The organism is Rugosimonospora africana (assembly GCF_016862975.1).
Classification (GTDB): domain Bacteria; phylum Actinomycetota; class Actinomycetes; order Mycobacteriales; family Micromonosporaceae; genus Rugosimonospora; species Rugosimonospora africana.
The window spans coordinates 57,672-236,852 of record NZ_BONZ01000039.1; the positions used below are offsets into that span (position 1 = coordinate 57,672).

At 67.8% G+C, this 179,181-nt stretch carries 153 protein-coding genes, 2 tRNA genes and 3 pseudogenes (1 of these 158 cut by a window edge); 55 read left to right on the forward strand and 103 right to left on the reverse strand.

What is annotated here, in order from left to right:
* A protein-coding gene (locus Raf01_RS20720) for an ATP-binding protein (protein ID WP_203919608.1) crosses the window boundary here: on the forward strand, window positions 1-2,706 show its 3' portion. 30 nt of this gene lie to the left of the window's left edge; only the last 2,706 of its 2,736 coding nucleotides appear in the window; the start codon falls outside the window, past its left edge; it ends in the stop codon at window positions 2,704-2,706.
* On the opposite strand, the gene Raf01_RS20725 is transcribed toward Raf01_RS20720, so the two are convergent.
* The 4 genes from Raf01_RS20725 to Raf01_RS20740 form a co-directional block, all read right to left on the reverse strand.
* Window positions 2,700-3,689 carry a hypothetical protein gene (locus Raf01_RS20725; RefSeq protein ID WP_203919609.1) on the reverse strand — a complete coding sequence of 330 codons (990 nt, stop codon included), beginning with the start codon at window positions 3,687-3,689 and terminating at the stop codon, window positions 2,700-2,702. The genes Raf01_RS20720 and Raf01_RS20725 overlap by 7 nt on opposite strands.
* A 511-nt stretch (window positions 3,690-4,200) precedes the next feature.
* Window positions 4,201-5,088, reverse strand: a complete 888-nt coding sequence (locus tag Raf01_RS20730) for a PhzF family phenazine biosynthesis protein (protein WP_203919610.1) — start codon at window positions 5,086-5,088, stop codon at window positions 4,201-4,203.
* Window positions 5,081-5,575, reverse strand: a complete 495-nt coding sequence (locus Raf01_RS20735; protein ID WP_373319543.1) for a LuxR C-terminal-related transcriptional regulator — start codon at window positions 5,573-5,575, stop codon at window positions 5,081-5,083. The genes Raf01_RS20730 and Raf01_RS20735 overlap by 8 nt, the downstream gene beginning before the upstream one ends.
* Window positions 5,576-5,742: 167 nt before the next feature.
* Window positions 5,743-6,129, reverse strand: coding sequence for a phosphoheptose isomerase family protein (locus Raf01_RS20740; protein WP_203919611.1), 387 nt, complete (start codon window positions 6,127-6,129; stop codon window positions 5,743-5,745).
* A gap of 294 nt (window positions 6,130-6,423) precedes the next feature.
* Between Raf01_RS20740 and Raf01_RS20745 the strand changes: the two genes are divergently transcribed.
* Complete coding sequence (locus Raf01_RS20745; RefSeq protein ID WP_203919612.1) at window positions 6,424-6,561, forward strand: hypothetical protein; 138 nt, start codon at window positions 6,424-6,426, stop codon at window positions 6,559-6,561.
* Window positions 6,562-6,597: 36 nt separating this feature from the next.
* A pseudogene (locus Raf01_RS20750) lies at window positions 6,598-7,011 on the forward strand (carbohydrate kinase family protein); the annotation flags it as partial.
* 125 nt (window positions 7,012-7,136) lie between these two features.
* On the opposite strand, the gene Raf01_RS20755 reads toward Raf01_RS20750, so the two are convergent.
* The gene (locus tag Raf01_RS20755) at window positions 7,137-7,928 is read right to left on the reverse strand and encodes a DeoR/GlpR family DNA-binding transcription regulator (RefSeq protein WP_203919614.1); all 792 of its coding nucleotides are present in this window, start codon (window positions 7,926-7,928) and stop codon (window positions 7,137-7,139) included.
* 75 nt (window positions 7,929-8,003) lie between these two features.
* On the opposite strand from Raf01_RS20755, the gene Raf01_RS20760 reads away from it, so the two are divergent.
* The 3 genes from Raf01_RS20760 to Raf01_RS20770 all read left to right on the forward strand — a co-directional run bounded on the left by Raf01_RS20760 (window position 8,004) and on the right by Raf01_RS20770 (window position 12,359).
* Window positions 8,004-8,285: a class II fructose-bisphosphate aldolase gene (locus tag Raf01_RS20760; protein ID WP_239133771.1), complete on the forward strand. Its 282-nt coding sequence runs from the start codon at window positions 8,004-8,006 to the stop codon at window positions 8,283-8,285.
* A gap of 236 nt (window positions 8,286-8,521) precedes the next feature.
* Window positions 8,522-10,210 (forward strand): putative glycoside hydrolase, encoded by a 1,689-nt coding sequence (locus Raf01_RS20765; RefSeq protein ID WP_203919615.1) that lies wholly within the window; start codon window positions 8,522-8,524, stop codon window positions 10,208-10,210.
* A gap of 43 nt (window positions 10,211-10,253) precedes the next feature.
* Complete coding sequence (locus tag Raf01_RS20770) at window positions 10,254-12,359, forward strand: DUF4832 domain-containing protein (RefSeq protein ID WP_203919616.1); 2,106 nt, start codon at window positions 10,254-10,256, stop codon at window positions 12,357-12,359.
* 101 nt (window positions 12,360-12,460) lie between these two features.
* Here Raf01_RS20770 and Raf01_RS20775 read toward each other — a convergent pair whose 3' ends face one another.
* From Raf01_RS20775 to Raf01_RS20790, 4 genes and pseudogenes are all read right to left on the reverse strand, one after another.
* Window positions 12,461-12,916, reverse strand: coding sequence for a pyridoxal-dependent decarboxylase (locus Raf01_RS20775; protein ID WP_203919617.1), 456 nt, complete (start codon window positions 12,914-12,916; stop codon window positions 12,461-12,463).
* A 157-nt stretch (window positions 12,917-13,073) separates the two neighbouring features.
* A pseudogene (locus Raf01_RS20780) lies at window positions 13,074-15,107 on the reverse strand (amylo-alpha-1,6-glucosidase); the annotation flags it as partial.
* Window positions 15,104-15,481 (reverse strand): SCP2 sterol-binding domain-containing protein, encoded by a 378-nt coding sequence (locus tag Raf01_RS20785; protein WP_203919619.1) that lies wholly within the window; start codon window positions 15,479-15,481, stop codon window positions 15,104-15,106. The pseudogene Raf01_RS20780 and the gene Raf01_RS20785, both read right to left, overlap by 4 nt.
* Before the next feature lie 94 nt (window positions 15,482-15,575).
* A complete protein-coding gene (locus Raf01_RS20790; RefSeq protein WP_239133772.1) occupies window positions 15,576-16,172 on the reverse strand; it encodes a redoxin domain-containing protein in 597 nt (198 codons plus the stop codon).
* A 288-nt stretch (window positions 16,173-16,460) separates the two neighbouring features.
* Between Raf01_RS20790 and Raf01_RS20795 the strand changes: the two genes are divergently transcribed.
* Window positions 16,461-17,615, forward strand: coding sequence for a DUF2510 domain-containing protein (locus Raf01_RS20795; RefSeq protein WP_203919620.1), 1,155 nt, complete (start codon window positions 16,461-16,463; stop codon window positions 17,613-17,615).
* Between the two features lie 94 nt (window positions 17,616-17,709).
* Here Raf01_RS20795 and Raf01_RS49685 read toward each other — a convergent pair whose 3' ends face one another.
* The 5 genes from Raf01_RS49685 to Raf01_RS20820 all read right to left on the reverse strand — a co-directional run bounded on the left by Raf01_RS49685 (window position 17,710) and on the right by Raf01_RS20820 (window position 21,750).
* Entirely contained in the window at window positions 17,710-18,039 is a 330-nt protein-coding gene (locus tag Raf01_RS49685; protein WP_239133773.1) for a site-specific integrase, read from the reverse strand.
* Window positions 18,040-18,723: 684 nt separating this feature from the next.
* The gene (locus tag Raf01_RS20805) at window positions 18,724-18,939 is read right to left on the reverse strand and encodes a hypothetical protein (protein WP_203919621.1); all 216 of its coding nucleotides are present in this window, start codon (window positions 18,937-18,939) and stop codon (window positions 18,724-18,726) included.
* 40 nt (window positions 18,940-18,979) lie between these two features.
* Window positions 18,980-19,591, reverse strand: coding sequence for a LuxR C-terminal-related transcriptional regulator (locus Raf01_RS20810; RefSeq protein ID WP_239133790.1), 612 nt, complete (start codon window positions 19,589-19,591; stop codon window positions 18,980-18,982).
* Window positions 19,592-19,614: 23 nt separating this feature from the next.
* Window positions 19,615-20,853, reverse strand: coding sequence for a sensor histidine kinase (locus Raf01_RS20815; RefSeq protein WP_203919623.1), 1,239 nt, complete (start codon window positions 20,851-20,853; stop codon window positions 19,615-19,617).
* Window positions 20,854-20,880: 27 nt separating this feature from the next.
* Window positions 20,881-21,750 carry a hypothetical protein gene (locus Raf01_RS20820; RefSeq protein WP_239133774.1) on the reverse strand — a complete coding sequence of 290 codons (870 nt, stop codon included), beginning with the start codon at window positions 21,748-21,750 and terminating at the stop codon, window positions 20,881-20,883.
* Between the two features lie 317 nt (window positions 21,751-22,067).
* Between Raf01_RS20820 and Raf01_RS20825 the strand changes: the two genes are divergently transcribed.
* The 4 genes from Raf01_RS20825 to Raf01_RS20840 all read left to right on the forward strand — a co-directional run bounded on the left by Raf01_RS20825 (window position 22,068) and on the right by Raf01_RS20840 (window position 25,462).
* A complete protein-coding gene (locus Raf01_RS20825) occupies window positions 22,068-22,757 on the forward strand; it encodes an IS6 family transposase (protein ID WP_203919748.1) in 690 nt (229 codons plus the stop codon).
* Window positions 22,758-22,930: 173 nt separating this feature from the next.
* Window positions 22,931-23,722 (forward strand): polyphosphate--glucose phosphotransferase, encoded by a 792-nt coding sequence (gene ppgK / locus Raf01_RS20830; protein ID WP_203919624.1) that lies wholly within the window; start codon window positions 22,931-22,933, stop codon window positions 23,720-23,722.
* 68 nt (window positions 23,723-23,790) lie between these two features.
* Window positions 23,791-24,264 (forward strand): redoxin domain-containing protein, encoded by a 474-nt coding sequence (locus Raf01_RS20835; RefSeq protein ID WP_203919625.1) that lies wholly within the window; start codon window positions 23,791-23,793, stop codon window positions 24,262-24,264.
* A 424-nt stretch (window positions 24,265-24,688) separates the two neighbouring features.
* Window positions 24,689-25,462 carry a hypothetical protein gene (locus Raf01_RS20840; RefSeq protein ID WP_203919626.1) on the forward strand — a complete coding sequence of 258 codons (774 nt, stop codon included), beginning with the start codon at window positions 24,689-24,691 and terminating at the stop codon, window positions 25,460-25,462.
* Between the two features lie 398 nt (window positions 25,463-25,860).
* On the opposite strand, the gene Raf01_RS20845 is transcribed toward Raf01_RS20840, so the two are convergent.
* From Raf01_RS20845 to Raf01_RS20855, 3 genes are read right to left on the reverse strand one after another with little or no spacing between them, the layout of a single operon-like run.
* Entirely contained in the window at window positions 25,861-26,637 is a 777-nt protein-coding gene (locus Raf01_RS20845; RefSeq protein WP_203919627.1) for an ABC transporter permease, read from the reverse strand.
* Window positions 26,634-28,211, reverse strand: a complete 1,578-nt coding sequence (locus tag Raf01_RS20850) for an ABC transporter permease subunit (RefSeq protein ID WP_239133775.1) — start codon at window positions 28,209-28,211, stop codon at window positions 26,634-26,636. The genes Raf01_RS20845 and Raf01_RS20850 overlap by 4 nt, the downstream gene beginning before the upstream one ends.
* Window positions 28,208-29,143 carry an ABC transporter ATP-binding protein gene (locus Raf01_RS20855; protein ID WP_203919628.1) on the reverse strand — a complete coding sequence of 312 codons (936 nt, stop codon included), beginning with the start codon at window positions 29,141-29,143 and terminating at the stop codon, window positions 28,208-28,210. Before Raf01_RS20855 ends, Raf01_RS20850 begins: the two co-directional genes overlap by 4 nt.
* Before the next feature lie 155 nt (window positions 29,144-29,298).
* Between Raf01_RS20855 and Raf01_RS20860 the strand changes: the two genes are divergently transcribed.
* Window positions 29,299-29,976 (forward strand): response regulator transcription factor, encoded by a 678-nt coding sequence (locus Raf01_RS20860; RefSeq protein WP_203919629.1) that lies wholly within the window; start codon window positions 29,299-29,301, stop codon window positions 29,974-29,976.
* Window positions 29,960-31,147, forward strand: a complete 1,188-nt coding sequence (locus tag Raf01_RS20865) for a sensor histidine kinase (protein WP_203919630.1) — start codon at window positions 29,960-29,962, stop codon at window positions 31,145-31,147. Before Raf01_RS20860 ends, Raf01_RS20865 begins: the two co-directional genes overlap by 17 nt.
* Window positions 31,148-31,202: 55 nt before the next feature.
* Here the strand turns inward: Raf01_RS20865 and Raf01_RS49690 are convergent, their stop codons facing one another.
* From Raf01_RS49690 to Raf01_RS20875, 3 genes are read right to left on the reverse strand one after another with little or no spacing between them, the layout of a single operon-like run.
* The gene (locus Raf01_RS49690; RefSeq protein WP_239133776.1) at window positions 31,203-31,778 is read right to left on the reverse strand and encodes a tyrosine-type recombinase/integrase; all 576 of its coding nucleotides are present in this window, start codon (window positions 31,776-31,778) and stop codon (window positions 31,203-31,205) included.
* A complete protein-coding gene (locus tag Raf01_RS49695; protein WP_239133777.1) occupies window positions 31,741-32,229 on the reverse strand; it encodes an integrase in 489 nt (162 codons plus the stop codon). The genes Raf01_RS49690 and Raf01_RS49695 overlap by 38 nt, the downstream gene beginning before the upstream one ends.
* Window positions 32,219-32,575 carry a hypothetical protein gene (locus Raf01_RS20875; protein ID WP_203919631.1) on the reverse strand — a complete coding sequence of 119 codons (357 nt, stop codon included), beginning with the start codon at window positions 32,573-32,575 and terminating at the stop codon, window positions 32,219-32,221. Before Raf01_RS20875 ends, Raf01_RS49695 begins: the two co-directional genes overlap by 11 nt.
* Window positions 32,576-33,199: 624 nt before the next feature.
* Here Raf01_RS20875 and Raf01_RS20880 point away from each other — a divergent pair.
* The 3 genes from Raf01_RS20880 (at window position 33,200) to Raf01_RS20890 (ending at window position 36,972) form a co-directional block, all read left to right on the forward strand.
* Window positions 33,200-35,266 carry a hypothetical protein gene (locus Raf01_RS20880; RefSeq protein ID WP_203919632.1) on the forward strand — a complete coding sequence of 689 codons (2,067 nt, stop codon included), beginning with the start codon at window positions 33,200-33,202 and terminating at the stop codon, window positions 35,264-35,266.
* Window positions 35,267-35,614: 348 nt separating this feature from the next.
* The gene (locus Raf01_RS20885; protein ID WP_203919633.1) at window positions 35,615-36,010 is read left to right on the forward strand and encodes a hypothetical protein; all 396 of its coding nucleotides are present in this window, start codon (window positions 35,615-35,617) and stop codon (window positions 36,008-36,010) included.
* A gap of 431 nt (window positions 36,011-36,441) precedes the next feature.
* Entirely contained in the window at window positions 36,442-36,972 is a 531-nt protein-coding gene (locus Raf01_RS20890; RefSeq protein WP_203919634.1) for a hypothetical protein, read from the forward strand.
* 165 nt (window positions 36,973-37,137) lie between these two features.
* Here Raf01_RS20890 and Raf01_RS20895 read toward each other — a convergent pair.
* A tRNA-Val gene (locus Raf01_RS20895) sits at window positions 37,138-37,210 on the reverse strand.
* Between the two features lie 154 nt (window positions 37,211-37,364).
* Between Raf01_RS20895 and Raf01_RS20900 the strand changes: the two genes are divergently transcribed.
* Window positions 37,365-38,708 carry a hypothetical protein gene (locus tag Raf01_RS20900; RefSeq protein WP_203919635.1) on the forward strand — a complete coding sequence of 448 codons (1,344 nt, stop codon included), beginning with the start codon at window positions 37,365-37,367 and terminating at the stop codon, window positions 38,706-38,708.
* 212 nt (window positions 38,709-38,920) lie between these two features.
* Here the strand turns inward: Raf01_RS20900 and Raf01_RS20905 are convergent, their stop codons facing one another.
* The 6 genes from Raf01_RS20905 to Raf01_RS20930 all read right to left on the reverse strand — a co-directional run bounded on the left by Raf01_RS20905 (window position 38,921) and on the right by Raf01_RS20930 (window position 45,720).
* Window positions 38,921-39,145, reverse strand: coding sequence for a hypothetical protein (locus Raf01_RS20905; protein ID WP_203919636.1), 225 nt, complete (start codon window positions 39,143-39,145; stop codon window positions 38,921-38,923).
* Between the two features lie 4 nt (window positions 39,146-39,149).
* A complete protein-coding gene (locus Raf01_RS20910) occupies window positions 39,150-39,461 on the reverse strand; it encodes a hypothetical protein (RefSeq protein ID WP_203919637.1) in 312 nt (103 codons plus the stop codon).
* A 916-nt stretch (window positions 39,462-40,377) separates the two neighbouring features.
* Window positions 40,378-43,167 (reverse strand): helix-turn-helix transcriptional regulator, encoded by a 2,790-nt coding sequence (locus Raf01_RS20915; RefSeq protein WP_203919638.1) that lies wholly within the window; start codon window positions 43,165-43,167, stop codon window positions 40,378-40,380.
* A 74-nt stretch (window positions 43,168-43,241) separates the two neighbouring features.
* Window positions 43,242-44,024, reverse strand: a complete 783-nt coding sequence (locus Raf01_RS20920; RefSeq protein WP_239133791.1) for an oxidoreductase — start codon at window positions 44,022-44,024, stop codon at window positions 43,242-43,244.
* 71 nt (window positions 44,025-44,095) lie between these two features.
* Window positions 44,096-44,917, reverse strand: coding sequence for an alpha/beta fold hydrolase (locus Raf01_RS20925; protein ID WP_275413015.1), 822 nt, complete (start codon window positions 44,915-44,917; stop codon window positions 44,096-44,098).
* Window positions 44,914-45,720 carry an alpha/beta hydrolase gene (locus Raf01_RS20930; RefSeq protein ID WP_203919640.1) on the reverse strand — a complete coding sequence of 269 codons (807 nt, stop codon included), beginning with the start codon at window positions 45,718-45,720 and terminating at the stop codon, window positions 44,914-44,916. Before Raf01_RS20930 ends, Raf01_RS20925 begins: the two co-directional genes overlap by 4 nt.
* Window positions 45,721-46,370: 650 nt before the next feature.
* Between Raf01_RS20930 and Raf01_RS20935 the strand changes: the two genes are divergently transcribed.
* A complete protein-coding gene (locus Raf01_RS20935; RefSeq protein ID WP_239133778.1) occupies window positions 46,371-47,549 on the forward strand; it encodes a recombinase family protein in 1,179 nt (392 codons plus the stop codon).
* Window positions 47,550-47,851: 302 nt separating this feature from the next.
* Here the strand turns inward: Raf01_RS20935 and Raf01_RS20940 are convergent, their stop codons facing one another.
* Window positions 47,852-49,789, reverse strand: coding sequence for a UvrD-helicase domain-containing protein (locus tag Raf01_RS20940; protein WP_203919641.1), 1,938 nt, complete (start codon window positions 49,787-49,789; stop codon window positions 47,852-47,854).
* Entirely contained in the window at window positions 49,786-51,855 is a 2,070-nt protein-coding gene (locus Raf01_RS20945; RefSeq protein WP_203919642.1) for an ATP-dependent nuclease, read from the reverse strand. The genes Raf01_RS20940 and Raf01_RS20945 overlap by 4 nt, the downstream gene beginning before the upstream one ends.
* 421 nt (window positions 51,856-52,276) lie before the next feature.
* Here Raf01_RS20945 and Raf01_RS20950 point away from each other — a divergent pair, with 421 nt between their 5' ends.
* From Raf01_RS20950 to Raf01_RS20960, 3 genes are read left to right on the forward strand one after another with little or no spacing between them, the layout of a single operon-like run.
* Window positions 52,277-54,349 carry a GNAT family N-acetyltransferase gene (locus tag Raf01_RS20950; RefSeq protein ID WP_203919643.1) on the forward strand — a complete coding sequence of 691 codons (2,073 nt, stop codon included), beginning with the start codon at window positions 52,277-52,279 and terminating at the stop codon, window positions 54,347-54,349.
* The gene (locus Raf01_RS20955; RefSeq protein WP_203919644.1) at window positions 54,346-54,777 is read left to right on the forward strand and encodes an ASCH domain-containing protein; all 432 of its coding nucleotides are present in this window, start codon (window positions 54,346-54,348) and stop codon (window positions 54,775-54,777) included. The genes Raf01_RS20950 and Raf01_RS20955 overlap by 4 nt, the downstream gene beginning before the upstream one ends.
* Window positions 54,778-54,794: 17 nt before the next feature.
* Entirely contained in the window at window positions 54,795-55,910 is a 1,116-nt protein-coding gene (locus Raf01_RS20960; RefSeq protein WP_203919645.1) for a PIN domain-containing protein, read from the forward strand.
* Window positions 55,911-56,084: 174 nt separating this feature from the next.
* Here Raf01_RS20960 and istB read toward each other — a convergent pair whose 3' ends face one another.
* The 9 genes from istB to Raf01_RS21000 all read right to left on the reverse strand — a co-directional run bounded on the left by istB (window position 56,085) and on the right by Raf01_RS21000 (window position 64,443).
* Window positions 56,085-56,879: an IS21-like element helper ATPase IstB gene (istB, locus tag Raf01_RS20965; protein WP_203919646.1), complete on the reverse strand. Its 795-nt coding sequence runs from the start codon at window positions 56,877-56,879 to the stop codon at window positions 56,085-56,087.
* A complete protein-coding gene (gene istA / locus Raf01_RS20970) occupies window positions 56,879-58,117 on the reverse strand; it encodes an IS21 family transposase (RefSeq protein WP_203919647.1) in 1,239 nt (412 codons plus the stop codon). The genes istB and istA overlap by 1 nt, the downstream gene beginning before the upstream one ends.
* An 890-nt stretch (window positions 58,118-59,007) precedes the next feature.
* Complete coding sequence (locus tag Raf01_RS20975) at window positions 59,008-59,838, reverse strand: HNH endonuclease (RefSeq protein ID WP_203919648.1); 831 nt, start codon at window positions 59,836-59,838, stop codon at window positions 59,008-59,010.
* A gap of 105 nt (window positions 59,839-59,943) precedes the next feature.
* On the reverse strand, window positions 59,944-60,969 hold the full coding sequence (locus Raf01_RS20980; RefSeq protein ID WP_203919649.1) for a tyrosine-type recombinase/integrase: 1,026 nt from the start codon (window positions 60,967-60,969) through the stop codon (window positions 59,944-59,946).
* A complete protein-coding gene (locus tag Raf01_RS49700; RefSeq protein ID WP_239133779.1) occupies window positions 60,959-61,390 on the reverse strand; it encodes a hypothetical protein in 432 nt (143 codons plus the stop codon). Before Raf01_RS49700 ends, Raf01_RS20980 begins: the two co-directional genes overlap by 11 nt.
* Before the next feature lie 127 nt (window positions 61,391-61,517).
* Window positions 61,518-61,742, reverse strand: coding sequence for a hypothetical protein (locus tag Raf01_RS49705; RefSeq protein ID WP_239133780.1), 225 nt, complete (start codon window positions 61,740-61,742; stop codon window positions 61,518-61,520).
* Window positions 61,743-61,994: 252 nt separating this feature from the next.
* A complete protein-coding gene (locus tag Raf01_RS20990) occupies window positions 61,995-62,960 on the reverse strand; it encodes an ImmA/IrrE family metallo-endopeptidase (RefSeq protein WP_203919650.1) in 966 nt (321 codons plus the stop codon).
* A gap of 7 nt (window positions 62,961-62,967) precedes the next feature.
* Entirely contained in the window at window positions 62,968-63,723 is a 756-nt protein-coding gene (locus tag Raf01_RS20995) for a helix-turn-helix domain-containing protein (protein WP_203919651.1), read from the reverse strand.
* 117 nt (window positions 63,724-63,840) lie between these two features.
* Window positions 63,841-64,443, reverse strand: a complete 603-nt coding sequence (locus Raf01_RS21000; RefSeq protein WP_203919652.1) for a sigma-70 family RNA polymerase sigma factor — start codon at window positions 64,441-64,443, stop codon at window positions 63,841-63,843.
* Window positions 64,444-64,684: 241 nt separating this feature from the next.
* Here Raf01_RS21000 and Raf01_RS21005 point away from each other — a divergent pair, with 241 nt between their 5' ends.
* Window positions 64,685-66,232 (forward strand): hypothetical protein, encoded by a 1,548-nt coding sequence (locus Raf01_RS21005; protein WP_203919653.1) that lies wholly within the window; start codon window positions 64,685-64,687, stop codon window positions 66,230-66,232.
* On the opposite strand, the gene Raf01_RS21010 is transcribed toward Raf01_RS21005, so the two are convergent.
* From Raf01_RS21010 to Raf01_RS21025, 4 genes are all read right to left on the reverse strand, one after another.
* A complete protein-coding gene (locus tag Raf01_RS21010; protein WP_203919654.1) occupies window positions 66,200-68,044 on the reverse strand; it encodes a hypothetical protein in 1,845 nt (614 codons plus the stop codon). The two genes, Raf01_RS21005 and Raf01_RS21010, sit on opposite strands and share 33 nt — an antisense overlap.
* Window positions 68,045-68,099: 55 nt before the next feature.
* Window positions 68,100-72,011 carry a P-loop NTPase family protein gene (locus Raf01_RS21015; RefSeq protein ID WP_203919655.1) on the reverse strand — a complete coding sequence of 1,304 codons (3,912 nt, stop codon included), beginning with the start codon at window positions 72,009-72,011 and terminating at the stop codon, window positions 68,100-68,102.
* A 174-nt stretch (window positions 72,012-72,185) separates the two neighbouring features.
* Window positions 72,186-74,936, reverse strand: a complete 2,751-nt coding sequence (locus tag Raf01_RS21020; protein WP_203919656.1) for a DISARM anti-phage system protein DrmE domain-containing protein — start codon at window positions 74,934-74,936, stop codon at window positions 72,186-72,188.
* Entirely contained in the window at window positions 74,918-76,684 is a 1,767-nt protein-coding gene (locus tag Raf01_RS21025; RefSeq protein WP_203919657.1) for an MBL fold metallo-hydrolase, read from the reverse strand. The genes Raf01_RS21020 and Raf01_RS21025 overlap by 19 nt, the downstream gene beginning before the upstream one ends.
* A gap of 30 nt (window positions 76,685-76,714) precedes the next feature.
* Between Raf01_RS21025 and Raf01_RS21030 the strand changes: the two genes are divergently transcribed.
* Complete coding sequence (locus Raf01_RS21030; RefSeq protein WP_203919658.1) at window positions 76,715-77,389, forward strand: hypothetical protein; 675 nt, start codon at window positions 76,715-76,717, stop codon at window positions 77,387-77,389.
* Window positions 77,390-78,031: 642 nt separating this feature from the next.
* Here the strand turns inward: Raf01_RS21030 and Raf01_RS21035 are convergent.
* From Raf01_RS21035 to fxlM, 8 genes are all read right to left on the reverse strand, one after another.
* Window positions 78,032-78,526 carry a hypothetical protein gene (locus tag Raf01_RS21035; protein WP_203919659.1) on the reverse strand — a complete coding sequence of 165 codons (495 nt, stop codon included), beginning with the start codon at window positions 78,524-78,526 and terminating at the stop codon, window positions 78,032-78,034.
* A 25-nt stretch (window positions 78,527-78,551) separates the two neighbouring features.
* On the reverse strand, window positions 78,552-78,815 hold the full coding sequence (locus Raf01_RS50905) for an HNH endonuclease signature motif containing protein (protein WP_203919660.1): 264 nt from the start codon (window positions 78,813-78,815) through the stop codon (window positions 78,552-78,554).
* Between the two features lie 20 nt (window positions 78,816-78,835).
* The gene (locus Raf01_RS21045) at window positions 78,836-79,552 is read right to left on the reverse strand and encodes a DUF1889 family protein (protein ID WP_203919661.1); all 717 of its coding nucleotides are present in this window, start codon (window positions 79,550-79,552) and stop codon (window positions 78,836-78,838) included.
* Window positions 79,553-79,862: 310 nt separating this feature from the next.
* The gene (locus Raf01_RS21050; RefSeq protein WP_203919662.1) at window positions 79,863-80,660 is read right to left on the reverse strand and encodes a thiopeptide-type bacteriocin biosynthesis protein; all 798 of its coding nucleotides are present in this window, start codon (window positions 80,658-80,660) and stop codon (window positions 79,863-79,865) included.
* 14 nt (window positions 80,661-80,674) lie between these two features.
* On the reverse strand, window positions 80,675-81,745 hold the full coding sequence (locus Raf01_RS21055) for a lanthionine synthetase C family protein (protein WP_203919663.1): 1,071 nt from the start codon (window positions 81,743-81,745) through the stop codon (window positions 80,675-80,677).
* The gene (locus Raf01_RS21060; RefSeq protein WP_203919664.1) at window positions 81,742-84,489 is read right to left on the reverse strand and encodes a lantibiotic dehydratase; all 2,748 of its coding nucleotides are present in this window, start codon (window positions 84,487-84,489) and stop codon (window positions 81,742-81,744) included. Before Raf01_RS21060 ends, Raf01_RS21055 begins: the two co-directional genes overlap by 4 nt.
* A 72-nt stretch (window positions 84,490-84,561) precedes the next feature.
* Window positions 84,562-84,717, reverse strand: coding sequence for an FxLD family lanthipeptide (locus tag Raf01_RS21065; RefSeq protein WP_203919665.1), 156 nt, complete (start codon window positions 84,715-84,717; stop codon window positions 84,562-84,564).
* Window positions 84,718-84,730: 13 nt separating this feature from the next.
* Window positions 84,731-85,969, reverse strand: coding sequence for a methyltransferase, FxLD system (fxlM, locus tag Raf01_RS21070; RefSeq protein ID WP_203919666.1), 1,239 nt, complete (start codon window positions 85,967-85,969; stop codon window positions 84,731-84,733).
* A gap of 264 nt (window positions 85,970-86,233) precedes the next feature.
* Here fxlM and Raf01_RS21075 point away from each other — a divergent pair, with 264 nt between their 5' ends.
* Window positions 86,234-86,593 carry a winged helix-turn-helix domain-containing protein gene (locus tag Raf01_RS21075; RefSeq protein ID WP_203919667.1) on the forward strand — a complete coding sequence of 120 codons (360 nt, stop codon included), beginning with the start codon at window positions 86,234-86,236 and terminating at the stop codon, window positions 86,591-86,593.
* Between the two features lie 196 nt (window positions 86,594-86,789).
* Here Raf01_RS21075 and Raf01_RS21080 read toward each other — a convergent pair whose 3' ends face one another.
* The 9 genes from Raf01_RS21080 to Raf01_RS21120 all read right to left on the reverse strand — a co-directional run bounded on the left by Raf01_RS21080 (window position 86,790) and on the right by Raf01_RS21120 (window position 94,384).
* A complete protein-coding gene (locus Raf01_RS21080; protein ID WP_203919668.1) occupies window positions 86,790-87,176 on the reverse strand; it encodes a hypothetical protein in 387 nt (128 codons plus the stop codon).
* A gap of 94 nt (window positions 87,177-87,270) precedes the next feature.
* Window positions 87,271-88,125: an SAM-dependent methyltransferase gene (locus tag Raf01_RS21085; RefSeq protein ID WP_203919669.1), complete on the reverse strand. Its 855-nt coding sequence runs from the start codon at window positions 88,123-88,125 to the stop codon at window positions 87,271-87,273.
* 201 nt (window positions 88,126-88,326) lie between these two features.
* The gene (locus Raf01_RS21090; protein WP_203919670.1) at window positions 88,327-89,127 is read right to left on the reverse strand and encodes a class I SAM-dependent methyltransferase; all 801 of its coding nucleotides are present in this window, start codon (window positions 89,125-89,127) and stop codon (window positions 88,327-88,329) included.
* On the reverse strand, window positions 89,124-90,209 hold the full coding sequence (locus tag Raf01_RS21095; protein ID WP_203919671.1) for an ABC transporter substrate-binding protein: 1,086 nt from the start codon (window positions 90,207-90,209) through the stop codon (window positions 89,124-89,126). Before Raf01_RS21095 ends, Raf01_RS21090 begins: the two co-directional genes overlap by 4 nt.
* A gap of 159 nt (window positions 90,210-90,368) precedes the next feature.
* Window positions 90,369-90,536: a DUF397 domain-containing protein gene (locus Raf01_RS21100; RefSeq protein WP_203919672.1), complete on the reverse strand. Its 168-nt coding sequence runs from the start codon at window positions 90,534-90,536 to the stop codon at window positions 90,369-90,371.
* 34 nt (window positions 90,537-90,570) lie between these two features.
* Window positions 90,571-91,506, reverse strand: coding sequence for a helix-turn-helix domain-containing protein (locus tag Raf01_RS21105; RefSeq protein ID WP_275413016.1), 936 nt, complete (start codon window positions 91,504-91,506; stop codon window positions 90,571-90,573).
* On the reverse strand, window positions 91,506-92,132 hold the full coding sequence (locus Raf01_RS21110) for a GNAT family N-acetyltransferase (protein ID WP_203919674.1): 627 nt from the start codon (window positions 92,130-92,132) through the stop codon (window positions 91,506-91,508). The genes Raf01_RS21105 and Raf01_RS21110 overlap by 1 nt, the downstream gene beginning before the upstream one ends.
* Entirely contained in the window at window positions 92,129-93,661 is a 1,533-nt protein-coding gene (locus Raf01_RS21115) for an APC family permease (RefSeq protein ID WP_203919675.1), read from the reverse strand. Before Raf01_RS21115 ends, Raf01_RS21110 begins: the two co-directional genes overlap by 4 nt.
* Window positions 93,662-93,727: 66 nt before the next feature.
* Window positions 93,728-94,384, reverse strand: coding sequence for a GOLPH3/VPS74 family protein (locus tag Raf01_RS21120; RefSeq protein ID WP_203919676.1), 657 nt, complete (start codon window positions 94,382-94,384; stop codon window positions 93,728-93,730).
* A 429-nt stretch (window positions 94,385-94,813) separates the two neighbouring features.
* Here Raf01_RS21120 and Raf01_RS21125 point away from each other — a divergent pair, with 429 nt between their 5' ends.
* From Raf01_RS21125 to Raf01_RS21140, 4 genes are all read left to right on the forward strand, one after another.
* A complete protein-coding gene (locus Raf01_RS21125) occupies window positions 94,814-95,218 on the forward strand; it encodes a hypothetical protein (RefSeq protein ID WP_203919677.1) in 405 nt (134 codons plus the stop codon).
* Window positions 95,199-95,717: a DUF6879 family protein gene (locus tag Raf01_RS21130; RefSeq protein ID WP_203919678.1), complete on the forward strand. Its 519-nt coding sequence runs from the start codon at window positions 95,199-95,201 to the stop codon at window positions 95,715-95,717. The genes Raf01_RS21125 and Raf01_RS21130 overlap by 20 nt, the downstream gene beginning before the upstream one ends.
* Window positions 95,714-96,562 (forward strand): helix-turn-helix domain-containing protein, encoded by an 849-nt coding sequence (locus Raf01_RS21135; RefSeq protein ID WP_203919679.1) that lies wholly within the window; start codon window positions 95,714-95,716, stop codon window positions 96,560-96,562. Before Raf01_RS21130 ends, Raf01_RS21135 begins: the two co-directional genes overlap by 4 nt.
* A 135-nt stretch (window positions 96,563-96,697) precedes the next feature.
* On the forward strand, window positions 96,698-97,168 hold the full coding sequence (locus Raf01_RS21140; RefSeq protein ID WP_203919680.1) for an inositol monophosphatase family protein: 471 nt from the start codon (window positions 96,698-96,700) through the stop codon (window positions 97,166-97,168).
* Between the two features lie 256 nt (window positions 97,169-97,424).
* Here the strand turns inward: Raf01_RS21140 and Raf01_RS21145 are convergent, their stop codons facing one another.
* A complete protein-coding gene (locus Raf01_RS21145; RefSeq protein WP_203919681.1) occupies window positions 97,425-97,976 on the reverse strand; it encodes a DEAD/DEAH box helicase family protein in 552 nt (183 codons plus the stop codon).
* A gap of 127 nt (window positions 97,977-98,103) precedes the next feature.
* A complete protein-coding gene (locus Raf01_RS21150) occupies window positions 98,104-98,727 on the reverse strand; it encodes an HAD-IA family hydrolase (protein ID WP_203919682.1) in 624 nt (207 codons plus the stop codon).
* A gap of 214 nt (window positions 98,728-98,941) precedes the next feature.
* On the opposite strand from Raf01_RS21150, the gene Raf01_RS21155 reads away from it, so the two are divergent.
* Complete coding sequence (locus Raf01_RS21155) at window positions 98,942-99,697, forward strand: hypothetical protein (RefSeq protein WP_203919683.1); 756 nt, start codon at window positions 98,942-98,944, stop codon at window positions 99,695-99,697.
* A gap of 595 nt (window positions 99,698-100,292) precedes the next feature.
* Here Raf01_RS21155 and Raf01_RS21160 read toward each other — a convergent pair.
* A complete protein-coding gene (locus tag Raf01_RS21160; protein ID WP_203919684.1) occupies window positions 100,293-100,529 on the reverse strand; it encodes a hypothetical protein in 237 nt (78 codons plus the stop codon).
* A gap of 511 nt (window positions 100,530-101,040) precedes the next feature.
* Window positions 101,041-101,928, reverse strand: a complete 888-nt coding sequence (locus Raf01_RS21165) for an SAM-dependent methyltransferase (RefSeq protein WP_203919685.1) — start codon at window positions 101,926-101,928, stop codon at window positions 101,041-101,043.
* 1,154 nt (window positions 101,929-103,082) lie between these two features.
* On the opposite strand from Raf01_RS21165, the gene Raf01_RS21170 reads away from it, so the two are divergent.
* From Raf01_RS21170 to Raf01_RS21230, 13 genes are all read left to right on the forward strand, one after another.
* Window positions 103,083-103,457 carry a hypothetical protein gene (locus tag Raf01_RS21170; protein WP_203919686.1) on the forward strand — a complete coding sequence of 125 codons (375 nt, stop codon included), beginning with the start codon at window positions 103,083-103,085 and terminating at the stop codon, window positions 103,455-103,457.
* A gap of 203 nt (window positions 103,458-103,660) precedes the next feature.
* Window positions 103,661-104,326 carry a hypothetical protein gene (locus Raf01_RS21175; protein ID WP_203919687.1) on the forward strand — a complete coding sequence of 222 codons (666 nt, stop codon included), beginning with the start codon at window positions 103,661-103,663 and terminating at the stop codon, window positions 104,324-104,326.
* Window positions 104,327-104,329: 3 nt separating this feature from the next.
* Window positions 104,330-105,016 (forward strand): SAF domain-containing protein, encoded by a 687-nt coding sequence (locus Raf01_RS21180; protein WP_203919688.1) that lies wholly within the window; start codon window positions 104,330-104,332, stop codon window positions 105,014-105,016.
* The gene (locus Raf01_RS21185; RefSeq protein ID WP_203919689.1) at window positions 105,013-105,864 is read left to right on the forward strand and encodes a CpaE/TadZ family protein; all 852 of its coding nucleotides are present in this window, start codon (window positions 105,013-105,015) and stop codon (window positions 105,862-105,864) included. Before Raf01_RS21180 ends, Raf01_RS21185 begins: the two co-directional genes overlap by 4 nt.
* On the forward strand, window positions 105,861-107,192 hold the full coding sequence (locus Raf01_RS21190) for a TadA family conjugal transfer-associated ATPase (RefSeq protein ID WP_203919690.1): 1,332 nt from the start codon (window positions 105,861-105,863) through the stop codon (window positions 107,190-107,192). Before Raf01_RS21185 ends, Raf01_RS21190 begins: the two co-directional genes overlap by 4 nt.
* A 2-nt stretch (window positions 107,193-107,194) precedes the next feature.
* Window positions 107,195-108,088 carry a type II secretion system F family protein gene (locus tag Raf01_RS21195; protein WP_203919752.1) on the forward strand — a complete coding sequence of 298 codons (894 nt, stop codon included), beginning with the start codon at window positions 107,195-107,197 and terminating at the stop codon, window positions 108,086-108,088.
* Window positions 108,085-108,942, forward strand: a complete 858-nt coding sequence (locus Raf01_RS21200; protein ID WP_203919691.1) for a type II secretion system F family protein — start codon at window positions 108,085-108,087, stop codon at window positions 108,940-108,942. The genes Raf01_RS21195 and Raf01_RS21200 overlap by 4 nt, the downstream gene beginning before the upstream one ends.
* Before the next feature lie 38 nt (window positions 108,943-108,980).
* Complete coding sequence (locus tag Raf01_RS21205) at window positions 108,981-109,295, forward strand: hypothetical protein (protein WP_203919692.1); 315 nt, start codon at window positions 108,981-108,983, stop codon at window positions 109,293-109,295.
* Between the two features lie 51 nt (window positions 109,296-109,346).
* Window positions 109,347-110,696, forward strand: coding sequence for a DUF2637 domain-containing protein (locus tag Raf01_RS21210; RefSeq protein ID WP_203919693.1), 1,350 nt, complete (start codon window positions 109,347-109,349; stop codon window positions 110,694-110,696).
* 77 nt (window positions 110,697-110,773) lie between these two features.
* A complete protein-coding gene (locus tag Raf01_RS21215; protein ID WP_373319544.1) occupies window positions 110,774-111,106 on the forward strand; it encodes a TadE family protein in 333 nt (110 codons plus the stop codon).
* Between the two features lie 18 nt (window positions 111,107-111,124).
* Window positions 111,125-111,595: a TadE family protein gene (locus tag Raf01_RS21220; RefSeq protein WP_203919695.1), complete on the forward strand. Its 471-nt coding sequence runs from the start codon at window positions 111,125-111,127 to the stop codon at window positions 111,593-111,595.
* On the forward strand, window positions 111,592-112,038 hold the full coding sequence (locus Raf01_RS21225; protein ID WP_275413018.1) for a pilus assembly protein TadG-related protein: 447 nt from the start codon (window positions 111,592-111,594) through the stop codon (window positions 112,036-112,038). The genes Raf01_RS21220 and Raf01_RS21225 overlap by 4 nt, the downstream gene beginning before the upstream one ends.
* 40 nt (window positions 112,039-112,078) lie before the next feature.
* Window positions 112,079-115,168: an AfsR/SARP family transcriptional regulator gene (locus Raf01_RS21230; RefSeq protein WP_203919697.1), complete on the forward strand. Its 3,090-nt coding sequence runs from the start codon at window positions 112,079-112,081 to the stop codon at window positions 115,166-115,168.
* 264 nt (window positions 115,169-115,432) lie between these two features.
* Here the strand turns inward: Raf01_RS21230 and Raf01_RS50810 are convergent.
* A pseudogene (locus Raf01_RS50810) lies at window positions 115,433-116,296 on the reverse strand (EcsC family protein); the annotation flags it as partial.
* Window positions 116,297-116,505: 209 nt separating this feature from the next.
* Here Raf01_RS50810 and Raf01_RS21235 point away from each other — a divergent pair.
* From Raf01_RS21235 to Raf01_RS21255, 5 genes are all read left to right on the forward strand, one after another.
* Window positions 116,506-117,051, forward strand: a complete 546-nt coding sequence (locus Raf01_RS21235; RefSeq protein ID WP_203919698.1) for a hypothetical protein — start codon at window positions 116,506-116,508, stop codon at window positions 117,049-117,051.
* Window positions 117,052-117,061: 10 nt separating this feature from the next.
* A complete protein-coding gene (locus Raf01_RS21240) occupies window positions 117,062-118,825 on the forward strand; it encodes a hypothetical protein (RefSeq protein ID WP_203919699.1) in 1,764 nt (587 codons plus the stop codon).
* 413 nt (window positions 118,826-119,238) lie between these two features.
* A complete protein-coding gene (locus Raf01_RS21245) occupies window positions 119,239-119,424 on the forward strand; it encodes a hypothetical protein (RefSeq protein WP_203919700.1) in 186 nt (61 codons plus the stop codon).
* Between the two features lie 105 nt (window positions 119,425-119,529).
* Window positions 119,530-120,354: a hypothetical protein gene (locus tag Raf01_RS21250; RefSeq protein WP_203919701.1), complete on the forward strand. Its 825-nt coding sequence runs from the start codon at window positions 119,530-119,532 to the stop codon at window positions 120,352-120,354.
* A gap of 11 nt (window positions 120,355-120,365) precedes the next feature.
* Window positions 120,366-120,887 carry a DinB family protein gene (locus Raf01_RS21255; RefSeq protein ID WP_203919702.1) on the forward strand — a complete coding sequence of 174 codons (522 nt, stop codon included), beginning with the start codon at window positions 120,366-120,368 and terminating at the stop codon, window positions 120,885-120,887.
* Between the two features lie 88 nt (window positions 120,888-120,975).
* On the opposite strand, the gene Raf01_RS21260 is transcribed toward Raf01_RS21255, so the two are convergent.
* From Raf01_RS21260 to Raf01_RS21425, 34 genes are all read right to left on the reverse strand, one after another.
* Window positions 120,976-121,587 carry a hypothetical protein gene (locus Raf01_RS21260; protein ID WP_203919703.1) on the reverse strand — a complete coding sequence of 204 codons (612 nt, stop codon included), beginning with the start codon at window positions 121,585-121,587 and terminating at the stop codon, window positions 120,976-120,978.
* Window positions 121,588-121,592: 5 nt separating this feature from the next.
* Window positions 121,593-122,657, reverse strand: a complete 1,065-nt coding sequence (locus Raf01_RS21265) for a hypothetical protein (RefSeq protein WP_203919704.1) — start codon at window positions 122,655-122,657, stop codon at window positions 121,593-121,595.
* Window positions 122,658-123,931: 1,274 nt separating this feature from the next.
* Entirely contained in the window at window positions 123,932-124,216 is a 285-nt protein-coding gene (locus tag Raf01_RS21270) for a helix-turn-helix domain-containing protein (protein ID WP_239133782.1), read from the reverse strand.
* Entirely contained in the window at window positions 124,179-125,228 is a 1,050-nt protein-coding gene (locus Raf01_RS21275) for a tyrosine-type recombinase/integrase (protein WP_239133783.1), read from the reverse strand. Before Raf01_RS21275 ends, Raf01_RS21270 begins: the two co-directional genes overlap by 38 nt.
* A gap of 290 nt (window positions 125,229-125,518) precedes the next feature.
* The gene (locus Raf01_RS21280; protein ID WP_203919705.1) at window positions 125,519-126,658 is read right to left on the reverse strand and encodes an NlpC/P60 family protein; all 1,140 of its coding nucleotides are present in this window, start codon (window positions 126,656-126,658) and stop codon (window positions 125,519-125,521) included.
* A 443-nt stretch (window positions 126,659-127,101) separates the two neighbouring features.
* The gene (locus Raf01_RS21285) at window positions 127,102-127,833 is read right to left on the reverse strand and encodes a prepilin peptidase (protein WP_203919706.1); all 732 of its coding nucleotides are present in this window, start codon (window positions 127,831-127,833) and stop codon (window positions 127,102-127,104) included.
* Between the two features lie 184 nt (window positions 127,834-128,017).
* Complete coding sequence (locus Raf01_RS21290) at window positions 128,018-129,106, reverse strand: hypothetical protein (protein WP_203919707.1); 1,089 nt, start codon at window positions 129,104-129,106, stop codon at window positions 128,018-128,020.
* 428 nt (window positions 129,107-129,534) lie between these two features.
* Entirely contained in the window at window positions 129,535-130,353 is an 819-nt protein-coding gene (locus tag Raf01_RS21295; protein WP_203919708.1) for a hypothetical protein, read from the reverse strand.
* A 155-nt stretch (window positions 130,354-130,508) separates the two neighbouring features.
* Window positions 130,509-131,444 (reverse strand): DNA-processing protein DprA, encoded by a 936-nt coding sequence (locus tag Raf01_RS21300; RefSeq protein WP_203919709.1) that lies wholly within the window; start codon window positions 131,442-131,444, stop codon window positions 130,509-130,511.
* Window positions 131,441-132,574, reverse strand: a complete 1,134-nt coding sequence (locus Raf01_RS21305; RefSeq protein WP_203919710.1) for an ArdC family protein — start codon at window positions 132,572-132,574, stop codon at window positions 131,441-131,443. Before Raf01_RS21305 ends, Raf01_RS21300 begins: the two co-directional genes overlap by 4 nt.
* Before the next feature lie 174 nt (window positions 132,575-132,748).
* Complete coding sequence (locus tag Raf01_RS21310) at window positions 132,749-133,774, reverse strand: DUF4192 domain-containing protein (protein ID WP_203919711.1); 1,026 nt, start codon at window positions 133,772-133,774, stop codon at window positions 132,749-132,751.
* A 322-nt stretch (window positions 133,775-134,096) separates the two neighbouring features.
* On the reverse strand, window positions 134,097-135,005 hold the full coding sequence (locus Raf01_RS21315; RefSeq protein WP_203919712.1) for a hypothetical protein: 909 nt from the start codon (window positions 135,003-135,005) through the stop codon (window positions 134,097-134,099).
* 152 nt (window positions 135,006-135,157) lie between these two features.
* Entirely contained in the window at window positions 135,158-136,225 is a 1,068-nt protein-coding gene (locus Raf01_RS21320) for a DNA methyltransferase family protein (protein WP_203919713.1), read from the reverse strand.
* A gap of 288 nt (window positions 136,226-136,513) precedes the next feature.
* Window positions 136,514-137,884, reverse strand: a complete 1,371-nt coding sequence (locus Raf01_RS21325) for a hypothetical protein (RefSeq protein ID WP_203919714.1) — start codon at window positions 137,882-137,884, stop codon at window positions 136,514-136,516.
* Window positions 137,885-138,064: 180 nt separating this feature from the next.
* On the reverse strand, window positions 138,065-138,808 hold the full coding sequence (locus tag Raf01_RS21330; protein WP_203919715.1) for a DUF5983 family protein: 744 nt from the start codon (window positions 138,806-138,808) through the stop codon (window positions 138,065-138,067).
* Between the two features lie 130 nt (window positions 138,809-138,938).
* Complete coding sequence (locus Raf01_RS21335) at window positions 138,939-139,412, reverse strand: hypothetical protein (RefSeq protein ID WP_203919716.1); 474 nt, start codon at window positions 139,410-139,412, stop codon at window positions 138,939-138,941.
* Between the two features lie 170 nt (window positions 139,413-139,582).
* A complete protein-coding gene (locus Raf01_RS21340) occupies window positions 139,583-140,782 on the reverse strand; it encodes a GGDEF domain-containing protein (protein ID WP_203919717.1) in 1,200 nt (399 codons plus the stop codon).
* A 244-nt stretch (window positions 140,783-141,026) separates the two neighbouring features.
* Window positions 141,027-141,299, reverse strand: coding sequence for a DUF5983 family protein (locus Raf01_RS21345; protein WP_203919718.1), 273 nt, complete (start codon window positions 141,297-141,299; stop codon window positions 141,027-141,029).
* A 173-nt stretch (window positions 141,300-141,472) separates the two neighbouring features.
* Window positions 141,473-142,240: a class II glutamine amidotransferase gene (locus Raf01_RS21350; protein ID WP_203919719.1), complete on the reverse strand. Its 768-nt coding sequence runs from the start codon at window positions 142,238-142,240 to the stop codon at window positions 141,473-141,475.
* Entirely contained in the window at window positions 142,228-143,316 is a 1,089-nt protein-coding gene (locus tag Raf01_RS21355; RefSeq protein WP_203919720.1) for a hypothetical protein, read from the reverse strand. The genes Raf01_RS21350 and Raf01_RS21355 overlap by 13 nt, the downstream gene beginning before the upstream one ends.
* A 239-nt stretch (window positions 143,317-143,555) precedes the next feature.
* Entirely contained in the window at window positions 143,556-144,356 is an 801-nt protein-coding gene (locus Raf01_RS21360) for a hypothetical protein (protein ID WP_203919721.1), read from the reverse strand.
* A 124-nt stretch (window positions 144,357-144,480) separates the two neighbouring features.
* Entirely contained in the window at window positions 144,481-145,116 is a 636-nt protein-coding gene (locus Raf01_RS21365; protein WP_203919722.1) for a hypothetical protein, read from the reverse strand.
* A gap of 43 nt (window positions 145,117-145,159) precedes the next feature.
* On the reverse strand, window positions 145,160-145,873 hold the full coding sequence (locus tag Raf01_RS21370) for a hypothetical protein (protein WP_203919723.1): 714 nt from the start codon (window positions 145,871-145,873) through the stop codon (window positions 145,160-145,162).
* Between the two features lie 547 nt (window positions 145,874-146,420).
* Complete coding sequence (locus Raf01_RS21375) at window positions 146,421-147,188, reverse strand: GP88 family protein (protein ID WP_203919724.1); 768 nt, start codon at window positions 147,186-147,188, stop codon at window positions 146,421-146,423.
* Window positions 147,189-147,294: 106 nt separating this feature from the next.
* Complete coding sequence (locus Raf01_RS21380; RefSeq protein ID WP_203919725.1) at window positions 147,295-148,269, reverse strand: replication-relaxation family protein; 975 nt, start codon at window positions 148,267-148,269, stop codon at window positions 147,295-147,297.
* Window positions 148,270-148,301: 32 nt separating this feature from the next.
* Window positions 148,302-148,781 (reverse strand): hypothetical protein, encoded by a 480-nt coding sequence (locus tag Raf01_RS21385; protein WP_203919726.1) that lies wholly within the window; start codon window positions 148,779-148,781, stop codon window positions 148,302-148,304.
* Between the two features lie 317 nt (window positions 148,782-149,098).
* Window positions 149,099-151,045: a caspase, EACC1-associated type gene (locus Raf01_RS21390; protein ID WP_203919727.1), complete on the reverse strand. Its 1,947-nt coding sequence runs from the start codon at window positions 151,043-151,045 to the stop codon at window positions 149,099-149,101.
* 2 nt (window positions 151,046-151,047) lie between these two features.
* Window positions 151,048-151,482 carry an effector-associated constant component EACC1 gene (locus tag Raf01_RS21395; protein ID WP_203919728.1) on the reverse strand — a complete coding sequence of 145 codons (435 nt, stop codon included), beginning with the start codon at window positions 151,480-151,482 and terminating at the stop codon, window positions 151,048-151,050.
* A gap of 256 nt (window positions 151,483-151,738) precedes the next feature.
* Entirely contained in the window at window positions 151,739-154,147 is a 2,409-nt protein-coding gene (locus tag Raf01_RS21400) for a helicase HerA domain-containing protein (RefSeq protein WP_203919729.1), read from the reverse strand.
* Window positions 154,148-154,291: 144 nt separating this feature from the next.
* On the reverse strand, window positions 154,292-156,019 hold the full coding sequence (locus tag Raf01_RS21405; RefSeq protein WP_203919754.1) for a VirB4 family type IV secretion system protein: 1,728 nt from the start codon (window positions 156,017-156,019) through the stop codon (window positions 154,292-154,294).
* A gap of 101 nt (window positions 156,020-156,120) precedes the next feature.
* Window positions 156,121-157,074 carry a PrgI family protein gene (locus tag Raf01_RS21410; RefSeq protein ID WP_203919730.1) on the reverse strand — a complete coding sequence of 318 codons (954 nt, stop codon included), beginning with the start codon at window positions 157,072-157,074 and terminating at the stop codon, window positions 156,121-156,123.
* Between the two features lie 114 nt (window positions 157,075-157,188).
* Window positions 157,189-158,583, reverse strand: a complete 1,395-nt coding sequence (locus Raf01_RS21415) for a hypothetical protein (protein WP_203919731.1) — start codon at window positions 158,581-158,583, stop codon at window positions 157,189-157,191.
* 1 nt (window position 158,584) lies between these two features.
* Window positions 158,585-158,926, reverse strand: coding sequence for a pilin (locus Raf01_RS21420; protein ID WP_239133784.1), 342 nt, complete (start codon window positions 158,924-158,926; stop codon window positions 158,585-158,587).
* Between the two features lie 419 nt (window positions 158,927-159,345).
* Window positions 159,346-160,218: a hypothetical protein gene (locus Raf01_RS21425; protein ID WP_203919732.1), complete on the reverse strand. Its 873-nt coding sequence runs from the start codon at window positions 160,216-160,218 to the stop codon at window positions 159,346-159,348.
* A 1,812-nt stretch (window positions 160,219-162,030) separates the two neighbouring features.
* On the opposite strand from Raf01_RS21425, the gene Raf01_RS21430 reads away from it, so the two are divergent.
* The 6 genes from Raf01_RS21430 to Raf01_RS21455 all read left to right on the forward strand — a co-directional run bounded on the left by Raf01_RS21430 (window position 162,031) and on the right by Raf01_RS21455 (window position 167,408).
* Window positions 162,031-162,771 (forward strand): hypothetical protein, encoded by a 741-nt coding sequence (locus Raf01_RS21430; protein WP_203919733.1) that lies wholly within the window; start codon window positions 162,031-162,033, stop codon window positions 162,769-162,771.
* A complete protein-coding gene (locus Raf01_RS21435; protein ID WP_203919734.1) occupies window positions 162,764-163,750 on the forward strand; it encodes a TRM11 family SAM-dependent methyltransferase in 987 nt (328 codons plus the stop codon). Before Raf01_RS21430 ends, Raf01_RS21435 begins: the two co-directional genes overlap by 8 nt.
* A 122-nt stretch (window positions 163,751-163,872) precedes the next feature.
* Entirely contained in the window at window positions 163,873-164,223 is a 351-nt protein-coding gene (locus Raf01_RS21440) for a hypothetical protein (RefSeq protein WP_203919735.1), read from the forward strand.
* Window positions 164,220-165,302 (forward strand): tyrosine-type recombinase/integrase, encoded by a 1,083-nt coding sequence (locus tag Raf01_RS21445; RefSeq protein ID WP_239133785.1) that lies wholly within the window; start codon window positions 164,220-164,222, stop codon window positions 165,300-165,302. The genes Raf01_RS21440 and Raf01_RS21445 overlap by 4 nt, the downstream gene beginning before the upstream one ends.
* Before the next feature lie 334 nt (window positions 165,303-165,636).
* On the forward strand, window positions 165,637-166,623 hold the full coding sequence (locus Raf01_RS21450) for a DUF4238 domain-containing protein (RefSeq protein WP_203919736.1): 987 nt from the start codon (window positions 165,637-165,639) through the stop codon (window positions 166,621-166,623).
* Window positions 166,624-166,766: 143 nt separating this feature from the next.
* A complete protein-coding gene (locus tag Raf01_RS21455; protein WP_203919737.1) occupies window positions 166,767-167,408 on the forward strand; it encodes a hypothetical protein in 642 nt (213 codons plus the stop codon).
* Between the two features lie 140 nt (window positions 167,409-167,548).
* Here Raf01_RS21455 and Raf01_RS21460 read toward each other — a convergent pair whose 3' ends face one another.
* The 5 genes from Raf01_RS21460 to Raf01_RS21480 all read right to left on the reverse strand — a co-directional run bounded on the left by Raf01_RS21460 (window position 167,549) and on the right by Raf01_RS21480 (window position 174,498).
* The gene (locus Raf01_RS21460; RefSeq protein WP_203919738.1) at window positions 167,549-171,634 is read right to left on the reverse strand and encodes a hypothetical protein; all 4,086 of its coding nucleotides are present in this window, start codon (window positions 171,632-171,634) and stop codon (window positions 167,549-167,551) included.
* Between the two features lie 271 nt (window positions 171,635-171,905).
* Window positions 171,906-172,934, reverse strand: a complete 1,029-nt coding sequence (locus Raf01_RS21465; protein WP_239133786.1) for a tyrosine-type recombinase/integrase — start codon at window positions 172,932-172,934, stop codon at window positions 171,906-171,908.
* Entirely contained in the window at window positions 172,931-173,404 is a 474-nt protein-coding gene (locus tag Raf01_RS21470; protein ID WP_203919739.1) for an AbrB/MazE/SpoVT family DNA-binding domain-containing protein, read from the reverse strand. The genes Raf01_RS21465 and Raf01_RS21470 overlap by 4 nt, the downstream gene beginning before the upstream one ends.
* Window positions 173,405-173,518: 114 nt before the next feature.
* Window positions 173,519-173,605, reverse strand: a tRNA-Leu gene (locus Raf01_RS21475).
* A gap of 128 nt (window positions 173,606-173,733) precedes the next feature.
* Window positions 173,734-174,498, reverse strand: a complete 765-nt coding sequence (locus Raf01_RS21480; RefSeq protein WP_203919740.1) for an SDR family oxidoreductase — start codon at window positions 174,496-174,498, stop codon at window positions 173,734-173,736.
* Between the two features lie 448 nt (window positions 174,499-174,946).
* Between Raf01_RS21480 and Raf01_RS21485 the strand changes: the two genes are divergently transcribed.
* Together Raf01_RS21485 and Raf01_RS21490 are read left to right on the forward strand one after the other, a co-directional pair.
* A complete protein-coding gene (locus Raf01_RS21485; RefSeq protein WP_203919741.1) occupies window positions 174,947-176,311 on the forward strand; it encodes a tetratricopeptide repeat protein in 1,365 nt (454 codons plus the stop codon).
* A gap of 143 nt (window positions 176,312-176,454) precedes the next feature.
* Window positions 176,455-179,037, forward strand: coding sequence for a fibronectin type III domain-containing protein (locus Raf01_RS21490; RefSeq protein WP_203919742.1), 2,583 nt, complete (start codon window positions 176,455-176,457; stop codon window positions 179,035-179,037).
* Window positions 179,038-179,181: the final 144 nt, after the last annotated feature.

A 179,181-nucleotide genomic window follows, 5' to 3' on the forward strand; every position in this document is an offset into this window, starting at 1 on the left:
GAGGCCGAGATTCTGCAGGCCCTCCGTGACCGGCTGACCAACGCGGAGATCGCCAAGAAGTACTTCATCTCGGTGCGTACGGTCGAGACCCACGTGTCAAACCTGCTGCGCAAGTACGGTGTCGCCGACCGGCGGGCGCTGGCCGGGGTCGCCGTCTCCGGCCCGCATACCGCGACCGTTTCGCCCGGATTTCGCGGTCTGCCGATCGCCCGTACACCGCTGATCGGCCGCGGGCGGGAACTGGACGCGGTCGACGCCGCCCTCGCTGCTGCGCGGCTGGTGACCCTGGCGGGTCCGGGAGGTGTGGGAAAAACCAGGCTCGCCACCCAGCTCGCGCTCGGCGCGGATGACGGAGCATTCATCGATCTGGTGCCGGTCAGCGACGCCTTCCTGGTCGAATCCGTCGCCGCGGTCCTAGGTGTATCGCAGTCGCCGGGCCAGGCGCTCGACGATGCGGTACTCGACCACCTGAGCCGCCGCGAGACCCTGCTCGTCCTCGACAACTGCGAGCACGTCATCGACGCCGTCGCCCGACTGGTCGAGCAGGTCCTCAATCGTTGTCCGGAAGCGAGGATCCTGGCCACCAGCAGGGAACAGCTCGACGTCCCGGGCGAACAGGTAATCCCGTTAGGACCGCTGCGCCTAGCTTCCGAGGCCGAGGAGCTGTTTGTTGCGCGGGCCCGGGCGGCCGACCCTGACTTCATCGCCGATCCCACTGTCGTCGCCGAGATCTGCCAGCGCCTGGACGGTCTGCCGCTGGCCCTTGAGCTGGCCGCCGCCCGCAGCGCATCGCTGGGCGTCCCTGGGCTGCTCGCCGCGCTCGACGACCAGCTGCGGTTGCTCCGCGGCGGCCGCGGGGGCGACGAGCGCCACCGCTCGCTGCGCGACGTGATCGACTGGAGCTACCAGTTGCTCGACGACGACGAACGGAGCCTGTTCCGGACGCTGGGTGTGTTCGCCGGAGGCTTCGACCTGGCTGCGGTGATCGCGGTGGCCTCCAGCGAGGACCGCGCTGCGGTCATCGACTTGTTGGGCCGGCTGACCTCCAAGAGCCTGGTCACCCGCGAACGGACCGGGCATGCCCGGTGGCGGTTGCTGGAGACGGTACGCGTATTCGCCGCGGACGAGCTGCGTACCGAGGGCGAATGGGAAGCAGTTCGCAGGCGGCACCTACACTGGGCGGCCGGTACCGCGTCCCGGCTGGGGTTGACACAGGTCGGGTCTGGCGGCACCGATTCCGGCTGGCGTGACGAGTTCGACCTCGTGGTTGACGACCTTCGAGCGGCGCTCACCTACTGTCCACAGCAGACAGACGCATCGGCACACCGGCTGGCACGTACACTTGGCGCGCTGACGTACGCCCGCCGGTTCCTCAACGAGTCGAGCGCCCACTACCGCCGCGCGGCCGCGCTGGCCCCGGATGCGGCACAGGCCGCCGCCGACCTCGACCACGCGGCCGCCGGCGTGTTGATGACTACGAACCTCGGTGTACGTGCCGCCCCGGTGCTCGTCGAAGCCGCCGACCGGGCGCGGCAGGCCGGTGACGGCACCGCCGAAGCCATCGCGCTCGGGCGGGCCGTCGAAGTGATCACCAGGTTCTCCGGCGGCCTGCCCGTCGACACCGAGCCGCAGTGGCGGAAGGACCTGCTGGCCAGGGCCGCCGGCGCTGGTAACCCGGCCGACCCGCGGGTGGCCGCGCAACTGGCCATCGCGGCGGCGTGGGATCGGCGCGGTCGGCGTCACGATCCCGATCCCGAGCTGGCAGGGCAAGCGCTGACCGCGACGCGGGCCAGCGACGAACCGCTGCTCGCCAGTGCCACGCTGGATCTGATGGCGACCGTCGCAGTCAGTGCGGGCAGGCTGCGGGAAGCACACCTGATCAGCACGGAGCGCGCCAAGGTGTTGGCGCACCTGGACCGCGACGACCCGCTTGCCGGGCCGGAGATCGTGGACGGCCTACACATGGTCGCCGTCTACGCCATCGCCGCCGGCGACCTGCCCACGGCGCTGAGCGCCGGGTGGAGCGTTCGCGACGACAACCTCACCGGCGGGGACTACTCCTCGCCGAGCAAACTGGTCATCGCCCTGGCACTGACCGGCGACATAGCGGCGACGCGGCATCAAGCCGCGGAGATGCACGCCGGCTGGAAACGCGCGGGAACCCCGCGGGCACCATGGATCGCCGCGGGGATGCTCTCCGCCGGACTGGCCGAGGGGCTACACGGTGATCTCGAGCGCAGCCGGTGGTGGCGCGAGCAGGCCCTGATCGCCGCCGGTGACGCCGCGGCGCCCAGCTACGCCTCGTTCGCCGCGTTCGTGGAGGCCCGCCTGATCCTCCACATCGGACAGTTCGCGGACGCGGCCGGGGCGGTCGACCGGGCGTTCGCCGGCTTTCCCGGCGGCCGCAACCAGACGTACGCCCAAGCGGCCGGTGCCGAACTCGCCGTCGCCGCCGGTCTGCCCACGGCGGCCGCCCTGATCCGCCGGGCACGGTCGGCAGCGTACGAGAACCATTGGGCCGAGGCGTGCCTGGCCCGCGCCGAAGGCCGCCTGGGCGCCGACCCAGAGCGCCTGGCCGAGGCGGTCGCGGTGTGGGAGCGCATCGAAGCGCGTGCCGAGCGCGCCCTCACTCTGCTGCTGCTACCCGACCGCGTGGAGGAGGGCCGAGCGGAGCTCGCCGCGATGGACATAACTCATCCTCAATAGCCAGGCCAACCCAGTGCGCCGAGAGCAGACGACCTATGGGCGCGCAGAGGTCTCACGAAGAGCCTCGACATCCCAACGCATTCGAACTCATCCAACGCAACCGGGAGATCCCCGATGCCCAGGATCCGCAGGCATGAGCGCAGGATTCGGCGGGTACCGCTCGAAGATTGGCGGCGCGAAGAGGCTGGCAGGTGACCAGGGCGCGCCCCGCAGAAAGGGAGCCAGGACCTCCCGCGGTGCTTCGACGGCGGTCGTGAGCCGACCTGGCGGCCGACCTCCCGCAACGAGAACCTCGCAGATGCTTGACGACCAGGGCGTGTCACGTCAGGCCACCGCGACGCCGTGGGAACGAACAGGGGATCCGGATCGACGAGAAGTCGCCCAACCACCCTGTCGAGCACGTCTCGCGGCGGCTTCTCCCGTCGAGTTTTTCCGGGGTTCCAGTCGAGCAGGTAGGCCGCCTTCCGGCGTCGCTCGAGATCGTAGCTCGCGAGTTCCGGCAGAAGGTCGTCGAGGGTGAGCTTGTGGAGCACGGCGAGCGCCCTGAGCCCGATCGGAGTGCGCGATCTGGCGTACTGTGCGACCTTATCCGCGGCGGCCTCGGGATGCTCCGGCCGGCGTTGACGGTCATAGCTCTGCCACGTCAGCTCGTGCAGCAACTCTGCCCGCACGTTCGGGTCGATGTCAGTGGCCACGGCACGAGCCAGAGCCGTCCACGCGGCGTCGCTGACCATCGGCAAGGACAGCAGGGATTCCCCAGCGCGGGCACCCCGCTGCGGCGACGGATCGTCGGCGAGCACGGCGATCAGCGTCGGTTCGTCCAGCGGCAGCCGCTCACCGAACCAGCCGCAGTCGTATCCGGCGACGGCCTCGTCCAGCCACCGCTCGTACCAGGCCAGGAAGTCGGAATCCTCAACCACGTATGGCCCGACCGGTCCTTCATCGTCGAGGTTGAACAGTCTGCCGCGCGCCGGTCCCGTCACGACCAGCTGCGTGAACAGCGAGCACCCCTGATCGGCGATTCGCAGAGTGCCCCCTAGGAAGGTGCGATCTGGGCCGGGCGGTTCCTCATACCGCTGTTCCCAGTCATCGAGGTAACGAGGTCCGAGAAGGTACTGACTGGCTTTCGCCAGGTGCCCCGGCCGGCAGACGCCGCCACACGAATCGGCGAGGCGGCGCAGCTTGTAGCCGGGCCCGGCGCCCCCGTCCCCGAGCTCGGTGAGAAACCACCGACATCCCCGTGGGAGCGTAATCTCGTGCCTCGCCTCGAACTCTGCGACTACGGTCTCGGACAACGGCGCCCCGAGTTCGAACCCGTGCTCCTGCACGTCAAAGGGCCTCGGTGGAACAGTCCGCCGTCGCGACCACCGCATCAAGAGGCGACCGCACCTTCGACTACCTGTACGGCGAGTTCAGCGCCCAACACCGGATCGTCGGAATGTCCGCGCCGCTGCCCCTACCGGAAACCGGGCGGCCGCCGGCCGTCGCGCACGCTCATCGCACCCGCAGTTCACCACTGCCGCTGACGATGCCGGAGCCGGACAACCGGACCTGGCCACCGTCGACATCCACCCGGACGCGGCTCGGCCGTCCGAGGGCGCGACCCTGCTCCAGATACACCGGCCGCCCGGCGGGCACCCTGGCCCACTCGACGAGAGCGGCGGCGAGCGGGCCCGCCGCCGTGCCGGTGGCCGGATCCTCGACGATGCCCACGGTCGGGTTGAAGAACCGCGCGTACGCGGCGACATCATCGCCGGTACCCCCGGAGAGGGTGTAGAGGTAGCAGCCCTCCGCCGCCGCCCCGGCCAGGATCGCGGCGAGGGCGCGCGAATCGGGCTCGGCCCGGTCCACCGCCTCCCGGTCGACCAGCGGCACGTGCATGTGCGAGACGCCCGTCGCTATCGCCTGTGCCGGGCCGGCCAGGTCGGCGACGGACAGCCCGAGCGCCGTAGCGAGCGGCGGATCGGCCTCGACGAGTCCACCGAACCGAAGGCCGCCCTGGTCCATGACGACGCGGACCGGCCCACCCGGCGCGCGGACCACCTCGACGGCCAGCAGTTCGCCACCGATCTGTTGGGTCAACCGGCTCGACGGCCCGGTACCGGCGAGCCCCTGCCCGTCGAGCCAGAGCCAGGCACCGAGAGCGTTGTGTCCGGCCCCGCCCACCTCGACGCCGCGAGGCGTGAACGAGCGCAGCCGCCAGGCCGCGGCCGGATCGGACGGTCGGCAGAGGAACGTCGTCTCCGACTGGTTGAACTCCCGGGCGATCGCACGCATCTGCTCTTCGGTGAGCTCGTCGGCGTCGGGTACCACGGTGAGGGGGTTGCCCGTCAGCGGCCGCTCGGCGAACACGTCGACGAAGAAGAACCTGATGCTACTCACACTGCTCCTTGAGGCTGGGAGCGGGCACGGCCGGGGTGCCCGCGACGCACGGGTCCGCCGAATGTAACCCAGACGCTGTCAGCTCTGGGCGTTGAGATAGGCCAACACGGTGAGTACCCCGGCGGTGTCCACTGTCGGTGGGGGCGAGGCCGAGCTTGCTGAAGATGTTGCCGATGTGCTTGTGGACGGCGTTGTCGGTGATGACCAGCCGGGAGGCGATGGTGGCGTTGCCGTGCCCCTCGGCCATGAGCGCGAGGATTTCGCGTTCGCGGCGGGTGAGCGCGGCCAACGGGTCACTGCGGTGAGTCAGCAGCCGCACGACCACCTCCGGATCGAGGGCGGTACCGCCGGACGCGACGCGATTCAGCGCGTCGACGAACTCGTCCACCCGCCTGACCCGATCCTTCAGCAGGTACCCGATCCCGCTGGGCTTTTCGAGCAGCGCGGTGGCGTACACCACGTCGACGTACCGGGAAAGCACCAGCACCGGCAGGTCGGGGTGGTCGCGGCGAGATGGTCCACGAGGTCTTCGGCTGGGACGCGGCACCAGCGCATGAGGTCCCCGATCGGGACGGTGCCGCTCATCAGCGCACGTCCGGCAGCCACTGCAGTGTGAGAGCAGTGGTGGCGAAGCGTGTCTGGACCACCGAACGTTCATCGGCGAAAGGCAGCGCGATGACGCCGTCCGCGGCCGCCGCTACCGGACCATCGGGGACCGCGGTGATCAGGACAGAGCGCGGCGTGGCCGCGGCTCAAGACGTTCGCGACCTCTGATGTCATGCCTGAGCGGGAGATTGCCACGATGACGTCGTAACGGCGTGCGTGCGGCATCTCGGCCGCCGCGAACGCGTCGGTCCGGCCGTGCCCGGCAGTCTCCCGCAGACTCGCCGCCGCTTGTGCCATGTACAGCGACGTACCGCAGCCGACGATGAACACGTCCTGGCCAGGTGCCGGCAGTAGGTCCGCGACCTCCTGCAAGAGCCGCCGGGCGCGGCGCCAGAGTTCGGGCTGGGTTGCGATCTCATCTGCCGTGGTGCTCATCGCAAGACACTGGGACGGTGCTTCGTGCGCTGTCAAGCGTTTCTTCTAGGCATTCACGCAGATTCGAGCAAACCCGCGCAGTATTTGTGCAACATGAGCGTGTCGCGATGCTCATGCGGTGGCCGACTTCGCCAGCCCCTGCCCCACGACACCCGACCCGAGACAGTGGACACCTCGCGTACCCCGGCTGGCCGGAGGCGGGATTGTTCGCGGCCGGTGTCGCCATGACTGAGCCCCCGCGCGGACCTCGCCGTCCTTGAGACGCTGGCCGCCGCCGACGTCGACACCACCGCCGTGCGCATCGCCGACGACGTCCCGACCGGCATCAGCGTGGCGCTGGCCCGCCCCGGCAGCCGAGGCTGCGAGAGGGTCTACGACAGCTCGTCGCGCGCCCACGCGGCCGGCGCGACCGTGTCGCTGGATACCGGATGAGACCCTGAGGAGCAGTGGACTCCCGTCGCCACCGTTGTAGGCATTGTTGACGTGCTGCTGCCGAACACGCAGGAGGCAGTTCGGCTGGCCGCCGCAGTGCGGCGGCCGACCGGTTCTCCGGCACCGCGGAGGCGGCCGGTGACGACTGCCGATGAGCAGCCCGTGGCGGCGGCGAGAATTCTCGCCGATCACGGCCCTTTGGTCGTCGTGAAGAACGGGGCGGACGGCGCCGTCGCGGTGCACGACGGGACGGTGGTCCGGAGCGCCGCGTACAGCGTTCAAACCGTGGACGCGACAGGCGCCGGTGATTCCTTCGACGGGGGGTTCCTCGCCGGCTGGCTCGGCGGGGCAGATCTTGCATTCTCGCTCGCGCTCGGATGTGCCTGCGGCGCTCTGTCCACGCGCCGTGCTGGGTGGCACCGCCGCACAGCCGACGCGGGACGAGGCTGAAGCGTTCATGGCGACGATGTCATGATCCCCAATGTCATCTCTCGCGTCGCTCAGGCGCCACCTCGAGCCGCCGTGCCCGACACTCTTTGGACACCCGAGCGGCGGGTTGATCATAAAGTTCGTGTTCAGCGCGACTCGGAGGTGGCGACCGTGACGGTGACTCCGGCAGCGGAGATGGCGGCCAGCGCGGCCGGGTCGGCGCTGGCGTCGGTGACGAACTCATCGATGTCTTGCAGCGCACAGATGCGGGCGAGGTGGACGCGGCCGACCTTGGAGCCGTCTGCGACGACGATGACGCGCTGCGCCTGGCGGATCATCGTGGCGTTCGTGTTCGCCTCGATGTCGTCGTGCGTCGTCAGGCCGGCACGTGCGGAGATCCCGTCCACCCCCACGATCGCCACCTCGATGTTGAGCCCGCCGAGGGTGCGGTCGGCGATCGGACCGACCAGTTCGTAGGACTGCGTACGTGAGACGCCACCGGTCATGACGAGCTTCAGCCGAGGACGTAGCGCCAATTCGGCCGCGATGTTGAGCGCGTTGGTGACGACCGCCAGATCGAAGCGGTCGGCGAGCAGGCGCGCCACCGCGTGGGTGGTGGTGCCGCCGGTCAGTCCCACCGTGAGCGGCCCGTGCGGCAGTCGGGAGACGGCCGTGGGCGCGATCGCCAGCTTCTCTTCCCGGTGCTGACCGACGCGGTAGCGGACCGGCAGCTCGTAGCTGACCGCGGCCGCGATGGCACCGCCGTGCGTGCGGTTCAGGAGCTTCTGGTCCTCCAGCGTCTGCAGGTCGCGGCGGATGGTCGCGACCGAGACGGCGAACTCCTTCGCCAGCGCCCGAGCATCGACGGAGCCGTCGCTCGAGATGCGGTCCAGGATCGTCGACACCCGGTCGGCGCGACGCAACGTGCTAGGAGCCATGCGAACTCCCTGCCAGTCATGAACACAAACGCGCAATCAAGATAGTTCATTTACGCGCGTTTGAGCAAGAAAGGCTTGCCAGGCCGCTCGTGCAGGCAGAAAATCCACAGATGGCTATATCACACCTTCCTCGGCGCACCCGGCGCCCGCACCGACCCCGATGAGGCGGCCGCCTACGTCGAGGCCACCGGCGTTGACGCCCTCGCCGTCGCTGTCGGCTCCAGCCATGCCATGACCGACCGCACCGCCATCCTCGACCACCAGCTCATCACCGCACTGCACCACGCCGTCAGCGTGCCGCTGGTGCTGCCCGGCTCCTCCGGCTGGCATCCAGCCCGCGGGGCCTCTGATCGCTGACAACCCTGCTGATGGCCGCGAACGTCGTCGCGACCGCTCCGTTGATCGCGTTCTTCCTCGCGGCGCAAGGGCACGACAGACAAGCGGAACCTCAAGGCGTGTGAATGCCCGACCCGGATTAGAGCTAAGAGGAGAACGTCATGAAAAGACGGATCAGATACCTCCTCCCGTGCGTGGTGGCTACGGCGCTTTTGTTGACCATGAGCGCAGCGCCAACGTCGGCCGCGAAGTCGCACGTGAAGGATCCGACAGTCGCCCTGAAGGCGAAGATCAACGAGCTCTATGCGAGTGGACCCGGCTTGGTGGGCCGCACCCATAAGATGCAGGCGTTCATCATGGAGCTCGCACTGCACGCGAAGACGCGAAACCCCAACTTCAAAATCATTCCCCAGGATGCGGCCGCTCTGGCCTTCGTTGACGGCGACGTGAACAAGGGAGTGCTGCCGGATCTCATCTCTCTCGTCGATGGCTGGGGAAAGGAGGGGCTGCTCCTCAGCGGGAACGGAGTGACTCCGACCTCGGAGCAGGCGGCATACATCGCGCTGGCCCAGCAAGGCCTGATGGTCACCGAGACCTCGACCGTCAACTCGGTCGCCCAGCTTCAGGACTACTACCGCCGAGCCGAAAACTGGGGCATCATCCCCTACCCGCGCATCGGCGGGACACTGGCTCAGCAGCTGTTCCCGGGCAAGCGCTGGGCGCCGAACGGTGACTACTTCTGGGTCGAGGACCCGGCGACGATCGGTCTCGGCGGCAGGATTGACGGCACCAGGAACGTCCGCAACCTGACCGACGCCCGGAATTATCTGTACAACATCAACGGCCGGCCCTTCGACGCCTGGAGCACGTGGGACGACGAAGAGGCCGCCGCTCTCGCGGAGGGCGAGCCCGACAGGACGAGGATCACCGACTCCTACGGAAACGGTCTGCTGGTTCCGTCCCCAGGTGGTCCCTACCGGCCGGCGGGAGACGCCGCCGTTGTGCAGAGCGCGATAGCTCAGTACGGCGACGAGTGGGACTGGTGGTGGCGGGCCGCGGGTCTCGACGAGAACGCCGGCCGGGAGACATGGCTCAACGCGCTGCGAAACTCCGACTACGACGTGATCTACATCGACTCCTTCTACAACCACCGGGCGCTGCCCGCGAACCAGACGCCGCTGACGCGCGCCGAGATCGAAAGCCTCAAGCACAAGCCGGACGGCGGCAGGCGGCAGGTCATCGCGTACCTGAGCGTCGGCTCGGCGGAGCAGAACCGTTGGTACTGCCAGGACGACTGGGTCTGGATCGACCCCACCAACCCGAACACCGAACGGAGCATGAAGTCCGGCAAGATCGTCAACAGCGTCTATTCGCCGCCCGAGAACGCCCCGGCGTGGCTGGCCCTGGGCTACGGCGGCAACTACGCCGAAGAGGCCGTGGTGCAGTGGTGGAACCCCGAGTGGCGCGACATCATCATCAACGGCGGCAGCCCGTACGCGAACATCGCCACCGGTGACAACACGTCCTCCATCGACCGGATCATCAGCCAGGGATTCGACGGCGCGTACCTGGACAACGTCGGCGTCTACAACCGGACGAGCGGCGGCGGCGGGTGGAACGCGTTCGAGGCGTACTGGCTTGCTCACGGCGGCATTCCTGGTGAGGATCACCCGTACATTCCCGTGGGCACGGTCAACCCCGGCAACCGGCAGGCCCACCTCGACTTCGCGATCGTGTCGGCGAACGGGAAGGGGTATTCGGTCTACCTCAAGAAGGCCGATGCGCAGGGGCCGTTCACCCCTTACGGCAACGTCAACTACGACGCCAAGGGCGTGCACATCAAGGGCCTGACCAACGGCACGCAGTACCTCGCCTACGTGCAACGCAACGCCGGCGGAAAGATTTCGAGAACCGAGACCGTGAGCTTCACGGCCGGTTCCCACTGACGTGAGCGCCGCGGACTGAAAGGGATCCACAATGCAAAAGAAAATGACGCGGGCACTCTCTCTCCTGCTGACTCCGGCGCTACTGCTGACCATGACCGCGTTTTCTCATGGGGGAGTCCCCCGTGAAGGTTCCTCGGCGCCGCTGGTGCCGCAGGGCCTGAACTACACGGAGAACCCGGTCGACGTACCGAACCCGGACAGAGGGTTCTACAGGGCCAACGACGGCATGGTGGTGCCGGTCACCGGCCAAGGCTCCGGAACCGTCAATGTCGGGAACAGCCCGGTGACCGTCGGCGGCGCCGTCGTCAACACCCGCATCAGCCACATCTACTTCGATCTGAGGAACTACTCGAGCAATACCTTCACGTCGCGGGGCACCAGATATACCGCGAGCTATCGTGCGCCTGCGAATGTGTCGATCCAATCACGGCCCGGTGACTCGCCGCCGTACGCCTACGCGACTCATTTCGACTACTGGCGGGCAAACGTCTTGCCCACGTGGCCGCGCGGCACGTCCCAACCCTTGACAGCGGATGCCCTCGCCTACATCAGGGCCAAGCTTCAGGAAGTCAGGAACGGCAACGGGGTAGCCATGGTCCGCTTCAACTACGACGGCCAGGGCTACAGCTGGGTCTCCGTTGAGCATCCGCAGGACGGCTACATGGACCGGTCCGTCGCGGACATCGAGCCGGACAAAGCGACCGTGCTCCAGCACATCGCGCAGCTCAAGCCCATCCTGCACGAGTTCGAAGACGTCATCATGGGTGTGGACGGAGGCTTCTTCGGCCCATGGGGCGAAGAGCACTCGACGACCTTCGGCACGAGTCCGCAGGCGTACGCCTGGCTCCTGAACGCGTTGCTGGACGCCGTCCCCGACTCGCGCTCGATCACCGTCCAGGGTGGCGCGTTCCTGTCGTGGTACAACGCGAAATACCACACCCACTACACCTTCGAAAACATCGACAAGATACCGCCGCCGAAGGCGGGTACCCCAGAGGCGCGGTTCGGCTTCTTCAACGACAGCTATGCGTATGGCGAGGACGAAGGGGACAACTATCCCGACGATTGGGGTTCGCTGTCCGAAGGGGCCGGATGGCCGGGTAGCCCGCTGGGCGACGCGGACTCCTATGACCGCGGCCGGCTGATGACCTGGATCAGGAAGCAGAACAACCTCTACGGCGGCGAGGCGCAAGGCGATGCGACCCGTTGGAACACCTATCCGTTCGTCGCCTGGGAAGCCGCGTATGCACAGACCGTTTACCTGAACGCGGACTACGAGGACTCCGTTCACGACAGATGGGGAGACTTCACGTACACGAAAGAGAACGTCATGCAGAAGATGACGAACGCGTACGAGGAGCCGTACCGGACGGAGTACGCGACCTTCGACCCCGTGTACGACGGCAGAACCGGAGCGGAGTACTGGCGCGACAGACTGGGCTACCGGTTGGTGCTGCGTGACGCGAACGCGAGCGGGTGGGTCAAGCAGAACGGCACCCTCGAGTTCGACGGAAGCATCCAGAACGTCGGCTTCGGGAACATCGTCAACAAGAAGAACGTGTCGGTCGTCCTGCGGTCCAAGGCGGATGGCAAGTCCTACACGGCGCTGACCAAGCTCGACGCGAGAAACTGGCGGCCCGACCTGGACAGCAGGGCGAGCAACACCGCCGCGTACCGCGATCTGAGCTTCGCGATCGACATGCACAAGTTCGGCAAGGTGCCCGTTGGCGACTACGACATCTACCTGAAGATCAACGATCCCAAAGAGACCACCCCCAACAAGCGCAGCATTCAGTTCGCGAACAACGGCGAGGGCATCTGGGACGCCGACCTCGGCGCGAACCTGATCGGTTCGACAACGGTCAACGCCGCCAACGACATCCCCATCACGCGCATCAAACCCGGTAACGGCCAGGTGGGCCTTGACTTCGCGATCGCGTCGGCGAACGGGAAGGGGTATTCGGTCTACCTCAAGAAGGCGGCTGCGCCAGGGCCGTTCACCCTCTATCGCAACGTCAACTACAACTCGAAGGGCGTGCACATCAAGGGCCTGACCAACGGCACGCAGTACTTCGCCTATGTGCAACGCAACGCCGGCGGAGAGATTTCGAGAACCGAGACCGTGAGCTTCACGCCGGGTCACCGGTGACGTGAGCGCCGCCCTGCGAAGGGCGACGAGGTAGTCGAGGTCGGCCGGTCGTTCCGGCCGGCCTTGGCCCTCCCAGGTGACCTCTTGGCCCGTCTCTGTGATCAACAGAGAGGGCGGCGTGGCTTTGGGTAGTGACGTTGTTTTTGCGGCTTTCCGATATGTCTTTCAGGCAGGCGTGTGCGGCGTCGGCCCGCAGGGTAGCCCCGCAGGGGCTTGGCCTTGACGGCGTCGTCGTGCTCGCCAGCGCGACCGCTGCCGGCGAGCGCCTCGGCGAACCGCCGGGCGAGCCGGGTGGTCCGCTCGACCAGGTCGGCGACGCCATCGCGCCCGAGCGACCGCAACGTGGCGTAGACCGGCACTCCGCGGGCGCGCCGGGAGAACTCCGGGCCCCAGTCCAGCGGGTCGCAGGCTCCGGTCCCCTGCTCCAGGTAGGCGGCCTGAACACTCATCGCGGCACGGTGCGCCGCAGCGTTGCGGCAGATCGCGATGCCGCAGGCTTTCCGAGAGCACTGACCGCCTGTCCTATGCGGACTCCCGTAACTGGAGTCACGTGCCATCTCATCGCCGCTTCCGCACCGGGCGATACAAACGACCGTCGGATCAAGGGTGTCGCAGGTTCGGCGTCTCGGCGGCGGCGGTGGCCGGGGTTTGGTCGACGATGGCCGATAGCCGTTCGCTGAGCGGTACGTTCTCTGGTGCGCACTCCACAGGGTGGCGGCCGCGCCCGAACGCGTCGATGTGTCCCCACCGTCCTGGGATGTCGAGGAGCTCGATCTGGCCGATGGTTTCGGGGAGGAACGGGTCGACGACGAGGTGATCGCCCGAGGGTTCGAGGCCGAGCATGGTGCGCATGAATAGCAGCGGTGCCCCGGCCGACCAGGCTTGGGGGATGCAGGCTGTGGGGTATTCGACGGGGAATTTGGTCAGGTTGCGGTCGTAGCCGGCGAATGCTTCGGGTAACCGGCCGCCGAAGAAGCTGGCTGCCTCGAACATGCCTTCTGCGAGGACGGCGGCTTCGTGGCGGAAGCCGTAACGGCGCATTCCCCAGGCGATGATGGAGTTGTCGAACGGCCAGACCGTGCCGACGTGGTAGCCGATGGGGTTGTAGCGCTCGTCGCGCAGGGACAGGGTCCGCACCCCCCAGCCGGAGTAGAGCTGTGGATCCATCAGATGGCGCACCACCTCGCCGGCCCGGCAGTCGTCGACGATGCCGCTCCACAGTAGGTGTCCGATGTTGGAGGACAGTGCGTCGACTTTGGTGCCGTCAGCGTCGAGGGCCAGCGCGTAGTAGCCCTCGCTCTCGATCCAGAAGTCGCGGTTGAACCGCTCCTTCAGCTCGCCGGCTTGCCGCTCCAGCAGGTCAGCGTAGAGGGCATCGTTCCAGAACAGGCGGGCCAGCCGTGCGCCGCGCATCTTCGCGTCGTAGGCGTAGCCCTGTAGCTCACAGGTGGCCCTGGGGAAGCCGGGCAGGTGGCCGTCGCGGTAGGAGATGGAGTCCCAGGAGTCTTTCCAGCACTGGTTTTCCAGGCCGCTGCTCTCGTTGCGGCGGCGGTAGGCGAGGTAGCCCAGGCCCATCAGGTCGGCGTACTGGTCGATCCAGTTCAAGGCGGCACGAGCCTCGAACTCGAAGTCGCGGACGAGCTGGGCGTCGCCGGTCCACCGCTCGTACTCGTCGAGCAGCACGACGAACAGTGGGGTCGCGTCGGCAGAGCCATAGTATGGCGACTGTGGCCGCTCCTCGAAGGCCGCCATCTCACCCATCCTCAGCTCGTGGATGATCCGGCCGGGGTCCTCCTCGCGGAAATCGTCGGTCCGGGTGCCCTGGCGCAGGCCCAGCTCGTGCAGGGTCGACACGGCCAGCTGCGGCAGGAACGGCAGTGCCTGCAGGCTGGTGAATATGCTGTCGCGACCGAAGATGGCCATGAACCAGGGCAGCCCCGCGGCGGGAAGGCTGCCCCCATCCAACGCGGCCGAGGGGAACCGCAGCGCGGCCAGGTCGATCAGGCTACGGCGGTAGGTCGTGGTCAACGGCGCGTACTCGCACCGCACGTGGGGCGCCTCGTGAAACCAGCTGTCCAGGCTCTCGTAGGACTCGGGTCCACTGCCACCACCGTAGATGTCGGGCAAGGTGGCCAGCGAGACCTTCCCCTCTGACAGGACCACCAGCGGCTCCACTCGTAGCTCCGTGGACCAGTCTTGCCGGGGTTCCAGGCGGACGGTGAACGTCAGCCCGTGCTCATCGAGTTCAGCGGGCATGCTCGCGGAGATTGCCGTCTCCCGACGGAAAGCCTCGCGGCGGTACCCGAACACCAGCGTGTCTTCCGCCACACACTGATAGTGCGAGCCCTTCTTCGGCAAGAGATCCTTGATCTCGAACGAGTCGGCGAAGTCTGCCGCGGCGTCCACCCGGATGCTCAGGTCGACGGACCTCGCTCCGTGATTGAAGATAGTGATCTTTTCCCGGAACCCGTTGGCGACCGCGCGCTGCCTGATCACCGACAGCTTCGCGTCGACGTATACCGTTCCGGTACCCGGAACCAGGAAGAAGCGGGTCTCGAAGTAGCGCAGGTCGTCGGTGGACAGTGCGGTGAGCCGCTCACCGTTGATGCTCAGAATCCACTTGGACAGAAACCGGGTGTCGATCGCGAAAAGCCCCACCGGATGCGGCCCGGCCGCGTCGATGTCACCACCGGTGTCACTGACAACGAATGTCGTGCCATTCAACACGTTGACCAGAGGAGGCTTCATGGCTGCCGTCGACCTGCCGCCGCCACGAGTCTGCGGTGCGCGGTCCCGGGCCGGGCGGGGAACAGCCGCACGAGCTGGATCAGCAGACGGGAGTCGCCGCGCACGGTGACCTGGCCGCGGGCGATCGCCGCGGTCGCGTTCATCTCACCGCTCGCGATCTGGTCGAAGCTCGCGTGGTCGGCGCGCAGCACCGCGTCCACAGAGGTGTTCTCGCGCGAGGCGGAGATATCTCCCGCGTTGATCGTGATGAACCAGCTCTCGACGACGGAGTCGCGGGTCAGGTCGATTCGCACGGTACCGGTGGCCTTCTCCAGTAGCCTGTCGTGACCCAACCGGTTGATCTCGTCGAAGAATTCCCTACCCGGGCTCGTCATGATGCTCCATCGTCACGTGCGGTACGGTCAGCCGAGACCGGCGACGGCGTGCTCATGTCAGCTGTCCCTTCTCCTGCGATCGCCGGGCCGCCGATCACGACACGGCCGGATGCCGCTTGCTTTCGAGCTGCTCCAGGGCGGTCAGGATGCCGTCCGCCCCGGGGTTGACGTCGCCGGCGGACAGGTAGTTCCAGGCCACCACACTCTCGTGGTCGAGCACGAACAGCGCCCGCATAGCGGTACCCGCGTCCACGTCGTAGACCCCGTACTCGCGGCAGACCTGCCCCTTCGGCTCGAAATCGGACAGCAACGGGTAGCGGATGCCCCGACTGTCGGCGAACGCCCGGTGGCACCACACGCCATCGACCGATATCCCCAGCACGGTCGCTCCGAACCGGGAAAATTCCGGCTCGACCGCCTGGTACAGCGCCATCTGCTCCGAGCAGGTCGGGCTGAAGTCGGCCGGATAGAAGGCCAGCACCACCGGGGCGCCCCGCAACGCGGTCAGGTCCACGGACCCGTCCGGGCCGCACGGCAGACGGAATGCGGGCGGGGCCTGGCCCGGCGCTGGCATCTCCGCCTGCTCCGACGTGCCGATCCCGGTCACGGTGCGGTCCGGCACCTTGACCGGCACCGGCATGCTGGTACGGGCGCGCTGCTCGGCCTCAGGCCGGTCCGGGCGTTCGATCACCCCCGCATCGTCCCGTCGGCCAGGATGAGGGGTCATCACCCCGCCGGAATGACATCCCGCCCGGGCAGCACCGCCATCGTCCACGACACCTGTGCGGCACCAAGGGACCACAACCGACGATCTCAACCGTCGGCAGCACCGTTTGACAGCGCCCGGCGTCGAGATTGTCGGGGAGCCATGGACGATCACCCCGTAGGAGACACTCGGCCCGTTCACCTGCATGATCGGGTTAAGGGCTTCGTCCTTACCGGCCTACCCCACTCGCGAGCCTGCCCGTAGCGTTTCAGCGTGGCAGCCGAGACGCCCAAGATGCCGGGACCGCAATGGTTCGCCGATCCCCAGAATCCCGCGCAATGGCGCTGGTGGGACGGCACACAATGGACCGACCACTACGCGCCCCGCGAGACCCCGCCCGGCACCCAAGCCCGCGCACACGTGCCCCGCATCCACGAGACGCCGACGCCGACCGTGGTCCTCGTCGTGTTTCGCCAGCTCGGCCAGAGCGACGCCCTCGCCCGCTTCAGCCGTGAACATGCCTACGCCTACACCTGGAGCCTCAATGATCCGCCTCAGATCGGCCAATGGATCATCGTGCCGACCTACGACGGCCACAAGCACGCGATCATCGGCGCGATAGGCGCTCCTGCCGACGCCCAGGGTCACACGCTGAAAGCCGTGGCGTCGCTGGTGTCGCAAGCCGAACTAGACAAGGTGGCCGCTGAGAAGGGAGAGCCACTGGATGCCTATGAATGGGTCAACGTCACAAGCGTAGGTGACTGCCAAGAGGTGCTAGACAGAAAACTGCCCTACGCCGTACAGGTCGAGCTCTTCCCGTGGGAGCGTGGCAACTCCGTCACGGCACGAGTGGACGGGCAGCGCGTAGGCGAGCTACCTGCCAGCGTGGCCACTCGGCTTCATCCGGTCCTACACGCGCGACGCAAGGCAGGGATGCCGCCCGTCATGGTGCGGGGCGAAGCGCGGCGGGGCGATTACGTCCCCGTCTACCTGGCTGTGAACATCCCGCACCGCGACAAGTTCGCGGGTTGGATCGCTTCCGTCACACCGGAAGGGTTCACGCGTCCGAGACCGAAAGAGGAAGACGTCAACCTTCACGCTCTCAACAAGTACGACGAAGAATTAGCGGCACTGTTCGAGAAGTACGGCGCGAGGACCCGCGGCATCGAGGCTCGGATCGAGTGGACGACCACCCCGAGCGGGAAGTACGCCGGGCAACCAATGGGCATCGTCTCTCTCGACGGAATTACATTCGCAGAGCTGCACGCGTCACACCCCGACAAGTGGCAGGCGATCTACGACGACCACCAGACGGAAACGCCGGGCCGGTTGCTGGTGAAGTTCTGGGAGCACGAAGGCAGACACGGTGCGTTCGCCGTTTACAAGCCGCCCCAACCATCGGAGAACCAACGATCAGCCGCGGGCTAACTCACCTCCGTACTGTTGCAACGCAGGCTGCGGCGCAAACAGCTACTCACCTGGTACTGACGGGGTCACACGCGCCGACAGTTTTCGGTCGCCGTCACGACCCGCTGAAGCGGTCTGCGGCGGCGAGCGGGTGTGGTTGGCCGGTCATCGCGGCAAGCGCTGCCACGACGGCGTGCAGGTCGGCCTTGATGTACGTGGTGGTGGCTGGGCCGGTGGAGTCGGTGTGGCCGGCGTAGGCGCGGGCAATGCCGTAGCCGAAATGCCGCTCAACCCACGTCAGCGTCGTATGACGCAGCCAATGGGTGGAGACGCCCTGGGCGGCCACCCACGGCACCTGCCCACCGACGCGTTTCCAGAGATGGTCGTAGCGGCGACTCGTGATCGGCTGCCCGTTGCGGTAGCGCAGCAGCCGATCGGTGGGCAAGACCGCGCCTCGGGTGCGGGCGTGTTCGTCGAGGTGGGCGGCGAGGTCGAGGGTGATCGGCTGCCAGCGCAGCGTGGCCCCTTTTCCGTCAGCCGCACGAGTCCGCGGGTGGGGTCGAGATCGGCCAGCCTCAGCCCGAGTGCGCCGCCGCGCCGGCACGCGGTCTCGGTGTGCAGGCGCAGCAGGAGCGCGTCGAGGACCACATCATTGCCGCTGGTTCGGGCGGCCAGGTTGATCTCGGCAAGCTCGTCCGGAGCCAGAGCACGGCGGGTGCTCGGAAGTCGGCGGGGCTTGACGACCCGGTTGGCGGGGCTGGCGGCGGCATCAATGAGCCCATCGGCGATCGCCCGGTTGTAGCGGGCGCGCGCGGCGGCGACGACATGCTCGCCGGCGTGACGGCCGCTACGGCTGTTGCTGCGCGACCGGGTAGTCGCGGCGATCTGCCGCTGCATGGCCTCGATGTCGCTGGCCGCGATGGCGTCCAAAGTCCGCTCGCCCCATGCCGCGGCCATCCGGTTCCAGTAGGTGCCATACGTCCGGCGAGCACCGGACCCCGCCGCCGCAATAACGCGAGGTAGATACTCAGCCAGCGTCGGCGGTCATGAACCCGGTCCGGCCTGCAGATCAGCGAGACTGACACCGAGGTGCGCCAGCAGCTGCCGGGCCGTGGCGACCCGATCGGGATCAGCCGGCATGACGGCTTCCGACGATCTCAGCGTGTAGGTCTGCCAGCAGCCGTGTGACGGTACTGGCCAGGTGGATCACCAGCAGGTCGTGGGCGACCAGGGCGACCAGCAGCAGCGGCCGACCGGTGGCTATGGCGCACATCTGCCGCGCGTAGTCCCGGCTCTCACTCCACACCTCGCCGAAGGCGTTGACCCGCCCGGCCAGCACATGCACGTGCTGGGCCGCCGTGGCGCACCGCCACCCACGGGTGCGGTCAGCTTCGCAGGTAGGTCAGGACGGCGAGTACCCGGCGGTGGCCGTCGGCCTCGGGGAGGTCGAGTTTGGTGAAGATGTTGCCGATGTGTTTGGCTACTGCGGCGTCGCTGATTCCGAGCGTTCGGGCGATGGACGGGTTGTTGTGGCCTTCGGCCATCTGCCCGAGCACCTGCCGTTCCCGTGTGGTCAACCGGTCGAGTGGGTTGGTCGTGCGTCGGCGGTTTAGCAACTGCCGTACCACGTCGGGGTCGATGACGGTCTCGCCAGCCGCGACCCGCGACACCGCGTCGGAGAAGTCGGCGATCTCGCCGATGCGGTCCTTGAGTAAGTAGCCAACTCCGGCCCGACCGGACGGGCCGAGCAGTTCAGCGGCGTACGCGGTGGCCGCGTACTGCGACAGCACGAGGACCGCCGCGCTCGGGTCGCTGGCGCGGAGTGTCACCGCCGCGCGCAGCCCTTCGTCGCTGAAACTGGGCGGCATGCGGACATCGGTGATGACCAGGTCGGGTCGGTGCTCCCGGGCGGCCGCCATCATCGAGTCACCGTCGCCGACCGCCGCCACCACGGTGTGGCCCAGTCCTTCGAGCAGGCTGACGAGGCCGGCCCGCATGAGCGTGGCGTCTTCGGCAAGCACTATTCGTAGCGACACGGCAGGTCGATCCGCACTGTGGTGGGTCCTCCTTGTGGGCTGCTGATCTCCAGGGTGCCAGCCACGACAGCCACTCGGTCGGCCAGCCCCCGCATGCCCGTGCCCAGTGACGGTTCGGCGCCGCCCCTACCGTCATCGACGATTGTCAGCGCCAGCCGGTGCTCAGCGAGTCTGCCACTGATCTGGATGCGAGTGGCTGCAGCGTGTCGTACCGCGTTGGTCAGGGCCTCCGAGACCACGAAGTAGGCGGTGGACTCGATCTCGGGCGGCAGCCGGCCGGGCAAGACGAGGTCGACCTCGACCGGAATCGGACACCGTTCGGCGAGTTCGCGTACCGCCTCGGTCAGCCCGAGATCGGTGAGGATCTGAGGATGTATGCCGCGGATCTGGTCCCGGAGGGTCGTCAGTGCCAGCCGGGCCTGCTCGTGGGCCTCGCCGACGAGTTCACCGGCGCGTCCGCCTGCGTCGGCCATATACCGCTCGGCCAGGCCCAACTTCATCGTCAGGAGTACCAGGTGTTGCTGCGCGCCATCGTGCAGGTCTCGCTCGATCCGACGGCGTTCGGCCTCGAACGCGTTGACCAACCGGCTGCGCGACCCGGCCAGCTCCTCGACCTGACGGTTTACCTCGGTGCCGGTGGGCGCGAGCAGCCACTTGGCGAAGGCTGCCTGGGCACCGCCGAGCACGCTGATTCCGTACAGGGTGACGACCGTCGCGGGCACCCCGACCAGACCGGCGACGGCACACGCCCGCCCGACGGTCTCGACCGTCCAGGTGCCCACCGAGAAGTGGACGTCCGCGCCCAACCCAACCAACAGCGGCAGCGCCACCAGGAGGAGGCAGATGAACAGGACGAACACCGCGGCGAGGTCGAGGAGCGCAAGCACCGACAGCAGGCACGCGCAATAGCCGAGTTCGCGCCAGGTGGCAGCCTCGGTCACCCGCCGCCGCACCCACGCCCAGCCGCTCGGGGGCGCGGGTGCGTGCGGGTCGCGGACCGCCAGCGGCTCCATGAAGCCGAGCCGGTGGCGCTCCAGCGCCCCGATCGGTATGCCGACGAGCAGCAGCAGCGGCGGAAACAGCAGCAGCGGCAAAACGGCCAGCCAGGCGATCGAGGCGACCGCCACGCTACTGACCACATAGGCCAGGCTGCGCCACGGCCATCGCGACAGGACGAATCGGACGGGGTTGCCCGCCATCGCCTGCCACACGCTCGTCGCCACAGTCACGACCCTACGACGCGAGCGGTGTCAGCCCGCACCGATGATGCCGAGCAGCGAGGTGGCGGGTTCCAGCGCCGAGAGTGCACTGCCCGCTGTCTCGAGTAGCAGCAGACATGCGGTCAGGGCCGTGATGACACCGAGTGTGCTGTGCATGAATCTGACGCGGGTGGCGCTCGGGTCGCCGGTGATACGCCGCTTCCAGAAATGGGCGCTCGCCAGGCCGGTTGCCACCATCAGCGTGGCGGAAATCGCCGCCGTGACCCAGTAATATCGCTCGACCTCGCCGAGCAGCACCGTCAGCGCAGGGGATCCGGCGTGCGGGCTGGCCGATTTCGTCAGCCCTTCGCGCATCTCACTCAAAACCTGTGCGAGTTTTCCCTCGGCGGCTCTACCGGGTAGCACCCCCAGCAACGGGATCAGAGGTAGGGCCGCCACCTGGATGTTCACCGATAGCACCCAGATGACGAAAACCGTCGACACCGTTGCGGCCGTGGCGACCGCCGCGTACCAGCGCCGGCCACGCAAATATTTCTGCCACAGCCCGGTGGTGAGCAGGGCCAAGACAATCGCCAACAACGCGCTGTTTACCACCTTGATCGCATGCCATTGGAACCAGTAGTCGACCAGCGACGTCAGGTGGGCGGGGAGCGCCCGGGATTCGCTTCGCCAATACTCGACGAAAGCACGCCCGAGGGCGTCGTGCAGTTTCGCGTCACTGTAAGCCCCGAAGCTTGGCCTCAGGAGGACCCTGGGGGCGAGCTCGAATGCTGCCCCCAACGCTGCGCCGGCCACCAGCAGCAACCCGATCACGGACTTCGAATGCAGTCGAACAGTTTTGCGGTCGGAATCTGGTGTTGGTTCGGCGGTACCAGTTGTCGTGATCGATCGAAATCGCATGGGAAGACAGTAGAGAAGGGCCGCTCGGAGCACGATGGCACGTGAGCTACCACAACCGGGTGAGGCTGCACTACCCGTGCGGTATAGCTGGCTCTACCTCAGAGCGATCAGCCGGGAGCTGTCTCACCTCCCGGCTACCCCAGATCTGGGCGTAACAGTCTCCCGTTGCCTAGCTCCTGTCACCACCACACACGCACACCCTGCCTGCCGGGCGAGGCGGACCCACACCCCCGTGGTGCTCGGCGCCGTTGGATTGAGCGTTAGCAGGATCGAGGCAGACTTGAGCAGTGAAGTCATCGACGCGTTCTGGTCCGTGGCTGCCTCCGAAGTCGGCGTTCGCCGGGTTCCGGTTCCAGCCCGAGGTGATCGTCGTCGCGGTGCGCTGGTATCTGCGCTTCACCCTCTCGTACCGCGACGTTGAGGAGTTGCTGGTCGAGCGCGGCGTGGAGGTCGACCATGTCACCGTCTATCGCTGGGTGCAGCGGTTCACGCCGTTGCTGGCCGATGCCGCCCGATTCTGCCGCCACGCACCAAGCGAAAGGTGGCACGTCGACGAGACGTGCATCAAGGTCAACGGAGTCTGGCGGTACGTGTACCGGGCGGTCGACCAGCACGGCCAGGTCATTGACGTGCTCGTCTCGGCGCGCCGTGATGGCGACGCTGCCCGGCGGTTCTTCCGCCGGGCGTTATCGACGTCGAAGGTGACACCCAGCGAGATCGTCACCGACGCCGCCGCGGTCTACCCCGGCGTCCTCGACGAGCTGATTCCGCAGGCGTGGCACCACCTCGAGCGATACGCCAACAATCCGATCGAGGCTGATCACAGCCGGCTGAAGCACCGGTTGAGACCGATGCACGGGCTACGAACGGACACGACAGCACAGGTCATCATCGCCGGACACGCCTTCATGCAGAATCTGCGCCGCGGACACTACGAACTCGCCGTCGACGTCCGGCCGGCTACGCAGGTCGCCGCTGCGTTCGCCGAACTCGCCCGGGCGATCTGACCGCAGACCCAACAGGGTTCAACACGTCCGCCGATCTCACAACGCAACAGCGCCCTCGCACCACCAACATGCCATCGATCACTTACCCGGTTCCACCGCTGACCGTCGTCGTTCGACAGAATGGAACGCCTTGTCGAAGCGTCGACCAGTACGGTTGTTCAGTGGAGGTGGCTATGCCGATCGGACCGTTCGTCGGGATCGACGTTGGAGGCACCGGCATCAAAGGAGCTCCGACCAACCTTGACACCGGCGGTCTGCTCCGGGAGCGGATTCGGGTTCCCACCCCGCAGCCGTCGACCCCTGCGGCTGTGGCCGACGTGGTCGCATCAGTACTGGAAAAGATCCAGGGTGACGGTCCGGTCGGCGTGACCTTGCCCGGCGTGGTGACCGGCGGTGTGGTGCGCACGGCCGCCAACATCAACAAGGAGTGGATCGGTGTGAACGCGATCGACCTGTTCACCGAGGCCACCGGTCGGCCGGTGACGGTGGTCAACGACGCGGATGCCGCGGGCCTGGCCGAGGTGCGTTTCGGAGCGGGCACTGGTCGGCGAGGCACGGTCATCGTAGTCACACTGGGCACCGGTATCGGCAGCGCACTGTTCGTCGATGGGGCACTGGTACCCAACACCGAATTCGGGCATCTGCACCTGCATCACGGCGACGCCGAGGACTGGGCCGCCGAGTTGGTGCGCGAACGCGAAGGTCTGTCCTGGGAGCAATACGCCCACCGGATCGAGCAGTACTTTCGGCTTGTCCAGCGGTTGTTCTGGCCCGACTTGATCATCGTCGGCGGCGGAGCGAGCCGGAAGGCGGAAAAGTTCCTCCCGCTCGTGAACGTGGACACCGAGGTGGTGGCCGCCGCCCTGCAGAATGATGCCGGCATCGTCGGCGCGGCCCTGCTTGCCGCCAGCCACCTGCGGGCCGGCTCAGCGTCGAGCGCTGGTCCGGGCTTCGGCACGGGATGAGGTCACGATGCGGCGGTACCTCGGGAAAGCGTCGGTAAGAAAGGGAATGCCTCCGACGCCAACGAGACATGGCCCTTCTGCACCCCGGGGATGAGTTCCCTACCCTGACCCTGACCCTCGTCGGCGGCAGCACCCTTGACGTGCCGGCGGCTCTCGCTGGCGGTTATGCCGTTGTTCTTTTCAACCGCGGCTCGTGGTGTCCCTACTGCGTGGCTCAGCTGCGTGCTTTCCAACGGGCACTGCCGCAGTTCGAGGAGGCCGGCATCAAGGTCGTTTCGCTTTCCGTCGACGACGAGCCGGCCGCCAAAGGGATGATCGACAAGTACCAGCTCACTTTCCCGATCGGCTATGGCGCGGACGCCGACGCGATCGCCGCGGCCACCGGCGCGTTCGTCAACCCGAAACCGCACCACCTGCAGTCGACCGGCTTCCTCCTGGACCCAGACGGCCGGATAGCGCTGAGCGTCTACTCGAGCGGAGCGATCGGCCGCCTGGTCCCCGAGGACGTTCTCGGCTTGGTCCGCTACCTGCGCCAACACTGACCAGTGACGTGCGGCGGCGGGCCACCGTTCGTCTCGCCGCCGCAAGGTCCGGCGAGGACCGACCGGCTCCGCCCGATCTTTGATCGTCGGACCCGACACGGACCGCCCTCGACCGACGTGAGCCTCCTCCTCTGACCATCGAACCGTCGATCCAACAGGTACGGGCGCACCTACGGTGCGGTCCGTTCGCTGACCATGGCTTGTGCTGTATAAGGCTCCGTCGAATGCCCACGGAACCGGCCGGGCTGCGAGGTGATCGATATGACGACCGTGCTGGACTCGGCATATCGATGCCCAGCGTCTCCACGGCGCCCCCTCCACGCCCGGCCGGGCAACGGGCCACAGGCCCAGCCGTGCACCACCCGACAGCCGCCACCGCAAGCGGGAACCCGCCCATTTGTTCGAGCCTTACCTGGAGGTGCTGGTGGCTCCGCAGCCCCCGAACATCCTGAACGCCGGTCACACGCCGCCCGCCCAGAGCCAGCCGGTCCGACCCGCCCAGCGGTCCCGCCTGTCCTGGCTCCGCGTCCTGCCCCTGCTCGCCCGGCCCCTCACCCAGACAATGCCCTGGGCAACGCTGCTCGCCGGCTGCCTAGCCGGCACCGTCTACCTCGCCATCCTGGCCAGCCTCACCAGCAACTCCCAGCCGCTGGACCAAGGCAACGTCCGCCTCGCCTTCCTTCCCGCCGTCGCGGCGCTGGCATTCGTCCCCCACGCTCCGTTCCGGCCACTGACCCAGACCACCCCTGTCCCCGCCTGGCTGTCCCCGGTCGGCCATCTACTGCTGGCCGCCCCCATCGTGGCGGTGGCCTGCTGGGTGCAACTGCGCATCATCGCCCACACCATCCCCCCGCACACCATCGGCCATCCGCCCGCCATTTACCCGGTGATAGCCCAGCTCACCGGATGGTGCGCAGTCGCCGTGGCCGCCGCGGGCTGCGTCGACCGGTCCCGTTACGCCGACCTCGGCGGGGCCGTCGCCGCACCCGTCAGCTTCGCAGCCATCGCACTCGCCTGGTACGCACCCATCATCAACGGATTCTTCGCCGAACCGCCCGGCACTCCGCACGGCGTCACCATCGCCTGGTACGCCGTCGCCACGGCCGCATCAGCTCTCACCTGTGTGGCGATGCGGGACCAATGGCACCGCTACTCACGCCGCCTTCATCGACCGCCCGCTGAGCACAGCCCTTCGTAGGCGGCCACATTCCGCGTAGCCGGTCGGCGACCAGGCCGCGGACAAACCGGCAATGCGGTGGGCAGAGCCACCGAACCGGGCTCGCCTCGGACCAACCGACGGTCGTGGACGCAGGTGCATCTCTGCCGCGGCTTCCTGTTCCGCAGCGCGCCGTCTCTGTTCGGCGGTCCAGTGATCACCAGGTCAAGATGTTCGATGGCCCGTGCCTTCATCGGGGCGAGGCGCCTGCCTTCGTCGCCTTCAGCGATGTGGCCACAGATGACCTTCGTGGGCTTCGGGACGGTCGGAAGGCTGCCATCTGCCGGTCTGAGGTGGCGAGCGCTCGATCGGTGGACGCGTCTTGCCTGCGGGTCGACTGGATTTCAAGCCGGCCGACGAGGTTGCGGACGCACAGTTGCTCATGCGTCGCGCTGGCGAAGCAGTAGTCCGCCGGTCAGTAGGGCGCCCGCGGCCCACGCGGCGAGTACGCCAAGGCCCGCCCACGGGCCGATGGGCAGGCTGCGCAGCCCGGTTGTCGCCTGGATGGCAAGGCCGGCGGTCATCGGCCCGATCTGCTGGACATGCCGCGCCGCGCCCTGGCTGCCGGCGACGGTGGCGATGATCGGGAACAGAAAGAGCAGCCCGAGTACGACCCCGATGGCCGCGGCGGCGTCCCGCACGGCCGCGGCGGTGCCGAGACTGAACAGGCCGATCAGGGTGAGGTAGAGGACCGACCCGACGGCGGCGCGCAGCACCGGCCCGTCGCCGAGGGACAGCGCGGGGTAGCCGTGCGCCGGGTCGATGCCGTGGCCAGGGAGGATGAGCCGGCCGGCCAGCAGTGAAACGAACACCGCGACAGTGCCGGTGGCCAGGATCAGTCCGGTGAGGATGACCGCCTTGGTGGCCAGGACGGTGATCCGGCGCGGGCATGCGGTGAGGGTGAGGCGGATCATCCCGGTGCCGTACTCGCCGCTGACGGTCATCACCGCGAGGACCGCGACGACGACCTGGCCGAGGTAGATCCCGGTAAGGCTGATCTTGGTCGGGTCGTCGGGGCAGCCCCCGGAGGGGCACCGGGTGGCCGTGGCCGCCGCGGCGCTGACGGTTGCGGTCAGCGCCGCGGCGGCCAGCAGTAGCCAGAAGGTGCTGGCGAGGGTACGCAGTTTCGTCCACTCCGCGTGCAGTGCGGACCTCACGCGTCCCTCCTGCGCAGCAGGACGGCGGCCAGGGTCAGGGCGAGTGCCGCGTACCCACAGGTGACGGCGAAGCCCGCCCAGGGTGCCAGCGGGAAGTAGCCCTGGAATGGTGCGTAGCCGCCGTCGACCTGGGGGTACTGCGGGATGACCTGTTTGATGGCGAAGCCGGCGGCGGGGGCGACCCGCAGCAGCCAGTTCGCGGCGGCGGTGGGCAGCACGGGGAACGCGGCGGTCAGCAGGTAGGGCAGGATGACCGCGGTGAGGACGGCGGCGACCGTCCCGGCGCCGCGCCGCAGTATGGTGCCCACGCCGAGGGCGAAGACGGCGAAGACGGCGACCAGCGCGGCGGTCCCGGCGATGACGCGGACCTCGGTGAGCGTCGTCATCGGGTAAATGGGGCTGCCGTTGGCGCGCAGCAGCGGGGTACCGATCAGGATCGCGCCCCCCGCCCCGATCAACCCGGCGGCGAAGGTGACGGCGCCGAGGACGATGGCCTTGGCGGCCAGTACCCGGCCGGGCCGTGGGCTGGCGGCGAGCGTGACGCGGATCAGTCCGCGCCGGTACTCGGCGGTGATGAACAGCGCGCCGACCACGATCACCGCGATCAGCCCGATGAACATGCCCGCGAGCGTCTGGTCGATGGACGAGGCGCCGTTCACGCCCGGTGCGATGTCTCCGGAGCCGGTGACGGTGAAGGTGCCGCCGGCCTGGTGGTATCCGCCCGCGACCGCGGCCGGGTATGAGATGGAACTGCGGCCGCCGTTGACGGGCGTACCGGTCCAGGAGTTGCCGGGCCAGCCGCCTTCCAGGTTGACGCGATCGAAGGTGGCGGTCGCGTCGGTGGGGGCACCGCCGCTGGATCCACCGGTGATCTGCTGGCTCGTCTGCTGCGTGTATCCCGGGGACGTGGCGAACAGCCCGGCCTGGACGGTCAGCGGCAGCCCGGGCAGGGTGACGGTGTCGATCATGCTCCAGGTGGTGCCGTCGGCGGAGTCGTAGCCGGTGATGACATCCCCGCTGCGGGTCAGGCGCAGCCAGCGCGGCGACGTCGCGGACGCGCCGCCGGCCAACCCCGGGCTGTCGCCGGTGTAGTTCCACTGCATCCGGCTGCCGTGGCTGCCGGTGACCACGACCGCCGCGTACGACGATCCCTGGGCGGCGCCCGCGCTGATGATCAGCCCGGCCTTCGACCACGGCACCAGGGCGGGCTGGGTCTGTGCCGTGCCCTGCGGGGTCATGGCCGTGTCCATCACCTCGGTCAGCGAGGTCACCCGCACGGTGATGCTGCCGTCCGCGGCCAGCGGCCGGTGCACGAAATAGTAGGTGTCGGTCACCGCCTCCCCGCCCGGCCCGGTCGGAATCGTGAAATGGCACGGGCCACCGGGGCACCCTTCCTGGCTACGGGCCCCGGTGTACACACCGAGCAGCAGGGTCACCAGCCCCGCGACGGCGATGGCGACGACCCAACCGCGGACCGTGCGGAACTTCGTCCACTCCGCGTGCAGTAGGTGCATGAAGCCGTCGCGCCCGGCCGCCGCGCCTTGCCGGGGCGGCGTCAGCGTGGCGGCGGTCATCGTACGATCTCCGTTGCGGGCTCGGCGCGGTACTCGACCGCGTCCCGGGTCAGGTTCATGTACGCCTCCTCGAGGGTCGCTTGGTGTGCCGATACCTCGGAGAACGGCACGTTGCCCTGGCCGAGAACGGCCACGATCCGCTCCGCCGGCAGCCCGGAGACGGTGACGGTGTCGTCGCCGGTGGCGGACGCCGTGGCTCCCGCGTTCGTGAGCGTGGTCATCGCGTCCCACCGGGCGCTGGTACGCACCGTGACCCGATCCCCGGAGGCGGATGCGATCAGGTCCGCCACACTGGTATCGGCGATCACCTTGCCGCGACCCACGACCACCAGATGGCCGGCGGATTCCTGGAGCTCACTCATCAGGTGGCTGGACACCAGCACCGCCCGGCCCTGCGCGGCCAGTGCCCGCAGAAACCCACGCATCCACACAATGCCTTCCGGGTCCATACCGTTGAACGGCTCGTCCAGCATCAGTACCGGGGGGTCGCCCAGCAGCGCCGCGGCGATGCCGAGCCGCTGCCGCATGCCCAGGGAGTAACCGCCCGCCTTACGCCGGGATGCCTTTGCCAGCCCCACCTCCGCGATGACCTCATCGACCCGGCCGGCACCCAGGCCGTGGGAGTGCGCCAGCCACAGCAGGTGGTTGCGGGCGGTCCGGCTGGGCTGCAGCGCCCCGGCGTCCAGCAGCGCCCCCACCCGGGTCAGCGGGTGCCGCAGGCTGCGGTACGGCCGGCCGCCGATCAACGCGTGCCCCGCTTCCGCCGCGTCCAGGCCCAGGATCACCCGCATCGTGGTGGATTTCCCGGCCCCGTTGGGGCCGACGAACGCGGTGACCTTCCCCGGGTTGACGGTGAACGTCATCCCGTCCAGTGCCACCGTCTGACCGAACCGCTTGCGCAGCCCGGCGACCTCAATGGTCGTGTTACTCATCCGATTGTCCTTCTCCGTCGGCGAATTTCCGCTTCGACGCTCGTTGTACGCCGGTGCCGGTATCGGCACGGTGCGCGCGGCTGATACCTGCCTGAGACCGCCGGCCTGGCATGCTCAAAACAGATCAGTCGCCTGGTGAAGGAACGTGCCCGGTCATGAGAGTGCTGGTGGTTGAGGACTTCGAGCCCATGGCTCGGGCGATCGTGACCGGGCTGCGGCGCGAAGGCATGGCGGTCGACGTCGTGTACGACGGCGTCGCCGCGCTGGGCCACCTGGCACTGACCCGATACGACGTGATCGTGCTGGACCGGGACCTGCCCGGCGTGCACGGAGACGAGATCTGCCGCCGGCTGGCCGCCGAGCGCGCACCGGGCCGGATCCTCATGCTCACCGCGGCGGGTGGCCTGCGCGACCGGGTGGAGGGTCTCGGCATGGGCGCCGACGACTACCTCGCCAAGCCCTTCGACTTCCCCGAACTGATCGCCCGGGTGCGTGCCCTCGGCCGCCGCGCCGCGCCGCCCGTACCACCGGTGCTATGCCACGGCGACATCAGACTCGACCCCAGCAGCCGCGCCGCGTTCCGGGCCGGGCAACGCATGACGCTGTCCGCCAAGGAGTTCGCCGTCCTGGAACACCTGCTTGCCCACGCGGGCCGGGTCGTCTCCGCCGAGGAGCTACTGGAGCGGGTCTGGGACGAAGCCGCCGACCCATTCACCACCGCCGTCAAACAGACCATGTACCGGCTGCGCACCAAGCTCGGCGAACCACCCGTCATCCATACCATCCGCGACGGCGGATACCGGATCGGAGACCCACATGCCAGCGCTGCCTGAACCGGTGTCCGTGCCAGATTTCCATCGCCCCACCCTGCGGGTACGAATGGCTCTGCTGTACGCCGCCCTGTTTTGCACCTCAGGCATAGCGGCCCTGGGCGTCACGTACCTCCTCGCACCGGGCCTGCTTATCCGGCGGGCATGGCGAGCGGCACCGGACCAGGTGCCGCACGGCACCGGCCCGGTCACCACGGCGCATTCGTCCGGCATCCTCGCCGGATTCATCGGCTGGGAAAAGATTGCCAGCGGCACGCTCGTTATCGCCATCATGGCGGTGGTCTCGCTCGCAATCGGCTGGCTGATCGCCGGCCGATTCGTCCGGCCGCTGCGCACCATCATCACCACCGCCCGGGACATCTCAGCCAGCAACCTGCACCGGCGCCTGGGGCTGGCCGGCCACCAGGACGAGTTCACCCAACTCGGAGAGACCCTCGACGACCTGTTCGCCCGCCTCGAAGCATCCTTCGAATCCCAGCGCCACTTCATCGCCAACGCCTCACACGAACTCCGCACCCCCCTGTCCGCGGGGCGAGCCCTGCTGCAAGTCGCCATCACCGACCCCGCACCCACCGTGGAAACGCTCCGGGCAACCTGCGAAGAACTGGTCCAGCTCGGCGATCAACAGGAACGCCTCATCGCCGCACTGCTCACCCTCGCCGACAGCCAACGCGGGCCCCAACGCCCACAACCGCTGGACCTCGCCGACATCACGCGGACCGTACTCCTGACCCGGCAGCATGAAGCCAAACGCCGCGGCATCCGGCTTGACGCCGCGCTCGACCCGGCCCCGACCACGGGCGACCCGAGCCTGGTACAGAGCCTGGTGACGAACCTGGTCGACAACGCCATCCGGCACAACGTGCCCGGCGGCCACGCCGACATCACCACAGCGTCGGCTACCACCGGGGCGATCCTGTCGGTCGACAACACCGGGACGATTGTTCCCGCGGGCGAGGTGGAACACCTCTTCCAACCGTTCCGGCAACTCGGCGCCGAACGGATCCGCCACAGCGAAGGATACGGACTCGGCCTGGCCATCGTCCGCGCTATCAGCGACGCCCACAGCGCCACCCTCACCGCCCACGCCCAGCCGGAAGGCGGCCTCCACATCGAAGTCACCTTCCCGCCCACCGCGCAACTGATCCCTCCGGGAGATGGCGGGAAGCACTGAGGTGCGGCGGGCGAACGGGACGACGGTTCTCAGCTGGTAAGTCTGGCGGACAGTGTTACGGCCCGCTGCCACGGTCTGCCACAGCGAGCGGATGCGATTGGCCAGTCATCGCGGACAGTGCCGCCGCGACGGCGTGCAGGTCGGCCTTGATGTACGTGGTGGTGGCCGGCCCGGTGGAGTCGGTGTGGCCGGCGAAGGCGCGGGCAATACCGTAGCCGAAATGCCGCTCAACCCAGGTCAGCGTGGTGTGCCGCAGCCAGTGAGTGGAGACGCCCTGAGCGGCTACCCACGGCACCTGCTCACCGATGCGTTTCCAGAGATGGTCGTAGCGGCGACTGGTGATCGCCTGCCCATTGCGGTATGGCAGCAGCTGGTCGGTGGGCAGGACCGCGCCCCGGTCGCGGGAGTGTTCGTCGAGATGGGCGGCGAGGTCGAGGGTGATCGGCTGCCAGCGCAGCATGGCCCCTTTCTCGGTGAGCCGCACAAGGCCGCGGGTGGTATCGAGATCGGCCAGCCTCAGCCCGAGCGCGCCACCGCGCCGGCACGCGGTCTCGGTATGCAGGCGCAACAGGAGCGCGTCGAGGACCACATCGTTACCGCTGGTTCGGGCGGCCAGGTTGATCTCGGCCAACTCGTCCGGGGCCAGGGCACGGCGAGTGCTCGGTAATCGGCGGGGTTTGACCACTCGGTGGGCTGGGCTGGCTGCGGCGTCGATAAAGCCCGTCGGCGATGGCCCGGTTGTAGATCGCGCGGGCGGCGGCGATAACGTGCTCGCCGGCATGGCGGCCGCTGCGGCTGTTGCGCCGCGACCGGGCGGACGCGGCCGTCTGTCGCTGCATGGCCTCGATGTCGCTGGCCGCGATAGCGTCCAACGTCCACGCGCCCCAGGCCCCGGCCATGCGGTTCCAGTAGGTGCCATACGTTCGGCGGCTACCGATCCCTGCCGCAGCGACAACGCGAGGCAGGTACTCGCCCAGCGTCGGCAGGGCCGGACCCGGCTCGGCCTGCAGATCCGCAAGGGTGACGCCGAGGTGGGACAGCAGTTGCCGGGCCGCGGCGACGCGATCGGGATCAGCCGGCATGACGGCCTCCGATGATCTCGGCGTGCAGGTCGGCCAGCAGCCGAGTGACAGTACTGGCCGGGTGGATCACCAGCAGGTCGTGGGCGACCAGGGCGGCCAGCAGCAGTCGTTGTCCGGGGGTGATCGCGCACATCTGCCGCGCGCTGGCCGGTAGCGGCAGCTCCCCTCGGCTGCCCACGACGTCCCGCCCCGCCGTCGCCGACGCAATCACCAGCATCTCGCCCTGCGACCGGATGTCGATGCGGTGGCCCGGCGACCAGCGGAGTGCGCGCAGCAGGCCCCGTTCAGTGACCCGGCCGGAATGGTCCGGACGAGCCAGACCGATCAGGACCCCGTCCCTGGACATTCTGGTTGGCGGACGAGGTACGGGCAGTGCCGGCATCGGCGCTGGAGGCGGTAGCGGTCGGCCGGGAAGCGGGACCGGGACGAGCACGCCGATGAGCTGCTCACGCTGGAGGTGAAGTGAGGTCATGTCCAGTCCAACCGTGGACACGCCACCACCCGCCGGGCACCAGGTCCAGTTCCCTGGCGCCGACGATCATCAACTACAGCAGATGCATTTCGGGCGCACCCATGCGGGACCGATCCATGATCGGTGAAACTTCACCCATACTGGTGTCCGAGGCCGGATCGATACCGGAACCCCACCCGCGCCGGTGCACGACAGCGAGATCGTGTTTGGCACCTGACGCCATGGGGTTCGTGTCGGAAGGGCAAACAAACCAGTGCCCAACGGCCGGCTGCCCTGCCGGCGGCACGGCCATCCATCGAGACGGCCGTACACGCTGCGGGTCGGGCCGAATCTCTCCAGACGTGTGTTGGCATCGCCTGGATGAACCACCACCGACGGTCGACCGTCGAAGACGGCTGAAGCGCGGGGGCCGTGTACCTGGACTTCCTCCTCCGTCTGGCTAGTTCCGGACAGCGTATGGGACCGTGACCAGCCGTCAGTTCTGGTATCCGTGATGGCATGCCGATCGGGTCATTGTTGAAGGGGCTGTCGGCCGGCGTCCGGGCGGTTTTCGCCGGTATCGATGCCTCGGGCGACCGGGTGCAGCAATGGCTGGACCGGACTGCCGAGGGGCCGTGGCGGGTGTGGCTGCGTCCGGTGCTGGTGTCGCTCGCCGCGACCGTGGCGACCGTACTGCTACTGCGGCTGCTGCTCACCGGGCTTGGGCACGTTGGCGGTACTGGGCGGTGGGCTGGGGCGGCGCTCGCTATGGTACTGGCAGCGGTACTGCTCATTGCGGTGCTGCGGAACGTGATGGTCGCGGTGGTCCAGCCGGACCAGCGTCGGTACTTCCTGATCGCCGTGCTGACCTCGGGTGGGGCGCTGCTGCTCGGTGTGGAGGCGTTCGCCTCGCTGAGCATCGCGCTCGCCGGTCACGCTGGTCAGCTATGGACCGCTGAGCGGTACTACCTGCGTCAGCTGGTACAGGCGGTGCCGCTGCTGCACATCGCCGACCGTCTGGAGTGGACGGAGCGGCCGGTGCTGCCGGGCCTGGGCGGCCGGGTGCTGACACTCGCCTTCACGCTGCTGGTCATCCCGCCGTTGCTGCGGGTCGGACTGGCGCTCTACGAGTACGTGGAGAAGCACACGCAGGACCGGCGCGATGCGAGCGCGATCGCCGACCGGGTACGCGGCGTCGGCACCGGCCTCGGAGACGAGGGCGTGCCTGTGGTGATGATCTTCGCGGCCGGCGCCGGCGCGCTATGGGGCGTGCTGCACCTGGGCGCCCAGCGGCCGACGCTGTGGTCGCTGGGCGGCCTGGCCGCCGCGCTCACCGTGCTAGCGGCACTGGTGGCCGGCGTCCTGGCCACCCCGCTGCTGCTGACTCTGCACGACAAGCGGCACCTGGTAGCGGTGCTGCCAGCGGTCGGTCTGGTCTGGTTCGACAGCCCGTACCGTCGGATGTTGTTGCCGGCCGCGGCCCACTGGGGTGCCTGGGCCCGGCTGCTGGCCACCGTGGTCGCCTTTCTCGTGCTGCTCGTGGTACTGAACCTGTTGTGGGCCGACCCGGAGTTGCCGGACGCGGTGGTCGGGCTGGCCCTGGTGCTGGGGTTTCTCGGCGCGGATGCGCCGGTTACCGGCTGGCTGCATACCCATTTCACCTGGCAACCCTGGGGCTTCCCGATCGACCGCCCACTGGGGACGGCGGCGCAGTGGTTCACGGTCGCGTACCTCCACCGGGCGGTGGCGCGGTCGATGACGCGGGTACCCGCACTCGGCCGGTACGACGTGCCGGACAACGGCGACGGGCTGCGCCAGGATCTGCGCGGCTACGCGATGGTCGCGGTGCAGCTGGTGGTCGCCGCGAGCGCCGTGCTGACCCTGCTAGGGGACGCTGGGCTGGCCACCGCCCGTGGCGGTGGTAGTTGGTCGCAGGCGACCCAGGCACTGGACGCGGCGGCCTGGCAGATCGTCAGCTCGCTACCCGGCCCGGACGTGTCCGGCATCCTCGGCTGGCGGCCGGTGACCGACTTCAGCGGCCGGTGGGTAGGGCTCGTGCTCATCATGGCGATCGTCGCCACCATGGTCTTCGCCGGCCTGCCGCTGATCCGTACGGTCCTGGTCTGGGCCCGGCTGTCTGGTCAGCGAGGGCCAGGCGGCCGGCTGGCTGCGCTGCCGGCGATGGTAGAAAAGGATCTGCGGGCGGTCGTCGCGTTCCTCGCGACCGAGCCGCAGAACGTAGGCCAGCACCAGGTGTTCTGGCGACAGACCTGGGCCGGGAACTTCCGGGTTACCCTCGGCCGCTCCGTACTGGCCGCCGAGCGCCGGCTGGTGCGGGCCGTTGCCGACCTGTCCAGGATGGCCGACCTGTTCGGTACCGGCTCACCGTGGTATCAGGCCGCGGAGCTGGCCGTCGCGCGTACCACCGACGCCTATCGCGCCTTCCTCGAAGCGAGGGGACCATCGCGTGGCGAGGCCAATCCGGAGGCGATGGCGGCAGCCCGTGCAGCACTCGACACATACGCGCGTGTCGTCGAGGGCTGGCAGGCGCTGCTCGACGCCGACCCGGTGTCCACAATGGAGTGATGAATCCCCGGCCAGCTGCGGGTAGAGGCCGGATCGATACCGGAACCCCACCCACGCCTGTGCACGACAGCGAGATCGTGTTTGGCGCCTGACCGGCGATGGGGTTCGTGTCTGAGGGGTAATACGAACCAATGCCCAACGGCTGACCGTTCTATCGAGATGGCTGCCTGCGGGGCCGTCGCCGTTGCATGCTCGCCTGGTTCCGAGGCCGACCGCAGCACCGCCAGCAACGGCGACGGCCGCACTCAATGCTCCCGAGCACGCGGCGGCCGTCAGCTATCGGACATCCTTCTGGTCCCACGCTCGTGATCTTGAGCTTACCGCTGCTGGACTCCCACCCCGGTCAGCATGCCCACCCTGGTGCAGGTGGCGGGCATTCGGTGGTGCGTGGAGGAGTCCATCCAAGCAGTCAAAGGGCACGTCGGGCTCGACCACTACCAGGTACGCGGGTCGACGCCCTGGCACCACTTCATCACCCTGGCCATGCTCGCCTTGGCCTTCCTGACCATGCTGGCCACGACCGCAGCCCCACCGGCTGATCCCGACCCGCACCATCCCGCCCGAGGCCGCGATCCGATCCCACGAAGCGTTGTGCAGCAACATCACCACCGCCTGCCCGGATCGACCTCGCCCAGCCCACCGTGGCCTGGTACGTGGTCGCTTCGGATGGCGGCGAACACGTACCGCTGCAGTAGCAGTCGTGTTCCAGCGGACCATACCTGCGGGCTGCACGCGGTGGTGTAGCCGGTGGGGGCGCCGACGCGGTCCGCTGGCCTGACACAGCGCCACGCCCGGCTGGACGGCCGTGGCCCGCATTCTGCCGGCCCTCGTCCGCCCGCTCGTGCTGGCCGGTCCCCTGGGACCAGGTCGACCGCGTTCTTCCAGCATGTGGTGCTCGCCTGCGAGGAACCGCTGGTACAGCTCGCAAGTCCCGCCGAGACACGACACCGTCCAGCATTTCGTCCATGGTGGGCCGCGGGCCGCGTGGCCGGAAGCTGCCACTGGCTGGTTCGCTCCTTGTGTCGCCGTCCGGCGGTGATCATGCTGGTGGCAACGCGCCCAGCGTCCGATGCGGGGGTAGGCGTTCGGTCCTGAGAAGACGGCCGGACACCCAGTCACCCAGGTCGGTTCAGGGATATACCTGCATAAGAATCGTCGCCCCGAACTCTTCGTTGGTGGAGGAAGCCGTGCATATCCGTCGAGCACTCGCCGCCTGCCTGCTGGCCCTGGGGGCGGTGGTCGCCGTCAGTCTCAACGCAACCAGCGCGAGCGCCGCCGTCCCGTGCCCGAGCGGCACCTCCGGTCCATACGGCGGCGGCCTCCAGCTTGGTACAGTCACGTATTGGTGCGACAAGGAAATTGACGGGCCGGGCAGCGCCGGGATCAGCGTCAAGTGGGGCTTTGACTACAACCCGACCACCAACCACCTGCGCGCTTTCGCGGACGTCCTCCCCTTCCAAACGTATTTTACGATCAGTGACACCCCGTTGAACCTCGGTGACCGCAACGGTGTCCTGAAGTCCCTCACCCTCCCGCACGCGGACGACGCCGGGTTCGTCGAGACCGACCCGATAGCCTGTCACAAGACTGCGAGCGCGTTCTACCTCGCCAACCTGCACCTCACAGTGATATGGCCGAACGGTCAACACGGGTTTCCCCAGACGGGCGAGATCGGTCAGAGCAGCTCGGTGCTCTGCCGAGGTTAGCGACAGACGGTCGAGCGATCCAGGCCGTAAGGGCTCGCGAACTTTACAGACAGGCCGACTCTCCAACGTCGGGCGCTCCGAAGGAGGGTGACTGCCCCGGGGTCGAACCGGGACGACCTCCAGGGTCACAGACTGGCGTGCGTTACCGGTACACGACAGCCGCCGTGGCCGCACCAGGGATCGAATCTGGGACCTCCGCCTTGTGAGGGCGGCGCTCATCCCGCTGAGCTATACGGCCACAGCGCGGAGGGAGAGGGATTCGAACCCTCGGGGCACCTGTCGGGCCCGCGCTGTTTTCAGTGGCGCTTCCGCAACCACCGGCCCTCCATCGCTCCGCTGGGAAGAATCGAACCCTCCATCGGTGACTACCCGCCTACACCAAGGACTGGACAATGGGGATGAATCTCCAGGCCGTGATGGAGCCGCTACTGACGAAGCTCTGGCAGGCGGCCGACGACATGTACGTGGGTCAGGCGATCTACGATCCGACCAACCCCGGCGAGGTCGCGAAGGTCGAAGAAGGGCGGAAGTATCTCCACAGCGATCTGTCGAGCCTCATCGCCAGATTCCGCGGCTACTACTCGTTGGACGGCCATGATCTGGATCCCGTCGCGGATCAGTTCGCGGGTCAGTCGGATCGGTGGGAAGCGCCGACGGGTAGCTCGGTGTACAGCTCGGTCGCCCGGGCCGCCGGCGATGTCGACGATGTCGCGAAGTTGATCCACACCGAGCAGTGGCAGGGCAAGGCAGCGATGGCGTTCCACGACAGGTTCCTGGTGCCGTTCAAGACCACCGCGGTGACCCACTGTGAATGCGCGCGTGAGATGGCGATCGGCGCAAAGGCTCTCGCCGGAGGGGTTGAGCGGGCCAAGGAATGCGTCGTATGGGTGTGCAAGGACGCGATCAGCCGCCTGGGTGGGGGCGGCGATCCCGGATCGCTTCCCGGCGAGGAGGGGGAAGGCGGCACGAAGCATGCCGCCGGGTTCGCCGCGATCCTGGCCGACGCGGTCGCGTTGTTTCTCGCGCTGACCGGTCCCGAGGGTGACCTGCTCGATGCGGCTCTGGCGGCGACCGGGGTAGGTGGCGGTCTGATCGCCGAATCGAACACGCCATCGCATGAGCGGCCGATAAGCGTGAACTCCTCCCTGTCAGCCATGTCACTCGTTCACAACACGTGGACGGCGTTGACCAACCTCGACGCGAACATCTTCGAGTTCGACGAAAAGATCGGCAAGGGACTCGACACGGACTTCGACGACTCCGGTCCGTTCGGCAGCCCGTTCGCCCGGATCGACAACCCGGACCTGAAATCGTCGGCGTACCATAGATTGACATTCCGGGGCCCGGCGCATGCCGCCACGGACGCCGATGACGGGGTCATCACCAGCATCGTTCGGCTGTACTACGCCGGCTACCGGACCCTGCCGGCCGCCGCTGAGCAGTATGAGGACGGCGCGAAAATCTGTGCCGGGGCGTACATCGACGGCGTGCAGGCCCAGTTCCCGCAGGCGGTTCGGAAGTTCAACGAGGGCGCGCAGACGTTCGGGAGACTGCTGGGAGCGGTGGGCGACGACCTGACCAGGTCCGGAAAGTCGATCGTGTCGGCGGCGACGGACTACGAGTCGACCGACGAGTACGAGGCCAGTGAGATCCGGAAGCTGGAGAATCAGATCCCGCCGCCGGGCGACTCCGCCGGCGCTCAGCACTACGATCCGCCGCCGTGGCTGAGCCCGTAAGCCTTACAGCGCGTTAATACTCCATCGCCGCCATCCTGGCGCTGATCCGCGCAACCGCTGAAGCGGTGGACAGCCCCTCACGATCCTGACGAAGGACGCCTCACGCCTACGACGGCACCTCGACTCTCCTGTACCCATTCAACGGGAGCAGACTCCGCTACCTGGAGGCCGACCTCTGGTCCACCGTGACCGCGTCCCAGTTGAACGGGGTCTCACAGCCGACAGTTTTCGGCGAGGACGCAAGTGACCGGCTGCCGCCACCGCGTGGCATCTTTCTCTGTGAGCCGAACGAGCCCACGGGCGGTATCACGGTCGACCAGCCGTAACCCGAGCGCATCGCCACGCCGGCACGCGGTCTCGGTGTGCAGGCGCAGCAGCGGCGCGTCGAGGACGATGTCATTGCCACTCGTTCGGGCAGCCAGGTTGATCTCGGCCAACTCGTCAGGCGCCAGGCCGCCGCATGCTCCCCGCCACCGCTGACCCGATCACCAGCATCTCGCCGTGCGCGTGGATGCCGATGCGGTGGCCCAGCGACCACCCCAGCGCGCGCAGCAGGGCCCGTTCGGTCACTCGACCGGAACGGTCCGGACCTGCCACACCGATCAGGACCTCGTCCTCCGACAGATCACTGGGAGGCCGGGGTACGGGCAGTGCCGGCATCGGCGCCGGACAGGGTCCCGGTCGATCGGACAGCGAGGCCGGGACGAGCACGCCGATGAGCTGTTCACGGTCGCGGCGGTGAGGTGATGTCATGGCCGGTCCAACCGCCCACGCACCACCGCGCACCGGGCACCAGGTACGGCTCCCCGACGCTTATGATCATCGATTACGGCAGATATGTCAGGTGCGCGCGAAACCGCGACAGGTCCACCATCGGTGAACTTCTACCAGAACCGGTGTCCGAGGCGCGAGTTGACCTCGAACTACATGGTCGTCCTGCGCGAAGAACTACTGCTGCGCTAGCCCCTTTGCAAGGGATCCCACGGTCATTGCGCGTTCGGTTGGTGGGTGCTTGAGCTGAGACTTGCGGGGTGAATGGCCTTCGGTGGAGGCGAGCGGGACGGGCGGGCCTGTTGAACACCGCGAGGACCGGGAGCAACAGGACCGCTCCTGTCAACGAAACGGCCCACGCCGGCCGGGCCCGCACAACGCGCAGCAAGGCCCAGCCCACCAGCGGCAGGGCACATACCCAGATGAGTACCAGGTCGATCGCCGGGCCGAGCCCGTCCAGTCCGGGATTTGGACTTGTGATCCCCTCCGGCCCTTCGTCCGGTTCAGGTGTCCGTTCCAGCAGGTCCTACGACAGGATCCCGTCATCCGCCCATGCAATCAGACAAGACTGTGGCATCGCCGCGATCCAATGTGGACTGGATGAGGTGATTGACCTCGCCTAACCGGCGCTCGTCGGTATCTTCTCTGAGCGTGAGGTGCAGGATCTTGGGCGAGTTCCGCGCCGGGCGACCGGTTGGCCCAGCCACACGCGATGCTGCTGTCGGTGACGACTGGCAGCTTCGGGTGGACTGGAGCGGGAATCCCGAGCGCCACGGTGCGGATCGTTTCCGGTGCGATGGCCAGCCGGTCGAGGAGGGCGCGGACGAGCTTGGCGGTGTCGTCGAGGCGGGCGTCCACACGGTTGACTTGCCCGACGCGGACCGCCCGCTGTGCACGCTCAGCGAATGCTGGGGCCGGGCGCGCCGTCCTGGTCGCGGAGCACCTGGGTCAGCTGCCGCCGCGAGGTGATGCCGAGCTTCCGGAAGACCTTGTTCATGTGGTACTCGACAGTGGAGTTGGTGATGAACAGCCTGGTGGCGATCTCGGCATTGGTGGCGCCGGTCGAGGCGAGGCTGGCCACCTGGGTCTCCTGCGGGGTCAGTCGGTGGCTGTCCGACACCGTGCGCTTGCGGGCTCGCTCGCCGGTGGCGAGCAATTCCCGGCGGGCCCGCGCGGCGAACAGGCCGGCGCCCATGTCGGTGAACATGTCGTGGGCGATCCTGAGCTGGGAACGCGCGTCCGTGCGCCGCTTCTGGCGGCGCAACCATTCGCCGTACAGCAGATGGGTCCTGGCCAGCTCGGTGACGATCTCGGTACGGCCGAACTCCTCGACCGCGGTGACGAAGAGCGCCTCGGCGGACTCGCCGGCCAGTAGTGCCTCGCAGCGGGCGAGCAGGCCCGCCGCCCAGGGCGTGGCGGCCACCTCCGCCCGTTCGCGTAGTCGGGCCAGGGCGCGCTCGGTGAGGTCGAGGTCTTCGGTTCGGGCGGCCGCTTCAATCAGCTCCGGCAGGATGTGGTTGCCCGAGCCGAGCGGGTCCGTGTCGAAGACCCGCACCGCCCAGCCGACCGCCTCCGGATAGCGGCCGAGGCTGTTCTCCAGCAGGGCGAGGTGCAGGTATGCCTGGGTGGACAGCGAGCCGATGCCGAGCTGGCCGACCCACAGCGTCAGGATGTCCTCGGCGCTCGCGCGGGCCAGCTGCTCGTGGCCCTGCCAGACGACAAGACCGATGCGGTGGGAGGTGTCGTCGGGCAGGCCGATCGCCCGGGTGATCTCGCTCGACTCGATGTATAGGGCCTCCGCCTCGCTGAACCGGCCGGCCCACACCTCCCTGCCGGCCAGGGTCTGCAGCGTGACCCGCAGCGCCTGGCTGGCGCCGTGCTGGCGGTCGAAGGTGATCAGGCGCTCGAGAGCGGCGCGGCCGCCGCGCTCCTCCCACAGGTCGTCGCTGGCGAACGCGGCGTAGACGGCCAGCGGCATGCCGAACTCGGCCAGATCCTGATCGTGCAGCAGCGCGGGCAGGGTCGCACGCATCAGCGGCTCGGCCGCGGCGTGCCCGGATACGATCCGGGTCGCGAAGGCGTCCAGCAGCAGGTCGGTCAGGGTCGGGGACCCGCCGGGTACGGCCGGGGTGCGCAGCACGGCCCGGGCCACGTCGGCGGGTCCGGCGTCCGAGGCGGCGTCGGGGTAGGCGAGGACGGCCGCCTGCAGGCCCTCGAACAGCATGCGGCGGACCATCGGCCGCTCGAGTCCGTCGATCGTCGCGATCGCGTTGAGCATGATCGGCGCGACGGCGACCAGCCGGGCGAAGAAGATCTCGATCGTGCCGCGCAGCAGCTGCGCCTGGGCTCGCAGGGTGGGCGTGGCCAGGCCGGCCGCGGCCTGTTCGAGCAGCGTCTGTGCGGCCACCGGGTCGCCGGACGCCAGCCGCGCCTGGGCCGAGGCGAACAGGCGGCGGGAGCGCTCGTGCGGGTCCGGGGTGAGCCCCGCCGCCCGGGACAGGAAGAGGGCCTGGGCTGTGTAGCCGCCCCGGCCGCGGGCGCGCTCGGATGCCTGCTCCAGTTCCTGCGCCACGCCCTCGTCCAGGCCCGTGGCGGCCTCGGCGAGGTGCCAGGCCCGGCGGTCCGGGTCCACGTCGCGGTCGATCACGGCGGCCAGCGCGTCGTGGGCGGCCCGCCGCTGGGCGGGCGGCGCGCTGGCGTACACGGCCGAGCGGATGAGCGGGTGGCGGAAGGCCAGGTCGCCCTGGGCGGACAGGACCCCCTCGGCCAACGCGGGATCGGCCGCGGTGGCCGGCAGCCCGAGCCGGTCGGCGGCCCGCCACAGCACGACCGAATCGTCGGCCGGCGCCACCGAGGCGATCAGCAGAAACGATTGGGTCGGCGCCGGCAGGGTGCGGATCTGGCGCAGGAAGTGGGCCTCCATGCGTGGCCCCATGGGCAGCGGTTCGGGCAGTACCCGGCCGCCGGCCAGGTGCTCGCTGGACAGCTCGCGGGACAGCTCGACCAGGGCCAGAGGGTTGCCACGGGTCTCGGCGACCAGCCGCGTCGCGACACGCCCGTCGAGCCGGCCCGCGCTTGCCACGGCGAGCAACTGGCGGGCCTCGTCCTCGGGCAGCCCGTCGAGTTGCAGCGCCCGCAACCCCTGCAGCGGCGGCAGGTCACCCGGGCCGCCCCGCACGGCGAGCACCAGTCCGATGCCGTCGGCGTGCAGGCGGTGACCCACGAAGGCCAGTACCTCCAGCGACTCCCGGTCGAGCCAGTGCGCGTCGTCGACCAGGCACAAGAGCGGCTGCTGGCCAGCTACGTCGGCCAGCAGCGTGAGTACGGCCAAGCCGATCAGGAAGCGGTCGGGCGGCGGGCCGGCGACGAGACCGAACGCCGCGCCGAGCGCGTCGCGCTGCGGTCCGGGCAGCCGCGGCAGCCCGTCGAGGAACGGCAGCAGCAGGCGGTGCAGCGCGGCGAATCCGAGCTGGGTCTCGACCTCCAGGCCCACGACCGTGGCGGTCTGCAGGTCGGGCGTGGCTGCGGCGAGGTAGTCCAGGAGCCGGGTCTTGCCGATGCCGGCCTCGCCGGTCAGCACCAGGCATCCACTCAGGCCCTCACGGAGGGTTCCGGCGAGTTCGTCCAGGGCCTGGCGTTCCGGTTCGCGGCCGAGCAGCGGCGGTGACCAACTCGTTGCGTCGGCCATTCTCTATCCTCGGTTCGTCGGACGGCTCCCTGGCCGCCACAAACCGTAATGATGACCCGGTGTCGGGGCAATGGTCAAAGAGTTGTGATGAGGCCCCCGTCAACGGTGTAGTCGGCGCCGGTCACGTTGGCGGCGCGGTCGCCCGCGAGATATACCACCAAATCGGCGACCTCGTCCGGTCTGGTGAAGCGGCCGGTCACCGAGCCGCCAGCGGCCTGCCGAGCGACGTCGTCGGCCGCGCCGCCGCCGTTGCGGGCGATCGTCGCGGCAACCCCGTCAGGGCCGAGCCACAGGTCCGTGCTGACCGGGCCGGGGCTGACCGTGTTGACCCGCACGCCCTGTGGCCCGACCTCCTTGGACAGCGACTTGCAGAAGTTGGCCAGGGCTGCCTTGGCCGCGCTGTAGTCGATCACCAGCGGGTCGGGCAACGCGGCGTTGACCGAGGCGATCGTGACGATCGAGCCCGCGGCGGAGCGCAGCAGGTGGGGCAGCGCGGCACGGGTCGAGCGCACGGCGGCGAGGAAGTTGATGTTCAGGGCGGTCAGCCACTCGTCGTCGCCGACCGACAGGAAGCCGCCGGTGCGCGGCCTGACGCCGCCGACGTTGTTGACGAGGATGTCCAGGCCGCCGTAAGCGGCGACCGCGGCGTCCACCGCCGCGGCCGGGCCGTCGGGGGTCGACAGGTCGACGGTGACGGGCCGTACGTCGGCCTGTTCGGCGAGCTTGGCCAGCTCGACGGTGACGCTGCGGGCGGCGGCAGCCACCCGGACGCCCTCGTCGGCCAGGGCCTGCGTCACGGCCAGGCCGATACCCTTGCTGGCGCCGGTGACCAGGGCCACCCGGCCGGACAGATGCATCTCCACAGTGGTTCCTTTCCTGGATCACGCCCGGCGTGGTGGTCGGGCCGCCACGCCGGGCGCACCCTGAATTAGTCGGTGGCGCGGGCCGCGGTGAGGATCAGGTCGGTGACGGCGTCGGGCTTGGAGAGCATCGCCAGGTGCGAGGCCGGCACCTTGGTGATGTGGCTGTGCGCCCGCTCGGCCATGCTCAGCTGCAGCGCCGGCGGCAGGATCGCGTCCTTGGTGCCGACCAGGTACCAGCTCGGCAGGGTCTTCCAGGCCGCGCCGGCCGACGGCTGCGACAGGGCGCTCAGCGTGACGGGGCGCTGCGAGGCGGCCAGTTGCGCCGCGGTGCCGGCCGGCAGGTCGCCGGCGAACAGCTGCGGGAACAGTGCGGTCTTGATGTACAGGTCGGCGTCGCCGGCCGGGGCGCCGGGGTAGGCGACGAAATCGAACAGCGCCGTCGGGTCGCCGCCGCCGCCCTGCAGGCTGAGCACGGAGTCGCCGACGTCGGGCACGAACGCGTCGACGTACACCAGCGCCTTCACGTCCGCATCCGCGGTCGCGGCGTTGGTGACGACGGCTCCGCCGTAGGAGTGCCCGACCAGGACGACCGGGCCGCTGGTGTGCTGCTGCAGGAACGCCGCCAGATAGGCGGAGTCGCTACTGAGGCCGCGCAGCGGGTTCGGGGCGGCCAGCACGGTGTACCCCTTGCGCTGCAACCGGGCCGTCACCGGTGCCCAGCTTGATGCGTCGGCCCAGGCGCCGTGCACGAGCACGATGGTGGGCTTGGGTTTGCCGTGGCCGGTCCCCGTGCTGCCCGACGCGGTATTGGCCGGCAGCGCGATGGCAAGGGCGCCCAGGACCGCTACCACCAGCATGGCGTGGACCCGCCGGCCGACGCCGCTCACGCCGATACCGCCAGATTGCGGTCCAGCCAGCTCAGCGTGGCCTCGGCCACCTCACGCCAGCCGTGGTCGATCGTCAGCGAGTGCGCCCGGTCGGCGAACTCCATGATCTCCGTGACCGCGTCCGAGTGGCGGTACTGCTTCAGCGTGGCCTTGGTGACCGCCTCCGGGACCGTGTGGTCCTTACCGCCCATGATCAGCAGCAGGGGGCCGCGCATCTCGTTGGCCGTGTCGACCTTCGCCGGTGAGTGCGGGTCGAAGTTCGCCGCGGCCGCCTCGAACAGCGGCCGGCCCGGTGCGGGGATCGCCCACTGCTCGAACAGGTCGTTGGACTCCTGCTCGTCGATGGCGTTGCCGAACGCGAACCGGAACTGCTCGGCCGTCAGCGATACCGCCCGGTGCTTGTTACCCGGGTTCTTGAACACGGGCAGGGTGGCCCGCAGCGCGGACAGCGGCAGCGGCAGCACGCCCTTGATCTGCGCGGCGTCGATGGCGACGGCCGCCGCGGCGAGGTCCAGGCCCAGCAGCTTCTGCGCGATCATGCCGCCGAAGGAGTGCCCGACCAGGACCGGCTTGACCGGCAGCCCTTGGATGATCTTTGCGAAGTGCTCGACGACGTCGTCGATGCCGTGGTCGGCGATGCTCTCCGGGTTGGCGCGTGCCTCGGCCACGGTGTCCGGGTCACCCGGCCAACCCGGGGCAGACGGCTCGTAGCCTGCCTCCCGGAACAGCTCCACCCAGGGACCCCACGACGTGGCGTGCAGCCACAACCCGTGGATGAAGATGACTGGATTCGGTGGTGTCATGACGGTTCCTCCGCTCAGCGCGTTCGGTCAGTCACAGACCACCATGGCCAGGGTCGCGTTCGAACCGGGGAAACACCCCAGTCCCCAGCGCCACCCCGAGGATCCGCACACCGGCTGGGTGGGTGCCGCTACGCGGCGAGGTGCGCGACCGGGCACCGTCGGGGGCTCCGGGAACCGACCGATCAGGCGGAGGTGAGGCAGGTGACCATCAGACCCATTCCTGCCGGTTGCGCACTGAATACTCATCCCCATCTATAGTTCACGGTGAGTGTGCAATTGACAACTCCTTGTGCCCATGTGAAGACATGCCGAAGGGCTCAGGCCGCAAGAGATCGCGGTCGACCGACGGAGTTCGACCAGCTCGTCACACGGTGAAGCGCACGGTCGTTGGACCGGGTGAGCTACTGCGGCGAGGTGGTCAGCATGAGCAACACCACGAGCATCGACGACGCCGGTTCGTTTTCCGGGTGGCTGCGCGTCACGTCGGCTCGCCAGAAGGGCCCCCGGCATAGTGTGTCAGCCACTGTTGGCGAGCTGCGGTTTGCGTTTTACGGTCGGATATCCACCGGCGAGTATCAGGACGCGCGTCATCGCGGGCCTGGCAGCTCGACTCCGCGAGACAGGCGATCGCCGGCCGCGGCCGCATCGTCGTGGAGTACTTCGACGTCGGCTGCTCCCGCCGCATACCTTGGCCGGAGCGACCGGAGGCGGCCGCGCTGCTGGCCGCCGCGAGGAATCCGTGCCGACCGTTCGACGCGGTGGTGCTCGGTGAGTACGAGCGCGGTTTCCACGGCGACCAACTCACCCACATCGCTGCCATGCTGACCTCATACGGCGTGCAGTTATGGTTGCCGGAAACGAACGGCCCCGTCGACCTCGATAGTCCCGCCCACCAAGCGCTGATGATGCTGCTGGGTCACCAGTCCAACCGGGAGATCCTGCGAGCCCGGTTCCGCACCACCATGGCCATGACCGCCCAGGCCCGAGACCAGAGCCGGCACCTGGGCGGCCGACCACCCTACGGGTACCGACTGGTCGACGCCGGTCCACACCCCAACGCGGTACACGCCCGGTGGGGCCGACGGCTGCACCGGCTCGATCCCGATCCGGTCACCGCGCCGCATGTCCGGTGGATCTTCGCGCAGCGCCTGACCGGGTACAGCACGGCAGCGATCGCCCGTGCGCTCAACGAGCGTGGCGTTCCCTGCCCGTCCAGCCACGACCCGGCCCGCAACAAGCACCGTCACGGCGACGGCTGGACGCTGCGGACCGTCGCGGAGATCCTGGCCAACCCGCGCTACACCGGCCGGCAGGTATGGAACCGACACCGCACCGACCACCACGAGACCATCCCCGGCGACACGCGAACCGGCCGCCCGCAGCGCCACCTTCCCAATCCCAAAGACCAGTGGGTGATCTCCAACCGGCCCGCGCATCCCGCGCTGGTCAGCGAGCAGGACTTCGTCGCCGTGCAAGCCATCAGCGCCACACCGCGGCCGGACACCGACGAGACTCACGTCTACTTGCTCGTGGGGCTATTGCGCTGCGGACTTTGCGGTCGCCTGCTCGAGTCGCATTGGGTGTACCGCAGCCCTGGCTACCGCTGCCGCCACGGCCACACCAGCGCCCGTGGCCCCAGCCCGGACCGGCCAAAGAACATCTACGTCCGGCAAGACACCGCGATCACCTACGCCGCCACCCAACTCGGCATCCCCGTCAACAACCCCGAACAGGTCGCTCACCAGATCCGCACCACCCACTGGACGATCATCTGCACACCAACCGGAATGGTCATGAGGCAGGAAGGTGAACGCCTGACCAAAACGTGAAACCCCTTGATGGGGGTTAACGTGTCCGAGGGGGGAGTTGCACCCCCACAGTCGGTTCCTATGCGCACTATGAGTGCGCATACCCAGATACTAGCGCATCTACTGACCGCGATGCTGGAAGCTGTTGAGCCAGTCGGCTCTTTGGGCCGCGGCCCCTCACAACGCCGATCGCCCTTAGCGGCTGGTCTCCTCGGTTACGGGGGCAGTTTGGACCACGGGCAGCGCGGCCGCCGCCCTTTCGCCTGCACTTCGGCGGAGTGGCAAAGACTCCCGTCACCTACACATCTGCCACCCGCGGATCCTCAGCTGTAGTCAAGCTCGGCGACGCCTGCCTCATCCAGCATGGAGAAGAACGTAGCGATTCGACCGGTGCGAGCGAACGGGCTGGTAGTCGTGAAGATGATCCGCTGGGCGGCCCGGGATAGCCCTACAAAGAAAGTTGAGGTCGACTCGATGGGGTCTCTGTTGTGGGCCCACCATTGGTCGTCGTCGAGGCCAAGGAAGATCACTGTGTGGTATTCCAGGCCCTTGCTGCGGTGCGCGGTCAGTAGCACGACTGCGTCTACGCACTCAAACCGCTCCAACGTATCGGTCCAACTGGTACTTGCCGTCGCGACAGCGGCAAGCCGCGCCTCGAACGCGCCCGTGACGATCTCAAGCTGCTCGTCTGGCGCTGCCGACCTGACGTACCGGCGGACCGCGGCGGTATCAAGCAGACTGAGCACGTAGTTGACGGCGTCCCGGGCTGGTGTGGAGTTTGGCGCATTCGCCCTGAGCCACGAGCGCAGCTCGACGGTCAGCTTCGACAGATCGTCGCCAACCCGCCGCTGCGCCACCTCGTCGCCCATAGCACCGTGCACCCGGGTGAGCGTCGCCAGCACTTCGCGCCACTCCTTGGGTAGGCCGCGTGGTTTGTCGGCGAGCCGCAACAGGCCCAGCAGCAGTTGAGCGATCTCGTGTTTCAGCAGGTCCTGTAGGCGCATCTTGCCGACGACGGCGTCGTCGTTGCGCACCTTGATGTCGTGGCGAGCCAGCTCGTCGCGGAAACGTGTCTCGAAGTCTGCAATCCGCTGCCTGGCGAGTAAGGCGAAGTCGGCTGGCACACGTCCGAACGTGGCAATGTCGGCTGCGATCCAATCGGCGATGACGGTGGCCTCCTGGTCGAGGCTGGAGAACATCCACACCTCGGCGGGGTTACCGTCGATGTCGGAATCCGCCTTGGAGATCGCTGGCGCGGCGCCGGGGTCGAGGTTGGTTGCGATTACGTGCTGGATCTGTACCAGGGTGCTGCTGGAGCGGAAGTTCCATGTCAGGGAGTAGGTGGTCGCGCCGAAGGCGTCGGCGAATCGTTCGAGCGCTTTGGGTAGAGCACCGGCCCAGCCCATGATCCGTTGTTTGCCGTCTCCGACGGCGGTGGCCGTCGGTCCGCCGCCGAACACGGAAGCGAGAAACGAGAACTGGGCGCTCGTGGTGTCCTGGAACTCGTCGACGAACACGAACGGGTACGTCATACGTAGGGCACGGCGCAGCTTCGGCACGGAACGCACCAGCAGTTCAGCCAGCCGGTTGAGCATGACGAAGTCCACTCTCGCCTTGCCATGCCCGAGATAGCGATCGCGCCACCACTGCAGCGCGGCGTAGCCGCTGACGTCATCCGGATCGCCGACCGGCACCGTGATTGGCAGGTCCCAGCCTCCGACGGTGTCGGCGACGAAGCGGCCTGGTCGCAAAGTCAAGACGTGGGAACGAATCAGCGCAGGGGCGGCAGGGCTAATGTCGCCGAGGAAATCTTGGACGTACCTCTCGGAGGGGAAGTCGATCTCGTAGCCGTTCGTTCTCCGCCAGCCTTGGGGCAGGGCGGAGGCGAACCGGTCGACTAGCCCCTTGGTGAACGCGTCGAATGTCATAGAGACGAAGCGGTCGCTGTGCTCGGGGATGCGGGCTGCGACCCGCCGCCCGAGGTTCGCGGCGGCGTCGCGCTTGAACGAGATCGCTAGGATGCGTTGCGGCCAAGGGCAGATGCCGGTCTGTAGCAGGTAGGCGGCCCGCTGCGCGAGGAACTCGGTCTTGCCGGCGCCAGGGCCAGCCACGACCGCCGTGTTTCCGACGTGCCGCAGCGCGTGCCAGGCGGATGGTTCGAGATCGTCGATATCGATTGGTCGCCAGTCTGCGGGCGGAATCATCGCGACAGGGCGCATCGGAGATGCACCCAACTCGTCGAAGTCGTCGAATCGGCTCACAATCCCACCTGTTTGCGGATGTGACGGTTGAGAGCGGTGATCACCTTCGGCGCGCGCGCCCGCAGATCGTCGTCGGTGAGGCGGCTCAGCGCCCGCAGATGGCTGCTCGGCTTCGAACGGCTCAGGAACAGGTAGCGATACCAACGTAGGCGGTGGGCACGATGTGGCGCCTTCCAGAACTCCTCATCGCTACTTTCTTCACCGATAACGGCGCCCAAGGCATCCGTCTGGCGTGGCCCGGCCTCGCCCCTCTCGCGCTTCGTGTACGCCGTGTGAAAGCGTTGGAGCATGATGTAGTCGAGGTCGAGCGGCTTGGCAAAGAAGATCCCGAACCTGCGCAGATGCTTGATGATCGGCCAGAGGTCGGAATACTTCAGGCCATCATGGATGTCGTCGACGTTGTTGTAGTTGGCCAAGCCCTCCAGCGGACTGATGCCGTTGTCGACGAGCCGCTTGCACGCGTCGCGCAGCCTGGCGGGACCTGCGCCGGCGCGGCCGTAGTCGAGGTCTAGTAGCGTCGCGTGCGGGATACTCAGGTCATTGAGCAGCTTCCACATGTGGTTCGTGTGCCGGCCGCCGAGCGGGACCACCGCGACGAACGACGGGTCGAGGTCGACGCCCTGAGCCTGCGCGATCCGCGGGATGACGAGCTGTTCGGTGTCGCCTTCGCCGAGCACGACGAATTTCGCGAAGTACAGCTCGGGGTGCGCGCGCACGGCCTCACGGACATACTTGCCCGCGGAAGTCGCGTCCGCGGGCAGCGTGATTGAGCGCACCGAAGCTGTCGCCGTCATCGGATCGCTGCGGAAGTAACGCAGGTCGTCAGGCTCGATACGCGTCAACACGCTGGCGGAGTGGCTGGACAAGACGGCCTGCGTCGCGTCGCCGGCGGCGAGCTGCCGCAGCTGGCTGACGATCCGGGAGAGGAAGAACGGCGACAAGTTGTTCTCGGGTTCCTCGACCGCGATCAGGGTCAGGTTCGGCAGCTGAGCGGCGTCCAACGTGAAGTCCGTCGGGTGCAGCCGATCATAAACGGCGGCCTCAACGTCCAGGGCCGCGGCAGTTAGTGCGAGGTGCAACAGCGACCGTTGTCCGTCGCTGAGCAGGCGAGCTGGACGCGCCCGTCCGGCGTGGTCCGGCTCGAAGACCAACTCGGTATTGCGCACCAGCTGGTCGAAATCGCCGTCGAGCAGCCGCAGCCTCGGCGACGCGTGTGTGCCAGCGTCGTGCAGTTCCTGCCACCGCGCGCTCAAGGCGCCCTCGACAGCCTTGACGACCGGCTCATCGTCGAATTGGTCTGCCACCTGGTCGGCGTGCTCGTTAACCATTACGCGCAGCTCATCCGACCACTGCGCGGCCCGCCATAGCCGGCCCCGCAGGAACGCGGTCACCTGACGTGCACCGTCCCGCGACGCCGGAATATAGATCATCTGAATGCGGCTGCGCTCGGCTGCTGGCAGCGGTGCGTAGTCCTCGTCGCCGTACTCTTCGGCCATGGTGCTGACCACGATGCGGGTCTCCGTGATTGTGCCGTCCACGGTGCCGTCGTCTTCCCACGTCGCTTTCAACACGATCCGGACCTTGAGTTCGCCATCGCCGTCGGCGGCCATGCGTGAGAAGAACTCCGGCACCGCCCGAGGGCTGACTGCCAATGGCTCCGGAATTTGATCGTCTTGGTCTTCGTCGAGATCGTCGTCGCCGATTTCCTCGTCGTCGCCGAGGTCGTCGTCTTCTTCGTCTTCTCCGCCGCTCTCGTCCGGCTCGTCGGCGTCTTCACCGCCGGCGTCCTGGGTGTCGTCGAGTTCAGAGAAGGCGAGCAACGCCTCGATCGTCAACTCACGGGTGGCCGGAACATGGACTTCATCGACCGGGATATGGAAGTCTTCCGCGCGTACTGCGCGGTCCTGCCCGGTAATCCCGAAGAGTCGCAGCAGCGCCTCGCAGGCGGCGGTCTTGCCTGTGCCGTTGGTACCGATGAAGGCTGTCAGTTCCGAGCCGAGGTCGATCCTGGTGCGTCCCGACCCGAAGCACTTGAAGTTTTCCAGCACGAGCGTCTCGATGAACATTCCCTACTTCCCCGTACATGCGCATGGGCGGGCTTCCGCGTCGAGTGCGGTATCGGACCTACGAGGTCGCGATCATCCTGCCATCCACTGGACCAACCGCCCATCACCCAGTCATCCATCCCGCACCGGATCTGGGTTAGCGCGATTCGAACCAAGGCGACACGTCGTCCGCCTCTTCCCGCCACGCAGGCGCGACCGGACTTTCGACGGAGCCGTTTAGGTGGAACGCGGGCTGCATTTGGCGCTCACCAATGGCACGACTAGCCAGACTCTGGACAGCCTCGAACCGTCCGCCGGCGGACGAAGTCGGCCGCGTCAAGCCGATGTTCACATCTTGCGCGCGATGGCCGGTAGAACCTTTCGCTGATTCAGGCATCTGATCGTCTTCCACTTTCCGCGTTCAATCGGGCACACTGCGTCTATGTCGTTGGATCATGTCGCGTCCAAACCAGCACAGGTGCGGCTCGCAGTGGCAGGCCCGGACGATAGCTCTGCCATCGAGGAGGCCATCCAGCTCGGCAACTCCGCCCGCGCATCGTTGGGGCTTATGCGCGTCGCCGTCTATCACGAGGCCGCGATCAACGGCACCCTTCTACTCGCCTACTCGGCTGACCGGGTCGTAGGGTACGCGCTGTACGCGCTGGCGCGCCGCCGAGTCCGACTGAACCATCTGTGCGTGGACAAGGCGTTCCAGAAGGAAGGGATCGCTCGCCTCCTTGTCGATCATCTGAGTGAGCGTCACGCCGACCATCTGGGAATTTCGGCGCGGTGCCGCCATGACTACAACCTCGGCGCGTTCTGGATCAAGCTGGGCTTCACTCAGATCGGTGAACGCCGAGGACGCAGCAGGGACGGCCACATCCTCATCGACTGGTGGCGAGACCATCACCATCCCCACCTATTCACCGCCGACGCCGAGACCGTACTTGTACGTGCCGCCGTGGACACCATGGTGCTCCGAGATCTGGCGGAGCGCGGACGGACGGACGGCGAGGAATCACGGGCGCTCTTGGAGGACCACCTGGTCGGTCTTCTCGAACTGGTCCGAACTGCGGCGCTCGATGCCGAGATCGACCGCATGCAGGGAGCGCTCCGTGCCCAGTGCACGCGACGGGCCCAGCCTTTCACTCCAGCGCGCGGTGAAGCCGCCCACGTCGCTGCCGCGACGAGCGAACTGCTCACCATCGCGCGCAAGAGGTACCCGGCGTATCCTGCCGACGATCAGGATGTACTTGACCTTCAGCACGTGGCAGAGGCCATTGCCGCCAAGCTCAACGTGTTCATCACCCGCGATCGCCGCCTCACCGAGGCCCTCAGCTCAGGCGCCGAATCGCACGGGTTGAGAATCATGCGTCCCGCCGATGTCATCGTCTACATCGATGAACTTGTCGATGCCGAGTCCTACCGACCGGCCGAGTTACTCAACACCGCGTACGAGCTGCGCCAGGTGGGAAGCGGGCAGGACGGTCAGCTACTCACGTTGACGAGCCGAGCAGCAGATGAGAAACCTCGACACCTTGCCGAAGCCCTGAGACAGCTAGCACTTGCGGGCCATGCCCGGATCGCCCTATACGGGCCGTCCGGCGAGGTCGTCGCGGCCTACTGCGCGGTTCCGTCGGACGGCGTCCTTTGGGTGCCGCTGCTCCGCGTCGCCAACGCTCCGGTCGCCGACACGATGGCACGACAGCTACTGTTCCATCTACGCAGGTTGGCACGCGACAGCGCAGCCTCCATCATCCGCATCGACGACTCCTACAGATCACCGCAGGTGCGGCTCGCCGCACTCAACGACGGCTTCCAGGAAACCGAGACCGAGCTGTACGGATATGCCGTCCCCGCCATCGGCTCAGCTGCAGAAATTGAACACCACGTAGTGCGCGTCGCGCGCCAGGCGAAGGTACCCGAACCGCCAGCGCTAAGATCAGGTATGCCCGCTGTCGTCGCTGCTGAGCTGGAACGAATCTGGTGGCCTGCGAGGATCACGGACAGCCAACTACCCACCTATCTCATACCGATACAGCAGGCATTCTCAGCCGATCTACTCGGCGTCCCGACCGGACTCCTGCCACGAAGCGACGCGCTTGGCCTCACCCGCGAGCATGTCTACTACAAGCGTCCAGGCGGCAATCAGGTCACGGCACCCGCACGCCTACTCTGGTACATGAGTCAGGGAGGCACGACCGTCCCGGGCCCCGCCGCGGTCATCGCATGCTCCCAGCTTGACGCCGTGGTCACCGCGACTCCCGACGAACTCCACAGCCGATTCCAACACCTCGGCGTGTGGGATAAAAACACCATCCGTAAGGCCGCCCGCGGCGATCGCGTCCAAGCACTGCGCTTCAGCAACACGGAAGTCTTCCCGACCTCAGTTCCTCGCCACCGCATGCGTGCATTGGCGCAACGCTACGGCTTGCCTGGCCATGCTCCCCAAGGCCCCCTCCGGATCCCTACGGAGCTGTTCACCGCCATCTACGAGGAAGGCCGCGTCAAGTGACAGTCCAACGGACGCTCTTGCTCTCACTTCGGCCTCGGTTCGCCGACGCCATCCTCAATGGCACCAAGACAATCGAGATCCGCCGCCGTCCCGTGAACACCGCCTCGGGAACACCCATCATCTTGTACGCCAGCTCTCCGATGATGGCCGTCGTCGGGACCGCGCAGCTCGCCGGCGTCGACGTTTACACGCCCGAGACCGCGTGGCGAAAATATCGCCGGACGTTCGGACTCACCCGAGCAGAGTATGACGCATACCTCGACGGCAGCGACGTCGCTTACCTGCTAGGTCTCCACCGCGTGAACTCGCTCAACGAGCCACTGCCTCTACGACACCTGCGCGAGGAAGGTCCATTCAGACCACCGCAGAGTTTCCGCTACATCGCGGCATCCGACCCGTCCCGCCTCAAAAACCTTGTGCCTGCCTGAAACGAGAGTCCGCAGCCGTGATCCTGGTTTACCCCGACGCGAATGCCCTTCACGGGGACCCCCTGCTACTCAAACCGCTCGGTCAACAGTTGGTTGACCTCGTTGAAGCCGGTGCCTGCGCGCTCCACTTCTCCCCGGTTGTAGTGGCTGAACTTGACCGCACTACGGGCGATGACCTCGCTGGCGAGCACGCCGCTCTCGTAACGCGTATCAGGAACATGGGTCAGCGCTACCACGGATCTGTGGAAGACCTCCTGACCAACTTAGAGTCGATGAAGTCGGATGCGCGGGATCGAATCGTCGCACGTCGTCAGCAACTCGCCGGCACGCGCGGCGTTCTCGTCGAAGAGTGGCCGACCAACTCAGTGCAGGAGATCGTTGAGCGAGAACTGGCACGCCGACGGCCGTTCATCGACAAGGAGAACGTCGGCACGATCGGCCACCGAGATACCGTCATCTGGCTTGGTTTGCTGGCGTTGGCCGTCACTCGCCCCGATGACACCGTCGTATTCGTCACCAAAGACAAGGGATTCCTCGGTAGTAAGGGTGACCTGCATTCCGATCTTGAAGCAGATCTGGCTCAGCACGGCGTCCAAGCTTCCCGCGTCAAGGCGATGCCCGATCTCTTCTCGGTCATCAACGTACTGCGTACCCAGGTCGAGGCCGACCAGCGGCGAGCTACTGCACATGCGGCGATTCGACAGGCGTTGCATGAGTACAACAAGGAGCTGATGGCGCTGCAGTGGGGTTGGGAGTTCGATCTCCGCGACGGCGGGCTAGCCAGGCCCGACATCGACGCGGATCTGCCGCCCGAGATGGAGACGGTCACCGTCAGCTTCATTGAAAGCGAATTCGACGTCGCCGTTGAGCCAAGCGTTGCAGAGAACGACAAGCCGCTCCGCTGCACGTACAAAGTGGACATCAGCTTCGACGGTGTCATGACCAAGAGCGAATGGTATGGCAACGACTACTCGCGCCTGGAGCTGTGGGACTCAGACCTCAACGATCAATACGTAAGCGTGGAGGCATACAGGGTCCTGGAACTGATCGCCGAGGTGACCTACGACCCAGCGGTCGAGGAGGCGCACGTCGATCACATCGTTGGCAGTCATGTCGTCAGCGACTCATACTAGGACGATCATTTTGAAATCCGCACGCCGTGGCTGAGTGCGTAACCACTCTGGTGTGACCCCGCTTGACAGGACCAGAGACCCTCCAGCCGAGCCGACCAGATCGCTGTCAACGCCGGCCGAACCTTGACCACCTAGTGCCGGTTGAATTCTGACCCCCTGCATGTTGGTTGATCTTTATTCGTCGGTTGTGGTTGCGGCTGGCACGCGACCGAGGTCGCGGTCCTTGAGCCGGTAGCTGTCGCCTTTGAGGGCGATGACCTCGGCGTGGTGGACGAGACGGTCGATCATGGCGGCTGCGACGACGTCGTCGCCGAAGACCTCGCCCCAGCGGCCGAAGACCTTGTTGCTCGTCACGATCAGGCTGGCTCGTTCGTAGCGGCTGGAGACCAGTTGGAAGAACAGGTTCGCCGCCTCGGGCTCGAACGGGATGTAGCCCACCTCGTCGACGACCAGCAGCGGATAGCGGCCCAGTCGGGCGAGTTCGGCTTGTAGCCGGCCGGCGTGGTGAGCCTCGGCGAGGCGGGCCACCCACTCGGCCGCAGTCGCGAACAAGACCCGGTGGGCGGCCTGACAGGCCCGCATCGCCAACCCGATGGCCAGGTGAGTCTTGCCAGTGCCGGGTGGGCCGAGGAACACGACATTCTGTTTCTCAGCAACAAAATCGAGGGTGCCCAGGTGAGCAATGACATCACGTTTGAGTCCGCGGGCGTGCTCGAAGTCGAACTCCTCCAACGACTTCCGTGCCGGGAACCGGGCCGCGCGGATCCGCCCCTCGCCGCCGTGCGATTCCCGGGCCGAGACCTCCCGTTGCAGACAGGCAACCAGGAACTCCTCGTGCGACCATGACTCGGCCCGAGCCCGCTCCGCGAGCCGCGACACCGACTCACGCAGCGTCGGCGCCTTCAACGCCCGGGTCAGAAATACGATCTCAGCGTTCAGGTCGCGATGAGTGGCCTTGGCGGTGACCATCACGCCACCCCCTGCTCGTCCAGGCCCAGCGCGGTGTCGTAGTCGGCCAGGCACCGGGTCTCGACCTCATGCTGCGTCGTGGGTCGTGCAATGCCCAGCCGTTCGCGACGCAACGCCTTCGCCGCGGCGACGTGCTGCGGATCGGACACGCTCTGGTGCCTGGCCCATAGACGGGCATGGTCGGCGACCTGCCGCCCGTCGCAGAAGACCCGCACCTGGACCAGGTCCGCGATGACCTCGACCCGGCGGCCGATGACCGACGGGTGCACCGAGTAGTCGTTGCTGTCCAACCGGATGTAATGATCGCGGGCCAGCCTCGTGCTGGTTCGCCATCCCGTTACCGGCGGCACTGGCGGTAGCGCCAGCATCGCGGCCCGGTCCGCGGCGATCCGGTCGCTGGGCGCGCATCCCAACGCCCGACGGACCCGCCGATTGGTCAGGTCCAGCCATGACTGGACCTGCGCATTGAAGTCCGCCGGCGAGGCGAACATGCGGCCGGGCAGGAAGGACCGTTCCAGGTAGTCGTGGGCCCGCTCGATCAGGCCCTTCGCTTCCGGATCGCCGGGGCGACAGACCAGCACCTTGACGCCCAGCGTTCCCCGGAACGCCTGGCAGTCTCGGGTCAGCTCACTGCGGCCTGCACGCCACCGTCCGATTGCGCCCTCACCGTCCCAGACCAGGACCCGGGGCACCGCCTGCAACCCGGCCAGATGCTGCCACCAGCCGGCGAACAGGTCCTCCGCGCTACGGGTAGGGATCAGCAGCGCCGACAGCCAGCGGGAGTACCCCGTCACCATCGTCAGCACCGGCAGCTGCGTCGCGGTCCGCGTCTGCCCGCACCCGACCGGCACCGCGATGTCCGGAAACCAGAAGTCGCACTGCGCGATCTCACCGGCCGCATAGCTCGTGCGGCTGGCCGGATCCGGCGGCAGATACACCGTCCGCAACTCCCGCACCCGATCGGCGAATACCGTCCGCCCACGAGTCCAGCCCACCCGCTCAGCGATCACCGTCGCCGGCATCGTCGGGTACGCCTTGAGTAGCTCTCGGATCTGCGACTCAAAGGCGTCAACGATCGATCCAGCCGGCTTCCGTTGGTACTTCGGTGGCCTATCCGCCGCCAGCGCGGCACGCACCGTGTTCCTCGAAATCTTCAACACCCGCGCGATCATCTTGATCGGCAAGCCCTCTGCCCGATGCAACCTGCGGATCTCAGCCCAGTCCTCCACGGACAACACCCCTTCACCTCCCGGCTCGGCACGAGCCAGGAGAACTGGCAGGGGGTCAAAATTCCGCCGGTGGCAAGGGGTCATTTTTCACGCGACGCCGACAATCGCTCGGCTCGGGTTCCGCGCTTGGGCGTCTTCTACGCGTCGAGACGGTACCCGTTGAGCTCGCGTCCGCTGGTACCACCACCCGAACCGGGCTCACATGACCAGGTCTCGAACTACGCCTGCCCTAGCAGGTACCGGGCCTACGACGCGTCAGCGGCCGGGGCCGCCAACATGCTCGTCGTGCCTGGTCTGGGCCAGGAACCCTCCTGTCACTGCGATGCCAATGGTGTTCGCGGTTTCCGCAAGGCCCCGAAGGACCCGCTTAAGACGAACCATGCGTCCCCGCCTCCTTCCGATGCTCTTCCCCGGCGTATGAGGTCCTGTCTCATTCGATTCGTCCAGGAACGACTTCAGGAGAGTTCCACACACAGTCACACACATCACAGTCAAGCCGACTCGAACGGACACGCCCGACCCAGGCCACGCACGACGTACCCGGCCATAATAGCCGAGCCATCAGCCGGTTTCGCCAAGGCAAAACGCTGTACCGTCCCCTGGTCACCGCTGCGCCAGCAGCCCGTTGGTGTGTCTGGGTAGTACCTGTTGCCACGTTTCTTGATCGACTTTCATCTCTGGAAGCATGGCAGATACCGCAGCGTCTGGGTTGTCGATGCCGCGCTGGCGCAGCGCTCCGACCAGGGCGTGGAAAACGAAGGGTGGCGACGATGCGAGGCCGGTGGCGGTCGCCTCAGCGAGTTGGCCAAGGTAGTTGTCGGGAACAGGTGTACCACCCTCGTGAGTGGCGCTGCGTGCTGACGAGTAAAGACAACGGCCGCCCCTGGCCAGGTCCGAGATCAAGCGTGACCGGCAGCTCGCCGTGCGGACTCCTCTGCCAATTGCTTGTTCAGCTGCTCAACGTCCTCGGCTGCCGGTTGCCACGGGTTTCCGTCCCTGTCCACAACACTGGCGACGCTGCTCGGCTGCACTTCGATGGTCAAAATCGGCCAGGGCGTTGCCTCTTTGCTGATCCCGCCCGCGAGCAGCATGTGACGGATGCTCGTGCCGACAAAAAAGCCTCGCTCGGCCAGCCGGCTAACGTAGCGGCCCAGGGTCTTCTCGGCGTCACGCTGCTCCCGGACGCTGTCGAGGTCCTCAGCGATATCCAGATAGTCCTTAACCAAGTCGAGGAACTCGACGATTAGGTCCTCGTCTTCGTCGCCTAGATGATCAGGAAGTGCATATTCGAACGCCACGACTTCCTTGATCATGGCCCACAGGACGTGACCCCTGAAGACGATCTTCAGGTGCTTCGATTGCGGATAATTTGGGTCGGGGACGAGCCGCGTCGGGCCGGGTTCTTCGGTCCCGAGAGAGTTGATCCACTCTCTGTGGGTCTGCTTGAGGACACGCAGTCGTTCAATCGTGTAGTGATTGGGCTGGTCATCAACCCGCTTGTGGTGCTCACTGCACAGCAGGATCAGGTTCTCGTGGCTGTCAAGTTTGTCCGCAGCGAGCGCTCCAGCTCGCGGGCCGCCGCTGGAGCGCGCAACAATATGCGCCTCCTCGCCGAAGATCGACGGGTCGTCGGTTTCGGTACCCTCGGTAAGTACCTGCCGCCGACAGATCGCGCAGCGCCCGCCAGCCTCAACCCAGATGATCTTGCGGGTTTTCTCTGACACAGCCATGACTGAGACTCTAGAACCAAGAGATTAGCCCGAGCGACGGCCGCGCGGGGTGCCGTGGGCCGCCGAACGGACCCGATGGTCCTACAGCCGGCAGTCCGGTCGCTGTCATGGCCCGGTGACGCGGTCGGCAGCGGCGAGCGGGTGTGGTTGGCCGGTCATCGCGGCCAGTGCCGCAGCGACGGCCTGCAGGTCGGCCTTGATGTACGTGGTGGTGGCCGGGCCGGTGGAGTCGGTGTGGCCGGCGTAGGCGCGGGCGATGCCGTAGCCGAAATGCCGCTCGACCCAGGTCAGCGTGGTGTGACGCAGCCAGTGGGTCGAGACGCCTTGCGCGGCCACCCACGGCACCTGCTCACCGATGCGTTTCCAGAGGTGGTCGTAGCGGCGGCTCGTGATCGCCTGCCCGGTGCGGTACCGCAACAGCCCGTCGCTGGGCACGATCGCGCCTCGGGTACGGGCGTGTTCGTCAAGGTGGGCGGCGAGGTCGAGGGTGATCGGCTGCCACCGCAGCGTGGCACCTTTCTCCGTGAGCCGCAGGAGTCCGCGGATGGTGTCCAGGTCGGCCAGCCTCAGCCCGAGCGCCCCGCCGCGTCGGCAGGCGGTCTCGGTATGCAGGCGCAGCAGGAGCGCGTCGAGGACGACGTCGTTGCCGCTGGTGCGGGCGGCGAGGTTGATCTCGGCCAGCTCGTCCGAGGCCAGGGCACGGCGAGTGGTCGGTAGTCGGCGGGGCTTGACCACTCGGTGGGCGGGGCTGCCGGTGGCGTCGATGAGCCCGTCGGCGACGGCCCGGTTGTAGAGGGCGCGGGCGGCGGCGATGACGTGCTCGCCAGCGTGGCGCCCGCTACGGCTGTTACGCCGCGACCGGGCGGTCGCGGCGACCTGCCGCTGCATCGCCTCGATGTCGCTGGCCGCGATAGCGTCCAAGGCCCGCTCCCCCCAGGCCGCGGCCATGCGGTTCCAGTAGGTGCCATACGTCCGGCGCGCACCGGCCCCGGCCGCCGCGATCACCTGCGGCAAGTACTCGGCCAGCGTCGGCAAGCGCAGGCCCGGCTCGGCCTGCAGATCAGCGAGGGTTACGCCGAGGTGGGCCAGCAGTTGCCGCGCCGTGGCCACGCGAGCGGGATCAGCCGACATAACCGCTCCCGATGACCTCGACGTGCAGATTAGCCAGCAGCCGCGCGACGGTACTGACCGGGTGGATCACCAGCAGATCGTGGGAGACCAGAGCAGCCAGCAGCAGCGGCTGACCGGGGGCGATGGCACACATGTGGCGCGCGCTGGCCGGTAGCGGCAACTCGCCCCGACTGCCCACCACATGCCGCCCCGCCACCGCAGACGCGATCACTAGCATCTCGCCGTGCGGGTAGATGTCGACGCGATGACCCGGCGACCATCCCAGCGCGCGCAGCAGGCCCCGTTCGATTACCCGACCGGAAAGATCCGGGCGAGCCACTCCGATCCGGACCTCGTCCACCGACAGGTAGCGGCAGAACTCTAGGAACTTCGACCGGTTCCTGGTCTCTTTGACGTGGCCGTAGAGCTTGTCTTTGCCCAAGTCGTAGACGGCGGACAGGTGACGAGCCCGTGCGGGCGGGTGTACATCGCCCGCCGTCGAGGCCGTGGCTCGCGATCAGAGTCCTTGCCTTTGCCGCCGCGTTCGGCCCACTGCCGGCCGGGTGCGGCTAGAGGTTCGGCGGCCCGAACTCGTCCAGGCAGAACACTGCCTCCGGCTCGCCGTCCTCAGGTATGACCTCGCCTTCGGCGATCGCGTATAGCTGCTCCACTCGCGCCTTCTTGGCCGCGTAATCCCGATCGCGAGAGGTCTTCCACGTCTTCATGCGTTGAAAGGAGACGCCTTCCTCGCGGAGCAGGATGCGCAGGCCCTCGTGGATGATGTCGTCGACCACCCTCTCGGGGACCAGGAAAGCAACGTATCGGTCACGCGCCAGAGGGTAGACCACATGGTCCAATACGAAAGGCCTTCCTTTTGTCCAAGGGATTGGCCGCTTCAGGCAAGGTGGTGACGAACCTGAGCGAGCGGCGAGAATTCCGAAGCGGCAGGTTGATACAGCCGCTCCCGGCGCAGCAACACACCCCACGCTCCGGCCTCGGTCAACCGGTGGTGTAAGGAAGCCACCGCGCGCTGGTGGTCTTCAAGGCTAGAAGCATCGGCAACGTCCGCACGCACGGCATGGTCCGACGCCGCACTCGTCACACTCGTAGCTGCCGGAAGCGGCGTTATTGCCGCATTTCGAGCACGTGTACCCAGGTTGGGTCGGCCACAGCTTCGGATCGAGGGCGTATGTCTCGTCGGGGTCGCCCTTGATGTCGCTGCCTGCGCCTGAGGTATCTAGCAGGATGGCCGTCGTGCGGCGAGGGCCGGCGACAGCATCGACCTGTAGGAGATTTTCTGCGTGATAGGACGGCGGACTCGCCGCGGGGTGTCCCGTGAAGGCAAGACGGAGGTCCGGTGTTACCCAGCCGATCCATCTCTGTCGCGTTCCGAGGTCTCGGAGTGGGTGTCGGGCGGGGACGGCGAGGCCGCGGGGAATCCGTAGTGGTGGCCAACCGCTGCTGGCCGCGAAGGCGACGGTTGCGGTCCGGCGTCGGATGAGCACGAAAGCGCCGCGTACGGGCAGGCGAGCCGCGAGCGCGATTGCGCATACCTCCTCGCTGGCTTGGCTGGAGGCGTGGAGCTGGCGAAGGTGGTCCACGGTCGGGGCGGCTCCGGCCAAGACCTGGTTAATGGTTGGTTCGGGTAACAGAATCTCGGCTGCGATGGCATCGCAAAGCCGTTCCTGATCGCGGTCTGGATCGGGTCGGTCTGACAGCCAGTCGAGCGCGGCGTCGTCCTCGTTCACAAGGATGTGGCCGAGTTCGTGCAGGAGCGTGAAGTTCTGCCGTCGTGAGCCTCGTGACGGCGCGTAGCAGACGATCTGATCCGTCGTGAAGGAGAGTCCGTCACACCAGCCTCCGGCGCCCCGGCTTTCGCGTAGCTCCTCGACGGGCACAACCCGGACGTCGAACTGCTGAGCGAGTGCTGCGGCGGGGTCAAGCGCCAGCGCCTGCCGGGAACTGTGGGGTATCGCCGCAACCAGCCGGCGCGCGTGGAGCTTGAGGGTCATTCTTGGCTTATGCGCTCGTGACTGGATTCTCAGGTAGCCCGCGACGGGCGCGTTCGCTTACGAGCATCACCCGCACGACGGCTTTCCATTGACGCGGAGTGAGGGTGCGCTGCCCGCGGTAGGCGACATTGCTGAGCCTGCGCTGCAGGTCCTGGCGAGCTGCGCTAGGGCCGAGTTCGAAAGCCTGCGCCCACTGCTGGACGACCTCGTCTAGTTCATCGCTGTAAAGCGCCTGGAGCAACGTCTGTGCGGCGTGATCTGTTTCGTCAACCCCGACCACGGTTGCGTCCCGCGCACGCACGATCAGCGAGTCGGTCGAGACGTCGAGAGCTGACGCAAGGTCAGCCAACAATGCGGGCGGGACGTCCTGCGTGCCGCGTTCCCATGTGAATACCTCGCCGGTGCTCGTCGACCAGCCTCTTGCTCGTAGCGCTGCAGCTACGTCCGACGGGCGCAGCTTCTGGCGTTGGCGCGCTTGACGCAGGGCTGCCGGGTCGAGTGGCGCGACTGGTACTGCGCCGAGCGCGATGGCCGTGGGATCCGAGTCCAGCTCGGGCAGCGGCGCGCCTGCAAGGAGCCGATCGACGGTACCCCACGCAGCCATGACCTGCGCCCGTTGGTCGTTGGTGAGGTCGTCGAGCTGCGGTAGGTCGTCCTTGCTCCCGCTCAGTACGTCGAGGTAGTCGAGCGTAAGTTGCGCTAGTTGATCGCCTTCTTGTGGGTTGCGCTCCTGCGACTGGACGGAGCTGGGTTCATCGGACACGTCCAAGCTCCTTTCATGCGGTGAGCGATGATCATTACTCATGATGCTCGGTGGCCTCGAACTGTATTCGGTGGTGCTGTTCCCTGCCGGCAGACCCGGTTTGCTGACACTCAGTTTTCATCGTCGTTGTCCTGTAGCCGATTGGGGGTATCGACCGGCAGGGGCGATGCCGAGTTCGGCGAGCAGGTCGGCGACGGGGTTCTTCAGTAGCTGGCCAACGCGTTGCCCGCTGAGATTGAATACAGCCCCGATGTCGGCGCGAGTATGGCCGTCGAGCAGCAGCGCGAGCATTTTCCGCTCGCGGTTCATTAACCGGTCCATGGCGCGTTGGACGGCTTCTCGCACCTCCATACTCCGCTGTCGCTCTATGATCACGTCGACGATGTCCGGACCGGTGTCGACGATGTCGGCCAGTGCAGGGAGAGGCCCAGCGAGCGCAGGTTGGACGCTGCCCTCCTCGGCCTGTCGATGGCTTCGCCGACGCGCAGAGGCCCTTACGTGGTCAAGGGCCGCGTTTCGAACGGACTGAATGAGGTAGGCATCCGGTTCGTCGGGGACGTAACCGGCGGCGAAACGTGCGGCGACCTTGACCACGGCCGTCGACACGGCATCTTCCGCGTCGTGCTGGTTGCGAAGGATGGCCCACGCAGCCCGCAGCATCGCCTCCCGGTTCCGCACGTATAGTGCCGCGAGGGTTGGTCGCTCGTCGTCCCTGGACAAGTAATGGCCTCCCGCCGGCTGCCGCCCGACTGGTGCAGAGTCGCTCCGAAGGGAGACGTTAGCGGAGCCCCTTGCGAAAGCCGGCCCGATCAGCGCGCCCGTTCGTTCAGAAGCCCCAGTACTATTGGCCATCGATGGCCAGGAGGCGTGTTTCCGCTGGTTGGAGGTCTGCTTTGATAACCTCCGGGCGGGTGGCGGGTCGGCCACGGGTTGATCTTCGCCATAGGGCAGGATCTTCTCGATGAGTGACGAGGCGTGGCAGAGGTACAAGCAGGCGTTACCGGCGACGGTCTGCGATGTCGCCCGGGCAAGCCTGCTGCAGGAATACGCCTCGGTGATGAAGGATCGCCTTGATCTTGGCCGTCACGCAGGCGTCCTGCCCCGCGCGAAAGAGCCCGTGTATCGGTGGGCTCGCTACAAGGAGGCGTACGCGCCTCTCCTGGTTCGAGAGGTACTCGATCAGCTTCTCCCGAACCAGTCCCGCGTCCGGGCCGAGACCCCGCCACTTGTATACGACCCCATGGTGGGCTCGGGCACATCGTTGTTGGTAGCGGCGGAACGGGGCCTTTCCGCGCTAGGCGCCGATCTCCTGCCATACGCCACCTTTCTCGCGTCAACACTCACCCGGTGGCGGCACGCCGATCCGGACGGGATCAGACAGGTCGCCAACGACGCGCTCTCCGGGTACGCATCGCTGCCCGGAGAGAGCCAGCTGGACGTGCCCGCAGCTGATTGGGCATTCGCGCCCGCGGTAGCAACGACGCTGACGCAGTTGATCAACGCGGTCGATCGCGCTCCGGCGGGAGTAAACCGAGACCTGGTTCGACTGGCTGTCCTCTCGGCCGTCGAGCAGGTCAGCTACGCCGTCAAGGACGGGACGTCTCTTCGGCGACGGTTGCCCGACGGCCCGGCACGACCGGGCCGGCCAGGTCAACAGCGCGAGGCGATGGACGTCGCCGACGTGATCGCAGGCGTCCAAGCAAGGGTCGATGCGATCATCACGGACCTTGAGCGGACCGTCTCAGCCACTGACGCAGCGTCGGTTGATCGCGAAAGCGTCGCTGACACAGGTTTCGTCCCTCGGCTGTCGCCCTCAACGTGCGCGGCCAAGCCAGCCTCCAGAAGCGTCACCGTAGTGCGGGCGGATACCCGCCAGTGGCGACCCGCAGCTGAGTCGTGCGCAGCGGTGGTCTTCAGCCCGCCGTACCCGAACCGCTATGACTACTCGGCCGTGTACCAGCTGGAGCTGGCGTTGGGCGCGTTCGTCTCTGATGCTGCCGGTCTACGTCGCGTGCGGAAGCAGTTGCTGCGCTCACACCTTGAGGCGCCGCCACGAGACGAGTACCGCGTCGAGCATCCGGCATTGCGGGAGTTCTTGGCGGCTGTCAATGGCAGCCGCACCACGGGTGACCAGGCAGGCCGCGTCCTGCGGATGGTGGCAGGATTCTTCGAGGACATGGCTGATGTGCTCGCGCGGGTGGCAGAAGCGTTGCAGGCGGGCGGTTCTGTCGGCCTCGTCGTCGGCACCCAGACGTACTATGGTCAACATCTGCCGACCGACCTGTTGTTGGCCGAGCTAGCCACGACAGTTGGCCTTGAGGTCCGCGAACTATGGATCGCGCGGGCCAAGGGCGTCGCCTCGCAGCAGCGCGGTATGACCGGTCTGACCAGTCTGCCAAGCCGCGAGACCGTACTGATCTTGCAAAAGCCGCCGTCAGCGCCTCGACGCGGCCGACGATCGGCGGCTGCTGGAGCCTCACCCTCCCGCACGCCGCGCCGCCGTGTGTAAGAAGCCCTCCTGAATGGCGAGGCGTCCCCCACCCACCAAGTAGGCCCGGTCCAGGCCGCGATTGAACCGCTCGCAACCGAATGCCACCGCCAGGCATTTGTGGCAACCGCCGCGTTCTGCCAGGCAAACCGGGTCATGTACGCAGCTGGCCGCCGCCTCCGCGGCGTCGCTCAGCCACAGACGCAGATGTTGTTCGGCGAGGGCGCCGAGCGCCCCGAGGTTGAAGGCGTTGAACTTCGCGACGAAGATCAGGGTGCTTGCGGTTCGTTCGAGCAGGTACTCACCGACGGAATTGGCGGAGAAGCTGGAGTGGTAGGCCAACGCGTGCATCAGCAGGTGCGACCACACGTGTGTGACGCGCCGAATCGCGTCGGCGGCCTCGGTCGGCACTGCCGCGTAGGTCATGTCAAGCACCCAGGCTCGGGCCTGCTCGGTGGTGGGCCCGTCGGCTGTCGGCCAGGCTTGGGTCCAGCCGTTGGAACGGCAGAAATGCCATAGGACGACGGGATCGCATTCGACCAGCAATCCCTCGGTGTTGGCGTCGACGGCCACGAGCGGCAGCTGTTGCGTGTCGCGGGTCGGGTCGAGGGGCGACAGCCGGGCACGCTCGTCGGAGTGCACACGGCTGTAGCCGTAACCCACCAAGGCGATTGGGAAGTCCCGGACAAGGGCGACGCGACTCAGGCCCAGCTGGCGCGCCGCCGCAAGGCCGGTGTGAATTCTGTCCGCCAGCTCGGTGCTCCCAGCTGTTGTGAGCGTAGCTGCGATGTCGGTGAGGTTGTCGACGGAGTGCCGTGCGTGAAGAAACGCTCGTTCGAAGATCCGCCGGTCTGAGGTGGCGGCGCCGACCGTGTGCGGTTGTAGTGCGGCTCGTGTTCGTTCGAGGGCTGGTTCGTCGCCGCGTGTCGCATCGACCATGGCCTGTGCCTGCTGGACTGCCTCGGTGTCATGTCCATAGCGCTCCCGGATCATTTCCAGCAGACGCGCCGCCTCAGCGTTGGGGCTAGCGGGCCCGGCACCGCGGCCTGCCGCGAGCATGCCGGACAGGTCGCCGACGGTGTCCATGTAGTGCCCGAGGGCGTACACAGCGGCGCGGTCACTGTTCCGGACGTCACGCAGCTGTGCATCAATGTTGACCAGCGTGAGGCGGTGCCCGTAGTAAGCCTTTGCGTCGCGGGCGGTGACCAGCGTGAGGGTTCGTGCCCGGCTGGGGTCGCTCTTTGCCCAGGCGCAGTCGACGCAGGTCGCGAACCGCATAGGTAGCCAGCGTCGACAGGTGGGACGACTGCACCGGAAGCCGGCGGTGACGAACGAACCGGTGTCCTCGAACGTGCGGTCGTCGGTGAGATGATCAGGGCACTGTGGCACCTGCAGTTGCCGCCGCTTACCACAACCGTGTACCTGGTAGTACGGTAGCTGACGGTAGGCACCGGTGCGGCATCGCCGACAGCGGCGAGACTCGGGGATTCCGGTATCTGCCTGTCGGCCGGTGCGCAGGACGAGAACGTGTCCGCACTCTCGGTTGCCGCAGAACAGGAGAACCGGCCACACGTCCCACCTGACCCACTCCGGCCGCACCAGGCGGAACGTGTCGGCGTGTTCCAGGAGGTTGTTGGGAAAGCTGGGTGCGTCGCCGCCGTTGGCGCGCCACTGCGCCAGCCTATGGTCGAGCGCTTCGAGTACCTGTTCAATGGGGATATCGGGACGACCGCCGCTGATGTCGCGAACGACGCAATAGATGCCGTCGACCTCGTGCTCGAAGACCTGACCGGGTAGATGTCCGTACTGGACGGTGACGCGGCTGCGCTGCACCGGATTCCTCCAGGAGGCGTGGTAATAGGGCGGGTCGGACGTGCGGTGTTGCTGGTCAGGTGTTGCCGGCTTCGTCAGCCATCTCGGGTAGGTCGTCGTTGCCGTCGTCGACGCCGCCGAGCATCGCGAACATCCGCGCCGCGATGGCTCCGTTGGCGCTGAAGTCGGCCGGGGCGTCGATGTCCCTGAAGCTCGTGGGTGGACGGGGTCGTAGCCGCCTGGTCAGTTGCGGCTCCGTGCCCGACAGCGAGGGCAGTAACGCGTCCAGTTCGTGATCGACCCTATTGCGGAAATTCTCAGCGATGACCGGATCGAGGACGTTGCTGGAGAGTCCGAAGGCGTCATGGATCGACGAGCGTAGCTGCCGTTCGGCGTCGCCTCCTCGCGCGGCGAGCCATGCTGCGGCGATTTCCGCTTTGCCGAAGTCGATTGGTGCGCTCCCGTAGGGGGCCAGAGCGTCCTGGCTACGGCCGATCTCGTTGAGCAGTAGTGCAGCGAGCAGCCCACTCGCAGTCTTGCGGGGTCCGTGGAGGCTGAACCGATTGAGGGCAACAGGTTCGACGAGTGCGTTGACGTGTCGATGTGTTGGCTCGAAGAAGTGAAAGACGCTGCGGTCACGAAGGTGATGACGGCCGAGTGCGGTGACGATGAGTCCCACTTGTGATCGGCCGGCCCGGGACGTGGCCTGCACGTAGTAAGCCAGCGTCGACGGCATGCCCAGGATGAACTGGACATTGAGCCGGGCGAGGTCAACGCCGTGGCTGACGAGGCTCGTTCCGGCGATCGCGGCCAGACGCCGTCCTGCTGGGATGTCGAGAGTCTCACGTTCGACCCGTCGGATAACGTCGCTAATTTCCGCCAGTCGGTTCGCGCCGGTGAGCCGCTGGGCCTCGAAGGGGGCTGGACTACCGCTCTGCCCAACGCGTGAGGTGTGTGTGAGGACGCGGTCGGCGTCGGTCTTCCGATTGACGTAGTACAGCTGAAGTTCGTAGGCGAACAGCCATTCGTCGACCTGGTCGCCTGTGACGCTGGTCAGGTCCAGGTCGGCGATGACCTCGTGTGGGTCGAGCGCACGGAGGCGCTCCAGCTCGTGGCGGATGGCGTCGCCGCAGGCGAGGGAGAAGCTGGTGGTGTCCATGAGGGACGGTAAAGCGCCGACGAAGAGTCGGCGGGTGAGATCGTCGTGGCGTCGGGCGTAGAAGGACTGTCCGTCGAGCCAGCCTTCGCTCGGAAACCGGCGAGGCTGGAGCGCGTAGAGTTGGCGGACCTGGTTGGCGTAGTCGCTGATCGTAGCGGTCGCTGCAAGAGTCTTGCTGGGTAGCTTGGAGCCGGTGCGGCACAGGTGCTGCCAGAGGGTTTCGTAGTGGGCCGCGAATGTGCCCAACTCCTCGGCGAGCAGGTGCAGCTCGTCCTGGATGACCAATGATGGTGCCGGATCGTAGGCGATGACGGCTGTCCACTCGCGTGGGTTGCGAGCACAATACTGCCGGGCGAGGCAGTGGGGCTCGCTGCGCGTTCCCTGTCGGAAGGTGATGAATCCGTGGTCGGGGCAGTGGTTCGCCGGCCCATGGGTGAGATGCGAGAAGTGCGGGTTGAATGCGACCGTTGCGAGCTTGTCGACGGTGGCGACGAGGATGCTCGGCAAGTACCGGTAGACCTCATCGTCTGTGATCGACACAGGCAGGTCTCGCGAGCAGTCCGGGCAGGTGTGTCGTAGCCGGACGCTGGCGACGTCGGGACGGAGAGTTACCCGTTCGCCGCCGCAGTAGGGGCAGGTCGGCAAGACGACACGGTCTTGGCACCAGGACGCGTCCTGGCGAGCCATATTCGCGATGTCTCGCCACTTGGTGTCAGCCGCGTCGGTGAGGCGGTTTGGGGTGTTATTGCGGCCGACAAAGTAACCCAGTTCGAAAGGCTCGCCAAGATCCCAGGCTTCGCCAGCCTCGCCAGCGTTCTTCGGCTGCCCGTGATGGGCGGATCGAACCAGCTCGCAGCACACGACTAACCGCTGAATCCGGTCCAGTTGCTGGACGGAGAGCATACGCAGCGGAAACCGGATGATGCTGGTCGTGCCGAAAGTCTTGCCGCGCAGGCGGTCGTAGAACATGGCCACTGCGGTGATGCCGTAGAGAGCAGCGCTCTTGCCCCCTCCCGTGGGGAACCACAGTACGTCGGCGTGACTCAACTCGTCGCGTAGGTGGGCCCCGGAGGGTTCGCGCGCGGCGAGGGCAGCGAGTTGGACGACGATGAACACAATCTGGAAAAGACGCCATTTGCGTACCCGCGGTGGGCCGGTGGGGGCGTACACGCCGCCGGGAGCGTCCATGCGTCGCATGGCCTGGTTCATCCAGCTGAATGCGAGTCCGAGCCCGCCCGGGTTGGGGCTTCTCAGATCGACCTCGATGAGATCGATCCCGACGATGAAGCGCCGACGTTCGTCGTCGAATGTCTCTCTGTCGGCCCGGCATCGGGCGAGCGCGTCCGGTGGTAGAGGCGGCTGACCGTCGAGGTAGGCATCCCACTGGTCGAGGAAGTCTTGCATGTGCTCGGCGATGTCACGAAGGAGCGGGATCGGGTCGCGGGCCAGGTCTACGAAGGTGGGTTCCAGGTCGGGGCGTGACTCGTAGACGGCCTGCCGGAAGACAGGGAACGCGGTGGTCACGAGGCGGCCGGCGGCGGGATCTGACGCGTCTTCGTCCAAACAGCAGAAGCGCCCGTGGGCGTAGACCTCTGGCTTGATGCGATAGTCCGTATCGACGATCCGGTAGCCCATGTTGACCAGGCCACCGCCCAAAATCGTAGCGTCGAAGCCTGCATCGTAGATCGAGACCTCTGGCAGGAATCCCCGATCCCTAGGCTGGCGAACGGCGGCGTTGGACAACGTCAACGCCAGGCGCACCCGACCCGCCGGATCGCGATGCGTCGTGGCCGTGAACTGCGGCTCGGCGACCGGCGCCGTCCAGCCCGGTACGGCGTGCGCCGCAAGCCAGGCGTCAAACGTGTCTCCGTCAGCCATGGCTTCGCGCGGAATCCGCTGACCGGCGCTGGCGAGCAGCCGATACCGCCCGCCTGCTGGGCCGGCATGTGCCGCCAGCGCGGACGTGGCTGGAGATTCGAATGCCCTCAACGTCGCCGACTGCAGGGCTCCCTCATCCTTCACGGTCACAGGGATGCTACTGCCCGGCAGGGGTACGGTCAGCTGTAGCGTCGTCGCGACTTCGTATCGCTGGTACACCAGCAACGTCGGGTCCGCCGCCTCGCGCTTGCCCCGCCGAGCCGCTGGACTCTTGGCTGCGTTATCGGGACCGGGGACCTTCATCTGGCGAGAGTCGACCTCGCCCACTGTGACAGCGCAGACCTCGGCGGTGTTCAGACCGTCGTTGTCATCGATCGCCCCGACCTGTCCAACACTCGGCTCGTCTGCTTCCTCATGCACGCCAAGGCTTGAACCCTCGACTGAGTCCGCCACCTCCTGCGACCGCTCCTCTTCTTTTCGGGCAAGCAGAGCGGCGTGCTCCGACTGCTCCTCGAACGTCGGATAATGTTGCCGATAGACCGCGAATCGTACGTTTACGTCGACCGTCAGCTGCTCGTCCTTCGGCTCAACCAGACAGGTCAGCCCAAACTCACTGGCGGGAAGCTGATCGACGGGAACCCCTGGCTCGACGGGCAGGTCCCCGGCGCTGACGGACAGCTCCGTCGCCGGCGGGTCCTGGGGCAGCAGGACACCCAGCACGACGCGTTCACGGGGCTGACGGCCTCGCAGGCGAAAAGACTCTCTGTCCCGGCCCGCCAGCCGCTGGTGAGAGACATCAATAAAGCGCCTCACCAGCCGCTCCTGATCGGCGTGGGCCGCGACTCGCCGCGCATGCTTGTCGTCGCCGCCGTCGTCGCTCAGGATCGCTGACCCATCCAGTCTGGCCTGTGTAGACGTGGCTGATGACTCATCCTGCGTGTCTGGTCGCAAGTCGCTTGGCGTCGTGCTAGATACACCGGGTCGTCGATCCATGGACACAGTTCGGGCTCCAGAGCGTCAAGTCCTATGCCGTTGTGGCTGCTGAGAGTAGGGACGTCAGCGGGCGGCGCCGCGAAAGCCGACCGGATGTTTGCCGTCGGTACGACTCGACGTGTGACGCCTGCATCATGGGGTCTCAGCAGCGTCAAGTAGGTCCAATTGATCAACCGGAGTATTGATCTCGTCGTTATCGACGTCGCGCTGGGCACCCGATCCCGCGGAGGCGTCGGACGCTGGCTGGACGACACGGGTCGCCTCGGACGGAGTCATCGGCCGGCGCAGGACCGACGCGGGTGCAAACGCCGGGTCTCCGACCGCGATGACTCGCCACGCGGTCAAGTCCGCCGCAAGATCAGTGATGTCGGCGCCCAGCGCGTCGACGGACCGTTCGAGGGCTGTGGTGTCGCCGCTCGCATGCCACGCAGCGAGCTTGCCCAGAGCGTTCCCGACCGCCGCGTGATGGGCGCGCGCTGCCCGCATCACGGCCGCGATGCGGCCAGCTTCACCCACGACCACGGCGTTACCGGCGACCCTGCCGACGCGCGCAACGTTGGCCGGATCTTCTGGTCCAATGCGGGTAGAACTGTTCCATTGCCTGACCGCGGCGTAGCTGACGTCAGCACCCATGTCGGCGAGGCGCCCGGTCAGCTCCGTGACTGATCCGCTGACGATGCACGCGTCGTCAAGTGCGATCCTCCATAGCTGCAGCAGGAGACGGGCGACCTGCGGCCTCTGCTCGACCAGGTACGGCCGGACGCGGTCGAACAGTGTGCGGCGTTCTGGCTCCGAGATACCGATCAGCGTCACGCCCGCCGTGATGTCGGCGACCGGGAGCAGCCGTACCTCGTCGTCGCGCAGCCGCTGCACCCGGCCACCCTTCGGCAGCAAGAAGACCATAGTGGGGGCGCCGTGCTCGTCGAGCGGAGCGGTCGACTGCGCCACAACCGGCACCACTAGTACCGCTCTGCCGTGCGGAGGTGCATCAACGCCGAGGGGATCTTGTGAACCGCTCGGCTCGCCCTCGAGGTCGGTCACATCGAGGTCGACACTCGACGGTTCAGACATCGCCGCCGTCAGCAGAGCGCTCATCGCCGGCAGCTTGAACTGCATCTTCTGACCGCGCTCGGTCGCCTGCATCGTGACCGCGACCGGAATATTATTGCCGTCGAGCTCGTCCTCATCGGCTCGGGCGTCGGTGAGAGCGGTCAGGGTTGCGCAGCGGGTACGCCGGGCGATCTCCCTGCTTGGCTCGCTGTAGGCCCTGAGCAACGCGCGGTGGACGAGCGGCCGGTCTCCGGGCGCAGCGACGACGGTGAGCTGGCCTAGGTCAGCAGCCGTGAGGCGGTTTCGCCAACGGGCAGCAGGCGGCCCGACCAGCAACGTGTTCTGATGTGCACCGGCGCTCTCGATGCTGCTGACACTGCGGATGGTGACAAGTGGCGTGTCCTCGATCCGCAGGGCACCGTTGCTGAGGAGCCGGCCAGTCAGGGCGTCCCGCGCGGTACGAGAGCCGCAGATGATGTCGAGGGGCTGTCCACGGCGGTAGGCGTCCTCGGCGAGATCTGCGACGACGTCGGCGAGCGGGTTGCCCTCCGTGCGAGCATCGTGCATTGCGGTCAGGCCCGCTCGCACCGCCCCCCAGTCGGCGGCCACCCGAACCCGCCACCAATCGGGGAAGTCGTTGCGGGGATCAGCGTCCATCACGTCGTCGAGAAGTCGGCGCAGGGTACGGCCACCGTAGCGTGGCGCGATGCGGTCGTAGTCGCCGGTGCGGGTCGGCAGCTCGGCCAGCAGCCGGGTAAGGCGCGCTGCTCGACACACCGGCCAGGGCGGGGGACGTCCACCTGGGTCGCGGAGCCGGGCAAGTCGCTCCCGGACATCCGCGATACCGGCCAGGCCCGGGTCGTCGACAGCGATGAGATGGGCCGTCGCCCGGATCTCCATGACTCCGCCGTGTTCGACGTCGCTGGCCGGCGTCGGCGTCATGGGCAGTGGCTCCTCATTGCGACGCAGCCATGGCCAGTCGGCGATCCAGCAATTCTCGCCGTCCGTTTGTTGCGGCGTCGTGGTGGCGACGCTCGTGGCATTTGAGTCTTGCTCGTCTTTCGGATCAGCGACTCGAAGGGTTTTCAGCTCCTCGTGCAGTTCGGTGAACGTGATGACGACGCTGGCGTGCTCTGCGGCCCATTTCCTCGCGTCGGACAGCCAGGCGGGTTCCACATCGGCCGCGGAGTCGATTACCACCACCCGGGGCGGAACGCCGAGGACCGGCGGAAACCCGGTTGTTGGTGACACGAACAGCAGCCGGCCGGAACCGGTTACTAGCCGCGGCCGGCCACCTCGCACAGGTGAGGCAAGCCCATCTCCACGGAGCCGGTGCGGATGCAGCGCCGGCGCGACCGGTACCGACGCCGCGTCTAGCTGATCGAGTTCGCTGCGGCGGATGAGTCGGGGGGTCACCAGTGCTACCGGTCCAGGTGGAGCCTTCGCGCCTACAACCCGATTCAGCTCCGCTTCAGCGACGCTCAGCGTGTCGGCGGCGATCATTACGGCCGCAAGCAACGGGAGGCGGTGCAGGCCGCCAGGCAGCCGGACAAGCAGATCCGAGCCGCGGCGCACGCTTAGTTCCACCATGGTGAGCAGGTCACGTTCCGCGGTGAGGAGAGCAGCACGGTCGGGGCCGGCGTCCGTCCAGGCTTCGAGCAATGGCACGAAACGGGCAAGGCGACGCGCTCGCCTCAACGCTGTTTCGGCTGGCGGCGTCCATGCCCGTGTTCTACCGGCGTCTGCGAACTCGTCGTCCTCCGCTAAGAAGGCCCGCTGTCTTCGCGATAGGTCGAAATCCTCCGCGCCGCCGATCATTCCGAGCCGCTCCACGGCAGGTCGTTGCGCACCGTGCGTCGGCCGTGCGCTCGCTCCAGGGTCTCTCGGTACTCCTTCTGGTCACGTCCGAGGCCGTGGACGAGCATCGTTTCCTGTGGGGAGAGTTCGTCGATGATCTCGCTCAGTCCGTTGCGGTCGGCGTGGGCGCTGAGACTGTAGGTTGCCACGCGGGCTGCTACCGGGACAGCTGTCGGGCCAGTCTCGGTGTACAGATTCAGCGTTGCTGGAGCGGTGGGATCGTCGCGCTCGGCCAGCCGTTGAAGAGCGCGGCCAGCGGACTCCTCGTCCTGGTATCCACATACGAACAGGGCTGCGTGCGCATCCGGCAGAATCTGCTGCGCCCACGGGACCGCGAACCCGCCGCTGAGCATGCCGGATGTGGTGATAACGACTCCGGAACGGAAGGTGCGCATGAGTCTGTACCGATCCCGATTGTCGACCCGCTGAACCTTGCCACCGAAGATGTCGAGGCCGGCCACCCGCTGGTATATCTCGCTGATTGGTCTCGCGAGGCCGTCGATGAGTACCGGAGCATCGTGCAGATGCTCACGCAAGATCAGCGCAACCTCCTGAGCCCGACCAAGACCGAACGCGGGAACCAGAACCCGGCCGCCAGCCGCAACAACCTCCTCGATCGCGCGGACGAAATCTGTTACCTGGCTGGCGCGGTCACGATGACTACGTTGGCAGTAGGTTGACTCGATCACCAACAGGTCAGCCTCACGAGCCAACCGGGGCGGCAACTGCGCGGCGCCGACGGACAGTTGGGGAAGGTTGTAGATATCACCGGTGATCACGACTCTCTGGTCGCCCGCGCTCACTACGACACCGGCTGCCCCGAGGATGTGGCCCGCGTTGAATAGTTGCACGGTCAGATTGCCCGCGTTTCGGGCCCGACCGTACGGCAGCGGTTGCAGACTCCGCTCGGCCGCCTCCACCTCCGCCTCGCCGTAGAGTGGTGCAAGCCATCCGTACTCGGCCGCGTCATCCGCCTGCTGTGCCATCACCCGCCGCGCATCCGCCCACATCTCTGGCAGCAGAGCCGCGGTGGCCGGCGTGCAGATCGTGGACGCGTGACGCTGGTCATCAAGCAGCTTCGGCACGAAACCGGCATGATCGTTGTGACCGTGGGTCACTACGATCGCGTCGAGACGCCCTTCAAGGGCCTTCGCTATCAGGGGTGGTGCGGCACGGCGAGGGCTGTCCGCATTGGGGCGGACACCGGCGTCCACCAGTATTCGACTACCCCCACCCTCAACGAGGACGGCTGAGCCTCCAATCTCGCTGCCCCCGCCCAGTACCTCCACACGCAAGGTGCGTTCCGCACTGGCGTACGCCACCGGTCGAAAGTCTGCGGCGCCGGAACTGACGTTCTCAGGATCTTTCTCGGCGGCCTCGGTCCTGGCGGGCCTCTCCGTACCGTTCGTCGGAGGACCGCTCACTCGCATCGTCCTGCTGTCAGCATTCTCATCGAAGACCGAGTTAGGTGGTAGGACTCTGTCGATGTGTGCCGACAATTCGCGCAGCTGGTCGATTTCCCGTTCTACGCGGCTGCGGGTCTGGTTGCGCGCTAGCGCATTTGCCTCTACTTCCAGCCGAGCAATCCGGCCCCTCAGCAGGTTCTGAAGGTAGTGCGCACGGCCGGGAAGATCGCCCAGAGCCATTTCAAGCCGATGGCGTGCGTCGTTTGCCCGGTCACGCTCCACTTCAGCATCGTGAAGAGCTGTCCGCAGGCCGGTCATGTCCGCCTCGTATCGCCCCACGCGTACCTGATGGTGCTCCCGCAGTTCGTCCAACCGGTTGCGCGCATTCTTCAGATCGGCGGCCAGCTGCGACGCGTTCTCCAACTGCCGGCGCCGGCGTCGCGATGGAAGGGCCGCCAGTGCCTGGTCTCGCTGGGCCGTCAGCTGCTCGATCCGCGTTCGGAGCGCCTCGACCTCCGACCTAGCAGTCGTAAGCTCTTTGCGCGTGCGGCCAAGCTCGGCGGCGGATACCCGAGCCTGGCGCTTGAGCTCAACAACATCTCGGGCATCTGCACGCCCGGAACGGTTGGTCTGGCGATTGCCGCGGTCAACGGGTTGACCTGTGCCTATGGGTGCCTGTTCGGCAATGCCGTCGACACTGTCCCGCCCTGGCCGTACGACTGCGACCTCTGCACGGCGTGGTATTTCGTCGGCAAGCCGCGCAGCCCTCGCAGCAAGCGCATTGGAGGGAGCGACCAGCGCACGCGCGATCAGCGCCCGCGTAACGGTACCTTCGCGGCCGTCGGATCGAGGAGGCCGTGGCCGATCATCGCGGTGCTTACCGGCATCTCGCTGGATCTCAACGGAGCGCTCATGGCCTTCGAGCAGTGCTGTTTCGACTTCCGAGAGCGCCGGCAGTGCCAAACGAGCTCGTACGTGGTTGCGCAGAGTGCTGTCGGCAACCAGTTCGCCTACCAACCGTGAGCCAAGACGGGCGAGGACCAGACCGGAAGACCACGATGGCGCCAGCCAGGATCGCGCATAACCGGGACGGCGGGCCGGAGGCATACTCCGCCACGCGTTCAACACCTCTGCCGCGGCAAGCACCACTCGATCTACCGGGTCCGAGCGCCCCCCGTGCCCACGAATTGATCGCCTCTGGCCTGTCCGACCGTCGCCACGTCGACTCTTCATGCTCACACTCGACGAGACGATGACCGACGGAACCGTGAAAGCGATCGGCCATAACTGGACTCAACGACGGCGATCAGTGGAAGGGGCGGGTATCCCTCGGCGCTCATCCCGGAACCGCGCGAACGACGCGCACGACCGACCAGCGTGCCACTCCCCAGTGTAGAGGCGGCCGTCTTCGAAAGGCGTAACTGGTTCATCACGGAGTCCTCACCCTGCGTCGTCCAGCCGTAGCCAGACCATACTCCCACCGGTCTCGAGCTCCCTCCGCCGAACGTTCCGGCGTGTGCCCAACTAAGGATCGGCCGCCCGTGCCCGCCCGGCGAAATCCTCACCCGAGTGTGTGAGGCGAGGGCAAGACTTTAGGTCATCAGTGTCTGACGGCGCCCACTCGAAATTGACGATGCCGATGGCGCTCGAGAAGGTTCCCCGAAGTCAGAACCGTTTGCCCGTGCCACCCAGTTTCCGAGGTTCAGTTCGAGTGAGAGCAGCAAGATCATCTTTCGACATACCAACCTCATCTGCCACCGCGCGATGCAGGTCAGATTCGATGAAGCCAAGGTCGAAGAGATGGTGCTGGTCAGCGCCCGGATGGGTGCTGGGCCACAGTCCATCAACCACGTCATTCGCCCAATGCAAGATCCAGCTGTAGACAGCGTCAGCGAACCGTACGGCGTCTTCCTCGTGAACCAGGCGGAAGCGCGTAAGAACCGCGTTCGCCTTCGCCGCAGCAGCCTCACACGTCACTACCGCAGGATCCCGTTGCGCTTCGTCACTGTCTGGATCTACATCGATCATCTCAATGGTGCCGATTGCGGACGCCCAGCGGTCGACTACCTCGGTGAAGTCGATGTAGGTCGTCAATCGTTCGGCATTGAGAAGCCGCGCGGAGGATTCTCGCTGCCGCAGAGCCTCCTTGTACAGCCGCATCGCCTTGCGATCTATCGCGCCATGGTCATAGCGCGTGACACGTCGGGCACAACGCAATAAGATTCTCGAACTTATGCTCTTTGACGATGCTCCAGTCCGTGATGTGCGCTATCTGAATAGGCGTCGCCTGGCACGTGGGGATAGCACACCGGTGACCGGCCTCGATCAACACCCGGCGCTGGAGATCACGAGGAATCGCGGGCCGACCATCAGGCATGCTCGGATCATACGCGGCGAGGCCGCCGTCGTCGGACTCGTCAAGTGACAAGCCGACAACCGAAGTCGTCATTGTCCCGCGCCTGGCAGGGATCACCGTAACGTCGCACTCTGCTGCCACTGTTGGAGCACGTCTCGCCCCAAGATACTCGGAGCGCCAGCGCGCAGCGTCCGCCCGGCCGCGAGCTTGTCACACATCTCCCGCAGCCGCCGTGCTCCTCGGGCCGGCCATCCATGCGCGAGCACCCAGCTGTGCACGGCCGCGGAATCCAGCGGGTAGCCGCCATGATGCAACGTCATCAGCACGTTGACGGCATCGCGCTTGTCGAGGGCTCCCGCAAGGTTGTTGGCGTGGTTGACCATCCCAGTCAGCGCTTCGAGGCCCCGCTCCACCACCGGATCGAGCGTCGCCACCTCGGGAAGCGATCCTGCCGTCCCCAACCGGACGGCGCCGGTTCTGGCTGCCCATGCGGCGACCTCGTCCAGCGTGCCGTGCGGGATGACACACAACGCGCTCACCCGGCGATCCTCGGCCAGCTCGTCGAGAGCATCGGTGTCCGGCCACCCGGCCAGCATCGGCCCGCCCGACCATCGCACGTTGCTGCGGGTCTTCTGGGTCATCGAGGTGTGGGCTCGGGCGAACACGACCAAGTCCGGATGCTCCATCAGCGCCGGCCTGTTCGGAGTCCACACCAGGACCTGTTGGCCGGGCTTCAACTGTCCGTGCACCCAGTCAATCGCGGCTTGGATGGCCTGCGGGTCCTGCTGCGAGGGTGCCGCCAGCGCCGTCGGATACCTACCATCTGTCATGCCCGCCATGATGCCGCCACCTGCGACAAAGTCAGCGGGTCGCCCGCCGCTTCCGGTACATCGTTGCCCCGCGCTCGCGCTCGGTCGGCTTCCCACTTGCGCTCGGAGCGCTGACATCGCCGGCCGCCCGGCCGGGTCGTCCTCCCCGACTCCAGCGGTGATCCGTCCTCTGCGACAGAGTTGCTCCGGTCGGCGGGGATCCCCAAGAGCTGCGCGGCCCGTACGGAGATATGCTATGAGGACCTCGATTTGCAGCTGTCGGGATCCGTGTCAGCGAGGTCGATGGACCGGCCCGGTGCGCGAGATGGTGTCATTCGCGTGTGAGTGACCGCTCCTGGCTTGATGAGGCAGGAGCCGCGCCGAAGATGGCTTCCTTGGCCGCTTGAGCGAGCGTGGCCTGGGTGATGGCGGGTAGCCCGGTTCGGTTCCAGTGGAAAATGATGTGCAGCGCGATGACTGCGCGGAGTCCGCGTGTGAGCGTGCCTGTTTCCCGTAGGCTTCGCAGGCTCGTGCCGGCGTTGATGAATGCGATGTGCCAGTCGTCGGTGGTGCGGGCGGTGCCGAGGAGTAGGCGGCGAACGTCGGCAGTGAACGTCTCCCAGGTGCGGGGATCGGATGTCGGAGGCCGATTGAGGTCTTCAGCTCGGTGCTGAAGGACTTTTGCCCAGACGTCGCCTTGTTCGTTGGGGTCCAGTGCTGCCGCGCGCATCAGTGCGGTGCACAGGATGAGTGAGCGTTCGCGTCGGTCAGTTGGGTGTTGGTGGAGGTGGGTGAGGAGGTGGCGGCTGTCGTGGTGGAACAGGGTGTGCGCGGTGGTCATGGCGTCGGTGCCGCCGAATGCGTGGGTCTCGGGTTCGTAGATGTCGCTGGTCCAGTTGGCCCCGCCGGTGAGCATCTGGTGGGCCAGATCTCGGCTGTGCTGTTTCCCGGTGAGTTGGTAGCGGATGCGCCAGGCGCCCTTGCGGATGAACCACCAGGAGGTGATCAGGCCGGCAGTCTCCGCGGCGGGAAGCACCCGGTTGAGATGCGCGACGGCATGCTGTTCGTGGTGTTGCCGGGTCTGGCCGGGGTACGTGATGTTGATCTGTTGCCACGGGTTTTCGTCCACGGCGGACCCTTTCGTCAGGTGAGCAGGAGGCAGGCGTCCCATGAGGTTGTGGTCACCGTGGTGACGAGGTCGGACCCTGTTGCGCCGTCGAGGAGCCCGTTGGATTCGTCGGTGGCCGGGGTGGTCTGCCGATGGAGGACCTCAATGGTGGTGAGGGGTGTCGGGGTGAGGGCGTCGGCGGCGATGCGCCGGGCGGTGGCGAGTAGGCCGGCGGTGCCGTGGCACAGGCTGCGATCGATGAGGCGCTGAATCTGTGCGGGGTCGGAGACGCAGCTGGTGAACGCGGCTTCGGCGAAGTGCTGGCGGGCGGTGTCGTGCAGGGCCTGGGCGGCCAGCTGCTGGGCGCGGGCGATGCCGGGGGTGCCGTAGCACCAGGACGGCCGTAATGGTGTCTGTTGGATTGGTGTGCCGTGGTGCAGTTCGGTGCGGGTGAGGGTTTGCGGCCACCAGGTGATGCCATTCGTGTGTTGTTGCCAGGTGTCTAGCCATCGGCAGATGCGGGTGACCGCCGTGGTGTGTCCTTGGACGGTGATGCCGTCGCGGAGGGTGAGGGCGAGCAGTGTAAGGGGGCCGGTGATGCCGTGGGCCATGCCGAAGTTGGCGTGGCCGCCGGCCGGTGGTTGGGTGCGGTCGGGTCCGTTCCAGCACCACCAGCCGGGCAGGGCGCCGAGTGGTTCGGTGAGCCGGACGAGGTAGTCCAGGACCTGACGGAGCAGGTCGTGGTCGCCGATCCGGCGCAGGGTGACGCCGAGACCGGTCAGCCCGCGGATGAGGTCGTACTCGGCGTAGTGCGGCCACTGGTGCTGGTCGATGCGGCGGTGCGCGGCGTCCAGCCGTCGCTGGGTCACCCTCGCGGTTCCGTCGGCGGTAATGGCTTGCGCCTGCGCGAGACCCGGGTGGTCGGTGGCGGCGAGGACGTACGCGAGTGCGGGGGCGCCGTAGAAGAGGCTGGCGCCTGCGGCGGTGCTGACGCCGCCGGTGGTGGCGCGGCGCAGTGCCTCGTATGCCTCTGGCCAGTTGCCGGTTTCCAGGTGCAGAAGGGCGATGCCGGCCGCGCCGGCGGCGAGGGACTGTCCCAGGGTCATGGCGATCGCCTGGCCTGAGCGGTGTGGGCGATGGTGCGGGCGAGACGTAGGCAGTGTTGTTCGGAGGCGGTGTCGACGCCGATCATGCGGGCGTGGTGCAGGTGCAGCAGATCAGCCAGGATCTGGTTGGTGTCGAGTCCGTCGCGCTGCAACATGGCTCGGTAGTTGGCCAGCGTGGCCGCGAGTCCTTCGTCGCGGAAGGGGACGCGCGCGAGGTCAAGCTGGGCGGGGTTGAGACGGAGGCCGGTGCGCTGCGGCACCTGGGCGGAGAGCCAGCGCAGACCGTCTGCGGTGAAGCCGTTCGCGATGGCGATCATTCCGGCGGCCGTGGCGGCCTGCCGATCGCCGGTCAGCCGGAACAGGGTGGCGTGGGAGTCGGCCGCGAACACCGCGTGCGCGGCGGTGAGGGTCGCCCCGGTGCCGTGTCGGGCTTCGGGCCGGTAGGGGTGCAGGCTGTAGTCATGCACGACGGCGTCATGGTGGAGGTCCTGCACCCAGCCGGCGAGACGACCGGCGGTGTCGGCGAACCTGTCAGGGTCCGGGAGCGGGATGCGCAGCCGCAGGTGGGGTCCGGGGTCGGGGTACCGCAGGAACCACCAGCCCGCCGGCAGGTGGTCGGTGGGGCGGTCGGCGACGTCGGTCAGGATGTCGTCGAGACGGCCGAACAGGCGTGCCTCCAGCCACGGCGATGACGGTCCGGGCCAGTGCTGCAGGGTGCCGGCGGCTCGAGCTGGTCGGGCGGGCCGGGTGTGCGGCGCCGTATGGGTAAGGGTGAGTAGGAGTTCGGCGGGGCGGCCGCCGATCCAGCCCGCCGGACCCGGCGCTTCGGTGATCACGGTGCGGGGATGCCGGTCGAGCTGGCCGCGTAGCACCGCCAAATGGGTGTGGTCGTCGAGGTCCAGGCGCAGGCGCACGTCGTCGTCGCCGACCAGGATCTGCTGCGGGAGCCGCTGCTGGTGGTGGTGTCGCTGCCAGGCGTCGCGCCATTCGGGCCAGGCCGTTGTGGGGGCGGGAAACGCTGTTCGGTCGATGATCCAGCGGGCGGGGTGCAGGATGGTGCGTCCGCGCCGGACGCGGGGCAGGAACGGCAGACCTGCCGCGTGTCCCCAGTCGAATCGGGTGCACGGCGCCGTCCACCCGGTCCAAATCTCGGTGAGGAACCGCATCAGCGGCTGCTGCAGAGACGACAGCAGCACGCTGTTGAACAACAAAGGTTCGACGGGCCGACCGGTGGTCCGCGACACGAGCCACAGTCGGCGGCCGTCGCCGGTCACCGCTAGATCGTCCAGTGTCCATGGTGGCTGCGGGTGGAACTCGCCCAGGGGCAGGACGGGGAGCAGCTCGGGGGCTCGGGCCACCGCGGTGAGGCGAGGGTCCAGTGGCGGGCCGGACAGCTGGATTGTGTCCGCGCCGGGCAGGGCGGTCGGCAGGTGCTGGTAAACCTGCTGGAACGATGCGCGCTCGGCGGGGGTGAGCAGGTGCAGGAACCGGGCGGCGGCGACCCCGGCGTGGCGGGAGCCGCTGATCACCGTCAGCGTGAACGTGCCGCGGTCCAGGTCTGGCAGGGTGTCGGCGGCGAGGGTGAATCGCAGTTCGGTGTGCGGGATCGGCGGCCGGTCGTCATCCCCACGCAGCCGGCCGATCAGCTCGTCGTCGAGCTCCACCTCGGCGCACCTATTTAGCGCGGACTGCTGCGCGAGCTGTCCGAGCAGCCGATCACGGGCGGTGAATACCGCCGGAGCGCGTCGGTGGGATCCCCGGTAGCCGGCCGGGAACCCCAGCGCGTTGAGCACGTCGCGGACCGGGACAGCCGTCCCTGGCCCCCACCGCTCGATGAACGTGTGGTGGTACTCGTCCCACCCGGGTAGATGCGGCGCTACCGCGACCAACGTTGACGCGGCCCGGCTCGCCTCGTGGAATACGGCTGGGGGCAGCGTCACGGCGATGTCGGCGCGCAGGTCGACGGCGATCTGACTACCGGGAGGTGGCATGGGGTGATGACGGGTTGCGTATGCAACTGGATTGGTGATGGTCATCGCCGGCCGCAGCGCTGACAGCAGCGCCCCGATGTGTACCAGTTCGGCCAGCAATCGCTCGGCCTCGGCCAGGCCGGCGAATCCGCCGATCTTCGCAGCGAGTTCGGCGAAGCCGATCGGGGAACGCGCTGCCTGGATCGCCGCTCGGACCGGGCCGGTCAGGCGGATCTCGACGTCGAAGCGTCGGTCGCCGTCGACGCGGGCGCAGGGCAGTGTCCACTTTTCGCCGTGCTGGTACCCCAGTGAGTTCGTCATCACCGCTGCGGTCCGCAGGAGGGTGAGGTCCTGCTCGGCCCGCGTGAAGTGCTCGGCGATGAACTGGCCGTCCGGCCGGACGACCACGCGATGGGCCTCGCCGAGGCGAACCGCTGCGTGGGCACCGAACTGGACCGGGGCCGCACCGGCGAAGGTGCCGAACGGAGTTGCCCGGGTGGTCCACCGCAGCAGGTACCGAATCGCGGAGTTCACCAGGCGACGTAGCCGCTGTCGTGGTAACGGCTCGCCGGCCAGAACCCGGTGGATCTGTTCGGCCAGTTGCGGCGCTGCGCCGGTGACGGCCGTCGCGAACCCTGGCAGCTGCCACGCGGCGCCGAGCCACTTCCGCCACTGTTCGGGTTGATCGGATGTCAGGTCGGGCCAGGCTGGCAGGACCAGATTGTTCGGATAGGCGGCGACTCGGACCAGTGTCGCACCAGCCGCGGGAACCATGATGCACCACCGAGTGTTGGCGGGCCCGGCGCGCTGCACGCCGGGCCCGACATGTGAAGGGAGGCGAAGCGGCTAGAAGCTGCCGTCGCAGCGGGTCGTGCAGGCGTTTGAGCCGGTGTTGCCCGAGCCGCAGTTGTCGTCGGTGTTGGTGGCGTAGCCCGTCGAGGCCGGTCCGGCGTCGACCAGAGTGACGTCCAGCTGGAACTCCGAGACTTCCGTTTCGTCCACGTGCTTGCCCTTCCTATGCGGGGGTGAAGGTGAGGACCAGGCGGCTGTGCCGCTTGTCCAGCACCGTCCCGGCCGGCAGGTCGCCGTCGGGAATACCAGAAGGCAGGACGTACAGCACCGGTGAGGGGCTGCCCGCGTCCAGCCAGGCACGCATGTGCTCGACCATCCGCTCGGCCGCCGCCGCGGCGTCGGGCCCGTGCGCAACGGCGCCCAGATCGAACATGTCGTCACTCCATCGCAGCGCCGACCGGTAGCAGAATGTGCCACCGTGAAGGACAGCGGGCGTACCGAAGCGCCATGCTGGCACGACAACACCGGTATCCACGGCATCCTGCTGAGCGGTGAGGACGACGAACTGTTTCCCCGTACCGGTGATGCGGCTTGCCAGCCACAGGTCCAGGTCGGCCAGGACGGTACGTGGCGGCAGACTTACCCCGGCCCACGCCTGCGTCGACGGTTGCGACAGCAGCTCGCCGACGATCTCCGGATCGATCTGCTGGCCCTCATCGAGCCGCAGATGCACACCCGCGGCGACGTCGACGTACTGCATGTCATGAGCCCCAGCACCGCGCATCGGCACGAACCCGCATAAGCGCTGGCTGAGGCTGACCAACCGGTCGTCCTCTCGGCGCAACGCCCACGACCGGGTCATCCCGAACGTGCGCAGCGGCACCACCAGCGTCCCGTGCTCGGCCAGCTGCCCGGCCCAGGCACGAGGGATGTCCCACGCCCCGACCGTCACGATGATCAAGTCATAGGAGCGGCTCGGGTCGATCGGCTGCTCGGCATCCATGCAGACCACCATCACGTCGTCGTAACCAGCGGCCGCTAGGCACGCTGTGGCCCGGTCAGTCACGTCGGGGTCGATGTCCACGGTCGTGACCGAACCCGCCGGCCCCACCAGCTCGCGCAGCAACGCCGCGTTGTAGCCGCCGGAACCGATCTCCAACACATGCCGCCCATGTAACCCGCCGTCGACCGAATCGGCCGCCTGACCGAGCATCTCCGCGATCAACCACGGCGCCGACACCGAGCTGACGGCCTCGTCACCGACTCGCTTGGTAATCACCGCCTGGTCGGCGCGATATGCCTCCTCCAACCCAGCATCGGGCGTGAACAGATGGCGTGGAACGGCCCGCAGCGCCGCCTCCACCTCGGGCCGCATCGTCAGCCCCTTGTCCGCGTGATCAGCGACCAGCTGATCGACCATCGCGGCACGGAGGCTCTCATCGCTTACCGTGTCGACGCTCATTCCAGCTGCCACTCTCCCTATCCATCAGAGTCGTCCGACCGAACGACCCGCCGTCACCGCCATCTGCCCCAACGCCGGTGGCCACCGGATCAGCACTGCCGGTCTGGCGAACCACGATCCTTGGCGCAGTGATCACCTGGCCTCGACATCGAAAAGAATCCGGACCGCTGCGCCCGGTGGCCACTGGCCTCGTCTCATCAACCACGCTGCTGCCGCGGGAACTCAAGGTTACAACGTATCTACGTAGGACCTATAGTCAAGCCCATGACTGGTCCCTTGAATGGCTGGCGCACGCTAGCCGAACAGATCTCTGAACAAATCAGCTCGGGATGTCTCGCGCCCGGCCAGCGACTGCCGAGCGAGGAGCAACTGCAGCAACGGACGGGACTGAGCCGTACCACGGTCCGCGCGGCCATCGCTGAGCTGCGGAGACTCGGCCAAGTCGAGACGCGGCATTCTGCCGGGACTTTCGTTCTTGGCGTCGGTGACATGTTTGGGCTACGGCCGGGCGAGTCCGTGACTGCCTCTGCCGCGCTGGTCGTCACCGGCGTGGACGGAACGACTCGGACGTTGCCCGCGGGTACGCGCATCGTGGTCGCCCCCGCAGAACCTCCCGGTAGCTGAGCGGCGGCGAGGACGTTCATGCTTGCAGGTGGCAGCCTCTGTCCTGGATGGTTCGGGCCCGCGACGGGGCCGCAGCCATCCAGGGCGTGCATCGGCCGGACCTGGGCCTGTGCCACCAGGTAGCGGCCGAGGCTCTCGATCATGGGATTCTCGCCCTTGTCCATCCAGGCTATCGTGATCAATGTCTATGACGCGTTCACAGCGCTACGCCTGCGGCGGCCAGACCTGTCACGTGGTCTCGCCATACCGCCCGGTAGTAGCCCTCGACGTCGAACGGTCCCGGTCGGTCCGGGCAGAACTCTGGTCGGAATTCACCAGTGCTTGGAGGTGGTGGATGCTCCACCCGGTCGGCGTACTGGTTCCAGAATCCGTCCGGGCCGTCGAGCGTGTTGGGAGTAGCGTCCGGGTCGCGCTCCTGCCAGCGATGCAAGACATCGGCTATGACTAGATCGATGGACTCGTCGTCGTCCAGGTAGTCGCGCACATCTTCGAACACCACCCGGTTGACCGCGAGCAGCAGCCTCAGGCGCGACAGTTCCTGCTCCGCTGGATCAATGTCGCGGTGTTCGGCGTGGTCTTTCATAGCGTCTCCGTTTCACGGTGCGGCTCGAGTGCTGGCACGCATGGGTGTGCCGTGTTCTGGGGTCAACGATGGGTCCGGCACGCGCCTGACTAGGTCAGGGAATTCGTGCGAGGGCGGCGTAGGCGGCGGCCTCCATCGGCGTGGGCTGCGGTTCGGGTTGTGGGACGGGTCGCCACTGCGTCGTGGTCACGATGCCCGGCTCGACCAGATCGAGTCCGTCGAAGAACCGGGCGACCTGCTCACGGGTGCGGGCCTGGAACCGCTCGTGTGCGGTGGCGGCGTCCAACGCGGCGATCGTGTCTGCTGGCATGAAGTCGTAAGTGGTGTGCGATACCGTGAGGTAGCTGCCGGGCGGCATTGCATCAACCAGGTGAGCCACGATGCGGTACGGGTCATCGGCGTCGGTGAGGAAGTGCAGGATCGCGATCAGCATCAACGCCACCGGTTTCCCCAGGTCCAGCGTGTGGGCCAGGTCGGGGTGATTCAGAATCTGATCGGGATCGCGCAGGTCGGCATCGAGGTAGGCGGTGGCCCCGGCTGGGGTGCTAGTCAGCAGCGCGCGGGCGTGCGCCAGCACGATCGGGTCGTTGTCGGCGTACACGACCCGGCAGGTGGGGGTGATGCGCTGAGCGACCTCGTGAGTGTTGTCGGCTGTTGGTATGCCGGTTCCGATGTCCAGGAACTGTGCGATGCCTACCTCGCCGGCCAGGTAGGTGACGGCGCGGTGCAGGAAGCGGCGGTTTTCCCGCACGGCGGTGCGGATGTGCGGGAACGCTGCCGCGATCGTGTCTCCGGATTCCCGGTCCGCCGCGAAGTGGTCTTTCCCGCCGAGCCAGTAGCCGTACCTGCGGGCCGAGTGAGTGGTGGTGGTGTCGATCCGTGACGCGAGCGCGAGTGCGGGCACATTGGCGCTGGGTTGGTCGGCGGCGGGGTCAGCTTCGGGTTTCATGCGGGATTCTCCGACGGTGGGGCGGGTGGTGGGCTGCCGGGTGTCAGTGAGCGGGATTCGGTGAGCTGCGTAGCCCTTGCGGCGGTTGTCGGGCACGGGGCTGGTCTTCGGGTCTTGAATGCCTGCCCTCCGTCCTTTGGAGGGGCAGTCGGGGCGTTGGGCAGGCAATCTCAGGGCCGCGTGATCGGCGTCGACGGGTGGTTAGCCGGGGCTTCTGCCGCAGGTGGAGTACATTGGGTGTCCCTGGAGAATCAGACCGGGATCGTCGAGAAGTGTCTGCACGCGGGCGAGTTGCTCCTCGCTCTGCCCCGTCGTCAGTAGTTGGGGCCGGAGTTGTTCGACGGTGGCCTGCATCAGGCGGGCACCAGCGGTTCCACCGGGCCAGGACTCCGCGTGAATGACGGTCTGCACGTCGAGTAGGCCGGCGTCCAGCATGGCCTGGTGGATCTGCCGGCCCCAGGCCCGATCGGAGCCCGCAGTGGCGAAGACCCGGCTGACGGCTTCCTGGAAGTGCAGGTAGAGCCGTTCGGTGTCCTGGTCGGGGGCGACCAGGACGGCGTCCAGCCGCGGGGTCCAATCCTCCACCAGCAAAATCCCGTCCGGAGCCAGCCGAGCGGTCATGTCCTGCAGGATCTGGTGCCGGTTGGGCATGTGTGACAGCACGAGTCGGGCGTGCACGAGATCCCAGGGGCCTTCGGGTAGCGGCTCGGTGGCCAGGTCGTGGCGCAGTACCTGGAGGCGATGGTTGCTGGGGATCAGTTGTGGGGCCAGGTCGGTGGCCAGTACCCGGCCGAACGGGCCGACCCGCTCGGCCAGCCACAGCGCGATGCTGCCACCACCGGCCCCGACCTCCAGACACCGTTTGCCGTTCAGCGCGAGCAGGTCAGTGATGCGGCCCGTGGTGAACGGGTCGAACATCACCGACAACGCGTCATGATGCATCGGGGCATCGGCATGCCGGTTGTCCAACGCATACACCGACGTCATTGCTCTGGTGGTCATCGGCTGGTCCTGTCCACGTTCGGGTCGGCGGGGGCCTCACCCGGCGACGACGGGACCGTGCTGAAGTCGACGAGGACCGTGGGGTTCAGCCCGCTGGGATACAGGCCGATGGCTTGCAGGCTGGTGATCGCCTGCTCCACCCGGGTCTCGGTCATCGTGCCGACCGGATGAGTGGCCACGTACGGGGCCATCGCGGTGATCTCGGCGGTAGCGGTGGCCGGGTCCGCGGCCGGGACCGCCTTGTGGAGTATCTGGCCGGCTTCGTCGGGGTGCTGGATGGAGTAGTCGAGGCCCTGCATCAGTGCTGTGGTGAATCGGCGGGCGATGTCGTGATGCTGGGCCAGGTAGGTGTTGCTGGCCACGAGGACCGCGCCGTACGGGTCGCCGAGGTACCGGTCGAACGGCAGCACCACCGCGCAGTTGGCACCCGTGCCGCCGGACAGGGTCGGGCACCCGGCGGCTTTGTTCACCCCGGAGGCACCCATCAGGTACTGCACGACCGCATCGACCTTCCCTGCCGCAAGCAGCCCGGGTAGCTGCTGTGGTTGGCCGTAGACCCAGTTCTTCTGGCTGGCGTCGATCCCGGCGAGGTGGGCGTAGCCGGTGAACATGTCGTTGAGGATCGACCCTTGCACCGTGCCGATCCTCTTCCCGACCAGATCCGCCGGGCGAGTGATGTGTGTCCGGCCGAGCGTGATGATCGAGGCCACGGTGCGCTGCTGGACCGCCGCGAGAACCTTCAGATCGGTGTCCTTGCCAGTGGCGACCTGAGCCGCGGCGGTACCGAAATCGACCGTCGCGAACTGCGCCCTCCCGGCCGCCACCTTCTGAATGTTCGCCGCCCCGGCCGCACCGGGCTGAATGTCGACGTCGAGGCCGTTGGCGCGGAAGAAGCCCTTGTCCCGGGCCACCCACGCGTACCCATCGCGTCCGTTGGTCCCGAACGTGGTCATGTAGGTGACCTTGTCCAATCTGCTCGGCGCCGCGGCATCCCGGTGAGTGCTGGCACAGCCGGCAACAGCGACCACCGTCAGCACCGCCACCGGCATCGCCGGATGCAGCCACCTTCGCAAACGTTGCACGTCACATCCTTCCCATTACCTGATGCTGGATATTCGGTGGCCGCCCCCGCGCCCCTGATGGCCCGGAGGCGACCCCCTGGGGTGTTGCTCGCCGCAAACGAGGACACCCCGTCCCGACCGGCGGGAACCCATCAACTGCCAGCCGGGAAGCCTTCGGTACTAAACGGCGAGACCGGCCGCGTCCAAGATGAACGCCGACCAATCCGCATGGATGAACACGACCACGATGCCGTCGGAGTCGATGGAATTACGCACGGCGACGAGCTCCCGCCGGTAGCCGCAATCGATGACGACTCCCCCATGACAGTCGTTTTCGACGCGCAGCACGCCATGCCCTGCGGATCTACGCCAGGTCGGTCCATTAGCCACGGGAGCCTCCTGGCAGCGGCTCCTGACGACCATCGGCGATGGCCTGAATGAACGTTGTGCTGGTCGCAGCGTCCAGGGCTGCGCCGGCGAGCCGCGCCCACGCCCCGTGGTAGTCGGCGATCTCGTCCGGACCATCCAGAAACTGGGTCCGCGTCAGGTACTCGACGTAGACGATGCCCGGATTGCCGACCGGGTGTGGGTAATCCAGCATCACGAAAGGCACGGCCAACGCCATCCCCACCGGCTGGGTGGCCCGCAGGACCTGGATGGTGACATTGGGAAGCTCGGCCAGCTCCAGCAGCCGCCGGTACTGGCCGGCCATGACCTCCGGTCCACCGATCAGCCGATGCAGTGCCGACTCGCTGAAAACCGCATGTGCCACCAGCGGATCTGATGCGGTCAGCCGATCAGCGCGTGCCATCCGGGCATTGATCGCCTCCTCCAGCTCGGCCTTACTCGCCCACAACACCCCGCTCGTGACGGCTGTCGCGTAGTCCCAGGTCTGCAGGATGCCCGGCACGATGCTGGGCTGATACATCCGCTTCCTGACCGCCGCAGCACCCAACGCCAGATGCATCCGCTCGTACTCCGGAACGCCACCGGCTTGGCGGCAGACGAACGTCTGTGTCCAACCCCGCAGCTGATCGCAGGGGTTGTCGTCCTCGCCGACAAGCAGGCCGAGCAGGTATGACCGGTAGTCCTTCCCAGTGATGACCAACTCGTCCAGGACACGGCGCAGCACTAGCCAAGACACGCGTCGCTCGCCGTTCTCAGTCTGCTCCCAGGTCTGCGGGTCGGCGCCCAGCAGCATCCTCGCGGCTTCCGGGATCGACAGGCCCGCCCGTTCGCGCATCAGCCGCAGCTCAATCGCCACGCGCCGCTGTCGTACCGTCGGCGCGGTAAGTCTCGTGGGAGCTGCTACCGGCATCACGAGGCCCTATCAGCGTGTGGAGAGGACTGCCGGGCCGGTTCGCGCCACATCGGGAACAGCGACTCGCCCTGGTAGGGCAAGTCCAAGGGCGGGGCGCAGTCGCGGTACCCGGCCCGGTCGTACAGCTTGCGGCTACGAGCGTTGCTGGCCTCCAAATACGCCGGCCGCCGCTGCCGGTCCAGTCCGGCGTGGTGGTGCTCCACCAGCGCTGAACCCAACCCCTTGCCCTGGGCGGACGGCATGACCGCGAGGAACGCGAGGTAATCGTGCGGGCCCCGGTCGTGGGGGTGGGCCTGGTACATCTGCTCGTCCAGGTTCTGGAACCGCGCAGTCCACGGGCCGCACGCCGCTGCCAGACGGGTGTCGTAGCCGGCAGGGTCGGGAAACGGGCAGGACAGCCACACGGCGACCGCGTTGAGGTCGGTGGTGACGTGCACGGTGCCCTGCCTGAACGCGTGGTCGGTGATGATGCGGAAGTAGTCCGACAACCGGGCGGCGCGTTCCCGCGGATCAGGGATCAGCCACTGACACACATCCAGGGAGTGGAAGGCGGTGGCGACCACGTAGGCAACGGTGGCGGCGTCGGTCACGCTGGCGGTACGGATCGTCGGCGGGCTGTTCATCGGGGGCTCCTCGTTGCGGTTACGGGTTTGGCCGGGGCGGTGTATGCGGGGCTGGTGTATTCAGGCAGGTCACTGGTGCCGAGCCCGATCGCCGCGTACACCCGCGGACGCACCCTACGGAGGATCAACGCCCAGACCAGGCCGGCGAGGGCGAAAACGGCGAACACGATGGGGAAGGCGTACCGCAGCCGGGAGGTGGGATCCACGCTCAACAAACCGGCGAAGTTGTGCAAGATCAGGTAGACGATCACCACCAAGCCGGCCGAAGCCACCATCGGAGCGACCAGCCGCTGCCACACGCTCTCGCCAGCGGGGTGGCGGTGCAGGAAACCGATCACAGAGATCGAGGTACCGGTGATCAACAGCAGTACCCCGAAGCCGCCGACGGTCCCGAACCAGTAGAACAGCTTCACGACCGGGTCGGCGCCGCTGATCGCGTACACCGCGATGAAGAACAACCCGGCAGTGCTCTGCGTCATCGACGCGAACGTCGGCGCCATACTCCGCACCCCAGTACGACCCAGAAACCCCGGCAGAACCCGCTCGCGACCGAGGGCGAACATATACCGGGCCACGGTGCTGTGGTACGACAACGCCGCCGCCAGCAGCGAGCTGATGAATAGCAGCTGCCCCAGGTCAACGAGCAGGTTGCTGCCTAGGTGTTGGGCGACGATCGTAAACGGCAGATTCGTGCCCTCCTGCTGCGCCGCCTGATGGAGGTTCGCCGGACCAATCGCGACCGACATCGCCCACGCCGACCCGGCATACAGCAAAGTCATCAACGCCAGGGACAGGTAGGTGGCCAACGGCACCGTGCGATCGGAGTCGCGAGACTCCTCGGAGAAAACGGCGGCAGCCTCGAACCCGATGAACCCGGTCACCGCGATAGCCAGGGCCACCCCCAAACCACCACCGGCCAGGCTGTGCGGAGTCAACGTCGAAACACTCAGGCGCCCGCCGGAGCCGTGGGCCAGGTCGATCAGGTCGTACACCACGACCAGCGCCACCTCAGCCACCAGCGCCGTGGCCAGCACCCGGCCATTGAGTTCAACCTTGTTGACACCCATGACCGCAACGAACGCCCAAGCGACCAGGGCGATCAACCACCACGGCAACGAGGTACCGGTCTTGTCCCGAATGAGAGTGGCGGTCGCCGGGCCGAGCGCCCCGTAGGTGGCAACCTGCATCATCCCGTAAGCGACCACCGCCACGAACGACGCACCCACCCCAAGCGGCTTACCCAAACCCCTGGCCACATACGTGTAGAAGGCACCGGCGTTGCGAATCCTGCGGGCGACCGCAACGTAGCCAACGCAGAACAGGGCAAGCACCACCCCGACCATCAAGAACGCCAAGGGGATGCCTTCGATTTCGGTGACCGCCCAGCCGGTGGACACGATCCCCGCAATCACAGTCAGCGGCGCCGCCGCCGTCGCAACGAAGAAGACGATGTGCCGAACCCCTAGCCGATTCTTCGCCAGGGTTGCCGCAACGACGCTGGATCCTGTGCCGGGCGCGGACAGGGACATGATGGGACGCTCCCGATCAGGTTGGAGGACTAGCAGGGTGTGGATCGTCCATCGATGAATTCGCAGTCAGCCCCGGATCGCGAGAACCGCGTCGCCAACCAGAGTCGCGACCTGCGCGATGATCTCCCGGAAGGACCGGTCCGCGCTCATCAGGCGTCGGCGGAGCACAGCGTCAGCGGTCGTAAAGTCTTCGAGCAGCACGGCGCGGAACAGGCCCGTGGAGAAGACGAGCCCAGCCAGGACGACGTCCTGCCGGTCCGACTGCACTCGACCAGCGGCCAGAACCTGTTTGAGCCGGGCCGAACGCCAGAACGCGAACGACATATCCACCGGCCGGTGCACCATCGCGGTCGTGAACACTCGACGCTGGGACTCACGCGTAACCAGACCCGCCCGCAACAGCCGCACGGCCACCGTGTCCTCCGCACTGTGACTCAGGTACGACAACCAGGTCCGCACGTCGTGTTGCGGCTCCGCGAGCATGTGCTGCACAATCGCCTGGCAATCCGGATCCCGCAGCGGTCTCGCATTCAGCACAAGAACCCGGCCGGAACTCACTGCAACGGATCCGGACAAGACAAGCTCGCCGATCAACGCCCCCGCCAGCCCAAGGCCCAGAGCCATGGTGCCGAGCCGGGATCTACCGCTGGCGTCATCATGCGCCACGAACCAGAAGTCATCCGCCAAGCGCAGCCGCTTCGGCCACGCTCGCGTGTCACTCACCCGACCCATCCCGGCCCCCTCCGTCGCCAACGCGTCGCCCGCTCATTGATGGCTGCTTTGTTGTTGCCCTCGGCCAGTTCACGTCAGAGCGGCAGCTTTTGGAGTGCACCGCCAAAGCAGCACGGTTCGGTCGGCGCACTCGGCGCGGTGCAGCGCGCCGCCACACGGCGCACCGCCGGCCAATCCCTTGATCGTCCGCATGCCTCCAAGGAAACCGAGCAATATCGCGATCAAGGCAGTAAGGGCGTATCCCCAGGGCATGCCGAAGCCCCTTTCAAAATCAGCGGCGTACGTCTGCCGTGACCGTAGGGCTACGCACAGCCGATGACCAAGCATGTAGCTCGATGTTGCTCGAAGCGACATGTACGAGTTGACTACAGCCCGTTCCGACTCTCAGCGGCCAGCTTCGACAGTCAAGGACCTTGCGCCTTGACCAGACAGGGTGCGGGCGGGAAACATCAGATTCAGGCAACACCACGCTACGGATGCAGGGGGAGGAAGATCATGCAGTTAACATTCCTCGGTAAGGACACGGTGAACGGCGGCTCGCCGACGCTGTTCGCTACCGATCAAGACAGCTACGTTGTGCAGGGCTGGAAGGTGCCAGGTGACGCAGAAAGCGTGGAGATCCCAGGCAAACTGCTCGCGTTCCTGGAGAGGGGCACGAGACTTGACGCGGTGCTCCGCGAGACGGCGTTCCACACCTACCGTCTCTCCGGGACAGTGGTGACCGACCCAAACGTTTTGGCGCAGATGAACATGCCGGGCCATGAGATGGCGGTTCTGGTTGGCAAAGTTCGAGAGGAAGGCACGCATGGATCTGTTGACGGGTGAGAATTTCAACCAGCTCTTCCGCGACTTCACACGCACTGCCTTCCATCTAGAGATGCAGGACGAGTACACCGTCACCGAGGAGGCCGAGCCCTTCCGCAAGTGGCTAAACGACGAGCCGGACGACTACGCCTGGATTCGTGAGTGGCACGAGCTGATCAAGTCCGCAACAGCAGCCGGCAAATCCGTCTCCCGCGCGCGCGTCGTCACAGAACCGGTCACCGACTACGTTCGCTTCGAGCACGCCATGGCCCGCTTCAACGTCGCAGCAGGCGAGCATCTGTACTGGGTGCCGCGGCGCGTCACCGACCACATCAAGTTTCCCGAACACGACTTCTGGCTGCTCGACGACAAGACCCTCGCCTTCAATGTGTTCACCGACGACGGGAGTTCGTTCGGGGCGAAGCTCGTCACCGATCAAGCGAGCATCGACCAGTGCTGTCGCGTCCGCGATGAAGTTCTTGCAGTCGGTATCCCGCACGACCGTTACGTCCTTCGTTGAGCAGTACCGCGCAGGAAGCCAAGGAAGCTCTTGGCGCCAGACTCCGTGAGATCCGGAAAGATGCAGGGCTGTCCGGGCGAGCGCTTGCCGCGCTCGCCGGATGGCACTTCACAAAGGTCTCAAAGCTCGAAGCCGCACGGCAGAATCCATCAGACGACGACATGCGTACGTGGTGCCATCATTGCGGCGCCGAGGACCAGGTCCCCGACCTGATCGCCACGCTTCGTAACATCGAATCGCAGTACATCGAGTGGCGCCGGATGTTGCGCGCGGGCACGAAACGCCGCCAGGAGATCCAGCGCAAATGGGAGCATGAGGCGCAGCTCCTGCGCATCTATGAGCCGCTGCTGATCCCCGGGCTCCTCCACACCGCCGCGTACGCCACGAAGATCGTCAGCACAGCGGTCGGCTTCTATGGCATACCCGACGATGTCGAGCAAAGCGTCGAAACTCGACTCGATCGCCAAGATGCTCTCTACGCTGGCATCCGCCGCATCCACATCATCATCGGCGAGCAGGCGCTCAAAACGCGGCTGGGCGACGTGCAGATTTTGCAGGGACAGCTAGGACGAGTGCTTGAGGCATCAACCTTGGCCCGACTGCGGCTAGGTATCATCCCCACAGCAACGGAGTACGAGGTCTGGCCGATCCATGCGTTCCACATCTTCGACCAACGCATGGTCCGGATCGAAACCTACACCGCCGAGCTGACCGTCACTCAACCTCGCGAGATCGCCCTCTACTCGAAGGCATTCGAGGGGTTGGCGCGGTCTGCGGTGTACGGGCAGGCTGCTCGTAACCTCATCACTCAGGCGCTCAACGATCTGTCCGAGAGCGGGAATTAGCAGCCGGATGATCCTCCGCGATACGAGCAGCGAGGAATTCACGCTCGGCCGTGGCGCACGGGTATGGACAGGGCGCCGCCCGCTACAGCGACTTCGTCGGTCGTCTTGAGCCTGACCTCCTGTAGGAGGTTTACGTTGCGGCTTGCTGATGGCAACGGGCACGACCAGGCGTTCGCGACCACCGCCGACGGTGCGCACCATCAACTCACCCAGCGTTCTCCCACGAGATTGTCCCAGTCACTCGTCACGAACTTCCTGATGCGTGGCACGGAGCGCTTCCTGCCGTTGAGCCGGCAGACCAGCCTGATTCAGGCGCTCGACGAACCGGACGAGCACGGCAACAGCCACGGACACGTCGGTGGGGACTCCGGCTTGCTGAGCCTGTGCCATGTCGCAGCCGGGTTCATCGAAGCGGTCATCGAATTCGCGAAGGGGTTCGCCATCTGGGACCTCGCTCCGGGCCACGACATCCTCAACGCCGTCGGCGGCACCTGTATTGGATCTCACTGGCAAGCCAGTTCCCCTGGGCTATCGCCTCGACTCCCTGGAGGACATCGCCGATGCTATGAACCCTCGCCAAACGTTCGTCGCAGCAGTCAGCGATGACCTGGCGTGTGAGATCCTCTCTTCGCTCGATCTGTGAGACAACCACCGGTTGAGTGGTAGACCATGGCATTACCCAGGGGCGCTTAGGCCGTTGTCGAGTCACAGTCAGCCACGTGCCTCGCACATTCTCCGAACACGCCGACGACGAGCCGCTTGGTCGCGGGAACGGCCACGCGACCGGTGCCGTCGGTCTGTACCGACTCCGATGCCTGACAACACAGGCCACCGCGTCCCGTAGATGCCGTTCGGCAGGCGTTCAGCCCGAGGGCTTGCGTCTGTGCAGTACTGCTGATGCGGCGGCCATCAGAAGTTCCTCGGCGACGGTCTCGACGTCTAGAGTGCCATCGACAATGACGGCGCCGTGTCGCCGCCACGCCGTGACGAAGGGCATGTACGAGGCGAGCGCGATAGAGAGGCTGTCGCCCACCCGGCCGAAGTCGTTGCCGCGTGACGCGTTTTGAACCCGAGTGATCATCGTCTGCTGGTCGACCTCGAGCAGGATCGTCAGGTCGAACCGGTCAGCGAACTCGGCGGCGTTCGCGGCTTGTCCGAACAGCCACAGTGGATCATCGCTCTGGTTGGCCGCGTCGGCGATGATCTCGTCGAGATGGCGCGGGTTCCAACGCCACTCGTGCATCGTCAACCAGCTCGCGTCGGGCTCGGCTGGGCGCTGCACTGGGCAGCCGCTCGAATCGCTCCAGTAGCACAGTCGAGGGTCCGCGTCGGTGCTGACCGCCCGGTGACCCCAGCTGGCCATTGTCCGGGCCAGCGTCGACTTGCCCGAACCCGATACGCCGGTGACGAACACTACGAACATCGATGAATCCCGTCTGGCGTGCGGAGTGTTATGAGGGACGTGCCCGGATCGCCGTAGCCTCCAGCTGCGCTGACCGCCGCGGATAGGTCGCTCAGATCACCGGCCGAGCACCTGGTACTCATGACGACGGAAGCTTCTCTACCACCCCCGGAAGGGCGGCAAGCTGTCCAATCACCACGTCTGCAGCAGCCAGAGCATCTACGTCATGCGTACTGGAAAGCCCTACCACAACTGCACCCGCGGCCTTGCCCGCCGCCACGCCCGCCGGCGAATCCTCGACCACCACACACGACGCCACGTCCACCCCAAGCCGCCTCGCGGCCAGCACGTACCCTTCCGGATCCGGCTTGCCAACACACACATCCTCGGCAGCCACGAGAACAGAAGGAACTGGCAAGCCCGCTCCTTGCAGCCGCGCCGTCATCAGCGGCCGCGATCCCGACGTCACTGCCGCCCAAGGCTGCCCGTCCAAACGACTCAGCACCTCTACGGCACCAGGAATCGCCCTCACAAGACCCGTATAACCCAACTCCAGTTCGGCGATCTGCCGCACGACCGCCACAGCCGACTCCACGGGGAAGAACTCAGGCACGACATCCTCATCACGGCGGCCATGACATACCCGGAGAATCGCATCCGCATCGGCTCCGTACCGACCCGCCACCTCGCGCCACACGGTCGTGACCACCTCGGTCGAGTCGACCAGCGTCCCGTCAATATCGAAGAGAAGCGGCCGGAACATGCGTCACCAAACTTCGGTCGTAGTGTCATTGCCTGAACGGAGCTGCCTGGTCTCGGATGATGCTTGACGAAACGGCGTCACCTGACGCTTGACGCCCTGGTCATGATCTCACGACTGAGAGGTGGTGCTGCAATGGTAGAACCAGGGGCAGATTGGATCACTGCTGCTGCAGCGCCGCCGGCGCGCCGTGCGACCCAGCTCGAAGGAGGGATTCTTGCTGACCGGTGCGGTCGAGGTCTACGCCAACCATCCTTCCGTAATCATCGGTTCGACGTCCTGGCCCGAGCTCGACCGGGGCGATGGGCCCGCCGTCGCCGATGGGCGACATGTGGAGGTCCGCACGCGCGGCCAGAGGGCTCACACGCGGGTGTCGGTATGGTCGCGCACCATGCCGCTCGTCGGTACGGTCGTCTTCGACGGCAAACTCGATCTTGATGACTACACGATCTGTGTGGGCGACATCGAACGGCTCGGGCGGTGGACCCTGCGGATCGAACAGACCGGAGTCCAACGGGTGGTCGTGCTGGTTGACGACCCTGGTCACGCGTCTCGCGTGAATGTGGGACTCGGCATCGGGACTGAGGTACGGGCAATCCCGTCGATTGATGGACCTGCGTTGTTCAACGTCCTCACGGCGCAGCCCGAATCGTTGCCGGGGTCGAACGAGCGAGGTCTTGTCCTCGATGGTCACGACTCGCCGCATGCCCGGTTGTCGGCCGCGATCAGGTTGTTGTCCGAGTCGGATCCCGCGAGGCCGTGGCTTGAGCAGTACGAGGCCGAAAATATCGCAGAATGGATGCGGTGGCTTGGCATCGAACTGTCCCGGGCCAGGGCACAGGAACTCGGGGCTGAGCTTACCCGACTCGTCGACGCTGCCCGCAGCACCGCCGGCTCCGATAGCCACGGTGGAATCCCGCCACAGGCCGCAGACCACATCGCCGCGACCCTGCTCGCGGCAATCACGAAGTGAGCCCCGTCGACACATCTCGCGGCCTGGCCGACTGGTGAGCGCGCCTGGTCATGTTCGTCTCGTCTGCTCGTGGTGGGCTTTGGTGCGGTTGAGGTTGGCGGTGCTGCGCCGGGGGACGGCCTTAATTGGGACGTTGTTGTCATGGCCGGTGACGGTGTGGTCATCCAAGGACACGGGCACGAGTTTGCGGGGCATGGACATTGCCCACTTGGATCCTTTGCCCGGCGACTTGGATGCCGCCGTTGATACACACGACCCGCTCCACGTTGAGGGCGGCCGCCGGTGTAGGGATGGTGGAGGCGGGTCGGGCGTCCCGTCGAGGTCGTGGCCGGGCGGCGGCGGGGCAACAGCTGCGCCGACGGGCCGCGGTAGCGCCGGAGGAACGTCATCGTTCGCACGTGGTGGGGCCAGGCTCCGAGCCGCGTGCTGCCGGAGCGGCGCGTTCCGGAAATAGGCGCCCATCTCACCCTTTCCAGACCGCGACCCATGCTTGCTCCACTCGATGTTGCCGCACGAGAAAGCCCGCGAGCCGAGCCCTCACGCTCGTGATCAGATAGGCGCCCTCGGCCAGGAGTTGCCGTTCCAGCCGCATGAGTCAGCCTGTCGGCATCTCGCGCCAGTTGTCGATCGTCGAGTCGCGGGTCAGTAGGCCGACGTGTCGTACGGCGTCCGGCTCGCAGTCGAACTTCCGGCGGATCGGCGTGCCCTCGGACCCGCCTTCACGGGCCTCCACCCACCACAGCCCGGTCTCATCATCAAGGCTCAGGAAGACGTCCCGTCTGGCGATGCGTCCCCACTTGCCGTTCCACCAATGCCTGCGCCGTCGCTCCACGGCGACCAGAATCGCACAGGTGTTCGAGATCGTCGAGCGTGACGACTGGGATCTACCGTCCTTCGGGGACGTACCGGGCCGACGGGTCGTCGTTGCATCGTGGCTCGTTGACCAGCCAGCCAGCCGAGACGCGACGCGCCAGCGGCGGCCTACACGTCGGGGGCGGTAGTCGGCTGCGGCTGCAATCGATCCGCCAACCTTTCGAACGTAGGTATGTGCTGATGATCAATGCGATGAGCGATGAGCCACGCTGGAAGCAGGTTGCCGACGCGCTGCGCGTCGACATCGTGATCGGTCGGACCAAGCCTGGTCATCGATGCCTTCGGAGCCGAACATCCATCGCAACAGACAGGGTTGAGTCGGACCACCGTTCACTGGCGATCGTCCGAGGATCGGGATGAAGTCGTCCGTGCGGTATTGACAACGTGGGGAGATCGGTAAGGTCACCTCGACTGGTTCCCACGGGCGAAGTATCGTCGCCGCCGAAGACCAGTGCGACTGAGTCAGTGGGTCATGGAACCCGCGCTACGGCGCCGTAGCAACCGACTTCGATGGGGGCGGGCCGGGATTCCGGCTCGTCCTCCGACCGCCACTCGGACACCAACTGAATGCCGGGGTCCACGAGTTCGAGCCCGTCGAAGAATGTCGCAAACTCTGCCTTCGAGCGAGCGTGGAACGCCTCTGCGTTGACTACCTGGTTGGCCTCGACCGCCGCCGCTGGCGGCAAGAAGTCATAGGTCATGTGGGACAGAGTCAGATAGCTACCCGGGGCGAGGGCGTGGATCAGCGGCGCGATGAGTTCCCGCGGGTTGTCTGATTCGGGAATGAAGTGAAGTACGGCGATCAGCGTCAGGGCGACCGGGCGGGACAGATCGATGGTGCGGCGAAGGTCGGGGTGGGTCAGGATGTCGTTCGGCCGGCGTAGATCGGCATCGACGTAGGCTGTGGCACCCTCGGGCGCGCTGGTCAATAGAGCGCGGGCGTGGGCTAGGACGATGGGGTCGTTGTCCACGTAGACCACCCGGCTTTGCGCTGCGATGTCTTGTACGACCTCGTGGAGGTTGGGGCTGGTTGGGATGCCGGTGCCGATGTCGAGGAACTGGCCGATCCCGGCCTGCCCGGCCAGGTACCTTGCGGCCCGATGCATGAAGCGACGGTTCTCCATGGCTGCGGTACGGGCGGTCGGGAACGCAGCGAGGATACGGTCGCCAGACGCCCGGTCAGCAGCAAAGTTGTCCTTACCGCCGAGGAAGTAGTCGTAGCGCCGGGCCGGGTGGGCGATCGTAGTGTCGATCCGCAAATTGCCAACAGACTCGCCTTGCGGACTATTCACGTGGGAGCCTTTCAAAAATGATGTCGCCGCGTTGGCGACGTCCTCGGCTTGAACCGCCGAAATCATAGCCTCCCGCTGAGGTGCTCGCGATCGCCGCTGGTTAGCCCGCTTAAAGTCGGTGGCTGCTGGACGCCCTCGTAGTTCCTCCCGGCTCCCTGCGCCAGTAGAGACTGGGTCTACGTGGACTTCCCCAGACCGTTGTTGGCCTTCCAAGTCAGCGGCTGCAGCTTGTTGTCGGACGTGTGCCAGCTCCGCCGTCCATGCAGTCGTCTCCATCAGCCCGATGAGCGCGCCTATCTTGATCGCCCTCTCGCGTCCACTCGGAGTCAACTTGTACAGGCGGCCGCGACGGTTGCCCGAGTCGCTCGCGTGAACAAGGCCGGACCTGCGCAGCCGACCCAGCGAGCGGGTTAGGTCGCTGTCGCTTCGTCGGCGTCGTTGGCGGTGCTGGTCGACAGCAGCTCCAATGTCGCTGTATCGCATCGGATGCTCTGTGGTGAGGAGACAGTGCAATATTGCCGCATCCCACATGTGGAAGACCAGGCCGTTGATCTCTTCCAGACAGTCGATTTCCGGTACGTCATCCGCCGCTGGCACCACGACGCGACCTCACCCTTCAGTCCGTGAATGGGGGATTCGGTTGGGAAAGCTCCACTTCATCGGTCAGCACGGAGTGTGTCAAGGTCTTCACGATACCTGTGGATAGATGACCATCGACGGCGCCCCATATGACCGAGGCGCCCTAATTGAGGTTCTTGCGATGTGCTCCCTCATGAGTCAGGTCTCTCGGACGGCCACAGTCAGATGGGCAGCGACAAGACCGCCACTGACGTGGGCCGGCTCGACATCGTTAGTCACTAATGCCGGCAACCGGTTAAGCGGGCATTCGCACTCGACTTGCTCGCCTGAGTCAACGCGCACTATGCGCGTGCAGTATGCGCGTCATAACTGCTCGTAGCAGAGACAGACGAACATGGGGTATGAGTTATTTCGGTCATTCGCGGGGAGGACTTTCTATGACCTCGATGCGGCTCGTGAACGGGCGCATGGCAGCTGTGGTAGTAGCTACGACCTTGACGGCGACGGGCTGCGCCGCCGGCTCACCCCCGTCGTCGGCGCGTGATAGGCCGTCTATCTCTCTGTCGGGCGTGCCCACATCCCCGTCGCCCTCTGCCAGTAGCGCATCCGCTGTCCAGGCCGCAGTCGCCACCTACCGTGGGATGTGGGACGCGTATGACGCGGCGGTGCAGGTCCCGGATCCGAACAGTCCGGATCTGCGGCAGTACGCGACGGGTAGCGCTCTTCAGGATTTGGTGAAGGGGCTGCAGTCGGTCAAAGACCAGCGCTTGAAGGGCACAGGCCAGATCCGGCTCTCGCCGCAGGTCGTCGAGATCTCTCCGGCGTCTACGCCGACGAAGGTCGGCATCAAGGATTGCTTCGACGACAGCGCTACGCACTTGGTGCGGGTAGGGCCGGGATCGACATACCACGACACAGCCGGCGGCCGCCGGCTGTGTACCGCGACGGTGGTGCTTCAGGCAGACGGGAGCTGGAAGGTGACCGTATACGGATTGCGAGATCCCGGCACATGTTGAGAGCTACCCGCCGCCTCCTCCCACTGGTGCTCGCCTCAGCAGTATTGCTGCTCGGGACTCCAGCGTGGGCTGGTGTGGGCGACCCGGTAGGAAACTGCACCGAGGACCCCACAAGTTGCGAGATCACGGTCACGGCTCCGGGTTCCCCGGGACAGGACGGCACGTCAACAACGGGCACCTGTAGAACCAATGTGGGTGATCCGGTGCCCTGTTACGTGCCGGGCAGAGGTTGGTGGGGTGGCGACGGCTGCTGGTATCAGCTGGCGACCGGCGACGATTTGGCGACGGCGATCGCGGTGGGTGGTACGCCGACGCCGCCAGCGCAGTGGTACGTGGGCTCGTGCGGAAATCCGGCGGAGAACTACTGGCCGATCACCATATTCAAGCTCTTCGCCAACGGGCCGGCTGTGGAACTGCTGGCACACGAGGCAGTGAAGGCCCTACGGATGCCGTCGCCATTGATCCGGATCAACCCGACCCCACCAGCGGCTCAGCTGGTTCGTGTGCCGACCTGGATGTGGGTGGACTCCTCGACGTGGGGCACCCGCACAGCCACCGCGTCAGCCGGTGGTGTTTCGGTGACCGCGACGGCAAGAGCCACCTCGGTGACCTGGGTGACCGGTGACGGCACGACGGTGACCTGCCGTGGACCGGGCCAGGCATGGACGCCGAACAACGATCCGGCGAAGAGCTCGTCGTGCTCGCACAGCTACTCCGCAGCCGGTTCCTACACGTTGACCGCGACGGTGACCTGGGAGATTTCGTGGGCCGGCGGTGGGCAGACCGGGACGGTTCCCGCGCTGACGACGACCGCATCGATCGCTGTGCCCGTGCAGGAAGCCGGCGCGTTGAACACGAACGGGGTGTGAGAAATGACGTTGCTCAATGCCAACGGGCGTCCGGCCGGAGCGGTTCTCGACCCGTCCGGGGTGCCCACGGCCCCGCTGGCCGGTGGGCTGCAGCGGACGCGCAGCCCCCGGTTCGTCCTTGTCGGGGTGCTGCTCGTACTGGCGGGTGCGTTGTTGTTCTACGTGACCTCGGTGCGGGTCGATCCGCGCACGCCGGTGCTGGCGGTGGCGGGGTCGGTACCCGTCGGGCATGTGCTCACGGACGCGGATCTGATGGTGGTGCGGATCGTGTCGGACCCGGCGTTGGGTGCGCTGCCGGATTCGCAACGCTCCTCGGTGGTGGGCCGCACGGTGCGTCAGCCGCTTGCCGCCCACACGCTCTTGTCGCAGGCGATGCTGGGTCCGGCGGCGTGGCCGCCGGCGGGGCAGAGCCTGATCGCGGTGCCGGTGAAGGCGGGTCACGCGCCGACTGGTTTGGCGGCCGGGGCTCAGGTGCTGGTGTTGGTGGTTCCCTCAGCGTCGGGCGTGGGTTCGGCGAACTCATCCAGCGCCACGCCAGTGGAGGTCGTGCAGGCGTTCGCGGCAGTGGTGTCGGTGGGCGCCCCGGACGGCACCGGCGGCGTGGTGGTGTCGCTGCTGGTCGCCTCGCCAGATGCGGCACGAATCGTGAGCGCTTCTGGGGATGTGTCCCTGGTCGAGCAGGGCGGGTGACCGGCGTCATGCTGGTGGTGATCGGCTCGTTCAAGGGCGCTCCGGGGGTGACGAGTCTGGCCGTAGCCCTGGCGGCCCGCTCCCCGCTGCCGGACTCGGTGGTCGTGGAAGCCGACCCGTCCGGTGGAGATCTGCAGGCTCGGCATGGTGTGCTCGGTGAGCCGGGATTGTCGGATCTGGCTGCGGACACCGCCACCGGTAGTCGGGACCTGGACCTGGCCGCGTATGCCCGGCGGCTGGACCCGTTGGGGGTGCGGGTGGTGTTCGGCCCGGCCGACGAGTACCGGGGCTCGTCTGCCGATGGTCGCGGCGACGGCGCCAGGCGGGGCGAGTCGGATCTGGTCGTGAGCATGGTGGCCGGTACCGGGCTGGACGTGCTGCGTCGTGCTGCTGAGCACCGCCTGGTGCTGGTCGATGTGGGCCGGTTGGGCTGGACGTCGCCGGCGCTGCCACTGGCTGTCGGAGCAGACGTGCTGCTCCTGGTCGCGCACGCGACGGTGGAGGGGTTGGACGCGGTGCGGGTGCGCCGGGACAGGTTGCTGACGCTTCCGGGTATGCGCGCCCCGGTCCGGTTGGTGCTGCGCGGGACGCCCCCGTACTCGGTGCGGGAGATCGTTGATGCCGTGCGGCTTCCGGTGGCCGGGGTGATCCCTGACGACCGTCGGGGTGCGGCGGTCCTGGCCGGTCGGGCTCCGGCCGGGTGGGGTTGGACCCGTACCGAGCTGCTGCGCGCGGCCCGGGGTCTAGCGGCGTCCTTGACCGAGCAGCCCGGATCACCAGTGCCGCCGGCCTCGCCGGTGATGCGGGCTGCGCAGTTGCGTTCGCCGCTGGAGGCGGATAGGTCATGACCGAGGTGCTACCACGGCCCGACGCTGACGCGGGCGTTGACGCGGATGTCCGGGAGACGGTCGCGGTGCTGCGGCCGGAGTTGGAACGCCGGCTCGGTGGAGTGCACGATGCGGGGCAGCTGACCGCGACGCAGTATCGGGAGCTTGTCGAGCAGGCCATCGTCACGGCCCTGGTCGGCTACGGGCGGCAGCTGGTGCGCGCCGGCCGAGGTGTGCTGCCCGAATCCACCCTGGCCCGGGTGCGGCAAACGCTGCTGGACACCTTCACCGGCTCCGCAGGCCTGCAGCGGCTGTTGGATGACGAAGGCATCGAGACCATCAACATCAACGGCCACGACAACGTGTGGGTGCAGCGGCGCGACGGCACCAAGGTTCGGGTCGGGCCGGTGGCCGCCTCCGAGGCGGAGTTGCAGGCACTGATCCGCGAGGAAGGCGTCGCGGCCGGACGCCGGGGCAGCCACTACCGCCGCTTCGACGCCGCCGAACCGGAACTGTCAGTGCAGCTCGCCGGTGGGGGTCGGCTGCATGCGCTGATGGATGTCACCGACCGTACCAGCGTGTCCATCCGGCTGTTCCCGGCCAGGAGCGACACCCTCGACGAGTTGGTGACCTTCAAGTACACGCTGACGCCGACGATGGCGCGGTTTCTGCGCGCACTGGTGGAGGCCCGCCGCAACATCGTGGTATCCGGCGGCCCGGCCGTCGGGAAGACCACGCTGCTGACCGCGTTGATCGACGCGATCCCGCCGCAGCGGCGCATCATCGTCGTGGAAGACACCCGGGAGTTGCTCGTCGACGGCGACCGGCACCCGGATCTGGTCCGGATCCAGACCCGGCAGGCCAACAGTGAGGGTGCCGGGGAATGGGACATGAGCCGGGCGCTGCGGGCCAGTTTGCGGATGACGCCGGATGTGGTCGTGGTCGGCGAGGCCCGTGGCGCCGAAGTGGTCTGGATGTTCAAGGCCATGTCGATGGGCGTCGACGGGTCGATGTGCACCATCCACGCGTCCTCGTCCGGTCAGGCGCTGCTGAAGCTGGTCACCTACGCGATGGAGCCCCCAGCACGGTATCCGCGGGAGGCGGCGGTGGCCGCGATGGCCTCGGCGGTGCACTTCGTGGTGCATCTGGAGCCCTCCGGCGGCCGCCGGGTGGTCTCCTCGATCCGCGAGGTGCTGGGCAGTGACGGGGATCAGATCGTCTCCAACGAGATCTACCGCCCAGGCCCGGACAAGCGGGCGTTGCCCTACAGCCAGCTCAGCGCGGACACCTTGGACCGGCTTGCCGCGGTCGGGTTCGACCCGGCCCTGCCGGATGCGGACCGGTGGTGAGCATGCTGGGCATGCTGTGCGGGGCCGTGGTCGGGTTGGGTGTGCTGCTCGTGGCGGACGGGCTGCGGCGTGCGCCGCGGCCGGTCGCAGCCATGGGGCAGGGTCGGGTGATGCAGTGGGTGCGAAGCCGCGGGCCGGTTCAGGTCGCCACCGCGGTGGCCGCGGCGGCGCTGGTGGGGTTGGTGACCCGCTGGCCGGTCGGGGCGCTGCTGGCAGGCTTGGCGGTGTGGACGCTGCCGGGGATGCTGCTGGGCGCGGAGCGGGTCCGCCAGCGCCGCCTGGAGCGGCTGGACGCGATCGCCGCCTGGACTGAATCATTGGTTGCGACCCTGGCCGGTGCGGCCGGGGTGGAGCAGACGATCATCGCCACCGCGCGTAATCCCCCCGCCGCGATCCGCCCCGAGGTGCAGGCTTTGTCGGTGGCGCTGCGTGGCGGGGTGCCGTTGCCGGCCGCGCTGCGCGGGTTCGCCGCCGATCTGAGCGACCCGGTCGCCGACACCGTTGTGGCGGCGCTGATCCTCGCCGCGAGCGAGGGAACCGGCCGGCTGACCGAGCCGCTCAACCTGCTCGCCGAGGCGGCCCGGGAGGAGGTTGCCGCCGCCCGCCGGGTGGAGAAAGGCCGCGCCAAGGCGGCGTCGGATGCGCGGATCGTCATCATCACCACGCTGGTCATGGCGGTCGGTCTCATCGTGTTCAACCGCGGCTATCTGCAGCCCTACTCCACGACGGCCGGGCAGGTCGTGCTCGCCGTCGTCGGTGGGCTGTTCGCCGCAGGATTCCGGTGGCTGCACCGGCTGTCCCGCCCCGCGGAGCTACCGAGACTGCTCGATCTGAGTGCCGACGTGGCGCTCTCATCGATGCCGGCAGCTCAGATCGTACGAGGAGGTGAGCGATGATCGCCGCGTTGGCAGCCGGGGCCACGTTCGGACTTGGGGTATCGGCCATCGCCTACGGGCTGCGCCCGCCGCGGCCACCCCTGGCCCGGGTACTGGACGGGCTACGCCGCCCGACACCGGCTCGCCCGGCCGGTCGGGCCCGCGCCTACGAAGCGGTCGCCGTCCCGGCCCGCTGGCTGGGCCTGCCCCGGCCCCGCGTCGCTCTGGACCTGGCGACGATGCAGAAAGATCCCACCCAGCATCTGGCCGAGCAGACCCTCGCCGTGCTGGTCGGTGCGCTCATCATCCCGCTGGCTGCGGCGGCGGCCGGCCTGTCCGGACAGGTGCCACTGTGGCTGGCGCTGTTCGGTGGCGCCGTCGGGTTCCGGTGGGCCGACACTCAGCTGCGCCAACAGGCGCAGCGCCGCCGCGACCAGCTGCGCCACACCCTCGCGATGCTGTTGACCCTGCTGACCATCAGCCTGGCTCGCGGCGCCGGCGTCGAACAGGCGCTGGGCGAGTCCTCTTCGGTATGCACCGGCCCCGCCGCGGACCGGCTGCGCCAGGTGCTCTCCGCCGCCCGGATCATGCGGCGCCCGCCCTGGCAGGATCTCGGTGAACTGGGCGAGGCGACCGGTGTTGTCGAGCTGGCTGAACTGGCCGCCGCCATGGGCCTGGCCGGCACCGAAGGTGCCCGCATCCGCGCCTCGCTGGCCGCGCGGGCAGCCGCGATGCGTCAAGCCGCCACTGCCCGCGCCGAAACCGAGGCGGACAAAGCCAGTTCCCGGATGTCGGTGCCGCTGCTGCTGCTCGGCCTCGCCTACTTGATCTTCCTGTTGTACCCGCCGATCGCGTCGATCGGCAGCAGCCTCTAGCCAGCGGCGAGGCGCCCGATGCCTTCGAAGGAGACCACGTGACACTCGCACGGCGCTGGCTCCAAACCCGCAGCACACCCGTCGCCTATGCGTCGCATTCCACATTAGACGAACCAGTTGAGGGAGTTGTCATCATGCGCATCTCGCCGAGTCTGCGGCTAGCGACCTGGCTGCACTCTGCTCTCGCCGACCGGCTGCGGCGGCTGCGCCGCTCGCCGGATGCTGGCCTGGAGACCGCCGACAAGATTCTGTGGGCGGCCGGCATCATCGTCATCGCCGGCGCTGTCATCGGTGTCTTCAGAGACGACATCGAAACCTACGCCACCAGCGTCATGGCCACCCTCGGCCTGTAGCCAGATACTTCCCAGTCGCCCACGACGACCGCCTGGAGGAACCAGGGCGCCATGCTCACCGAACTATCCGCCCAGGACACTCGCACGTCACACAGTGCGCACGGACGCTCCGAGCCGCCGGTTGAACAGCATGGGCTGGCGGCCGTTGGGCGCGGTAGCAGGCAGGCCGATGATCGGTTCCTGCGGGTCGCTCGCGGGGCGCACGACGTGCTGGGTTGGCTGCTCGCGGCCAGCGCCACCGTGCTGGCCTCCAGCGGGCAGATCGGCTACGCCGAGTCGGCGGACATCACTGACGGACGCCGGTTCCTGGTCCCCGCAATCCTGGAGATCGCGGCGATCTTCCTGATCCTGGGTGGGTACCTGCGCGCCTGCGACGGTGACAGCCCTGCTTTGCTGTGGCTTCTGGCCGGAACCGTCACCGGTTTCGCCACCTGGACGAACCTGACCCACGGCGGCTCCCGCGCCGGGCGTATCTTCGCCGCCGCCACCGTCCTGACGTTCGTGCTGTGGCTGCTCAAGCTCCGCGACCGGTACCGAGCCGCGCGCCGCGCCAGCGGCCTGATCGACGGCCCCACCGCGAAATTCCGGGCCGTGCGCTGGCTGGTTCAGCCCCGGCTGACGTTACGGGCCTGGCTGCTCGCCGTCGAGTATGGGCTGCGTGAGGCGGACCTGGCACGCGAATGGGCGCGGCTGTGGCACGACACCGCTCAAGACGTCTACGAAACCACCACCGGCACCCGCCGAACCCGGCGCCGCGCTGCCCAGCGTTCCGCTGACCTCGCTGTACGACGTGCCCACCGCGCCGCAACCGGTGGCCTACAGCAGCCGGTCGCGGCGCCAACGGCCGAGCCGGACGCCAACGACACAGCGCACACCCTTGCCGCGAGCGTCCCACCGGGGATGACACCCGCCGACCCGGACCAACACTCCAGCACGAATGCGGTTGGGCCCGTCGACGAGCCATTCCGGCCGGGCGAACCAGCGGAGGCAGGCGAACCCACGGCTCGGGCAGAGACGCCGACGCCAGTGCTGAAGCTAGCGGCGTCGACGACGACTGCGCTCGACGTCCCGGTCGGGGGTCCCCCCGTGCCCCCGGCCGGGACCAACCACCCGGCGACTGACCAGACGGCCGCCTACGAGCCGGTATCCGAGGAGGACGCCGTCATGTACGAAACCTGGCGGGCCGGTATCGCCGTCGGACAGGAGCCCACCGGGGCGGATCTGGCACGCGCCGCTGGTCGCGCCGACGACGCCACCGGTCTGGGCCGCAAGGCCGCACGCCGCTACCGCGACGCCCACACCGCCCACCGGATTGCCGCCGACCCCACCAGCCACCCCGACGAACCCGGGCTGCAAAAGCTGAACGGACACCGGTACCCGCAAACGGCAGCCACACCATGACCCGCGCACGCACGGAGCGGCGCGGACGCCGCCGACTGCGGTGGGAGCCGGACCGGGGGTCAACCACCCTGGAAACCGTGATGCAGACCAGCGTCTGGCTGCTGTCCCTCCTGCTCGGCGTGCAGGTGGCGGTCTGGGGGCTGGCCGAGCTGGCGTGCTACTACGCCGCCAACCACGCCCTGCAAACCACCCGCGTCCAGGGCGGCACCGCCGACGCCGGGCGGACCGACGCCATCACGGTGATCGGGTGGCTGGACGGGAGCCTGCTGACCGGCGTCCAGGTGCAGGCCGATCGCGGCGCGGCGACCGCCACCGTCACGGTCAGCGGGACCGCAGCCACGGTAGTGCCGTTCCTTGCCTTGCCCGTCGGGGTCACCGCTACCGGTCCGGTCGAGACCCTGAACCCCTGACCAGAACAGGCCACCACCATGACTGCCCGCCTCAGACTGATCCTCAACGGATGGATCCATCGCGTTCGCCAGAGCCCGGATCGCGGATCGGCCACGCTGGAAACCGCCAAGGTCGTGCTGCCTCTCACGGCGCTGATGGTGCTGTTCATCATCCTGTGCCAACGGGTCGTCGGCACCAACATGGATATCAACTCCACCGCCTCGGCCGCGGCCCGGGCCGCGTCCCTGGCCCGAAGCCCCCAGGAAGCAGTCGACACCGCGCAACAGACCGCCGCCGCGAACCTGGCCAGTCACCATCACACCTGCGCCACCCTGACCGTCACCGTCGACACCGCGGCGTTCGGCCCCGGTGGGCAGGTCGGGGTGACCGTGACCTGCCGCATGGCCACCTCGGACCTGATCGGTCTGGGTCTGCCCGGCACGGTGTCCGGATCGAGCACGGCCTACGCCGTGGTCGACAGTTACCGCGACGTGGCAGGTACCCCATGAAAGTCGCACGCCGACATGCCGCAACACTGCGAGCCGCGCTGATCCGACGCCGGCCCGACAACGGCTCGGGAACGATCTGGGCCATGGCCATCGTCGTGGTGTTGCTGCTGCTCGGCGGCGCTGTCCTCGACGGGGGCAACGCGATGGTCGCGCACATGAAAGCCCTCGACCTGGCCCAGGAAGCGGCCCGTGCCGGCGCCAACCAGATCGACCTCGCCGCACTACGCAATCAGGGCGTGGTCCGCCTCGACCCCGCGCGGGCACAGGCTGCCGCGCAGCAATTCCTCGGCCACGCCGAGGTCACCGGAACCGCGACCGCCACAACCCAGCAGGTCACCGTCACCGTGACCCGCAACCAGCCCACACTGATCATCCAGGTCCTCGGCATCACCACCATCCCGGTCTCCGCGACAGCCCAGGCCATAGCCCAAACCGGGCCCTAGACACACGCCCACGGAAAAGCGCAGAACGAGGTGCTCGCGGATGCGGTGGATATCCCGCGTCGCCGGATGGATCGGCCAGCTGCTCGGGTGGCTGGTCAAGACGCTCATCCTCGCCGCCATCCTCGTCGGCATTCCCGCCGGGCTGCTCACCCAGATCGGCTCGCCGCTGCCCCGCACCCCACCCAGCGTCAACCAGATCAACCACCTCCTAACAACCCCGGTCACCGACGGCCTGGTCCTCGACCTGCTCGCCGACGCCCTCTGGATCATTTGGGTCGCGTTCGTGGTCAGCCTCATCGTCGAGGTGATCGCCACCGCCCGCGGCATCCCCCGCCCGCGGCTAGGCCCCATCGCACCGCTGCAACACCTCGCCAGCTGGCTGGTCACCGGCGTCGTGGCCAGCGTCCTGACCGCCTCCCCGGTCCTCACCGTCGCCGGGCAAGCCGCACCCGCCGCTGCCGCCACCACCCACGTGACTGCCGCTACAGTAACCACCGCGACCGTCCCCACCGCGGGGTCGCTGCCCACCGCAGCAACGATCACCTCTGTGCCGGAAAGCTCTCCGGTCATCCTGGCAACTGTCGCCCTCCCCAATGCAGAGACGCAGACGCCAGATGCGGCAGGGCAGCCGGCCGTCTACGAAGTACGTCACGGAGACTGGCTCGGCTGGATCGCCCAGCGTTACCTCGGCGCGTTCGACCGGTATCCCGACATCCAACGCCACAACCCGGACCTCATCCCCAACACCTCGGGTATCCACGGCCCCGACCACATCGAGCCAGGCTGGCGACTCATCCTGCCACCCGGCGCCTACGACCACGGACCGCAGGCCCACGCCACCGGCAGCCTCGTCGCCGGCCCCACCACACCGAACAACGGCCCCGCCTCTGAGCAGGACCCAGGCGGCGCACCCACAACGACCGGGCCGAACGCCACGCCACTACCAGGCACCGCAGGCGGCCCGAGCGTCACGCCGTCCGCCGCGCCAACCACCACACCGAACACCGATATCGACCCGTCCACGACAGCCCCTGCGACCTCCGCAACCCCGACAACCGCCACCGACGACAGCGGCCAGCCAACGCCCGCGGATTCCAACGACCGCACCGACGCGCCGCAGCGCTCCCGCACCGGAGCCACCATCCCCGGTGGCTGGGTCAGCATCCCACTCGCCGCGGCCCTACTCGCCGCGGTCACCCTGCTCTGGCTGCGCCGCCGCCACCGCTACGTGCCCCGCCCCCTGCACACGGGCGACGACGACGCCGACGACCTTCTCCCGCCACCGCCGGTCGTGCCCCGACTCCGCCGCGCCGTCCGCGAACAAGCACCCGATCTCCTCCACCCCGACCGGCCCGAACAGCCCACCGTCGCGCAATACACAACCACCCTCGACTCCGAGCGCCCGCCGCTGCCTGCGATCGGCCAGACCGGCGCCCAACTCGCCGGCCTGGGCGACCCGCTGCCCGCCGAAGGGCTCGCCCTGGACGGCCCCGGCGCCCAAGCGGCGGCCCGGGGCCTGTTGGTCGCGACGCTCTGCTCCGGCAGCCCCGACGACCCGGACGCCCGCGGTCAGGTTGTCATCCCCGCGGACGCCCTCACTACCCTGCTCGGGGCCCACGCGGTCCACGTCCAGGCCACACCGCGACTGCACGTCACCGCCACCCTGCCCGAGGCGCTGACGCTCATCGAGGAGACGCTCATCGAACGCCGCCGGACCCTGCAGGACTACGACGCCGAAGACCCGGACCAGATGCACGACGCCGACCCGTACCACCCACCAATGCCGCCCGTCCTACTCATCGCCGACGAGCCCGGCAGCGACGGGCACGCCCGCCTCGCCACCACCCTCCAACTCGGCGCACCGCTGCACATCAACGCCGTCCTGCTCGGCGACTGGCCCGACACCGACCGCCGCACCGTCCGCGGCGACGGCGCCACCAGCGGCGAGCAACGACTGACCGTGCTGGACATCCCCACCACCATCCAACTGCTCACCATGTTCCACGAAACCCACACCGGCCAACCAACCCCCACCCCGATCACCGAACCCGACGTCCACACCCCGACCCAGACCACGAGCAAGCCGGCCAGCGAAAGGGACACTCCATCGCACGACCCAGCGGACATCGAGGACGACCGCGAACCTGATGTGCCCTTCGCCGACCAGCCGGCCCAGAAAGCGACATTTGAGCTTGACTCCGATACTCCAGTATCAGTCGCCGACTCCACCCTGATGCAGCCGGATCCGTCCGCGGCGAGCCCGGACCCGCCACCGGCGGAGGCTGCCCCGGTCACCGCGGCCGGCCCGCGGCTGCCGGTCCGCGTCCAGGTCCTCGGCGAACCAGCCGTCCACCACGCAGACGGCAGCACCGACACCGGGCTGCGGCAACATTCCCGCGAACTACTGGTCTACCTGGCCGTCCACCGCAACGGCGCCGACCTCACAGACATCATGGAAATCATGTGGCCCACCGCCACCGTCCGCCGCGCCGGCGAACGACTCTCCACCGAAACCGCCGACCTACGCCGACGCATCCGCGATGCCGCCGACGACTACACGAACATCAAAGACAAGCGGCAACCTAGCCAGAAACCGATCCAGCCGATCATCAACTCCGGCAGCCGCTACCACCTCAACCCCGCGATCGTCGACGTCGACCTCTGGCATCTCGACGACGCCCTCCGCGACGCCGCCGCCACCACCGACCCGGCCACCCGTGCTGCCGCGCTGCGCCGCGCCATCGACGCGCACACCGGGCTGCTCGCCGAAAACCACGACTACGACTGGCTCGACCAACCCCGCGAACACGCCCGCCGACAAGGTATCCGAGCCCGCATCCACTTCGCCGACCTCATCCACAGCGACGACCCACAACAAGCCGCCCAGCTCTATCAAGCCGCCGCGGACCTCGACCCCGTCAACGAAGACATCGCGCGACGCGCCATGCGAGCCCACGCCGCCGCCGGCGAGATCGTAGGTGTCCGAACCAGGCTTCACCAGCTACGAGTCGCATTGGACGCGATCGACGAAGAACCATCTCCAGAGACACTGAGCCTGGCAGTCGAACTCGAACGGGATCTTGAAAGACACGCTCGGGCCAACCCGTCGATCAGGCAACGGCACGCTTAACCAAAGTGGAATCCATCGATCAGCCACCCGATCTCGTTGCCACGTCACCAAAGGCGTTGCTGCAACAATGCCCCGCGACAACTGAAGTAAGAGCTGCGCGGTCCGCGACCGCGAGGAGTCGGCCATGTGATTAGGACGCTGTGATCTCACGAAGCGCGCCATCGATCTCGACCACCGTCGCGTCAACGGGGTCACCGGGCTCCCGTTCCGGGCGGTGATCCATTCGTCCAGCGAAAGCCCGTGCTTCTCGGCCAGGTAGCGGGCACGGTAGAGGCGCGTCGCGTCGTCGATGGTCGAGTGGAGCAGGTTGAAGCTGAGACCCGCGGTGAGGAGGACACCGACTCTCGGCAGGAGTCTGGCCAATTGTGCTTTGGTGAGCTTCAGCCCGAGCGCGCCGAAAACTCGCAGAAGGATCTGTACGAGGGAGTCCCGGCGCAACTCGTTCCAGGTTGCCCGGCGCGTCATACTCTGGGTGAGGCGGGACAGGCTCGCGAGGGCAGCTGTCTTACTCGTGGCCGTGGATGCCATGGTGTAATTCAGGGCTCCCATGAGGAACAACTCCTCTTCGGGCTCGCGTGGGTCGTACCCGTAGTGGACGGCGACCTCTCCCACAGCACGGCCTAGGAGAGCAAGCGCGGCTCCCACGTCTGTTACCACCGCCCCGAGGACGACCTCCGCGGACGGGCCGTCGCTGACGTTCTTGCCAACCCTGAGTCCTGTGATCGCGAGGGAGGTGACAGCGGACTCGGCCATTCCGATGAACGGGATCGCGAACGCGGGGCGACCTTTGTCGAGGTCCTTAAGGTCAAGTGAAGTGAACGGCGACGCCCTGTCCAGATCTTGGTGTTTGCGGCGCAGCTCCTCGACCCTCTTGTCTAGCGACGGCGAATGCATTGCGGGCAGGAAGACGGATTTGAGCAAGCCTTCGATCGCCTTGACGATGGTCTCGTCACCGACCTCCAGGGCCAGCTCTGCGCTGGGAACCTTCTTGATGTGCTCGCCGGCTCGCTTGACGACTGCTGAGACCTTGTCTGCCGCACGTGCTTTCACGCCGTTCCGGCGCTTCCGTTCGAGGTCGAGCAGACTGGACCAGGCTTTGGTTTCGTAGTCGGACATCTCTTCCCGCATCTGCTCCCCTGCCGAACCGTTGGAAACTCGCCGGGTCCATGGAACTATTCCCGGGGAAAGCGGACCGATCGGCCGATCGGATGTCCTGGATAGCTTAGCCGGAGATCAGCCTCAGATCTTTGCAGGCCGACGTGGCTGCCTCCGCGCTCCAGGCCGTACTCGGCAGGCGTCGCGCGTGGTCTCTACGGCGGTGCGTACTGGTGGAGTGTATGTATTCGAACGTGCACTATTCCCTGATCATCGACGCGGCGGCCCTGCACTTGATCGAGCGGCATCGCGGGTCACCCCGGGAGGCGGTCATCCGCTACCGTACGGCCATGGGCCAACCATCTGCCGTGAAGCTCACACTTCTCGACGTCGACAACGTCGACGTACAGGACATCATGGGCGCGTTGGACGACAAGTCGGCCGGCCTGCGGCCAGAGCCGATTACCGGTGACCGGTACGGCGAGCCGGGAACAATTGCGCTGGCGCTGGTCGTCGCCCAGCCGGTGCTGCTTGCCTTGGCGGCTTGGATCCTGAAACACCGCCGCAAGCAGCAGCTGGAAGTGCGCGCCAAGGTGCTGCACGCCGATGGCTCCGAGGTGGAACGGCTCGTCAAGTTCACGTTTACCGAGAGCGAGTCGCCAAACGCGACGGTGATGAAGCAGCTCGTCGACGGTTTCGGGCTGGCCACCGGGACGATCCAGGGACAGGCGGCGGCTGGCGCGCCGGCCGCCGGCACGACGCCGCCGGAACAGCCGGCCGCGCAATAGGGCACACCCGGTGGAATCGCGTAGCTGGACCCATCTGTCGAGCAATGTCACCCGGCTCGAGGGGATTCGGCTCGGCGACCATCTGGAGAGTCTGCTCACCCAGGGCGGCGCACCATCGGAGCTGCTGCTGAGTTGCGTGCACGAGTTCACCCACCACTGGTGCTTCCTGTCATCGGTGGGCCTCGCGCTTACTGGCCTCACCAACCGGATGGCCCGCACCTCGCTGCGAGACGACGTCCCCGGCCAAACATGGGCAGTGGCACGCGACCTCGTCGCCTACCGCACCGCGACCGAGGCACTGCGGCCACTGGCCGAAGGGCTGGCGCTGTTCGCCGAATTCGACGTCGTGTCAATCACGGCGCGGATATCGAGCACCCCACTAAAGTCGGCAGCTCTGCTGTTCTCCGGCAGATTGCAGGACAAGTACACGATGACCGACGACGGCGATTTGGTGCGGTCGGCGCCCGCCTCAAACGATCTATTGGCGATGTCGCTGCCAATCCTCCTCAAGCTCCGGCGGGCCCGCCTATCGGAGGATGGTATGCGGCGCAAGGCGCATGTACTCGCCTCCGGCATCGACGCCGATCAAGACGGCTACCTGCTGGGGTACCTGGCAGTGAAAGGCATGTGGCGGGTCATCCGGCAGCGGTGCCCCCGGCTCTACAGCGAAACCGACCTGGCGATGGCCTACCTCATGACCTTCTTCTACGAAGACATGCGGCTCGTCGAGATCCTCCTCGCCGCCGACACGTCGGAGAACGAGGTGACGCTTGCTACCGCGATCCTCCAGCGCTTCAGCGATCGGACCGAAGCTCTGTCCGACGTCACCGACGACGACGTTCGGATGTTCGAGCAGCTCGTGGTCGACGACACCCCGGGCACCTCTCCGAAATTCGCCTCATGCCTGCACATCGGCCCGCAGGAATGGCAGCGGGGGCAGCGGTGGATCGCGGACCTGAAGGACCGAATCGTGCGCGGACCGCAGCCGCTTGGGAGGAGCCCAACGGCGGAGCAACGGCTGAGCCACGACCTCGATGACATCTTCAGCACGATGGTCAGCCGTCGTCACATCGTGCATCTCGGCTCCCAACCGGTACATGTCGACGTTGACCGGAAGGGCCGCTACACGGTCTCGCTCGACGGCCGGGAAATCTTGCGCGGGACGACGGAGTGGAAGCGGAAAGCCCAAACCGGGGAAGGCCTCGTCGAGCTGCTCTTCAGTTCGAAGTCCACCGGCGCGTATCGGGCGATCGCCGTCTACGGCCCTCGCTCCTTCGTCGACGTGGTCACGCCCGGCGAGCGGAACCCGTCACCGGACGAACTGGAAATCCTAAAAAGCGGGATCCGGCCGAGTTCGCTGTTCGTCAAATTTGCCCGGAGCACCCTGCGGTTAGCTGAAACCTTCCTCGAAGACGGCGGATCGGATGTCATCGTCACATACCTTGAACCGCACCTCCGGGCGAACGTGCGGAGGATCCATCTCGACAGCGCCACGAACGCCGTCGCCGACGACGCGCTCAACTGGGTCGTTGCCACCCTCGATGCGGGCGGCGTGTATGCGATCCTGGGCCAGGACCGCGACCTGCTCGACGCGCTCGTCATCCTCGGCGCGATGGCACCGACAATGCCGTACCGGACTGTGCTGGCTCGGGAACTCGACGCCCAGGGGTTTACCGATCCGGACCGGATCATCGACGCCCTCGTCCAGGCCGGCCGCAACGGCGGATTTCCGCTCGTCAGCACGGACGGCGTGGAGGTCCTGGTACAAGTCTAGGTCGTGGGTCTCTACGCCGTTGATCCTCCCAGCTGACTACGACACCGTCACGTTCACCGACGACGGCCGCTATCTGCACGCTGGCCCGCCGCAGTCGCACCCTTGCGACGCTGACGGCGGATCTCCGCAACCCGAGCGTCCGCGGCGTCAAACAATGCCCTGCACCTCGTCATACGTCAACGGTCGACGCCCGGCCGAATGCAATAATTAACTGGTGCAACTGCCGTATTCGTCCGGTGTCGTATTCCCCTGGGCGGACGACAGCAGCTCAGGCCAGCGCGAGCGGGACGGGGACTGGCCACGGTGACGCCGAAGTGTGGCGTTCCCGCAATCCGGCCGGGTGTTGTTCCGACCCGTGACGTGCCGCGATCGGCAGCCGAACAGGCCAAGCGACGTCGGCGTATGCTCTGCGCATGGGGAAAGAGTCAGAACGGAGCCGCACAATTATCGTCCAAGACGAGATGCAGGGTCCGCTCGCCCCACTCGACTTCGGTCCGCTGTTCGCCGCCGCGCGGGGCACCACCGCAGGCGAAAGCATCGATGACGGCGCCGAGACCACTGAGCTTCCCTCCTCTGACGACGCGAATGACATGGATTGACTTCCTACTTAACTGGTGCAGCTGCGGTATTCGAACTTGTCGTATTCCTCGGCTTCGCTCAAGTGAGGTTGGCTGGCCCGCTTCAGGGCGACGAGACTGTTCCTCATGGTGATATCGGACTTGGTTCTGCGCGAGGGGGACGGGCTGCGCGCGAGCGGCCGGGTGGTAGCCGACGGCGAGACCGTCTGGTTTGAGCCGCCGCTGCCGGTTCCCCTGCTGTGGCGCAGTCCCGGAAGTGAGCCCGCGCCGCGCCCCAGCGAGTTCGGCGTCCCGGTCCTCGGCGTTGATCTGGCGAACCTGGACGACCGGCGCGCGACGTCGGGCGGCGTCGAGGGATGGGTGACTCTGACTGGGACGTGGCGGCGGGATCGCCTGCTGGTCGAGCGGCAGGAACCCGGCGGCGGCCGCACCGACAGATCCGCTCCGCAATGGCGCCGGCCGCCTTGCCCTCCGCCTCAGGGCGGCTGGCCGAAGGGTGAAACGAACGACAACATCCGCGTAGCCACTGACGTCCTCGCAACCCTCACGATCACCAGCCTGGCCGTGTTCCGCCCCAGCGCTCACCAGGCGGTGTTGGTGGTAGCCACCGACGAACCCGAGCACGCGGAGGCGGTATTGCGACCGATCTGCGGCGACCGTCTGTGCATCGTGCGAAGCCGCTGGACCAAAGAGCAGCTCAATGACGCCAGTGAACGACTACGCGCCGAGATGCGTGCATGGATGATCTACGGTAGCGGCCAATCCGTATCTCAGGACGGCCAAGCAGTCCTGACAGTCAAGCTGACTCACGTGCTGCCTTCGTTCGCGCAGTGGGCCGACACCCTGGCCGAAGGTCTCTTGTCCGTCACACCATGGCTGGTGCCGCAGCGAACTTCTCAGAGCCTGGCTGCGACCTGCCTGGATGTGGATCGGCCCCCGCCGCCGTATTAGGGTTATCGAACATGTCGATGACGCAGCCTGATCCGCCGTTGACCGTAGACGAGCTAGTCAGTACGGGTGGGGAACGCGATGTGCTGGAGGCGTTTCTGGACCTGTATCGCAGGGTGGTCATACGCAAGCTGATGGGCGTGTCGGCCGAACAGGCGCGTTTGCGGCTCGTGCCCTCCTTGACCACCCTCGCGGGCGTGGTCAAGCACCTCGCGGCGGTGGAGCGGGAATGGTTCCAGCTCGTGCTGGCTCAACGCTCCTATGACGAAATCGGCGGAGTGCCACACGATGACGGTTGGGCCCTCGGCACGGAGGAGACTGTTGAGGACCTCATCGCGGATTACGAGCGGGCGTGTACACAGTCTCGGCAAGTCGCGTCGGGTTTCGAGTTGGAAGACTCGGTACCTCATGCTCGGTTGGGTCGGGTCTCGTTGCGGTGGATCTACATCCACATGATCGAGGAGACCGCCCGGCATGCTGGACACGCCGATGTCCTTCGAGAGCAGACCGACGGTGCGACGGGCTTCGACGGCTGATCCGAGCTGACGCACCCCACATATTCTCGATCGCGTCGCATTCCCCCTGGGACAAGCTCGGGTAGCCCGCTCCCCGCCCGTTGGCCTGTCAGCCGAGGAGCCGCTGTGCCCAGTACACGTGCCGGTTCTTGCCCAGGAAGACCAGAGAGACTGTGAGATCGGATACGGCGATCGGTCCGATCGACGGCGGGATCATCGCGACGAACTCGACCGGTCCGGGCGCATCGGTGGGCACGCTGACGCCGCCGGAGTCTGTCGAGCGATAGTCGGACAGCCAGGGATAGCCACTGACTCCAGCGCTGACCGCACCGTCCCAGCCCTGCCACACCTTGCCCGGGTCCGGGCCGGTTCCCCAGATGCTTCTAGCCAGATAGCGCGACCGCATGTCTTCCACGAGAATCCAGTACTGACCAGCGTTTCGGGCACTCCTGGGCATCGTGTAACGCACCTGTCCAGCGACGAGCTGCCACCCGGGGTCCAGATACGGCACGTTGAACGACTCCCGGCGGACACCCCACCCTGTGAGCACCGGCCAGACGCTGTCGTTGCCGACCATCTGCACGATGGCGTGCGCCGCGACCGCCTCCGGCCCGTACGGCGGCTTGTCCCGCCACCACCGGACCCCAGCCCAGCCTCCGAGTAGTACGGCGACCGCCAGCATTCCCGACGCGATCCCACGCCACTGCCGCCGAATACTCATGCCGGTCATGGCAACCAGTGCATCACATTTGAGCGACCGAGTGAACTGCACGTCGCGGTCGAGGAAGGGTTGTTCCCGGATCTGCGGCCTGTTCGGTGACGCGTGCCGCAAGGTATGTCGACCAGTCCCGCTGGGCGCGGGCTGCCCAGGCGATCGCGGTGCTGACGTGGACGTCCAGCAGGCTGGCAAGTACAGCAGGCGGCAGGTCGGCGGCGAGGTCGATGAGGGCTGCGTGGCGTCCTTCTTTGGTGTCGATGCCGCACGCGGCGAGCTGGTTGCATGTGTCCTGGGGTGATCGGGTAGACGCGCAGCTGTCCGGGGAACAGCCATCGGGCTGTTTCTGGCGCGTTGGTGGGGGTGCTGGCGTTCGCGAGCTGCTGGTGGATGAGCTCCGCCACGCGGGGCGGCAGTTCCAGGGAATGTTTACCAAGGTTGACGTAGGTGTGGTTCGCATTGGTGGCGATGTTGTAGATAGTCAGGCCGAGAGCGCGGCTGGTGGTGATGCCGAACAACAGATTGAGCACGCCGATGATACGAACGGGTAGAGGCATGCCGTTGTCGTTCAGGCAGCGGCGTAACTGCTGCAAGCGCTGCGTTTCGTCGATGAGCGCACAGGCCAGACCGCGACGCGCAGGCGGCACGGTCAGCCGGCGAGCCAGGTGCCGTCGGGAGGCCCAGCCCAAATATCCGCCCATCGGCTTGCTGCGGTTACCGGGTTGGTCGAGCCACAGGTCCAGGTCGGGCTGAGTCAGGTCGGTCAGAAGTAGGCCCCGTTGGTCGAGCCACGACAGTAGGCCCAACGCGGCGCTGATACGCAGGCGCGCATTGTTGGCGGTACCGATCCCGGCTCCGCGCCGAGCACGGGCGGCCCGGCGGGCCCTGTGGAGAACGTCCCACTCGGCGTAGGGGCGCACCAGGTGTGTGTGGTGCGCGGGTCGGTCCCGCAGTTGCTCGCGTAGCCAGGGGGTGATCCGATCGAGATACTCATCGCGCGGTGGTAAGACGGCCGCGAATATCAGTAGTCGTCGGATGTGGTGCAGCATCATCGATGGTGGCAGTGCGTCGAGCACGCCATGGGTCAGGGGTGTGGCGTCGCGGGCCAGTGCGCTGATCAGGTGTCGACCACTGCGTGGGTGGCGTAGCCAGTTGATCAGCGCGGCAGGCCGGTCGGTTGCGGCGAGGGCCGCGGCGAGGGTGGCGTACTGGCCGGTCAGTTTCCCGTCGCTGTCGGCGAGTGCCTCGTGCAGGCGTTGCGGGAGAAGGCATCGCGCACATTTCCCGGTAGCGTGAACCGGGCCGGGAGCCCCACATGTCTGGCAGGTGTAGTCGGTATCCCCAGTGCACGGTCCGCACAGCGGTTTGCGGGAGGTGCCGCCGGCGAGGACTTTGAACTCGCCGCAGGACGCGCACGGGCCAGGGTGGTTGAGTGTCCAGCCGTAACAGGTCTGGCAGACAGGTCCGATCGGCCAGATCGCGTTGACCGGCTTCGACTTGCGGCACCGGGCGCATCGCCGCGAGGGGCGCGGCCGGCAGCTATTGCACATAAATTGGCCTTGCTGGTTACGCCCGCCGGGTCGACGCCAACCGCATCGGGAGCAGTCGTCGATTGGGCCTCGGTGGCAGGAGTCGCATAGGTCGCCGTGCTCGGCGGACGCGCGGGCTCTGACCGGCCGTACTTCGCCACAGCGCGAGCATGGTCGCTCGACGCGGCCATGCCGGCCGTAGCAGCGCCGGCATAGCGGCCCGGCCGCGGTGTGCATCGCCGCCGGCGCCAGACGTCCACACGTACCGCAGGTGTGCAGTAGGACGGGGCGGCAACGTTGACACAGGACGCCACCGTCGGGCAGCCGTTTGAAGGGTCGGGACACGCGTCCGCAGGCGGCGCAAGGCTTGTGCCCGTCCGGGTCGGCCGCTACGCAGGTTCCGCAGATTCCGCCTTCCAGTCCCCACCCAGCGACCAGCGCCGGCCGGCCGCAGCGGGCGCACGGCGGTCGCGGCTTGTCCTGCTGCGCGCACGGTTTGCAGACCCGGCCTTGCGGGGTGACCACCCGCAACAGCACGCCCGTGCGTCCGCACCGGCCGCAACCGATCAGCCGGACGCCGCCCAGCCCCTTTCCGTGCAGGACGCGGACCAGCCTGTCCACTGCGGGCGGGCAGGCTGCGGCTCCCGACACCAGCGCGTCGGGATGGTCGATCAGGTGCCGGTCCAGTGCCCGTAGTGGGATGTGGGCGGCGACTTTCGCCTCCTGCATCGCTTCCAGCGCCGCGGCCGGGCTCAGCTCGGGGCAGCTACGCCTGATGACTCCGGTGATTCGCGCGATCACGGCGGACCGGTCGGCGTACCTCACGACAGGTCCGGCCGTCTGACCGCCACTCGGCGTCCCGTCGGTGCTACTGCTGCCTTCTCGCCGCCGCGTGGACCTCCGCCGGCCGCCTTCCGCACCGGAGTGTTGACCACCTCGATCTCGATGAGGTCGTTCGGAGTGCAGTCGAAGATGTGGCACAGCGCGGCGAAAATCTCCATCGAGAGTCTCTGCGGTGGCTGGGTCACCAGCCGGAACACCTGCTCCCGGGACAGCACCACACCACGCTCAGCCAACGGCCCGACCAGGTCCGTGGTGGCGAACATTCCGTGTCCGGCCATCACCTGACGCAGGTTCCACCGGTAGCCCATTTTCCGTTTCACCGGCTCGCCTCCAGGCCGGATTGATGCTGGCGCAGTTTGTCGCGCAGCAGTTGGTTACGGAACTCGTCCGACACGCTGGTGTAGATCGCCGTCGTCGAGGCGAAGGCGTGCCCGACCTGGTCCTGAACGAACTTCGCGGGATATCGAACTCGACCAGATGAGTGACGTAGGAGTGACGCAGACCATGCAGGTCCAGTTCTTCGGGCAGCCCAGCCAGATCGCGGACGATCTCGAACACCCGGCCAAGGCGGTAAACCGACAGCCGGGCCGTGCGTTCACTGACCCATAGCGCCGGATGGGCGGCCGGTGCCAGACGTGGTCGCACCTCGGTGAGGTATTCGTCCAGGACCGCCACGATCCAGTCCATTTCCGGGACCGTCAGCACCGTGCGCCGCTTCGGCGCACTGCCCCGGGAAGCCTTCGCCAGCCGCACGAACAGCGCCCCGAACCGGCCGAACGCCGGCATCGACGGATTGTGCCGCAGATCAGCCAGATCCAGGCCGCACGCCTCCCGCCGTCGAAGTCCGTAGGCGTAGACCGCCTTGAGAACCGCGGCGTCCCGGACCGCGACCAGTGCGCCTTTGCGCCCTCGCGACCGGATATCGTCCACCCGCTGATCGGCAGTGTCGAACAAGACCTGCACCTCGTCGTAGGTCAACGGCCGCCGCCCCGGCCGGCCCTCGTACTCGACGGCATGCACCATGGAGTTCCACTCGTGCAACACCGCCGCCGGTGCCTGCCCGAACCGCTCGCGACACGCCTGCGGCCACCCGTACCGGGTGTCGGTCACGAAGTCCTGAAACAACCGCATCGTGGTCTGATAACCGCGTAACGTCGACAACGCTGCCGGCCGGGGCGCCGAGCGCAGCATGTCGAAGAACGCCTCCAACTCGGCGCACGCCCACTGCCACGGGTACTGGTTCGTGAACTCGGCCAACCGGCGAATCAGCGCCAACCGCGCACGCACGGTATCCCCCGACAGCCCCCGAGTGCGTTGCTGACGAGCTCAACCCTCCAGCATCGCCTCAAACACGGCCGCCGCCGGATCCAGATACGACACCCCGTCAACCAGCATCAGCGGCGCAGCACCTGGGAGATCGACAACCGTCACGTTGCATCCAACGCATCAATGTTGAATCGGATACGGCTCGCCTGGTCGACGTCCGAATGGACGCACTTGATGATCTATAATCGAGCGCGATCGAAGCTTCGCGTATGTTGCAACAGATGCAATAGCTAACGATTCTATGGACTGTGCGGTTGCATCCAGTAGCTGCCGAAGTACGGGTACGGAATGGTGCGGTGGTGGGTTCCGCCGTCACCGGATTGTTCGTAGCCGACGTAGCTGGTCATGCTGGCATCGGTCCAGTGGTCGAAGATGACGACGTGACCGGCGCCGCCGGGTGCGGGGTTGATGAGCAGGTCGCCGGGTTGGATCTGTTCCTTGGTGATGGCCGGGTACTTGTTTGCGAGATCGGCGGTGTCGAGGCCGGGGCCGGGCAGGCCGAGCGCCATGGACGCGTATCCGGAACAGTCGCGGCGGTAGCCCTGGAACAGGTCGCCCTGGATGTTGCTGGACAGATAGGGCACGGGGCCGCCGTCCCAGCCAGTAAGCCAGGTCTGCGCCCGGGCGAGTATGGCCTGCGCGGCCAGGCATCCGCCGCTGGGGCTCGGCGCTGGGCCAGCGGGGGCCGCCGCGAGGCGCACAGCGATCAACGGCGCGGTTCCCGATGTCACCATGGAGCCGAGTGGCGTCTTTGCGGATGAGGCAGTCGCGGCGCAGGGCGTGCCGCACTGATCGCCGAGCTCCATCGCCCCGCCTGCGAGGGTGTCGACGAGCAGCGTGGCGTCCGGTTCCCACTTCGCGTATGCACTTGGGAAGGCGCTGCGCTGTACTGCCTGCGCCACGTCGGTGAGTGGCATCGATTCCCAATTCGGGATGGCCAGTAGTTTCTGGTAGAACTTCGTGGCCGCGTAGGTTGGATCTCGTAGTTGGTCAGGTGTGCCCCAGCCCTGGCTCGGGCGCTGTTGAAACAGCCCGATCGAGTCCTGGTTGCCGGTGGTGCCGGCGCGTAGCGCGGATTCCTGAAGAGCGGTGGCGATGGCGATGACCCAGCCCCGCGGTGGGACGCCAAACCGTTGACCCACGGTGATGATGGTGGTGGCGTTGGTGACCTGTTCGCTGTCGTAGCCGCGGACGGTGGTGGGGCCACCGGTGGTCAAGGCCGGCGTGGCTCCGCCGGAAGCGCTGGGTGCCGGGCTGGTGGGCACGGCGATGCAGGGTGAGTTGGCGCCGCCGGCGAAGAGCAGGACGCTACCGAAGGCGCCCAGGCCGACGACGCCCACGACGGCGGCGATGATACGGGCGATGAACTTGGTCGTCACGTGTGTGGTCCTCTCGAAGCTGGAATGTGGTTTCTACGGCGTGCAATTGCGGCACGTCGGCGGTGCGATGTTGCTCAGGAGTGCAAAAGGGCGCGACGTGCGCGCCGTATGAGGCTTGGAGACGACGGGGAGGCGCAGGCCCCTCCGTGTTGTGTTGCGGCAGATGAGGGGCTCGAACCGTTACTATCAGGGCGGCTCGGCCGCGAGGCGACGCGGCATCACGCTATCGATCACCTCGGCTCGGCGGCTGCCATAGGCCATAGCCCGACGTGGCGACCGAGTATGGGTCCTCGCCCCACGCGAGCGACGCTCCGCGGGTGTTTGGGCCTCGATGCCGCGCGGGACAGCGAGTCGTAGACAACAAAAAAGGGCGCGATATGCGCGCCGTAGTTCGGCGACGGTTTTCTTGCGTGGTCGGGGCGTTCGCGCTGTGAAGTGCTGGTTTAGCTGAGAATGACGGCGACGAGCGCGCCGGAAAGCAGGAACACTCCATAGGGCAACGGCTGGCGGCGGTGAATGCGACGCGTGGTCAGCAGGATTACGGTGATGATGGCGCCGGTGAGGATGGTCCAGACGACGCCGGCCAGGACGGTGGTTAGGTGCAGCCAGCCGAGGGCGGCGCCGAGGGCGAACGCGAGCATGGCATCCCCGCGGCCCATGCCGTGACGGACTCCGGCGAGGTAGTAGAAGCCGCCTTGCGCGGTGGCGCCGATCAGCGCGCCGAGCAGGATGCCCGGGTGCTGGGTGATGATGCTCGCGGCGGCGGCGAGGGTCAGTGTGCTGGCCGCGGCGGCGAGGGTGAGTGGGTCGGGTAGCCGCAGCACGGCCCGGTCGAGGCTGGCCAGGGCGACGCCAAGCAGGCCGGTGATAGTCCAGGCGGTCAGTAGCCAGGGGGTGGGGGCTCGCCAGGCGGCGACCGCGACCACGGCGGCGGCGAGGGCCTCGACGCTGCCCGGGACTGGGCCGATCGGCTGGCCGCAGCGGCGGCACTGCCCGGTCACCGGCGCCATGGCGAGCACACCGCGCCCAGCTACGGCGACGACCGGTGTGCCGCATTGAGGGCAGTCAGTCCGCAGCGGCTGCCGGTAGCCGACGGCATGTGCGTAGATCAGGCCGCGCAGCCATGGTCCGGCGACCAGCGCCACCGTGACGGCGGCCGGGAACGTCAGCGGCATGGCCGGCGCCACCAAGGAAGGTCGCTCACCGTGATGACTGCTCGCCATGCCTTGTCGGTGCGGTCAAGCCCCCGTTGCATGTGGTCCATTGTTGATCCAGGTCACGGTGTCGACCAGCCTGTTGCGGCCGGCGGTTGCCGGGAGGAGCACTGGTGCTCCTCCCGGCAACCGGAATCAGGTGGGGCTACGGGGCGGCCGGCAGGGTGGGGTGGTGGCCGTTGGGCTGTTGGAGCAGGTGCAGCAGCCGCTGCACCGGGGGCATCGGGGAGTCGAGCAGCCCGGCCGCGCCGGCGGCGCGGATGTGTTGGATCTGCCGGACTGCGATGCCGTGCTCCGCGGCGAGGACGCTGTTGGTGTCGTCCGGTGTCTTGAGCATCTGCTGCCAGATGTCACGCCACCGCTGGTAGTCGGCCTGCTGAACAGGAACGCGCCGCAGCAGGTCCTTGGGCACCTCAACCGGGACGACGTCTGTGTCCTCAGGGAGGACGGCTGGTTCCGGCTTCTCAACGGGTGGTGGGGCCAAGTCGACGGCGATGGCGCGGGCCCAGCCGGCAATGTCGGATTGGGCGGCCAGGGTGGTGGCGACGGCCTGGATGTCCAGGGTGGTCACGGCGATGGTGGCGATGGTGGGGTCCTTGTGGCGGGAGCGGATCAGGGTTTCGACCTGGGCGGCCAGAGCGGCGGTGCGCCGTTCCTCACGCAGTCGCCGGCGGGCTTCGGTAAGGGATTCGTGCACGGTGTAGCGGTGCTGGAGGGCGAGGTCGCGGGCGCGGCGGGTAACGGCCGGTTCCCGCCACCACTGGCCGATGCCGTAGGCCGGTGCGGTCGGGGCGAGTTTGCCGGCCGCGCGCAGCGCGTCGCGGCGTCGGGCGGCGCTGTGCATCAGCCAGACCGTGTAGGCGAACGTGCCGAGCCCGCCGAACACGACCGCGAGGTACGGGATGTCGTGGTGACCGACGATGTTGATGCCGACCGCGCCGGTGGCCGACGCGGTGGACAGGACCTGCCAGCCCAACGCAGTCTCGCCGAGCCGGCGGCGCGCGTCGGCGAACGCGGCGGTGACCACGCCGCCGAGGTCGACCACGACAGCGAACGGCAGGACCAGTAGCGCCCGGGCCCACCATGGCATGGTGGCCGGCCAGGGCGGGATGGTGACGCCGACCCAGATCTGCCCGATCGACGATCCGGCGGCGGCAATGGTGTAGAAGATCCAGGCGGCGCGTTCAGCGGCCCGCCCATCCGGTGCGCTGGTTATGGGGTTGGTCGTCGTCATGACCCACCTGCCGACGCTGTCACGTCGTGTGTGGCGTACATGCGGGGTGAACCTCCTGGCCAATAGGGCAGGGGCGCCCCGCAGTGCGGGACGCAGCGCCTGCGAAAGGCAGTGCGTCCCGCGCGGTTCCGCGCGGAACGGTGCAACAGGACGGCCGTCCCGGGGGACGGCCCGGTATCGCCGGGGTTTTCTTCTGGACGGCGTCGCATGAGGCCGAGTAGGGCCGGTGATGGCACATCGCGGTCGCAGTCCAGGTGACGCGGGCCGCGTCACGGGTGACGATGAGGTGCGTCACCCGTGACAAGCCCCTGATGAATGTGAGCGGCACGGCGTGGCCGGCGCGGGTCGTATCTTGGCCGCGTTGGCCTGCGCGTTCCTGTTGCGATGGTCAAAGTTGAGTGGGCGGGGCATGCCTGCCGGCGGGTCAGCTATCGGCCGTCGGCCGTGCTCACGCCACTCAGGTGGGCGAGGTGGGTGGGGATGTCGTGGGGCAGGTTGTGGCGCAGCCACCGACCGAACACCTCGTTGCTGGCCCGCACGAGGGCGTGGTCCTCGCCCGGGGCCAGGTCGCCATTGATGGCCTCGGGGTAGGCGGCGGCGAACGCCTGCCACATTGCGTCCCGGGCGCTGGCCGCGGCCCGGACGAACCGCTCCTGTTGCGCGTCGACATCCGTGATGACCGCGACGATCACGTCGGCCAGACCAGCGGCGCTGGCTCCGGTGGGTACTGTGAGCTGCCAGTCGTCGCCGTCGTCGGGGCCGATCGCGAAGTCGGTGGTGTCGGCGGCCGGGCGGGTTTGGCCGGGGCCGCGGAACCAGCCCGGCCCGGCGGCCACCGACCATCGGGCCCACCCTTCGGGGCCGATGTAGCGGCGACCCGCATACAACACGGCGTTATTCCCGCCGGCCTGTTCAACGACGGTCTCGTGGCCAGCTTGGCGAACGAGCAAGGCGACCTCGTCGAGGTCGATCGTGCTCGGCTGCCGCCCGTCGTCGTATGCGGCGCGCAGTTCGGCGAGCTGGGCGTCGTCGAGCACGGTCCCGAGTGCGGTGTCGCCCAGGTGGCGGGCCCAGGTCCGCAGGTCGTCATCGGTGGGCGGCGGCGCGTTGGTGAACCCCCGGGACACGCCCAGTGCGGTGATGTCGTCGAGGAGACGCTGCCACGGTTGTCCGCCGGTCCTGGTGGTGTCCGCGCCGTGAGTGTTGGCGTTGTCCGAGCCGGCTGGCGGCCGGGTGGTGTGGTTCATCGATCAGTCCCTCCACAGGTGGGATGCCGCTGGCCGCACCGGGAATCGGACGATGTACGCCACTCTCCGGACCGGGGATGGCGACAAGTAGTCCGATTCCCGGTGCGGGGCGTGGGGTGGCGCGTGCCGCCGTCAGCGGGCGGCGCATGCGGGGGTTACTGGCCGGGCTGTTGGGCCGCGGTCAGGTCGTGCAGGACGTCGGCGGCGTCGCGAACGACGCGTAGCTGTGGGTGGCGGCGCAGCGCCTCGTGCACGCCGGCGGAGAGGGTGGAGGTGACCGGCCCGGGAACCACCATGGCGAGCCGGCCCAGGGACAGTGCGTGCTCCAGCGTGGTCAGGGTCCGGCTGTGCGGGGCGGCCTCGACCACCACGATTCCCCGGGTGAGCGTCGCCAGCAGCTGGCCGGTCGCGGTCATCCGGTCGCGGCTGGGACGCACGCCGGGCGGGTACGCGCTGACGAGCGACCCGTTCGTGGTGACCTGGTCCAGCAGCGCAGTGTTGCCGGCCGGGTGGGGTCGGTCCAGGCCACAGGCGGTGATGACCACGGTGCGGGCGTCGCTGACCGCGAGCGCTCCTCGCAGCACGGCGGTGTCGATGCCGTAGGCGCCGCGGGTGGCGATGGTCGCGCCGGCGGTGGCCAGGCTGTAGCCCAGGTCGGTACCGACGGTGGTGCCGTAGGGGCTGGCGGCGTGGGCCCCGACCACGGCGACCGCCCGGTCCAGGACGGCCGACAGCGGGCCGTGGCCGCGCACCCACAGGCACACCGCCGCGCCTGCGGCAGCATCGACGTCGACGGTGGCCAGGTCGGGCAGCCGCGTGGGCCACTCGTCGTCCTCGGGGATGACGACGCGCGCCCCGACCCGCCGGGCGTCCGCACCGACCCGGGCGGCGTGGGCCCGCAGCTGGTCACCGTTGACCCGTTCCCGCAGCTGCACAAGCGCGCGCCCGGGCGCGGTGCCGTCGATCATCCGGGACAGGGCGTCCACCGGGCCGCAGGCGGCGACCAGCGTGTGCACGTCGCGGTCCCCGGTGGCGGTCAGCAGGGCGAGGGCCGCCCGGGCCGCCCGCACCTGGTCCAGGTCGCCGTTCACCGGAGGTCTCCGTCAACGCTCGGGATGCCGGGCATTGTGGTGGGGTCCTCTTCCACGTCGTCGGGGTCGGGGTCACCGGTGGCGAGGTCGATGAGGATGGTCTTCGCGACCCGCAGCACCGTCGCGGCGCACGCCTTGACCAGGTCAAGGTCCCCGTTGGCCCAACCCAACACGTAGGCGTCGCTGTAGGAAGCGGTATCCACACCGAGCGCGGCGCAGACGATGTGTGCCACGCTTTCGGCCTCGGTCTCACGCCGGCCGCGGTGCAGGTTCTCCCCCACCCGGGCGCTGGTCAGGTGCTCACAGCGGATGTGGGCCAGCTCGTGCACCGTCGTCTTGAGCCGCTGCGCCGGGCTGACGTCGTCGCGGACCCGCACCTGCATCACCGCACCGCCGGTGGTCATGCCGTTGGCGTCGCCGAGCAGCGCGGAGCCGGGTGGGGCCAGCTCGAACCCGTACCCGGCGTCTTTGATCAGCTTGACGACGTCGTCGAAGGCGTCACCCGGGTCATCGCCTTCCAGCAGCCGCGGTGTGGTGGACGTGGCCTGCCGGTGCCGGCGCAGGTACTGCACGGTGGGTACCTGGAAAGGTTCGCCGTCGGTTTGGGACAGATCGAACGTGGACGCGAGCCGGAAACCCACCACCTGAACCGACGGGCGGCCGTCAGGGTCGCGGCGCACCTTCCGCCCGGCCGCCTCCATCTCCTGCGCCTCGTCCTCGCTGGGGCGACGCTTGACCGGTGCCCAGACCTTGAAGGACTTCTCATCCCGGCGGACCTGCCGGCCGTATTTGAGCCACCCGGTCGAGCGATCCTTGCTGCCGTAGGGCAGGAAGTACTGCGGCTCTACGTTGCGCTCGGCCGCCTGCATCATCAACAGCAGCTGATTGCCGAGACTGTACCGGGCACCCCATGCGGCGACGGTCTCGACGAACTCGATCCACTGCGCCGGGTCGGCCGCCATCGCCGCCAGCCGTTGCTCGAAGTCCTCCCGAGCCTTCTCCAGGAACGCCTCGCGCTCCTGACCATCGTCGGCGCCACGGCCTCTGGTCTCGGTCTTCGTCGTTCTCCTGGTTGGTTTGCCGTTCTTGGTGGGCTTCGCTGCCCGTGTGGTGCGTTGGTTCGTGGCCACGGTGTGGCCCTCCTATCCCCGCCGAGTGGCGGCGGACAGGCTGGGGCCCGCGCGGCCCCAGCATGCCCGTGAGCACACGGAAAGGGGGCCGTGCGATGTGCGCGGCGATCGGTTGGCTAGACCGGCCCGGCGCCAACACCTCCGACTGGGGTGTGGCGCGACCGAGCCCGGTGGTTAGTGGTCGAGGATGGAGGCGATGGTGGTCGGGTCGATACCGGCGCCGATCGCCTCGGACAGCAGCCGGGCCATGCGATCGTTGGGGTCGTCAGCGAGGGCGCGGTCGAGCGCGAGGTTGGCCAGGGCACCGTCGCCGGCCTGCAACGCGCACAGAGTCAGCAGCACGGCCGGTGTGGTGCGGAATAGGGGTTCAGCGCGGCGAACCACGTCGGTCCACATCGACAACTGCCATCCCTGCCTGCCGGTACGGTAAGCGGCGACGTCGCGGATGTCTGGCAGATCGAGCAGGATGGTCAGGGCCGCAACGTCGTCGTCGGTGACGGCCGCCGCCCGCCGGTACCGGTTCTCGACCCGGTGCAGCCGCCGCAGCGCCTCCGCGTGCAGTTGGCGCCCCACCGGCGTATCCGTGCCCAACCGCGGCTTCTTTCCCGGTTCGGCGGCGGCGTCGACCTGGGCGACGTACCGGGTGCAAGCCGCCTTCGTCGCGGCGACCATGCCCTCCCGAGCCGGGCCGGTGACCGGGGCGAGGGTCGCCGCGAGCGCGTCCCGGTTGGGCAATGCCACCAGACCGGCGTAGACCGCCTGCGCCGCAATCGCGGTGTCGGACGGATCGATCGGGATTCCGTCCGGTGACTTGGGCATCGGCGCAGGGACACCATCCAGGTACCAGTACCGGTCGCCGGTCACGCGCAGCGCCAGGTCGATCGGCACCCGCGCGGTGCGCAGCGCGTCGGCGGCGGCCTGCACGGTGTGCTCGACGCGGTCGGCGGGTCCGTAGCCGACCAGCAGCGTGTGCGCTCCGGCCTGTTTCCCGATTCGGGCGGCGGATAGATTCAGGACCTGAGAGAGAGGGGCGGGCAGTTCTCCGGGGTCGGGCAGGGCCACGCGGATCAGGCTCGGCACGCGTTGCTCGACGATGGTCATAATAATCAGACTGTCTTCGGGTGCGAAGCCGAGAAGGAACGGCATCGCGGCGAGCAAGTCCTCGGCATTGCGTAGCCGCATCGAGGGTTGGTCAGACATCGGGCTTGTCCTTTCACGAAGTGTTTCGAAGTGCGCCGGCGCGCACGGTGACCTCGCGGGGCGGCAGGGGTTGACGTCGCCGGCCGCACGTCGAGGTGGAAACAGAGGCCGGTCGCGCAGCAGACCAGCCAGGCGCCGGAGCGGCACGCCTGAACAGACGGATGCCGCTCACGTTGGTGACAGCGAGCTTGCTGAACGCTGCGCTGCTGCCCATCGAGGTTGCCGCCGTCGCTGACGCTGGCGATGACGTCCCGCTGGTCCGGCGTATTGCTCGGCGATGGCAGCCCAGGCCGCGAGTACCCCTGCGCTACCGCATCGATGGTCATCGTGCATCCGGTACGTCCTGGGCGGGCTTCGGATCGAGGGATGCGGGAGGGGCCGTGATCAGTCCGATGTGGCGGGCCGCGGCGAGCAGGTCCTCGTCACGGAACCCGTGGGCGTGTCCGGCCGCGGTCAGCGTGCGCTGCCCGACCTTCGGTCGGCGCAGCCGCCCGGCAGCGAGGGCGTCGCCCAGCAGGGTGTTGGTGCCCAGCACGGCGCCGGGCTGCTGCGCCGGGGCGCCGGTCAGCCGGCCCGGGTAGATCGCCTCGCGGGCGCCGGTGAAGGTGCGCCCGTCGTAGCCGTCAAGGCTGCCCAGCCGGGTGGCCAGCCGGTCGGCGAGCCAGCTGGCCGGGTCGGCGCCGTCGGGGCAGACCTCCGGGGTGACCGCGCTGCGCTGCGGGTGGACTTTCCAGTAGTGGTGGGTGGGATCCCACCACCCGGACTCCTCCCGGTAGCCGCGGCCGGCCTCGCATCCTTCGCCGTACGCATTGGTGTCCGACCCGTCGAACGTGATGATCGTCGCGGTGTAGTAGACGACCGGGACCGGATCGACAGCGATCCGGGCAACGTCGAGTCCCGGGCCGTCATCGCCGTCGAGGGCAACCCGGACCAGTAGCGTGTCATGTACGGCGGTCAGCGTCGCGCGCAATGGTTGATCGGAGCCGTGGAGGGTGACTATGACCGGGTCACCGACCTCAATCTCGGGTAGGCCCGCGACGTAGGCGCTCATCAGCTCTCGGTGGACGGGCCAGTCCCGGCTCAGGCGCCGCGGGTCGGATGGCAAGAGCCCGGGGTGGGCGGCGTCAACCGCCTCCCACAGGGCGGGGCCGGTCAGGTAACGATGGCTGGCGCGGGCCTGCTGATAGACCCACGTGGCCAGCGTGGGCGGTAGCGGGTTGTCGCTGGTCATGCTGCTCGCTTTCCGCGGCCGGCGACCCGTGCTGGGCCGGCGGACGCCGAACCCTGCTGGCCGCCGGCCGCTTCGGTGGAAACGGGTGACGGTGCGGTCTCACCCGGTGGGTGAGGTGTCAGGGATCAGCGCGAGGCGCCTGCGGCAACTGTTCAGGCTGTCGCTGGCGATTCGGGTGGCCAGGCGAAGTCGTCGAGCGGGAACGCAGCGCCGGGCAGCGCGGCCAGGCTCGGGTGCAGGCGCTGGTATTCGCTGCGACTGACCAGCCCGATGAGTAGCGAATCGCCGACCGCGATGCGCGGGGTGATGGCGTGTCGTATCCGGTCGAGCCGTAGTGGCCCCGGTAGTACACCGCTGACGGTCAGTAGGTGCCCGAGGTAGATGGTCATGCGGAAGCGGGCGACGGGGGCGGTCAGCGGGTCGAGTTCCACACCGTCGACGCTGGCCAGGATCCGTAGCGCGGCCTGCTCGGCGGGGATTACAGCGCCGCCGGTCAGCGGCGGGCGAGTGGTGACGGCGCTGGTGATGGTGCCGGTGGTCCACCACTGCCACAGGTAGTCGACTGCCCGGATCAGGAAGTGACCGGTTCCGCAGGCCGGGTCGATCGTGCGCATCAGCCGTTCGTGGCGGAACTCGTTCACCGCGGGGACGAGGGTCTCATCGAGAATCAGATCGGCGACCCAGTACGGGGTTTGCACGAGGGCGTTGCGTGCCCGCCGGTCGTCGTGCAGTACCGGCAGCAGATCGCCGATTGGCCAGCCGGTGATGGAGCCGGGTGCGGTCTCGGTCGTCGGGTAGGCGAGGCTGGGTGCGTCGTTGGCCCACCAGTCGATCAGCGCCGTGCACGCCGCCGGGCTGGGTGTGCCGGCCCACAGCGCCGGCTGGTAGGCGGGGTGCATCAGCCACTGTGTGGCCGGGTGGCAGGCCAGCTGTTCGAACGCGCGGCCAAGCCAGACGGTTCCGCTGGCGGTGGTGCGGGTCAGGCCATCGGGTGAGCCGCGCAGCAGCGGCCGGACCAGCTGGTGGTCTTCGGCCCACGCCGCGACGCACGACATGTACACCCAGGCGGCGGCGACCGCCCGCTGACGGTCGACAGCGTCGTGGTGGTGGGCCGAAGGGTCGGACCGCTCGGGCCGAAGCGTGACCGTCGCGGCCAGCGCGTCCACGTAGTACAGGAGTTCTCGTCGGAATGCCCGGTCTGCCGCCGGGTTCGAGGCCATGGGTACCTCCGGTTTGACATGAACGCCACCCCGGTCGGGGTGGCGTTGGTGGGTGTGATGCAGGGAAGGCGACTGCCGCCAACGGGTGCGTCGGGGACGACCAGAGCGGCCCCGTCGAGGCTCACCGACCGCCGAGGACCAGCACTTCCTGGCAGCGGTGGGTGAGTCGATGAGCCGGCCGCCTCGGTTGGACACGACGTCGTCGCAGTCGGTCGCCCCAGGCGTTGGAGTGGATGGTCAACGCCTCGGGTGGCAAGTGCGGATGGCCCGCCGTCGCAGGCGTGTGGGTCAGGTCCGCGTCACCGGGCGCAGCGTTGCCGCCAACGCGGCCGTCTTGGTCGCCGTGCGAAACATCGAGACAGCATTGGCGGTGATGTCGGCGATGCCGTCGGCTCGCTCCCGCTGGGTGAACGGCAGGCGCGTGTGCGGACCGATCCGGAACGCGGGCAGGTCGAAATGCCGACGGGCCACGACGCTGCCGTCCGCGGTCTCGTACTCATCGAACGACCCAAGGTCGAGTCCGTCGATGTCCGTCTCCCGGTTGCCGGTGCAGAGGATGACCAAGTCGTACGTGCGACCGTCGATAAGCGCCATGCCGGGCAGCGCGACGGGTTGGGCCCGACGCGCGACTACGTTGAGCCGTCGCACCCCGAAGCGGTCCGGGCGCAGGTAGCGCCCGATGGCCTGATACCGGCCACGGATCTGCTCCTGCCAGCCGTCGCACGTGGTCGGCAGCGCGTCGGTGTACCAGTCGATGCGCTCCACGCGGTCCAGTGCCGCGGCGGCCATGAACGGCTGCGGCGCGATGCCCAGCAACGACTCGACGGCGCACTTGGCAGAGTCACCGCCGCCGATCACCGCGGCCCGGCGCACGCCCCGCAGCGGCCACCGGTCGGCCATGCGCCGCATGAACTGGCGGAACGAGAGGATGCTGGTGCCGTTGGCACATTCCTGGTCGCCCGGATCACCCAGTCCTCGCGCGTCGACGACCCGCCCGGCGCGCGGGAGGCCGCACCCATCGACGTCGAACTGGACCCCTGTGTCGTCACCGTCGACGGACAGCACGTTGGCCCTGGTGACCACGTCGGCGAACTGGGCCAGTGTCAACCGGATCACGATTGCCATGTCCGTGTTCGCCTGGTATTCCGTCATCGACACGTTAGCGGCCTGGATCGGCGCACCGGGCAGATAGTTCAGGCTCGCTCCCTGATCCCCAGCCAGTCCCCCGCTTCCCCCACGGTTGCGGGAGTTGAGGTAGAACGTCGGCCGGGCGGTCATCGCGAACGCACCACCGACCCGCTCCTCACGCTCCAGCACCAACGGCTTCGGGTAGCCGCTCAAGACTCGGGTTGCCGCGTACACGGCGGAGTGGAATCCGCTACCGATAACGACCTCGCGGTCGGCGCTGCTGGTTCGCAGCAGGTCCTGCTTGCGCGGTTCGTCCGACCAGTAGTCATCCAGCGCCTGGTCAGCGAACTCGCGACCGTACGGGTCCAGCGCGATACCGGTCAGCTGTGCCTGCAGCGGGCTCGCGAACTCAGACTGCCGCTCCATCATTGCCCGCATGCCTTCGGAAGCGGTCGGCTTCAACGCGACCGCGGTCAGCAGGGACTCGATCGGCGCGGACGGTGCAAACATCAGTGGTGAAATGTCGGCCATAGTGGTCTCCATTCGGGAGGTCACCGGGTCACCACACCGGGCCGCGTACCCATCCCGGGTAGCCCCCCGGGAGTTGTGGCACGCGGCCGGCGCGGTCCCGGAAGGGTCAAACGGATAGGTGGATTGGGTGGCGCGTTCTACCAGCGGAGGATGTGCGGGTGGTGGTTGCTGGCTATTGCGTCACCAATCCCAGATGGGCAAGTCGTCAACCTGGTCGGCGTCAGCGTCGAACAGGACGTAGTCGCAGTCCAACCCGCGGGCGTAGCGGTAGATGATCAACACCTCGGCGGGCAGCTGCGGATAGTCGCCGGCGTGGACCTGCGGGTCCGGAGGCACCCACATCAGCCAACCGAACCGCAAGCTATTGACGACCACTCCGTCCTGCCGAGACAGTCCGGCGCTGCCGAGATGCTGGGGCAGATGAGCGGTGGACAGTTCCAGCAGGCCGCGGATCCTGGCCCCATTCGGATCCACGTCGCCTGTGACCGGTTGCTGACGCTGCGGGTAGTCGTTGCCGTCCACCGGATCCGGTCGATTCCCTGGCGTACCGAGATCGAGGCGAAACAGCCCGTTGGCATCCACCTTCGCGGGAAAATAGCCGTCGCCGGTATCGGCAGCAGCCGCGAGGTGGTCGGTGACCAACGACTCGTCGGGCCATTCCTGCCCGTCGTCGGTGTGCCAGAGTTGATGGCCGTCTCGGGCGTAGGCGGCGATGAGCGTGACCGACGAGCCCACCACGTCCTCACCGAGCTGAAACACCAGCCGGGCCAGGTCCGGGTGGACAGCCTGGGCAGCGATGCCCGCTTCGGCGACGAGCAGATCGACGTAGTGCTCGCGGGCCAGAGTGGCCCTGCTATGCGCCGCGATCCGTCGCGCGTCGCGGATGGCGGCGGGCAGACGGCGGTAGTCGGCGGTGTCCGCCATAATGTTCTCCAATCACAAGTTGTGGTAGATGAGCCCGTGCCGGGATGGGCCGGGGCGAGGGTCCGGCAGAGTGCTGCCGCCGGCTGGTTTCCGGCGCGGCACACGAATGTGACGAGCGGCCGGCCCCGCGCTACCGGGACAGCGCCCGCCAGTCCTGGCGCAGCCGCTGACGCAGCACGGCTTCGTAGTCGTCGATCTGGCCCCCTGCAAGGGCCTCGTAGTGCCCCCCGTTGTCGGCGAGGTTGACCGGTGGCAGTCCGGCAAGCCGCCACATGCGGGAGTACAGCCCGGCAGCAGTGGTGTTCAGGGGTACCCGCTGGCTGACCTCACACAGTGCCCAGCAGCATTCGGCGGCCGTACCGGGTTTCGTGTTGGCACCGGCCGCGACTCGGTCGAGCAGTTCACGGCAGTGCGCCCGGTACACCAGGTTGTTGGTGGTCAACCCGTCAGTGGGTCGCAATAGGGGGAAGCTGCGCCAGATTCGGTCGGCGGCGTCGGGATGACGTTGCTGTGCGGCGGAGATCTCGTCCTCGGCCACGCTCATCGCGTCGAAAATGGGGTCGAGGAGGCGCTTGATGTCGCCGATGAGTTCGGGCAGGTCCATGGCCTACTCCTGTAGGGATGGCTATAGGGGGCGCCCCACGACATGCTGTCGGCGGACACCACCGAAATCTGCCGTGGCACCCCCGAGGGTTGGTCCTTGAGGAATCGGGTATGAGCGGCGGGTACCGGCCCCGGTCATCTGCCCGGCGGCGGCCGACACTCGCCGGTGAGTTAGTCCTCGTGGCTTTCGGACAGCAACTGGTAGGCGCGGTAGGCTAAGTGCCGCTGCCGGTCGCTGAGCACCTGCAGGTCGAGGCAGACGGCCTCGGCGGCGGTGATCACCAAGGCGTCGAGTTCGTCGGCGGTGAACGCGGCGGCGATGCCGTGCAGCACCACGCCGACGGGTCGAATGCCGCCGCCCGTCCCTGTATCAGGGACCGTGGCCAGCACGCGGGCCAGCCGGTCCGCGAGCATCCGGTACCGGTCGCGTTCGGCGCGCAGCCGGGCGGCGAGGGCACGCCAGCCGGCCGGGGTCGGTCGGATGTTCATCCGCCCCGGGTCGGTGGCCTCTAAAGCCGCGGCCGGAGTGGGCTCGTCGGCGGCGAGCTGCGCCTCGGTAGCGCGCTGGTCCCACCTGTTGCGAGTCTGGCTGATCGCCTCGTGCAGCAGGTGGAGTTCGTCGATGGTGACCAGGACCGGGATCAGGTCGCCCGGTCCGGTCGGGGTCCAGGCGACGTCGGTGTCGCGGGTGGGGTTGAGGTCGCGGCGACGGATCTGGGGGCGGGTGCCGTCCTGGGTGGGTGCGCCGTCGCGGTCGGGGTCGTAGACCAGAACCTTGTTGCCGCCAGCCTCTTTCGCTGCATACATGGCGGCGTCAGCGCAGCCGAGCGCATGCCACGCGCTGCCGCTGGCGTTGCTGGAGGCGATGCCGATGCTGGCACGCGGCTGGATACGAGCACCGGCGATGGTGGCGGGCCCGGCCAGGGCGGCGCCGAGCGCCGTGGCCAGCGCGGCGGCGTCGGTGTCCGGGGCGACGAGGGCGAACTCGTCGCCGCCCATCCGGCCCAGGGTGGCCGTCTGCGGGACGGCGGCGGCCAGGCGACGGGCGACCTCGGTCAGGTACTGGTCGCCGCCGGCGTGGCCGAGATTCGCGTTGACCGCGTGGAGCCCGTCGACGTCGGCGAGCGCCACGGTGATCGGAGTGCCGGCGCGGGTAGCGTCGTGCAGCAGTTGGTCGATGACATCGCGGGTGGGCAGGCCGGTCAACGGGTCGCGGCGCGCCTCGCGTACCGCTTCCTCGACGGTGTGGTGGTGATGCCGCTGCGTTTGGTACGCGTGGACCAGCAACAGGGCCAGTCCGGACATGACGCCGGGCCGGCTGTCGACGAGGATCCAGCCCAGGGTGTAGGCGCCGATGAGCACGGCGCTCACCAGGAGGTGCCGCGTTGACCAGGGCGCCGGCGATCCGGGATTGGCCGATGGGCGGTTTCGGGTTGACACTAGACGGTGCTCCTTTCACTTCGGGGAGCGCCGGAGACAGGCCGCGTGCTGGGTAAGCTGGAGCGGCCTGTCTCCGGGCCAAACAAACGAAGACGACCGCCGGGCGTGGGCCGGGCGGTCGCGGTGTTCCTGAGGCATGTGGTCGTAGACCACGCAGGTTGCGGTGATGGACCAATCAGTCCCAGAGGGGAAGGTCGTCGTCGACGTCCGCGTCCGTGTCGATCAGGATGTAGTCGCAGTCCAGGTCACGGGCGTAGCGCAGCACGCCGAGGATGTCCTCGGGCAGACGCGACGCGGCCCTGCCCTGCGGTAGCGGGTTCGGGACGGCGACCAGCGTGCCGAACGCCGTGTACGCGGCGTGCAGGGTGGGGACATCCGGCAGGGTGTCGGCCACCTGCGGGCGCAGGTGGCGGGGTGACAGTTCCAGGAGGTTGCGAATGCGCGCCATCGGAGACTCTTTCAGCCGTGGGGGTGAGCAGTGGGAGGACCCGTTCCGGGGGGGGTGTCCTGTCCCAATCGGGTTGGGGGCGGGCCGGGTGGTGGTCAGTCAGGAAGCGGCTGATATGGCCGCGGGGAATGGGTGACGTCGAGTCGGGCCGGCGTCGTTACGTGGCGGAAGGGTCAGTGCGGCAGGCCCGCGGTCGGTGTCCAGCACAGGCATGCCTCGGCGGGCTGCCCGCAGTCGGTGCAGCAGCCGCAGATCGGGCAGTGCAGGTCGCTGACGTAGACCTGGGCCCAGCAGTGCCGGCAGCGGGTGGAGTCTTCCCAGTCCGCGCCGGTCCACAGCGGGTCACCCCACCCGTCGTCGGCCGGGGTGCTGTAGCCGCGGTCGGGCAGGTAATCGGCGTTGGAGTACCAGATGCCGCCGTCCCAGACACCGGCGTTTTCGTTGAGGATGTAGGCCCGCTGCCGGTAGTGACGATCCACGGTCAGCAGCACCATTTTGTTGTCTGGCCCCATCCACCGCTGCAATGCCAGGCGGTGCCGGGCAAGTCGCAGCGACCCGAACCGAGGCAGGAAGTCCTCGCAGGTGATCCGGGTGTCCGAGCGTCGATCGCCCTGGTCGGGCTGAACCTCCCACGGCAGGATTCCGTTGTGTGCTAGGACGGTGCGCTGGTCGCCGCTGACGGCGAATGGGTGGCAGTTGTCAAGGGTTCGGTCGCCGTGGGTAGCGAACCGGGAGTGGAACAGCGCCGGCACCTGCGGGTGCGCTCGGCGCGCCTGCGCGAACTGCTCGATGAGCACGTCGGCGTGGAGGTCGCGCTGCACGAGGATGCCCCGGTCGGTGACGATGGCGAAGCCATGGCCGTGGTTGTTGCACGACGCCCCGTTGTGCAACGCGTCCAGGTCGGGGGCCACCCCGGCGGGTAGGAAGGTCAGCAGGCACATGCCAGGACCTCCATCTGCGCGCGCAGCACCGCGTACTGCGGTTGGGTATCGACCCAGTCGGCGAACGCCGCCCAGGTCCAGCCGCCGTGAGCGATCACCGGCACGGTCAAGTGCCGCGTGTATTCCACCGATGCCGCGGCGAGGCCGAGCGCCGCCGCAACCTCATCCGCGTGCAGGGAACTGGCGAACACCCGCAGCTCGAACGTGGCCTCGTTGCCGGTGTTGATGGCGGTGTAGCGGTTCCCGGCGGCGCCTTTGGCGTAGTGTTTGACCGCGCGGCGGTCCTCGTCGGTGAACGCCGCCCATTGCTGGGATTCCCGTCGAGCGAGGCGGGTGACTTGGCTACGGTTGCGGTAGACGAACTTCATCCACCGGTAGGTGTGCGACGGACAGTCGAACCCGTCTCGGGAGACGTGCACATGTAACCCGGTGCGCGCGGACGTATAGCAGCCGATGTCGCGCAGCTCATCCAGCATCGGCCAGGGGAAGTTGGCCATAGCCCACGTGTAGGACATCGGGTGGGTCACGATCTCGAACCCGTCGCCGATGGAGCCGTCCTCCTTCAAGTACCCCAGCGTTCCGAGGTGTTCGAGGGCGGTGTCGGCGCAGTCGTCGAGGTCCCGGTGCTCGGAGGTGTGGATTTCCAGTTCCATTCCCAGGAATAGCGGCCCGGTGCCGTGGAAGACCGGCCAGGGCTTGTAGTCGTACTCGTGGATCAGGTCGCCCAGGCGGTCGGCGCGGCAGTCCTCGCAGTCGCATTCGGACTGGCAACCGTTGGCGCAGTGACCGTCGTCGTCGCTGTTGAACTCGTCGCACTCGGCGCACTGCCAGTAGTGCCGACCGCGGCACAGCCGGCACACGTCGTCACCGCGAGCCGTGGTCGTGATCTCGTCCGGGTGAGTGGGCCGGTCGCAGTGGTCGCAGTCGATGCAGCGGTCGCACCCGTCGCCGATGGGGTACCACGCGTCGCAGCCGGTGCACTGGCTGTGGGTGAGCGCGACGCAGTCGCCGCAGCGCAGAACACCGTCCTGGGTGGTGGTGTCGCGCGGGCAGTCGACGCAGTCGATGGTGGACATGGGTGGCGAACCTCCCGAGGGTCGGGGTGTTCGACAGCACGGGACGGCGCCGCCCCCAAGCCTCATGCGCCGCGTGCGTCGAACGTGAAGGCGATGAGGTGGGGGGCGAAACAGGTCCGGTCCCGACCGTCAGGCGGTCGGCGACGAACCTGAGCACCGGGAAGGAATGCCCTCGGCCGGTGGTGGTGCGTGCGCCTCGGCACGAGACCGGGCGGGTGGTGCGGTAGGTCGTGTGACGCTCAGCGGTGGCAGGACACGGCCACCAGCACCGTTCGGGGGTCGATCGTGGCCAGGTAGGTCTGTGCCTGCTGGTGGTAGGCGATCCGCTCGGGCAGGGACTGCTCGACCAGCACGTCCGTCCAGGACGGCACGATCAGGTCACCGCCCAGGGTGAGCAGACCCCCGCCGTAGGTCACCACCCCGGCGACGTAATCGGCGTAGGTAGCCGCACCGGTCTGTAGGGCAGACAGCCCAGGACCGTAGCTGTTCCCGCCGAACTGGTCAGTCGGGGCGGTGGTCGCGTCGTGCCGCAGCATGGCCGCGGTGCGGGGTTGGGCGGCGAACTCGGCCAGCGCCCGATGCAGCGGATACCCGTCGGGGTCGGCGTGGTGACGGTCGAGGAAGCACCACCACGGTTCGGCAGGACCGGTGCCCTCGACCGAGCGAGACCATTTCTCGTGATCGTCCGCCGCGACGCGTACTACCCGCTGGGCGGTGGTCCGCAGATCGAGGAGTCCGACGGGGCCGCCGGCGCAGGATACTGGTTCGCGGCGGTCCGGGTTGGACGGCAAGCCGACCAGCAACGTCTGCTCAATACGGTTCGGGGTGGCCCAGACCGGGAAGTGCGCGCCGTCCAGAGCGGCGGTTGCCGTCCTGACGGTGCCGGACAGCCGGGCGCGTACCTCGGGCCCGATGGTGGTGACGGTCCGAGCGTCCGGTGGCAGGCAGACCAACAGCGTGGTCGGGCACGGCTGGTCCCACTGTTGCCGGCGGGCGCGCTCGATGAGCGCCCCGGTGTACAAGGTCTCCAGCACAGGCAAGGTTTTCTCCGTTCAGTCGGTAGGGAATGCGACCAAATTGATTCGGCGGCTGCCCCGAAAGGCGACAGAGTCGGCAGCCGTTGCTGGCGTGCGAGCTTTCAGAGACTCGGCGGAAGCGCCGCTATCAAGCCCTTCGCGGCGCGGGCCGTACGCCGTGCCGCGGGTGGCGTCGGTAGGCCGCGGACAATCGCCGTTCGTGGTCGTCAGCACGGGACAGGTACCGGCGCACTGGGGCCGGGGTCGCCACCCAGACACCGCCGATGTTGCTGGCCCACGGCAGGATGTCGATCTCGTTAGGGGCAATCGGGTCCCGCCACCGCAGCCGGGCGGCCAGGAAGTCGGGGACGAGGGGAATCATCCAGTCGTCGGGCGCGGTGAGCTGCCAGTACCGGGTGAGACTGGCCTCAACGTCGTCGGTGTTGGTGCCCAACGAGCGCAGCAGCACCAACGCGTGTCGGCGTCGGATGTCGGCGAGCAGGCGCCGCTGCCGACGGACCGAGCTATGGTCCAGGTTGCCGGCAAGCGGCACCCACCCAGTCGTGCGAGCAAACGCGCGCCGGTCGACCATGCCTGCCAGCTGGTAGCGGCAGAGCGCCACCAGCCGGCGCAACAACGCGCCGCGGTGGGCATGGCGTTGACTCCACTCGTAGCGGGCCCCCCACGCGGTATCCGAGGCGGTTTGGACGGTAAGCCACCAGACGGTGACGGCGGCCCGGGCAGTCCGGGCGGCGGCCCGTGTGGTGGACGGTGAGTTGAGCACGGATCTTCTCCTCACTCGTTCGATGCGGCGATTGGGGTTAGGACTAAGGGATCGGCTGCGGGTGGCAGGCAACGGCGATCGCGGCGACAGGGGCGTCGCGGGGCAGTCCGGCCAGGTGGTGGTTGGCGTGGTGCAGGAAGGTCAGCTGGTGGTCCAAACGGCTACTGACCGGGGTGAAGAAGTCCCCCTCGGCGGTGGCCATCCCGTCGGCGACGACGGCCGAGAGTTGGGCGATGGTGACGTAGGTGGTCAGGCCGGCCTGGAGTGCCTCCAACTGGTCGGTGGGAATGCCGCCGCCTTGCGGCAGGGCGTTGAACGCGCGGATCGCGGTGATCCGTGGTTGGCTCAGGTAGTCCTGTTGCGCCCGGGTCAGCGGGTACCGGCCCTCGTCGGCGCGGTGGCGGTCGACGAAGTGCCAGAACGGCTTGGCGGCCGGGGTGCCGGACACGACGTAGGCCCAGCGGTGCCAGGTATGCGTTGCGGCGGTGGCCGCGAGACCGCGCATGCGGTCTAGGTCGAGCAGTTCGATCGGGCCGCCCGAGGTGTGGCCGCGCCAGCGGTCGATGAGCCGACGGGTGCGGCGGGTGCTGGTCGCGAAGTACGGGACCGGGCCTCGCGGGGTGTAGCCGCCGGTGGTCAGGCGCGCGTGGGCGAGCGCGGGCAGCAACGGTGGGGCGATGGTGTTCGGCAGGCAGATGATGAAGGTGTGCAGGTTGTCGGCGGAGCGTGACGGGTTGGGCAGTGCGGTGCTCGACATCGACGTCCTCCTCGTGTGAGCGCGTGCGGGCACGCGAAACAGGCCCCGGTAGGGGTGTGGCGTTTGGGGTTTGCAGTGGCCCAGTTGGGTCGAGATGCCGGTTCAACTGACGGCACAGAGACCTCGAAAGGTCCGCGGCGCAGCAGGAACGGCGCGGGCGAAGTCACGCGTGGGCCGGAGTGAATCAGGTGGTACAGGGTTGAGCGGTTGAGCGGTTGTGCGGAGGTGGTGCCAGGTTTGGTGCGGGGTGGGCGCTGGGGCGGGGTGAGAGGGTCGCGGCCGACCGGCCTGGGGTGGCGGGTGGGTGGGTGCGTCTCGTGCCTCGGGGCAGGGCCCGGCGTGGTGCGATTGGTGGTGTGTATGGAATGTGAGGCTCGACCGTAACCCGGGCACCCAACTGGCCCCCGCTTTCACGTGAGGCCGCGGATCGGGGCCGTGAGCTGGGCAGTTGGGTTGTTCAGCGGCCCCAGTTGAGTTGGTCCGGATGGCGGCCGGTTGGGTGAGTTGGGCCAGTTGGGTACCCAACTGGCCCAACTGAGGGCCTGGGTCAGGCCGCGGGGCGGCCGTCGCCCGGCCTGCCCTGGCGGGCCGCGCGGGCGGCGGTGTCCGCGGCCTGCCAGTGGCTGAACCGGCGGCCTGCCTGACGGCGCTGGAACCCCGGGATCCGGTTGGCGGGGATCCCGACCCGCGGTGGGCCGAGCACGGCGAGCAGGTCAGAGGCGTCCTGCGAGGACCAGCCGGCAGCAGTGATAGCGGCCTCGTCGGGGAACACGTCGGCGACCCGGTCCGTCTTGGGATCCAACGCGGCGTCCTGGGTGCCGCCGTAGGAGTACACCCAGTGGAAGTTGCCCGGCGGATCAGGCTCGACGATGCGTCGGAACCGGGACACTTCTTTGGTGTAGGCGTAGAAGAAGGTGGCGGGGCGCGCACGGCAGATGCGCAGCCACGCGGCCAGATACGCGTCGGAGAAGAAGTCACCCGAGTCGTGGATACGGATCCAGCACCCGGTGAACTTGGCAGCGGTCAGCTCGATGAGCATGGCCGTTTCCCACCCGGGCAGGTCGTCGAGCACGAACATCAGGTTGGCCTGGTGCTTGGCCTTGACCGCCGGCCACCGGTAGGTGCCGTGGCGGGCGTAGCACACCTGGCGGCAGACTCCGGCCGAGGGGCAGGTGTTGTAGGTGCGCCCGTCGGGCAGGCGGCCGGCCCACGCGGGCAGCGACCAGTTCCACACGCCGATGGCGCGCAGCTGTCGATTCTGGGTCAGCAGCCGCCTCGGACGACGCGGTTCGGATGAGACGAATGTGGTGGACATGAGCTCCTTGGGGTTGGTGGAGACGACAAAGTCCGCCCCAGGCGGTGCCGTCGGTGGCACCGCCCGAGGCGGACAGACAGATGAGTTGTGGCGCGCTGCGGCGCGGTCAGTCCCGGCCGGGGCGTGTTCGTTCGCCGGTGATTGGGCCGAGCAGATACAGCGGATCCTGCTCTGCGGCAGGCGGGCCCGGGTGGAACGGGCCGGAGGCACCGAGGTCGCCGGGCAACTCAACGAGACGGTGACGGCGTCGACCGTTGCCCACCAGGCGCCAGATCGGCCCGGTGGGGTCGGTGTGGGCCTGGGCGTGGGTGGCCGTGGCCACCGTGACGCCGAGCCGGCCGGCCCCGGCCAGGTGCTGGTGCAGGTGGGTTTCCCGGGCCGGGCTGGGCAGCAGGATCAGCACCGGCCAGTCGGGGCCGCCGGCCTCGCGCAGGCGCCAGTACGCGGGCAGTTTGTCGGCCAGCACCGGCAGGCTTTCGGTGCCGAGATCCATCTCCAGGAACCAGGCCACCTGGACGTTGTTCTGCCGCCAGACACCGTGCCCGTCCGGATGCACGCGGCGGCCGGTGGCCGAAGCGATTGTGGCGGCGGGCCACCATCGGGTCAGCCGGGCACCTGGTGTGGTGCGGGCGGCGGCGATCAGGTCGATGAAGACCTGGTTGGTGGCATCGGTGTGGGCCAGGTGTGCGGTCGCGGCGACGAGGCGGTCCTGCTGCTCGCGCAGTGCCTTGGCCGTTGGTGGCTTCGCGCCGGTGGCCAGTGCGACGTAGCGGGCCGACAGCGGCCCGGGCAGCCAGTGCAGCGGTAGCCGGCCGCCGGGCCGGACCGGGATGAACGAGTCGATGAACCCCAGCGCGCGCAGCGCGGCGAGGCGGTTGCGGCAGGTCCGGGTGGAGGTGAACAGGGTGGCGGTGATGTGCGCCGTGGTCAGGGTGCGGTGGTCGTGCAGGAGATGGGCAAGGGCGTAGTCGCGGGGTTCGAGTCGGAAGGAGATGGACCGAAGGGAGTCCGATGGTGAAGGTTGGCGACCGGTGTCGGATCGGCCCGGGACGTGTACCCCCGGTCGGGGAATATCCCCCACAGGGATATTTCGGGGCCGGTTGGGTGGCCGGGTCATGGGGCCTGACCTGCCCGGTTGGGTGGTGCGTCGGTGCTGTGCACCGTCCTGGGGTCCGGCCCGGGGTGTTGCCTGGGCCGATGCCCACCCCGACGCCTGGGCCACGTCCGTGTTCCAACGAGCGGGTGGGGGTCGATGAGGGTCAGCACATCGTGGACCAGTTGGGCCCAGTCGACATCGTCCTCGCCGTCCGGGCAGAAGCTCAGCGGCTGGCCGTCCTCGTCCTGGAAACCATCGGAGAACCGCCTTGTGTTGGCAGTCCGATTGGGCTCCTCCCGTCCCGACACGACTCGGTCGGGGCGCAGGATCACACTCCACGTCTCGCCGTGCACATCGACCGCCAGCAGCCGCCCGAACCCGGGCTCGGTCGACATGGTCGCGTCCGCGAACCGGGCGGCGATCCCGGTGCATTGGTCCGCCTCGCGGCGGCGATGCGCCGGGCCGGCCGGTCGGGATAGTACTTCAGGATCGTCCATCGTGAATACTGATTCCTTCATCAAGTAGGGGTTGGCGCGGCCCGGTTCACGGCGGGCGCAGGCCGAAGTGGCCGTGCGGTGTACAGCGCGCACGTGCCGAAGCCCGGGAAAGGAGCTGACACAGGAGGGGCGAGCGCCGATGTAGCCGGGCTACTGGACGCCGAAACAGCTGGGATTTGCGAGCGGATCCGAGCAAGACGGACCGTCCGCCGTGGCCAGGGTGCCCCGCCGTCTTGAGACGACGATTCGACTGGTGGGATTGCGGCCGACTCAGGAGTCCGGGCGGCTACACCGGACACCCGCCCACCGGCGGCCGCTCACAAGCCAGAATCGCTCAGCACTAGCTCAGCTTCGGCAATGTAGCCGACAAGCTTAGCCAAGCGCATTGCCTCGAAATAACTAGAAGCAAGATCGACCCGGTCGGTGAGCAACTGCAATAACACTGCTCGGTCACTGAACGGCGTCACTAGGCAGTACCCACTGGAAGTCGCCACCGTGGCCTGACGTACCTCGCCGGCGTTCATCTGAGCGGATACTGCACGACAGCTGGCGAGCAGGCTGCAGGCGACTGCGGCGGCAAACGTGGCGTCGAAGGGGAATCTGTGGTTGGTAGCTAAGGCGATGCCATCAATGCTGGCGACGACGCAACCCACAAGACTGCGGCCGCCACTCTCGCTAACCAATTCATCCAGGACCCAGCTCAGCTTGCTCTCCACCGTTGCAGCATTGCCACTTCTCTGCGCGCGCGCAGCTGACGTTGGCGGCCGAGTGTGGTCCGCGAGGGTGTGCGCCAACTTGGCGGTTTCGTAGGCGGCCACGCCCAGATCCGCATCGGCCGTCGTATACAGCCCGACGCACGACCCTCCTGCCACCGGGGTAACCGTGACCACGCCCGCGTCGAGGTCTGCAAACACCCACTGCAGATGAGCGGTCGTCAGAGTGGCCAGATGCTTCCCTGCGTTCCGGAGCCAGCCAACAGCGGCAGCGAGCCGATCGAGGTCGTCACGACCCATCGGGCCTCTGGCTTCGTCAGCCAGACCGCTGTCAGTGACCAGAATCGCTTGCCGGACACCCGGTACCCGTTTGACGAACTGGTCGATCACACGACGGGCATCGTCCGGCGAGCGGTCAGCCGACGGCTCTGCCAACGGAGCACGCGCCGCATCAGCGTCCGTGTCTTCAACAGGCCGGATCAGGTCCTTCACCTGGCTTCTCAGCCGTTCGTTCGTGGTGTCAAAGCCGACTTCCAGCCCGCGTATCGCAGTGGGCCGGACGATAATCCGCACTACCCGCAACTCACCGGTGTCGTTGTTGACGATCTCAACATTGGCTCGGCTCTTGACCGGCTGCGGGGTGAGTTGCAGTTCGACCTGCTCGTCCAACCGGGTGATCTGGATCCATCGGACTTCTGTGGTCGCCGTCCAGAAGTCCCCGGGAAGCAATCCGCGCACCCGAATCCGCTCCACGGGAAGTACTTCGTCCGGCTCGACATCGACAATATGGATGACCTTCGGGGCCACCGACAGCGGCATGCGGCGCTTCACGGACCGGGCAATCTGGATCGTCCCCTCGTAAGCGCCCCTACGGACTGGCACCTGCCCTCTCGTGTTGCGCATCTCCGAATGCACGTAACGATAGAGATCGTCCAGCGAGACGAAGCCTTCTTCCGTGGTCTTCGCGACCTGACCGGTCAACCCCGCCACTAGGTGGTGAGTAAACGGGCTCAGGTGCCGCGGACCCATGGCATCCGCCGCCAACTCACGGGCCCGGCACGCGGCCATCACGAACCTTCCGCGCCCATCGGAGGGCACAACAGGAGCAACGATGTCCGGCACACTCTTGAACGCGCCGCTGTAACAACAGTCCAAGATGATGATGATCGCTCTCGCGACAGAGACGGCGATCATCGCGTTCAGCCTATCTGACGAAACAGCAGTGGAGATCAGTCGGTCGAGCCTGGTGTCCTGCCCACACAGCAAGAGATTCCCATGTTCGTCCAGCTTGCCGTGGCCTGAGTAGTAGAGCAGCAGCACATCATCGCGATCCGCCTCCCGGAAAAACCCTTCCAGTTGCCTGCCGAGCTCGTGTGACGTCCGCTCGGCAAGCATCGCGACTTCCCCCGGATCGAACATCCCGTACTCGGGATGGAGGAGGGCATCTCGCACGGCGAGTATGTCGTTCTGCGGACCGTCGAGCCGTGGCAATGCCTGGTCGGCTGGGAAGAAGGCATTCCCGATCAATAGCGCCCTGTAATGCTGATCCATCGTCAGGACCCGATCCGGCGCGCCACGGCGTCCGCCAGCTTCTCCAATACCGCCGCGCTCATGCCGTCCCCGGTGACGATGAGTGACTCTTCGATGCCATTCCGGGTCCAGGTCACCTTGATCTGCCGGGACCGGTCCCGGTCAAGCCACAGCTGGAAACAGCTGACCATCGCGGAGATTGCACCGGCACCGCCGAGTGCGACGATGACGGACTCGGCGGTGCCCTTGGTCCCGACCTGTGCTATGTCGACGCGTCGTGCGCCAGGCACCGAGGCGATCAGCTCTCGCCGCAGATCGTCGCACTGGAGGGACCAGCTCTCGTCGTCCGGATCAAACCGCACGCTAAGCGGAGCAACTTCCACCTCGAGATGCGACTTTCCCACTGGGCCTCCAGGAATCGTTTGCAGTCGCCAACGCTCACTCACCGCGGCGTTCACACCCCGTTAGCGTAGCGTCTGGCCGTTGCTTAAGCTGCCGTCCGTTGTCGGCATGCTTAACGTTGGTCTCACCAACATCGTTTGTCGAGGCACCCCGGCCCTATGCATGCACAACGAAATGCTTATGCACGACCTGATTGTGACGCCGACCTCGCTGGCGATGGAAGCTCTACTCGACGGGCAAGATCTCTGCCCACGGCTCGCACGGTCCGCCGTGTGCCGCCTGGTTGCATCAGTCCGCGGGCTTTGCAGCGGCTCAGGCATCGGCTGCTGGACAACTCGCCTGCTTGCCGGCCTTGCGGCCCGCGGAGCGACGGGCCATCTGCTGTACTGCGGACGGTGGGGTGTCGTGCGGACCGGCGACGGCTTGGCGGATGGCGGTGGTTTCCCCGACGATCGGCAGCGGTGGCCGGGTGCGCATGGTGAATCCGGCGGTCTCCCGCGAGTTGACCACGAGGCGGGTCGCGGCGGTGTAGGCGTCCAGGTGCGACACGTCGTGTTCGTCGAGTTCCGGCATCGTGTGCCGGGCCAGTTGGTGGGCGTCCTCCGGCGAACAGGAGAAGAAGATCTTGTTGCGGGCATTCGCGCTCAACGAGAGTTGGGTCTCGCGTGGCAACTGGCTGAGGTTTTGGTGGGCGAGCACGAGGGAGAGGTGGTAGCTGCGGGCTTCCGCGAGCATGTCGGTGACCGACCCGGCGAGATTCAGGATGTTGTGAGCTTCGTCGATGTAACACACCGCGTCGCGTCGCTGGATCTCCGTCAATCGGGCTCGCGCGGTTGCTGCCTGCCAGACGCTGGCGAACACGAACGAGCCCATCAGCTTCGCGGTTTCTTCACCGAGTTGGCCCTTGGGCAGGCGGGCAATCAGGATGCCGCCGTCGAGGACTCCTGCCATGTCGAAGCTGGAGGTGGGTGCGCCGAGTGTGGCGCGGACGAAGTCGCGCAGCAGGAATGAGCGCAGCCGGGCTAGGACCGGGCCGATGACCTGGGCGCGCAGCGCGACAGGGGTGGACTCGTACCACTCCCAGAACCCTTTCAAGCCTTCCGGGTCGTCGAGCCCGACCGTGAACGGCGCGCGGAACTGCTTGTCGTTGAGCAGCGGTGGCACCAGGGTGAGGTTGGCGTTGGCGTGCCTCATCAGGGTCAGGCAGGCCACCCGCAGTACGTCGTCGATGCGGGGGCCCCAGTGCCGTTGGAAGATTTTGGAGAAGATGCTGACGACGTTGTCGACGACGAGGTCGTCGTCGAGGCCGGACAGTGGGTTGAGGGTGGCGCCGCCGGGCTGGTCGGGGTCGATGATGACGATTCGGTCGGCGAGGGTAGCGGGGAGCCGGTCGAGGATGTCCAGGGCGAGGTCGCCTTTGGGGTCGATGACCACGACCCCGCGGCCGGCTTTGACGTCGTCGATGGCCATGTGGCACATCTGGGTGGACTTGCCCGAGCCGGTGGAGCCCAGGACATGGAAGTGCTGGCGGGCGTCCACGATGGACACACCGACGGAGTGGCCGCCGACCTCGGCTTTGCCGAGGATTCGGATTCCACGCCCGCCGGAGGGTACCGAGACGGGTGCGGGGCCGGCTTTGGCGCGGGCGCGGTCCAGGCCGGCAACGGCGACGTCGGTGGGCAGCGCCGCGATCGCGGCGAGTTGTTCGGCCGACAGCAGGAACCCGCGGCGCAACCGGCGGGCGGCCAGCACCGGCCGCGGGGCGGGGAGTGTGAGGCGGCGTAGCCGGTTGCGGCCGGTGTAGATGCCGAAAGCGGAGGCGATGCCGTGGGCGAGGACGGTCAGTCGCCGCCGGATCGCGTCGGTCTGGTCCGGATCGTCGCGGCGGCGGCCGGTGTTCGCGGCGGCGTAGCGGATCGCGACCTCCCACTGCGGGCCGATGACGGTGTCGATCGCGGCGCGGGCGTCTCGGTCCCGGATCGGATCCGTCGGGATCTGTCGCCCGTACCCGGTGGCGCGCGGGGTTCGAGCGGAGGTGAGCGGGTCGGTGATGAGATTGAGCGCGCCACGCAGATAGGTGACCGGGTCGAGCACACCACCAGGTGGTATCCCGGTCCGCAGACCGACCGCGCCGCGGCGAACCGCCGCCACACGGCGGGGCGTGGCCGGCCGGGCGAGGATCTGCACGCAGGCGGCCTCGGTGGCGTGCAGACCTGCGCCGGCCGCGACCAGCGCTCGCATCGGGTCAGCGTCGTGGTCGGTGTTCAGGGGGTACCAGGCCGGCATCGCCGGAGCGAGCGCCCCGCCCTCGGCGAGTGCGTCCACCGGCAGCGGTGAATCAGCGTCGAGCACTTCGGTGGCCGCGCCCGGCCAGGCCGCCCGCGCGGCCGCGGCGACGAGGCCGGCCGAAACAGTCCCCGGCAGCCAGACCACGACGGTCAGTTGCCGGCCCGCCCACCGGTACTCCAGGGCGATGTGCGGGATGCCATACAGGCGCCGCCGCCACGGCGTGGGCATAAGCAGTTCCAACAGGTTGGCCCACCAGGCAGTCACGCCAGCGGGGTCCACCTCCGGCGGCGGGATGATGCGCACCATGCGGGCATGCGCGACCAGCCGCCGATGGCGGGCCCTGACCACCGCGATCCGCACCGCCGTCGTCGCGGTGACGGCGAGGAACAGCAGAAGGGCCGGCCACCAGGGGTGGTGGCCGGCCCACGTCATCGTGCGGGTCAGATAATGCAGCCCGGGAAGGGCAGGTGGCTGCGGCGGCCGCCACGAGTGTCGGGGCGAACCCGTCGCAGCTGGGGCGGGTTGAGGTTGTGGGCTGTGTGGGGGCATCGTGCTCCTGGGGTAGTTGAGGGTTGGTTAGAGGTCGGGTTCGTCGAGGAGGTCGGCCAGGCCCGCGGCCAATTCGTGTTCGCGGGACGACGCCACGACCTGAAACGCCACCCGGTGGGCTCCGGCCAGAAGCAGGGCCTCGCCGCGGCCGGCGGCAAGCAGCATGCGGGCCTCGCCCGCGGTCAATGCGAACGTGTCGGCGATCAGGTCGATGGATTGCGGGGCCTGGCGCATGAGCACCTGGGTGGCGGAGTTGGCGATGACGGCCTGGCCGAGTTCGGAGCCGAGCAGGTCGGCGGCGTCCTGGGTGACGACCGCGACCCCGGCCCGCCGCTTGCGGGCGGCCTTGGCCAGCCGGTAGAGGAATTTCGCGCCTTCGCCGTCGCGCAGCAGGGTCCAGGCTTCGTCGACGACGACCAGGCGGCGGGCGCCGACCCCGTGGGTGCGGCCGGCGGTGGGGACGTCAACGTCGCGCCAGATCGCGTCCAGCGCGAGCAGCATCCCGGGAGCGCGTAGCTCGTCGGGCAGCTGCCGGGTCGACCACACGACGAGGTGGCCCCGCGGCCGGAAGGTGGTGGGTCCGTCGAACATGTCCTTGAAGGAGCCCTCCACCCACGGCGACAGTCGGGCCGCGAGGGTGTGTGCGGCGTCCTGGTCGGAGCCAGCCAGAACGGCGGCCAAGTCTTTGAGTAGCGGCGCGGGGTGCCGCCAGGTGGCCGGGTCGTTGGTGATCCCGGCCTGGGCGTAGGTGGCGTTGATGGCCCGGTCCAGCGCGGAGCGCTCGGCTGGCGGCGGTTGCTCACTCAGCAGGACTGAGATCAGGGTGTGTAGGAACATCGCGCGGCGCTGCAATCCGTCCGGGCGTGTCTCGTTCGGCGGGATGTCCAAGGGGTTGACCCGGATGCCGGCCGCGCCGAGCTGGATCGCGGTGCCGCCGACCGCGTCACATAGCCGCAGGTACTCGTCTTCCGGATCGATGATGGCGACCTGGACTCCGTCGTAGAGCGACCGGAGGACCTCCAGCTTGACCAGGTACGACTTGCCGGCCCCGGAGCGGGCCAGGACCACGGAGTTGTGGTTGTCCTGGGCCCACCGGTTCCACCACACCACACCGTTGGAGGCGGTGTTCAACCCGTACAGCACGCCGCCGGCGGGCATCGACTCCCCGGGCAGCGGCGCGGGAAGGTCCGCCGACGCGAGGGGGAAGGCGGCGGCGAGAGCGTCGGAGTCGAAGACCCGCCGCATCCGCAGCAGGTCGACACCGACGGGCAGGGTGGACAGCCACGCTTGCAGTTGCCGCCAGGTGGCCGGCTGGGTGTCCAGCAGTACCGACGCGGCGACGGCCCGGACCTGCGCGACCGCCTCGACCAGGTCCTCCTCGGTCGGGGCATGCACGCACAGGTAATGCCCGACCCGATGCATCCGCGACGCGCCGCGGGCAACCCGGTCGGCGAGGTCGGCGGCGTCTTCGGCGGCGGCTTCGGTCACCGGATCCGCCAAGCGGCCCTTGTCGGCGTCGGCCCGACGGTTGGATTCCAGGCGGGCGCGTTGCTGACGTAGCCGGCGGGCGGCGATCGCCGACGGGATCGGTTCGATGTGCTCCACCACGTCGAGGCGCCCGGGCCAGGCCAGCAATGGATCCAGCCACGCCATGCCGACGTCCGGCGGGTAGCCGGTGACGATCAGCGTGGCCACGTACCCGTCACCCACCTGCAGGAACCTGGGCGTGGCTTCCACGGTGGCCGGGCCGGCCATGGCGGCCAGCGTGGCCTGCGTTTCGTCCCGCACTGCGTTCAGCTGGGGTTTACGGCTCCACGGCCACTCCCGTGCTCGCGGGGATCGCCGGGTCGTGGGGGTCACAGGGTGTCCTCCTCGATCGGGATGGCGGTGCTGACTGGGTGCTGCGGCAGCGCCCGCGGCCAGCTCGCGTCGCCGTACTGGTAGGGGTCGGTCGCGGCGGTCAGCACCGCCGCGGCGGTCTCCCCGTCCAGGACCCGGGTCTGGCAACCCAACGCCGACAGCGCCCCGGCGGTGTGCTCGGCCCGGCGCAGCGCCTCCGCCGCGGTGGCGCGCTCGCCGGTGGCGGTGCAGGCGACGGTGACGGTGCGCCACAACGGATCGCGCTGCTCGCCGATGTCCAGCAGAAACTGGGCGTAATCCAGCGCGGCGTCTGCCAGTGCGGGGTGCGGGAGGGTTTCGGCATTGTCGGCGATGCGTTGGGCGTGACCGGTCAGGTCCACGCGTTGCGCGGACACCACGATTTGCACCGGCCCGGTCAGGCTGTTGAGCCAGCGAGCATAGGCACTCGCCGCTGCGGCCTGCTCGGCCCCGGTGCGCAGCCCCACGTTGACGGTGGTCGCCGCGACCAGCGCGGTGGCCGACCCGTCGCCGAGGTCGATGACGCCGTTGTCCGCGATCGCCGTGGCGGGCAGCCGCAACACCGACGGCACCGGTTCAACGGGCATGGTGGTGGACGGCGCCCACCCGGGGATCCGGGTAACCGGTTCGGAGGCCGCGGCTGCCCGGTGCGGTGCGCGACGGAACCGGGTCGCGGCCCACAGCCACGCATCCATCGACAGCCCGTCACGGCGGGCCAGAGCGACCGCCACTCCGGCGCCGATGATCGGGCAGATCAGGGCCAGGACCAGCGGCATCGGCAGCAGCCGGCTGGTCGTATTGAAGATGAGGTAGCTGACCGCCGCCGCGGCGGCGAGCACGGCGACCTGCCGGGCGGTCAACTGGTAGAAGATCTTGTCCGGCGCCTCGATATCAGCAGGGATTCGGGCGCGAACTTCGACATCACTGTCCACAATGCGGTCCTTGTGCAGAGTCGGGAAGAGAAGAGACGCGCACGCCGCCCGACCCGCGCCTGCCAGGGGCGCGGCGTCGGGTCGGGCGGCGTGGGCGATGCGTATGCGGCCGGTTCACGGCCGCGGTCGAGGCGGTGGCGGGAACCGGCCGGTCCCTGGCCGCGGACGCGGGGCCTGCCATGCCGGCCGGGTCTTCGGCATCGCCGTGCCCGGCGTCGTGCCCGGGGGCACCACCGGCCGCGGTGTAGGCGACCCCGGCGGTGCGGCGCCACCCCTCCACGCCGGCCGGGTTCGGGGCATCGCGGTCGCCGGATTCACGCCCGGCCGCGTCGCCCCCGTGCCGGAGCCGGGGCCCGTGGCACCGGCGGGTGCGCCGCCCATCCACGTCGGCCGTCGCTTGGGCATCGCCGTGGCGGGGTTGACCCCGGGCGGCACGAGCGGACCTGTCGGCGCAGCGGGGGCAGCGCTGGACGCGGCCGTCGATGATCGGGGCGCGGGGCGGGTCGCGGTCGGCCGGGGCATCCGCGGCTTCCAGTACGGGATGGCCGTGCGCGACGCGTCCAGGCCAGCGGCACGGGCAGTGGCCCGGCCCGCCGATGCCGCCCTGCCGGCGCCCCGCAACGGCAGGCGCAGCAGCCCGGTCAGCTGCTGCATGAGCACCATCCGCACCAGCAACCCGGCCGGATTACGGCCACCACCACTCCTGGTGACATAGCGGCGCATCAGTCCGGGAATCTTGATCGTCACCCACAACAGGCAGATGACGATGAACAAGTCGAACACCCCGAACGGATCGTTGGGGATACCCAGCACGGGCAGATTCGCCTTCGGATCCAGGAAAATGATCATTGTGGTGTGCAGGGCCAGGGCCTGCAGGGTGACCGTGCCCAGCAGCCCGAGAAACGAGCGCCACCACAACCGGGCGGCGCCGTCGGTGAACGGGCTGGCGTGACAGGCCAGCGCCAGCGGGGCGATGCCACACAGCACGATCAGCAGCCCCAGCCGCACACAGCAGGTCGCCAGCAGCATCCCGGTCAATACAGCGGCCATCAGCACAAGCACCAGCACCAGCAGCGGCTCGGCCGGGTTCAGGATCGCGCCGTTGATAATGTCCAGCATCTGGCTGAACGCGCCGCTGGTGTCGATCTGTTGACCGGTCACCGCGACGGTCACCGCGTTGCCGAGCTGGATCAGCTGCGAGCACAGTGGCGTGGCGAAGTTCGCCGCGATGAACCCGATGACCAGCCGCGGCGCCAACTCGTTGATTCCGTACCGGGTCTGGATGGTGTGTTGTGTCATGACCAGAACGCCGGCGGTCAGAAACGCCAACACGAATCCGGCGTCCACGATGGTCAGAGCGCTGCTGGCCAGGGTCTGCACCTGCGGCAAACCGGTGACGTCCGGGCTCGTGAACAAGGTGGCCGACAGCAGGTTCCACATCGCCTGGAATCCCGGGACGATGTGGGACAGCAGCCATGTCACGGCCCCGCCGAACAGATAGTCGATCATGTTAGACCTGCACGATGCTCTGCAGGGCTGTCATGAGGACCGGTGCGAGTAGCGCCAGGGCGTAGCCGATCCCGGCGGATTTGAACGAGCCTTTGGCGCGTTCGATCTCTGACGGGTCACCGCTGGCCATCAGATAGCGCACCCCGCCTACGGTGAGGAACAGGGTGGCGACGCCGCCGATGATGCCGCACACCCACCAGCGCAGGTGGTCGATGACCGTCGGCAGGTCGTAGGTGGCCGGTGGCGGCGCCGGCGGGGCGGCGAACGCCAACCCGGACGCCAGCAGGATGATCGAAGTGGCCACGACCGCGGTCGTGGCCACCCGCACAACAGTGCGAGACATGGGTGAGAACACCTCCCGCCCCGCCAGGCGAGGCAATCAAAAAAGGGATGGGAGGCGTCACCACAGACGCGGATGGGCGGGGGCCCGGGGCCGTGGGAGCCTTGCTCCTTCACGTCGGAGTTGGTTGGGGGTGAACACGACCAGTCCGGCCGGCCCCGGGCCCACGCCTGGTGCCTGTGGTGGCGCAGGGAATCCGCTGGCTCCACCTGTCCCGGCGACCGGGGTGTCGAGGGCGGTTCCTTGCCCACTCATGGCTCCAGTTGGGTACCCAACCCAGCCCCCGAACCCAGACAGCCACCCAACCAGCACTCAACTGGCCCAACCAGCGCCCGCCGCTTCGCCCCAGAAACGCGAAAAACGGCGGGGCGGCGACCCTGAGGATCACCGCCCCGCCGTCTGGAATGCTCACTCGTTCGCTGTTAGGCAGCGGCCGGGGCGCCGGCCGTAGAACGTGCCCGGGTGGCCCCGATGGCACGCAGCGCCAGGCGCCGCCGCCTCGCGCGCATGCGCGTCGTTCGGGCCGCGGCCTCGATGATGGACACCCGATCCAGTTCGCCGCCAGCGATCGCGGTCACCAGCTTCTGCTCCGCCTGGCGTCTCCATGCCCCAGCGACCGCTGCGGACACCCCGAGCCGCCCGGCGACCGCCTGCACGGTCTCGTCTTCCAACCGAGTACGGCTGATCAAATACCAGTCCTCCGGGGACAGCACACCGGCCGCGACCGCCCTCACCAACACCCACTCCGGATGGTCAGCCGGTGGCCGGGGCGGCAGCGACCACGTGGCGTGCACCGCGATGGTCGGTGCCGACGCCTCTCGCTGCATGGCGTCCTTCACCGCGCGGGCGCCGGCGTCCACGAGCTTGCCGGCGATCCGGTCATGGGATAGATCGAGGTCGGCCAACCTGTCCAGGAACCCGGAGATCATTTCCGAGTCGCGGTCGCAAGAGTCGCCGTGCCATCCGCGGGCCAACAGGCCGGCCATCCGCCGCAGGCCCGGCAGCGCCATACCGACCACGGCGACCCGCCACTCCGGATCACCGCTACGGGCCAGCGGCACCAGCCGCCGCCACACCGCGTCCCGAGCCTGCGGGCTGGTCTCGTCGCACACCATCAGGTCGCGCAGCTTCCCCAGCGGTACCTCGCGCTGCGGGAGATGGGGCAGACCCCGGCAATCCAGGGCCAATGGCCGGGGCTCGCAGGCCAACAACTGGAACGCGCGCTCCGCGGCGGCCAACGCCGTTGTTGGCCACGGCATACGCCCCACAGCGCGGTCGTCAACCACAGTCGTCACGATCATGCTCCTTGAGGGATCAGGGTCGGCGCGCGTTCCCCCGGAAAGTCCGACGGCACGCCAGGACCCGCCCAGCAAGCCACACCCACCCAACCAGTTGGGCTGCCGAACGACCCCGACCCTCAGGAGCGCAAGGGCCGGCGCAATGAGCCCTCGGTTGGGTCGTTGGCCCAGGTCACAACCATCGGCGTGGACCAACGAACGCCTCGCCCGAGAAAGCCGGCGCGACGCCCGCACCTCAACGGACCCGCCCAACGTTTGCGCAGCTCACCGCCACCAGTTGGGCCAGTTGGGGCCAGCCAACCCAACTGACACCGCGAACCCCACCGCAAGGTCTCAGCCATGCATCTCGGCGGCGACGAATCGCGCCACCACCCGTCAGCTCGGGACCATCCACCGTCAGCACACCAGTCAGCCGGTCCGGCCACCGCCGGTACCGCACGACCGGTACGACCGCCCGGTGCCGGTCCTCGACCGGTACCGCCACCGGTGCCGGTCCGGCCCGGTACCGCACCGGTCCTGGATCGAACGGTAGGTACCGCGCCGGCCCCCAACCGGCGGTGCCGGTCGAGCGGTATCCGCAGTGGCGGCACCAGTCCCGGCGGATCACCGGTCCCGGACCGGTACGGTGATCCGTTCGGTCCTCGATGCGGGACGGAGAGTGGTACCGGTGGTACGGGCCGAACCGCTACCGCCTTCGGCAACCGGTCGACCGGCCTCGGACCGCCGGTGCCGGCGCTGCCGATCGTTCCCGCGGCGTCACTCCCCCACCCGAACCGATGACAAAGCGTGACAGCAGCAACGGCCCCTGTTCCTCAAATGCCAAACGCTTGGATCGGACCGCTCAACTCACACTTCGTGGCGGTAGTCAATCCGGCCGGCACCCGCCAGCCTCCGCCTAAGGAAGCCGCGCACGGCCATGGGAAAGACGTCCGCGCTGACGAACGGCACTGCAAAGCGCGAACGCCCGTCCAGCCGGATACAAAGCTTATCCGCCAGCCCCGCCCAACCAGGGTCACCGATCGTGGCCACCAATACGGCCGTACCCGTTCCTGAAGGGGCCAGAGCACCGGACCAAGACGCAGCCACTGGTTGCACTCCGTCATCCGCCGGGCCGATATTGGCGGGCATCTGGCAGCCGGTCTCGTTCACCGACGGCCGCGGCTCGCGACCGGTACTGCCCGACGGTCGTGTGCCGGTACCGGGGCGTCGTAGCGGTGCGCACCGGTCCCGGGCACCGGACCGGTACACCCCCGACCGGGTCCCGACGATCACCAGTACTGGTGCCCAACCCGCCAGTACGCGACCGGCCCCGACCTCTGGTACCGGTGGCCGGGGCGTGCCGGTCCCGGCCCAGGACCGGTACCGGACCGGTACCGGCGATCGTCGGGACCGGTACGCCACCGGTGACCCGTCACGTCCCGGCCGTTGTTCACCAGCCGGTTACCTCCGGCCGTTCCGATCCAAGGGGCGCCCGCGCTGCCCGGGCGGCTCCGTTTCGTCCAGGCGCGCCCGTCCATTCCGACCCAGTGCACGGGGCGAGCACCGCCGTCTCGGGCACCAGTTGGGTACACAACTGGAAGCCGCAGCGCCAGTTGGGTACCCAACTCATCGCCAAGCCACCAGTTGGGTACCCAACCAGCTCTTGGATTCGTCAGTGAGGTACCCAACTGAGAGCCCACGGTCCCGGTTGGGTACATCCAGTTGGGTCAGTTGGCCGCCGGTGCCCGGTCACCCGCGACGAGCGGGGAGCCAGTTGGGCCATGTGTGGGTGTGAACACGACCAGCCTGGCGCGGGAGCCGCACCCACCCATGGCACCTTCCTCTTCGAACGGACCCCAGCACAATCGGGCCGACGACGGCAGGCCGCAGCGCCCGATGATCGACGGGTACGCGTTTGTCGAACTCGTCGCCACGGGCGACGCCGACACCGGCACCCGACCGGTTCCGGTCACCGTGTGGCACGTCGCCGAAGCAGACCACACGGCCCCCACCGGCGAGGCCGAAGACGGTGGCCGGTTCGACACCGTCCTGGCCGGAATGATCGTGGCCTCCTACGCCCGGCCCCGCGGCACCATCGTGACCCTCGGGCACGATCCGGCCCTTGCCGGTGCGGCCGGCGCCTACGGCTGCGACTACCGCACCGTGACCACCCCCGCGGATCTGGCCGGCCTGGACCACGTCGCCGGGCAGATCACCCTCGTCGTCTTGCCCTGGCCCCCGAACCAGGACAGGCAGATCGAGCTGGACGCGCTGCGGGACATGTTCGCCGCCTGCCGCGCCCTGCTGGCCCGCGACGGCGTCACCTGCGTCGCCCTGACCACCAACCCGGCCAGGGACGGCTACGACCAGCACGCCTCGGCGCTGATCTCGGCCGCTGGCGACAGCGGCCTGGAGCTAATCCGACACATCCTCGCGGTGACCGAGCCAGTCACCGGCCCACACGGGCACCTGCGACTGGCTCCGACCGCGCAGGTGTCGCTGGTCGACCGGCTGCAGCTGCACATCCGCAAGCACGTGCTGCTATTCGTCATCGGCGGCGACCGTGGCTAGCCGCGTCACCCGTGACCAGGCCCGCGTCACCGGAGACGCGGCTGCGGTCGCGGTAACAGAAGCCGGGCGCACCACCTACGTCTCGCACGGCACGGGTGCGCATTCGGCGAGACGGATCCACGTCACGGGCGACGCGGCCGACGCTGGCCACCAGGTCACCCCGACGCCAAATACGACGGCGGAGCGACGCTCGTCGGTCATCGTCCTCAGCGCGCGCAGTGTTCGCGCCCAGCGAGCTGGCCGCTACGTCGCCGGGAGCGGCGCACACCCGGCCCGGCTGACACCCGATCTGGCCGCGACGCTCATGCGCGACTACAGCCAGCCCGGCGACCTGGTGCTCGATCCGCTCGCCGGCACCGGCACCGTCCTGGTGGAGGCCACCCACCTGGGCCGCAACGCCCTGGGGATCGCCGATGACCCTGGCTGGGTCGCGCTGGCCCGCGCCAACCTCGCCTTCGCCCACCGGCAGGGCGCCACCGGCCATGCCCGGGTCCTGGCCACCGACCCGACTCGGCTCCCCGCCGGCATCCCCAACGAGCTACATGGCCAGGTCACCCTCGTGCTGACCAGCCCACCACCATCCCGAACCATGCGTGTCAACGGTCGACAACGACCGATCATGACGCGCCCGGCGACGCAACGGATCCAGATACTCGACGGACTCACCGCCACCCTCGCCGGCTGCGTCCCGCTACTCGCGCCAGGCGGCATCGTCGCAGTCGTCACGCGACCCTGGTACCGGGACACCACAATGACCGACCTCGCCACACAGGTCGTCTCCGCTGGCCAGGCCGCCGACCTGACTCTGGTCGCCTGCCGCCGCGCCGTCCACGACATGCCCACGAACGCACCCATCGCACGGTCCGTCGAAGAGATCCCCGCACTCTCCGACGGGCGGTACGACAACCATGCCCGAGTGACGGTCAGCCACGACGATATCGCCGTATTCCGGGCCGACCCGACCGGAGGGCCGACGTGAGTCGCCTGGACGGTCCAATGCGGATCGACGATCGTGATGCCGAGCGGTCCGCCGGCACGCTGCTCCCCTCGGGAATCGCCACATACCCCGGAGTACTACCTCTTCCAACTCTGCGCGAGGGCGTGGACGAGGTCGCAGCACGGTACGCGGTCACCTCGGTCGACGACGATGGGAGACTGGCCGACCGGTCGATCCTGACGTTTCTCGGCTGGGCTCCGGGACAGCCCATCGATCTGGCTATTGAGCCGGGTCCAATAGTCGACGTTCGGCTCAACGGCAACACCGCAATCAACTCCCGGGGCTTCCTGCGGATTCCCTTGCCGCTGCGACGCCGGTGCGGGATCGCACCCCGTGACCGGGTGCTGGTCGCCGCCTACCAGCGACCGCAAGAGCTGCTGATCATACCTATGAGCACCGCCGATGACCTTGTGCGCGCCTATCGCCGCTCCCACCTTGACGGGGCGACCCCATGACCGGATCGATTCCCCAACGCAACGCTCAGCTGGAGACACTGCGCGACCTGCTCCAGCAACTCGGTGTTCAGCCCGAACAGCTGCTTGCCGATCCGATGGCGCCACCAGTGGTCGTACCCACATTCAACGAGTACGTATGGCAGGTAGCGGAAGCGGTATCCCCCGGCACCAAGCGGGCATACCACTCCTACTGGCGACGCATCTGCCACCACTGGGGCTCCCGCCGACTCGACGAGCCAACTCCCTTGGAAATCAAACGACTCGCCGAGACCATCCGTACGGACGTCGTGGTCCGCCGCAACGCCCGCGGAGGACGCACCGCCGCCGAGCACCTCATCGCCGCTATGCGCTGCATCTACCGCCACGCGGTCATGGACGGTCTCATCGCAGAGACCGACAACCCCGCCGCGAAGGTAGCCAAGCCGCGTCGGCTCGCCAGCACCCGGCGGGCGATCCCAGAAACACAACTGGCTGCGATCGTCGACATCGCAGGATCGACGGGCAACGACCCAGAGCTGGACAGCCTGCTGATCCGGCTGCACACCGAGACCGCCTGCCGCCGCGGTGGCGCCCTCGCCCTACGGCCGCGGGACCTCGATCCCGATCAATGCCTGATTTACCTACGGGAGAAAGGCGGCACGTCCCGCTGGCAACCGGTCTCACCAACCCTCATGCGGCACTTGCTCGCCCACCACCGCGAACGCGGCGACAGCAACCGCGACGGCAGCCTCCTGCGTTACCGGGGCGGTCGACCCCTGACCTACCGCCGCTACGACCACCTCTGGCACCGCATCGGCACCCATCTCCCATGGGTAGCAGCACAGCACGTGAGCACACACTGGCTACGACACACCACGCTGACCTGGGTGGAACGCGCCTTCAGCTACGCCGTCGCCCGCGCCTACGCCGGACACACCGGAAAGAACGATGTCGGCACCACCATGACCTACGTACGCGCCGAAATCCAAGAGGTCGCTGCCGCCCTCGCCGCACTGACCACCGAACCACACCCCCTGACCATGCCGACGACCGATGCCGACGATCGTCAGCCGACCGCGCGTTCCCCCCTACCCACCTGAGAGGCGATCGCACTCTAGGCACCGGGGGTGTCCGATCGGTGGTCCCGCTCATATTCGCGAGGGGACCATCGATCGTGACGTTGGGCTTCCGCCGGCAGAGATCTCCAGCCGCGCTGGCCCGTATCCACACGCCACCGATGCTGTATCGCCAGCGCATGGGTGAGCCATTACGTGTGTTGTATGCGCTCAGCCGACATGCGAGAGCACGGACGGCCCGGCCTCTGCAGAGGGAATGGTCCACCCGTGTCGTCGTAGACCAAGGAGTAGTACCGCGTGGCAGATAGCGTTAGCGCCCGTGTCCGGTAGCGTGACTTCGGGGTAGGTGACGAGGAGTATGGGGCAGGATAAGGCACGACGGCATCACCAGGTACCGCAGTTCTATCTCCGTGGGTTTTCTGATGGCGGCGACCGCGTCAAGGTCGTGCGGTTTGGTGATCGGCCGAGCACATTCATCGCCAGCGTCAAGAACGTCGCAGTGGAAGCGAACTTCTACGCGGTCGACTGGCTCGACCCGGCTAGGGAGGGCCTCGCGGAGCAGCTGATCGGTGACATCGAGCGAACCGCATCCGAGGCGCTGCGGCTGCTGGTTCGGGGTCAGGAGCTATCGGTCGAGCAGCGCGGCGCAGTGGCGACGTGGGTGGTGCTGCAGTACGTACGCGGCCGAGGCAAGCGCGCCGACTCCATCGGGTTGCAAAAGACCATGCTGCGCGCGAACCTGGCCGTTCGCGGCAAACAACGGCTCGCGTCCCAACTCGGCCTCAGCGACATCGCGAGGATCGACGAGATCTGGGATCGAGTCGTGGTCCGCGGCGAACTTCCCGACCCACCGACTGCGCGGTACAACCACATCCGCATGATGCTCAAGACCGTATCCCGGGTGGCGCCCGCCTACGCGTTGGCGCACTGGCAGCTCGTCACCTTTCAGCGACGACGGCTATTCACGTCTGACCAGCCGGTCTGCCTTTGGTCCCGGCCCAGCGACGACCCTGGCATCGGGCTGCTCACCGCGGACGCCGTGTCGGTGCCCCTCACCCGCAACATCGGTCTAGTGATCTTCCCGCAGATACCGTCCAATACGATCGGCGAGTCGGCACCGACAACGCAGTACCATCGCTGGTTCACGACCCAGGCATGGATGTGCGCCGAGGAATTCCTCATCATGCACCCCGACGACGAGGTGCCCGACCGGCTGCCCAGTCAACGAGAACCGCAGCTCGGCACGCTCGGCCTGCCCGCGGTGCAGCAGTTCATCGAAATCGGCGAGGCGTGGCATGCTCGCCGCGACCACGCGTGGGCCGCAGAGGCCGACACTAGTTCCTGATCACCCAGGTCGATCAATCGGCTGCATCGTGGATGGAGCAGTCGACGCTGACGCTGCCCGATGGGCAGATGCGTGAGGCACCGCCGGATCCACGTGCAGATGATCACCAAGCCGAGATCGGATGCTCCGTTCGTTAGGAAACGGTGATCTTTGTACTCGTACCCGTCTCACATCACGCCTCGTTTGTAGAGGCGGTCAGCGTCGCCGACCCGCTCCGCTCGAAAAGGATGGAATCCCCAGTGCACGACGTAATCGACTCATGGTTTCGTGAACAGGGCGAAACCCGGCAGCGCGATCTACTGGAGAACTACGACAAGCCCGTCCAGCCGGTTTACATCCAGTCACTGGCCGAGGCGAAGATAACAGTACTTCCAAGCCCGAGAGACGGCAGCGTGCACCAGGTATATCTCCCGCCAGCGGTTCAGGGATACCTTGCCCAAGAACGAATCAATCGCGGCATGCCGAAAAGCAGCATCGTCGCGTTCCGGCAACCGCTGGACGACGACACTATTCAACAGTTTCTCGCGCGGGCGAACGGCTGGCTGGCGTACCGCGAGTGGCCGGCCACCGACTACGGCTACGAGGCGATCCTCTTCCCCGCCACACTCGTGAGATACAACGACCAGAAGGAACCCGGCCGACGCGGCGACGTCACCTACTTCACTACACTCGATGAAGTCAACGGCGTTGACGAGGAGCTGCTAGCCCGTGCCCGCCGGGAACGGGAGCCCGCCAGAAACTTCAGCCCGGACCACGATTGGATCCCGGGTGACCCCTTCGTCTGATGCTGGCCGGGGTCAGCGGGCGAAATTGCTGATGGCGGCCTGGACATCTATGACTTGGCCGAAGAGCTGATTGCCGCTGCTTTTGTGTGCGAGGGTACCCGGTTCATGGGACCCTATCGGCTGGAACTCACCTCCGACGACTACCGGCCGGGTTCCCGCGCGGCGGGGATGCGTTCGGCTTCGACGCCGCGACGCGACCACTCGCTTGGAACAGGGAGATTGGTGTTGATGATGAGTACTCCGACAAGGGTCGGGTACCTCGGATCGTCTAGGCCGTGCAGACGCGGCTTTAACCAGTCGATGTAGTTTTCGATCACGCCGGGTGGCGCTGTCTTGCGGCCGTGATCGAGCACCACCAGGATTGAGAGCTGGCTGCCTCGGCCGACACCATACTGGGAAGGCTGCCCGACGTAGCGAGCGCAATCGTCGACCGTGATCGGCTTGCCCCGCGAAACTTTGAGCTCGGCGATTATGTCGTCGTGGAGGAGGTCGTCGAAGCCACCGGCGACCGGGTCACGGCGGGTCAGCCGGCCGCCGATCTCAGGGTCGGTGAGTAACCGACGTTCCAGCTCGTCGTGGAACTGAGCCTCGGTGACACGGGTGCCACGTCTAAAGACCTTCTCGAACATGATGGTCTGCGCCGCGCGCACGCAAGCGGCAAAGAGCCGACAGAAACCTCGCACGTCCTCCGCGTCGAACATTGTCGCGTCGAGCGCGGCGAACATCGACAGGAGTCGGCTGTCGGTCTGCTCGTGTTCGGTCAGCGCGTCCCGGCTCGGGTCGAACGGCCGCAGTCTGAGGCGGCGCAGACCCCCGACGTCGACAACCTGCTCGTATCCGTCACCGACCAGGCGTACTTGCAGCGGGCAGTCTAGAGCGGGAGCGAGAATCGCCTGCTCGACGCCGCAGTGCAGCGGCGCCTCGTCGTGCAGCATGATCCCGAGTTCGTCGACGGCGCCATCGGCGAGGAGGATCTCATAGCGAGGCAGGGACAGTGCGTTCCGGCCGAGGGTGGTAACTGGTTCGACGATGCACCGTTCAGCCCAATCGGGAACATCCAGCAGTCGGACGGTCATGCCCAGGTGGTAGACCTCGCCGGGTCGCACGACGAGGACATCGGTGACGGGTACGCCAAGGATGCTGGCCACACAGACGGCTCGTGGCAGCTGAACCGGCGCCGGCACCAGGGCTCTGGGTGTGAACCGCCGTGGGGTCAGGCCAGTACCGACGAGGGAGACCGGCGCAGGGACGGTGGCTAGGCTTCGCCACGCTGTCTCGGCCGCCGCCGGGTCGCCAACCGCCTCCACCGCAGTCAAGAATCCGCGAAGGTTGCTGGGACCCGTCTGCGGCGCCGCGTCCAGCGCGGTGCGCAAGACCTGGGCCCGTCGCTGCGCGGCCTGGAGCAGGACCGGCGTGGTCGGGTCGGCGAGTCGGAGCGCGGCGTCGTACCGGAATAGGAGTGCAGCGATCTTCCAAGCACTGGCGATCAGTGCGCGCTGGGCGCCGCTGGCGTGGGTAGCCGGCGTTGCCTGGAGCCTTTCGGCCGCCTTGTCCAGCACCTCGGCGTCGGCTGCAGGATCGGTGACGGTGGGGGCGAGCAGCAGCGCTGCGACTGTTGCCGCGGTCCGTAATGTGTCGAGGGTAGCGCGGACCTGTCCGTCCTGCGTCGCGTCCGGGAACGCCTGCTCGACCGCAGTCACCGCCGCATCTGCTGCCGCAGTGAGCGTCGACAGCTGTGCGGTGTTGGGTGGCCCGACGACGAGTGCCTCGCCCAGTTCGGCGCCGCGCGCGATGGCACGGGCGATCGTCCGGGCAGGTGCCCCTTCTGCCCCGGGCGGCTGATCGGCTTCGACCCGGCGGGCCAGGGTAGACGCGTCGGCCCACCGCCCGGCGGACTGCAGGAGTTCGACTGGTTCGAGGGCGCGCCACGAATGCGCGGACCCATGCACAGTGCTCAACGGCTCGATGTCGGCGAATGGGGTGCCAGTGAGCAGGTACGGCTGATCGAATAGGGCCTGCAAGAGAGGTTCGCGGCGTGTGTTGTAGTAGTCGATCAGCTCGGGGCTGGCGGAAGTGACCAACGCCGCCCGGACCCAGAGCTGGTGGGCTCTGAGTTTTTCCGGCCAGTTTGCCGTGAGAAGCCGCTCCCGGTCTTGCGGCCGGCAAAGCTCAACGTAGGCAAGCGCGAAGTCCAACCACCTCACGGTTTCCGTGTTGTCGGGTAGCTGCTGAGCCAGGAACAGTAGCGACCAGAGGGCCGACGCGAGCACCTCCGGATGCGGGTCCGTCTGCGGCTGAGCATAGGTGGCGATCCAGCCTGCGACGCTGGCGAGCAGCCGCGGGGCCACCTCGTCCGGTAGCCGAAGCTGGGGGATCTTGTCCAGCATGGCACGGTGCACGATGACGTAGGTATCGTCTAGCAGCACGGCGGACAGCTCGGTCAGCTCGGTGGGCAGCGTGTCGGCAACACGCGCGCAGGCCATCCATAGGTCGATACCGCCCCTGCGGACCACGGGGTCGGTATGGCACAGGGCTGTATACGTGGTGGGCAGAATGTCGCGAAGCGTCTCGGCCGACACCGCGGACTTCAGCACCTCTAGCATCGCCGCACAGGTTGTGCGGTCGTGGTTTTCGTCGCCAGTGGTCGCCCCGAAGATCGATCGAACGGGCGTGAGGACGGCATCAGAATCCGCGACGGCGCACCGACCGATCGCGGCGGCAAGATTCCGCCGACGCGCGTCGCGCTTAATCCGGCTTCCGAAGCGTTCCATGTCCTGCAGGACCGGAGGAAGTCCTGTCTCGGTTGCGATGAGGGTGGAATCCTCAATCGGCTCCGACAGGGCGAGAATCACACCAAGTAGTTCGTCGATGTGGTCAGCGACGGCGTTGGGGATCTCACCGGCGAGGATACGCATATGCTCAGCGCTGTGAGCCGCGGCCTCGTTGCCCCAGTCGCCGCCGGCACGGCGAGCCATGAATGCGATCGCCAGCGAAGTCGCCTCGGGCGAGGCGTCCCACGGCTCCCGAAAACGCTGCAAGAACCAAGGCACCCGGGCGAGTTGGTCGCGTGCAGGCTGGCTCGCGGTCGCGGCCGCGGCCTCAACGATCTGCCGAGTCAGCTCTGGCTCGCCGCGCCACCCTTCCGCCAGCGCCCCAAGGGCCGCGCCAGCGGGATGAGGCATTCCGGCATAGCCGGCGTCCTCCCCGCGAATGCTCGCTGCAAGCGGCGGCCCGAGCGCCATGATGCGGGTGGCATCGACAGCGAGCAGGGCACGAGCCGCGTCAGCGCCGGCCTGGCGGGTCTGCTCTTCATCGCTAGACAGGTGGGTCACGATTCGGCCGGTCACCATGGCGAGGTCGACACGAGATGCAGCGAGTAGCCCCTCCGTCGACACAGGCACAGCCCACGGCCCGTCATCGCCGCCAGACGCCAGCTCGATAAGACGGTCCACGACGTCCGGTAGATCTGCAGCGGTCAGATCCGGCCCCAACAGACCGAAGAGTCGTCCCGCCTCGACGGAGCGTTGCTCACGCAGCACCGTGACAGCCGCGCTGACGGCCTGGCGGGTCGGGCACCGGCCCGCCTGTACCAGGGCCTGAAGGGCTTCAAGGGCAGTGTGATCGGCAGTGTCGGTGGCCAATTCGACAAGGCTGTCGACGAGCACCGGCCGAAACAGCTCCGGGGCCGCCCGCGCCGTATCCAGGACGTGCCGGACCGCCTGCTGTTGCGACCCGGTGAGCGGTTCGACACGCGGATCGGAGTGGTCGATGCGATTCAACGCCTCGCCCAGATCACGCACCACATGGCCCTCGCCGGCCAGCACCAGGCGACGGCGTTCACCACGCGCCCGGTGGCGTGCCGCGCGTTCCTGGGCGACGCGCCACGCCGCATCCGCGTGGGCCTGTTCGACGGCGGCCCGCTGGGTCGACACGGTGGCGAGGTTGGGCAGCTCGCCGGTCCCGTCACGATGCGCACAGCTCGTGCAGTTGGCCCGGTAAAATTCGATGGCGAGGTCGGTCGCTCGCGGGCTCTGGACACGCGGCGGTGGGGCGTGCTCGCAGCGGATCTCGAAGAGGCCGAGCGGCACGCCAAGCAGTGATCCGCCGTAGCTGTTGCCGCCGAGAAGCTTGAGCCGGGCGTTGCGGCAGTGCCGCCGCGTCAGCTCGATCGCCTCTGCGTTGGCCGCGCCGAGTGCGGCCGTCTCCTTGAACTCCTGCTCGCGCACAGCACAAGTACATCAGGTAGGTAAGACACTGCCCATGGCCGCGACGTCAGCTGCGGGCCGTCGAGCCCGTGGTCACCGATAGTTAGACCGTTTTGGCCGCTGGCGTTCTGCCCCAGAGGCATCAAGACAACGACCATCGTCAGCGTCTGTGCGGACGCCTGTGGAAGTGGACAGACCGCCGAGAGGGAGCTGGGACAACCGGATAGGTTGCCAGGGTGTCTGGTGGCCCCCTTCACAGTAGGTCGAAGGAGGCCACCGAATGATCGACCCTCTAGATTTCCCCAGCGAGCGGATGATCCTCGCCGGTCAAACCGGCCAACGCGACAGCGACCTCATACACGCTGGCCCGCACGTACGTGGCCGTCGAGCCTTTCCCGCCGCCGTCGGTATGCCCGGCGTAGGCGCGGGCGACCGCTTGCCCGTAGGTGCGCTCGACCCAGGTCAGGGTGGTGTGCCGCAGCCAGTGCATGCTGATCTGCTGCGTCCGTACCCATGCCAGGTGCTGCCCGATCCTCACCCACAGGTGGTCGTAGCGCCGGTAGGTCAGCCGCCGACCGTCGCGGTAGCGCAGCAACGCCGCGTCTCGATCACCGTCACCGCGCTCGGCGTGATGCGCCAGCAGGTGCCGCATTAAAGTCGGTGAGACCGGCTGCCAGCGGGAAGTACCGCCCTTCTCCCGCAGGAAGATCAGACACTGGTCGGAATCCAGATCCCGCGGACGCAGAGCGAGTGCACCACCACGACGGCAGGCGGTCTCGGTGTGCAGCCGAATCAGCAGGCTGTCGAGCCCGGGATCGTCCCCGGTACTGGCTGCCACCTGGTTGATCTCCGCAAGGCGGGCATCCCCTATCGCGCGCCGGGTGCTGGACAGCCGGCGCGGCTTGTCGACCTTCAGCGCCGGGTTGTCCGCCGCCTCCAGGTACCCGTCGGCCACCGCCCGCCGATACAGACACCGCAGTGCCGCAACCAGGTGCTCCGCGGCCGATCGCCCCCCGCGGGCATTTCGCCTGGCCACCACGTTGGTCTGCACCTGCCCCCGCAGCTGCTCGATCTCCGAGGGACGCGGCTCGTCGATCCGCCGCTCACCCCACGCCTCCACGATCCGGTTCCAGTAAGAGCCGTACGCCCGGCGGGTACCCGCCGACACCGCCGCCGCCACCACCGGTACGTACTCGGCGAACGTCGGCGCCGCCGGTCGGGCCGGTCGCACGCCAAGCAGATCGGCCGGGGAAATCCCCATCCGCTCCAGCAGCAACCGGGCCGCCTCCAACTCCGGCCGGCTCGCCGCCGTCGCGCTCATGCCGCATCACCCCGCACCGCCGCAGCATGGACGTCAGCCAGCAGGGCATGCAGGGCGGCCACTGGGTGGACCACCAGGACACCGACGGCATGGTGAGCGGCGAGCAGGACCTTGTCCCCGGTCTTGATCCGGCACCATCGCCGGACGGTCAGCGGCAATTTCAAGAACGCCTGCCGGCTGATGGAGTCCACGCCACTGGCCGCCGGGGACACGACGATGATGCCGCGCCGTTCGCGGATGTCCAGCCGGGTGCCCGGCCGCCAGCCGAGTTCGCGAACCATGCTGCGGTCGGTCACCCGACCGCTCTTGTCCACCATGCTGAGCGCGTAGATCGTGTCCACGGCGGCCGGGCTCACCGAGGCCAGCGCCGCGACCGGAAGCGGCGGTCGCGACCGGCCAGCCGGGCCGGATTCGCCATGACGGCCAGGAACGACCTTGGGGATGATCGGGGGGACGAGCGAGGTGGTCACCAGGACCACCCCCAGGGCTGGTCAGCAGCCGCCGACGGCAGTAGCAGAGGGTGAAGAAGGTGTTCAAAGGTGTTTGAACACGGACACGGGAAACTGCGCATAGAAACCCACGTGTGGTGTCCGAGGGGGGACTTGAACCCCCACGCCCTATACGGGCACTAGCACCTCAAGCTAGCGCGTCTGCCATTCCGCCACTCGGACTTGCGCGTCAACAATACCCGGCGCGGCCAAAAGTACGGCCAAGGCCGTACCCGGCCCACTCCGGGCAGGTCGTCGGGGGATCACTGTACACGGAACCGCGCCGTCCCGCTCAAGCCCGGCCTCCTTGATCATCCGTGGGTCGTCAGCCCACCGTCCACCGGGATCACCGCGCCCGTCAGGTACGCCCCCGCCCGCGAGGCCAGATAGATGGCCGTACCCGCCATGTCCTCCGGGCGGCCGATGCGCCCGAGCGGCACCTGGCCGGCGATCTCCGCCCGTACCTGCGGATTATTCAGGGCGAACGCCATCATTTTGCTGTCGAAGGGGCCCGGTGCGATCGCGTTCACCGTGATCGACTCGGCCGCCAACTGGTGCGCCAACTGCCGGGTGAGCATGTGCACCGCCGCCTTCGTCGCCGAGTAGGCGTACACCTCCATGGACGGCACCTTGATCCCGTCGATCGAGCCGATGTTGATCACCCGGGCAGGGTCGTCCTCGGTCGCGGCGGCCCGCAGCAGCGGCAGCAGCGACACGGTGAGCCGGAAGACCGGCTTGACGTTGGTCGCCCACAGCTTGTCGAACGCGCCGTCCGGGTACTCCTCCAGCGGCGCACCCCAGGTCGCCCCGGCGTTGTTGACCAGGACATCCAGGCGGGAGATCCGCGATGAGAGCCCGTCGGTCAGGGCGGCGAGCCCCTCCGGGGTCGACAGGTCGGCCGGAACGGCCTCGCAGCCCAGCGTTCCTGCGACCTCGGCGCACACGTCGGCCCTCCGGGACGAGATCCACACCTTGGCGCCGGCCTCGACGAAGCCCCGGGCGATCATCAGGCCGATCCCTCGGGAACCGCCGGTGACCAGGACGTTCTTGCCGGCAACGGAAAACAGGTCGCTCACTGATATCCCATCCATGCGTCGGTGGACACCGCTCGGGGCGCCGGAACGATCACCGGCCCTCCCGCGACCTGCACTCTACCGGCGGGTAACTTCGGCGGACCAGAGCCGACGCGACAGGCCCCGGCCCCAGCCGGCACGCGGGTAAGCCCGGCCAGCCGCCGAGGCGGACCCGCCGGCAAAGTGAACCAGCGAGCAAGCTGAGCCAGCGAGCACGCCACCCCAACAAAGGCATGCGACCTCAACAAGGGCACGCCACCTCAACAAGGGCGCACCCAACAAAGGGCACGCCAGCCAGCCAAGGCGCGCCTCCCGGCAAAGGGAACACCAAACAAAAGCAGCTCAGCCGGTACCGCGCCGAACCAACCGACAGCGCGAGAACCAAAAGACCAATACACGCACGCCGGGGTGTCCACTGGCGTTGTGGCCGGTCAGGCGTCAGTCTGACGGGGTGTCTGCACCACCACCACTGAGCGCGACCTGGCAGCACGCGGACGACCTCCGCGCCGATGGCAACTTCGTGGCAGCCCGTGACCTGCTGGAGCCGGCCGTGGACGTGGCCTGCGCCCAGCTGGGTCCCGACGACCCGGCAGTGGTGGAAACCCAACGCCGGCTGGCCACCGTTCACCGCGAGATGGGTGAGCTTCCGGCTGCCCGCCGGGTGCTGGAGGAGGCGCTGGACGGGGGCCTGCACGGCCTCGGCGACGCCGATCCGCTGATTCTGCTGATCTCCGCGGAGCTCGGCGCGATCGCCGACGAGTTGGGCAACAAGCACGAGGCGCGGCGCAACCTGGCGCGGGTCGCGCACTACGGGCCGACGGTACTCGGGCCGGACCACCCGTACGTGCGCACGTCGCTGCGGTACCTCGGGGTGGACGTACCCCCGTTGCAAGCCACCACCGCGCGCCCCGAGCCGGCGGAATCTCCCGCGGCCGAACCGGTCCAGCCGCCGCCGGCGCCCGCCGCGGTCACCGTCGAGCCCGGCGTGTACCGCCCCGCTCCCCGCGACGAGCCGGCAGCGCGGCCCGACGACGCGGCCGTGCTGCGCACCGACGCACCCGCCGGCCCCGGCGTCTACCGGCCGCCGGCACCCTCGGCCCCGATCGAGGATGCGGCGTCGGCTTCGCAACCCGCGGCGGCCCGCCCGGACACCGCACCGGGCCGAGGGACAACGCCGAACCACGGCACGACGCCGAACCAGACCACGGTGCCGAGCCAGACCGAGACGGCGCCGGGCGCCATTCCCGACCAGCGTCCGGCCGCCGCCGATCAGGAAGTCCAGAGCGGCGGTCCGCTCGCGCAGCCCTATGACTGGGCCTCGCCGACCGTCGGCCAGTGGGCTCCGCCCGCGCGGCGGCCGCGCGGGTCCGGCGAGGAGTCGCGCTCGCGCGGGCCGCTGATCGCGATGGCCCTGATCACGCTGGTCGTCGTCGCGGCGGGCGTGGCCATCGGGGTGGTGCTGTTCCATCGTGGTACGCCGTCGGCGGGCAGCCCGTCGGCGAGTTCGTCGTCGGCGCCGGCCCGGCTGGCGCCCGGCCACGTGCAGCTGCGCGACGATGGTGTGTCGGTGACGCTGACCTGGAGCGATCCGACGGCGGGCCGGGTGCCGTTCGTGGTGGCCGGCGGTCGGGCCGGTGAGACGTCGCGGGCGTTGCAGACGTTGCCCGCGGGTCAGTCCGCGTACACACTCAACGGGCTCAACCCCGCACTGGACTATTGCTTCACCGTGGTCGCGGTGTACACCACGAACGAGGTGGCCACGTCGGCACTGACCTGTACCCAGCGGGGCGCGCACCCGACCACCACCAGCAGTTGATCACGGCGGGTATCCACAGCCGCACGCAGCGGGTTCCATTGACCCCGACCCGGCCCCTATGATGGCCGCGGACTTGCACAGGGACGAGGGCAGCGGGGCAGCAGCCATCGGCCGGCACACCAATGGGACGCCGACGGTGAGGCATGACAATGTCGCGGACCGGCACATTCGTTCGTGGTCGGGGGGCCTGGGTCACCCTGGCGACGGTGCTCGGCCTCGCGGTCGCCATGGGCGCGACCGTGCTCGGCCTCGGCGCCACCGACCACGCTCTGGCCACCTCGAACGCGAGCCTGTGGATGTGGTCGAGCAGTCGGGGTGAGATCGCCCGGGTCAACGGCGAGACCGGCCGGGTGGACACCCGCTACAAAGTGGTCGACGCGCAGGGGCATGTGATCCAGGTCAGCCAGACCGACCGCTATCTGATCCTGCGCGACTTGAACACCGGCGAGGTCAGCTCGCTGGACCTGGCCACTCTGCAGGTCGCCGCGACCAGCCAGACCACCCCGGGGCTCGGGGTCACCGTGGTGCTGTCCGGCGACGCCGGGTTCATTGTCGACACGGTGCAGGGCGTGGTCCGCCAGCTCGATCCCACGTCGTTGACCCCCACCGGAGCGCCGCTGCGCTTCCCGCCGGGCCTGGGCGGTGCGGCGTTCGACGGCAACGGCACGCTGTGGCTGCTGGTCCCGACCGAGGGCACCGTGGTGGGCATCCGCGCGGCGGTGCCGCACCCGGCCAAGGGCGTGGCCGCCACCACCAGTCCGAGCGTGGCGCAGACCGTCGCGGTCGCCGACCCCGGTCACGACCTGACGATGTCCACATTGGACAGCGGCGTCGCCGTGCTCGACCAGACCGGCGACACGCTGACCACGGTACGCGGCAGCCAGAAGCGCACGCTGAGCGTGCCGATGTCGGGCACCGGCACGATGCCGTCGACCACCGGCGGCAACGGCGCGGGCCTGCCGGTCACCGTGCAGGACGACCGGCACGTCTACGTGGTCAGCAACGGCCACGTCAACGACTTCGCGGTACCGGGCAGCGGCGGCCCCGTCGCCCCGGCGGTGCCGTTCGCCGGGCGCTTCTACGTGGCCGACAACGCCTCCGGCACCGTCTACGTGCTGGACTCGGCCGGCAAGCTGGTCAGCACGATCGCGATCCCGCACGCGGGCGGTTCGCTGGAGTTGCAGGTCAAGACCGACCACCTGTTCATCAACGCGCCCAACTCCTCCACCGCCTGGGTGGTCGACAGCCACAATCGGGTCAAGGTGGTCGACAAGTACGCCAACAACGTTCTCGGGGGCGATCCGCCACCCAATCCCCCGCCCCCTCCCCCACCGCCGCCGGTACCGCCGGTCGGACCGCCCGGCGCGCCGACCAAGGTGTCCGCAGTGGCCGGCAACGCCTCGGCGCACATCACCTGGGGCGCGGCGGCGGCCCACGGCTCGGCGATCACCAAGTACGTGGTCGAGGGCGACGGCGGCGCACCGCACGAGGTGGGTGCCAAGCAGCGGTCGCTGGATGTCACCGGCCTGACCAACGGCAAGACGTACACGTTCTCGGTGCACGCGGTCAACGCCAAGGGCGCCGGTCCCAAGCGCGCCGCCAACCCGGTGGTGCCGACCTCCGAGGTTCCCGACGCGCCGGCCAGCGTCACCGCGGCGGAGCAGAAGGACGGTTCGGTGGTGCTGCGCTGGCCAGCCGCCAACGGCCAGGGCCACAAGATCGTGCAGTACTCGGTGGCCACCGTCTCCGGCGGTGCGCCGGTGGACCCGATGACCACCAAGTCCACCACGCTGACCATCGCGCCCGGCAAGCTGGCCTACGGCACGCAGTACGCGTTCACCGTCACCGCGGTCAACGACAAGGGCGCCAGTTCCAAGGCGTCGCCGCCGAGCAACTCGGTGGTGCCCTACACGGTTCCCGAGGCGCCGAAGGGGCTGTCCGCGCAGACCGTCGACGCCAAGGGTGCGATCAGCGTGGCCTGGCAGCCGGCGGTCGACAACGGTCGGAAGATCACCAAATATGTGGTCACCGCCGGCGGCAAGAGCCAGGACGTGACCGGTGCCACCTCGGTGACCCTGACCGGCTTCGGCAACGGGGCGACCGTGCAGGTCAGCGTGAAGGCGGTCAACGCGGCCGGCGACGGGCCTGCGGCCAGCGGCAGCGCCAAGACCATCAACGTACCGGTGATCACCCATGGCACCGCGTCTGCCAGCGGCTTCAACGCGATCAACGTGCCGTTCACGGTCAACGGCAACGGCAGCGCGACCTCCTGCACGATCTCCCTGAACGGCGCGGCGGCGGGCTCGTTCCCGTGCACCGGCGGCAAGAAGAGCGGGCTGTGGCCGGCCACGAAGTACAGCTTCACGGTCACCGCGTCGAACAAGGCCGGCTCGGCCAGCTTCGCCGGCAGCGTCACCACGCCGACGGTCACCGGCACCGTGGTCTGCAACAACGACAGTTACTGCGGGCACGGGTCGACCACCGGAGGCATCTGGGTGTACCCGAGTCCCAACCAGACCTCCGGCACGGAGGTCGGCGCGAAGTTCGCCGGGGCATCGGTGCAGGTGCAGTGTTACACGACGGGACAGTCGGTCAATGCCGCGCCGTACGGCGGCCGGAAGACCACCTATTGGCTGCGGATACCCTTCAACGGCAACAACTACATCCCGTACGCGTGGGTCAATCTCGACGGCGGCGCCGCGATCGGGAACCTGAAGAAGTGTTAGCACCGCTAGGAGTACCGAGAGTGACGCAGCCCCCCGTGTACCGCACCGAAGCACCCAGCAGGGAGGAGGTCGCCAGTTTCGCGGCGTTCGCCAACCGGCTCAGCCACGCCATCGGGTCGGTGGTGCTGGGCAAGGCCCAGGTCG

Bases quoted from the DNA above. Each gene is read 5' to 3' on its own strand.
- Raf01_RS20950 (WP_203919643.1), top strand. From the start codon at position 52,277: ATGTCGTTGGATCATGTCGCGTCCAAACCAGCACAGGTGCGGCTCGCA.
- Raf01_RS21465 (WP_239133786.1), bottom strand. From the start codon at position 172,934: ATGAGCGCGACGGCGGCGAGCCGGCCGGAGTTGGAGGCGGCCCGGTTG.
- Raf01_RS21090 (WP_203919670.1), bottom strand. From the start codon at position 89,127: ATGACCACCAGAGCAATGACGTCGGTGTATGCGTTGGACAACCGGCAT.
- Raf01_RS20775 (WP_203919617.1), bottom strand. From the start codon at position 12,916: ATGGCACGTGACTCCAGTTACGGGAGTCCGCATAGGACAGGCGGTCAG.
- Raf01_RS21325 (WP_203919714.1), bottom strand. From the start codon at position 137,884: ATGGCCGACATTTCACCACTGATGTTTGCACCGTCCGCGCCGATCGAG.
- Raf01_RS21285 (WP_203919706.1), bottom strand. From the start codon at position 127,833: ATGCCGCTGACGTTCCCGGCCGCCGTCACGGTGGCGCTGGTCGCCGGA.
- Raf01_RS20755 (WP_203919614.1), bottom strand. From the start codon at position 7,928: ATGGCTCCTAGCACGTTGCGTCGCGCCGACCGGGTGTCGACGATCCTG.
- Raf01_RS20975 (WP_203919648.1), bottom strand. From the start codon at position 59,838: ATGGCTGTGTCAGAGAAAACCCGCAAGATCATCTGGGTTGAGGCTGGC.
- Raf01_RS50905 (WP_203919660.1), bottom strand. From the start codon at position 78,815: ATGACGACTTCGGTTGTCGGCTTGTCACTTGACGAGTCCGACGACGGC.
- Raf01_RS21345 (WP_203919718.1), bottom strand. From the start codon at position 141,299: ATGGCGCGCATTCGCAACCTCCTGGAACTGTCACCCCGCCACCTGCGC.
- Raf01_RS20860 (WP_203919629.1), top strand. From the start codon at position 29,299: ATGAGAGTGCTGGTGGTTGAGGACTTCGAGCCCATGGCTCGGGCGATC.
- Raf01_RS21110 (WP_203919674.1), bottom strand. From the start codon at position 92,132: ATGAACAGCCCGCCGACGATCCGTACCGCCAGCGTGACCGACGCCGCC.
- istB (WP_203919646.1), bottom strand. From the start codon at position 56,879: ATGGTCACCGCCAAGGCCACTCATCGCGACCTGAACGCTGAGATCGTA.
- Raf01_RS20865 (WP_203919630.1), top strand. From the start codon at position 29,960: ATGCCAGCGCTGCCTGAACCGGTGTCCGTGCCAGATTTCCATCGCCCC.
- Raf01_RS21165 (WP_203919685.1), bottom strand. From the start codon at position 101,928: ATGATTTCGGCGGTTCAAGCCGAGGACGTCGCCAACGCGGCGACATCA.
- Raf01_RS21195 (WP_203919752.1), top strand. From the start codon at position 107,195: ATGCTGGGCATGCTGTGCGGGGCCGTGGTCGGGTTGGGTGTGCTGCTC.
- Raf01_RS21415 (WP_203919731.1), bottom strand. From the start codon at position 158,583: ATGATCGACTATCTGTTCGGCGGGGCCGTGACATGGCTGCTGTCCCAC.
- Raf01_RS20920 (WP_239133791.1), bottom strand. From the start codon at position 44,024: ATGCATCTGTCCGGCCGGGTGGCCCTGGTCACCGGCGCCAGCAAGGGT.
- Raf01_RS20885 (WP_203919633.1), top strand. From the start codon at position 35,615: ATGCCCACCCTGGTGCAGGTGGCGGGCATTCGGTGGTGCGTGGAGGAG.
- Raf01_RS21180 (WP_203919688.1), top strand. From the start codon at position 104,330: ATGACGTTGCTCAATGCCAACGGGCGTCCGGCCGGAGCGGTTCTCGAC.
- Raf01_RS21245 (WP_203919700.1), top strand. From the start codon at position 119,239: ATGGGGAAAGAGTCAGAACGGAGCCGCACAATTATCGTCCAAGACGAG.
- Raf01_RS21255 (WP_203919702.1), top strand. From the start codon at position 120,366: ATGTCGATGACGCAGCCTGATCCGCCGTTGACCGTAGACGAGCTAGTC.
- Raf01_RS21290 (WP_203919707.1), bottom strand. From the start codon at position 129,106: ATGACGACGACCAACCCCATAACCAGCGCACCGGATGGGCGGGCCGCT.
- Raf01_RS21270 (WP_239133782.1), bottom strand. From the start codon at position 124,216: ATGTTCGCCACCACGGACCTGGTCGGGCCGTTGGCTGAGCGTGGTGTG.
- Raf01_RS21405 (WP_203919754.1), bottom strand. From the start codon at position 156,019: ATGGCCGGCCCGGCCACCGTGGAAGCCACGCCCAGGTTCCTGCAGGTG.
- Raf01_RS21045 (WP_203919661.1), bottom strand. From the start codon at position 79,552: ATGACAGATGGTAGGTATCCGACGGCGCTGGCGGCACCCTCGCAGCAG.
- Raf01_RS21350 (WP_203919719.1), bottom strand. From the start codon at position 142,240: ATGTGCCTGCTGACCTTCCTACCCGCCGGGGTGGCCCCCGACCTGGAC.
- Raf01_RS20810 (WP_239133790.1), bottom strand. From the start codon at position 19,591: ATGCGGGCCGGCCTCGTCAGCCTGCTCGAAGGACTGGGCCACACCGTG.
- Raf01_RS21320 (WP_203919713.1), bottom strand. From the start codon at position 136,225: ATGGCCTCGAACCCGGCGGCAGACCGGGCATTCCGACGAGAACTCCTG.
- Raf01_RS21055 (WP_203919663.1), bottom strand. From the start codon at position 81,745: ATGACCCTGGGACAGTCCCTCGCCGCCGGCGCGGCCGGCATCGCCCTT.
- Raf01_RS21060 (WP_203919664.1), bottom strand. From the start codon at position 84,489: ATGGTTCCCGCGGCTGGTGCGACACTGGTCCGAGTCGCCGCCTATCCG.
- Raf01_RS21105 (WP_275413016.1), bottom strand. From the start codon at position 91,506: ATGCCGGTAGCAGCTCCCACGAGACTTACCGCGCCGACGGTACGACAG.
- Raf01_RS21385 (WP_203919726.1), bottom strand. From the start codon at position 148,781: ATGGACGATCCTGAAGTACTATCCCGACCGGCCGGCCCGGCGCATCGC.
- Raf01_RS20945 (WP_203919642.1), bottom strand. From the start codon at position 51,855: ATGTTCATCGAGACGCTCGTGCTGGAAAACTTCAAGTGCTTCGGGTCG.
- Raf01_RS20930 (WP_203919640.1), bottom strand. From the start codon at position 45,720: ATGACACCACCGAATCCAGTCATCTTCATCCACGGGTTGTGGCTGCAC.
- Raf01_RS21235 (WP_203919698.1), top strand. From the start codon at position 116,506: ATGTATTCGAACGTGCACTATTCCCTGATCATCGACGCGGCGGCCCTG.
- Raf01_RS21035 (WP_203919659.1), bottom strand. From the start codon at position 78,526: ATGCGGCTGTACAAGGAGGCTCTGCGGCAGCGAGAATCCTCCGCGCGG.
- Raf01_RS20910 (WP_203919637.1), bottom strand. From the start codon at position 39,461: ATGACATCACCTCACCGCCGCGACCGTGAACAGCTCATCGGCGTGCTC.
- Raf01_RS21315 (WP_203919712.1), bottom strand. From the start codon at position 135,005: ATGACCAGCGACAACCCGCTACCGCCCACGCTGGCCACGTGGGTCTAT.
- Raf01_RS21225 (WP_275413018.1), top strand. From the start codon at position 111,592: ATGAAAGTCGCACGCCGACATGCCGCAACACTGCGAGCCGCGCTGATC.
- Raf01_RS21075 (WP_203919667.1), top strand. From the start codon at position 86,234: ATGACTGGTCCCTTGAATGGCTGGCGCACGCTAGCCGAACAGATCTCT.
- ppgK (WP_203919624.1), top strand. From the start codon at position 22,931: ATGCCGATCGGACCGTTCGTCGGGATCGACGTTGGAGGCACCGGCATC.
- Raf01_RS21390 (WP_203919727.1), bottom strand. From the start codon at position 151,045: ATGGATCAGCATTACAGGGCGCTATTGATCGGGAATGCCTTCTTCCCA.
- Raf01_RS20880 (WP_203919632.1), top strand. From the start codon at position 33,200: ATGCCGATCGGGTCATTGTTGAAGGGGCTGTCGGCCGGCGTCCGGGCG.
- Raf01_RS21130 (WP_203919678.1), top strand. From the start codon at position 95,199: ATGGATCTGTTGACGGGTGAGAATTTCAACCAGCTCTTCCGCGACTTC.
- Raf01_RS21310 (WP_203919711.1), bottom strand. From the start codon at position 133,774: ATGTCTGACCAACCCTCGATGCGGCTACGCAATGCCGAGGACTTGCTC.
- Raf01_RS21260 (WP_203919703.1), bottom strand. From the start codon at position 121,587: ATGAGTATTCGGCGGCAGTGGCGTGGGATCGCGTCGGGAATGCTGGCG.
- Raf01_RS21030 (WP_203919658.1), top strand. From the start codon at position 76,715: ATGGTGCTCCCGCAGTTCGTCCAACCGGTTGCGCGCATTCTTCAGATC.
- Raf01_RS21355 (WP_203919720.1), bottom strand. From the start codon at position 143,316: ATGTCCACCATCGACTGCGTCGACTGCCCGCGCGACACCACCACCCAG.
- Raf01_RS20850 (WP_239133775.1), bottom strand. From the start codon at position 28,211: ATGACCGCCGCCACGCTGACGCCGCCCCGGCAAGGCGCGGCGGCCGGG.
- Raf01_RS20785 (WP_203919619.1), bottom strand. From the start codon at position 15,481: ATGACGAGCCCGGGTAGGGAATTCTTCGACGAGATCAACCGGTTGGGT.
- Raf01_RS21420 (WP_239133784.1), bottom strand. From the start codon at position 158,926: ATGTCTCGCACTGTTGTGCGGGTGGCCACGACCGCGGTCGTGGCCACT.
- Raf01_RS21375 (WP_203919724.1), bottom strand. From the start codon at position 147,188: ATGTCCACCACATTCGTCTCATCCGAACCGCGTCGTCCGAGGCGGCTG.
- Raf01_RS21080 (WP_203919668.1), bottom strand. From the start codon at position 87,176: ATGAAAGACCACGCCGAACACCGCGACATTGATCCAGCGGAGCAGGAA.
- Raf01_RS20875 (WP_203919631.1), bottom strand. From the start codon at position 32,575: ATGTCCAGGGACGGGGTCCTGATCGGTCTGGCTCGTCCGGACCATTCC.
- Raf01_RS21150 (WP_203919682.1), bottom strand. From the start codon at position 98,727: ATGTTCCGGCCGCTTCTCTTCGATATTGACGGGACGCTGGTCGACTCG.
- Raf01_RS21170 (WP_203919686.1), top strand. From the start codon at position 103,083: ATGTGGGACGCGTATGACGCGGCGGTGCAGGTCCCGGATCCGAACAGT.
- Raf01_RS20900 (WP_203919635.1), top strand. From the start codon at position 37,365: ATGGGGATGAATCTCCAGGCCGTGATGGAGCCGCTACTGACGAAGCTC.
- fxlM (WP_203919666.1), bottom strand. From the start codon at position 85,969: ATGAGCGTCGACACGGTAAGCGATGAGAGCCTCCGTGCCGCGATGGTC.
- Raf01_RS20835 (WP_203919625.1), top strand. From the start codon at position 23,791: ATGGCCCTTCTGCACCCCGGGGATGAGTTCCCTACCCTGACCCTGACC.
- Raf01_RS21190 (WP_203919690.1), top strand. From the start codon at position 105,861: ATGACCGAGGTGCTACCACGGCCCGACGCTGACGCGGGCGTTGACGCG.
- Raf01_RS20990 (WP_203919650.1), bottom strand. From the start codon at position 62,960: ATGACCCTCAAGCTCCACGCGCGCCGGCTGGTTGCGGCGATACCCCAC.
- Raf01_RS20820 (WP_239133774.1), bottom strand. From the start codon at position 21,750: ATGCGATTTCGATCGATCACGACAACTGGTACCGCCGAACCAACACCA.
- Raf01_RS21430 (WP_203919733.1), top strand. From the start codon at position 162,031: ATGGCACCTTCCTCTTCGAACGGACCCCAGCACAATCGGGCCGACGAC.
- Raf01_RS21250 (WP_203919701.1), top strand. From the start codon at position 119,530: ATGGTGATATCGGACTTGGTTCTGCGCGAGGGGGACGGGCTGCGCGCG.
- Raf01_RS21400 (WP_203919729.1), bottom strand. From the start codon at position 154,147: ATGACGTGGGCCGGCCACCACCCCTGGTGGCCGGCCCTTCTGCTGTTC.
- Raf01_RS21335 (WP_203919716.1), bottom strand. From the start codon at position 139,412: ATGGACCTGCCCGAACTCATCGGCGACATCAAGCGCCTCCTCGACCCC.
- Raf01_RS21295 (WP_203919708.1), bottom strand. From the start codon at position 130,353: ATGAACCACACCACCCGGCCGCCAGCCGGCTCGGACAACGCCAACACT.
- Raf01_RS20770 (WP_203919616.1), top strand. From the start codon at position 10,254: ATGACGCGGGCACTCTCTCTCCTGCTGACTCCGGCGCTACTGCTGACC.
- Raf01_RS21490 (WP_203919742.1), top strand. From the start codon at position 176,455: ATGACAATGTCGCGGACCGGCACATTCGTTCGTGGTCGGGGGGCCTGG.
- Raf01_RS20855 (WP_203919628.1), bottom strand. From the start codon at position 29,143: ATGAGTAACACGACCATTGAGGTCGCCGGGCTGCGCAAGCGGTTCGGT.
- Raf01_RS21230 (WP_203919697.1), top strand. From the start codon at position 112,079: ATGCGGTGGATATCCCGCGTCGCCGGATGGATCGGCCAGCTGCTCGGG.
- Raf01_RS21025 (WP_203919657.1), bottom strand. From the start codon at position 76,684: ATGACCGGCCTGCGGACAGCTCTTCACGATGCTGAAGTGGAGCGTGAC.
- Raf01_RS21445 (WP_239133785.1), top strand. From the start codon at position 164,220: ATGACCGGATCGATTCCCCAACGCAACGCTCAGCTGGAGACACTGCGC.
- Raf01_RS21330 (WP_203919715.1), bottom strand. From the start codon at position 138,808: ATGGCGGACACCGCCGACTACCGCCGTCTGCCCGCCGCCATCCGCGAC.
- Raf01_RS21085 (WP_203919669.1), bottom strand. From the start codon at position 88,125: ATGAAACCCGAAGCTGACCCCGCCGCCGACCAACCCAGCGCCAATGTG.
- Raf01_RS21200 (WP_203919691.1), top strand. From the start codon at position 108,085: ATGATCGCCGCGTTGGCAGCCGGGGCCACGTTCGGACTTGGGGTATCG.
- Raf01_RS21220 (WP_203919695.1), top strand. From the start codon at position 111,125: ATGACTGCCCGCCTCAGACTGATCCTCAACGGATGGATCCATCGCGTT.
- Raf01_RS20740 (WP_203919611.1), bottom strand. From the start codon at position 6,129: ATGAGCACCACGGCAGATGAGATCGCAACCCAGCCCGAACTCTGGCGC.
- Raf01_RS49695 (WP_239133777.1), bottom strand. From the start codon at position 32,229: ATGCCGGCTGATCCCGATCGCGTCGCCGCGGCCCGGCAACTGCTGTCC.
- Raf01_RS21115 (WP_203919675.1), bottom strand. From the start codon at position 93,661: ATGTCCCTGTCCGCGCCCGGCACAGGATCCAGCGTCGTTGCGGCAACC.
- Raf01_RS21370 (WP_203919723.1), bottom strand. From the start codon at position 145,873: ATGTCGAGCACCGCACTGCCCAACCCGTCACGCTCCGCCGACAACCTG.
- Raf01_RS20915 (WP_203919638.1), bottom strand. From the start codon at position 43,167: ATGGCCGACGCAACGAGTTGGTCACCGCCGCTGCTCGGCCGCGAACCG.
- Raf01_RS20980 (WP_203919649.1), bottom strand. From the start codon at position 60,969: ATGTCGGCTGATCCCGCTCGCGTGGCCACGGCGCGGCAACTGCTGGCC.
- Raf01_RS21210 (WP_203919693.1), top strand. From the start codon at position 109,347: ATGCTCACCGAACTATCCGCCCAGGACACTCGCACGTCACACAGTGCG.
- Raf01_RS21450 (WP_203919736.1), top strand. From the start codon at position 165,637: ATGGGGCAGGATAAGGCACGACGGCATCACCAGGTACCGCAGTTCTAT.
- Raf01_RS21005 (WP_203919653.1), top strand. From the start codon at position 64,685: ATGAGTGACGAGGCGTGGCAGAGGTACAAGCAGGCGTTACCGGCGACG.